At 72.7% G+C, this 222,750-nt stretch carries 230 protein-coding genes, 1 other RNA gene and 1 riboswitch (2 of these 232 running past the window's edge); of the genes, 80 read left to right on the top strand and 151 right to left on the bottom strand.

Features of this window, described 5'->3' with window-relative positions:
- A protein-coding gene (locus SHK17_RS15320; RefSeq protein WP_322919806.1) for a phospholipase D-like domain-containing protein crosses the window boundary here: on the bottom strand, positions 1–200 show its beginning. Its footprint begins 1,099 nt before the window's first position; 200 of the gene's 1,299 nt are visible here — the first part of the coding sequence; its start codon is at positions 198–200; its stop codon lies beyond the left edge, outside the window.
- A 314-nt stretch (positions 201–514) separates the two neighbouring features.
- Here SHK17_RS15320 and SHK17_RS15325 point away from each other — a divergent pair, with 314 nt between their 5' ends.
- Positions 515–1,303: a hypothetical protein gene (locus SHK17_RS15325; protein ID WP_322422852.1), complete on the top strand. Its 789-nt coding sequence runs from the start codon at positions 515–517 to the stop codon at positions 1,301–1,303.
- 322 nt (positions 1,304–1,625) lie between these two features.
- Here the strand turns inward: SHK17_RS15325 and SHK17_RS15330 are convergent, their stop codons facing one another.
- Both SHK17_RS15330 and SHK17_RS15335 read right to left on the bottom strand, forming a co-directional pair.
- Positions 1,626–3,041, bottom strand: a complete 1,416-nt coding sequence (locus tag SHK17_RS15330; RefSeq protein WP_322919808.1) for an HNH endonuclease signature motif containing protein — start codon at positions 3,039–3,041, stop codon at positions 1,626–1,628.
- A gap of 252 nt (positions 3,042–3,293) precedes the next feature.
- Entirely contained in the window at positions 3,294–4,241 is a 948-nt protein-coding gene (locus SHK17_RS15335; RefSeq protein WP_172265306.1) for a PLP-dependent cysteine synthase family protein, read from the bottom strand.
- Between the two features lie 90 nt (positions 4,242–4,331).
- Between SHK17_RS15335 and SHK17_RS15340 the strand changes: the two genes are divergently transcribed.
- Genes SHK17_RS15340 through SHK17_RS15355 form a run of 4 tightly spaced genes read left to right on the top strand, consistent with a single transcriptional unit; the run spans position 4,332 to position 7,843 of the window.
- Positions 4,332–5,240 (top strand): ABC transporter ATP-binding protein, encoded by a 909-nt coding sequence (locus tag SHK17_RS15340; protein WP_172265309.1) that lies wholly within the window; start codon positions 4,332–4,334, stop codon positions 5,238–5,240.
- Positions 5,237–6,028, top strand: coding sequence for an ABC transporter permease (locus SHK17_RS15345; protein WP_172265312.1), 792 nt, complete (start codon positions 5,237–5,239; stop codon positions 6,026–6,028). The genes SHK17_RS15340 and SHK17_RS15345 overlap by 4 nt, the downstream gene beginning before the upstream one ends.
- 40 nt (positions 6,029–6,068) lie before the next feature.
- Complete coding sequence (locus SHK17_RS15350) at positions 6,069–7,220, top strand: sensor histidine kinase (protein WP_216651967.1); 1,152 nt, start codon at positions 6,069–6,071, stop codon at positions 7,218–7,220.
- Entirely contained in the window at positions 7,217–7,843 is a 627-nt protein-coding gene (locus SHK17_RS15355; RefSeq protein WP_322422855.1) for a response regulator transcription factor, read from the top strand. Before SHK17_RS15350 ends, SHK17_RS15355 begins: the two co-directional genes overlap by 4 nt.
- A 10-nt stretch (positions 7,844–7,853) precedes the next feature.
- On the opposite strand, the gene SHK17_RS15360 is transcribed toward SHK17_RS15355, so the two are convergent.
- Positions 7,854–8,141: a MoaD/ThiS family protein gene (locus tag SHK17_RS15360; RefSeq protein ID WP_172265315.1), complete on the bottom strand. Its 288-nt coding sequence runs from the start codon at positions 8,139–8,141 to the stop codon at positions 7,854–7,856.
- Positions 8,141–8,590, bottom strand: a complete 450-nt coding sequence (locus tag SHK17_RS15365; protein ID WP_322422856.1) for a M67 family metallopeptidase — start codon at positions 8,588–8,590, stop codon at positions 8,141–8,143. Before SHK17_RS15365 ends, SHK17_RS15360 begins: the two co-directional genes overlap by 1 nt.
- A 93-nt stretch (positions 8,591–8,683) precedes the next feature.
- Here SHK17_RS15365 and SHK17_RS15370 point away from each other — a divergent pair, with 93 nt between their 5' ends.
- Positions 8,684–9,937, top strand: coding sequence for an MFS transporter (locus SHK17_RS15370; protein WP_172265321.1), 1,254 nt, complete (start codon positions 8,684–8,686; stop codon positions 9,935–9,937).
- A gap of 18 nt (positions 9,938–9,955) precedes the next feature.
- Here the strand turns inward: SHK17_RS15370 and SHK17_RS15375 are convergent, their stop codons facing one another.
- Genes SHK17_RS15375 through clpS form a run of 3 tightly spaced genes read right to left on the bottom strand, consistent with a single transcriptional unit; the run spans position 9,956 to position 12,078 of the window.
- A complete protein-coding gene (locus tag SHK17_RS15375; protein WP_322919810.1) occupies positions 9,956–11,161 on the bottom strand; it encodes a DUF429 domain-containing protein in 1,206 nt (401 codons plus the stop codon).
- 18 nt (positions 11,162–11,179) lie between these two features.
- A complete protein-coding gene (locus SHK17_RS15380) occupies positions 11,180–11,776 on the bottom strand; it encodes a DUF2017 family protein (RefSeq protein WP_172265327.1) in 597 nt (198 codons plus the stop codon).
- The gene (clpS, locus tag SHK17_RS15385; protein WP_172265330.1) at positions 11,773–12,078 is read right to left on the bottom strand and encodes an ATP-dependent Clp protease adapter ClpS; all 306 of its coding nucleotides are present in this window, start codon (positions 12,076–12,078) and stop codon (positions 11,773–11,775) included. Before clpS ends, SHK17_RS15380 begins: the two co-directional genes overlap by 4 nt.
- Before the next feature lie 18 nt (positions 12,079–12,096).
- On the opposite strand from clpS, the gene SHK17_RS15390 reads away from it, so the two are divergent.
- The 4 genes from SHK17_RS15390 (at position 12,097) to SHK17_RS15405 (ending at position 18,251) form a co-directional block, all read left to right on the top strand.
- A complete protein-coding gene (locus SHK17_RS15390; protein ID WP_322919812.1) occupies positions 12,097–13,398 on the top strand; it encodes a nicotinate phosphoribosyltransferase in 1,302 nt (433 codons plus the stop codon).
- 78 nt (positions 13,399–13,476) lie between these two features.
- Positions 13,477–16,272 carry a helix-turn-helix transcriptional regulator gene (locus tag SHK17_RS15395; RefSeq protein WP_322919814.1) on the top strand — a complete coding sequence of 932 codons (2,796 nt, stop codon included), beginning with the start codon at positions 13,477–13,479 and terminating at the stop codon, positions 16,270–16,272.
- 119 nt (positions 16,273–16,391) lie between these two features.
- Positions 16,392–17,555, top strand: coding sequence for a methyltransferase domain-containing protein (locus tag SHK17_RS15400; protein ID WP_322919815.1), 1,164 nt, complete (start codon positions 16,392–16,394; stop codon positions 17,553–17,555).
- Between the two features lie 123 nt (positions 17,556–17,678).
- Entirely contained in the window at positions 17,679–18,251 is a 573-nt protein-coding gene (locus SHK17_RS15405) for an isochorismatase family protein (protein ID WP_322919816.1), read from the top strand.
- A 33-nt stretch (positions 18,252–18,284) separates the two neighbouring features.
- On the opposite strand, the gene SHK17_RS15410 is transcribed toward SHK17_RS15405, so the two are convergent.
- The 3 genes from SHK17_RS15410 to SHK17_RS15420 all read right to left on the bottom strand — a co-directional run bounded on the left by SHK17_RS15410 (position 18,285) and on the right by SHK17_RS15420 (position 20,703).
- Positions 18,285–18,830, bottom strand: a complete 546-nt coding sequence (locus tag SHK17_RS15410) for a DUF1697 domain-containing protein (RefSeq protein WP_322919817.1) — start codon at positions 18,828–18,830, stop codon at positions 18,285–18,287.
- Between the two features lie 45 nt (positions 18,831–18,875).
- Positions 18,876–19,682 (bottom strand): hypothetical protein, encoded by an 807-nt coding sequence (locus SHK17_RS15415; RefSeq protein ID WP_172265345.1) that lies wholly within the window; start codon positions 19,680–19,682, stop codon positions 18,876–18,878.
- A gap of 109 nt (positions 19,683–19,791) precedes the next feature.
- Entirely contained in the window at positions 19,792–20,703 is a 912-nt protein-coding gene (locus SHK17_RS15420; protein WP_322919818.1) for a LysR family transcriptional regulator ArgP, read from the bottom strand.
- Positions 20,704–20,775: 72 nt separating this feature from the next.
- Between SHK17_RS15420 and SHK17_RS15425 the strand changes: the two genes are divergently transcribed.
- Positions 20,776–21,375 carry a LysE/ArgO family amino acid transporter gene (locus SHK17_RS15425; protein WP_216651969.1) on the top strand — a complete coding sequence of 200 codons (600 nt, stop codon included), beginning with the start codon at positions 20,776–20,778 and terminating at the stop codon, positions 21,373–21,375.
- A gap of 401 nt (positions 21,376–21,776) precedes the next feature.
- Here the strand turns inward: SHK17_RS15425 and SHK17_RS15430 are convergent, their stop codons facing one another.
- Entirely contained in the window at positions 21,777–22,574 is a 798-nt protein-coding gene (locus SHK17_RS15430; RefSeq protein ID WP_322919819.1) for a hypothetical protein, read from the bottom strand.
- A 98-nt stretch (positions 22,575–22,672) separates the two neighbouring features.
- Entirely contained in the window at positions 22,673–23,905 is a 1,233-nt protein-coding gene (hppD, locus tag SHK17_RS15435) for a 4-hydroxyphenylpyruvate dioxygenase (RefSeq protein ID WP_322919820.1), read from the bottom strand.
- 81 nt (positions 23,906–23,986) lie between these two features.
- Between hppD and SHK17_RS15440 the strand changes: the two genes are divergently transcribed.
- Positions 23,987–24,505, top strand: coding sequence for an Lrp/AsnC ligand binding domain-containing protein (locus tag SHK17_RS15440; RefSeq protein ID WP_172265357.1), 519 nt, complete (start codon positions 23,987–23,989; stop codon positions 24,503–24,505).
- Here the strand turns inward: SHK17_RS15440 and SHK17_RS15445 are convergent.
- The gene (locus tag SHK17_RS15445; protein WP_322919821.1) at positions 24,486–24,998 is read right to left on the bottom strand and encodes a PaaI family thioesterase; all 513 of its coding nucleotides are present in this window, start codon (positions 24,996–24,998) and stop codon (positions 24,486–24,488) included. The genes SHK17_RS15440 and SHK17_RS15445 overlap by 20 nt on opposite strands.
- A gap of 55 nt (positions 24,999–25,053) precedes the next feature.
- Between SHK17_RS15445 and SHK17_RS15450 the strand changes: the two genes are divergently transcribed.
- Positions 25,054–25,536: a winged helix-turn-helix transcriptional regulator gene (locus SHK17_RS15450; protein ID WP_172265363.1), complete on the top strand. Its 483-nt coding sequence runs from the start codon at positions 25,054–25,056 to the stop codon at positions 25,534–25,536.
- Positions 25,537–25,545: 9 nt separating this feature from the next.
- Here SHK17_RS15450 and SHK17_RS15455 read toward each other — a convergent pair whose 3' ends face one another.
- The 4 genes from SHK17_RS15455 to SHK17_RS15470 all read right to left on the bottom strand — a co-directional run bounded on the left by SHK17_RS15455 (position 25,546) and on the right by SHK17_RS15470 (position 28,852).
- Positions 25,546–26,181, bottom strand: coding sequence for an IclR family transcriptional regulator (locus SHK17_RS15455; RefSeq protein WP_322919822.1), 636 nt, complete (start codon positions 26,179–26,181; stop codon positions 25,546–25,548).
- A gap of 24 nt (positions 26,182–26,205) precedes the next feature.
- A complete protein-coding gene (locus SHK17_RS15460; RefSeq protein WP_405030379.1) occupies positions 26,206–27,888 on the bottom strand; it encodes a DEAD/DEAH box helicase in 1,683 nt (560 codons plus the stop codon).
- Between the two features lie 92 nt (positions 27,889–27,980).
- Entirely contained in the window at positions 27,981–28,274 is a 294-nt protein-coding gene (locus SHK17_RS15465) for a DUF3039 domain-containing protein (RefSeq protein WP_172265372.1), read from the bottom strand.
- 23 nt (positions 28,275–28,297) lie between these two features.
- Positions 28,298–28,852 carry a YqgE/AlgH family protein gene (locus SHK17_RS15470; protein ID WP_322919823.1) on the bottom strand — a complete coding sequence of 185 codons (555 nt, stop codon included), beginning with the start codon at positions 28,850–28,852 and terminating at the stop codon, positions 28,298–28,300.
- A gap of 54 nt (positions 28,853–28,906) precedes the next feature.
- On the opposite strand from SHK17_RS15470, the gene SHK17_RS15475 reads away from it, so the two are divergent.
- Positions 28,907–29,539 (top strand): TetR/AcrR family transcriptional regulator, encoded by a 633-nt coding sequence (locus SHK17_RS15475; RefSeq protein ID WP_322919824.1) that lies wholly within the window; start codon positions 28,907–28,909, stop codon positions 29,537–29,539.
- A gap of 3 nt (positions 29,540–29,542) precedes the next feature.
- On the opposite strand, the gene SHK17_RS15480 is transcribed toward SHK17_RS15475, so the two are convergent.
- The 3 genes from SHK17_RS15480 to SHK17_RS15490 all read right to left on the bottom strand — a co-directional run bounded on the left by SHK17_RS15480 (position 29,543) and on the right by SHK17_RS15490 (position 32,341).
- Positions 29,543–30,556, bottom strand: a complete 1,014-nt coding sequence (locus tag SHK17_RS15480; RefSeq protein WP_322919825.1) for a DUF3048 domain-containing protein — start codon at positions 30,554–30,556, stop codon at positions 29,543–29,545.
- A 166-nt stretch (positions 30,557–30,722) separates the two neighbouring features.
- Complete coding sequence (locus tag SHK17_RS15485) at positions 30,723–31,280, bottom strand: C40 family peptidase (RefSeq protein ID WP_322919827.1); 558 nt, start codon at positions 31,278–31,280, stop codon at positions 30,723–30,725.
- A gap of 1 nt (position 31,281) precedes the next feature.
- Positions 31,282–31,476: riboswitch (cyclic di-AMP (ydaO/yuaA leader) on the bottom strand.
- Positions 31,477–31,573: 97 nt separating this feature from the next.
- Positions 31,574–32,341, bottom strand: a complete 768-nt coding sequence (locus SHK17_RS15490) for an SDR family NAD(P)-dependent oxidoreductase (protein ID WP_322919828.1) — start codon at positions 32,339–32,341, stop codon at positions 31,574–31,576.
- Between the two features lie 124 nt (positions 32,342–32,465).
- On the opposite strand from SHK17_RS15490, the gene SHK17_RS15495 reads away from it, so the two are divergent.
- Positions 32,466–33,515 carry a phosphatase PAP2 family protein gene (locus SHK17_RS15495; protein WP_322919829.1) on the top strand — a complete coding sequence of 350 codons (1,050 nt, stop codon included), beginning with the start codon at positions 32,466–32,468 and terminating at the stop codon, positions 33,513–33,515.
- A 19-nt stretch (positions 33,516–33,534) separates the two neighbouring features.
- On the opposite strand, the gene SHK17_RS15500 is transcribed toward SHK17_RS15495, so the two are convergent.
- Both SHK17_RS15500 and SHK17_RS15505 read right to left on the bottom strand, forming a co-directional pair.
- On the bottom strand, positions 33,535–33,882 hold the full coding sequence (locus tag SHK17_RS15500) for a hypothetical protein (RefSeq protein WP_322919831.1): 348 nt from the start codon (positions 33,880–33,882) through the stop codon (positions 33,535–33,537).
- A complete protein-coding gene (locus SHK17_RS15505) occupies positions 33,875–34,300 on the bottom strand; it encodes an HIT family protein (protein ID WP_322919832.1) in 426 nt (141 codons plus the stop codon). Before SHK17_RS15505 ends, SHK17_RS15500 begins: the two co-directional genes overlap by 8 nt.
- Positions 34,301–34,354: 54 nt before the next feature.
- On the opposite strand from SHK17_RS15505, the gene SHK17_RS15510 reads away from it, so the two are divergent.
- Entirely contained in the window at positions 34,355–34,864 is a 510-nt protein-coding gene (locus SHK17_RS15510; RefSeq protein WP_322919833.1) for a putative immunity protein, read from the top strand.
- A gap of 9 nt (positions 34,865–34,873) precedes the next feature.
- Positions 34,874–35,743 (top strand): cobalamin-binding protein, encoded by an 870-nt coding sequence (locus SHK17_RS15515; RefSeq protein WP_322919834.1) that lies wholly within the window; start codon positions 34,874–34,876, stop codon positions 35,741–35,743.
- A gap of 130 nt (positions 35,744–35,873) precedes the next feature.
- Here SHK17_RS15515 and ssrA read toward each other — a convergent pair.
- From ssrA to ligD (SHK17_RS15685), 34 genes are all read right to left on the bottom strand, one after another.
- Positions 35,874–36,242: a transfer-messenger RNA gene (gene ssrA, locus SHK17_RS15520) on the bottom strand.
- Positions 36,243–36,330: 88 nt separating this feature from the next.
- Positions 36,331–37,632 (bottom strand): hemolysin family protein, encoded by a 1,302-nt coding sequence (locus tag SHK17_RS15525; RefSeq protein WP_322919835.1) that lies wholly within the window; start codon positions 37,630–37,632, stop codon positions 36,331–36,333.
- A 23-nt stretch (positions 37,633–37,655) separates the two neighbouring features.
- Positions 37,656–38,639 (bottom strand): ROK family protein, encoded by a 984-nt coding sequence (locus SHK17_RS15530; RefSeq protein WP_322919836.1) that lies wholly within the window; start codon positions 38,637–38,639, stop codon positions 37,656–37,658.
- Entirely contained in the window at positions 38,636–40,084 is a 1,449-nt protein-coding gene (locus SHK17_RS15535; protein ID WP_322919837.1) for a glycoside hydrolase family 3 protein, read from the bottom strand. Before SHK17_RS15535 ends, SHK17_RS15530 begins: the two co-directional genes overlap by 4 nt.
- Positions 40,081–40,920, bottom strand: a complete 840-nt coding sequence (locus tag SHK17_RS15540; protein WP_172265544.1) for a carbohydrate ABC transporter permease — start codon at positions 40,918–40,920, stop codon at positions 40,081–40,083. Before SHK17_RS15540 ends, SHK17_RS15535 begins: the two co-directional genes overlap by 4 nt.
- 5 nt (positions 40,921–40,925) lie before the next feature.
- Positions 40,926–41,894, bottom strand: coding sequence for a carbohydrate ABC transporter permease (locus SHK17_RS15545; RefSeq protein WP_172265548.1), 969 nt, complete (start codon positions 41,892–41,894; stop codon positions 40,926–40,928).
- Positions 41,895–42,064: 170 nt separating this feature from the next.
- On the bottom strand, positions 42,065–43,354 hold the full coding sequence (locus SHK17_RS15550; protein WP_322919838.1) for an extracellular solute-binding protein: 1,290 nt from the start codon (positions 43,352–43,354) through the stop codon (positions 42,065–42,067).
- Positions 43,355–43,404: 50 nt separating this feature from the next.
- Positions 43,405–44,538 (bottom strand): ROK family transcriptional regulator, encoded by a 1,134-nt coding sequence (locus tag SHK17_RS15555; protein ID WP_322919839.1) that lies wholly within the window; start codon positions 44,536–44,538, stop codon positions 43,405–43,407.
- Between the two features lie 23 nt (positions 44,539–44,561).
- Positions 44,562–45,446, bottom strand: coding sequence for an amidohydrolase family protein (locus SHK17_RS15560; RefSeq protein ID WP_322919840.1), 885 nt, complete (start codon positions 45,444–45,446; stop codon positions 44,562–44,564).
- A gap of 28 nt (positions 45,447–45,474) precedes the next feature.
- Positions 45,475–45,954, bottom strand: a complete 480-nt coding sequence (gene smpB, locus SHK17_RS15565; RefSeq protein WP_172265554.1) for an SsrA-binding protein SmpB — start codon at positions 45,952–45,954, stop codon at positions 45,475–45,477.
- 72 nt (positions 45,955–46,026) lie between these two features.
- The gene (locus SHK17_RS15570; RefSeq protein ID WP_322919841.1) at positions 46,027–47,271 is read right to left on the bottom strand and encodes a peptidoglycan DD-metalloendopeptidase family protein; all 1,245 of its coding nucleotides are present in this window, start codon (positions 47,269–47,271) and stop codon (positions 46,027–46,029) included.
- 120 nt (positions 47,272–47,391) lie between these two features.
- Positions 47,392–48,303 (bottom strand): permease-like cell division protein FtsX, encoded by a 912-nt coding sequence (ftsX, locus tag SHK17_RS15575; protein ID WP_172265560.1) that lies wholly within the window; start codon positions 48,301–48,303, stop codon positions 47,392–47,394.
- A 74-nt stretch (positions 48,304–48,377) separates the two neighbouring features.
- Positions 48,378–49,067, bottom strand: a complete 690-nt coding sequence (gene ftsE / locus SHK17_RS15580) for a cell division ATP-binding protein FtsE (protein WP_172265563.1) — start codon at positions 49,065–49,067, stop codon at positions 48,378–48,380.
- 62 nt (positions 49,068–49,129) lie between these two features.
- Positions 49,130–49,423, bottom strand: coding sequence for a ribosomal protein L7/L12 (locus tag SHK17_RS15585; RefSeq protein WP_172265566.1), 294 nt, complete (start codon positions 49,421–49,423; stop codon positions 49,130–49,132).
- Positions 49,424–49,458: 35 nt separating this feature from the next.
- A complete protein-coding gene (gene prfB, locus SHK17_RS15590; RefSeq protein WP_172265569.1) occupies positions 49,459–50,574 on the bottom strand; it encodes a peptide chain release factor 2 in 1,116 nt (371 codons plus the stop codon).
- 11 nt (positions 50,575–50,585) lie between these two features.
- The gene (locus SHK17_RS15595; RefSeq protein ID WP_172265572.1) at positions 50,586–52,748 is read right to left on the bottom strand and encodes an acyltransferase family protein; all 2,163 of its coding nucleotides are present in this window, start codon (positions 52,746–52,748) and stop codon (positions 50,586–50,588) included.
- Positions 52,749–52,831: 83 nt separating this feature from the next.
- Entirely contained in the window at positions 52,832–53,851 is a 1,020-nt protein-coding gene (locus SHK17_RS15600) for a hypothetical protein (RefSeq protein WP_322919844.1), read from the bottom strand.
- Between the two features lie 147 nt (positions 53,852–53,998).
- On the bottom strand, positions 53,999–54,781 hold the full coding sequence (locus SHK17_RS15605; protein ID WP_322422876.1) for a hypothetical protein: 783 nt from the start codon (positions 54,779–54,781) through the stop codon (positions 53,999–54,001).
- A 59-nt stretch (positions 54,782–54,840) separates the two neighbouring features.
- On the bottom strand, positions 54,841–56,601 hold the full coding sequence (gene treZ / locus SHK17_RS15610; protein ID WP_322919845.1) for a malto-oligosyltrehalose trehalohydrolase: 1,761 nt from the start codon (positions 56,599–56,601) through the stop codon (positions 54,841–54,843).
- 1 nt (position 56,602) lies between these two features.
- Positions 56,603–58,894, bottom strand: a complete 2,292-nt coding sequence (gene treY / locus SHK17_RS15615) for a malto-oligosyltrehalose synthase (RefSeq protein WP_322919846.1) — start codon at positions 58,892–58,894, stop codon at positions 56,603–56,605.
- Positions 58,891–61,071 (bottom strand): glycogen debranching protein GlgX, encoded by a 2,181-nt coding sequence (glgX, locus tag SHK17_RS15620; RefSeq protein WP_405030380.1) that lies wholly within the window; start codon positions 61,069–61,071, stop codon positions 58,891–58,893. Before glgX ends, treY begins: the two co-directional genes overlap by 4 nt.
- Before the next feature lie 107 nt (positions 61,072–61,178).
- Positions 61,179–61,640 carry a Tad domain-containing protein gene (locus tag SHK17_RS15625; protein WP_322919847.1) on the bottom strand — a complete coding sequence of 154 codons (462 nt, stop codon included), beginning with the start codon at positions 61,638–61,640 and terminating at the stop codon, positions 61,179–61,181.
- Positions 61,637–62,110: a hypothetical protein gene (locus SHK17_RS15630; RefSeq protein WP_322919848.1), complete on the bottom strand. Its 474-nt coding sequence runs from the start codon at positions 62,108–62,110 to the stop codon at positions 61,637–61,639. Before SHK17_RS15630 ends, SHK17_RS15625 begins: the two co-directional genes overlap by 4 nt.
- On the bottom strand, positions 62,107–62,508 hold the full coding sequence (locus SHK17_RS15635; protein WP_322919849.1) for a TadE/TadG family type IV pilus assembly protein: 402 nt from the start codon (positions 62,506–62,508) through the stop codon (positions 62,107–62,109). The genes SHK17_RS15630 and SHK17_RS15635 overlap by 4 nt, the downstream gene beginning before the upstream one ends.
- A gap of 8 nt (positions 62,509–62,516) precedes the next feature.
- The gene (locus SHK17_RS15640; protein WP_172265497.1) at positions 62,517–62,729 is read right to left on the bottom strand and encodes a hypothetical protein; all 213 of its coding nucleotides are present in this window, start codon (positions 62,727–62,729) and stop codon (positions 62,517–62,519) included.
- A 40-nt stretch (positions 62,730–62,769) separates the two neighbouring features.
- The gene (locus SHK17_RS15645; protein WP_322919850.1) at positions 62,770–63,711 is read right to left on the bottom strand and encodes a type II secretion system F family protein; all 942 of its coding nucleotides are present in this window, start codon (positions 63,709–63,711) and stop codon (positions 62,770–62,772) included.
- The gene (locus tag SHK17_RS15650; RefSeq protein ID WP_322422883.1) at positions 63,708–64,562 is read right to left on the bottom strand and encodes a type II secretion system F family protein; all 855 of its coding nucleotides are present in this window, start codon (positions 64,560–64,562) and stop codon (positions 63,708–63,710) included. Before SHK17_RS15650 ends, SHK17_RS15645 begins: the two co-directional genes overlap by 4 nt.
- Positions 64,562–65,860, bottom strand: coding sequence for a CpaF family protein (locus SHK17_RS15655; RefSeq protein ID WP_322422884.1), 1,299 nt, complete (start codon positions 65,858–65,860; stop codon positions 64,562–64,564). Before SHK17_RS15655 ends, SHK17_RS15650 begins: the two co-directional genes overlap by 1 nt.
- Positions 65,861–65,951: 91 nt before the next feature.
- Entirely contained in the window at positions 65,952–67,142 is a 1,191-nt protein-coding gene (locus SHK17_RS15660) for an NAD(P)/FAD-dependent oxidoreductase (RefSeq protein ID WP_322919851.1), read from the bottom strand.
- Between the two features lie 49 nt (positions 67,143–67,191).
- On the bottom strand, positions 67,192–68,388 hold the full coding sequence (locus SHK17_RS15665; protein WP_322422886.1) for a histidine kinase dimerization/phospho-acceptor domain-containing protein: 1,197 nt from the start codon (positions 68,386–68,388) through the stop codon (positions 67,192–67,194).
- Position 68,389: 1 nt separating this feature from the next.
- The gene (locus SHK17_RS15670) at positions 68,390–69,094 is read right to left on the bottom strand and encodes a response regulator transcription factor (protein WP_216652016.1); all 705 of its coding nucleotides are present in this window, start codon (positions 69,092–69,094) and stop codon (positions 68,390–68,392) included.
- 10 nt (positions 69,095–69,104) lie between these two features.
- A complete protein-coding gene (locus SHK17_RS15675) occupies positions 69,105–69,251 on the bottom strand; it encodes a hypothetical protein (RefSeq protein ID WP_322422887.1) in 147 nt (48 codons plus the stop codon).
- A 174-nt stretch (positions 69,252–69,425) separates the two neighbouring features.
- Entirely contained in the window at positions 69,426–70,340 is a 915-nt protein-coding gene (gene ligD, locus SHK17_RS15680) for a non-homologous end-joining DNA ligase (protein ID WP_322919852.1), read from the bottom strand.
- Positions 70,337–71,266 (bottom strand): non-homologous end-joining DNA ligase, encoded by a 930-nt coding sequence (ligD, locus tag SHK17_RS15685; RefSeq protein ID WP_322423853.1) that lies wholly within the window; start codon positions 71,264–71,266, stop codon positions 70,337–70,339. Before ligD (SHK17_RS15685) ends, ligD (SHK17_RS15680) begins: the two co-directional genes overlap by 4 nt.
- A gap of 117 nt (positions 71,267–71,383) precedes the next feature.
- Here ligD (SHK17_RS15685) and ku point away from each other — a divergent pair, with 117 nt between their 5' ends.
- Complete coding sequence (gene ku, locus SHK17_RS15690; protein ID WP_322919853.1) at positions 71,384–72,358, top strand: non-homologous end joining protein Ku; 975 nt, start codon at positions 71,384–71,386, stop codon at positions 72,356–72,358.
- Between the two features lie 301 nt (positions 72,359–72,659).
- On the opposite strand, the gene SHK17_RS15695 is transcribed toward ku, so the two are convergent.
- The 4 genes from SHK17_RS15695 to SHK17_RS15710 form a co-directional block, all read right to left on the bottom strand.
- Entirely contained in the window at positions 72,660–73,583 is a 924-nt protein-coding gene (locus tag SHK17_RS15695) for an alpha/beta fold hydrolase (protein ID WP_322919856.1), read from the bottom strand.
- Between the two features lie 17 nt (positions 73,584–73,600).
- Positions 73,601–75,046 (bottom strand): carboxyl transferase domain-containing protein, encoded by a 1,446-nt coding sequence (locus SHK17_RS15700; RefSeq protein WP_322919858.1) that lies wholly within the window; start codon positions 75,044–75,046, stop codon positions 73,601–73,603.
- A gap of 61 nt (positions 75,047–75,107) precedes the next feature.
- Entirely contained in the window at positions 75,108–76,304 is a 1,197-nt protein-coding gene (locus SHK17_RS15705; RefSeq protein WP_322919861.1) for a CaiB/BaiF CoA transferase family protein, read from the bottom strand.
- A gap of 5 nt (positions 76,305–76,309) precedes the next feature.
- On the bottom strand, positions 76,310–77,629 hold the full coding sequence (locus SHK17_RS15710; RefSeq protein ID WP_322919863.1) for an SLC13 family permease: 1,320 nt from the start codon (positions 77,627–77,629) through the stop codon (positions 76,310–76,312).
- Between the two features lie 113 nt (positions 77,630–77,742).
- On the opposite strand from SHK17_RS15710, the gene SHK17_RS15715 reads away from it, so the two are divergent.
- Both SHK17_RS15715 and SHK17_RS15720 read left to right on the top strand, forming a co-directional pair.
- Complete coding sequence (locus tag SHK17_RS15715) at positions 77,743–78,447, top strand: FadR/GntR family transcriptional regulator (protein WP_322919864.1); 705 nt, start codon at positions 77,743–77,745, stop codon at positions 78,445–78,447.
- Positions 78,444–79,214 carry a sulfite exporter TauE/SafE family protein gene (locus SHK17_RS15720; RefSeq protein ID WP_322919865.1) on the top strand — a complete coding sequence of 257 codons (771 nt, stop codon included), beginning with the start codon at positions 78,444–78,446 and terminating at the stop codon, positions 79,212–79,214. The genes SHK17_RS15715 and SHK17_RS15720 overlap by 4 nt, the downstream gene beginning before the upstream one ends.
- Here SHK17_RS15720 and SHK17_RS15725 read toward each other — a convergent pair.
- Together SHK17_RS15725 and SHK17_RS15730 are read right to left on the bottom strand one after the other, a co-directional pair.
- Positions 79,200–80,132, bottom strand: a complete 933-nt coding sequence (locus SHK17_RS15725; protein ID WP_322919867.1) for an SDR family NAD(P)-dependent oxidoreductase — start codon at positions 80,130–80,132, stop codon at positions 79,200–79,202. The two genes, SHK17_RS15720 and SHK17_RS15725, sit on opposite strands and share 15 nt — an antisense overlap.
- Before the next feature lie 27 nt (positions 80,133–80,159).
- A complete protein-coding gene (locus SHK17_RS15730) occupies positions 80,160–85,013 on the bottom strand; it encodes an NAD-glutamate dehydrogenase (protein WP_322919869.1) in 4,854 nt (1,617 codons plus the stop codon).
- A gap of 75 nt (positions 85,014–85,088) precedes the next feature.
- Here SHK17_RS15730 and SHK17_RS15735 point away from each other — a divergent pair, with 75 nt between their 5' ends.
- Both SHK17_RS15735 and SHK17_RS15740 read left to right on the top strand, forming a co-directional pair.
- Positions 85,089–85,559 carry a DUF2505 domain-containing protein gene (locus SHK17_RS15735; protein ID WP_322919871.1) on the top strand — a complete coding sequence of 157 codons (471 nt, stop codon included), beginning with the start codon at positions 85,089–85,091 and terminating at the stop codon, positions 85,557–85,559.
- Positions 85,541–86,197, top strand: a complete 657-nt coding sequence (locus SHK17_RS15740; protein WP_322919873.1) for a maleylpyruvate isomerase N-terminal domain-containing protein — start codon at positions 85,541–85,543, stop codon at positions 86,195–86,197. The genes SHK17_RS15735 and SHK17_RS15740 overlap by 19 nt, the downstream gene beginning before the upstream one ends.
- A 19-nt stretch (positions 86,198–86,216) precedes the next feature.
- On the opposite strand, the gene SHK17_RS15745 is transcribed toward SHK17_RS15740, so the two are convergent.
- From SHK17_RS15745 to SHK17_RS15760, 4 genes are read right to left on the bottom strand one after another with little or no spacing between them, the layout of a single operon-like run.
- Positions 86,217–86,423, bottom strand: a complete 207-nt coding sequence (locus SHK17_RS15745) for a hypothetical protein (RefSeq protein ID WP_172265638.1) — start codon at positions 86,421–86,423, stop codon at positions 86,217–86,219.
- Between the two features lie 36 nt (positions 86,424–86,459).
- The gene (pruA, locus tag SHK17_RS15750; RefSeq protein ID WP_322919875.1) at positions 86,460–88,088 is read right to left on the bottom strand and encodes an L-glutamate gamma-semialdehyde dehydrogenase; all 1,629 of its coding nucleotides are present in this window, start codon (positions 88,086–88,088) and stop codon (positions 86,460–86,462) included.
- 44 nt (positions 88,089–88,132) lie between these two features.
- Positions 88,133–88,663 (bottom strand): DUF6912 family protein, encoded by a 531-nt coding sequence (locus SHK17_RS15755; protein WP_322919877.1) that lies wholly within the window; start codon positions 88,661–88,663, stop codon positions 88,133–88,135.
- Positions 88,660–90,126 carry a WS/DGAT/MGAT family O-acyltransferase gene (locus SHK17_RS15760; protein ID WP_322422900.1) on the bottom strand — a complete coding sequence of 489 codons (1,467 nt, stop codon included), beginning with the start codon at positions 90,124–90,126 and terminating at the stop codon, positions 88,660–88,662. The genes SHK17_RS15755 and SHK17_RS15760 overlap by 4 nt, the downstream gene beginning before the upstream one ends.
- 121 nt (positions 90,127–90,247) lie before the next feature.
- Between SHK17_RS15760 and SHK17_RS15765 the strand changes: the two genes are divergently transcribed.
- Both SHK17_RS15765 and SHK17_RS15770 read left to right on the top strand, forming a co-directional pair.
- Positions 90,248–90,679, top strand: coding sequence for a hypothetical protein (locus tag SHK17_RS15765; RefSeq protein ID WP_322919879.1), 432 nt, complete (start codon positions 90,248–90,250; stop codon positions 90,677–90,679).
- Complete coding sequence (locus tag SHK17_RS15770) at positions 90,676–92,019, top strand: hypothetical protein (RefSeq protein WP_322919881.1); 1,344 nt, start codon at positions 90,676–90,678, stop codon at positions 92,017–92,019. The genes SHK17_RS15765 and SHK17_RS15770 overlap by 4 nt, the downstream gene beginning before the upstream one ends.
- A gap of 10 nt (positions 92,020–92,029) precedes the next feature.
- On the opposite strand, the gene SHK17_RS15775 is transcribed toward SHK17_RS15770, so the two are convergent.
- From SHK17_RS15775 to SHK17_RS15785, 3 genes are all read right to left on the bottom strand, one after another.
- Positions 92,030–92,869 (bottom strand): calcium-binding protein, encoded by an 840-nt coding sequence (locus SHK17_RS15775; RefSeq protein WP_172265650.1) that lies wholly within the window; start codon positions 92,867–92,869, stop codon positions 92,030–92,032.
- Between the two features lie 62 nt (positions 92,870–92,931).
- Complete coding sequence (locus SHK17_RS15780; RefSeq protein WP_172265653.1) at positions 92,932–94,218, bottom strand: nucleotide-binding protein; 1,287 nt, start codon at positions 94,216–94,218, stop codon at positions 92,932–92,934.
- 5 nt (positions 94,219–94,223) lie between these two features.
- Positions 94,224–94,925: a CpaB family protein gene (locus SHK17_RS15785; RefSeq protein WP_172265656.1), complete on the bottom strand. Its 702-nt coding sequence runs from the start codon at positions 94,923–94,925 to the stop codon at positions 94,224–94,226.
- A 101-nt stretch (positions 94,926–95,026) separates the two neighbouring features.
- On the opposite strand from SHK17_RS15785, the gene SHK17_RS15790 reads away from it, so the two are divergent.
- Positions 95,027–95,278, top strand: a complete 252-nt coding sequence (locus tag SHK17_RS15790) for a helix-turn-helix domain-containing protein (protein ID WP_172265659.1) — start codon at positions 95,027–95,029, stop codon at positions 95,276–95,278.
- On the opposite strand, the gene SHK17_RS15795 is transcribed toward SHK17_RS15790, so the two are convergent.
- Genes SHK17_RS15795 through sigE form a run of 3 tightly spaced genes read right to left on the bottom strand, consistent with a single transcriptional unit; the run spans position 95,279 to position 98,060 of the window.
- Positions 95,279–96,907 carry a S1C family serine protease gene (locus SHK17_RS15795; protein WP_322919884.1) on the bottom strand — a complete coding sequence of 543 codons (1,629 nt, stop codon included), beginning with the start codon at positions 96,905–96,907 and terminating at the stop codon, positions 95,279–95,281. It abuts the gene before it with no gap.
- Positions 96,904–97,437 (bottom strand): anti-sigma factor family protein, encoded by a 534-nt coding sequence (locus SHK17_RS15800; RefSeq protein ID WP_322919886.1) that lies wholly within the window; start codon positions 97,435–97,437, stop codon positions 96,904–96,906. The genes SHK17_RS15795 and SHK17_RS15800 overlap by 4 nt, the downstream gene beginning before the upstream one ends.
- Positions 97,437–98,060 carry an RNA polymerase sigma factor SigE gene (sigE, locus tag SHK17_RS15805; protein ID WP_322919889.1) on the bottom strand — a complete coding sequence of 208 codons (624 nt, stop codon included), beginning with the start codon at positions 98,058–98,060 and terminating at the stop codon, positions 97,437–97,439. The genes SHK17_RS15800 and sigE overlap by 1 nt, the downstream gene beginning before the upstream one ends.
- 201 nt (positions 98,061–98,261) lie before the next feature.
- Between sigE and SHK17_RS15810 the strand changes: the two genes are divergently transcribed.
- Positions 98,262–98,921, top strand: a complete 660-nt coding sequence (locus tag SHK17_RS15810; protein ID WP_322919890.1) for an O-methyltransferase — start codon at positions 98,262–98,264, stop codon at positions 98,919–98,921.
- 318 nt (positions 98,922–99,239) lie between these two features.
- On the opposite strand, the gene SHK17_RS15815 is transcribed toward SHK17_RS15810, so the two are convergent.
- Positions 99,240–100,769 carry a leucyl aminopeptidase family protein gene (locus SHK17_RS15815; protein WP_322919892.1) on the bottom strand — a complete coding sequence of 510 codons (1,530 nt, stop codon included), beginning with the start codon at positions 100,767–100,769 and terminating at the stop codon, positions 99,240–99,242.
- A gap of 2 nt (positions 100,770–100,771) precedes the next feature.
- A complete protein-coding gene (locus SHK17_RS15820; protein WP_090967556.1) occupies positions 100,772–100,939 on the bottom strand; it encodes a DUF3117 domain-containing protein in 168 nt (55 codons plus the stop codon).
- A 184-nt stretch (positions 100,940–101,123) separates the two neighbouring features.
- Here SHK17_RS15820 and SHK17_RS15825 point away from each other — a divergent pair, with 184 nt between their 5' ends.
- Positions 101,124–101,981 carry an enoyl-CoA hydratase/isomerase family protein gene (locus SHK17_RS15825; protein ID WP_322919895.1) on the top strand — a complete coding sequence of 286 codons (858 nt, stop codon included), beginning with the start codon at positions 101,124–101,126 and terminating at the stop codon, positions 101,979–101,981.
- A 71-nt stretch (positions 101,982–102,052) separates the two neighbouring features.
- On the opposite strand, the gene SHK17_RS15830 is transcribed toward SHK17_RS15825, so the two are convergent.
- The 7 genes from SHK17_RS15830 to SHK17_RS15860 all read right to left on the bottom strand — a co-directional run bounded on the left by SHK17_RS15830 (position 102,053) and on the right by SHK17_RS15860 (position 109,961).
- Positions 102,053–102,805: a M14 family zinc carboxypeptidase gene (locus SHK17_RS15830; RefSeq protein WP_322922041.1), complete on the bottom strand. Its 753-nt coding sequence runs from the start codon at positions 102,803–102,805 to the stop codon at positions 102,053–102,055.
- A complete protein-coding gene (locus SHK17_RS15835; protein ID WP_322422911.1) occupies positions 102,805–103,227 on the bottom strand; it encodes a hypothetical protein in 423 nt (140 codons plus the stop codon). The genes SHK17_RS15830 and SHK17_RS15835 overlap by 1 nt, the downstream gene beginning before the upstream one ends.
- Positions 103,228–103,242: 15 nt before the next feature.
- A complete protein-coding gene (locus SHK17_RS15840) occupies positions 103,243–103,527 on the bottom strand; it encodes a DivIVA domain-containing protein (protein ID WP_172265680.1) in 285 nt (94 codons plus the stop codon).
- Between the two features lie 43 nt (positions 103,528–103,570).
- Entirely contained in the window at positions 103,571–104,344 is a 774-nt protein-coding gene (locus tag SHK17_RS15845; protein ID WP_172265683.1) for an LOG family protein, read from the bottom strand.
- Positions 104,341–105,399 carry a succinyl-diaminopimelate desuccinylase gene (dapE, locus tag SHK17_RS15850; RefSeq protein ID WP_322919901.1) on the bottom strand — a complete coding sequence of 353 codons (1,059 nt, stop codon included), beginning with the start codon at positions 105,397–105,399 and terminating at the stop codon, positions 104,341–104,343. The genes SHK17_RS15845 and dapE overlap by 4 nt, the downstream gene beginning before the upstream one ends.
- A 29-nt stretch (positions 105,400–105,428) precedes the next feature.
- Positions 105,429–108,629: an isoleucine--tRNA ligase gene (gene ileS, locus SHK17_RS15855; protein WP_322919903.1), complete on the bottom strand. Its 3,201-nt coding sequence runs from the start codon at positions 108,627–108,629 to the stop codon at positions 105,429–105,431.
- Between the two features lie 432 nt (positions 108,630–109,061).
- Positions 109,062–109,961 (bottom strand): hypothetical protein, encoded by a 900-nt coding sequence (locus SHK17_RS15860; protein ID WP_322919905.1) that lies wholly within the window; start codon positions 109,959–109,961, stop codon positions 109,062–109,064.
- A gap of 539 nt (positions 109,962–110,500) precedes the next feature.
- On the opposite strand from SHK17_RS15860, the gene SHK17_RS15865 reads away from it, so the two are divergent.
- Genes SHK17_RS15865 through SHK17_RS15885 form a run of 5 tightly spaced genes read left to right on the top strand, consistent with a single transcriptional unit; the run spans position 110,501 to position 113,700 of the window.
- Entirely contained in the window at positions 110,501–110,929 is a 429-nt protein-coding gene (locus SHK17_RS15865) for a hypothetical protein (RefSeq protein WP_322919906.1), read from the top strand.
- Positions 110,929–111,147 carry a helix-turn-helix transcriptional regulator gene (locus SHK17_RS15870; protein ID WP_172265698.1) on the top strand — a complete coding sequence of 73 codons (219 nt, stop codon included), beginning with the start codon at positions 110,929–110,931 and terminating at the stop codon, positions 111,145–111,147. The genes SHK17_RS15865 and SHK17_RS15870 overlap by 1 nt, the downstream gene beginning before the upstream one ends.
- Positions 111,148–111,196: 49 nt before the next feature.
- Entirely contained in the window at positions 111,197–111,742 is a 546-nt protein-coding gene (locus SHK17_RS15875) for a DinB family protein (protein WP_322919908.1), read from the top strand.
- A 51-nt stretch (positions 111,743–111,793) separates the two neighbouring features.
- Complete coding sequence (dapD, locus tag SHK17_RS15880; protein WP_322919909.1) at positions 111,794–112,732, top strand: 2,3,4,5-tetrahydropyridine-2,6-dicarboxylate N-succinyltransferase; 939 nt, start codon at positions 111,794–111,796, stop codon at positions 112,730–112,732.
- Positions 112,733–112,734: 2 nt separating this feature from the next.
- Complete coding sequence (locus SHK17_RS15885) at positions 112,735–113,700, top strand: hypothetical protein (RefSeq protein ID WP_322919911.1); 966 nt, start codon at positions 112,735–112,737, stop codon at positions 113,698–113,700.
- A gap of 18 nt (positions 113,701–113,718) precedes the next feature.
- Here SHK17_RS15885 and dapC read toward each other — a convergent pair whose 3' ends face one another.
- On the bottom strand, positions 113,719–114,837 hold the full coding sequence (dapC, locus tag SHK17_RS15890) for a succinyldiaminopimelate transaminase (RefSeq protein WP_322919913.1): 1,119 nt from the start codon (positions 114,835–114,837) through the stop codon (positions 113,719–113,721).
- On the bottom strand, positions 114,834–115,160 hold the full coding sequence (gene fdxA, locus SHK17_RS15895; protein ID WP_056604759.1) for a ferredoxin: 327 nt from the start codon (positions 115,158–115,160) through the stop codon (positions 114,834–114,836). Before fdxA ends, dapC begins: the two co-directional genes overlap by 4 nt.
- A 74-nt stretch (positions 115,161–115,234) precedes the next feature.
- Between fdxA and SHK17_RS15900 the strand changes: the two genes are divergently transcribed.
- Positions 115,235–116,167 (top strand): GNAT family N-acetyltransferase, encoded by a 933-nt coding sequence (locus SHK17_RS15900; protein WP_322919914.1) that lies wholly within the window; start codon positions 115,235–115,237, stop codon positions 116,165–116,167.
- Between the two features lie 20 nt (positions 116,168–116,187).
- Here SHK17_RS15900 and SHK17_RS15905 read toward each other — a convergent pair whose 3' ends face one another.
- The 6 genes from SHK17_RS15905 to SHK17_RS15930 form a co-directional block, all read right to left on the bottom strand.
- Positions 116,188–117,939, bottom strand: coding sequence for a VanW family protein (locus SHK17_RS15905; protein WP_322919916.1), 1,752 nt, complete (start codon positions 117,937–117,939; stop codon positions 116,188–116,190).
- 9 nt (positions 117,940–117,948) lie between these two features.
- Positions 117,949–118,311, bottom strand: coding sequence for a hypothetical protein (locus SHK17_RS15910; RefSeq protein WP_172265715.1), 363 nt, complete (start codon positions 118,309–118,311; stop codon positions 117,949–117,951).
- Positions 118,308–119,210 carry an N-acetyl-1-D-myo-inositol-2-amino-2-deoxy-alpha-D-glucopyranoside deacetylase gene (gene mshB, locus SHK17_RS15915; RefSeq protein ID WP_322919918.1) on the bottom strand — a complete coding sequence of 301 codons (903 nt, stop codon included), beginning with the start codon at positions 119,208–119,210 and terminating at the stop codon, positions 118,308–118,310. The genes SHK17_RS15910 and mshB overlap by 4 nt, the downstream gene beginning before the upstream one ends.
- Positions 119,211–119,219: 9 nt before the next feature.
- Positions 119,220–119,996: a M15 family metallopeptidase gene (locus SHK17_RS15920; RefSeq protein WP_322919919.1), complete on the bottom strand. Its 777-nt coding sequence runs from the start codon at positions 119,994–119,996 to the stop codon at positions 119,220–119,222.
- 2 nt (positions 119,997–119,998) lie between these two features.
- Complete coding sequence (locus SHK17_RS15925) at positions 119,999–120,271, bottom strand: hypothetical protein (RefSeq protein ID WP_322422925.1); 273 nt, start codon at positions 120,269–120,271, stop codon at positions 119,999–120,001.
- Positions 120,272–120,360: 89 nt separating this feature from the next.
- The gene (locus SHK17_RS15930) at positions 120,361–121,365 is read right to left on the bottom strand and encodes a hypothetical protein (protein ID WP_322919921.1); all 1,005 of its coding nucleotides are present in this window, start codon (positions 121,363–121,365) and stop codon (positions 120,361–120,363) included.
- Positions 121,366–121,592: 227 nt separating this feature from the next.
- Here SHK17_RS15930 and SHK17_RS15935 point away from each other — a divergent pair, with 227 nt between their 5' ends.
- Entirely contained in the window at positions 121,593–122,819 is a 1,227-nt protein-coding gene (locus tag SHK17_RS15935) for a hypothetical protein (RefSeq protein WP_322919922.1), read from the top strand.
- 30 nt (positions 122,820–122,849) lie between these two features.
- On the opposite strand, the gene SHK17_RS15940 is transcribed toward SHK17_RS15935, so the two are convergent.
- Together SHK17_RS15940 and SHK17_RS15945 are read right to left on the bottom strand one after the other, a co-directional pair.
- Entirely contained in the window at positions 122,850–123,899 is a 1,050-nt protein-coding gene (locus SHK17_RS15940) for a family 43 glycosylhydrolase (protein WP_172265733.1), read from the bottom strand.
- Positions 123,900–123,926: 27 nt separating this feature from the next.
- Entirely contained in the window at positions 123,927–125,249 is a 1,323-nt protein-coding gene (locus tag SHK17_RS15945; RefSeq protein ID WP_322919923.1) for a cytochrome P450, read from the bottom strand.
- 37 nt (positions 125,250–125,286) lie between these two features.
- On the opposite strand from SHK17_RS15945, the gene SHK17_RS15950 reads away from it, so the two are divergent.
- Genes SHK17_RS15950 through SHK17_RS15965 form a run of 4 tightly spaced genes read left to right on the top strand, consistent with a single transcriptional unit; the run spans position 125,287 to position 128,651 of the window.
- Positions 125,287–125,619, top strand: coding sequence for a DUF3054 domain-containing protein (locus SHK17_RS15950; protein WP_172265740.1), 333 nt, complete (start codon positions 125,287–125,289; stop codon positions 125,617–125,619).
- Complete coding sequence (locus tag SHK17_RS15955; protein ID WP_322919925.1) at positions 125,606–126,811, top strand: MFS transporter; 1,206 nt, start codon at positions 125,606–125,608, stop codon at positions 126,809–126,811. The genes SHK17_RS15950 and SHK17_RS15955 overlap by 14 nt, the downstream gene beginning before the upstream one ends.
- Positions 126,812–126,833: 22 nt before the next feature.
- Positions 126,834–127,748, top strand: a complete 915-nt coding sequence (locus SHK17_RS15960) for a carbohydrate kinase family protein (RefSeq protein ID WP_322422931.1) — start codon at positions 126,834–126,836, stop codon at positions 127,746–127,748.
- Positions 127,749–128,651, top strand: coding sequence for a pseudouridine-5'-phosphate glycosidase (locus SHK17_RS15965; RefSeq protein WP_322422932.1), 903 nt, complete (start codon positions 127,749–127,751; stop codon positions 128,649–128,651). It begins immediately after the preceding gene.
- On the opposite strand, the gene SHK17_RS15970 is transcribed toward SHK17_RS15965, so the two are convergent.
- The gene (locus tag SHK17_RS15970; protein WP_172265749.1) at positions 128,648–129,055 is read right to left on the bottom strand and encodes a YccF domain-containing protein; all 408 of its coding nucleotides are present in this window, start codon (positions 129,053–129,055) and stop codon (positions 128,648–128,650) included. The genes SHK17_RS15965 and SHK17_RS15970 overlap by 4 nt on opposite strands.
- A 56-nt stretch (positions 129,056–129,111) precedes the next feature.
- Between SHK17_RS15970 and SHK17_RS15975 the strand changes: the two genes are divergently transcribed.
- From SHK17_RS15975 to SHK17_RS15985, 3 genes are read left to right on the top strand one after another with little or no spacing between them, the layout of a single operon-like run.
- Positions 129,112–129,528 (top strand): VOC family protein, encoded by a 417-nt coding sequence (locus tag SHK17_RS15975; RefSeq protein ID WP_172265752.1) that lies wholly within the window; start codon positions 129,112–129,114, stop codon positions 129,526–129,528.
- Entirely contained in the window at positions 129,525–130,091 is a 567-nt protein-coding gene (locus SHK17_RS15980) for a GNAT family N-acetyltransferase (RefSeq protein WP_322919927.1), read from the top strand. The genes SHK17_RS15975 and SHK17_RS15980 overlap by 4 nt, the downstream gene beginning before the upstream one ends.
- A gap of 20 nt (positions 130,092–130,111) precedes the next feature.
- Positions 130,112–130,864, top strand: coding sequence for a class I SAM-dependent methyltransferase (locus SHK17_RS15985; protein WP_322919928.1), 753 nt, complete (start codon positions 130,112–130,114; stop codon positions 130,862–130,864).
- Between the two features lie 28 nt (positions 130,865–130,892).
- On the opposite strand, the gene SHK17_RS15990 is transcribed toward SHK17_RS15985, so the two are convergent.
- From SHK17_RS15990 to SHK17_RS16005, 4 genes are read right to left on the bottom strand one after another with little or no spacing between them, the layout of a single operon-like run.
- The gene (locus SHK17_RS15990; protein WP_322919930.1) at positions 130,893–131,759 is read right to left on the bottom strand and encodes an ABC transporter ATP-binding protein; all 867 of its coding nucleotides are present in this window, start codon (positions 131,757–131,759) and stop codon (positions 130,893–130,895) included.
- Entirely contained in the window at positions 131,756–132,841 is a 1,086-nt protein-coding gene (locus tag SHK17_RS15995; protein WP_322919932.1) for a FecCD family ABC transporter permease, read from the bottom strand. The genes SHK17_RS15990 and SHK17_RS15995 overlap by 4 nt, the downstream gene beginning before the upstream one ends.
- On the bottom strand, positions 132,838–133,890 hold the full coding sequence (locus tag SHK17_RS16000) for a FecCD family ABC transporter permease (protein WP_322919934.1): 1,053 nt from the start codon (positions 133,888–133,890) through the stop codon (positions 132,838–132,840). The genes SHK17_RS15995 and SHK17_RS16000 overlap by 4 nt, the downstream gene beginning before the upstream one ends.
- The gene (locus tag SHK17_RS16005; protein ID WP_322922043.1) at positions 133,887–134,924 is read right to left on the bottom strand and encodes an iron-siderophore ABC transporter substrate-binding protein; all 1,038 of its coding nucleotides are present in this window, start codon (positions 134,922–134,924) and stop codon (positions 133,887–133,889) included. Before SHK17_RS16005 ends, SHK17_RS16000 begins: the two co-directional genes overlap by 4 nt.
- A gap of 204 nt (positions 134,925–135,128) precedes the next feature.
- Here SHK17_RS16005 and SHK17_RS16010 point away from each other — a divergent pair, with 204 nt between their 5' ends.
- Positions 135,129–136,142, top strand: a complete 1,014-nt coding sequence (locus tag SHK17_RS16010) for a hypothetical protein (protein WP_172265758.1) — start codon at positions 135,129–135,131, stop codon at positions 136,140–136,142.
- Here SHK17_RS16010 and SHK17_RS16015 read toward each other — a convergent pair.
- The 5 genes from SHK17_RS16015 to SHK17_RS16035 form a co-directional block, all read right to left on the bottom strand.
- Positions 136,129–136,359 (bottom strand): hypothetical protein, encoded by a 231-nt coding sequence (locus SHK17_RS16015; protein WP_322919936.1) that lies wholly within the window; start codon positions 136,357–136,359, stop codon positions 136,129–136,131. The two genes, SHK17_RS16010 and SHK17_RS16015, sit on opposite strands and share 14 nt — an antisense overlap.
- The gene (locus SHK17_RS16020; RefSeq protein ID WP_172265764.1) at positions 136,356–136,715 is read right to left on the bottom strand and encodes a hypothetical protein; all 360 of its coding nucleotides are present in this window, start codon (positions 136,713–136,715) and stop codon (positions 136,356–136,358) included. The genes SHK17_RS16015 and SHK17_RS16020 overlap by 4 nt, the downstream gene beginning before the upstream one ends.
- 156 nt (positions 136,716–136,871) lie before the next feature.
- Complete coding sequence (locus SHK17_RS16025) at positions 136,872–137,780, bottom strand: GNAT family N-acetyltransferase (RefSeq protein ID WP_322919938.1); 909 nt, start codon at positions 137,778–137,780, stop codon at positions 136,872–136,874.
- Between the two features lie 84 nt (positions 137,781–137,864).
- Positions 137,865–138,014, bottom strand: a complete 150-nt coding sequence (locus tag SHK17_RS16030) for a hypothetical protein (RefSeq protein WP_322919940.1) — start codon at positions 138,012–138,014, stop codon at positions 137,865–137,867.
- 147 nt (positions 138,015–138,161) lie between these two features.
- Positions 138,162–139,205, bottom strand: coding sequence for a LuxR C-terminal-related transcriptional regulator (locus SHK17_RS16035; RefSeq protein ID WP_322919942.1), 1,044 nt, complete (start codon positions 139,203–139,205; stop codon positions 138,162–138,164).
- Between the two features lie 194 nt (positions 139,206–139,399).
- On the opposite strand from SHK17_RS16035, the gene yczE reads away from it, so the two are divergent.
- On the top strand, positions 139,400–140,110 hold the full coding sequence (gene yczE, locus SHK17_RS16040) for a membrane protein YczE (protein WP_322919944.1): 711 nt from the start codon (positions 139,400–139,402) through the stop codon (positions 140,108–140,110).
- Between the two features lie 22 nt (positions 140,111–140,132).
- Here the strand turns inward: yczE and SHK17_RS16045 are convergent, their stop codons facing one another.
- Entirely contained in the window at positions 140,133–141,713 is a 1,581-nt protein-coding gene (locus tag SHK17_RS16045; protein WP_172265775.1) for a 4-hydroxyphenylacetate 3-hydroxylase family protein, read from the bottom strand.
- A gap of 164 nt (positions 141,714–141,877) precedes the next feature.
- On the opposite strand from SHK17_RS16045, the gene SHK17_RS16050 reads away from it, so the two are divergent.
- The gene (locus SHK17_RS16050) at positions 141,878–142,792 is read left to right on the top strand and encodes an AraC family transcriptional regulator (protein ID WP_322919946.1); all 915 of its coding nucleotides are present in this window, start codon (positions 141,878–141,880) and stop codon (positions 142,790–142,792) included.
- A gap of 89 nt (positions 142,793–142,881) precedes the next feature.
- On the opposite strand, the gene SHK17_RS16055 is transcribed toward SHK17_RS16050, so the two are convergent.
- The 3 genes from SHK17_RS16055 to SHK17_RS16065 all read right to left on the bottom strand — a co-directional run bounded on the left by SHK17_RS16055 (position 142,882) and on the right by SHK17_RS16065 (position 146,338).
- On the bottom strand, positions 142,882–144,615 hold the full coding sequence (locus SHK17_RS16055; protein WP_322919948.1) for a proprotein convertase P-domain-containing protein: 1,734 nt from the start codon (positions 144,613–144,615) through the stop codon (positions 142,882–142,884).
- A gap of 161 nt (positions 144,616–144,776) precedes the next feature.
- Complete coding sequence (locus SHK17_RS16060) at positions 144,777–145,664, bottom strand: DUF1707 SHOCT-like domain-containing protein (RefSeq protein ID WP_322919950.1); 888 nt, start codon at positions 145,662–145,664, stop codon at positions 144,777–144,779.
- Positions 145,665–145,912: 248 nt separating this feature from the next.
- Positions 145,913–146,338 carry an OsmC family peroxiredoxin gene (locus SHK17_RS16065; protein WP_172265787.1) on the bottom strand — a complete coding sequence of 142 codons (426 nt, stop codon included), beginning with the start codon at positions 146,336–146,338 and terminating at the stop codon, positions 145,913–145,915.
- A 283-nt stretch (positions 146,339–146,621) separates the two neighbouring features.
- Here SHK17_RS16065 and SHK17_RS16070 point away from each other — a divergent pair, with 283 nt between their 5' ends.
- The gene (locus tag SHK17_RS16070; protein ID WP_172265790.1) at positions 146,622–146,912 is read left to right on the top strand and encodes a hypothetical protein; all 291 of its coding nucleotides are present in this window, start codon (positions 146,622–146,624) and stop codon (positions 146,910–146,912) included.
- A gap of 113 nt (positions 146,913–147,025) precedes the next feature.
- Here the strand turns inward: SHK17_RS16070 and SHK17_RS16075 are convergent, their stop codons facing one another.
- A complete protein-coding gene (locus SHK17_RS16075) occupies positions 147,026–147,757 on the bottom strand; it encodes a sigma-70 family RNA polymerase sigma factor (protein WP_172265794.1) in 732 nt (243 codons plus the stop codon).
- A 552-nt stretch (positions 147,758–148,309) separates the two neighbouring features.
- Between SHK17_RS16075 and SHK17_RS16080 the strand changes: the two genes are divergently transcribed.
- Entirely contained in the window at positions 148,310–148,576 is a 267-nt protein-coding gene (locus SHK17_RS16080) for an ANTAR domain-containing protein (protein ID WP_322919951.1), read from the top strand.
- Positions 148,577–148,734: 158 nt separating this feature from the next.
- Entirely contained in the window at positions 148,735–149,202 is a 468-nt protein-coding gene (locus SHK17_RS16085) for a GtrA family protein (protein ID WP_322919952.1), read from the top strand.
- Here SHK17_RS16085 and SHK17_RS16090 read toward each other — a convergent pair.
- From SHK17_RS16090 to SHK17_RS16100, 3 genes are all read right to left on the bottom strand, one after another.
- Complete coding sequence (locus SHK17_RS16090; RefSeq protein ID WP_322919953.1) at positions 149,180–150,865, bottom strand: CHAP domain-containing protein; 1,686 nt, start codon at positions 150,863–150,865, stop codon at positions 149,180–149,182. The genes SHK17_RS16085 and SHK17_RS16090 overlap by 23 nt on opposite strands.
- Positions 150,866–150,990: 125 nt before the next feature.
- Complete coding sequence (locus SHK17_RS16095; RefSeq protein ID WP_172265807.1) at positions 150,991–151,461, bottom strand: hypothetical protein; 471 nt, start codon at positions 151,459–151,461, stop codon at positions 150,991–150,993.
- Positions 151,462–151,904: 443 nt separating this feature from the next.
- On the bottom strand, positions 151,905–152,555 hold the full coding sequence (locus tag SHK17_RS16100; RefSeq protein ID WP_322919954.1) for an HAD family hydrolase: 651 nt from the start codon (positions 152,553–152,555) through the stop codon (positions 151,905–151,907).
- A gap of 238 nt (positions 152,556–152,793) precedes the next feature.
- Here SHK17_RS16100 and SHK17_RS16105 point away from each other — a divergent pair, with 238 nt between their 5' ends.
- Together SHK17_RS16105 and SHK17_RS16110 are read left to right on the top strand one after the other, a co-directional pair.
- Positions 152,794–154,146 (top strand): carotenoid oxygenase family protein, encoded by a 1,353-nt coding sequence (locus SHK17_RS16105; RefSeq protein ID WP_172265810.1) that lies wholly within the window; start codon positions 152,794–152,796, stop codon positions 154,144–154,146.
- Positions 154,147–154,237: 91 nt separating this feature from the next.
- Positions 154,238–154,405, top strand: coding sequence for a hypothetical protein (locus SHK17_RS16110; RefSeq protein ID WP_322919955.1), 168 nt, complete (start codon positions 154,238–154,240; stop codon positions 154,403–154,405).
- A gap of 145 nt (positions 154,406–154,550) precedes the next feature.
- On the opposite strand, the gene SHK17_RS16115 is transcribed toward SHK17_RS16110, so the two are convergent.
- The 5 genes from SHK17_RS16115 to SHK17_RS16135 form a co-directional block, all read right to left on the bottom strand.
- The gene (locus SHK17_RS16115) at positions 154,551–155,249 is read right to left on the bottom strand and encodes a GAF and ANTAR domain-containing protein (RefSeq protein ID WP_322919956.1); all 699 of its coding nucleotides are present in this window, start codon (positions 155,247–155,249) and stop codon (positions 154,551–154,553) included.
- A gap of 361 nt (positions 155,250–155,610) precedes the next feature.
- Positions 155,611–156,063, bottom strand: a complete 453-nt coding sequence (locus SHK17_RS16120) for a hypothetical protein (RefSeq protein WP_216652020.1) — start codon at positions 156,061–156,063, stop codon at positions 155,611–155,613.
- A 110-nt stretch (positions 156,064–156,173) separates the two neighbouring features.
- On the bottom strand, positions 156,174–156,881 hold the full coding sequence (locus SHK17_RS16125; protein WP_322922044.1) for a GAF and ANTAR domain-containing protein: 708 nt from the start codon (positions 156,879–156,881) through the stop codon (positions 156,174–156,176).
- A 37-nt stretch (positions 156,882–156,918) separates the two neighbouring features.
- On the bottom strand, positions 156,919–157,671 hold the full coding sequence (locus tag SHK17_RS16130; RefSeq protein WP_172271146.1) for a GAF and ANTAR domain-containing protein: 753 nt from the start codon (positions 157,669–157,671) through the stop codon (positions 156,919–156,921).
- Between the two features lie 213 nt (positions 157,672–157,884).
- A complete protein-coding gene (locus tag SHK17_RS16135) occupies positions 157,885–158,181 on the bottom strand; it encodes an ANTAR domain-containing protein (RefSeq protein ID WP_172265819.1) in 297 nt (98 codons plus the stop codon).
- Between the two features lie 212 nt (positions 158,182–158,393).
- On the opposite strand from SHK17_RS16135, the gene SHK17_RS16140 reads away from it, so the two are divergent.
- The gene (locus SHK17_RS16140) at positions 158,394–158,945 is read left to right on the top strand and encodes a Fic family protein (RefSeq protein ID WP_322922045.1); all 552 of its coding nucleotides are present in this window, start codon (positions 158,394–158,396) and stop codon (positions 158,943–158,945) included.
- Between the two features lie 263 nt (positions 158,946–159,208).
- Here SHK17_RS16140 and ychF read toward each other — a convergent pair whose 3' ends face one another.
- Complete coding sequence (gene ychF, locus SHK17_RS16145; protein ID WP_322422952.1) at positions 159,209–160,285, bottom strand: redox-regulated ATPase YchF; 1,077 nt, start codon at positions 160,283–160,285, stop codon at positions 159,209–159,211.
- Between the two features lie 114 nt (positions 160,286–160,399).
- Positions 160,400–161,230 (bottom strand): M57 family metalloprotease, encoded by an 831-nt coding sequence (locus SHK17_RS16150; RefSeq protein ID WP_322919957.1) that lies wholly within the window; start codon positions 161,228–161,230, stop codon positions 160,400–160,402.
- A 220-nt stretch (positions 161,231–161,450) separates the two neighbouring features.
- Between SHK17_RS16150 and SHK17_RS16155 the strand changes: the two genes are divergently transcribed.
- Both SHK17_RS16155 and SHK17_RS16160 read left to right on the top strand, forming a co-directional pair.
- Complete coding sequence (locus SHK17_RS16155) at positions 161,451–161,954, top strand: PH domain-containing protein (RefSeq protein WP_322422954.1); 504 nt, start codon at positions 161,451–161,453, stop codon at positions 161,952–161,954.
- On the top strand, positions 161,951–163,492 hold the full coding sequence (locus tag SHK17_RS16160; RefSeq protein ID WP_322919958.1) for a PH domain-containing protein: 1,542 nt from the start codon (positions 161,951–161,953) through the stop codon (positions 163,490–163,492). The genes SHK17_RS16155 and SHK17_RS16160 overlap by 4 nt, the downstream gene beginning before the upstream one ends.
- Before the next feature lie 60 nt (positions 163,493–163,552).
- Here SHK17_RS16160 and SHK17_RS16165 read toward each other — a convergent pair whose 3' ends face one another.
- Positions 163,553–164,362 (bottom strand): M57 family metalloprotease, encoded by an 810-nt coding sequence (locus tag SHK17_RS16165; RefSeq protein WP_322919959.1) that lies wholly within the window; start codon positions 164,360–164,362, stop codon positions 163,553–163,555.
- Between the two features lie 141 nt (positions 164,363–164,503).
- Here SHK17_RS16165 and SHK17_RS16170 point away from each other — a divergent pair, with 141 nt between their 5' ends.
- On the top strand, positions 164,504–165,283 hold the full coding sequence (locus SHK17_RS16170) for an exodeoxyribonuclease III (protein ID WP_172265866.1): 780 nt from the start codon (positions 164,504–164,506) through the stop codon (positions 165,281–165,283).
- A 17-nt stretch (positions 165,284–165,300) separates the two neighbouring features.
- Here the strand turns inward: SHK17_RS16170 and SHK17_RS16175 are convergent, their stop codons facing one another.
- A complete protein-coding gene (locus SHK17_RS16175) occupies positions 165,301–166,623 on the bottom strand; it encodes an MFS transporter (RefSeq protein ID WP_322922046.1) in 1,323 nt (440 codons plus the stop codon).
- 78 nt (positions 166,624–166,701) lie between these two features.
- Between SHK17_RS16175 and SHK17_RS16180 the strand changes: the two genes are divergently transcribed.
- From SHK17_RS16180 to SHK17_RS16190, 3 genes are read left to right on the top strand one after another with little or no spacing between them, the layout of a single operon-like run.
- Entirely contained in the window at positions 166,702–167,733 is a 1,032-nt protein-coding gene (locus SHK17_RS16180) for a GlxA family transcriptional regulator (protein WP_322919960.1), read from the top strand.
- Positions 167,734–167,773: 40 nt separating this feature from the next.
- Positions 167,774–168,940 carry a DNA recombination protein RmuC gene (locus tag SHK17_RS16185; RefSeq protein WP_322919961.1) on the top strand — a complete coding sequence of 389 codons (1,167 nt, stop codon included), beginning with the start codon at positions 167,774–167,776 and terminating at the stop codon, positions 168,938–168,940.
- Positions 168,941–168,962: 22 nt separating this feature from the next.
- Positions 168,963–169,406, top strand: a complete 444-nt coding sequence (locus tag SHK17_RS16190) for a DUF6542 domain-containing protein (RefSeq protein WP_322919962.1) — start codon at positions 168,963–168,965, stop codon at positions 169,404–169,406.
- A gap of 216 nt (positions 169,407–169,622) precedes the next feature.
- Here SHK17_RS16190 and SHK17_RS16195 read toward each other — a convergent pair whose 3' ends face one another.
- A complete protein-coding gene (locus SHK17_RS16195) occupies positions 169,623–170,246 on the bottom strand; it encodes an L-threonylcarbamoyladenylate synthase (protein ID WP_322919963.1) in 624 nt (207 codons plus the stop codon).
- A gap of 15 nt (positions 170,247–170,261) precedes the next feature.
- A complete protein-coding gene (locus SHK17_RS16200) occupies positions 170,262–171,260 on the bottom strand; it encodes a 4-hydroxy-3-methylbut-2-enyl diphosphate reductase (protein WP_322919964.1) in 999 nt (332 codons plus the stop codon).
- A gap of 57 nt (positions 171,261–171,317) precedes the next feature.
- On the opposite strand from SHK17_RS16200, the gene xseA reads away from it, so the two are divergent.
- Both xseA and SHK17_RS16210 read left to right on the top strand, forming a co-directional pair.
- The gene (gene xseA / locus SHK17_RS16205) at positions 171,318–172,568 is read left to right on the top strand and encodes an exodeoxyribonuclease VII large subunit (RefSeq protein ID WP_322919965.1); all 1,251 of its coding nucleotides are present in this window, start codon (positions 171,318–171,320) and stop codon (positions 172,566–172,568) included.
- Positions 172,561–172,761, top strand: a complete 201-nt coding sequence (locus tag SHK17_RS16210) for an exodeoxyribonuclease VII small subunit (RefSeq protein ID WP_172265887.1) — start codon at positions 172,561–172,563, stop codon at positions 172,759–172,761. The genes xseA and SHK17_RS16210 overlap by 8 nt, the downstream gene beginning before the upstream one ends.
- A 16-nt stretch (positions 172,762–172,777) precedes the next feature.
- On the opposite strand, the gene SHK17_RS16215 is transcribed toward SHK17_RS16210, so the two are convergent.
- Positions 172,778–173,314: a DUF4245 domain-containing protein gene (locus SHK17_RS16215; protein WP_322919966.1), complete on the bottom strand. Its 537-nt coding sequence runs from the start codon at positions 173,312–173,314 to the stop codon at positions 172,778–172,780.
- Positions 173,315–173,479: 165 nt separating this feature from the next.
- Here SHK17_RS16215 and SHK17_RS16220 point away from each other — a divergent pair, with 165 nt between their 5' ends.
- Genes SHK17_RS16220 through glpX form a run of 5 tightly spaced genes read left to right on the top strand, consistent with a single transcriptional unit; the run spans position 173,480 to position 177,434 of the window.
- Positions 173,480–173,887 (top strand): TOBE domain-containing protein, encoded by a 408-nt coding sequence (locus tag SHK17_RS16220; protein WP_322919967.1) that lies wholly within the window; start codon positions 173,480–173,482, stop codon positions 173,885–173,887.
- Positions 173,884–174,669: a molybdate ABC transporter substrate-binding protein gene (modA, locus tag SHK17_RS16225; RefSeq protein WP_322919969.1), complete on the top strand. Its 786-nt coding sequence runs from the start codon at positions 173,884–173,886 to the stop codon at positions 174,667–174,669. The genes SHK17_RS16220 and modA overlap by 4 nt, the downstream gene beginning before the upstream one ends.
- On the top strand, positions 174,666–175,448 hold the full coding sequence (gene modB / locus SHK17_RS16230) for a molybdate ABC transporter permease subunit (protein ID WP_322919970.1): 783 nt from the start codon (positions 174,666–174,668) through the stop codon (positions 175,446–175,448). The genes modA and modB overlap by 4 nt, the downstream gene beginning before the upstream one ends.
- Positions 175,445–176,419: an ABC transporter ATP-binding protein gene (locus SHK17_RS21180; RefSeq protein ID WP_405030381.1), complete on the top strand. Its 975-nt coding sequence runs from the start codon at positions 175,445–175,447 to the stop codon at positions 176,417–176,419. The genes modB and SHK17_RS21180 overlap by 4 nt, the downstream gene beginning before the upstream one ends.
- A 1-nt stretch (position 176,420) precedes the next feature.
- A complete protein-coding gene (gene glpX, locus SHK17_RS16245; RefSeq protein ID WP_449867024.1) occupies positions 176,421–177,434 on the top strand; it encodes a class II fructose-bisphosphatase in 1,014 nt (337 codons plus the stop codon).
- Here glpX and SHK17_RS16250 read toward each other — a convergent pair.
- Positions 177,399–178,232 carry an alpha/beta fold hydrolase gene (locus SHK17_RS16250; protein WP_322919972.1) on the bottom strand — a complete coding sequence of 278 codons (834 nt, stop codon included), beginning with the start codon at positions 178,230–178,232 and terminating at the stop codon, positions 177,399–177,401. The two genes, glpX and SHK17_RS16250, sit on opposite strands and share 36 nt — an antisense overlap.
- A gap of 125 nt (positions 178,233–178,357) precedes the next feature.
- Here SHK17_RS16250 and SHK17_RS16255 point away from each other — a divergent pair, with 125 nt between their 5' ends.
- Entirely contained in the window at positions 178,358–179,245 is an 888-nt protein-coding gene (locus SHK17_RS16255) for an alpha/beta fold hydrolase (protein ID WP_322919973.1), read from the top strand.
- A gap of 33 nt (positions 179,246–179,278) precedes the next feature.
- Here SHK17_RS16255 and galK read toward each other — a convergent pair whose 3' ends face one another.
- Positions 179,279–180,376, bottom strand: a complete 1,098-nt coding sequence (gene galK / locus SHK17_RS16260) for a galactokinase (protein ID WP_322422963.1) — start codon at positions 180,374–180,376, stop codon at positions 179,279–179,281.
- 102 nt (positions 180,377–180,478) lie between these two features.
- On the opposite strand from galK, the gene SHK17_RS16265 reads away from it, so the two are divergent.
- The 4 genes from SHK17_RS16265 to SHK17_RS16280 are packed head-to-tail and all read left to right on the top strand — an operon-like array spanning position 180,479 to position 184,882.
- Entirely contained in the window at positions 180,479–181,819 is a 1,341-nt protein-coding gene (locus tag SHK17_RS16265) for an extracellular solute-binding protein (RefSeq protein WP_322919974.1), read from the top strand.
- Complete coding sequence (locus SHK17_RS16270; RefSeq protein ID WP_322919976.1) at positions 181,816–182,766, top strand: carbohydrate ABC transporter permease; 951 nt, start codon at positions 181,816–181,818, stop codon at positions 182,764–182,766. Before SHK17_RS16265 ends, SHK17_RS16270 begins: the two co-directional genes overlap by 4 nt.
- Positions 182,767–182,769: 3 nt before the next feature.
- Positions 182,770–183,609 (top strand): carbohydrate ABC transporter permease, encoded by an 840-nt coding sequence (locus SHK17_RS16275; protein ID WP_172265919.1) that lies wholly within the window; start codon positions 182,770–182,772, stop codon positions 183,607–183,609.
- A gap of 7 nt (positions 183,610–183,616) precedes the next feature.
- Positions 183,617–184,882: an ABC transporter ATP-binding protein gene (locus SHK17_RS16280; RefSeq protein WP_172265922.1), complete on the top strand. Its 1,266-nt coding sequence runs from the start codon at positions 183,617–183,619 to the stop codon at positions 184,880–184,882.
- Between the two features lie 136 nt (positions 184,883–185,018).
- On the opposite strand, the gene SHK17_RS16285 is transcribed toward SHK17_RS16280, so the two are convergent.
- The 4 genes from SHK17_RS16285 to SHK17_RS16300 form a co-directional block, all read right to left on the bottom strand.
- A complete protein-coding gene (locus tag SHK17_RS16285) occupies positions 185,019–186,104 on the bottom strand; it encodes an ABC transporter ATP-binding protein (protein ID WP_172265925.1) in 1,086 nt (361 codons plus the stop codon).
- A 157-nt stretch (positions 186,105–186,261) separates the two neighbouring features.
- Positions 186,262–186,909: a DUF1707 SHOCT-like domain-containing protein gene (locus SHK17_RS16290; RefSeq protein ID WP_322919978.1), complete on the bottom strand. Its 648-nt coding sequence runs from the start codon at positions 186,907–186,909 to the stop codon at positions 186,262–186,264.
- A gap of 44 nt (positions 186,910–186,953) precedes the next feature.
- Positions 186,954–188,708: a CapA family protein gene (locus SHK17_RS16295; RefSeq protein WP_322919979.1), complete on the bottom strand. Its 1,755-nt coding sequence runs from the start codon at positions 188,706–188,708 to the stop codon at positions 186,954–186,956.
- A 77-nt stretch (positions 188,709–188,785) separates the two neighbouring features.
- A complete protein-coding gene (locus tag SHK17_RS16300; protein WP_322919980.1) occupies positions 188,786–189,898 on the bottom strand; it encodes a flavin-containing monooxygenase in 1,113 nt (370 codons plus the stop codon).
- Positions 189,899–189,961: 63 nt separating this feature from the next.
- Between SHK17_RS16300 and SHK17_RS16305 the strand changes: the two genes are divergently transcribed.
- Positions 189,962–190,723: an isocitrate lyase/PEP mutase family protein gene (locus SHK17_RS16305; RefSeq protein ID WP_322919981.1), complete on the top strand. Its 762-nt coding sequence runs from the start codon at positions 189,962–189,964 to the stop codon at positions 190,721–190,723.
- A gap of 4 nt (positions 190,724–190,727) precedes the next feature.
- Here SHK17_RS16305 and SHK17_RS16310 read toward each other — a convergent pair whose 3' ends face one another.
- The 6 genes from SHK17_RS16310 to SHK17_RS16335 all read right to left on the bottom strand — a co-directional run bounded on the left by SHK17_RS16310 (position 190,728) and on the right by SHK17_RS16335 (position 197,579).
- Positions 190,728–193,034 (bottom strand): MMPL family transporter, encoded by a 2,307-nt coding sequence (locus SHK17_RS16310; RefSeq protein ID WP_322919982.1) that lies wholly within the window; start codon positions 193,032–193,034, stop codon positions 190,728–190,730.
- A 65-nt stretch (positions 193,035–193,099) separates the two neighbouring features.
- The gene (locus SHK17_RS16315; RefSeq protein ID WP_322919983.1) at positions 193,100–193,687 is read right to left on the bottom strand and encodes a TetR/AcrR family transcriptional regulator; all 588 of its coding nucleotides are present in this window, start codon (positions 193,685–193,687) and stop codon (positions 193,100–193,102) included.
- A gap of 61 nt (positions 193,688–193,748) precedes the next feature.
- Entirely contained in the window at positions 193,749–194,798 is a 1,050-nt protein-coding gene (locus SHK17_RS16320; RefSeq protein ID WP_172265946.1) for an ABC transporter ATP-binding protein, read from the bottom strand.
- Positions 194,795–195,583: an ABC transporter permease gene (locus tag SHK17_RS16325; protein WP_322919984.1), complete on the bottom strand. Its 789-nt coding sequence runs from the start codon at positions 195,581–195,583 to the stop codon at positions 194,795–194,797. Before SHK17_RS16325 ends, SHK17_RS16320 begins: the two co-directional genes overlap by 4 nt.
- Entirely contained in the window at positions 195,580–196,563 is a 984-nt protein-coding gene (locus tag SHK17_RS16330) for an ABC transporter permease (protein WP_322919985.1), read from the bottom strand. The genes SHK17_RS16325 and SHK17_RS16330 overlap by 4 nt, the downstream gene beginning before the upstream one ends.
- Complete coding sequence (locus SHK17_RS16335; protein ID WP_322919986.1) at positions 196,455–197,579, bottom strand: ABC transporter substrate-binding protein; 1,125 nt, start codon at positions 197,577–197,579, stop codon at positions 196,455–196,457. The genes SHK17_RS16330 and SHK17_RS16335 overlap by 109 nt, the downstream gene beginning before the upstream one ends.
- Positions 197,580–197,812: 233 nt before the next feature.
- Here SHK17_RS16335 and SHK17_RS16340 point away from each other — a divergent pair, with 233 nt between their 5' ends.
- Both SHK17_RS16340 and SHK17_RS16345 read left to right on the top strand, forming a co-directional pair.
- The gene (locus tag SHK17_RS16340; protein WP_322919987.1) at positions 197,813–198,199 is read left to right on the top strand and encodes a PLD nuclease N-terminal domain-containing protein; all 387 of its coding nucleotides are present in this window, start codon (positions 197,813–197,815) and stop codon (positions 198,197–198,199) included.
- 11 nt (positions 198,200–198,210) lie between these two features.
- Positions 198,211–199,929: a fumarate hydratase gene (locus tag SHK17_RS16345; protein ID WP_322919988.1), complete on the top strand. Its 1,719-nt coding sequence runs from the start codon at positions 198,211–198,213 to the stop codon at positions 199,927–199,929.
- Here SHK17_RS16345 and SHK17_RS16350 read toward each other — a convergent pair.
- Entirely contained in the window at positions 199,874–200,926 is a 1,053-nt protein-coding gene (locus SHK17_RS16350; protein WP_322919990.1) for a hypothetical protein, read from the bottom strand. The genes SHK17_RS16345 and SHK17_RS16350 overlap by 56 nt on opposite strands.
- Positions 200,927–201,067: 141 nt before the next feature.
- On the bottom strand, positions 201,068–201,937 hold the full coding sequence (locus SHK17_RS16355) for a MerR family transcriptional regulator (RefSeq protein WP_322919992.1): 870 nt from the start codon (positions 201,935–201,937) through the stop codon (positions 201,068–201,070).
- 82 nt (positions 201,938–202,019) lie between these two features.
- Here SHK17_RS16355 and SHK17_RS16360 point away from each other — a divergent pair, with 82 nt between their 5' ends.
- Entirely contained in the window at positions 202,020–202,688 is a 669-nt protein-coding gene (locus SHK17_RS16360; RefSeq protein WP_322919994.1) for a spermidine synthase, read from the top strand.
- Between the two features lie 12 nt (positions 202,689–202,700).
- On the opposite strand, the gene SHK17_RS16365 is transcribed toward SHK17_RS16360, so the two are convergent.
- From SHK17_RS16365 to SHK17_RS16375, 3 genes are all read right to left on the bottom strand, one after another.
- On the bottom strand, positions 202,701–204,596 hold the full coding sequence (locus tag SHK17_RS16365; RefSeq protein WP_322919995.1) for a penicillin-binding transpeptidase domain-containing protein: 1,896 nt from the start codon (positions 204,594–204,596) through the stop codon (positions 202,701–202,703).
- A 94-nt stretch (positions 204,597–204,690) separates the two neighbouring features.
- Positions 204,691–205,215, bottom strand: coding sequence for an SRPBCC family protein (locus tag SHK17_RS16370; RefSeq protein ID WP_322422974.1), 525 nt, complete (start codon positions 205,213–205,215; stop codon positions 204,691–204,693).
- Positions 205,212–205,625, bottom strand: a complete 414-nt coding sequence (locus SHK17_RS16375) for an ArsR/SmtB family transcription factor (protein WP_322919996.1) — start codon at positions 205,623–205,625, stop codon at positions 205,212–205,214. Before SHK17_RS16375 ends, SHK17_RS16370 begins: the two co-directional genes overlap by 4 nt.
- A gap of 52 nt (positions 205,626–205,677) precedes the next feature.
- On the opposite strand from SHK17_RS16375, the gene SHK17_RS16380 reads away from it, so the two are divergent.
- Entirely contained in the window at positions 205,678–207,060 is a 1,383-nt protein-coding gene (locus tag SHK17_RS16380; RefSeq protein ID WP_322919997.1) for a class II fumarate hydratase, read from the top strand.
- Between the two features lie 41 nt (positions 207,061–207,101).
- Complete coding sequence (locus tag SHK17_RS16385; protein WP_322919998.1) at positions 207,102–207,707, top strand: GNAT family N-acetyltransferase; 606 nt, start codon at positions 207,102–207,104, stop codon at positions 207,705–207,707.
- A 36-nt stretch (positions 207,708–207,743) separates the two neighbouring features.
- On the opposite strand, the gene SHK17_RS16390 is transcribed toward SHK17_RS16385, so the two are convergent.
- The 5 genes from SHK17_RS16390 to SHK17_RS16410 form a co-directional block, all read right to left on the bottom strand.
- Entirely contained in the window at positions 207,744–207,908 is a 165-nt protein-coding gene (locus SHK17_RS16390; protein WP_172265975.1) for a hypothetical protein, read from the bottom strand.
- A gap of 109 nt (positions 207,909–208,017) precedes the next feature.
- The gene (locus SHK17_RS16395) at positions 208,018–208,785 is read right to left on the bottom strand and encodes a GAF domain-containing protein (protein ID WP_322919999.1); all 768 of its coding nucleotides are present in this window, start codon (positions 208,783–208,785) and stop codon (positions 208,018–208,020) included.
- A gap of 86 nt (positions 208,786–208,871) precedes the next feature.
- On the bottom strand, positions 208,872–209,591 hold the full coding sequence (locus tag SHK17_RS16400; protein WP_322422977.1) for an aggregation-promoting factor C-terminal-like domain-containing protein: 720 nt from the start codon (positions 209,589–209,591) through the stop codon (positions 208,872–208,874).
- A 303-nt stretch (positions 209,592–209,894) separates the two neighbouring features.
- Positions 209,895–211,241: a PhoH family protein gene (locus SHK17_RS16405; RefSeq protein WP_322920000.1), complete on the bottom strand. Its 1,347-nt coding sequence runs from the start codon at positions 211,239–211,241 to the stop codon at positions 209,895–209,897.
- 220 nt (positions 211,242–211,461) lie between these two features.
- The gene (locus SHK17_RS16410) at positions 211,462–212,241 is read right to left on the bottom strand and encodes an isoprenyl transferase (protein ID WP_322920001.1); all 780 of its coding nucleotides are present in this window, start codon (positions 212,239–212,241) and stop codon (positions 211,462–211,464) included.
- A 94-nt stretch (positions 212,242–212,335) separates the two neighbouring features.
- Between SHK17_RS16410 and trhA the strand changes: the two genes are divergently transcribed.
- Positions 212,336–213,061, top strand: coding sequence for a PAQR family membrane homeostasis protein TrhA (gene trhA / locus SHK17_RS16415; RefSeq protein ID WP_322920002.1), 726 nt, complete (start codon positions 212,336–212,338; stop codon positions 213,059–213,061).
- Between the two features lie 191 nt (positions 213,062–213,252).
- Here the strand turns inward: trhA and SHK17_RS16420 are convergent, their stop codons facing one another.
- Positions 213,253–214,188, bottom strand: coding sequence for a DUF1353 domain-containing protein (locus SHK17_RS16420; RefSeq protein WP_322920004.1), 936 nt, complete (start codon positions 214,186–214,188; stop codon positions 213,253–213,255).
- A 90-nt stretch (positions 214,189–214,278) separates the two neighbouring features.
- On the opposite strand from SHK17_RS16420, the gene SHK17_RS16425 reads away from it, so the two are divergent.
- Positions 214,279–214,857 carry an SDR family oxidoreductase gene (locus tag SHK17_RS16425; RefSeq protein ID WP_322920005.1) on the top strand — a complete coding sequence of 193 codons (579 nt, stop codon included), beginning with the start codon at positions 214,279–214,281 and terminating at the stop codon, positions 214,855–214,857.
- Positions 214,812–215,138 (top strand): Rossmann-fold NAD(P)-binding domain-containing protein, encoded by a 327-nt coding sequence (locus SHK17_RS16430; protein WP_322920006.1) that lies wholly within the window; start codon positions 214,812–214,814, stop codon positions 215,136–215,138. The genes SHK17_RS16425 and SHK17_RS16430 overlap by 46 nt, the downstream gene beginning before the upstream one ends.
- On the opposite strand, the gene SHK17_RS16435 is transcribed toward SHK17_RS16430, so the two are convergent.
- From SHK17_RS16435 to SHK17_RS16450, 4 genes are read right to left on the bottom strand one after another with little or no spacing between them, the layout of a single operon-like run.
- The gene (locus SHK17_RS16435; protein WP_172265999.1) at positions 215,131–215,769 is read right to left on the bottom strand and encodes an HAD family hydrolase; all 639 of its coding nucleotides are present in this window, start codon (positions 215,767–215,769) and stop codon (positions 215,131–215,133) included. The two genes, SHK17_RS16430 and SHK17_RS16435, sit on opposite strands and share 8 nt — an antisense overlap.
- Positions 215,766–216,236, bottom strand: a complete 471-nt coding sequence (locus tag SHK17_RS16440) for a PTS sugar transporter subunit IIA (protein WP_322422984.1) — start codon at positions 216,234–216,236, stop codon at positions 215,766–215,768. Before SHK17_RS16440 ends, SHK17_RS16435 begins: the two co-directional genes overlap by 4 nt.
- Positions 216,233–216,523 carry a PTS glucose/sucrose transporter subunit IIB gene (locus SHK17_RS16445; RefSeq protein WP_322920007.1) on the bottom strand — a complete coding sequence of 97 codons (291 nt, stop codon included), beginning with the start codon at positions 216,521–216,523 and terminating at the stop codon, positions 216,233–216,235. The genes SHK17_RS16440 and SHK17_RS16445 overlap by 4 nt, the downstream gene beginning before the upstream one ends.
- Before the next feature lie 22 nt (positions 216,524–216,545).
- Positions 216,546–217,634: an SIS domain-containing protein gene (locus SHK17_RS16450; protein ID WP_322920008.1), complete on the bottom strand. Its 1,089-nt coding sequence runs from the start codon at positions 217,632–217,634 to the stop codon at positions 216,546–216,548.
- A gap of 112 nt (positions 217,635–217,746) precedes the next feature.
- Here SHK17_RS16450 and SHK17_RS16455 point away from each other — a divergent pair, with 112 nt between their 5' ends.
- The 3 genes from SHK17_RS16455 to nagA are packed head-to-tail and all read left to right on the top strand — an operon-like array spanning position 217,747 to position 220,899.
- A complete protein-coding gene (locus tag SHK17_RS16455; protein ID WP_322920009.1) occupies positions 217,747–218,517 on the top strand; it encodes a GntR family transcriptional regulator in 771 nt (256 codons plus the stop codon).
- Positions 218,514–219,767, top strand: coding sequence for a PTS transporter subunit EIIC (locus SHK17_RS16460; protein WP_322920010.1), 1,254 nt, complete (start codon positions 218,514–218,516; stop codon positions 219,765–219,767). Before SHK17_RS16455 ends, SHK17_RS16460 begins: the two co-directional genes overlap by 4 nt.
- A 1-nt stretch (position 219,768) precedes the next feature.
- A complete protein-coding gene (gene nagA, locus SHK17_RS16465) occupies positions 219,769–220,899 on the top strand; it encodes an N-acetylglucosamine-6-phosphate deacetylase (RefSeq protein ID WP_322920011.1) in 1,131 nt (376 codons plus the stop codon).
- A 15-nt stretch (positions 220,900–220,914) separates the two neighbouring features.
- Here nagA and SHK17_RS16470 read toward each other — a convergent pair whose 3' ends face one another.
- Together SHK17_RS16470 and SHK17_RS16475 are read right to left on the bottom strand one after the other, a co-directional pair.
- Entirely contained in the window at positions 220,915–221,847 is a 933-nt protein-coding gene (locus SHK17_RS16470) for a carbohydrate ABC transporter permease (RefSeq protein ID WP_172266014.1), read from the bottom strand.
- A protein-coding gene (locus tag SHK17_RS16475; protein ID WP_172266017.1) for a carbohydrate ABC transporter permease crosses the window boundary here: on the bottom strand, positions 221,844–222,750 show its 3' portion. It continues 26 nt past the right edge of the window; 907 of the gene's 933 nt are visible here — the last part of the coding sequence; its start codon lies beyond the right edge, outside the window; the stop codon is at positions 221,844–221,846. Before SHK17_RS16475 ends, SHK17_RS16470 begins: the two co-directional genes overlap by 4 nt.

Below are 222,750 nucleotides of genomic sequence, written 5' to 3' on the forward strand. Positions count from 1 at the left end.
CCGGTCGGGTCGTTGAAGATGACGGAGGCCATCGGGGGCGCGGCCTGCGCCGCCACCTGGCTGCCGACCGCGCCGCCCATCGCGGCGGCGGGCTGTGACGACGCGGCGGGCGCGCGCCCGATGACCTCGCCGAGCGCGGGGGTCACGACCACCGTCGCGAGGCTGAGGAGCATCGTTCCCGTCAGGAGAATGGTGTGCATCTCGATCACCCGATCCCGATCGGCGGGACCCTCCCGCCTCATGGATCGACCGTCGCGCCGGGGCGGCTCCGGGCACCCGAGCCCGGGGTCTCGCTCCGGCGGGACTCCCCCGCGTACGTCCGGGACGCCGGTCCCTCTTCCGGTCGCCGACGGGCCGTCGCGTCGTCGAGGTCCCGGTGCCCGCGTCAGCGCGGGGACCGCGGACCCAGGCACCCGGGACGGCGGTGAGGCATTGCCGCCGGTGTGCGTCGTTGGCCTGCGGCGGGTCGCGGTGGTGCCCCAGACTGGCGGCCGCACCGTGGCGAGGGGGTCGCATGAAGGTGGTGGCCATGTCGGCCCGGATCGTGGCCTCCGCCGTGGGCGCGCTGGTCGTCGTGCCCGTCACGGTCCTCCTCCTCCTCGAGGGGGAGGTGGCGGGGTCGTGGACGTGGCTGCCGCTCTGCGTGGTCCTGGTCGCGGGCCTCAGCGGGTGCATCGCCACGGGCCTGTGGTGGCCGCACAGGCGGATGCGCGTGCTGGCGGGAGTCGTCGCGTTCGCCTGGGCGACGGTGGCGCTGAGCGTCGCGTTCTGGCCGATGGTCGCGACCCGCGCCGAGGTGCGGGCGGCCTTCGACCGGGTCGACTACGGCGGCGGCATCGGCGATCCGACCATCTTCGAGCTGGGCCCGGCATGGTGCGCGCCCGGCTTCACGAGCGTGCTCGGGTGCCCCCGGATGTCCGTGGACTACCTGGTCGACGAGGGCGGCGGCGACGACGTGCTGCGCGCCCTGGAGGAGGCCGGCTTCGACCGAGTCGGGGAGCCGCAGCAGCGGGAGATCGAGGGCTTCGACTTCCCGGGCTCGAGGTCGGCCGCTCTCGGCACACGACACTGGCTCGTGGGCGACGGAGTGCGGGTCGAGGTGACGATCCTCAGCGAGCGGGAGCACGCCGGACCCGTGCCGGGCCTGGACAAGGCCACGATGTTCGTCCCTACGAGCACCGAGCGGGTGAGCCTGGAGCTCAGCGATGCGGAGAACTCCGCGCGCCTGGAGATCCCGGACGACCTCGGCTTCTGGTCACCCCATGCACCGCTCGACGAGCTGCAGCCGCCCGCGGGGTGGTGAGGGGGGTGGGATGTCTGGGCTGCTTGATGCCGGGGTCGGTATGTGCTGACGTGGCGGCGGGTCGGGGCCGGTCGCGCTTCGCGCAGGTCGATTCGGCTCGCGCGGGGCCGGGCTGCGGTTGCATCGGCCTGCAAGCGGACTCCGGCCGGTCGACCTTGCGCCGGTGCCCTGGCGGTGGATATCGGCCTGATAGCCCGCGCGCCGGGAAGTGGGACGTCCAGGCCGGCGGTCCAGCTAGCGACCTGGGGCCTGGAGCGCGCTCAGCAGCGGCGGACATGCCTGTGGCCCCGCCGTGGTCAGGTCGGCGGGGTGTGGGGCGGGGTCATGGTCGGTCGGGCGGGTCGGCCCCAGCAGCAGCGCCACTGATCCGGGTGGTCCCGGTGCGGTCGCGTCGATAGCGGTGGCCGTGCGGGCTGGTCCACTCGTAGACACCGACTCCGGTCACCTCGTAGCGCCAGCCGGTGTGGGTCTTGAGGCGGTGGTGCGAGCGGCACTCCGCGGCGAGGTTCGAGGACACGGTCGCCCCCGGCTGGTGGCGTCCCTCGGCTGCGGCGTCGTGGTCGAAGGGAACGACGTGGTCGATGTCGCAAGCTCGCGCTGGTCGGGTGCACCACGGGAACACGCAGGTGCGGTCACGCAGGATGACCTGCTCGCGGATCCGGTCGGGAATGTCGTAGCCAAGTGCGGTGAGCTCGGCGGTGAGGTCGATGACCGGCTTGACGGTCACCTTGGTCCGGGAGTCGCCGCACCAGTCCCGCACCTGCTCCAGCAGGACCAACCGCTGGCCCTCCTCCATCCGGCCGGTGGGGCCGAAAACGGTCTCCAACCCGTCAACGCTGGCGTCGAAGTGGGCGTGCAGCACTACCTCACGCGCAACCGGCAACCCGTCCCCGCCCGTGGCGGCGGTCGAGCCTTGGGTGTGGAGGTCGAGCGCGGTCTGGGTGCGGGCCAGGTCGCCGAGTGCTGCGGACCGGCGGGCGTCGAGCGGAGCTTGTGAGCCGAGGGCTTTCAGCGTCTCTGCTCCGTGGGCGAGGGCTCGGTCGAGGTCGAGGGCGTCGGCGATGTCGAGCTCGGCCTCGAACCGCATGGTCCCGGCGTAGTGCACGTCCTCGGAGTGGAGGGTGGCGTGGCGCGGGTCGACGTGCTGCCAGCCGTCGTCGGGATCCTTCGTGGGGTCGTGGGTGTCGAGGTGGTGGCGCTTGATGGTCTCCGCGACAAGTCGGTCGAGCTGCGCGGGACCGACCCGGCCGGCGACGGCCGCGACCTGGGCGTCGACCCACCGCGCCGCCTCGACCGTGAGCGACGGGGTCGAGTGGATGGTGGCTTCCGCGACCGTGCGGGCGCGCCAGGCCGGCACCTGCCCGGCGTGGACCTGAGCCCACAGCCGCGGGAGCCGGTGCCGCAGCTCGAGCGCATGGCCGATGAGCCGCTTCGCCGACGTCGACGAGATGCCGAGGACGGTGCCGAGCTCGGCGATGCAGAACTCCGCCACCGCCGGACAACCCTCGCCGGCGATGGGCTCCTCGTGCTCCAGGCCGTAACGGCCACCGTCGCCGAAGGTCGCGGCGGCGTGGATCGACTCCGGCGGGTGGAGGTCGGCCCACCGCGCGGCGAGGTCGAGCTGTCGTGCAGCCGCGGCCGCTTCGTCACTGCGAGCGGAGCGGAACGAGGCGAGCAGCGCCGAGGCGGAGAGGTCCTCGACCTCAGCTCCGGGTGCCGCTGCCAGCGTCTCGATCATGTGTTCGATTCTACGGACGACCACCGACAGCGGACGGTGCTCGAGAAGATCTGTTGAAGAGGTCTCGATACGCCTCGCTCGTCCCTCGCTCGGCTACTCGACCACCGAGGAAGCGAGCTGATGGTGGGGTCTCGATACGCCTCGTTCCTCGGCTACCCGACCACCGAAGACCTACTGCCACTCGACCAGCGAGGGAGAGGTTTCGACCACCGACAGACCTCGGCTACCCGACCACCGAGCCGACTCCCGACCTCACGCCCAGAGCTGGCCGTCGAGCCGGTCCTCGGCCTCGTCGACGGTGCCCTCGTAGGCCCCGGTGGAGAGGTACTTCCAGCCGCCGTCGCAGACCACGAAGGCGATGTCGGCGCGCTCGCCGGCCTTGATCGCCTTCGCCGCCTGGCCGAGCGCGGCGTGGAGGATCGCGCCGGTGGAGATGCCGGCGAAGATGCCCTCGAGCTCGAGGAGCTCGCGCACCCGGCGCACGGCGTCGCGCGGTCCGACCGAGAAGCGGGAGTCGATGAGCGAGGCGTCGTAGAGCTCGGGGACGAAGCCCTCGTCGAGGTTGCGCAGGCCGTAGACGAGCTCGCCGTAGCGCGGCTCCGCGGCCACGATGCGTACGTCGAGCTTGGCGCGCCGGAAGTAGCGCGAGACGCCCATGAGGGTGCCGGTGGTGCCGAGGCCGGCCACGAAGTGCGTGATCCCGGGGAGGTCGGCGAGCAGCTCGGGGCCGGTGCCCTCCTCGTGCGCGAGCGCGTTGGCCTCGTTGCCGTACTGGTAGAGCATCACCCAGTCGGGGTGCTCGCTCGCGACCTGCTTGGCGACGCGCACGGCCTCGTTGGAGCCGCCGGCGGCGGGCGACGACACGATCTCGGCGCCCCACATGCGCAGCAGCTGACGCCGCTCCTCGGACGTGTTCTCGGGCATCACGCAGACGATGCGGTAGCCCTTGAGCTTGGCCGCCATGGCGAGCGAGATCCCGGTGTTGCCGCTCGTCGGCTCGAGGATGGTGCAGCCGGGCCGGAGCGTGCCGTCCTTCTCCGCCTGCTCGATCATCTTCAGGGCCGGGCGGTCCTTGATGGAGCCGGTGGGGTTGCGGTCCTCCAGCTTGGCCCAGAGCCGGACGTCGGGGCTGGGTGAGAGCCGCGGCAGCCCCACGAGGGGGGTGCCGCCGACCGACTCGAGCAGGCTGTCGAAGCGCATGCCGCCAAGCATGACATCCACCGATCGGTGGATGGCCGCGAGCGCTGGTTGCCCGATGTGCGAGACGTCGCGGCCCGCGAGGCTGGAGCCATGATCTCGATCTCCCACCTGCGCAAGACCTACGGCGACACGGTCGCCGTCGACGACGTCTCCCTCGAGGTCGCCGAGGGCGAGGTGCTGGGCGTCCTCGGTCCCAACGGAGCCGGCAAGACCACGACCGTCGAGTGCCTCGCGGGCCTGCGCGTCCCCGACTCCGGCACCGTGCGGGTCGGCGGTCTCGACCCGCTCACCGACCGCGACGAGCTCACCCGTCTCCTCGGCGTGCAGCTCCAGGATTGCCGGCTGCAGCCCAAGATCACCGTGGACGAGGCGCTGCGCCTCTGGTCCGCGTTGTACGACGACCCGCTCCCGTGGCGCGACCTGATCGGCAGGCTCGGGCTAGAGGAGCAGCTCCGCACGAGGTTCCGCGACCTGAGCGGCGGGCAGCAGCAGCGCCTCTCCATCGCGCTGGCCCTCGTCGGGCGTCCACGCGTGGTGATCCTCGACGAGCTCAGCACCGGCCTGGACCCGCGGGCCCGGCGCGACGTGTGGCAGATCGTGCGCGACCTCCGCGCCGACGGCGTCACCATCCTGCTCGTCACGCACTCGATGGAGGAGGCCCAGCAGCTCTGCGACCGCATCGCCATCATCGACGGCGGCCGGATCAGGGCCCTCGACACCCCCGACGCCCTGATCGCGGGAGCGACCGCCGCCACCGTCACCTCGTTCACCACCGACGAGCCGGTCGACCTCGAGTCCCTGCGCGACCTCACGTCGGTCTCCGCGGTCCGCGCCGAGTCCGACCGCATCGTCGTGGAGGGACGCGACGGCGCCGCGCTCGAGGTGCTCGAGCGCCTGGGCCGGCAGCAGGTGACGCCGCACGGCCTGCGCGTCGTCGACGGGACCCTCGACACCGCCTACCTCCAGCTCACCGACACCCGCGAGGAGACACCCGCATGAGCACCTCCACACCGGCCCCGTCACCCGCGACGGCGCCCGCCGCGCGTACGTCCCCCACGGCAGCCGTCGTCCGCACCGAGGCGCGGCTGTTCGGCCGCGAGCTCGGCTCGCTGTTCTGGATCCTGCTCTTCCCGACGATCCTGCTGCTCATCATCGGGCTGGTGCCGGACTACCGCACCCCCGAGGCGGACCTCGGCGGGCAGCGCGTCATCGACCTCTACGCCTCGGTCTGCGTGATCCTGGCGATGATCATGGCCTCGATCATGGCGATGCCGCCCGTGATCGCGGGCTACCGCGAGAGCGGCGTGCTGCGGCGGATGCGCACCACGCCGATGCACCCGGCGTCCCTGCTCGGCGCCCAGGTCGGGCTGCACGCCGGAGCGGTGCTGGTCTCGATCGTGCTGGCGCTCGCCGGTGCGCGCCTCGTCTACGACGTGCCCCTGCCCCGCGACGTCCTCGGGTACGCCGTGAGCCTCGTGCTGGCCACCGCCGCCGCGTTCTCGATCGGCGCGGTCGTCACGGCCGTGTCGGCCAACACGCGCGTGGTGCAGACCGTCGGCACCATCGTCTTCTTCCCGATGATGTTCACCTCCGGCGTCTGGCTGCCGGTGCAGGGAATGGGCGGGTGGTTGCACGACGTCGTGACCGCCACCCCGCTCGGCGCGGCGGCGGAGGCGCTCAACGACTCCCTCGTCGGCCGGACACCGGACCTCGCCGACCTCGCGGTGATGCTCGCCTGGACCGCCGTGCTGTCGCTCGTGGCCGTGCGCCGGTTCCGGTGGGAGTGACATGGGTGAGATGGCCAGTCCGGGCTGCCAAGATGTCGCCATGAGCGAGGAGCGCTGGCTGCGGTGGCTGCCCTTCGGCCTCCTGGGCATGGCCAGCGCGGTCGCCGCCATCGCGTCCCCGGCCCTCGGCGACGCGGCCGCGGACGTCCCCCCGACGCTCGCGGTCGCGGCCGTCACCGCCGTCTGGATGCTCGTGACGCCGAGCCCCGGTCCGCTCAACTACGCCGGCCGTACGGCGCTCGCGTTCGTCCTGTGCTGGCTCAACCCGCTCTTCGCGATCTTCGGGTTCTTCGGGTTCATCGACGCCTGGGAGGCGCTCAGCAGGCGCTGGGTCCACGTCGGGGTCGGCGTCGTGGCGATCACGCAGGCCGGCGCCCAGTCGGGTGGGCTGCCCCCGGAGAGCGCCGGCCAGGCCCTGCTCTTCGTCGTGCTCGTCGTCGTCAACGGCGGCCTCGCGAGCGGCTTCATGAAGATGGGCCTGCGCACCGAGGAGCGCAACGCCGCGCTCGAGCGGCTCAACGCCGACCTCGAGCAGGCGCTCGTGGCCAACGACGTGCTGCAGCAGCAGCTGATCGCGCAGGCCCGCGCCACCGGCGTCCAGGAGGAGCGGGCGCGGCTCGCGCGCGAGATCCACGACACGATCGCCCAGAGCCTCGCCGGCATCGTCACCCAGCTCGAGGCCTCCGTCGGCGGCGAGCGGCAGGAGCGGGCGCTCGCCCTGGCCCGCGAGGCCCTCGCCGAGGCCCGGCGCTCCATGCTCGACCTCTCCCCCGCCGACCTCGACGGGGCGACCCTCCCCGAGGCGCTCGACGGTGTCGTCGCCGCGTGGTCGGCGGACCAGTCCGTGCGCGCCGACGTCGTGGTCACCGGAGAGCCGGTGCCGCTGCACCCCGAGGTGGAGGCGACCGTGCTGCGCATCGCGCAGGAGTCGCTCGCCAACGTCGCCAAGCACGCCGGCGCGCAGCGGGTGGGCGTGACGCTGTCCTACGACGGCGACGAGGTGGTGCTCGACGTGCGCGACGACGGGGCCGGCTTCGACCTCGGCGCGCCGACCCGCCCCAGCTCCTTCGGCCTGCGCGGCATGCGCCAGCGCGCGGCACGGCTGGCCGGCGACCTCACCCTGGAGTCCCGGCCCGGTGGCGGCACGGCCGTCTCGGCGCGGCTGCCGGCCCTCGCCCGGGAGGCGGCGTGAGCGTGCGGATCGTCGTCGTGGACGACCACCCGGTGGTGCGCGACGGCGTCCGCAGCATGCTGGCCGGCGTGACCGGCTTCGACGTGGTCGGCGAGGCCGCCAGCGGGCCGGAGGCCGTCGAGGTCGTCATGGCGACCGACCCGGACGTCGTCGTCATGGACCTGCGGATGCCCGGGGGCGGCGGCGTCGACGCCGTGCGGGCCCTGCGCGAGCGCGGCTCGCGTGCCGCGGTGCTGGTGCTGACGACGTACGACACCGACTCCGACACCGTCGCGGCGATCGAGGCGGGCGCCACGGGCTACCTGCTCAAGGACACCCCTGCCGGGACGCTCTTCGACGCCGTCCGGGCGACGGCCGCCGGCGAGACGGTGCTGTCACCGGCCGTCGCGGCGCGGCTCGCCTCCCACGTGCGACGACCGGCCACGTCGGGCGCGCTCAGCGCCCGTGAGCGCGAGGTGCTCGGGCTGGTGGCGCGGGGTCGCTCCAATCGGGTGATCGCCGAGGAGCTCTTCGTGAGCGAGGCGACGGTCAAGACGCACCTCGTGCACGTCTACGAGAAGCTCGGCGTCAGCGACCGCGCCGCCGCGGTGGCGACGGCGTACGAGCGCGGGATCCTCGGCTGACCCGGACGGGTCAGCAGCCGCCCGCGACGGCGGGGAGCACGACGACCTGGTCGCCGTCGGAGAGCTCGGCCTCGAGGCCGCCGATGAAGCGGACGTCCTCGTCGTTGATGTAGACGTTGACGAAGCGGCGCAGGTCGATGGAGCCGGACTTGTCCTCGACGAGGCGGTCCTTGATGCCCGGGTGGTTGCCCTCGAGGTCGTCGATGAGCTCGGCCAGGCTGGCGCCGGCGCCCTCGACGGCCTTGGCGCCGTCGGTGTAGGTGCGCAGGATGGTGGGGATCCGGACCTCGATGGCCATCAGGCTGTGCTCGCTTCCTGGTGCTCGGGTGTCGGGGTGATCGTGACGTCCTCTTCGGTCACGACACCGTCGACGATTCTGTAGGACCTGAACTCCACCGGGCCGTCACTATTCCCGTGCTCGCGTGTGCTGACGAGCACGTAGTGGGCGTTCGGCTCGCTGGCGAGGCCGATGTCGGTGCGGCTCGGGTAGGCCTCGGTGGCGGTGTGGGAGTGGTAGACGACGACCGGCTCCTCGTCGCGCGCGTCCATCTCCTTGTAGAGCGCGAGCAGCTCGCTGGAGTCGAACTCGTAGAACGTCGGGCTGCCGGCGGCGTTGACCATCGGGATGAACCGCTCCGCCCGGTCGCTGCCCTCGGGACCCGCGACGACGCCGCACGCCTCGTCGGGGTGGTCGCGCTTGGCGTGCGCCACGATGGCGTCGTACGTCTCCTGGGCGATGGTCAGCACGGGCCAAGGGTAGGTCGCCCACCGATGCCGAGGCTCCACGTCTCAGCACATAGCCTTGACGTCGATAGAGCTCGTGCACGGGGGAAGGATCGGATGTCGCTGCGTGAGGTGCCGCCGCCACTGACCCGCCGCGGCATACCCCTCGAGCGCGACCTGCGGGTCCTGGCGCTCGGCTCCTTCGCCAACCGGTTCGGCGCCGGCGCCGTGATGACGACCAGCGCCCTCTACTTCACCCGCCAGGTCGGCTTCTCGGCCGCGGAGGTCGCCCTCGCGCTGTCGGTGGCGGCGATCGTGGGGATCGTGGTGCAGGTCCCCGCCGGCCACCTCGGCGACAGCCGCGGCCCGCGCCGGGTGCTGACCATCTGCATGACCGGAGCCGCCCTCACCAGTGCTCTGCCCGTGCTGGCGCGGACGCCGTGGCAGCTCGCCCTGCTGCTGGGCCTGCTGGCGCTGTTCGAGCGCTCGGCTGGCTCGGTGCAGCAGGGAGTGATCGCCCAGCTCGCCACGGGTGGGCGGGGCGTGCTGTTCAAGGCCTACCTCCGCGCGGTGACCAACACCGCCATCGGCCTGGGCTCGGTGTTCGGCGGTGCCGCGCTGGTGATCGACGAGTCGTGGGCCTACGTCTCCGTCTTCGTGCTCAACGCGCTCTTCACCGGCTTCGCGGCGTGGAACTCCACGCGCCTGCCCGACCTGCCGGCCTACGTGCGGGTCGAGGGCGAGCCGCGGCTCGCCGTGCTGCGCGACTGGCCGTACGTCGTCGTGGTGGCCGTGACCGGGCTGTTCTCGCTGCACTTCTTCGTCATGGAGCTCGGGCTGGCGCTCTACATCTCCGAGCGGACGTCGGCCCCGCCCGTCATGGTGGCCGTCCTCCTCGTGGTGAACACCGCGTGCGTCGCGCTCTTCCAGGTGCGCCTCTCCCGCCGCGCCGACTCCGTCGAGGCGGGCGCCCGCGCGCTGGTGCGGGGCGCGGTGTGGATCGCCGCGGGCTTCGCGATCGTGGCGCTGGCCGACCGCGGCGACGCCACCTTCGCCGTCGTCGTGCTCGTCATCGGCTCGCTGGTCCACGTCGTCGGCGAGATGATCGGCTCCGGCGGACAGTGGGGCCTGCAGATGGGGCTCGCGCCGCACGAGCGCCAGGGCCAGTACCAGGGCTTCGCCGGCCTCGGCTTCAGCGTCATCGCCGTGGTCGGGCCGCCGGTCGTCACGCTGCTGTGCGTCGAGATGGGCGAGACGGGCTGGCTGGTCCTGGCCGCCCTGATGCTCGCCATCGCGCTGGTCTCGGTGCCGGTCTCGCGCTGGGCGCTGGCCTCACGCGAGCGCTACGGCGTGCTGACCCACTCCGGCTGAGCCCGACCGGTCAGCCGGTCAGGCGCGGATCGCGGCCGGGATCCCGTCGGAGAAGACCTCGGGCGTCGCCGGGAACGACTCCGAGACGCCGAGCGAGTGCCGGACGGCCGACCACGCCGCCGCGCAGGCGTCGAGGAGGTCGTCCTCCCCGAAGCCCGCGCCGCGGAACCACGGCGGCGCGACGATGCCGTGCGCGGCCAGCGCCTCGCGGCGGGCTCGTACGCCGTCCGCGTCCTTCTTGCGGGCCAGCACCGGTGCCCCGGCCATCCGCGCGAAGCTCACCTCGGGATGCACCTCCACGACCTCCACGCCGGGCCGCGAGCGCACCCACGCGTCCACCTGCAGGACCTTCTCGCGCAGGGCGTACGCCTGCGCACTGACGCTGGTGCGTCCATCGGTCGCCGCGAGGTTGGCCGCGCGGGCCTCCTCGTAGGTCGCGGCCTCGAGCGCCGACCGCACCGGGGTGGAGAAGAGTGACGAGGACTTGCCGACCAGCACCCGGCGCGCCTCGGCGTCGGCCTGCCGGCCGCCGGTGTCGGGCAGGCCGATCGGGATGTCGATGGCGACGACGGACACCGCGTGCTGCTCGCGCACCAGGGCGACGAGCTCGGCGATCGTGCGTCCGACGAAGACCGACTCCCGGCGGTCCACGTCGAGCACGACCCCCACCCAGCCGCCGGGGCAGGCGTCGACGCCGAGCACGGGCTCGTCGGGCGCGAGGACCGGTGGCGGCTCGACCTCGCCCTGCCCGGCGGGCGCGACGAACCGGGCCTCCCGCTCCCCGCTCAGCGCCGCGCCGATCCGGGCGAGCATCACCTCCGGCATCGGCGGCAGGCTGCCGATGGGCCACCAGCGCACGTCGGTCGACTCGTCGTCGGCGACGTGGGCCTCGCCGTCCAGCCAGGTGCAGGCGAAGGTGAGGTCGAGGTAGGTCGCCCGGTCACCGTTGACGTGCAGGATCTCGCCGTGGACGGCGGTCGAGGCGAGCCGGTCGACTCGGATCGTGACGCCGGCCTCCTCCATCGCCTCGCGGGCGGCGGCGACGGCGGGCTCCTCCCCCGGGTCCGGGATCCCGGTCACGGGCCCCCAGGCGCCGTTGTCGGAGCGCTTGACCAGCAGCAGCTCGTCGCCGCGCCGGACGACAGCGGTGACGCCGGGCAGCCACAGCGGGTCGTGGCCGATCTTCTCGCGGATCGCGAGGACGAAGTCGGGGACGGGACTCACCCGGCGCTCACCCGGCGCTCACCGCTCGCCCATGAGGGCCTCGACCACGGTCTCCTGGAGGTAGCCCACCCACTCGTAGATGTCGTGCGCCTGGGCGCGCGGGTCGTCGTCGGGCAGCGTGTGCCAGTAGTGCTCGTCGCCGGCCTCCACGCCGAGCCGGGTGGCGAGGGCGAGCCGGATGTCGGTGAAGGCCCGCATCCACGTCTCGGCCTCGTCGGGGGTGAGCTCCACGTCGATGACGAGCCCGTCCTCGTCGAGCTCGGGCGGCAGCCCGGCGTCCTCGAGCGTGTCGATGACCAGCCCGGACGCGGCCGCCTTGCCGTCGCGGAGGCCGCCCTCGGTGAAGCGGCGGAAGTCCGCGGCCGCCTCCTCGTCCTCGGGGTAGGCGGTGGGGAACAGGCGCGCCAGGACCGGGTCCTCCGGGATCGTCGTGGCGCCGGAGAACTCGACCATCAGGGCGTCGAAGGCGTCCGCGCTCGGCCCTGCCGGCTCGGCCCGCTCGTTGCGGAGCAGCTCCACCATCTGCGAGGCCAGCGAGCGCAGCAGGTCGGCCTCGAAGCCGGTGAAGGTGGCGATGACCCGGTCCGAGCGGCGGTGCCGCTCGAAGCCGCTCACGAGGCCTTCTCCATCGTGGCCCACAGGCCGTACTCGTGCATGGCCTGCACGTCGCGCTCCATCTCCTCGCGGGTGCCGGTCGACACGACCGACCTGCCGTCGTTGTGCACCTCCAGCATGAGCTTCTCGGCCTTGGCCTTGTCGTAGCCGAAGTACTTCTGGAAGACGTAGGAGACGTAGGACATGAGGTTGACCGGGTCGTCCCAGACGAGGGTCACCCACGGCTTGGCCAGGAAGGTGATCTCGTCGGGGGTCAGGGTCGGCTCGACCTCTACGGGACTGGCGGCTGACACGTGGCCCATGGTGGCACAGTGTGCGTCGTGACGAGCTCCCCCCGTACGTCAGCGGCGCTGCTGACCGACCACTACGAGCTGACCATGGTCCAGGCCGCTCGCCAGGCCGGCACGGCCGACCGGAGGGCGGTGTTCGAGCTGTTCCCGCGGCGGCTGCCGCAGGGCCGCCGCTACGGCGTCGTGGCCGGCGTCGGGCGGGCGCTGGACGCCCTCGAGGCGTTCCGATTCGACCCGGCCACGGTGGCCGCGCTGGACGGCGTCGTCGACCCCGGCATGCTCGAGTGGCTGGCGTCCTACCGCTTCTCGGGCGACGTGTGGGGCTACGCCGAGGGCGAGGCCTACTTCCCCTACTCCCCCGTGCTCGTGGTCGAGGGCACCTTCGCCGAGGCGGTGCTGCTCGAGACGGTGCTGCTGTCGATCTACAACCACGACTCGGCCATCGCCTCTGCCGCCTCGCGGATGGTCGTCGCCGCCGGCGAGCGGCCGTGCATCGAGATGGGCTCGCGGCGCACCCACGAGGAGGCCGCGGTGGCGGCGGCGCGGGCGGCGTACGTCGCGGGGTTCGAGGCCACCAGCAACCTCGCCGCGCGGGCGCGCCACGGCGTGCCGTCGACCGGCACGGCGGCGCACTCGTTCACGCTGCTCCACGACGCCGAGGCCGATGCCTTCCGCGCGCAGGTGCAGAGCCTCGGCGTCGGCACCACGCTGCTCGTCGACACCTACGACGTCACGGAGGCCGTACGGCTGGCGGTCGAGGTGGCCGGCACCGGCCTCGGCGCGGTCCGGCTCGACTCCGGCGACCTGGGCGAGGTGGCCCGCGAGGTCCGCGCGCAGCTCGACGGCCTCGGCGCGACCGGCACCCGCATCGTGGTGACTAGCGACCTCGACGAGCACGCGATCGCCAGCCTCGCGTCGGCGCCCGTGGACGCCTACGGCGTGGGCACCCAGCTGGTGACAGGCTCCGGGCACCCCACCTGCGGCTTCGTCTACAAGCTCGTCGCCCGCGAGGGCGACGACGGTGAGATGGTCTCGGTGGCGAAGAAGTCGACCGACAAGCAGTCGATCGGAGGCCGCAAGTACGCCCTGCGCCGCCGCAGCGCCGCGGGCGTCGCCGAGGCCGAGGTGATCGGCATCGGCTCGCCGCCCGAGGACGACGGCGACGACCGCCCGCTGCTCGTCCCCCTCGTCGAGCGCGGCGAGGTCGTCGGGCGGACGACGCTCGAGGAGGCCCGCGCGCGCCACCGCAGCTCGCTCGCGGAGCTGCCGCGGGAGGTCACGATGATGTCGGCCGGCGAGGCCGCCATCCCCACGGTGCACCTCGGTCCCTGAAGGCACCCGCCGTGACCTCTCGCCAGGTCCGGCGCAATTGCAGTGCCGCTCGGGCTCCCCGGCTGCCATCATCGGTGGATGGGCCAGCCTGCGCCCCGCGCGCCCCGACCTCGCGCCGCACCGGACGAGAGCGTCCCCGGCGGTCTCGTCGGGCGTGAGGCGGAGCTCGGCGCGCTGGCCGCCGTCCTGGACCGCGAGCCGGCCACCACGCGTGCCCTGGTGCTCGAGGGCGAGCCGGGGGTGGGCAAGACGAGCCTGTGGGAGCACGGGCTGGCGTGCGCCCGTGAGCGTGGCATGCGGGTGCTGTGCGCGCGGGCCAGCGAGTCGGAGACCGGCCTGCCGCTCGCCGGTGTCATCGACCTCCTCGACGAGGTCGGCGCCGAGGAGCTGGCCGGGATCCCCTCGCCCCAGCTCCAGGCGCTCGAGGTGGCGCTCTACCGGGCGGAGCCCGGCGACCAGCCGCCCACCGACCAGGTGGTGGCGCTGGCCCTCCTCTCCGCCCTGCGCGCGCTCGCCGTGCAGCAGCCCCTGGTCGTGGCGGTCGACGACCTGCAGTGGCTCGACCCTTCGTCGCAGGCCGCCCTCGCCTACGCCTCCCGGCGGCTGACGGAGGACGTCACGGTGCTGCTCTCGCGGCGCCCGGGACCGCGTACGCCGCTCGAGCGGGCGTTCGCCGAGGACCGGCTCGAGCACCTGGTGGTGGGCACGACCAGCCTGGGCGGCACGCGGCAGATCCTCGCGCGGCGCCTCGACCTCCGGCTGCCCCACCACCTGCTGCGCCGGGTCTACGACACCACCACGGGCAACCCGCTCTTCGTGCTCGAGGTCGGTCGGATGATGACGACCGTCGACCTCGACCAGATCGGCGAGGACCTGCCGGTGCCCGACGCCGTCGAGGACGCCCTCGGCCTCCGGGTGGCCGACCTCGACCCCGTCCCCGCCCGGGTCCTCCTCGCGCTCGCCCTCGACGCCGACCTGCGCGTGGCCCACGCCCGCGCGCTCGCCGGTCCGGACGCCGTCGAGTGCGCGGTCGCCGCCGGCGTCGTCCGGGCGGACGGCGAGCGCCTCCGACCGGCCCACCCCCTCCTGGCGGAGGCCGCCCGGCGCTCCGCGTCGGGCACCGAGGTCCGCCTGCTGCACCGCGACCTCGCGGACGTGGTCGCCGACGAGCAACGGCGCACCCTCCACCTGGCGCTCGCCGCCACGGAGCCGGACGCGGACCTGGCCGAGCGCCTCGACGCCGCCGTCGACCGCGCGGCCGCGCGCGGTGCGACCAGGCTCGCCGTCGACCTGGCCACGCACGCCCTGCGGTTGACCCCGGACGGCGTCGAGGACACCGCGCGGGTGATGCGGCTGGCCCGGCTGCTCCACGCGGCGGGCGAGAAGCAACGGCTGACGCACCTCCTCGAGCCCCGCGCCGCCTCGCTGCCGGAGCCCGCCGACCGGGTGCGCGCGCACATCCTCCTCACCGGCGGCGTGGTCCGCGACAACGGCGACATCGTGCTCCTCCTGCAGCGGGCCCTCGACGAGGCGGCGGACGACGCCGGGCTGCGCCTGCGGGTGCTGTGCCACCTGGCGGAGAACGAGGCGGTGATCGAGGTGCGCGACGTGGCGACGGCCGACGCGCGCGCCACCGAGGCGGTCGCCGCCGCCGGCGAGCTGTCGCGCGGCGCCCAGCGGCTCGCGCTCTACACGCAGGCGTGGACCGCGGTGCTGCGCGGACGTCCCGTCGCGGACCTGGTGGATCGCTTCGAGGGGCTGATGCACGAGCAGGTCTACCTCGCCCGCACACCCTTCCGCGTGGCCGGGCAGCAGCACGTCTGGCGCGGCGAGCTCGGCCTGGCGGCCGCCCGCTTCGAAGCGTTCCGGCTGCTCGCCGACGACCGCGCCGAGCCGCAGCCCTACGCGCTGGCCCGGCTGCACCTCTGCGAGCTCGACCTGCGCGCGGGAGCCTGGGACGCGGCCGAGGAGCGGCTCGACGAGTGGGCGGCCTCGACCGACAGCAGCCTGCTGCACTGGCCGATGTACGAGCGGTGCCGGGCCCTGCTGCTCGCCGGGCGCGGCGACGCGGCCGGCGCCCGCGACTGGGCCGAGCGGGCGGTCACCGAGGCCGAGACGCTGGGGATCCGCTGGGACTGGCTGGAGGCCACGCGCGCGCTCGGGGTCGCCGCGCTGCTCGACCACCACCCCGACCAGGCGGTCACGCACCTGCGGACCGTGTGGGACCACACCCTCCGCGAGGGCGTGCTCGACCCGGGGACCTTCCCCGCGGCCCCCGACCTGGTCGAGGCGCTGGCCGAGATCGGCAACGTCGAGGAGGCCGGCGGGGTCGTCCGGGTCCTGACCGAGGCGGACCGGGCGCAGGACCACGCCTGGGCCCGGCTCGCGGCCGCCCGCGGCGGCGCCACGATCGCCCTCGCCGGCCGGTGGTCCGACGCAGACGCCGACGCCCTGGCGGCGACAGCGACGGCGTACGCCGGCCTCGGGCTGGCCGCCGACGCCGCCCGCACCTGGCTGGCGCTCGGCCGCGCGCAGCGACGAGCGCGCAAGTGGGGGTCCGCCGCCGACTCGCTGGAGTGCTCGGTCGCGATGTTCGAGGCGCAGGGAGCGCCCGGCTGGGCGGCCGCCGCGCGCGCCGAGCTCGAGCGCGTCGGCGCGCGGCGTCCGAGCGCGGCGGGCCGGCTCACCACGACCGAGCGCCGCGTCGCCGACCTGGCCGTGCAGGGCCTGGCCAACAAGGAGATCGCCCGCACCCTCGTGGTCACCGTCAGCACCGTGGAGTTCCACCTCCGCAACGCCTACACCAAGCTCGGGATCCGCTCGCGGATGGAGCTCGCGACCCGCCTGCAGGAGCTCGACCACATCCCCACCTGACCGCCGCCGCGACGCCTCAGGGAGGTGCCCCCGGCTGTCAACTGGGGTTTGCCCTCGGGTCATTTCCTCGGGTTCCCACCAGTTTCGACACCCCCTCCCGGGCGAGCACCGTGGTGGTCATGGCCGAGTACCTCGTCGAGCTCTACGTCGCACAGGGCGACCACGTCGCAGCGCAGCACCACGTCGCACTGGCGGAGCAGGCCGGCGCCGACCTTGCCCGAGAGGGGCGAGCGGTGCGCTTCCTGCGGTCGATCTTCGTCCCCGAGGACGACACGTGCTTCCTGCTCTTCGAGGCGGACTCGGCCGCCCTGGTCACCGAGGCGGTGGGGCGGGCCGGACTCCGGCTCGAGCACGTCTCGGCGGCCACCACGTCCGTCGCCGGCGCACAGGAGTCGCCGGCCGACACCACGAAAGGAACCAGCATGACCAGCACCACCACCAGCAGCACCACCAGCAGCAGCAGCACCACCAGCGGCACCGGCCCCGACCTGAAGGAGCTGCGCGACAAGCAGCAGAAGGTCTGGAGCAGCGGCGACTACAACAAGATCGCCGCCCTGACCGTCCCGGTCTCCGAGCACCTCGTCGACCACGTGGGCGTCGGTCCCACCGATCGCGTGCTCGACGTGGCGACCGGCACGGGCCATGTGGCCCTCGCCGCCGCCCGGCGCTCGGCCGAGTCCGTCGGCATCGACTACGTCCCGGCGCTCCTCGACATCGCCCGGCGACGCGCCGAGGCGGAGGACCTGGTCGTCGAGCTCGCCGAGGCCGACGCCGAGCACCTGCCGTACGACGACGCCTCCTTCGACGTCGTCCTGTCCGCCATCGGCGTCATGTTCGCCGCCGACCACGACGCCGCGGGCCGCGAGCTCGTCCGCGTGACGCGTCCCGGTGGCCGGATCGGCCTGGCCAGCTGGACGCCCGAGGGCTTCGTCGGGGGCATGCTCCGCACCGTCGGCGCGCACGTCTCGCCGCCCCCGGGCGCGCAGCCCGCCACCCGGTGGGGCACCGAGGAGGTCGTCGCAGGCCTGCTCGGCGAGGGCGTCACCGACGTGAGCTCGGTGACGGCCACGGTGCGGCAGCGCTTCACCGACGCCGCCGAGTTCGCGGACCTCTTCCTCACCTGGTACGGACCCACGTACGCAGCGGCGGGCCGGCTGGACGACGAGGGGCGCGCCGCGCTCCGCGCCGACCTGGTCGCGCTCGCCGAGTCCCACGACCGCGGGGAGGGAGGCGGCCTGGTCTGTGACTGGGAGTACCGCATCGTCACGGCCACCCGCCGCTGACGCCGTGGACAGGGATGCTCCCCGGGGCACACCGACCAGGCCCACAGGGTCGCGGTCAGGAGCAGCCCTCTCACCGCGAGGTGGGAGGGCTGCTCCGCCCCCGCTCCCGGCTAGGCTCACGGGATGGCACGAGCACTGATCGTGGTCGACGTCCAGAACGACTTCTGCGAGGGCGGGTCGCTCCCGGTGACGGGTGGTGCACGCGTGGCCGCCGACATCGGCGAGCTGTTGCACCGCTGGTCCTCCGGCGCGGTGGGCCCGCCCTACGACGTCGTGGTCGCCACCAAGGACCACCACGTCGACCCCGGAGCGCACTGGTCGGTGAAGCCCGACTTCGTCGCGTCGTGGCCGGTGCACTGCAAGGTCGGCACCGACGGCGCCGGCTTCCACCCCAACCTCGACCCGCAGCCCTTCGACGAGGTGTTCTACAAGGGTGAGCACGCCGCCGCCTACTCCGGCTTCGAGGGACGTACGGCGTCCGGCGCGGCGCTCACCGACTGGCTCCGGTCCCGCGACGTGTCCCACGTGGACGTGTGCGGGATCGCGACCGACCACTGCGTCCGCGCCACCGCGCTCGACAGCGCGGCGGCGGGCTTCACGACGCGCGTGCTGACGGCCCTGTGCGCCGGGGTCGCCGAGGAGTCCACGGCCGCGGCGGTCACGGAGATGGCCGGCGCCGGCATCGAGATCGCCTGACACCGGGCACCGTCCGGTCAGGGCAGTCCTCGCTCAGCCCTGGCCGCACCACTTCTCGGTGACGGTGCGCAGCACCTTCACCGTGCGGGCGGTCCCGCGGCCGAGGGCGGTGACCTGCTTGGACGCCATCACCTTCGACGTGTGGATGTCACCGTCCAGCAGGACGTAGGCCGCGCGGCCGTCGACGACGACCTTCTCGCCCTCGTGCTCGAGGGCGTGCGCCGCCTCGACCGCCTCCGCGCCCGGCGGCGCCGCGTAGAGGGTGACGTAGTGCTGCCCGGCCGGGTCGTGCTCGGCGTGCAGCTCCTCGGCCCTCGCGGTGAGCGCCGCGAGCTCCGCGGTGGTGAAGACGACCGTCGGCACCTCGAACCCGGTCGCGTCGGCGTACGCCGCCTCGAGCGCCGCCTGCACCTTCGCGACGGATCGCGCGGGGTGGGTCAGCCGGACGTTGCCGGTGTTGATGTAGGTCTCCACGTCGGACCCGCCGGCCGCCTCGGTCGCGGCCCTGATGGCGTCCTTGGGGAACTTCCGCGTCCGGCCGAGGTTGATGGCGCGCAGGAACGCGACATAGGTGGGCATGGACACATCATGCCCGGCGCGGCGGCCGCTGGCGACGGAGCGCGCTCAGCCGCGCTTGCAGTCGTTGGGCGAGGTGACCGTCGGGTCGAAGACGTACTGCGGCGACACGATGTCGGTGTCGTCCTGCGACTCCTTGATCGTCATCGCCCACCACCCGGCGCCCCGGGTGTCGACCGTGGCGCGCTGGTCCTTCGGCAGCTTCTTCCACATGCTCAGCACGTCGACGCCGACCTCGATGAGGGGGCCGTGCGGGGAGATGACGCCGCGCGCCTCGGTGTCGTAGGGCACGGTGGCGGGCAGTGCGGCGAACAGGCCGCGCGGCAGCCCGGCCAGCACCTGCTTGAACGGGACGGTCACCTTGACGTCCTCGCCGTCGAGCTCGATCGGGCGGGCGGCCTTGAGCGGCCAGCCCGGGTCGAACGCGGTCGGGAGGGCCCAGGTGCGCGCTGCGTCACCCGTGATCTCCGCCCAGCACTTGTCGGCGACCGGACCCCAGCCCTCGCTGTTGAAGTAGGCGCGTCCGGCGACGACGAGATAGTCGACCTGCTGCGGCTGGCCGTCGAGCGTGGACTCCATCGAGATGGCGCTGTCGCCGGTGTCGGGGTCGAAGCGCGCCTCGAGGTCGAGCAGGCGCTTGCCGCGCTTGTCGGGGTTCCTGGTCAGCAGCTGGCCGTGCCACTCGACGATGCTCATCTCGTCGACCTGCGTGACCAGGCTCTGGACCTGCTCGCCGAGGAGGACCGTGCTCGTCGGCTTGCCGGTCGCCGCAGTGCCCGAGCCGCCGCAGCCGGTGAGGACCATCAGCAGACCGGCGGCGAGGGCCGCGGCCCGCGGGGCGTGGTGTCGTGTCACAGGAGTTCCCGTTCGGATGAGTGAGGGGGATCCGTCCTGGGTCCCTGTCGGGAGCGTAGGACCGTCGCCCGGCCCTGTCCGGAGAACGCGAGATCTTGCTCACAACGGGTCAGGACGCCATCCAGCCGCGCGCCGCCCCCACGACCGCGTCGGTCAGCTCCGACACGAGCGACGACCCGAGCCGCCAGTGCTGCCAGAACAGGGCCACCTCGGGCCGCCGGCCCGGGACGAGCTCCACCATGTCGCCGCGGTCGAGCTCGTGAGCGACGTCGGACTCCGGCAGCAGGCCCCACCCCATGCCGACCCGGATGGCGCGATCGAACTCCCGCACGGACGGCAGGTAGGTCACCGGTGGTGCGAGGTGGCGGCGGGTGACCCGGCGGATGTAGTCGTGCTGGAGCGAGTCGTTGCGGTCGAACGCGACGATCGGCGCCTCCCCCAGCGAGGCCGACCCCACGCCGTCGGCGAAGTGGGTGGCGTGGAACTCGCGCGTCGCGACGGCGGCGTACCTCAGCCGGCCCAGGCGGACCACCCGGCAGCCCGGGACCGGCTTGGGCTCCCCGGTGATGGCCGCGACCACCTCGCCGCGTCGCAGCCGCTCGGCGGTCCGGGTGTGGTCCTCGCGGATCACCTCGAACACCACCCGGTGCCGCGACTGCACCTCGGCCAGCGCGTCGACGAACCAGCCGTAGAGCGCGTCGGCGTTCACCGCGATCGGCAGGGAGGTGTACGTCGTCCCGTCCTCGTCGGCCTCCTCCACCAGCTCGGCCACCGCCTCGCGCTCGAGGATCTCCGTCTGGGTGGCGAGCCGCACCAGCACCAGGCCGGCCTCCGTCGGCTCCAGCGGCTTCACACGGTGCAGCAGCACCCGGCCGATGCGGGTCTCGAGAGCCTTGATGCGCTGGCTCACCGCCGACGGCGTCACGTGGAGCTCACGGGCCGCCGCCTCGAAGGTGCCGAGCCGCACCGCGACGGCCAGTGTGCGCAGGGCCACGGGGTCGAGCTGGGTGATGTCTCTCATAACAAGACATCCTAATGATTCGTCAGAATCCTTCGCTGGATTGACGACTTCGCGGGACCTAGCGTTGTCCTCATGATCCAGGTCGTCCTCACCGGTCTCCTCACCGGACTCGCACTCATCGTCGCCGTCGGCGCGCAGAACGCCTTCCTCCTCCGGCAGGGCATCCGTGGCGAGCACGTGCTGCCCATCGTGCTGACCTGCCTGGTCTCCGACGTCGTGGCGATCACCGCCGGGGTCGCCGGACTCGGCGTCGTGCTCGAGCGATGGCCCGCGGTCCTGCCGGTGGCGCAGATCCTGGGCGGCGTCTACCTCATCGCGTTCGGCGTCCACGCCGCGATGCGCGCGTGGCGCCCCGGGACGCTCGACGCCGGCGAGGGCACCGCCCTCACCCCCGGCCGCGCGGTGCTGCTGACCCTCGCGCTCACCTGGCTCAACCCGCACTTCTACCTCGACGCGGTCCTCATGCTCGGCACCGTCGCCAACAGCTTCGGCACCGACCGCTGGTGGTTCCTCGCCGGCACGCTCATCGCGAGCCTGCTGTGGTTCTTCGGCCTCGGCTACGGCGCCCGGCTGCTCCGCGGGCTCTTCGCCCGCCCCACGGCCTGGCGCGTGCTCGACTCCGGGATCGCCGTCGTCATGGGCGCGCTGGGCATCGGGTTGCTGGCGCACTGATCTGATGTGCCCTCGCTCCGTGCTTGTCTGCGCTCGCTCCGCTCGCGCGTGCTCGGCGCCCTCGAGGGCGCTGTCTTCCCTCCTCGGCTTGCTCGCTGCGCTCGCGTCGCTCGTCAGTCCAGACAGCGCCGGGCGCCGAGCCTCCAGATCGTCTGACCTCGGGGCTCGCTACGCTCGCTACGCCACGCGTGAGGTCTTTCCTCACGGCCTCAGCGCACGCGCTCGGCGCCCGACGTCGTCTGGACTGACGAGCGAGCAAGCGTGACGAGCGCAGCGAGGCAGCGCCGTCGAGCGAGGAGGGAAGACGACGTCCTCCAGGGCGCCGAGCACGGCGAGCGGAGCGAGCCCATCAAGCACAGCCCCCAGCTCACCCCCCGAGCTCACTCCCAGCCCCCCTGAGCTCACTCCTCCCGGTATCCCAGCCCCTGCTCCACCATCGCCTCGGCGAGCCGGGCGATGGCGATGGGTCCCACGCCGTGGATGGCGGCGAGGTCGGCGGCCGTCCAGGCGGGGACCTGCTCGAGCGTGGTCACGCCCACCTCGCGCAGGGCGCGAGTCGCCGGTGCGCCGATGGTGCGGGGCAGCGGCGTGCCGGACGTACGCGGGGTTCGCTGGCGGGGCTCCGGCAGCGAGGCGTCGACCACCGCCTCGCCGCGCGGCGAGAGCAGGTAGCCGATCGCCAGCGACTCGGTGAGGCCGAGCTCCTTGAGCTTGCGGACGTCCTTCTTGAAGTCGGGCGTCTCGCGGCCGACCTGCGCGGCGAGGTCGGGCGCCCGGACGGTCGGGTTCAGGTCGATCAGGTCGAGCGTCTCGCGGGTCCAGGCGCCGTACGCCGACGACGCGTCCAGGCGGTCGAGCCGCGCGTTGATCGCCGCGATCTCGTCGGCGTCCGGGACGGACTGCCGCAGCGCCTCGCGCGGGTCGGGACCGGCGTACGCCAGCCCGATGCGCCACGCCGGGTCGGTGGACCGGGCGGACAGGGCCTCCTTGAGCGCAGCCAACGACGGCGCCCCGGCCCGCCGGGCGTCCTCGGCGCGCAGGCTCGTGACGCTCACCTGCTCCAGCGAGGTCACCTCGACCACGCCCACCGCGGTGCGCATCCGGGTGCCGACCACCACCCGAGGCTTGGCCCAGCGTCGGAACGCCAGGTCGATCGTGCCGGCCTTGATCGCGGCCAGCTCGGCGGGACGGATCATCATGCGAGAAGACTGCCAGAGCCCGGGCGGGCGGTGAGTGAGGCAGGTTCTCGGCCGCCAGAACCTGCCTCACTCACCGCCCGCGCGACGAGCAGCGGCGGTCACAGGTTGCCGCGGCGGTCCTGCTCGCGCTCGATGGCCTCGAAGAGCGCCTTGAAGTTGCCCTTGCCGAAGCCGAGGGAGCCGTGGCGCTCGATGAGCTCGAAGAACACCGTCGGGCGGTCGCCGAGCGGCTTGGTGAAGATCTGCAGCAGGTAGCCGTCCTCGTCGCGGTCGACCAGGATCCCGCGCTTCTGCAGCTCCTCGATCGGCACGCGCACCTCGCCGATGCGGGCGCGCAGCTCCTCGTCCTCGTAGTAGGAGTCGGGGGTGTTGAGGAACTCCACGCCGTTGGCGCGCAGCGCGTCCACGGTGGCGATGATGTCGCCGGTCGCGAGGGCGAGGTGCTGGGCACCCGGGCCGCGGTAGAACTCGAGGTACTCGTCGATCTGCGACTTCTTCTTCGCGACGGCGGGCTCGTTGAGCGGGAACTTCACGCGGTGGTTGCCGTTGGCCACGACCTTCGACATCAGCGCGGAGTAGTCGGTGGCGATGTCGTCGCCGATGAACTCGGCCATGTTCACGAAGCCCATGACCCGGTTGTAGAAGCCGACCCACTCGTCCATCTTGCCGAGCTCGACGTTGCCGACGATGTGGTCGAGGGCCTGGAACAGGCGCTTGGGCTGGTCGTCCTTCTTGTGCCAGCGCGGCGCCACGGCGGTGTAGCCGGGGAGGTAGGGGCCGGCGTAGGTCACGCCGTCGACCGTGCGCTGGACCAGCGTGTGGCGGGTCTCGCCGTAGGTCGCGATGGCGGCGACGCGGACCGAGCCGTGCTCGTCGGTGACGGTCTGCGGCTCGGACAGCACGGTCGCGCCGGCGCGGCGGGCCTGGGCGATGCACTGGTCGACGTCGGGGACCTCGAGGGCGATGTCGACGACGCCGTCGCCGTGCCGGGCGTGGTGCTGCACGAGGCTGCTGTCGGGCGACACCGCGCCGCTGAGGACGAACTTGATCGAGCCGGACTTGAGCACGAACGACTTGTGGTCGCGGTTGCCGTTCTCCGGTCCGGAGTAGGCGATGAGGTCCATGCCCCACGCCGAGGCGTAGTAGTGGGCGGCCTGCGTGGCGTTGCCGACCACGAAGCAGATCGCGTCCCAGCCGGTGACCGGGAAGGGGTCGGCGTCGGCGTCGTACTCGACCAGCCCGACGAGCTGCTGGAGCTGCTCGAGGGAGAGGTCGGCCTTCATCTCGTCCACGGTCAGGGCGCCACCGGTCGAGGCGATGTCAGTCGTCATGCGCACACCCTCCCAACGCCCGGCAAGGTGTGCAACAGTACGACGAAACGTTGCGCAAGTTGCACAGCCCGAGGAGCCGAAGTGGACGAGATCGACGGCAAGGTGATCGAGATCTTCGCCACCGAGCCACGGCTCGGCGTGCTCGAGGCCAGCCGCCGGCTCGGCATCGCCCGCGGGACGGTCCAGGCCCGGCTCGACAAGCTCTCCGCGGCCGGCGTGATCACCGGCTGGGGACCGGACCTCTCCCCCGAGGCGATCGGCTACCCCGTGATGGCGTTCCTCACCCTCGAGATCCGCCAGGGGGCCGTCGGCCGTGCCGCGGGCAGCCCACCGGACACGGGCGGGCACGACGCCGTCGCCCGGCACCTCGCGGCCATCCCCGAGGTGCTCGAGGCCTACACGATCACCGGCGCCGGCGACATGTGGGCGCGCGTGGTCGCCCGCTCCAACGCCGACCTCCAGCGGGTCATCGACCTCGTGCTCACCGAGCCGGCGATCGACCGCTCGACGACGGTCATCGCCCTGGCGACGCAGATCCCCTACCGGGTGCTGCCCCTCGCGACGGCGACGGCCGCGCCGCCTACTCCCCCGCCCGCATGATGAGGCAGGTCGACGTGGCGTGGGCGACGAGCCGCCCCGCGCCGTCCGTCAGCTGTGCCTGCGCCAGCGCCGTACGACGTCCGCGCTGGATGACGGTGCCCTCGCAGGTCAGCAGCCCGGAGTCGACGGTCACGGGGCGGAGGAACTTCACCGTCAGGTCGACGGAGGTGTAGAGCTCGCCGACGGCCAGCGTGGTGTGCACCGCGCAGGCGGCCGCCGTGTCGAGGAGCGTGGAGATGACGCCGCCGTGCACGCCGCCGAGCGGGTTGTAGTGGAACTCCGCGGCGGGCATCTCGACGACGACGCGGCCCGGCTCGGGACGCAGGTCGGTGAAGCCGAGCGTGTCCATGATCGGCGGGTGCGGCAGCTCGCCGTCACGCATGGCCTCGAGCTGCTGGAGGCCGTCGAGGTCCAGCAGGCGGGACAGGTCGGCCTGGCCGGGCGTGACCCAGGAGAAGGTGCGGCTCTCGGTCTGGAACTGGGTCTCCGTCATGGACCCACGGTGCCAGTGCTTGTCTGAGTCTGTCAACTGGACTTAGCATGCGGGCATGCCGGACTCCCCCGCTGCCCTCGCCTACGCGACCGACAACTGCACCATCGGCCGCACCATGTCCGTGCTGGGCGAGCGCTGGACGTTCGTGGTCATCCGCGAGGTCGCCAACGGGATCCGGCGCTTCGACGACATGCGGCGCCACACCGGCATGCCCCGCCAGGTGCTCACGGACCGGTTGGCGCTGCTCGTGGACCACGACATCCTGCGCCGGGTGCCCTACCGGGAGGCCGGCCAGCGCGAGCGCCACGAGTACCGCCTCACCGAGAAGGGCTTCGAGCTCTTCCCGCTGATGGTCGCCGTCGCCGCCTGGGGCGACCGACACTACGCCGACGAGGCCGGTCCGCCGGTGGCGTTCGAGCACCGCGGGTGCGGTGCCCCGGTCGAGGTCGTGGTCCGGTGCGCGCAGGGACACGCGCTCGACGAGCCCCGTGACATCGCCGCCCGCCCGGGCCCCGGGATCAAGCCGTTCGAGGGCTGACCGCCCGGGTCAGCCGAGCCGTTCGGCGACGTCGCGGGCAGCCGCGATCACCAGGGGTGCGACGACGTCCTCGTCGATGGCCCCGTCGAGAGTCACGACCCCGACGCTGGCGCGCAGCCCGTCGACGCCACGCACCGGGGCGGCCAGCCCGCGAGCCCCGGTCTGCAGCTCCCCGCTGGTGACGGCGTACGCCGGTGCGGGGGCGTCGAGCAGCGAGATGGCCTTGCCGGCCGCGCCCTGGGTGAGCGGGTGGCGGGCGCCGACCCGGTAGGACACGTGGAAGTCGGTCCACGTCGGCTCGACGACGGCGAGGGCGAGCGCCTCCTCCCCGTCGGCGACGGTGAGGTGAGCGGTGGAGCCGATGGACTCCGCGAGCCGACGCAGGACGGGCATCGCGAGGTCGCGCAGCAGCGGCTGCACCCCGCTGGCGAGGTGGAGGACGCCGAGGCCGACGAAGAGTCGGGAGCGCGCGTCGCGGCGCACCAGGCCGTGCTGCTCGAGGGTGCTGACCAGCCGGTAGACCACCGTGCGGTTGACCTCGAGGCGGCCCGAGAGCTCGGTGATCGTCAGCCCCTCCGGGCTCTCGGCCAGCACCCGCAGCGCCCGCAGCCCGCGGTCGAGCGTCTGCGAGGTCTCGGAGGGCACGGGACCACTATGGCGCAACTCCGCTCAGGACGACTGGCGCATCGCCCACTCGCGGATCCGGTTGATCCGCTCGTGCAGCTGCTCGGCGTTGGCGACGGCCGCCGGCGGGCCGCCGCACTCCTTGCGGAGCGCGGAGTGCGTGATGCCGTGGGCCTGGCCGGTGCGGTGGTGCCACGCGGCGACCAGGCCGTTGAGCTCGCGGCGCAGCACGCCGAGCTGCTGGTGGGTGCTGAGCTGCTCGACGGAGTCGACGACCCGGTCGCCCCCGCCGTCGGACTTCTGCTTGCGGGCGCGCTCGCTCTGCCGGGAGTGCAGCAGCTCGCGGACCTGGTCGGGCTCGAGGAGCCCGGGGATGCCGAGGAAGTCCATCTCCTCCTCCGATCCGGACAGCACCTCGCCGGAGTGGCCGAACTGGGCGCCCTCGTAGAGCACGTGGTCGAAGGAGGCGGTGGAGCCGAGCGCCTCCCAGGACATCTCGAGCTCGTCGGAGGCCGACTCCCCCTGCTGCGCCTCGGCGAGCAGCCCCTCCTCGGCGGCGAAGATGTCGTCCTCGTCGGTGACCCGGCGGCCCAGCACGTGGTCGCGCTGCGCCTCCATGTCGGAGGCGAACTCGAGCAGGTGCGGGACCGACGGCAGGAAGACCGACGCGGTCTCGCCCCGCGAGCGGGCGCGCACGAAGCGGCCGACGGCCTGCGCGAAGAACAGCGGCGTGGACACGGTGGTCGCCCACACGCCGACGGCCAGCCGTGGCACGTCGACGCCCTCGGAGACCATCCGGACCGCGACCATCCACCGGTCCTCGGATGCGGTGAACTTCTCGATCTTCTTCGACGAGCCCTTCTCGTCCGAGAGCACCACGGTGGGGGTCTCGCCGCTGATCTTCTTCAGCAGCGCGGCGTAGGCGCGGGCGGTCTCCTGGTCGCCGGCGATGACGAGCCCACCGGCGTCGGGGACGTGGCGGCGTACCTCCGAGAGCCGCTTGTCGGCGGCCTCGAGCACCGCCGGGATCCACGACCCGCGCGGGTCGAGGGCCGTCCGCAACGCCTGGGCGTGCATGTCCTTGGTGAGCGGCTCGCCGAGGCGGGCCACGACCTCGTCGCCCGCGCGGGTGCGCCACTGCATCTCGCCGGAGTAGGCCATGAACAGGACCGGGCGCACGACGTGGTCGGACAGCGCGTGGGCGTAGCCGTAGGTGAAGTCCGCCGCCGAGGTGGGGATGCCGTCCTCGCCGGGGGCATAGCTCACGAACGGGATGGGGTTGATGTCGGAGCGGAACGGCGTGCCGGTCAGCGCGAGCCGGCGGGTGGCCGGGTCGAACGCCTCGCGCACGCCCTCGCCCCACGACAGCGCGTCGCCGGCGTGGTGGATCTCGTCGAGGATGACCAGGGTCTTGAACCGCTCGGTGCGGATCCGCATCGCGAGCGGGTTGACCGCCACCCCGGCGTAGGTCACCGCGATGCCGACGTAGTCGTCAGACGTCCTGCCCTTGCCCGCGGAGTAGGTGGGGTCGATCGGGATGCCCGCCCGGGCTGCGGCCTCGGCCCACTGGGTCTTGAGGTGCTCGGTCGGCGCGACGACCGTGATCCGGTCGATGACGCGCCGGCTCAGCAGGTCGGCGGCGACGGTGAGCGCGAAGGTGGTCTTGCCCGCACCGGGTGTCGCGACCGCGAGGAAGTCACGCGGCTGGCGGGACTGGTAGGCGTCCATGGCCGCCTGCTGCCACGCGCGGAGGGACGGCGCCGTGCCCCACGCAGCCCGGTCGGGCCACGCGGGGGGCAGCGGCGCGTCGGGCCGCCCCGTCACGCCTCGGGACCCGAGCCGTCCGAACCGGAGCCGCCGCCGGGCTTGTCACCGGGCTTCATCGACTCCCAGATCTCCTTGCAGTCCGGGCAGACGGGGAACTTCTCCGGGGCCCGCGAGGGCACCCACACCTTCCCGCACAGCGCGATGACGGGCGTGCCCATCACCATCGCCTCGGTGAGCTTCTCCTTGGGGACGTAGTGGGAGAACCGCTCGTGGTCGCCCTCATCGGTCGGGACGGTCTGACGCTCTTCGACCGTCTGGCTGCCCGGGGAGAATCCGATGGTGCTCATGATGGGAAAGCCTAACCTCCGGGTCAGTTCATGTCCGGATCGACGGGCCGGTTGACGTGCCAGGCCAGCATGCCCGGCTGCCGGCGCATCACGTCGCGCCACAGGGCCGAGGTGTCCCCGCGGAAGGCGTCACCGGCCTCGGCGCTGACGACGTACCAGTCACCGCGCTCGACCTCGCCCTCGACCTGCCCGGCGCCCCACCCCGCATAGCCGGCGAAGACCCGCATGGCGGTCAGCGAGCCGTCGACCAGCTCGGTCGGGGTGTCGAGGTCGACCATGCCCAGCAGGCCGGCGACGGGGCGCCAGCCCACCGGCGGCGCCTGCGGGTCGCGCAGCGCGGCCACGGCGAGGGCGCCGTCCGTGCCCACCGGGCCGCCGCGGAAGAGGACCTCCGGCTCGGCCACCACGTCACGCCACGGCTCGAGCACGTCGGCGACGAGGACCTGCGAGGGGCGGTTCAGCACCACGCCCAGCGCTCCCTCGTCGGTGACGTCGAGCAGCAGCACGACGGTGTCCGCGAAGTTGGGGTCCTGGAGTGCCGGCGTCGCCACGAGCAGCATCCCCGATGCCAGCTGCATGCCGTCCACTATGACAGGCGGCCCGAGGTGACCCGGGTCACCTAGGCTGCGCTGATGGACCCCCGCCGCCAGCGCTTCCCGGCCGAGACCAGGAGCGCCCTCGTCGACGTGGCGGTGCGGCTGTTCACCGAGGGCGGATACGCCGCCACCTCGCTCGACGCGATCGTGGCGGGGGCGGAGGTGTCGAAGGGCGCGCTCTACCACCACTTCAGCGGCAAGCAGGCGATCTTCGAGGCCGCGCTCGAGCAGGTGGAGCAGCGGGCCACCCTGGGGATCGCCGCGGCTGCCGACGGGCACGACGACCCGTGGGAGCAGGCGCACGCCGGCCTGCGCGCGTTCCTGCAGGCCGTCCAAGAGCCGGGCTACCGCCAGATCGTCGTCTCGGACGGACCCTCGGTGCTCGGGCCCGAGCGGTACCGCGAGCAGGAGTCACGCTCGACGTACGCCGTCGTGCACCAGGTGGTCCGCTCGCTGCTGGCCGCCACGGACGGGGGTCGCGACGCGGCGATGGTCGACACCTTCGCCCGGATCTTCTTCGGTGCGATGTCGGCCGTCGGGGGGTCCGTCGCCGTGAGCGAGGACCCCACGGCGGCCGCCGTGCGGGCCGAGACGGCCGTCGGCATGGTGCTCGCCGGGCTCCGGCAGGTGGTCGAGCACGGTGACCCCGTGCTCGACCCGACGCCGTAGGACCTACTTGGCGAAGGTGACGTCGCCGTTGACGGCCGGCACCAGCTCGACCCACACCCGGCCCGCGGGCACGGTCAGCTCGCCGGACTTGGTCGACAGCTCGATGTCGCCGTGCAGGCCGTCCTTGCTCCACGTGCCGCGCACGACGCGACCGCCGTGGAAGAGCAGCGCGGCACCCTTGCCCTCGAACTTCGTCTCGGGGACCGGGTAGCCGGCCGGGTCGGTGTAGCCCGCGTCGCCCACCTTGACCCGCAGCACGAGCACGGAGTCGGCGGGGAACTGGTCACCGGCCGCGGCGTACGAGTCGGTGTTGACGTAGCCTCCGTCCTGGAACTGCCACGACGTCGAGTGCGCCCCGAAGTCGGCGGTGAGGGTGCGCGCCTTGACGCCCTGCGGCAGGTCGGCCTCGGTGCCCCACGGCAGGTAGGGGGGCGGCTCCTCCTCGGCGTCGAGCCGCTTGGAGATCTCGCCGAGCCGGGCGAACAGGTTGTAGGGCGCCGAGCGGGTGTTCTCGCGGTAGACGCCCGCGTCGCCCTCGGTGATCCACGGGATCCCGGCGCCGTTGATCCGGTTGATCGTCACGGGGGCGGCACCGCTGGTGACCACGGTGGCGCCCTGCGGGACGATGCCGATGTCGCTGGCCCGCATGGACCGCACGGGACCGATGCTGGCCGGGACCTGGGAGTAGTAGAACGCCGCCAGGCGGGTGTAGCCGCCCTCCACGAGCTCCTCGACGACGAGGTCCGCCGCGCCCAGGCCGACCTGCGGGGCGCTCGACGAGGTGTTGTCCACCTTGGTGACGATGACCGGGTGCTCGGGGGCCTTGCCGGTGCGCTCGAGGCCGGTGAGCGGCCAGTAGGTCGGCTCGGGCGGCTCGGTGGTCTCGGAGGCGGTCGGCTCGGCCGGGGCGGAGCTGCTGCCGCTCGGGGTGTCTTCGTCGTCCCCTCCGCCGCAGCCGGCGAGGAGGAGCGAGGCCGCGACGAACGCGGCGACGGCGGTGGGAAGACGGTGACGCACGGGGGCTCCGATCGAACGGGGGTGTCGAGCCGCTGGCTCTTCTGGGAAGTGTGGGGGCGCGCCTTCCCCGATCGGAGAAGGCGCGCCACAGGGTAGATCAGCAGGCTTTGCTTTTCAGGCGGAGCCGATCACTGTGACCGACGGCGCTCGCGCGCCGGTCGTCACGTCACCGGCGGAGGGTCCCGCCGAACCACTGCGAGGTCCACGGCACGGCCACGCGGACCCGCTGGCCAGAGCCCGGTGAGTGCACCATCAGCGCGTGCCCGCGGGTCCAGCGCAGGAAGATCGCCGCGTGGTAGACCCCGCCACTGCCCGTGAAGAACATCAGGTCGCCGGCACGCATGTCCTTCTTCGCCACCCGGCGCGTGAAGCCGGCCTGGGCCGACGACGTGCGCGGCACCGGGAACCCGGCGCGGCGGAAGCTGTAGTAGACGAGGCCGGAGCAGTCGAAGCGGTCGGGACCCGCGGCTCCGTACGCGTACGGGTTGCCGCGCTGCCGCAGTGCGGTGTTGCGCGCGGCGAGCACCCGCCCGGCCACGCGAGCCGCCGGGGACCGCTGGGCGGTCCTGGTCGCGGTGGTGGCGGTCTGCTGGGTGGTGCGGTCGGCGGTGCCGGCCCCACCGTCGGAGGCGGCGGCCGGGCTGGTCGTCAGCGTCGATGCGGTGAGGCCCAGTCCGGCGAGGGCGAGCGCGCAGGCTCGCGCCGTGCGAGAGGTCGCAGGCATGGTCGTTCCTTTCCCACGCCTGTGAGGTGAGCTGTCGGGTTGGGGCTGGAAAGTGCCCCGCCACCGTGTGGTGGCTTCACCCCGAGCCGACGCGTGCAGCGCACGTACCGGCAGTGGAACCTGTGGGTCCCCCACTCCCGCCCTCAATGATCTCGGGGGTCCGTCCCGGTCGGGCGGGACTCGGCGTTGTCCGGGACGGGCGGTCTTCCGACCGCCGTCCAACGTGACAGAGGCCGGGGGCGCACGCAAAACGCTCCCCGGCCTCCACGCGTGGCACGTGGCCAGCGTCACGCTCAGCCGAGCTTGCGACCACCGTCGACGTAGAGGGTCTGGCCGGTGATGAAGGCCGCCTCGTCGCTGCAGAGGAACGCGGCAGCGGCGGCGATGTCCTCGGGCTGGCCGACGCGCCGCACGGGCGTGGCCTCGGCGTTGAGCCGCTGCAGCTCCTCGGGCTCCATCTTGAGGCGGCGCGCGGTGGCGTCGGTCATCTCGGTGACGATGAAGCCGGGGGCGATCGCGTTGGCGGTGATGCCGTAGGGGCCGAGCTCGATCCCCAGCGTGCGGGTGAGGCCCTGGATGCCCATCTTGGCGGCGCTGTAGTTGGCCTGGCCGCGGTTGCCCAGCGCGGAGACGCTGGAGAGGTTGAGGATCTTGCCGTACCTCTGCTCCACGAAGCGGGCCTGCGCGGACTTGGTCATGTTGAACACGCCCTTGAGGTGGACGTTCATCACCAGGTCCCAGTCCTCCTCTGTCATCTTGAACAGCAGGTTGTCGCGGGTGACGCCGGCGTTGTTGACGAGGACGTGGATGCCACCGAGCTCGTCCACGACGCGCTGCACCGCTGCCTCTGCGGCGGCGGAGTCCACGACGTCGCAGCCGATGCCGACGGCCCCGGCGCCGCCCACCGTCTCCAGGCGCGTGGCGGCGTCCTGGGCCGCCGCCTCGTCGAGGTCGAGGACGGCGATCGAGGCGCCCTCGGAGGCGAACCGCTGGGCGATCCCGAAGCCGATGCCTCGTGCTGCTCCGGTGATGACGGCGACCCGCCCGTCGTAACGACCCATCTCGTTGACTCCTCGATCTCGGTGGCTGCTTGTCGTCGGAGCGTAGTGGGCGCGCATCGCCAGAAGTCGTGAAGGTTCGGTGCAGGCGTCGCGCCGGCCGGTCCTTCCTCGCTACGGTGAGCGGATGGGACGGGGGGACTTCCGCGGCGCCGTCGCCGTGGCGGCGGCGATGGCCGTCGCCACCGTGCTCGTCGCCGCGGCCTATGACTTGCCGGTGCGCGACCCGGACGGGGTGTCGATCCCGACCTGGGTGCGGCTGCCGGCGATCGTGCTGCTCGCGGTCGCGCTGGACGTCGTGCCGCGCTGGGTGGCCGCCACCCGACGTGACCGGGACGGAGCCTGGCAGGCGCTGCGCGGGGTGGTCCGCGAGCGCTGGAACCGCGACCAGGTCCGGTTCACCGTCATCGGCCTCGCCGCCTGGTACGTCTCCTACGTCGCGTTCCGCAACCTCAAGGGCTACCTCCCCTTCGTCACCGAGCGGCTCTGGGACACCGAGCTCGCCAGCGCCGACCGGCTGCTGTGGCTGGGCCACGACCCGGCCGACGTGCTGCACCAGGTGCTCGGCACCGGCTGGGCGGCGTGGCTGATGTCGGGGGTCTACGTGCTGTGGATCGGCCTGGTGCCGGCGATGCTGGCGATCGCGCTCGTGTGGACCCGGCGCTCGCGCACCGGCGAGCTCTACGTCACCGCGGTCTCGTTCAACTGGCTGATCGGCGTGGCGGTCTACTACCTCGTCCCGTCGCTCGGGCCGATCTACTCCGCGCCGCGCGACTTCGCGGGGCTGCCCGACACGTTCAACACCGGGGTCCAGGACCTGCTCCTCGACGACCGCGTCGCCGTCCTGGCCGGCGCCTGGGACACCCGAGCCGTCCAGACCATCGCCGCGTTCGCGTCGCTGCACGTCGCCATCACGGTGACCACGTGCCTGGTCGCCGAGCTGATCCGGCTCCCCCGCTGGATCCGCGTCACCGCGTGGACCTTCGCGGTGCTGACGTCGCTGTCGACGGTCTACCTCGGCTGGCACTTCTTCGTCGACGTGGTCGCCGGCGCGGCCGTCGGGGTCGTGGCGGTCGTCCTCGGCGCCCGCGTGACCGGTCACCCGCTGCGGCGGCGTGACCAGCCGTGGTCACGGCCGGCGCTGGTGCGCGAGGACGCGCAGCAGGCGGCGGACTAGCGGTCCCCGCCCGTCTCCGTCACGACGGGTCCGACTCCGCGACCGGGTGGGTGAACGAGACCGGCTTCCCGGTGGCCCGCGCGTGGGCGATCTCGCGGGTGGTGGACTCGCCGACGTAGCCGCCGGGGTTGACGACAAGGACGCGGTCGGCCAGGTCGATCTTGCGCAGGTGCAGGACGCCGAGCGCTGCCTTCTGCGCGTCCGTCGGCACACCTGCTGCGTCGTGCTCGGAGCGCGCGAAGACCCCGGGCGCGACGACGATGGCACCCGCGAGGGTCAGGTCGCGGTTCGCGGCGGCCATCTCGTCCGCGAACCGGGCGGAGCCGCAGAGGCAGACGATCTCGGGGCGGTCGGGCACGTCAGGCACCGGTCTGGTCGGCGAGCGCGTCGCGCAGCCGCTCGGCGTACGACGCCGCCTCGCCGTCGGCGTACTTCGTGCGCGGCCAGAAGAAGCCGCGCAGCCCGTCGCCCTTGGTGCGCGGGACGACGTGGAGGTGCAGGTGGGGCACCGACTGGCTCACCGTGTTGTTGATCGCGACGAAGGAGCCCTGCGCGCCGAGCCCGTCCTTCACGGCGCTCGCGAGCCGCTGCGCCGCCGCCAGGAACGCGTCGCGCAGCCCGGCCGGCAGGTCGGGCAGCGTCTCGACGTGCTCGCGGGGCACGAGGAGCACGTGCCCCCTGAAGACCGGGCGCGTGTCGAGGAAGGCCACGAGGTCGTCCGTCTCGAGCACGGTGTGGCCGGGCAGCTCGCCGGCGATGATCTGGCAGAAGACACACGCGGTCACGGACCGGATGCTGCCACAGCGGCTCCGGCGCCCGCGGCGCAGTAGCGTCGCCGCATGATCCTGCCGGAGGTCCGCGACCCGCGGATGGTGACCGTCCGGCGCGGCGGCACGCTCACCGACGAGGACCACCGGCTGCTCGCGCGCTGGGCCGCCGACTGCGCCGAGCACGTCCTGCCGCTGTTCGAGGCGGTGCGTCCGCAGGACGTCCGGCCCCGTGAGGCGATCGAGGCCGTTCGCGCCTGGTCCCGCGGGGAGCGCCGGATGATGGAGACCCGCGCGGCGGGCGGGCACGCCATGGGAGCCGCCCGCGACCTGCGCGGCGCACCGCGCTTCGCGGCGTACGCCGCAGGGCAGGCCGCGGTGGTCGCGCACGTCGCCGAGCACGACCTCGGTGCGGCGGCGTACGCCGTCAAGGCCGCGGTGGCGGCGGCGCCGGCCGACGGGGCGGAGCAGGCCAGGCAGGCGGAGAACCGCTGGCAGCGCGACCGGCTCCCGGACGCGGTCCGCGACCTGGTGCTGGCGGACCAGCAGCGGCGCAACAGCATCTGCTGGAACGTCTTCTAGGCTCGCGGGATGCGCATCGTCTCCCTCATCCCCTCCGCGACGGAGATCCTGTTCGCGCTCGGCGCGGGCGACGACGTGGTCGGGGTGACCTTCGAGTGCGACCACCCGGCCGAGGCGCGGGAGCGCCGCGTCGTGTCGACGTCCGCGATGCCGGAGGGGCTCACGCCGAGGGGGATCGACGACTTCGTCGGCGCGGCCCTGGCCGCCGGGGAGGACCTCTACCGCCTCGACAGCGGCGCGCTGGCCGAGCTCGACGCCGACCTCGTCGTGACGCAGGACCTGTGTGCCGTGTGCGCGGTGGACGTGGGGACCGTCGACGACGCCCTGTCCTACCTCGGCTGCCGCGCCGACGTCGCGACGATCGACCCGCACACGCTCGACGACGTGCTGGCCTCGGTCCGCGAGGTCGGCCGCCTCACCGGCCGGGAGGAGGCCGCCGCGACGCTCGTCGCGTCCCTCGACGCCCGGCTGCAGGCGGTCGCCGACCGCGTCGCTGGGCGGGCGCGGCCCCGCGTGCTGGTGCTGGAGTGGACCGATCCGCCGTTCGCGCCCGGGCACTGGATCCCCGAGATGGTCGTCCGCGCCGGCGGGGAGCCGACGCTGGGCGTCGCCGGCACCCGGTCGAGCCGGATCACGTGGGACGACGCCGTCGGCTCGCGGCCCGACGTGGTGGTGTGCGCCCCGTGCGGCTTCGGCCTCGACGGCAGCGCCGCCCTCGCGGCGGACGTGCGCCACCGCTTCCCCGGCGTCCCGGTGTGGGCCGTCGACGCCGACGGGCACTTCGCCCGCCCCGGCCCGCGGCTCGTCGACGGGGTCGAGGCGCTGGCCGGCATCCTCCACCTGCACGGCGACGAGCCCCGTGCGGCCAGGCGGGTCTGAGCGACCCCGCACCGAGCGGCGGCTCAGCCGCCCAGTCCGGCCCGGTGGGCGGGCAACACCGGCTGCGACCGCCTGAACGACGACGAGGCGAGGTGTCCCGCATGGAGTGCGGGACACCTCGCCTCGTGACGAGTGGAGCTGCGGGGAATCGAACCCCGGTCCTCGAGCGCCGAACCAGGTCTTCTCCGGGTGCAGTCCGTGATGTCGTTTTCTCGGCCCCGGCGCTCGCACAGACACGTCGCCGACAGGCCCAGTCAGGATTGAGTCCCGGCCGCCCCTCCTGACAGAGAGCGACCAGCAAGTCTCCTAGATGAGGCCTGGATCCGGGACGGAGACGGGTGCCCGGTCAGACCCTTCGATCACTGCTCAGGCAGCGAGAGCGAAGTCGTTGCGATTGGAGTCGGCAACTGTGGTTTCCAGCGATCGTTTACGAGATGACGCTGGCTTCTCGACCCGCTTCCCCTGGAACTAACGTCCCAAGTCGAAACCGATCAGCCCCTCTTGTGTTGTCAAGCAGACCGGACCGCACACGTCGTTCGCGGCCTGCACGCCCCAGTCTAGGTGCCACAACCGCGAACCCGCGAACGCTATTCCCCCGGGCGTCCCTCGTGCCCCTCGGCAGCCGTCGTGGGTGCGTGCAGTCGTACGCGCGTGATGCGGTGCCCGTCGACCTCGACGACCTCCAGCACGCGGCCCTCGACCACCACCCGGTCGCCCCTCTCGGCCATCCGTGCGAGGCGGTGCAGGACGTAGCCGGCCACGGTCTCGTAGGGCCCGTCGTCGAGCTCCACGCCGGTCCTCTCGCGGAACTCCTCGATGGTGATGCCGGCATCGACGGTGGTGGGATCGGCGGACGCGGCGATCTCGGCGTCGCGGTCGTACTCGTCGTGGATCTCCCCGACCAGCTCCTCCATAAGGTCTTCGAGCGTGACGATGCCGTCGGTGCCGCCGTACTCGTCGACGACCAGCGCGATGTGCGCGCCGAGGCTGCGCAGCTGGTCGATCGAGGGCAGCACCCGGTTGGTGCGCGGCAGCACCGGCAGCTCGCGCACGATGTCGGCGACGGTCGTGGCGTGGTCGTCGGACCGGCCCAGCACGTCGCGCAGGTGGAGATAGCCGAGCACCTCGTCGAACGACTCGCCGGTGACCGGGTAGCGCGTGTAGGCCTCGCCGACGATGACCTGCACCGCCTCGGCGAGGCTCAGGTCGCCGGCGAGGAACACCACGTCGCCGCGGGGGCGCATCACCTCGCTCAGGGAGCGGTCGCCCGCCTCGAACACGTCGTCGACGATCTTGCGCTCGCCGGCCGGGATGTCCTCGTGGCCGGAGATCATCATCCGCAGCTCCTCCTCGTCGACCTCGTCGCCGGCGGCGTCGGGGTTGCCGCCGAGGAGGCGGACCAGCAGGTTGGTGGAGAGCGACAGCAGCCAGATCACCGGGGTCATCACGGTGGCGAAGCGGCCCAGCGGCGGGGCGAACATCTTGGCCACGCCGACCGAGCGCTGCAGCGCCAACCGCTTGGGCACCAGCTCGCCGAGCACCAGTGACAGGTAGGACACGACGAGGGTGGTCACGACCAGCGACACCGTCTCCGGGGCCGGCAGGCCCAGGCTCTCGAAGGCCGGGGCGAAGGACGGCGCGAGCGTGGAGGCACCGAACGCGGCGGAGAAGAAGCCCGCGACGGTGACGCCGATCTGCACCGCCGACAGGAAGCGGTTGGGGTCGCGCGCGAGCGAGGCGACCGCGTGCCCGCGACCGCCCTGGGACTCCATCCGGTCGACCTGGCCCGCCCGCAGCGAGACGAGCGCGATCTCGGTCGCCGCGAAGACCCCGCCCACGAGGATGAAGGCGAGGACCAGCAGGACGTCCACCCACGTGCCGGAATCCACGCCGACAACCTAGCCGGGGCTGCTCAGCCGGCGGCGACCAGCGCTGCTCCCACGGCCGCGACGGGGTAGTGCTGCGGCACCATGCTGAGCCGGTCGGCCAGGCCGAGGGAGGCGAGGAACGCCGACCCCTCCCCCAGCGCCCGGAGCTGGCGGACGACCTCGACGCGCAGCGGCTCGCCTACCTCGGCGACGCCGCCACCGAGCACGATGCACTCGGGGTCGATCGTGAGGCCGAGCGCCCGGACGGCGCACGCCACGCCCCAGCAGAACCGGTCCCGTACGGCGACGGCGCCGGGGTCGCCGTCGGCGGCCGCCGCGAACAGCGCCGCGGCCGGCGGGCCGTCGACCGTCGGCCACGCCTTGGCGAGCGCGCGCCCGGAGGCGACCGTCTCCAGGCAGCCGAACTGACCGCAGCCGCAGGCCGCCCCGGCCGGATCGATGGGCAGGTGCCCGATCTCGCCCGCCGCACCGTGCTCACCGCGCCGTAGCCGGCCGTCGATCACGAGCCCGGCCGCGAGGCCGGTGCCGACGCTGAGGTAGACCACGTCATCGGCGGCGACGAGGGCCCGCGCCGCCAGCGCGGCCGCGTTGACGTCGTTCTCGACCACCACCGGCACGCCCAGCCGCGCCGCGAGCAGGTCGCGCAGCGGGAGGTCGTCGCCGTTGACGCCGAGGTTGACCGCGTGGCGCAGCATGCCGCGCTCGACGTCGACGAGGCCCGGCACCCCCACGCCGACGCTGCAGGTGAGGGGGCTGCCCATCGCCCGGCCGAGGTCCTCGAAGACCCGTGCGGCCGTGGCCACGACGCCCTCGGCGCCCGGCTCGGTGGAGCGGCGGACCTGGGCCAGGACCGTGCCGTCGTCGCCGACGACCACGCCGTGGGTCTTGGTGCCGCCGATGTCGAGGCCAACCGCGCGCATCCCCCCGGCCTGCGTCGACGCCACGGCCCCGGTGGCGGTGCCGGCGGCCGTCGCCCTCGTCGGTGCGCCTGCGTGTGCGGTGCTCACCGCGTCCACCCTGCCTCTCGCAGCAGCTCGGTGACAGCGGCCACGCCCGGTCCGGACGAGCCGCGGGTGCTGATGGTGGCCAGCCCGACGTCGTGGCCGCCCGGCCAGCCCCACTCGACCACGACCGCGGTGCGCCCCGACGAGGCCAGCGAGCGGAGGAAGGCCAGCACCTCGGGGCGCCGGTGGGCGTCGCGGACCTGCACCACGAGCGGGACGTCGTCGGGCACGTCGTCCGGGACACCGCCTGGCAGCGCGGCCGGGTCGAGGCGATGGTCGGGTGCCAGTCCCCACGCCACCTCGCCGACGGCGATGTTGGCGACGGTCTCGACGCTGAGGACGATCGCGCCCGGGAGGCCGGGCAGCCGCCCGTCGACCGTCGTCGCGCGGATCGCCGCCCCGACCTGCCGGTCGGCGTCGGGACCATCGGTGGCGCCGACGGACGACGCGGCCGGGGCCGGCTGCATCGCGTGGACGCGTGATGCCGCGTCCTGCAGCCGGGCGAGCGGGAGCCGACCCTCCGCGACGGCGCGGACGACCGCGTCGCGGACCTCCTCGACCAGCGAGGCGGGCTTGTCGGGACCGATGCACAGCAGGTCGCAGCCGGCGGCGAGGGCGCGTACGGACGCCTCCGGGACGCCGAGCTCCGCCGAGGCGCCCGCCATGTCGAGGGCGTCGCTGACGATCACGCCGTCGAAGCCGAGGCGCTCGCGCAGCAGGGCGAGCACCGCCGGGCTGAGGGTCGCCGGACGGTCCGGGTCGATCGCCGGCACCACGATGTGGCTCGTCATCACGGCGGCGATCCCGCTGTCCACCGCTGCGGCGAACGGCACGAGCTCACGCTCGGCGAGCGTGGTGGCGTCCACGTCGATGCGCGGCAGCGCGAGGTGGCTGTCGGTGGCGGTGTCGCCGTGGCCGGGGAAGTGCTTGGCGCACGCGGCGACCCCGGTGGACTGGAGTCCCCGGGTCCAGGCGGCCGTGTGGGCGGCGACCTGCCGGGCGTCCGCGCCGAAGCTGCGGGTGCCGATGACGGGGTTGTCGGGGTCGCAGTTGACGTCGGCGTCGGGGGCCAGGTCGAGGGTGATCCCGACGGCGGCCAGCTCGGCGCCCACCCACCGCCCGACCGCCTCGGTCAGGTCGAGGTCGTCAGCGGCGCCGAGCGCCGCGGCGCCCAGGACCGGGCTGGGGGTTCGCGTGTGGAGCCGGCTGACGTCGCCGCCCTCCTCGTCCACCGCGATGACGGCGCGGGGGTTGGCGGCGGTGACGGCGGCGCTGAGCGCGGCGATGCTGTCGGGGCCGTCGGCGGTGTTGCTGCCGAAGTAGCAGACGCCGCCGAGCCCCTGCTCGAGCAGCTCGCGGTAGTCGTCGGGCAGCGTGGTGCCCTCGAACCCGGGCAGCAGCACCTGCAGCGCCAGGCGGTCCACGGAGGTCTCCAGTGCGGCGCTCATCCCTTGACGGCCCCGGCGGTGAGGCCGCTGGTCATCCGGCTCTGGACGACGAGGAAGAAGATGATGACCGGGATCGCGATGAGCGAGGAGCCGGCCATGATGCCGCCCCAGTCGGTGCCGCGGTTGACGTCGGCGAAGGTGGACAGCCACAGCGGCAGGGTGCGCTGGTCCTCGCGGGTCATCACGACCAGGGCGAGGGTGAACTCGTTCCACGCCTGCAGGAAGCCGAAGACGCCGGTCGCGACGAGCCCGGGCGCCAGCAGCGGCAGGGTGATGCGGAAGAACGCCTGGGTGCGGGAGCAGCCGTCCATCATCGCCGCCTCCTCCAGCTCGTAGGGGACCCCTGCGACGAAGCCGCGCAGGGTCCAGATCGTGAAGGGCAGCACGCCCGCGACGTAGACGAGGGTGAGCCCGATGACCGTGTTGAGCAGGTCGAACGCCTCCAGCATCTTGTACTGGGAGATGAACAGCCCCTCCACCGGGATCATCTGGATCACGAGGAGCGTCACGATGAACGACATCCGGCCGCGGAAGCGGAACCTCGAGACCGCCACCGCCGCGACGAAGGCGAACAGCAGCGCGACGACGATCGTGAGGCCGGTGACCATGAGGCTGGTGCGCAGCGCGTCGGAGAACTGGTCGGTGGAGAAGACCGTGCGGTAGTTGTCGAGGCTGCCGCCGAACGGCACCCACGTCGGCGTCGGGCTGCGGATCTCGTTGCGGGCCAGGAACGAGCTGTTGACCATCCAGTAGACCGGGAACACCGAGACGAGGAACGCCAGGATCCCGAGGGTGTTGGCCGCGACGCGGGTCGGGCGGGGAGCTGGGCGGGACATCGGGGTCACCCCTCCTGGCGCAGCATGGCGCGGACGTAGGGCGCGGTGAGCAGGACGGTGAGCACGAGCATGAAGATGGCGACGGCCGCCGACATGCCGAACTCACCTCCGCCGATGCCGAGCCGGTAGATGTAGGTGCCGAGGAGGTTGGTGTCCTGGGCGCTGCCGCCGGCCTTCTGCAGGACGTAGATCTGGGTGAAGACCCGCAGGTCCCAGATGACCTGCAGCAGCCCGACGACGAGCAGCACCGGCAGGATCGTCGGCAGCATGACGTGGCGCAGCCGGCCGACCGGACCGGCCCCGTCGATCTCCGCGGCCTCGAGCAGCTCGGCGGGGAGCTGGGTGAGCGCGGCGTAGACGGTGAAGGCGACGAACGGCACGCTCATCCAGACCACGATGACGGTGGCGACGAAGAAGAACGACAGCGGGCGCAGCAGCCAGGAGTGGCCGGTGTAGTCGGCGCCGAGCTGCGTGAGGAGGTAGTTGACGACGCCGTACTGGGTGTCGAAGAGCCACTGCCACACGGTGAGGGCCGCCACCACCGGCATGGCCCAGGCCAGCAGGAGACCGGTCTGCAGGAGCAGTCGGACGCTGCGCGACATGTGCCGCATGGCGAGAGCCAGCCCGACGCCGATGAGCATGGTGAGCGCGGCGTTGACCAGGCAGAACGCGATCGAGCGCAGCGTCACCCGCCACAGGTAGGGGTCGGTCAGCAGCGTGCGGTAGTTCTCCAGGCCGAGCCACTCCGGCGGCTGGCCGAACTGCTGGGCGAGGCCGAAGTCCTGGAAGGACAGCACCACCTGGCGGACCAGCGGGTAGCCGAGGGCCAGCGCGAGCGCGAGCACCGACGGCACCACGAGGACGTAGGGCAACGGCGTGCGCCGCGGGCGGCGCGGCCGGGGCCGCGGATCGACCGGGACGGCGGGCGGGCTCGTCGGCCGGACGGCCGGCGGGCTGGTCGGGGCGCTGCTCATCGTTCCTCCTCCCCCGCGGGGCGGGCACCCGTGAGGGGCGCAGGGGCGTACGTGCTCTGGCCGGGGCGGGTCAGGGCGGGTCAGGGCGGGTCGGGGCACGGGTGCCCACGGTCCAGTGTCCTCGTCCGGCGGGGGACGGTGTCCACCCGCCGGACGAGAGCCGGGTCGTGTCAGCCGTTGAGCTGGCCGGCCATCTGCTCGTCGGCATTGCCGGCGAGCTCGGCGACGTCGCCGCCCTGGGCGATGGCGCTGAAGAGGTCCTCGAGCACGCGGGATCCCTCGACGGTGGCCCATCCCGGCGCCGCCGGGGTGAGCTTGGCGTTGGACGCCGCGGCCACGGTCGCCTCGGCGTACTCGTCGTCACCGAGCAGCGAGGCCAGCGACTCCTTGGCCGGCGTGAGGCCGGCCTCGGCCATGATCGTCTGGTAGTCGTCGCTCAGCATGAGCTCGACCGCCTCCTGCGCGAGGTCCTGGTTGGCGGACTTCGCCGCGATGGCGAGGTCGGAGCCACCGAGCAGGACCGGCGCCGGGGACCCGTCGGTGCCGGGCAGGGCGAAGACGCCCATCTCCTTGGCGAAGGTGTCGGGGCACCCGGTGTCCTCGGCCTCGATGAGGCCCTTGACCCAGCCCGGCGTCGACATCATGCCGACCTCACCGGCACACCACGGCGTCCACGGGTCGGCCTCGTTGCCGTCCTTGGGCGCCCCGGAGGCCTCGGTGAAGAGCTGCTGGGCCATCTCGAGCCCGGCGACCGACTCCTCGGAGCTGAGGGCCGGCGTCCACTCGCCGCCCTCCTCGACGGCGAGGTCACCACCGGCCGACCAGATGAACGCGGCACCGTTGCGCCAGTCCTGGCCGGGGAACCAGAAGCCGGAGAAGTTCGCCGGCTTGGGGTTGTCCTTCTTGAGCTGGACGGCGGCCTGCATGAACTCGTCGAGGGTGGTCGGCACCTCGAGGCCCGACTTCTCGAACAGGTCCTTGCGGTAGAAGATGTACTTCGAGCCGGCGTAGTAGGGGACGGCGTAGGTCTTGCCGTCCACGGTGGCGCCGTCGACGAACCCGGGCAGCAGGTCGTCGCCGCCGAGGTCGTCGACCTCGTCGGTGAGGTCGGCGAAGGCGCCGGCCGAGGTGAAGGTCGGGGCCTGGGTGTTGCCGATCTCGACGACGTCGGGGGTCTCGGACTCGCTGGACAGCGCGGTCGTGAGCTTCTCGACGAGCCCGTCCCACTCCTGCTGCTCGATCGTCAGCGTGGAGCCGGGGTTCTCCTCCTCGAAGGTCGTCTTCAGCCAGTCCCGCGCCTCCTGGGGCGTGTCCGTGCCGTTGAGCCAGACGCGGATCTCGGCGGACTCGGCGCCGCCGTCCTCGCTGGACGTTCCTTCGTCATCGCTGCCGCACGCGGCGAGCGTGGTCAGCGCGAGCGCGGCGACCGCCGCGCCGGTCAGTGACTTCTTGATGCGCACCACAGGGTTCCTCTCATCGATGTACCGCTTGGGGGGTCGGGGTGAGGCGCTCACGAGACGCCCAGCTCCCCGGCGAGCACGAGAACGGCCGCTCCCACGACCACGACGTCCTCGCCGAGCTTGGAGGTGCGGACGCCGAGCCCGGTGGAGCTGATCGGCATGGTCCGCTCGCGGATGGTGCGGTCCGCCGCGTCGAGCAGCGGACCGTCGAGCAGCTCCGCGGGGCCGCTCAGGACGATCTCGTGGAGGTTGAGGGCGGCCACGATCGGCGCCAGCACCTCGCCCAGGAGCCCGCCGACCTCGGCGAGCACCGCCGGCCCGTCCACGCCGGGCTCGCCGATGCGGCGCCGGAGGCGCGGCGCGGAGAGAACGGTCTCGAGGCAGCCGGTGCGCGAGCAGGCGCACCGCTCGCCGTCGGGGTCGACCACGACGTGCCCGATCTCGCCGGCGGCACCGAGGTGGCCGTGGAGCAGCGAGCCACCGAGCACGAAGCCGGCGCCGACGCCGGTGCCGACGCGCAGCACCATCAGGCCGCCGTCGCCGGACTCGCCGAAGGTGTGCTCACCCAGCACGGCGGTGTTGGCGTCGTTGGCCACGAAGACGGGGACCTCGAGCGCCTCGGCCAGCCGGGCGGCCAGCGGGGTGTCGGTCCAGGCCAGGTTGGGGGCGTCGATGACGGTGCCGGCGGTGTCGACCACGCCCGGGCTGCCGACGCCGATGCCCAGCACCGGGCGGTCGGTCATCGCCATCAGCTCGGTGGCCAGCTGGAGGACGAGCTGCACCGCCTGCTCGCCCTCGGCGCCGTCGACGTGCACCACGTGCCGTGCCTGCGGCGTGCCGGCCAGGTTGACCACGGCGCCGGACATCCGGTCGGTCTCGGACAGGTCGAGGGCGACGATGTGGTGGGAGTCGGCGGCCAGCCCGACCAGCGTCGGGGGCTTGCCCACCCGGCTCTCGGCGGGGGCGCCGAGCTCGCTGACGAACCCCTCGGCGAGCATCTCGCCGACGAGGTCCGAGACGGTGACGCGGGTGAGGCCGCTGGCGCGGGCCAGGTCGGCGCGGCTCGCGGGGCCGTCGCGGAACAGCTGCTGCAGCAGCAGCGAGCGGTGGTGCCGGCGGGCGTCCTCCTGGAGGAGCTTGCCTCGCGGCCGCAGCGGGCGTCCGACGGGAGTGTGCGGGGTCACATTAGTTAGTTCACCGCACTTACTTATCCCCTGTCAAGCATCTCCGCCGTGCTGGTCCAGCACACCGCGCGGAGCCAGTCCTCCCCCAGCCCCAGCGCCTCGAGCGCGGCCAGCTGCTCGCCGTAGGCGTAGGGGATGTGCGGGAAGTCGCTGCCGAGGTGCACCTTCCCGGCGAGCCCGAGGTCCCTCAGCCGCGGCAGCAGCGCGGACGGGTAGGCGCCACCCATCTCGGCGAAGAAGGGGGTGAACGCCATCGTCGTGTCGAGGGCGACGCGCTCGTGGGTCTCGGCGAGCGCGAGGAACTCGGCGTACTCCGGCGCGCCCGCGTGGGCGATGACCAGGCGCAGCCGCGGGTGCCGGACCAACAGCTCGGCGACGGGCGCGGGGCCGGTGTGCTCGGTCGGCACCGGGCCGCTGCCGGCGTGCAGGACCACCGGCGCGCCGCTCGCGGCGACCACGGACCACGCCTCGTCGAGCAGCGAGTCCGTGACGGTGAAGGCGCCGACCTGCACGTGCACCTTCCAGACCTCGACCCGGTGCGGGGAGGGAGCGGACCGGGCGGCGACGTACGACGCCACGCCGGGCTCGGGGAAGAAGGTGCCGCAGACCGCCGCCTCGGGTACGCGGGCGGCGAAGGCGGCGGCCCAGTCGTTGAGGAACTCCGCCATCCCCGGCTTGTGGGCGTAGGGCAGCGCGGTGAAGCGGCGCACGCCGAACGAGCGCAGCGTCTCGACCAGGACCTCGTCGTCGTCGCGGTAGTGCAGCGGCCACGGCCGACCGATCAGCGGTCCGGCCGCGTCGAACTGCGCCCGCACCTTGGCCATCACCCGCGGCGGCAGGAAGTGCGTGTGCAGGTCCATCAGCCCGGGCAGGCCGAGGGCCTCGGCAAAGGCGCGCGGGTCGGTCACCGGCTCGGTCCCGGGCTCATTTCCGGCCTCAGTCCCGGTGCCCCTTGAGCCGGCGCTGCACGGCCTCGACCTTCTCGCGGTTGGCCGTGCGCTCGGCCAGCGTGTGGCGCTTGTCGTAGGACTTCTTGCCCTTCGCCAGCGCGATCTCCACCTTGGCGCGGCCGTCCTTGAAGTAGAGGGCGAGCGGCACGATGGTGTAGCCCTTGTCGGTGATCTTGCGCTCGATCTTGTCGATCTCGGAGCGGTTGAGCAGCAGCTTGCGGCGCCGCCGGGCGGAGTGGTTGGTCCACGTGCCCTGGGTGTACTCCGGGATGTGGACGCCGAGCAGCCACGCCTCGCCGTTGTGAATCTCGGCGAAGCCGTCGACGAGCGACGCGCGGCCCTGCCGCAACGACTTCACCTCGGTGCCCATGAGGACGAGCCCGGCCTCCCAGGTGTCCTCGATGTGGTAGTCGTGGCGGGCCTTCTTGTTCTGCGCGACCATCTTCTGGCCCTGCTCCTTCGCCATCTGGCCATTCTCTCAGGCGGGACCAGCGGCGCGCACAGCGGTTTGTGCGGTCCAGGGCCGTGCGGAGCCGCCTCAGAGCCAGTTCATCGGGTCGACGGCCTGGCCGTTGACCATCACGGTGAAGTGCAGGTGGCAGCCGGTGGACCAGCCGGTGCTGCCCTCGTAGCCGATGACCTGGCCGCGCTCGACCTGGTCCCCCACCCCGACCGTGTAGCTGGTCGCGTGGTTGTAGATGCTCGCCACGCCGCGGCCGGCCAGGGCGCCGTGGTCGACGACGAGGCGGTGACCGTAGACGTCGCTGAAATAGGACGACACGACCTTGCCCGACGCGGCGGCCCGCAGGGGCGTACCGCAGCCGCCGGCGAAGTCCACGCCGTCGTGGAGGCCCCAGTAGTGGTAGATCGGGTGGGTGCGGTAACCGAAGGGCGAGGTGACGTAGCCGTCGACGGGGTAGGCCAGCACGCCGCCCGACGGCGCGCCGGGCGTCGCCAGGGCCTGGGACCGGGCCTGCGCGGCGCGCTGGCGGCGCAGCGCGGCCAGCGCCCTCTTGCGCAGCATCTCCTCGATCCGGGACTGCTCCCGCTCGAGCTCGCGCAGCTTGGCGAGGTCCTGCGCGCGCGCCTCGCGGGCGCCGACGCGGGCGTCGCGGCGCTCGAGGACGAGCGAGACGACCGAGTCCTTGGCCGCCTGCTGCTCGGCCTCGAGCTCCTGCATGAGCGCGAGGTGCTCGGCGGCCTCCGCACGCTTGGCCGCCACGTCGTCGCGGGCCGCGGAGACCTGCTCCTCCCGGACCTCGAGGAGCACCTCGGCGGCCTTGAGCTCGTCGTACGCCCGCGCCTCCTGCCCGACGATGACGTCGCGCACGCCGTCGCGGCGGGTGAGCTCCTCGGTCGACTCGGCGTCGATGAGCGAGGAGAAGGCGATCAGCTCGGGGTCGCCCTCGGAGTACATGTCGGCGACGGTGCTGGCCACCTGCTGGCGCTGGACCTCCCGGTCGTCGCGGCCCTGCACCAGCGCGGCCTCGGCGGTGGCGAGCTCGGCCTCGGCCGTGGCGAGGGCGGCCTGCATCTCGGCGTCGCGCTCCTGGGCGACCTCGACCTTGCCGCGTGCGGTGGCGAGCCGGGTCTTGGCGTCGGCCAGCTGCGTCTGCGCGGCGTCGAGCCGCGCGGTGGCGCGGCGCAGGTCGGAGCTGGACTCGTCGAGGTCCTGGTGGGCCCCGCGGAGCTCGCGCTCGACCTTGTTCTTCTTGTCCTTGAGGTCGTCGGCGTGCGCAGCGGAGACGCCCAGGGCCATGACCGCGACGAGTGCTGCGGCCATGCGTCGATGAGCGGTACGGGGGAAGTGACGCACCGGGGAAGCCTTTGCGTTGGGGAAGCGGGGAAGGTGCCTGCCCCGACGGCTCGACGAGGAAGACGCCTAGACGCTAACCCCCGGCGGTCAGACTTTGAGGTATTTGCGCGTCAGCACGAGTGTCGGGAGCAGGGTGAGCAGCGGACCGAGGATCGCGACCGCCCCGGCAGCCAGCCAGAACTCGTCCCACCCGATCCATGGCACGAACTTGAGCCGGTTCTGCGAGATCTCGTCGATGCCGAAGTACATGAAGCCCCACAGCGCCGCGCCGGCCAGTGCCACACCGATGAGGGCGGTGACGAGGGCCTCGAGGAGGAACGGCAGGGCGATGTAGAGCGTGGAGGCGCCCACCAGCCGCATGATGCCGATCTCCTTGCGTCGGGCGAAGGCGGCGAGGCGGATGGTGTTGGCCACCAGCAGGAGGGCGGCGAACACGAGGAACGCCGCCGTGCCGAGCGCCACCCACTGCAGCATGTTGATGGACTCGAGGATCGGCGCCACCTGCTCGCGCATGTCGCGGACCCGCGACACGCCGTCGAGCCCCTGCACGGCGCTGGTGATGCCCTCGTACTCCTCCGGGTCCTGCAGCGTGATCCAGATGGTCTGCGGCATGTCCTCGGCGGTGATCGCCGGGTTGTCGCCGGAGAACAGCTCGTTGCCGTAGAGCTCGCGGGCCTTGTCGAGCGCCTGCTCGCTGGTCTCGAAGTGGAAGTCGGCGACCTCGGGGTTCTCCTCGACGACGGCGGAGATCTCCGTCTTCTGCGCGTCGGTCACGGCGTTGGGGCACACCGCGCTGCTGTCGTTGACCCGGCACAGGTAGACGGTGATCTGGAGCTGGTCGCCCCAGTGGTCCGCGGCCTTGGCTGCCTGCTGGTTGAACAGGACACCGATGCCGACCAGCGTCAGCGAGACGAACAGGGTCAGCACGACCGCCAGGTGCATGGACAGGTTGCGCCGCAGGCCCTGGCCGAGCTCGGAGTAGACGTAGCGAAGCTGCATGGAGGAGAGGCTCTCGATCTGTCGGGGAGATCCGGAGGTCCGGTGGCCCGACCGGGGAGGTCGGGCCGGGTGGATCAGTTCTGGTGGCCGTAGACGCCCTGCGCCTGGTCGCGCACGACGTGGCCGTTGTCGAGCTCGATGACGCGCTTGCGCATCTGGTCGACGATGCCGGCGTCGTGGGTGGCCATCACGACCGTCGTGCCGGTGCGGTTGATGCGGTCGAGGAGCTTCATGATGCCGACCGACGTGGTCGGGTCGAGGTTGCCGGTCGGCTCGTCGGCGATGAGGATCATCGGCCGGTTGACGAAGGCCCGCGCCACGGCGACGCGCTGCTGCTCGCCCCCGGAGAGCTCGTCGGGCATCCGGTCGCCCTTGCCGCTGAGGCCGACCAGGTCGAGCGTCTCGGGCACGACGTCCTTGATCTCCTTGCGGGACTTGCCGATGACCTGGAGCGCGAAGGCGACGTTCTCGGTGACGGTCTTGTTGGGCAGCAGGCGGAAGTCCTGGAACACGGTGCCGATGTCGCGGCGCAGCCGCGGGACCTTCCAGCTGGCGAGCCGGTTGATCTCCTTGCCGGCGACGTAGACCCGGCCGGTGGTCGGGCGGTACTCGCGGAGCACGAGGCGCAGGAAGGTCGACTTGCCGGACCCCGAGGACCCCACGAGGAAGACGAACTCCCCCTTCTCGACGTCGACCGAGATGTTGTCGAGCGCGGGGTGCGGGTGGCCCGGATAGCTCTTGGTCACCTTCTCGAAGCGAATCACGGCGTCGAGGCTACGTGAGGGGTGTGCGGGTTCTCGAAACTCCGCGCCGCGCCGCAACCGGGTCAGCCCGGCATGGCATCCACCGCGTCCTTGGCCTCCTTGAGCCCGACGCCGGTGTGGTCGCGGTAGAGCTTGATCGCGTGGATCGTCTTGCCGGCCCTCCGTAGTGCCTGGACCTCGGCCATCCACGGCTCGGCCGGCACCGCCGCCGGCGTCCCCGCCGACCCGGCTGCGGCGAGCTGCGCCAGCTGCGCCTCGAGGCGCGCGACCCGCCGCTCGAGCTCGGCGATCCGGGCGCGGTCGGCGTCGTTGCCGCTGCCGGGGCTGATGACCTCGGGCTTGCTGAAGAGTCCCATGACCCCGACCCTAGGGCCGTCCCCTGCTCGGGGGATCAGGCGTCGACCTTCTCCGCCCCGCGGCGCCAGCGGATGCCGGCCTCCATGAAGTCGTCGAGGTCGCCGTCGAAGACCGCGCTGGGGTTGCCGGACTCATGGCCGGTCCGCAGGTCCTTGACGATCTGGTAGGGGTTGAGGACGTAGTTGCGCATCTGGTCGCCCCAGCTGGCCTGCACGTCGCCCTTCAGGTCCTTCTTGAGCGCGGCCTCCTCGGCCTTCTTCTGCGCGAGCAGCTTGGCCTTGAGGACGACCATCGCTGACGCCTTGTTCTGCAGCTGCGACTTCTCGTTCTGGCAGGACACGACGATGCCGGTCGGGATGTGGGTCAGCCGGACCGCGGAGTCGGTCGTGTTGACCGACTGGCCACCGGGGCCGCCGGAGCGGAAGACGTCGGTGCGGATGTCGTTCTCGTCGACCTCGATCTCGTCGGTCTGCTCGAGCACCGGCACCACCTCGACGGCGGCGAAGGAGGTCTGGCGGCGGCCCTGGTTGTCGAACGGGCTGATCCGCACGAGGCGGTGGGTGCCGGCCTCGACGGAGAGGGTGCCGTAGGCGTAGGGCGCGTGGATGGCGAACTCGGCGGACTTGATGCCCGCCTCCTCGGCGTAGGACACGTCGTAGACCTCGACGCCGTACTTGTGCTGCTCGGCCCAGCGCGTGTACATGCGCATGAGGGTCTCGGCGAAGTCGGCCGCGTCGACGCCGCCGGCGCCGGCGCGGATGGTCACGATCGCCTCGCGCTCGTCGTACTCGCCGGACAGCAGGGTGCGGATCTCGAGGGACTCCACGGCCTTCTTGATGCGGCCGAGCTCGCGCTCGGAGTCGGCGAGCGAGTCGGCGTCGCCCTCCTCCTGGGCCATCTCGACCATCAGGCCGAGGTCCTCGATGCGGGACTCGAGGCCGTCGTAGCGATCGAGCTCGCCCTGGAGCGCGGAGAGGCGGCCCGTGACCCGCGTGGCGTTGGCCTGGTCGTCCCAGAGGTCGGGAGCAGCCACCTGCTCGGCGAGGTCGGCGATCTCGGTGCGCATCCGGGTGACGTCGAGGACGTGACCGATGGTCTTCATGGTCGCCTGGAGCTGCTTGATCTCTGCGTCGTAGTCGATGCCTGCCACAAGAGCCAACACTACGGCCAAACGCCAGCCGGGGCCCGATCGCCGGTCCTCCGCCGGTCCGCGGGGCGCAGCGAGCCGACGGCGTCCCGGAGCGCGGCGCCCAGGGGCCCGGCGAGCGTGCGGGTCCAGGAGACGGAGAGGTGCGACTCGTCGCTGTAGGTCACCGTGCCCGAGACCACCAGCGGGCACCGGCCGTCCGCGCAGCTGAGGCGGTTGACGTCGACGTACGCCGCCCCGTGCGCGGTCGCGGTCGCCGCGGTGAAGGCATTGGGCTCGGCCGGCCACCCGGTCGCGGACAGGTCGCACGACCCGGCCACCGACCCGGGGGTGGTGAGGCAGGACTCGGGGTCGACCTCGTGCACCGGGATGTCGCCGAGCACCACGACCAGCGCACCGTCGCGGCGCAGCGAGTCGACGAGGTCGCCCACCCCGCGGGCCCACGTCTGCGCGTGGCTGAGCCCGGGCGCCGCCTGCATCCGCCACGACATGACGTCCGAGCTGAGCAGCACCACGTCGGGGTCGAGGTCCCGGATGCGTTGCCGCGACCAGTCGCGCCACGCGTGGCAGGTGTGGAACTCCGCGCCGCCCCCGTCGAGGGTGCGGATCGGGTAGGGCGGGCAGCCGTACTTGACGTGCGGCACAACGCGGAGGCCCTCGGTGCGGCCGAGGCGGTCGATCGCCGGCAGCCACTGCCCGGCGCGCGAGTCGCCGTAGACGGCCACGGTCGTCCGGCCGTCCGGGTCGCCGACCGGGCAGATCCGCGAGCGCTCGACGGCGAGCGGCGAGTTGCACGGGTGGGCCAGGTGCCAGGAGTCGTAGGCCAGGCCCGGCAGGTTGCTCATCGGGAAGCGCAGGGCGTCGCCGCGCCGGGCCTCCTCGACCGCGCGCTCGACGAGGTCGTCCACGGACCGCGGCTGCGGCAGCGGCGGCACCCGCCGGCCCCGTGGCCGGCTCGTGGCGGCCACGGGTGCCTCCTCGGCGACCAGCGGGGCCGGTCGCGCCGAGCCGACGCCCATCCGGTCGGCGAGCTCCGCGTCGGCGTGCGCCACGGCGCCCGTGGTGGCGACCAGCACGGACGCCAGGGCCACGGGCCACATGACGAGCGCACGCGGGCCGCGGCCGACGAGCCGGCCGCGGCGGAACGGCTGCTCGACGAAGTGGTACGACGCCAGCGTCAGCGCCGCGGCGACCGCGAGGAGGACGAGCGTGCCGGTCGGGCCCTCGAGCGCGGTGACGTACGCAGCGCCGAGGACGAGCACTGGCCAGTGCCACAGGTAGAGGGAGTAGGACCGGTCACCCAGCCAGGTGAGCGGCCGGGAGGCGAGCAGGGCGCCGGTGGCCCCGGTGGATCCGCCGGTCCCGGCGGCGAGCAGGGCCGCGGTGCCCGCGACGGCGAGCGGGATGCGCCACTCGGTGCCCGGCGCGGCCGCGGTGCCGACCGACACCGCGGCGGCGAGGACCGCGACCAGCCCGACGGCGCCCAGCGCCGTACGCAGGGGTCGGGACAGGCGGACCAGGGCCGGGGCAAGGACCGCGAGCAGTGCGCCGAGCCCGAGCTCCCACGCCCGTGCCGCCGAGGAGAAGTAGGCCTGCTGCGGGTCGGTGGCTCCCAGGTGCGCCCACCAGGCGAGCGACGCGAGGCAGGCGACGGTCAGCAGCGGCGCGACGTGGCGCATCAGGCGGCCGTCGACGAGGACGACCAGGCCGAGGAGCAGCGGCCACACGAGGTAGAACTGCTCCTCGACCGCCAGCGACCAGAAGTGCTGGAACGGCGAGACCGCCCGGTCGTCGTCGAAGTAGTCCTCCCCCGCCCCGGCGAGGTGCACGTTGGCCGCGAAGAACGCCGACCAGCGCGCGTCCTCGCCGACCTCGGCCACCTGCACCGGCGCCAGCCGGACCGCGCACCAGGCGGTCACGACGAGCAGCACCACGGTGGCCGCCGGGAGGATCCGCAGCGCGCGCCGGACGTAGAAGCCGGTGATCGAGATCCGGTCGCGCGCCGCCACCTCGCGCACCAGCAGCGAGGTGATCAGGAAGCCGGAGAGCACGAAGAAGACGTCCACGCCGACGAAGCCACCGGCGAGGAGACGGGCGCCGGCGTGGTCGGCGACGACGAGCAGGACGGCGACCGCGCGCAGGCCCTGCACGTCGGGCCGGTGGTCGATGGCGGGCATGCGGCCACGCTCGTGCCGGGCCGGCGCCCGGGGCATGGGGCGGGAGTCCCGGGGCCCCGGGACAACGCGTCAGTCTCGGCGGCTCAGAACTGCAGGGTGATGCGGCCGTTGCCGCCGCGGCCGACCGTGCCGGTGCCCGAGCCAGCGTTGCCGGCGCTGACGGGACCGGTCACCCCGGAGACCGCAGCGCCCGTCGTCCCGCCGGTGTAGCTCGACCCGGCGCCGCCGGCGCCGCCCGCATCGGCAACGGGCGTCCCCGCGGTCGCACGTGTGCCCCCGGAGCCGCCGCCGGCGTACCCGCCGCCGCCGCCGCCCGCGCCGGCGGTGCCGCGCTGGGCGCCGGAGCCACCGTTGCCGCCACCGCTGGCGCCCGTGCCGCGGTTGCCACCCGCCGCACCAACGGCGCCAGTCGCACCGCCGGTCCCGACAGATCCGGCGGCGCCACCCGTGGTGACACCGGTCGTAGCGCCGACCGCGCCTCCACCGCCGCCCGCGGTGAGGACAGCCGTTCCGGTCACGGTGGCGTCACCGCCGTTGCCAGCCGGGTTCGTCGACGTGCCGCCGACCCCGGGGGTGCCGACCGTCGCGGACGTGTTGACGGCTCCCTTGCCCCCGCCTCCGCCTGCGACGACGACGGGCGCCGTGCCGAGGAGCACGGCACTGCCTCCTCCGCCACCTCCGGCGACGATCGCAGTGCCACGCCCGCCGTTACCTCCGGCGCCGAAGCCCGACCCGCCGACGCCTGCGGTCGCGGCTATGCCGTTGCCCTCGCCGCCGCCCGCGCCGACGATCACGGTGAGCGTCGTGCCACCAGGATTGGACGGGAGGGTGATCGTGCCGGTGACCCGACCACCGGAGCCTCCGGCGACGCCCCCACCGCCGCCACCGCCGCCGACGACCTCGAAGGCGATGCTCGTGTAGCCCGCCGGGATGGTGACCGAGAAGGTGCCAGGCGTGGTGAACGTCTGGGTGAAGCTGGCCGCGAAGGCGGGCGCCGCCGCGGCGACGGAGACGACGGGAACGCTCCAGGCGACGCCGCGCGTGAACGTGCGTCGGGTGAGCTCGCGGCGAGGGCTGTCGCCCGCCTCGTGCTGGTCGTCCATCACGGTCCCCGTTCGTCGATATCTACACGAAGGGTAAAGATATCAACAGCAGATCTACAACACGGGCGCGATCCGGGAGCCTGTATCCCGGATCACGCCCGCGTCGGCATGGGTGTGCGTCAGACCGCGAAGGTCAGCCCGCGCAGGTCAGCCCGCGCAGAGCACCTCCGGCGTCGCCACCGCGGCCACCGCCGCCGGGGCCACGCTGGTGGAGAGGTCGAGCTTGAGCCGGAAGACGTCCTCGATGTCGATCACCTGGTCGGCCACGACCACGCCGACGGACAGGGAGTGCGCGGCCAGGACCGCACCGTCGCCGGACACCGTGACGGCGCCGCTCGACCCGGTGGCGGAGTCGTCGGTGAGGGCGAAGGTCGCCCGCATCTCGGTGCACTTGCGACCGAGGGTGTACTCGACCGACGACGGCGTGCCCGAGGTGGTCGTCGCCAGGCTGGCGGTGAAGTACTCCGCACCGATGGTGACGCCCCGGGGCGTGATGTTCACCGACGGGCCGGGCGTGCGGAAGCCGAGCTTCTGCCACCGGTAGACCGTGACGTCCAGCGTCTCGCTGAAGCCCTTGGCGAAGCCGTTCGAGGCGGGCTTGAGGACGCGGTACTGCCGGGTGCCGGCCGTCGACGGGTCGTCCTTGAGGACGTAGGTGCCGTTCTGCTTGATCTTCGCGGTGCCGGTGGCCTTCCACGACTTCTTCTTGCCGACCCGCTGCTGGAGCGTGACCTTCTGGCCGGCGGCCTTCGGCGTGACGCGGCCGCGGACCTTGACCACGTCCTCCTTGCCGACGACCTCGGTCTTGTTGACGCTGGCGGTGACCTTGTAGCTCGCGGCCTTGGCCGGGGCGGCCTGCGCCGGCGTGGCCAGGGCCAGCGAGCCGGCGGCGAGAGCCGCAGCCGCGGCCCAGGTGGTGATGCGGTTCATGGGAGTTCCTCCGTGTGCGTGAGGCCCTGAAGGCCTGTTCACCAAGGAGACTCAGCCGGTCACCGAATAGTTGCCGCGGATCCGAGGAGCGCCCCTCCGTGGGGCGGGACGGCGAGGGTGCCGCCGTCCACGGACACCCCGAACGGTGTCTGGAAGAGCACCTCCCGGTCACCCACCTCGAGCGTGGCGGGCTCCGCCCCGGCGTTGACCACGACGAGGAGCTCGCCGCGGCGCATCGTGAAGAGCCGGCCCTCCACCGTGCAGGAGGTCGAGCCGAACGACGGGTCCGTGAGGTCCGGCAGCGTCCGCCGCAGGCGGGCGAGCTCGCGGTAGCAGTCGAGCACCACTGCGTGGCGGCCGGTCGAGCGCTCGTCCCAGTCGAGCTTGGAGCGGGTGAACGTCTCGGGGTCCTGCGGGTCGGGGACGACGGCCGGGTCCCAGCCCATCTTCTCGAACTCGGCGATCCGGCCCTCGGCGGTGGCCTTCCCGAGCTCGGGCTCCGGGTGGGAGGTGAAGAACTGGAAGGGCGACGAGGCGGCCCACTCCTCCCCCATGAAGAGCATCGGCGTGAACGGCCCGGCGAGGGTGAGCAGCGCGGCGCAGGCCAGCTGGTCGTCGTCGAGGTGCTCGGCCAGCCGGTCGCCGCGCGCGCGGTTGCCGATCTGGTCGTGGTTCTGGTTGGCGACCACGAGCCGCCAGGTCGGCATGTGGGCGGTGTCGACGGGCCGGCCGTGGTCGCGTTCGCGGAACGACGACCAGGTGCCGTCGTGGAAGAAGCCCTTCTCGCAGACCTTGGCGAGCGCCTCCAGCGGCTCGAAGTCGGCGTAGTAGCCGGCCGTCTCGCCGCTCAGGGCGACGTGCACGGCGTGGTGGAAGTCGTCGCTCCACTGGGCGTCGAGGCCGTGGCCGCCGCCCTCGCGGGGGGTGACGAGGCGGGTGTCGTTGAGGTCGGACTCCGCGATCAGCGTCAGCGGCCGGCGTACGTGCGCCGACCAGGCCGCGGTCTCGACGGCCATCTCCTCGAGCAGGTGGACCTCCGAGGTGTCGCTGAGCGCGTGCACCGCGTCGAGGCGCAGCGCGTCGACGTGGAGCTCCTCGAACCACATCCGCACGTTGTCGAGGATGTAGCGCCGGACCTCGGCCGACCCGTCACCGTCGAGGTTGACCAGGTCGCCCCACGTGTTGCGGCCGTCCTTGAGGTAGGGCCCGAACAGCGGGAGGTAGTTGCCCGAGGGGCCGAGGTGGTTGTGGACCACGTCCTGCACGACCCCGAGCCCGGCGGCGTGGCAGGCGTCGACGAAGCGCCGGTAGGCGTCCGGCCCGCCGTAGCCCTCGTGGACCGCGAACCAGCCGACGCCGTCGTAGCCCCAGTTGTGCGTGCCGTTGAAGGCGTTGACCGGCAGCAGCTCGACGAGCTCGACGCCGATGTCGAGCAGGTGGTCGAGCCGCCCGATGGCCGCGTCGAGCGTCCCCTCGGGCGTGAAGGTGCCGAGGTGGAGCTCGTAGACCACCGAGCCGGCGAGCTGCCGACCGGTCCAGTCGCCGTCGCCCCACTCGTACGTCGACGCGTCCCGGCGCGACAGCCCGTGCACGCCGTCGGGCTGCCGCCGCGAGCGCGGGTCGGGCCGCGGGTCCGGGTCGTCGTCGAGGAGGTAGCCGTAGTCGACGGCGGCGTCGGTCGACGGCACGGGCTCGGCCGGCGTCCACCAGCCGTCGTCACCGCGCACCATGTCGACGACCTCGCCCGCCAGGCTCAGCCGCACCCGTTCGGGCCGCGGTGCCCACACGTCGAAGGGTCCCCGGGAGATCGACGTGCTCATGTCAGTCCTTCCTCACCAGCAGTGCGACGGGGTGGACGGCCAGCAGGCCGTCGAGCCGTCCGTCGGCGTCGAGCCCGGTCAGCACGTCGTGCCACCGGCCCTCGGGCAGGTCCAGCACCGTGCCGCCCCAGCCGCCCGCGGCCGCCAGCCCGACCGGGAGCCGGGTGACGACGGTGATCGCACCGCCGCGGTCGTAGGCCAGCACGTGTCCCGCCGCGTCGCCCGTGGCGGTCACCGGCGTGTAGCCGGTGAACAGCTCGGGTCGCTCGCGCCGCAGCGTCAGCGCGGAGCAGGTGACGTGCAGCTTGGCGGCGGCGTCGTCCTCAGCGGTGCCGGCCAGCACCTCGGCGCGGTGCTCGAAGTCGACCGGCCGGCGGTTGTCGGGGTCGACCAGCGACGTCTCCCACAGCTCGCTGCCCTGGTAGACGTCGGGCACGCCCGGGATCGTCAGCGCCAGCAGCTTGGCCGCCAGCGAGTTGGCCTGGGCCGGCTCGTCGATGCGGGCGGCGAGCCCGACCAGCACCTCGCGCACCTCGTCGGAGGTGAAGACCGCGTCGACCGCGGCGTGCACCGCGGCCTCGTACGCCTCGTCGGGCTCGGTCCACGTGGTGCGGTCGCCGGCCTCGCGCATCGCCTTCTCGGCGTAGCCGTGCAGCCGCTCGGGCAGGTCGGGCAGGTGGTCCGGCGTCCACGCGCCGAGCACGGCCTGCCACAGCAGCGAGCCGAACGCGGGGTCGGGCACGGGCACGAGCCGGAGCAGCTCGTCGAGCGCCCGCTCCCAGTGGCCCGGCTCCTCGGCCAGCACGGTGATGCGGGCGCGGACGTCCTCGCCGCGCTTGGTGTCGTGGGTCGACAGGGTCACCATCGCCTGCGGCCAGTCGCGCTGCCGCGCGGCCATGGCCTCGTGGAACGTGTCGACGCCGACGGAGAAGATCGACGGGTCGCCGCCGACCTCGTTGAGCGACGTGAGCCGCGACCACCGGTAGAACGAGCAGTCCTCGACGCCCTTGGCCATCACCATGCCGGACGTCTGCTGGAAGCGCCGCGCGGGCTGGCTCCACTCGTCGTGCAGCACCGGCTCGAGGACGTCGTACGTCTCGGCGACCTCGGGCCGCTCCTCGCGCGCCATGGCGAAGGCCTGGTCGAGGTGGTCGCGGCCCTCGGGAAGGTAGGAGCGGTAGACCGGGAAGCAGGCCAACAGCTCGCCGATCGCGTCGGCGACCGCGTCGTCGTCGGCCTTCTCGCCCTTGGTCTCCAGCACGCGGGCGACCTCGCGGGTGATCCGCAGGACCTCCGAGTGCAGGATCCCGTCGGCGACGGCGCGCTTGTTGTCGTGGACCATCGCGTGCCAGTCCACCGTGGTGCCACGCAGGCGGTCCTCGAGCACGGTCAGCGGCGCCTCGCCGGCGGGGTCGGTGAGCACCCGGTCGATGAAGGCGAGGGCGTCGTAGCCGGTGGTGCCGGCGGTGGCCCAGTCCTGCGGGAGCTCCTCCCCCGGCTCGAGGATCTTCTCGACCAGGACGTAGGCGCCGCCGGTGAGGGCGGCGAGGTCGTCGAGGTAGCGCTTGGGGTCGCGCAGGCCGTCGGGGTGGTCGACGCGCAGGCCGTCGACGAGGCCCTCGTCGAACCAGCGCTTCACCTCCACGTGGGTCTCGGCGAACACCTCGGGGTCCTCGACCCGCACCGCGGCGAGGGTGTTGACCGCGAAGAAGCGGCGGTAGTTGAGGTCCTCGTCGGCCGCACGCCAGTTGACCAGCTCGTAGTGCTGCTCCTCCAGCGTGGTCGTGCCGGGAGCCATCGGGAAGCGCTGGTCGTGGTAGCGGACCTCGCCTTCCCCCGTGTCCGACGCAGCGATGGTGATCGAGCCCTCGTCGTCGTCACCGATGACCGGGATCACGATGCGGCCGTCGCCGGCCGCCCAGTCGACGTCGAACGCGCTCGCGTGCTCGGACCCGCGGCCCAGCTGCAGCACATCCCACCACCACGGGTCCTCCGACGGCGTCGCGACGCCGACGTGGTTGGGCACGATGTCGACGAGCACCCCCATGCCGAGGCGGCGCGCCTCGGCGGACAGCGCCGCCAGTCCCTCCTCGCCACCGCGCTCGGGGTCGACGTGGTCGAAGGCGACCACGTCGTAGCCGTGGGTGCTGCCGGGCTCCGAGGCCAGCAGCGGCGACAGGTAGACCCAGTCGACGCCGAGGTCGCGGAGGTAGGGCAGGACCCGTGCGCCGTCGTGGAGGGTGAAGTCCGGACTGACCTGCAACCGGTACGTGCTGTGGGGGGTCCGCGTCACGGGGCGTCCGTACCCGACCGGGCGGCCAGGGATGCGGCCACCGAGTGGTCCGGCGCCGACTCCGGCTCCGCGTGCTCACGCAGCACCACGAGGCTGTGGGTCTCGAGGCTGAGCGTGGCGCCCGCCTCGAAGGTCGGGTCGGCGTCGGGTTCCCCGCCGGTGTCGATGACGACGTCCCACGCGGCGGCGTACTCCTCCGTCGGCAGGGTCACGTCCTTGGGCCCGTCGGCGTTGAAGTAGACGAGGAAGTGGTCGTCGGTGATCGTGGCGCCCCGGGCGTCCTTGCCGGCGATGCCGTTGCCGTTGAGGTACATCCCGATCGCCTTGCCGCCCTCCCAGTCGGCATCCTCCATCGGCTCGCCGTCGAGGTCGAGCCACACGATGTCGTTGAGGCGCTCGCCGTCGCCGGTGCGCACCGTGTTGCCGGTGAAGAACCGCTTGCGGCGGAACGTCGGGTGATCGGCGCGCAGCTTGGCCACCGCGGCGGTGAACTCGATGAGCGGGTTGTCCGCGCGGCTCCAGTCGACCCAGCTGATCTCGCTGTCCTGGGCGTAGGTGTTGTTGTTGCCGTCCTGCGTGCGGCTCAGCTCGTCACCGTGCAGGAGCATGGGCACGCCCTGGCTCAGCAGCAGCGTCGCGATGAAGTTGCGCTGCTCGCGGGCCCGCGCGCCGAGGATCTCGGGGTCGTCGGTCGGCCCCTCGACACCGTGGTTCCACGAGCGGTTGTGGCTCTCGCCGTCGTTGTTGTCCTCGCCGTTGGCCTCGTTGTGCTTCTCGTTGTAGGACACGAGGTCGCGCAGGGTGAAGCCGTCGTGGGCGGTGACGAAGTTGATGCTCGCGAACGGCCGGCGCCCGGAGTGCTCGTAGAGGTCGGAGGAGCCGGACAGTCGCGACGCGAAGTCGCCCAGCGACGGCTCGCCGCGCCAGAAGTCGCGCACGGTGTCGCGGTAGGCGCCGTTCCACTCGGTCCACTGCGGCGGGAAGCCGCCGACCTGGTAGCCGCCGGGGCCGATGTCCCACGGCTCGGCGATGAGCTTGACCTGGCTGACCACCGGGTCCTGCTGCACCATCTCGAAGAAGGTGGAGAGCTTGTCGACGTCGTAGAACTCGCGCGCCAGGCTCGCGGCCAGGTCGAAGCGGAAGCCGTCGACGTGCATCTCGGTCACCCAGTAGCGCAGCGAGTCCATGATCAGCTGCACCGAGTGCGGGTGGCGCACGTTGAGGGTGTTGCCGGTGCCGGTGTAGTCCATGTAGTAGCGCTGGTCGTCCTCGACGAGCCGGTAGTAGGCCGGGTTGTCGATGCCCTTGAAGCTCAGCGTCGGCCCGAGGTGGTTGCCCTCGGCGGTGTGGTTGTAGACGACGTCGAGGATGACCTCGATGCCGGCGACGTGCATCGCCTTCACCATCGCCTTGAACTCCTGCACCTGCTGGCCCTGCTGGCTCGAGGCGTAGTCGGCGTGCGGCGCGAAGAAGCCGAGGGTGTTGTAGCCCCAGTAGTTGCGCAGCCCCTTCTCGAGCAGCGTCGAGTCCTGGACGAACTGGTGCACCGGCATCAGCTCGATGGCGGTGACGCCGAGCTTCTGCAGGTGGGCGGTGATCGAGGGGTGCGCCAGGCCGGCGTACGTCCCGCGCTGCTCCTCGGGGACGTCGGGGTGCTGCTGGGTGAGGCCCTTGACGTGCGCCTCGTAGATGAACGACTCGTTGTAGGGGATCGAGAGGCGGCGGTCGCCCTCCCAGTCGAAGAACGGGTTGATGACCACGCCGTGGGTCATGTGCCCGGCGGAGTCGTCGTCGTTGCGCGAGTCCTCGTCGCCGAAGTTGTAGGCGAACAGCGACTGGTCCCAGTCGATGTCGCCGGCGGTCGCCTTGGCGTAGGGGTCGAGGAGCAGCTTGCTGGGGTTGCAGCGCAGGCCCTGGCTCGGGTCCCAGGGGCCGTGCACCCGGTAGCCGTAGCGCTGCCCGGGCTGGATGGTCGGGATGTAGCAGTGCCACACGTGCGCGTCGACCTCGCGGACCTCGAGGCGGGTCTCGCGGAAGCCGCCGGGACCCTCCGGGTCGGGGTCGAAGAGGCACAGCTCGACGCGCTCGGCGGCCTCGCTGAAGAGGGCGAAGTTGGTGCCGGTGCCGTCGAAGGTGGCACCGAGGGGATAGGCGGTGCCGGGCCAGGTCTCGATCATGCCTTGACGCTACCGGCGATCGGCCCTGAGCCCTCTTCGCGGATCATCCAGCGGGGTGGGGCGGTGGCGATGGTCACTCCGTCTGTAGGCGGGTTGCGTCCGGCAATTCAGTCGCCGGCGACGACCGTGACCGCTGCGGTCGAGCTGGCGCCGACCATCGGCCGGCTCGGCGAGCCCGGGATGGTCAGCGGCAGGTCCAACGGAGCCCGCAGTCGCACGGTGACCGACCGCCCGACCGGGTCCACCCGGACGGCCACGTCGACCCCGGGGTACGACGCTCCGGCGCCGGCCCTCGCGAGGTACTCGCGCACGGCGGCCCGGACCGCTTCCTCCTGCTGGAGCAGCCGCTGGTCGTCGAGGCCCTGCTCGTAGATCCCGGCCGAGCCGAGGTCGGCACCGTAGAGCGCGGCGCCGTCGGCCAGGTTGTCGAGCCCCTGCCGCTGGAGGTAGGCGGCGGAGGCGTCGATGACCATGACGATCGCCATCAGCAGGATGCTGGCGAAGCCGATGATGAGCAGCGTGACCTGGCCGCGGTCGTCGCGCTCCCGTGACGCCGGTCGGCGGCTCACGGGTCGGTCTCCTCGTCGCTGTCCTCGCCGGCACTCTCGACGTACTGACCGATCGGCACGGTGTGGGTCGCGTCGAGCGAGAAGCTCGCCCGCCCGCCGCCGAGGATGGCCGGGAAGAACGGCAGCTCGACCCCGGAGTCGACCCGCACGGTGATGACGGACGTCCCGGTGTGGCAGCTCCCGGCCGGCGACTCGCAGGTCACCGAGACCCGTGCCCGCTGGTTCGGAGTGCCCTGGTCGGCGAGCACCTGGCGTACGACGGCCTGGGCGCGGGCCTCGCCGGTGGCGTCGTCGGGCGCCAGGGCGTACGCGCGCCCGGCCGCCCGCGCTGCGGCGCTGGTCGCGAAGGCGCCCTGCTGCACCTCGAACACCGAGATCACGACCCACACCAGCGGCACCAGCAGGATGATCGCCAGCCAGGTCAGCTCGACGAGGGCAGAGCCGGACTCGTCGCGGCGCCGCGTCGTCACCGCTGCACCGCGCCCTGCTCGGCGATCGCATGGCCGGACACCCGGACGTGGATGCTGGTGCCGCCGATGCCGAGCAGGCCGACGTCGGCCTCGACCACGGTCTCGTAGCCGGGCGCACCTCCGACCAGCGCCGGGCGTACGGTCACCGACCGCACGAAGTCCTGCGAGAGGGCGCCGTCGACCAGCTCCTGCACCTTGGCCCGGCCGGCCGGTGCGGACGACCCCGCGACGGCGGCGTGCCGGGCACCCTCGGCCGCGGCCGAGGCGAGGGTGTTGCGCACGTGCAGCACGAGGGCCAGCTGCAGGATGCCGAGCACCAGTGGCAGCAGGACCAGCAGGACGAGGACGACGTCGACGACCGCCGCTCCCTTCTCGCCGCGACGGCTGGGACGCAGCACGCTGCGACCTAGCCGCTCACCATCGAGAACGCGCGGGACAGGAGGGACCGCAGCTCGTCGCTGACGAAGGGGGTGAGGGCGGCGACGACGATCGCGGTCATCAGCGTGACCATCACCCAGCCGGGCACGTCGCCGCGCTCGTCCTTCTGCCGGGGCGCTCGCGCTCCGGGCTCGACGAGCATCGCCAGGTGGAACAGCAGTCCCGAGATCGACTGGTGCATGGAGGTGTCCTTTCGATGGGTGCGCCCGGGTGGTCGCAGGTCATGGGGTGGTCAGGCGCAGGCCCAGCACGCCGGGGTAGAAGGCGAAAAGGATCGTCACCGGCAGCACGAAGAACACGACCGGCGCCATCATCGCGATCTCCTTGCGGGCCGCGGTCTCGATCAGCAGCCGGCGACCGGCCTCGCGGACGTCGGCCGCCTGCGCGTGCAGGACGTCGGCGAGCGGCGTGCCGCGCTCCATGGCGACGGTGATCCCGGTCGCGAAGCGGGCGACGATCGGCAGCCCGGTCGCTCGACCCAGGGACTCGAACGCCGCGCCGACCGGCTCGCCGGTGCGGATCCGCGCGAGCACCTGCGCGAGGTCCTCGGAGAGAGCGCCGTGGCTGCGGCGCACGACCCGGTCGAGGGCGGCGACCGGGCTCTCCCCCGCCGCGACGGACAGGGCGAGCAGCTCGGCGACGGTCGGGAACTCGGTGAGGACCTGCCGCTCGCGGTTGCGCACCTGGGTGCTGAGCCGGTTGTCGCGGAGGAAGACGCCGCCGACGAAGCCGAGGACGCAGAACACGACCGCCGACCCGACGCCGCCGACGCCGCCGAGCGCCCGGACGAGGCTCACGGCTGCCGTCACCGCGAAGCCGACGAGGCCCCACACCACCTGCTCGATCCGGAAGTCCTGCACGGTGCGGTCGAGCCCGGCGCGCTGGAGCCGGCGTCGTACGGAGCCGCTGCCGCCCAGGACGCGCTCGACCACGTCGGCCGCCGACCTCAGGACCGGGCCGAAGATCCCGGCCGCCGCGGACGTCGGGGACGTCGACGTCGTCCGCAGGGCCGGGCCCTGGTCGCGGAGCGGCAGGTCGCGGAGGTAGGGCAGCACCCGCACCGACAGCTGCGGACGCCGCAGGACGTCGATGCGCAGCCCGACGAGCAGCAGTCCTGCGCCGGCCAGGCCGCCGAGCAGCCCGCCCCACACCGCGGCACTCACGACAGGATCCGCTTCTCGACGGGCAACCGGCCGATCCGCATCATCGCGGTGTAGGCGAGGACGCAGACGCCGAAGCCGATGCCCAGCACGAGGATGCCGCCGGGCGAGGCGTAGTGGCGGATTGCCGTCGTCTGGAACGACATCAGCAGCAGCACGATCCACGGCGCCGAGACGGCGAGGCGCGCCCCGTTGACGGTCCAGGCCTGCCGCGACTCGAGCTCGGAGCGGGTGCGGGCGTCGTCGCGCAGGAAGCCCGACAGGTTGCGCAGCAGGCGGCCGAGGTCGCCGCCGCCCACCTCCCTCGCGAGGCGCAGCCCCTCAATGACGCGGTCGCCCACCGGGTCGGCCAGTCGCTCCTTGAGGCGGTCCAGGCACTCGCCGAACCGGCCGGTGACCTGGTAGTCGAGCGCGAACTGGGCGAAGTCGGCGCGCAGCGCCTCGGGGCCGTTGGTGCCGAGCGCGGCGACGGCGTCGGGCAGCGACAGGCCCGCGCGGACCGCGCTGGCGAGGTTGTCGACCGCCTCGGGCCACACCTCGGCGAAGTCGCGCAGCCGTCGAGCGGCGCGCTGCCGCAGCACGGCGATCGGGACGTAGGCGGCCATCGCGGCGAACACGACGGCGACGGGAACGGTCCGGGACACCGCCTGCACGACGGCGAACGCCACGGCGAAGAGGACGACGCACAGGGACACCACGCTGGCCGGCGTCACGTCGGACAGCCCGGCACGCCCGAGCAGGCGCTCGAGCGCCGTGGCCGGACGCGCCGAGGTCCGGGGCGTGCGGGGCAGGGCGAAGGCCGACCAGATGAGCAGCAGCCCGACTCCGACGCCGAGCCCGACCAGCGCGCCCATCAGCCGACCCCGGCGGTGTCGGCGAGGACCTCGTGGACGTCGATGCCGACCCGTTCGTAGCGGTCGACCCGCGCGGGCACTCCTCCGGTGCGGCGCAGCTCCGCTCCGTGGCGCACGAAGATCGGCTCGACCTCGATGACGTCGGCCTCGACCCGGCCGGGCACCGAGACGATCTCGTTGACGCGGCGTACGCCGTCGGCGCCGACGCCGAGGTGCACCACCAGGTCGACCGAGCTGGCGACCGTCGGCACCACGAAACGGGCGGAGATGTTGTCGCCCGCGAGCAGCGGCAGGGTGCACATCTTCACCAGCGCCTCCCGCGCGCTGTTGGCGTGGAGCGTGCACATGCCGGGCAGCCCGGAGTTGAGCGCGAGCAGCAGGTCGAGGCACTCCTCCGCCCGGACCTCTCCGACGATGATGCGGCTCGGCCGCATGCGCAGCGCCTCCTTGACGAGGTCGCGCAGCACGATCTCGCCGGTCTGCTCGAGACCGGCCTGCCGGGTCTGCATCGCCACCCAGTCGGGGTGGCTGAACCTCAGCTCGAAGACCTCCTCCGCGCTCACCACGCGCTCCCCGCCGGGCACCGCGGCGGCCAGGCAGTTGAGCATCGTGGTCTTTCCGGCCTGGGTGCCCCCGGCGACGAGGACGTTCATCCCCGCCCGCACGGAGGCCTCGAGGAACCGGGCCGCCTGGGGCGTCAGGCTGCCGAGCGCCACGAGGTCGGCGAGGCGGTGGGCGCGGAGCAGGAACTTGCGGATGTTGACCGCGGTGAAGCCGCGCGTGATGCCCTCGAGCACCACGTGGAGGCGGTGGCCCTCGGGGAGCATGGCGTCGACGAACGGGGTGCTGATGTCGAGGCGGCGTCCGCTCGACTTGAGCATCCGCTCGACGAGCTCGTTGACCTGGGCCGCGTCGAGGCGCAGGTTGGTCAGCTCGTGGCGACCGCGGCGGGCGATGAAGACCCGGCTGGGGTCGTTGATCCACACCTCCTCCACCTCGGGGTCGTCGAGGAACGGCTGCAGGGGGCCGAAGCCGGAGACGCGGGCCACCAGCTCACCCACCATCGCGCCGTCGTCGGCGATCGGCGCGACGACCCCGGTGAGGCTTAGGTCGTCGTGGGCACGGACCACGTCCTCCGCGATGCGACGCACCAGCGTCGCATCGCGCTGCGGGTCGACACCCTCGCGCCGGACCCGCTCACGGACCTGTCCGTCGAGCCGCTCGACCAGGTCGGCGTGCGCAGGCGGACGCCCGCGGTCCAGTGTCGGACGGTCGACTGCCAGACGGTCCACTGCCATGAGTGCCCTGCTTCCCGAGAACGTGCACCGTCACGCTACCCAGCAGCGACGCCGTGGAAACAGGGGTCAGGCAAAGGTTGTGGACAACCGCTCAGACCTTGCCACGCAGGATCCGGCGCCAGTAGACCTGCGGCAGCGCGTAGCGGTCCACCCACCACGTCAGCGCCCGCGGACGGGCCAGGTCGAGCACCGGCACGGACGGCTGCGGTCGGCCGTCGCGGTCCACCTCGACGAGCATCAGGCGGCGCCGCGAGGTCGTGATCGGCATGACGGTGTAGCCGTCGTAGTGCTGCAGCCCGCCGCCCTCTCGTGCCGCGAGGATGTTGGCCGCGAGGACCGCGACCTGCTTGCGCAGCGCACCGCCCGACGACGGGGTGCGGATGTCGGCCACGTCCCCGCACGACCACACCACGGGGAAGCGGCGGTGCTGCAGGGTCTGCGGGTCGGTGTCGACGAGCCCGGCGGGCGTGTCGCCGGCGAGGCCGCCGTCGACCACCCACTGCGGTGCGCGGTAGTGCGGCACGACGTGGGCGAACGCCACGCCGTCGAGGGTCTCCTCCCCCGCCGGCGTCGCCAGCGTGACCCGGCCGTCCTCGACGGCGGAGACCACCGCCTCGCGGTGCACGCGCACCCCGTACGACGCGATCGCCCGCTCCAGCACGGCGTCCGGGCCGGCGAGGCCGAGCGGCGACGGCCCGGGCAGGACCAGGTGCACGTCGAGGTCGGCCAGCACGCCGGCGCGCCGCCAGTGGTCGCAGGCCATGAACAGCGGCTTGAGCGCCGTCGCGCCGCACGGCGCGGGCTCCGGTGGGACGGTGAAGACCACGCGCCCGGCGCGGAGGCCGCGCAGCGTCGGCCACACCCGCTCGACGGTGTCGTCGTCGAAGGTCGACGCCGCCCACCCGTCGGCGTACGCCTCGCGCAAGCCCGGCGTCGCGTCCCAGTCCTCGTCGAGGCCGGGGCAGACCACGAGCGTCGTGCAGGCGATCCGGCGCCCCGACCGGGTGGTCACCGACGGCCCCTCGGGGTCGACCGACACCACCTCGTCGCGGATCGCCGTGCAGCCGCGCGGCAGGACCCGCTCTGCGGGGCGCTGGAGCGAGCCCATCGTGGCCTCGCCGCCACCGACGTAGTTGAGGAGCGGGCGGTAGCGGTGGACCGCCCGGGACTCGACCACCGCCACGTCGCGCACGCCGTCGCGCAGCAGCCGGGCCGCGAGCGAGATCCCGGCGTTGCCGCCGCCGACCACGAGCACGTCGTGGTGCTGCCCTGCGTCCGCCACTGCGCCTCCGGGTGTTGGTCGGTCCCTTCCCGACCGTACGGGGCGGCCCTCAGCGGCGCGGGAGGACGATGACCAGGCCGGCACCGACGGCGTCGCCCTGCCAGCGGCCGCCGAGCACCTCGGTGACGGCCTCGCCGGTGCGGGCGGCCGTGCGCTCCTCCGTGGCACCGGCCCGCGCGGCGCCGCAGCCGACCCGGATCCGGACGTGGTCCTGCTCGGCCTCGAGGTGCAGCGACACCGGACCGTCGCCGTGGGAGTCGAGGTCGGCGGCCACGCTGTCCAGCACCTGCTCCACCGGCCCGTGGGTGACGGGCAGGTCGCCGCCGTCACCCAGCACGACCTCCACCTGGCGACCGGGCGCGAGCCGCCGTCCCCACCGGTCGACGGTGAGGGCGGCCAGGTCGCGCAGCGTGACGGTGCGGCCGGTCACCACGCCACGGCTGCGTTCGGCGTCGACCAGCTCGGAGACGGTGTCCTGCAGCCGCGTGACGTCGGCCAGGCAGCGCACGACGGTGCGGCGTACGTCGTCGTCGAGGTCGTCGCGCAGCAGGATCTCCTCCAGCTCGAGGCGCAGGGCGGTGAGCGGCGTGCGCAAGGAGTGGGAGGTCTGCTGGACGGAGTCGTTGATCCGGCGGAACTGCTCCTCGAGGTTGCGCGCGCTCGACCGCAGCGCCGCCCCCACGGCCGCGACCTCGGGCACCCTGGACACGGGCGCCTCGATGTCGAAGCGGCCGCGGCCGAGCGCCTCCGCGCTCTCGGCCAGCTCGGCGAAGGGCCGGGAGAAGCCGCGCGCGACCAGCAGGGCCAGCGTGCCGGCCACCAGTGCGGCGGCCGCCATCAGCACGAGCAGGGCGCGGGAGACGCCGGCCGTCATGGCACCCACGTGGGTGGCGCCACTCGTCAGCGTGACCGTCGTGGTGCCGACGGAGCGCTCGACGACGAGCGGCTCGTCGAGGTCCGCGGCCGAGAACATCGCGCCGTCGGCGGTGAGGTCGGGCTCGCCGTCGCGGGAGACCGTGAGCCGCATGTCCGCCGAAACCCACCGGGCCAGGTCGTCCTCGGAGACCTCCAGGCCGCGGTCGTGCTGCTCCTCGACGACGGTCGCCGCCTGGCGGGCCAGGTCGGTGAGGTGGTCCCGCTCGCCGTCACGCACCGCGTCGGCCAGCATCGAGCGACCGACCAGGAGGGCGGTGGCGACGATCAGCAGTGAGAGACCTACGAGGATGGCGGCGAGCCGTCGGCGCACGTCAGGTGCCGGTTTCCAATCGGAAGCCGACGCCACGGATGGCGACCACGCGCTCGCCGGCCTCGGCCGCCTCGAGCTTGCTGCGCAGACGACCGATGGTGACGTCGAGGGTCTTGGTGGAGCCGTACCAGTTCTGGTCCCACACCTGGTTCATCAGGGTCTCGCGGGGCACGACCTTGTCGTGGTTGGACGCGAGGACCGCCAGCACGTCGAACTCCTTGGCGGTCAGCGCGATCTCGCGCTCGCCGAGGTGCACGCGCCGCGAGGCGGCGTCGATCTTGAGGCCCGAGGAGGTGGTGACGGTGCTGTCGTCCTCCTGCGGGACCTGCGCGCTGCGGCGCAGTAGGGCGCGGACGCGGGCCAGCAGCTCGGCGAGGCCGAACGGCTTGGCGAGGTAGTCGTCGGCGCCGACGTCGAGGCCGACCACGCGGTCGAGCTCACCGGCGCGGGCGGTGACCATGATGATTCCGCCCAGATATCCACCAGAACGCATCTGGCGGCACACGTCGATGCCGTCCATGTCGGGCAGGCCGAGGTCGAGGATCACGACCGCCGGACCCTTGTCGACGGCGAAGGACACGGCCTCCGCGCCACCCGAGACCCGGTTGACGTCGTAGCCCTCCCGCTCCAGGGTGCGCATGAGGGGGACGGCGATGTCTTCCTCGTCCTCAACCACCAACACGTCGTGCACCATGCGGTCGAGCATAGATGCAGGGTCAGCGGTTCGTGGTCTGAATGCCCATGTCGACGGAGGTCGAGATGCTCGTGGAGGTCGGCGACGGCGGCGCCGCCTCGCTCGGAGCGGACAGGACGCCACCGGCAGCAAGGACCACCGCGACGGGGATCAGCAGGATGCGGGACATGGGAAAAGCATGCGTCCGCGACATCCACACCCAATCCTCGCGTGGTCCACACGAGGGAAATGTTTCGGACGTGTTCGGGCACGATCGGGCAGGAGCAGACTTGACCAGGATCTTGACGTCGTGGCCCACCCCCAGGCAGGGGCTGAGGCTGGTCAGGGCCGGATCGGGGCCCGGTCAGGCCTCGAAGACGTCCCCGAGGTCGGTCACGCGCTCCAGCACCTGCTCCATCGAGAACTGCTCGAGGGCCAGCTCGTCCTCGGCGCCCTCCTCGACCTCGTCCCACGTCAGCGGCGTCGCGGCAGTCGGTCGCTCGCGACCGCGCAGCGAGTAGGGCGAGATCGTCGTCTTGGAGCCGGAGTTCTGCGACCAGTCGAGGAAGACCTTGCCGGGCCGCTTCGCCTTGGTCATCACGCTCGTCACCAGGTCGGGGTGCTCCTTCTGCAGCTCCTCGGCGACCTCCTTGGCCAGCGCCGTCGTGCCGTCGCTGTCGAGGCTGTCCTTCCCGCCGGGCATCGGGGCGTAGAGGTGCAGCCCCTTGCTGCCGCTCGTGACCGGCGTGCAGCCCAGGTCGCGCTCGGCGAGCGCGTCACGGACCATCAGGGCCACCTGGGCGCACTCGTGGAGGCCAGCGGGCTCCCCGGGGTCGAGGTCGATCACGAGGCGGTCCGGGTCGCGCGGGCGCCCGTCGTCGTCGACCGTCCACTGGTGGACGTGCAGCTCGAGCGCGGCGAGATTGGCCAGCCAGGTGAGGGTCGCGAGGTCGTCGCAGATCGGGAAGCGGATGGTGCCCTCCCCCTTGCCGGAGCGCGACCCGGTGGTGGGCACCTCGTGCGTACGCACCCACGACGGCGTGCCGGCCGGCGCGTTCTTCTCGAAAAAGCTCGATCCCTGCACCCCGTGCGGCCAGCGGATCCGGGTGACGGCCCGGTCGACCAGGTGCGGCAGCAGCACCGGCGACACCTGGGCGTAGTAGTTGAGCACCTCGCCCTTGGTCGTCCCGGTGCGCGGGTAGAGGACCTTGTCGAGGTTGCTGATGGTGAGGGTCCGGCCCTCGACGTCGACCTGCACCTCTCCGGCGGCGGGGCTCATCGATCGCCCTCTCGTGCCAGGTCCTCGGGAGAGACGTCGTCGCGCACGCCCTGGAAGGAGGGCTGGCGCAGGCGGTCGTAGCCGAGGCCGTGGGTGTCGATGTCGACCACGACGCGCGGCTCCACCCAGACCGTGCCGGACGCGTCGACCTTGGGTACGTCGTCCGCGAACGGCGAGCCACCGGCGGCCAGCGGCGCGAGCAGCTCGGCGAGCCGGGTGCTGGTGGCGCCGGTGATGCCACTGCCGACGCGGCCCCGGTAGAGCAGGCCGTCGGGAGTCGGCTCGCCGACGAGCAGCGCGGCCAGCCGGCTCGTCGTACCGACCTGGGGGCGCCAGCCGCCCACGACGAACGAGCCGCGGTGCCGGTGCGCGAGCTTGCGCCAGTCGTCGCTGCGGGCGTCGAAGCGGTAGCGCGAGCCGCGGCGCTTGCTCACCACCCCCTCCAGCCCCTGTTGCAGGGTGGCGTCGAACAGCATGTCGCCGTCGTCGTACGCCGCCGGGACCTGCCACGTCGAGTCGGCGAGCGGCAGCTCCTCGAGCAGCGCCCGGCGCTCCTCGAGCGGGCGGGCGGCGAGGTCCTGGCCGTCGAGGCGTAGCAGGTCGAAGACCATGAGCGTGGCGGGCACGGTGGTGACGAGGCGGGCGACGTCATTGGCGTTGCGCACGTGCATCCGGTGCTGCAGGACCCGGAAGTCCGGCACCCCACGCTCGTTGAGGGCGATGACCTCGCCGTCGACGAGGAGGTCGCGGTCGCCGAGCGGCGGAACGCTGAGGTCCGGCCAGGCCGGCGTGACGTTGTTGTCGTTGCGGCTGGTCATCCGCGTGGCGCCGTCGCGGACGTCGACGAGGACGCGGACGCCGTCCCACTTCACCTCGTGCAGCCACTGGTCACCGCTCGGCACGCGGTCGGTCTTGGTGGCGAGCATGGGACGCACGCGGTCAGTCTGGCATCCCGCCGGCGGCGCGCCGTCACCCCTCGGGTGGTCCCGCGGGTCATCCCTCGGTGGGAGACAGGCGTCCGCGCCGGCCGCTATCGTCGGGTCATGCGAGCGATCTGGAAGGGTGCCGTGTCTTTCGGCCTGGTCAGCGTGCCGGTCAAGCTCTACGCGGCGACCGAGAGCCACGACGTGTCCTTCCGACAGGTGCACGCCAAGGACGGGGGCCGGATCAAGTACCAGCGCGTCTGCTCCCTCGACGGGGAGGAGGTGGCCTACGCCGACATCGCCAAGGGCTACGAGACCGAGGACGGCGAGATGGTCATCCTCACCGACGACGACATGGCCGAGCTGCCGTCGACGTCGTCGCGCGAGATCGCGGTCGAGAAGTTCGTGCCCCGCGAGCAGATCGACCCGCTGCTCTTCGAGAAGTCCTACTACCTCGAGCCGGAGGGCGCCGGCGCCAAGCCCTACGCGCTGCTGCGCCAGGCGCTCAAGGACGCCGACCGGATGGCCGTCGTCACCGTCGCGCTGCGCCAACGTACGACGATCGCCGTGCTCCGCGTGCGCGAGACCGAGGCCGGCGAGGTCATCGTGCTGCAGACGATGATGTGGCCCGACGAGGTGCGCGTCCCCGACTTCAAGGTCGAGGTCGACGACGCCAAGCCGCAGGAGGTCAAGATGGCCCACATGCTCGTCGAGACCCTCGCCGGCGAGTTCGACGCGACCGAGTTCGAGGACGACTACGCCGGTGCCGTCGAGGCGCTCGTGAAGTCGAAGATCGAGGGCGGCGAGATCAAGCGCACGGAGACCTCCACCAAGACGTCCGGCGAGGTCGTCGACCTGCTCGCCGCGCTGCAGAAGTCCGTCGCCGCGGCCAAGACCGCCCGCGGGGAGGACTCGGACTCGGACTCGGACTCCAACTCCGACTCCGACGACGAGGCTCCGAAGCGGTCGGCCGCCAAGAAGTCCACGGCGAAGAAGTCGACGGCCAAGCAGGCCCCCGCGAAGAAGACCGCCGCCAAGAAGACCGCGGCGAAGAAGACCACCTCGAAGAAGACGGCGGCCAAGAAGGCCAGCTGACCGTCTGCTGCTCGTCGGGCGGCGCGTCGGCCACCTCGTCGTCGTACGGCGCGCGGTTGGGCGCTCCCGCCCACGTTGGGATGGTCCGTGTCGAATGGCTGGCCGAACGCCCGTCCGGGCAAGCGTCTGCGTACGGACTACCGGCGTGGGACGAGGAGCGGTGAGTGAGACCGGTTTCCGGCGCGAGGAACCTGCCTCATTCACCGCTCGGTCGGCCCCGGGGATAGTCCCCATCAAACGGGTCGTCCGCGGCGCGTCCTGACGACCCGTTTGATGGGGACTATCCGGCGGGCGCGCCGGGTCAGAGTCCCGCGAGCTCCCGGAGGTCGGCGAGGATCTCGTCGTACCTCGCGACCAGCGAGATGTGTCCCTCGTCGTCGAACAGGTGCGCCCGCGCGCCGGGGATCGCGCCGGCGAGCCAGCGCCCGTGGGCGAACGGCACCATCTTGTCGTGGGCGCCCTGCCACACCGAGACGGGCACGGTGAGGTCGGCGACGTCGAACCCCCACGGCCGCACGATCTGCAGCGTGTCCTCGACCATCCCGACCGGTCCCTGCGCCATGGCGTGGCGGAAGGAGGCGGCGACGACCTCCGCGAACTCGCCGGTCAGGGCACTGGCGTCCACCTCGTCGACCAGGCCACCGAAGGCCGCGACGATGTCGTCGGCCGTGACCGCGCCGAGCTCCTCGGCCTGCTCGACGGCGATCGTCCGGAAGGCCTCACGACCGGCGACGGCGGCCTCGAAGTCACGGACGTTCTCCGGCCCCATGCCCGCGTCCCAGTCGAGGCCGTCGGCGCCGTGGGGCGCGACGCCGGCGAGGCTGGCGACCGCGCGGCACCGGTCCGGCATCGTGGCGGCGCAGGCCAGGGCGCGGGGTCCGCCGCCGGAGTGCCCGAGGGTGACGAAGGCATCCGTCCCGAGGTGGTCGAGCAGCGTCGCGGAGTCCTCGGCGTCGGCGACGAGCGGGACCGGCCATCCGTCCGGCGTCGGTCGCGGGGTGGAGGCGCCGTAGCCGGGACGCGAGTACGTCACCAGACGGAGGCCGGCGCGTCCGGCCGCGTCCCACAGCGACGGGTCGACGACAGCGGCGCTCGGCGTGCCGGAGTGGTGCAGGAGCGTGACGCCGTCGGTGGCGCCGCCGACGAGGAACTCCAGCCGCCGGCCGTCGGGCAGGGTCAGCGACTGGGGGATCGACTGGGGGATCGACTGGGGAGCAGAGGTCATGCCGGATCGTGGCACGCTCACGAGGCGTGGGCCACCGACGCCCGCGTCATCCGCCGCAGCTGCGCCCCCACCTCCGCGGCGACGGCCACGGCCAGCTCGGCGCGGGTCTCGCCCTCGACCTCGGGCACGACGTGCTGCACGACCCCGTCGGCCAGCAGGTCGGCGGCCCGCACCCGCTGGGCCGACGCCATCTCGGCGGCGTGGTCGACGTCGCCGTGGACGATGATGCTCGCCCCCTCGGGCGGCAGGGGCGAGAGCCACGCGTGCTCGGTCGCGACCACCGTGCGGGCGGGCAGGAACGCGAGCGCCCCTCCCCCGCACCCCTGACCGAGGATCACCGACACCGTCGGCACCTTCATCGTCGTCAGCGTGGCGATGCACCGGGCGATCTCGCCGGCGATGGCACGTTCCTCCGCATCCGGAGACAGCTCGGCGCCCGGGGTGTCGATGACACTGACCAGGGGCAGGCCGAGCTCCTCGGCCAGCCGCATGCCGCGGCGCGCCTCGCGCAGCGCGCCCGGGCCCATCGCGTGGCCGGGTGCCTGGCGTGAGCGGTCCTGCCCGATGACGACGCACGGCTGGTCGTCGAGGCGGGTGAGGGCAACCATCACGGTGGAGTCGCGCTCCCCCTCGTCGGTGCCCCGCAGCTGCAGCGTCCCGGCCGCGCCGTGGGCCAGCAGGTCGCGCACGCCGGCCCGGTCCGTACGACGCGTGCGCTCGACGCTGTCCCAGGCGGCGTGGTCGCCGATGGTCTGCGCCGGGCGCGCGGGGAGCTGGCCGGGGCCGGGCGGGTCGACGAGCACCGCGAGCGCGGCCTCGACCATCGCCGGGAGGTCCTCGGCGGCGACGACGCCGTCGATGACGCCGACGGCCGCGAGGTTCTCCGCCACCTGCACGCCGGGGCGGAACGGCCGGCCGTGCAGCCCCTCGTAGACCTTGGGGCCGAGGAAGCCGACCAACGCTCCCGGCTCGGCCACGGTCACGTGGCCGAGGGAGCCCCACGACGCGTAGACGCCGCCGGTCGTCGGGTGACGCAGGTGCACGAGGTAGGGCAGGCCGGCGGCGCGGTGGTCCATCAGCGCGCGGGAGATCTCGACCATCCGGACGAAGGCGGGCGTGCCCTCCTGCATCCGGGTGCCGCCGGAGGCCGTGCTGGCCAGGAGCGGCAGTCCCTCGGCGGTGGCGCGGCGCACGGCCGCGGTGATCCGGTCGGCGGCGGCCCGGCCGATCGAGCCGGCGAGGAAGCGGAACTCGTTGACCACGACGGCCACCGGTCGGCCGTGGACCTCGCCGCGACCGGTCAGCACCGACTCGTCCGTGCCGGCCTTCTCCGCGGCGGCCTCGAGCACGGCGCGGTAGCCCGCGTCGACGCCGGTGAGGTCCACCGGCGAGTCCCACGACACGAACGTCCCCGCGTCGAGCACGAGGTCGAGGAGCTCGTGGGCGGTCCAGCGTCGAGTCATGGGGTCCCCACGGCGTTGTCCGGAGGAGCGCAGCGGAGGAGGAGAACGGCGTGGGGTGTGCTCACGAGCCACCCCCGCCGACCCACGAGCGGATCTCGTCGGCGTGCTGGTCGAGCAGCGGCGGCGCCACGTGGTCGCGGCGCGTCACCTCGGTGCCCTCGGCGTCGAAGAAGCGCAGCGGCGGCCCGGGCAGCGTGATGCCGCCCAGGGTGGGGTGCTCGACGTCGACGAGCAGGCCCTGGCTGGCGACCTGGTCCCACTCGTAGACCTCGTCGAGGGTCCGCACCTTGCCGGCGGGCACGCCGACCTCGGCGAGCCGGGCCAGCAGCGGCTCGGCGTCCCAGTCCGCGAAGGCCTGCTCCACCACCTCGATGACGCGGTCGCGCTGCGCGACGCGCTCCTGGTTGGTGGCCAGCCCCTCGGCCTCGGGGTCGAGCCCGAAGCCCTCGCAGAACCGCTTCCACAGCCCCTCGCTGCCCAGCGCGATCTGCACCGCGCCGTCACGGCAGTGGAACAGGCCATAGGGCGAGATGGACGGGTGGTGGTTGCCCTGCGCCCGGCCGACCTCGCCGGCGACGGTCCACCGGGTGCCCTGGAAGGCGTGCACGCCGACGACCGACGCCAGCAGCGACGTCCGCACGACCGTGCCCTTGCCGGTCGCGTGCCGCTCGTGCAGCGCGGCGAGCACGCCGTAGGCGCCGTACATCCCCGACAGCAGGTCGGCGATGGGTACGCCGACGCGCTGCGGGTCGTCGGGACCCGACCCGGTCAGCGACATCAGGCCGGCCTCCCCCTGGGCGATCTGGTCGTAGCCGGCGCGGCCGCCCTCGGGACCGTCGTGGCCGAAGCCGGTGATGGACAGGATCACCAGCCGCGGGTTGCGGCGCATCAGCTCCTCGATGCCGAGCCCGAGCCGCTCGAGGACGCCGGTGCGGAAGTTCTCCACCAGCACGTCGGCGCGCTCCACGAGCCCGATGAGCACGTCCTTGTCGGTCTGGTCCTTGAGGTCGAGCGCGATCGACTCCTTGTTGCGGTTGGTGCACAGGAAGTACGTCGACTGGCGGGCGTCGGGCTCGCCGACGAACGGCGGCCCCCAGCCGCGGGTGTCGTCGCCGCTGCCGGGCGACTCCACCTTGATCACGCGGGCGCCGAGGTCGCCGAGCATCTGGGTGGCGTGCGGGCCCGCGAGGGCGCGGGTGAGGTCGACGACGAGGAGGTCCGCGAGCGGTCCGGTCGGGTGGGTGGTCGGGTCAGTCATGCGGGTCACCATCCTGGGAGGACGAGGGCTGCCCAGACGAGCAGCGGGCCGACGAGGGTCACCACGACGCCGTAGCCGAGGATCTGCTTGTAGTAGACCGGCTCGCTGATCGAGTCGGGCCGGTTGGCGAGCATCAGCGCACCGTTGGTGGAGAACGGGCTGACGTCGACGATGGTCGACGACACGGCGAGGGCCGCGACGAACAGCGCGGCGTTGATGCCGCCGTCGGCGATGAGGGGCACGGCGATCGGGATGATCACCGGCAGCAGCGCGGTGGACGAGGCGAACGCGGACACCACGCCGCCGACGTAGCAGAGGACCAGCGCGCCGATCGCGGCCGCACCGAGGCCGGCCGCCCAGTTGCCGACGAACTCCGGCGAGCCGGCGGTGGTCAAGATGGTGGCGTAGGTGCTGACGCCGGCGACGAGCAGCACGGTCGGCCAAGCGATCTGCTTGACCGCGTCCTTGTGCTCCTCGGCGTTCAGCATGGCGAGAATGACGGCCGCCGTGATCGCGACGAAGCCGATGTTCTTGTCGAAGACGAGCGCGACGACGGCGACGCCGACGAAGGCGAGGAGCGTCAGCACCTGGTCACGACGTACGCCCTGGGCCTGCGTGCCGGTCGGGGCGGACGTGCCGTAGCCCCGGGCCGGGACGGTGGCGCCGCCGCGGTGCAGGTCGTCGTCGAGCGTGTCGGGCTCGTCGGGGTCGATCCGCATCGCCATCAGCTTGCGGCCGCCGAGGGCCACGAAGAGGATCGCGGCCATGATCGTGTTGACGACGAGGCTGGCGAGGAAGACGGTGATCTCACTCGACGGGAGGCCGGCGTCCTCCATGACGGAGTTGGTGATCACGCCGTAGATGCTGATCGGCGAGAAGCCGCCGGCCTGGGCGCCGTGGACCACGAACATGCCCATCATCAGCGGGCTGATGCCGTAGCGGCCGGCGAAGCCGAGCGCGATCGGGCCGATGATCGCGCAGGCGGCCGGGCTCACCGCGCCGATGCCGGTCAGCACGGCGGTCACCGCGAACATCACCCACGGGATGAGGGCCACGCGGCCGCCCACGGCCCTGACCGCGGTCCGCACGATCAGGTCGACCGCGCCGTTGTTGCGCGCGATGGCGAACAGGTAGGTGACGCCGATCAGGGTGAGGATGAGGTCACCGCTGACGCCGGCGAGGATCTCCTTCTCGTCCAGGTCGAGGGCGTACATGCCCACGAACCACGCGGCGACGTAGGCCAACGCTCCCATGTTGATCGGCAGCACCGTGCCGATCACGAACAACGCGACCAGGGCGATGATCGCGACCCATTCCGGACCCATGTCAGACCTCCGAGTCGAACCGCACGGCGGGGACCGGGGGTGACCCTCGTCACGATGCTGGCTCAGTGGCCTAGCCAATAGGACAATGAACCGTGAGTCAATAGGCTGTCCGCATGGCCGTGCCGTCCTTCCCGCCCCGGTTGCTCCGTACCCGCCTCTACGAGCAGGTGGCGGGGCAGATCTCGGCGTGGATCAGCGACAACGGCCTCCAGGCCGGCGACAAGCTGCCCGCCGAGCGCGAGCTGGCCCAGCGGCTCGGCGTCAGTCGGGCCACCCTGAGCCAGGCGCTCGTCGCGCTGGAGGTGGTCGGGGTCGTCGAGGTCCGCCACGGCGACGGCACCGTGGTCACCGCCCGGGCCCAGACCTCGACGCGCATCGTCGAGGCGATCCGCAGCCACGCCGACCGCCTGCCCGAGGTCATCGAGACCCGAGACGCGCTCGAGACCAAGATCGCCTCGCTGGCCGCCCTGCGACGCACCGCCGACGACCTCGCCCGCATCGACGACGCGCTCGCCTCCATGGAGGCCGACATCGCGGCCGGCGGTCGCGGCGTGGAGGGCGACGAGCGCTTCCACGGCGCCGTCACCGCCGCGTCCCACTCCCTGCTGCTGGCCCGGCTGATGGACGAGATCGGCGACCTGGTGCGCGAGACGCGGCTCGAGTCGCTGGGCCAGCCCGGCCGGCCGCAGGACTCGCTGGCCGGCCACCGCGCGATCGCCGAGGCGATCCGCGCCGGCGACCCCGACGCGGCGGCGGCCGCCATGCACGCGCACGTCGAGATGGTCAGCGACGTCGCGCTCCTGCGCGAGCAGCAGTGACGGCGCTCGACGCGCTCCTGGTCCTCGCGACCGGGTTGGGCGCCGGCATCCTGTCCTCCACGGTCGGCGTCGCGTCGCTGCTGAGCTTCCCCGTGCTGGTCGCGCTCGGGCTGCCGCCGGTCGTCGCCAACGTCACCAACACGCTCGGGATGATCCCGGCCGGCCTCGGCGGCGTCGTCGGCTACCGCCAGGAGGTCAGGGAGGGCGGCCGGGTCGCCGTGGTCATCGTGGTCGTCTGCGCGATCGGCGCGGTCTTCGGCGCCGCCCTGCTGCTCGGCCTGCCGCCGGGCGTCTTCGAGGCCGTCGTCCCGTGGCTCATCCTCTTCACCTGCGTGTTGGTCGCCATCCAGCCGCGGATCAGTGCCTGGCTGCGGGCCCGCCACGAGCAGCAGCACGGCGAGCAGCGCGCCGAGCGGCGCCACATGTCGCCGGCCACGACGGCGTTCGCCACGATGACCGGCGTCTACGGCGGCTACTTCGGGGCCGGCGCCGGCGTGATGATGGTGGCCGTCCTCGGGCTCGGCACCGACCTCGAGCTGCGCATCGTCAACGGCCTCAAGACCCTGTCGCTCATGGTCGGCAACATCGTGGCGGGCCTCATCTTCGTGGTGGTCGCCGATCCGCGGTGGGACGTCGCCGCACTGCTCGCCGCCGGCTCGCTGGTCGGCGGCTACGTCGGCGCCCGCATCGGCCGCAAGCTCCCCGACTCGGTCTTCCGCGGGGCCGTGGTGGCGGCCGGCGTGGTGGCGGCGCTACTGCTGTTCTGAGGCCTGCTGTTCTGAGGCCTGCAGGTCCGAGGCCCGGGGAGCGAGGCCGGCCGTCCCGCGGGCGGCGGCCGAGTCCGGCGACGCGAGGTGGAAGCGCGACATCAGGGCGTCGCTGAGCCGCGGCGCCACGACGTTGACCACCGCCCCGACCCGGCCCGCGGCGGTGTCCCAGGTGACCGGCCGGTCCTCCAGCGCCCGCACCACCCGGGCCGCCGCCTCCTCGGCCGACATGCTCGCGCGGCCGTCGTACGCGTCCGTCGGGGCCACCATCGGGGTGCGCACCAGCCCGAAGCGCATGTTGGTGAAGGTGACGCCGTCGGCGTAGGTCTCACGACCCGCGATCCGCGACCACGTGTCGAGCGCGGTCTTGGAGGCGATGTAGGCGGAGAACTTCGGCGCCTTGAGCTGCACGCCCCACGTCACCACGTTGACGACGTGGCCGAAGCCCTGCGCCCGCATGGAGGGCAGCAGGCCCATGGTCAGGCGGACGGGGCCGAAGAAGTTGATCGCCATCGTGCGCTCGACGTCGTGGAACCGGTCCTGGGACAGCTCGAGCGAGCGGCGGATCGAGCGGCCGGCGTTGTTGACGAGGTGGTCGACGGTGCCGACCTCCTCCAGCACCTGCCGCACCAGCGCGTCGACCGCGTCGAGGTCGGTCAGGTCGACGACGTACGACGACGCCCGCCCGCCGCGCTCCTCGATCGCCGTGCGGACCCGGTCGAGCTCCGCCTCCCGCCGGGCGACCAGGACGACGCGGGCACCGGCCGCCGCCGCGGCCCGGGCGGTGGCCTCGCCGATGCCGGAGCTCGCCCCGGTGACCAGGACCGTGCGGCCCACCAGCGGGCTCGGCGCGTCGCGGCCCAGGCGGGCCGCGAGCCGGCGCAGGCGGGCCCGCGGCGTCACGAGGAGCAGGCCCATCAGGACGGGCCCATCAGGACAGGCCCATCAGGACAGCAGGCTCCGCACCACGCGCAGGCCGACCGACAGGCGCGCCAGCTCGGCGGTCTCCTCGCGACAGATCTCCTCCAGCGTCGCGGCCGAGTGGGTGATCCGCTCCTGGTCGGCGTCCTCCCACTGCGCGACCCGCACGGGTGCGGGGTCGTCGGCGCTGGTGGACTCGAGGACCTGCGCGGTGAGCTGCTGGTGCACGCCGTAGAGGTCGTCGCGCACCGCCGCGCGCGCCATCGTCTGCCAGCGGTCGTCGCGTGGGAGCGCGAAGATCCGCTCGACGAGCGCCGGCAGGCCGAGCCGCTCCCCCAGCGCGAAGTGGACCCGGGCCACCTCGACGGGGTCGAGGTCGAACCGGTCCGCGGTCTCGACGATCCCGAGCAGGGCGTAGGCCGGGGCCAGCACGGCGACCCGCGAGGCGAGGTCCTCGGGCACGCCGTGGTCGGTCAGCCGCTTCTCGCGGGCACGGTGGTCGTCGAGCTCGCGACCGCTCATGATGCTGGGCAGCTCGGCCATCACCGCCTGCACGCGACCACGGAAGAACTCCACGGTCGCGATGGAGTCGAGTGGCGGGCGCCGGTTGGTGACCAGCCAGCGCGAGGCGCGCTCGACGAGCGTCCGCATCTCGATGCGCATCCGGGTCTGCCGCTCGGCCGGCACCACGTTGTCGAGCGCCGCGATCTCCTGGCGGATCGCGAGCGAGCCGAAGATCTCCCGCGCGACGAAGTTGGCGCGCGTCAGGTCGGCCGGGCTGGCGCCGGTCTCGCCCTGCAGCCGCGGCCAGAACGTCATGCCGGCACCGTTGACGAGGTCGTTGACGACCTGCGTCACGATGATCTCCCTGCGCAGCGGGTGCTCCTCGATGGCCGCCTCGAGGTCCGGCTTCATCCGGCTCGGGAAGTAGGCCAGCAGGTCCTCGCGCAGGTAGGGGTCGTCGGGCAGGTCGGACTGGATGAGCTCGTCGGCCAGCACGATCTTGGTCCAGGCGAGCAGCACGGACAGCTCGGGCGCGGACAGCGCCTGCTTGCGGTCGAGGCGCCGCTTGACCTGTCGCGTGCTGGGCAGGCCCTCGAGCTCGCGGTTGAGGACGCCGCGCCGCTCGAGGGCTCGCATCCAGTCCTCGTGGACGTGCAGCAGCGACGGCGCGTGGGCCTGCGCGTTGGCCAGGGCGAGGTTCTGCTCGTAGTTGTCGCGCAGCACCAGGTCGCCGACCTCGTCGGTCATCTCGGCGAGCAGCGCGTTGCGCGACGGCTCGTCCATCTCGCCGGAGCGGACGATCTTGTCGAGCAGGATCTTGATGTTGACCTCGTGGTCGGAGGTGTCCACCCCGGCCGAGTTGTCGATGAAGTCGGTGTTGATCCGGCCGCCGTCGCCGTTGACGCCGAACCGGGCGTACTCGACCCGGCCGAGCTGGGTGAAGCCGAGGTTGCCGCCCTCGCCGACGCAGCGCGCGCGGAGGTCCTCGCCGTTGACGCGGATGGCGTCGTTGGCCTTGTCGCCGGCGTCGGCGTCGGTCTCCTCCGACGACTTCACGTAGGTGCCGATGCCGCCGTTCCACAGCAGGTCGACGGGCGCGAGCAGGATCGCCTTCATCAGCTCGGCGGGGGTCAGCGCGGTGACGTCGGCGCTGATGCCCAGCGCCTCGCGAGCCTGCGCCGAGACCGGGATCGACTTGGCCGAGCGGGGCCACACGCCGCCGCCCGCGGAGATCAGCGAGGTGTCGTAGTCCTTCCAGCTCGACCTCGGCAGGTCGAAGAGCCGGCGCCGCTCGGCGTACGACGTCGCCGCGTCGGGGTCCGGGTCGATGAAGATGTCGCGGTGGTCGAAGGCGGCGACCAGGCGGGTGTGCTCGGAGCAGAGCAGGCCGTTGCCGAAGACGTCGCCGGACATGTCGCCGATGCCCACGGCCGTGTGGTCCTCGGCCTGGCAGTCGACGCCCATCTCACGGAAGTGGCGCTGCACCGAGACCCAGGCGCCGCGGGCCGTGATGCCCATCCCCTTGTGGTCGTAGCCCACCGAGCCGCCGGAGGCGAAGGCGTCGCCGAGCCAGAAGCCGTAGTCCTTCGCCACGCCGTTGGCGATGTCGGAGAACGTCGCGGTGCCCTTGTCGGCGGCGACGACGAGGTAGGAGTCGTCGCCGTCGTGGCGCACCACCTCGCTCGGCGGCACGGTGCGGCCGTCGACGAGGTTGTCGGTGATGTCGAGCAGGCCGGAGATGAACGTCTTGTAGCAGGCCACGCCCTCGGCCAGCCACGCGTCGCGGTCGGACGGGTCGGGCAGCTGCTTGCAGAAGAACGCGCCCTTCGCGCCCACCGGCACGATGACGGTGTTCTTGACCATCTGCGCCTTGACCAGGCCGAGCACCTCGGTGCGGAAGTCGTCGCGGCGGTCGGACCACCGCAGGCCACCGCGGGCCACCGCGCCGAAGCGCAGGTGCGAGCCCTCAACCCGGGGGCTGTAGACGAAGATCTCGTAGCGCGGCCGCGGCTCGGGCAGGTCCGGGATCGCCGACGGCTCGAGCTTGAACGAGATGTAGGGGTGCACCTCGCCGGTCTCGGTGCGCTGGAAGAAGTTGGTGCGCAGCGTCGCGCGGACCAGCGTGCGGTAGGAGCGCAGGATGCGGTCGTGGTCGAGGCTGACCACGTCGTCGAGGGCCGTGGCGAGGCGCTCCTCGAGGGCCTCCACCTTGGCGACGCGGGCCTCCGCGTCGGCCTCGAGCGCGCGGTCACCGCGGCCGGGGTCGAAGCGGGACTCGAACAGCTCGACCAGCAGCCGGGTGATGTCGACGTTGCTGCGCAGCGCCTCCTGGATGTAGTCCAGTGCGAAGGGCGAGCCGCCCTGCTTGAGGTACTTGGCGTAGGCCCGCAGCACCGTCGCCTGGCGCCAGGTGAGGCCGGCCGCGAGGACCAGCTGGTTGAAGCCGTCGATCTCGTTGTAGCCGTCCCAGACCGCGCGGAGCGCCTCGGCGAACAGGGCCCGCTCGTGGGGCGGCAGGACACGACCGTGGCGCAGGCCGAACTCGTAGATGTAGGACGGTCGCGACAGCCCGCTCAGCTGGTAGGGCCGCTCGTCGACGACCTCGACGCCCATCGAGGTGAGCATCGGCAGCATGGTGCTCAGCGACAGCGGCTCGCCGACCCGGAACACCTTGAGCCGCGACTCGCCGCGGCGGTAGCTGCCGGTCTGCTCGTCCTGGTCGAAGAGCGCGAGGTCGATGCCCTGCTCGCCCCGGATCGCCTCGATCCGGCCGAGGTCGGCGGACCCGCGCTGGGGGCTGTAGTCCTCCTTGTAGGCCTCGGGGAAGGCGTCGGCCCAGGCCCGGGCCAGCTGCGAGCCGCGGTCCTCGCCGTGCTCGCTGACGACCGCCGCCACGAAGTCGTCGCGCCACGACCTCGACGCCTCCGTCAGCCGACGCTCGAGGTCGGCGACGTCGATCTCGGGAATGCTCTCGCCGTGGGGCGGGTGGACCACGAAGTGCACGCGCGCGGTGGTGGACTCGTTGACGCGGGCGGTGAACTCGACGTGCTCCCCGCCGAGGTCCTCGCGCAGGATCGCCGAGAACCGCTCGCGCACCGCGGTGCTGTAGCGGTCGCGCGGCAGGTAGACCAGCACCGAGACGTAGCGGCCGTAGGTGTCGCGGCGCACGAACGTGCGCAGCTGGCGGCGCTGGCGGGCGAACATCACGTCCTGCGCGACCGGCGCCAGCTCGGCCGGCGAGGTGTGGAACAGCTCGTCGCGGGGGTAGTTCTCCAGCGTGTCCATCAACGCCTTGCCGGCGTGGCTGCGCGGGTCGAAGCCGGCGTGCCGCATGACCTCGGCGACCTTCTCCCTCAGCACCGGGATGCGGGTGACCGACTCGGTGTAGGCCGCGCTGGAGAACAGGCCGAGGAAGCGTCGCTCGCCGACGACCTCGCCGTCGGGCCCGAACGTCTTGACGCCGACGTAGTCGAGGTAGGCGGGGCGGTGCACGGTGGCGCGCGAGTTGGCCTTCGCCAGCACGAGCAGGGTCCGCTCGCGGGCCTTGGCCTTCACGAGCGGCGGCAGCTTGGCGAACGAGCTCGACAGGTGCTGGTCGTGGCGCAGGATGCCGAGGCCGGAGCCGGGGACGGCGCGCAGGCCGCACTCGTCGGGCTCGCCCTCCTCGGCCTCGAGCTGGTACTCGCGGTAGCCGAGGAACGTGAAGTGGTCGTCGGCGAGCCAGGTGAGGAAGTCACGGCCCTGGCGGATCTCGGCGGGCGGCAGCGGCGGCGGGGTGGCGTCGAGGTCGGTCACCACGGAGAGGGCCTGGGCGTGCATCTTCTCCCAGTCCTCCACCGACTCCCGGACGTCGCGGAGGACCCGCTGGAGGCCCTCGGTGATGTCGGCCGCCTCGTCCTCGTCGGTGCGGTCGATCTCGACGTGCATCCACGACTCGGCGCCGTCCGGGGAGTCGCGGTCCGGCTCCTGGGTGTGCACGTGCTGCAGCGCGCCGGTGATGTCGCGCTCGACGTGGAACTGCGGGTGGATCACGGCGTGCACGTTGTGACCGAGCCGGTTGAGCTCCATGGTCACCGAGTCGACGAGGAACGGCATGTCGTCGGTGACCACCTCGACCACCGAGCGGCCCGACGCCGACCAGCCGCCGTCGGCGACGGTGGGCGTCACCACGCGCACGGTCGCGGTGCCCTGGGGACGCGAGGCGGCCAGCTCGCGGTGCGAGGCCAGGGCGCCGTAGAGGTCCTCCGGGGTGCGCTCCGCGACCTCCTCGGGCGCCACGTGGCGGTAGTAGGCGCGGAGCAGCTCCTCCCACTCGGGACGGTCCTGGGCCGCTGCGTCGAGCTGCTGGTCCTTGGTCTCCTCGGGCGTCGCCACGCCCCGACCATAGAACCCGCCGTGTGACCCTCACAACACGGGGGTGGGGGCGTCGATGGGGCCATGATGGGCGCCATGAAGAAGCTCACCAAGAAGCTGACGTACGACGCTCCCGCCGACGCCGTGGGCGCCATGCTGCGCGACCCCGCCTTCCGTGAGGCGGTGCTCCGGAGGCAGCACGTCGTGCGTGGCTCGGCCCGCGTCGACGGCGACGTCGTCACCATCGAGCAGGTGCACTCGACCGACGGGGTCCCGTCCTTCGCCCGCTCGTTCGTCGGCGACGAGATCGCCATCGTGCAGACCGAGACCTGGACCTCACCCGCCGCCGCGGGGATCGACCTGGCGATCCCCGGCAAGCCGGGCGAGGCGTCGGGTTCTCTGACCCTCACCGGGGCCGGCGCGACGACCACGGAGACGGTCGTCCTCGACGTGTCGGTGCGCGTCCCCTTCGTCGGTGGCAAGGTGGAGGGGATGATCGCCGACCTGCTCGGGGCTGCCTTCGACCGCGAGCACGAGGTGGGCGTGGAGTGGCTCGCGCGGACCTGACCCCGCTCGACGAGGCGTACGCCGCCCTCCGTGCCGTCGTGGCCGGACTCGGCGAGGACGACGCATGGGCGCCGACAGGCTGCGCGGGCTGGGCGGTGCGCGACCTGGTGTGGCACCTGCACGCCGACGCGGTCCGCGGCCTGGTGGCCGCCCACACGCCGGCGCCCGGCCCGGCCGACCGCGACGCCGTGTCCTACTGGCGCGCGTGGGGCAGCGACCCGGACGCCGACGAGCGCAACCGGCGGCTCACCCGCGTCGAGGCGGGACTGCACCCGTTCGCGGCGCTGCGCGAGCGGTACCTCGAGGCGTCGGCGGCGGCCGCCCGGGCGGTCGGCGCGCTGCCGCCCGAGCAGGTCGTGGCGACCCAGGGCCACACGCTCCGGGCCGCCGACCTCGCGAGCACGCTGGCCGTGGAGGCGACGCTGCACCACCTGGACCTCATCGCCCACCTCGACGGTGCGGCCGCTCCCCCGGCTCCTGGCACGGCGGAGGCGCGACGCGTGGTCGAGGCGTTGCTCGGTGAGGAGCTGCCCGGCTGGACCGACGAGCGGGTCGCGCTGGTGGGCACCGGACGGGCCGCCCCGACCGCGGAGGAGCGTGCCCGACTGTCCGACGTACGGCTCCCGGTCTTCAGCTGACGGCCGGCGGCGCCCGGGCTCAGTCGTGCCGGGCGGTGGGTGAGGAGGAGTCGGCGGGCCGGGGGTCCTCCTCCGGCAGCGCCGCGTCGGCGCGGCGCCGCAGCCACACCACCACGCCGAGCAGCACGAACGGCCCGAACGCGAGCAGGATCGTCAGCGCCTGCTCGTAGGGGTGCAGCGCCCCCATGTGCCACAGGGCACGGAGCGGGAGGACGGGGACGGGCACGCCCCCATCCTCCCCCACCACGGAGCCCGGCCGGAATCAGCCCTGGTGCGGGTAGCGGTGGTCCTTCGGCGGCACGAAGTTCTCCTTGATGGAGCGCGGCGAGGTCCAGCGCAGCAGGTTGACCGGCGCGCCGGCCTTGTCGTTGGTGCCGGACGCGCGACCGCCACCGAAGGGTTGCTGGCCGACCACGGCGCCGGTGGGCTTGTCGTTGATGTAGAAGTTGCCGGCCGCGAAGCGCAGGGTCTTGCGGGCCCAGGCGATCGCGGCGCGGTCCTGGGCGATGATCGCGCCGGTGAGGGCGTACGGCGCGAACGACTCCATCTGCGCCACGACGGACTCGAAGTCGGCGTCGTCGTAGACGTGGACGGTGAGGATCGGGCCGAAGTACTCGGTGCTGAACATCTCGTCGGTCGGGTCGCCGCCCTCGACGATCGTCGGGCGCACGAAGAAGCCCTCCGAGTCGTCGACCTGGCCACCGGCGAGGATGTCGAGCCCGTCGGTCGCGCGGGCCCGCTCGATGGCCACCTTGTGCTTGTCGAACGCGCGCCGGTCGATGACCGCGCCCATGAAGTGCGACAGGTCCGTGACGTCGCCCATCGACAGCGCCTCGGTGTCGGCGATCAGCTGGTCCTTGATCCTGTCCCACACCGAGCGGGCGACGTAGGCCCGCGAGGCGGCCGAGCACTTCTGGCCCTGGAACTCGAAGGCGCCGCGGATCATCGCCACGCGCAGCACGTCGGGGTCGGCGCTGGGGTGCGCGACGATGAAGTCCTTGCCGCCGGTCTCCCCGACGATGCGGGGGTAGGCGCGGTAGCCCTCGATGTTCTCGCCGACCGTGCGCCACAGGTGCTGGAACGTCGGCGTGGAGCCGGTGAAGTGGATTCCGGCGAGGTCGCGGTGCGCCAGCGCGACCTTGGAGACGTCGAGGCCGTCGCCGGGCAGCATGTTGATGACGCCGGGCGGCATCCCGGCCTCCTCGAGCAGCTCCATCGTCAGCGACGCGGCGAGCTGCTGCGTGGGGCTGGGCTTCCAGATGACCGTGTTGCCCATCAGCGCGGGCGCGGTGGGCAGGTTGCCCGCGATCGCGGTGAAGTTGAACGGCGTGATCGCGTAGACGAAGCCCTCGAGCGGGCGGTGGTCGGTGCGGTTCCACAGGCCCGGGCTGTTGGCGATCGGCTGGTCGGTGAGGATCTGCTTGGCGTAGTGGACGTTGAAGCGCCAGAAGTCGATGAGCTCGCACGCGGCGTCGATCTCGGCCTGGAACGCGGTCTTCGACTGGCCCAGCATCGTCGCGGCGTTGAGGCGCTGGCGCCACGGGCCGGCGAGCAGGTCGGCGGCCTTGAGGATCACGGCGCAGCGCTCGTCGAACGGCATCGCCTGCCAGCCCGGCGCGGCGTCGGCCGCCGCGCGGATCGCGTCCTCGGCGTCGGTGGTCGTCGAGTTCTTCAGCGTGCCCAGCACGTGATGGTGGTCGTGGGGCTGCACGACCTCGATCTCCGCGCCGCCCCCGTCACGGTGCTCGCCGCCGATCACGGCCGGGAACGAGCGCTGGTCCTTCTCCATCTCGGCGAGCTCGGCGACGAGGGTCTCCCGCTCCGGGCTGCCGGGGGCGTACGTCAGGTTCGGCTCGTTGGTGGGAGCCGGAGGAAAGGTGATCGCGTCCATGCGGGTGATCGTGTCAGACACCCCGCGCGGGCTCCAAGAACGCGTCAGGGCAGCTGCATGACGGTCTCGGTCTCCCCCGACGTGAACCACGCGAGCTCGTGGCGGAGGCACTTCTGCGCCACCTCGGCGGCGTCCTCCCGCTCGAGCCGGTAGGCAGCAGACGCCCGCCGGACGTCCTCGGCGGCGTCCTCGGTGTCGACCATCCACGCGGCGACGTCGTGCGGGAACCCGAAGGTCGCCGTGACGAGGCCGGGGTGCTCCCGGTCGAGGGCCGGCCAGCCGGCGGGGTCGGGGAAGCCCGGCGTGACGGCGTCGGTGTCGACCGCGATCACCAGTCGCCGCATCGGCTCCCCCTCGTCGACGAAGCTGCCCAGGCTCGCCTGGGCGGCGTCGGTCATCGCGTAGTGCTCGAGCTCCTCCTCGTCGAGCCCCGGCAGGGCCGCCCGGAGCGCGTCGGTGACAGCGAACCCCGGCCACGCCAGCTCCTGGGGCTCGTCGTCACCCGTCGCCGCGAGCACACCGTGCCACTCCAGGACCGCGTCCCACGCACCCACCACGAACACCCGTGTCGTCACGTCGGTTCCTTCCCCTCGGTCGTCCTCGTCGATGTCGCTCCGCGTCCCCTCGGTGCCCGGGGGCGGGAGTCGGCCGCGGAGTCCTTGAGCTCCTCGAGCGCCTCCAGCACGCACTGGCCGAGGACGTCGGCGTCGGGTACGGCGTCGCGGTCGGCGGTGATGCCGTAGAAGACGCCGCCGTCGTAGGACGTCACGCCGATCGCCAGCGGGTGGTCGGGCAGCAGCGGGTGCACGGGGTAGGTCTCGAGCATCCGGGCGCCGTCGGCGTAGAGCGGGAACTGCGGGCCGGGGACGTTGGTGATCGACATGTGGAACCCGCGCCGGAGCTCGGCCGCGGCCAGGCGGGAGCCGAGCGCGTGGAAGGTCGTCGGCGCGAAGCCGGCGATGCCCGACAGCCGCCGCGCGGACACGTTGCGTCCGTTGTCGCGGTGGGCCTTGAGGTCATAGCTGACCTGGTGCAGCCGGACCACCGGGCTGGCCTCGCTGATCGGCAGGTTGACCAGGTGCCCGGTGACCTGGCTGCCGAGCGAGGTGGCCTCCAGCTCGTCGTCGATGACCGACATCGGCACGAACGCCTTGATCGCCCGGAGGCCCGACATCGACTCCGCGCGGGTCATCAGCCAGCCGCGCAGGCCACCGGCGAGGGTGGCGAGGATGACGTCGTTCACCGTGCCGCCGTGCGCCTCGCGGACGGCACGGTAGTCGGAGAGCTCGGTGCGCACGGTGACGAAGCGGCGCTGCTGCGACAGCTTGCGGTGCACCGGAGTGGAGTGGACCGGGCCGCGCCCGGCCAGGGCGCTCGCCACCTCGGTGACGCGAGCGCCGGTGGCACTGGCCTGCCGGCCGAGCGACTCGGCGTTGGCGCGGGTGGTCGACCACAGCGTGCGTGGGCTCTCCAGCGTGTCGGTCACGGCGGTGACCGCGGTCGCGACCGGTCCCGCGGCGCGCCGGGGCTGCCAGGCGTCGTCGTGGCCCAGCGCGGAGCGGTCCGGTGAGGTGTCGAGCAGCACCTGGCCGATGTCGACGGTCTCGCGGCCGTCGACGAGGATCTGGTGACTCTTGGCCAGCAGCGCGAAGCGGCCCCCGGCCAGGCCCTCGACGAAGTAGCACTCCCACAGCGGCCGGCTGCGGTCGAGGGGACGCGAGGCGATGCGGGCGACGAGCTCGCGGAGCTGGTCCATCGTGCCGGGCCGCGGCAGCGCCGAGCGGCGTACGTGGTAGCCGAGGTCGAAGTTCTCGTCGTCCACCCACGCGGGGTTCGCCAGCCGGCCGGGCACCGTCTGGAGGCGCTGGCGGTAGCGGGGCACGAAGGCGATGCGGTCCGCGATGAGCTCGACGAGGCGGTCGTGGTCGAACCCGGACTCCCCCGGGTCGAAGACCTCGACGGTCGCGTTGTGCATGGGCGTCGTGGGGGACTCGGCGGCCAGGATGGCCAGGTCCCGCGGCCGGAGCCGCTCACTCATCTCGTTGCCCCTTCGGTCGACCGTCGTGCCGCACCGGCCGCGGTCCGGGCCGGTGCTCGTCGCGCTTGTCCCGCATGGGATTCTGACAGAGGTGGTGTCGCGGTGCCCGACCATCCTCGCCGTGGCCACCCTCGTCCGAGGAACGCACCCCAAGGAGATCCCTGTGTCCGGTCGCGGTCGTGCGCGCCAAGCCCTCGCCCCCGTCGTCCTCCTCCTCGCCGCTGGCCTCGCCGCGTGCGGCGGCGACGCCGAGCCGCCGGCCACCAGCCAGTCGCCGCGCACCGAGGGCGACTCCGTGGTCGTCGAGGTGACCCGCGAGGGCGACACGTTCACGCCCAACGGCGAGCGGGTCGACCTCGGCACCGGACAGACCCTCGTCCTGGAGGTCACCGCCGACGAGGCCGGCGAGCTGCACGTGCACAGCACCCCCGAGCAGGACATCGCCTACGAGGAGGGCACCTCGGAGCACGAGATCACCGTCGACCGGCCCGGCGTGGTCGAGGTGGAGAGCCACGACCCCGACTCCATCGTCCTCCAGCTCGAAGTCCGGTGAGCGCCGGGCAGACGGGCGCGGGCGGCACCATCTCGGCCCACGGGCTGGGCGGCGCCAAGGACCTGCCGGTCCCCGCGGAGCTGGCGATCGCCGGCGCGGTGGCGGCCCTCGTCATCTCCTTCACCGTCCTGGCGGTGGCGTGGCGCGAGCCGCGCTACGACGGCGTCCCCACCGGCCGGCCGGCACCCGACTGGCTCGACCGCCTCGCGTCCTCCCGGATCCTGGCGATCGCGGCCCGGGTGCTCGGCATGGCGTTCTTCCTCTACGTCGCCGCTGCTGCGGTGTTCGGCAAGGACTCCCTGATCAACCCGTTCCTCGGGACCTTCTACGTGCTGCTGTGGGTGGGGCTCGTGCCGGCGTCGCTGCTGCTCGGCCCGTTCTTCAAGGCGGTCAGCCCGGCCCGCACGGTCAGCATGCTGTTCGCGAAGGTCTCCGGCGTGCCGGAGGGCGAGGGCCTGTACGTCTATCCCGCCCGCCTCGGCTACTGGCCGGCGGCGCTGGGTCTCTTCGCGTTCGTGTGGCTCGAGCTCGTCTACACCGCCTCGACCGACGTCGGACCCGTGCGCCTGTGGTGCGCGGCCTACCTCGGGATCATGCTGATCGGCTCGGCCGTGTGGGGCACGACGTTCCTCGAGCGGGCCGACCCGTTCGAGGTCTACTCCTCGCTCGTGGGCAAGCTCTCGGTCTGGGGCCACCGCGACGGCCGACTCGTGCTGCGCAGCCCGCTGGCCAACCTCGCCACCGTGGTGCCGCGCCCCGGGCTGGTGATGGTCGTCGGCGTGCTGTTCGGCAGCACGGCGTTCGACTCGTTCCGGGAGTCGACGGCCTGGCTCCAGCTCGTGCAGTCCCTGTCGGCGTCACGGGTGCTGCCCGACACCCTCGCCCTGGTGGCCTTCTCCGGCGGCGTGGCGCTGGTCCTCACGGTCGCGACGATGGCGACCGGCGTCACCAGCGAGACGCCGCGACGGGCCCTGCCCGACCTCTTCGCGCACTCGGTCGTGCCGATCATCGTCGGCTACATCGTGGCCCACTACCTGACCTACTTCGTCGAGTACGGCCAGCAGACCGTGATCCAGCTGAGCGACCCCTTCAGCCGCGGCGACGACTTCCTGGGGACCGCCGACCTGCAGGTCAGCTACTGGCTCTCCTCGCACCCGACGCTCGTGGCCGTGACCAAGGTGCTGGCGGTGACGCTGGGCCACGTGGTGGGCGTCGTGGCGGCCCACGACCGCGCGGTCAGGCTGCTGCCGAGGCGCCACCAGCTGACCGGTCAGCTCCCGCTTCTCGTGGCGATGGTGGGCTTCACCGTGGGTGGGCTCTACCTGCTGTTCGCCGCGTGAGCGGCCACGCTCAGGCCACGGGCCCGTAGGGCCAGCCCGCCGGCGGCTCGGACACGACCGTCACGAGCTCGCAGGAGCCGCGGTAGTCGATCACGTCGAGCGGGTCGCGGTGGCCGACGAACACGACGCGGTCGGCGTCACCGACGTCGCCCAGGGTCGGGTCGTCGCAGTGGATCCTGTCCTGCTGGCCGTCGGGGAGGACGTAGATCGTGTCGTTGCCCTGCTCGGTGAACACCTTGTCGGCGCCGGGTCCGAGGAAGACCACGTCGTTGCCCTCGTCGCCCTTGACCTTGACGTCGTTGCCGTCGCCGTCGATCAGCACGTCGTCGCCCGGTCCACCCTGGACGGCGCCATCGTCGCCCGGACCCGCGTCGATCCAGTCGTTGCCGTCGCCGCCGATGGACTTGTCGTTGCCGTCGCCGCCGATCAGGCGGTCGTCACCGTCGTTGCCGCCGAGCGTGTCGTCACCCGCCTCGCCGTAGACGGTGTCGTTCCCGATGCTCGCCGAGAGGCTGTCGTTGCCCTCGCCGCCGTAGAGGACGTCGTCGCCCTGGCCGCCGTCGATCTTGTCGTTGCCGACGTCCCCCGCGACCCAGTCGTTGCCGGGCTGGGCCGTGATCCAGTCGTCGCCGGAGTCCCCGTGCACCTCGTCGTCACCGTTGCCGGCGTAGACCGTGTCGTTGCCCGCCCGGGCTGCGACGACGTCGCGACCGCCGAGGGACATGATCCGGTTGGGGTTGCCGTTGCCCTTGATGACGTCGTTGCCCGTGGTGCCCTGCGCCAGGGCGTGGGCGGACGTCGCGGTCAGGGCGAGGGAGAGGGCCGCGAGAGCGACGCCGGCAGTGCGCATGAGGTCCACGATCGAAGTCCCTTGATAGATAGACCTCGATCTTAGGCAAATCTTGAGGAAATCTAGAACTTTGTCCGAAGTCGCCCACGGCGCCGTCCGGCCCGGCCCGTCGGTGCGTCCACCGACGCGGGGAACGTCGCGTCGGCAAGCGCCGCGAGTCCGTGCACGAGGGGCGAGTCGCCGACCTCGGCGAGCGGCCGGCCCGAGACCAGCGCCTTGTCGACGCCCGCGCGGTCCTCGGGCAGGAAGTGCAGCCCGGCCACCCGGCTGAACCCCTCGACCATCCCGGCGATCTCCTTCTCGGTCCAGCCGATCGAGCCGCGCATCCGGTTGACCACCACGCGCACGGGCGTGCCGGCCGTGCGCTCGCCGAGCTCGACCAGCCCCCGGGCGAGCCGCGCCAGGCCGACAGGGTCGGCGGCACCGACGACCACCACCTCGTCGGCCTGCTCCACCGCGGCCAGGGTGAGCGCGTTGCGGCCCGGGCGTCCGCCGAAGTCGGAGCCGGCGTCGTCCTCGAGGGAGAACCCGCTGTCGACCACCACCTGGCCGTGGCCGCGCGCGCGGTCGAGCAGCTGCTCGACGTGGGCGGGTCGCACCTCGCGCCAGCGGTCGGCGCGAGGAAGCCCGGTGACGACGGCGAGGTGGTCGCCGACGCCGCGGCACACCGACGGGAACCGGTCGTCGAGCTGTCCCGCCGCGGCCAGCCGGGCGGCGGAGAGCAGCCCGGAGACCTCGTCGAGGATGCCGAGCTGCTGGGCGACGGCGCCGCCCCAGGGATCGAGGTCGGTCAGCACCACGTCGACCCCACGCCGGGCGACCTCGCACGCGAGGTTGGTGGCCACGGTCGTACGGCCCGGGGCGCCCGCCGGCCCCCACACGACGACGACCCGCCCGGCCTCGGTCCCGGGTGCAGCCCCCGGACCGGCCGCGAGGTCCGGCACGACGGCGCCCGCGACCGCGTCGTCGAGGCGGACCACCGCCGTGTCGGCGACGTCGTCGGCCGTCGTCACGACCTCGGGCAGCGAGTCGAGCTCGCCGGCGCCGACCACGGCGGCGATGCCGAGGCGCTGGGCGCGCTCGCGGACGTCGACGTCGTCGGGGCGGACCGACGTCACCGCGACAGGCCGGACGGCGTGCCGGCGCAGGTGCGCGACCGAGGCGGGGTCGAGGCCCGGCGCGTCGAGCGAGACCACGGCGACGTCGGCCTGCCCGCTGGTGACCGACGCGAGCAGGTCGTCGACGTCGACGCACCGCTTGAGGACGACCACGCCCGGGTGCGCCTCGAGGTCGGTGAGGGCCGGCGACTCCCACGGCTCCCCCGCCGCGAGGAGCAGCACGCAGATCACGACGCTCAGCCCCGGCCGACCACGCGCACGCGGTCGTCGCCGCTGGCCGCGAGCAGCAGCCCCAGCGAGTCCTCGTCGTCGTCGGGGACGGCCAGCACCAGCTGGCGGCTCGTCGCGGACGCGAACGAGTCGGACACGAGCGGGGCGTCGAGCACAGCGATGTCCTCCAGCACCGGCTCGGCGACACGACGCGCGGCACGGCCGCCCGACGCCTGGTCGCCGATCACCCACACGTCGACGCGCGACCCGCGCGCCAGGTCCGTCGGGACGTGCTCGGCCGCGACGGCGATCGACACCGCCACCGTGCCGTCGCCGGTCGGCTCGCCGAGCGCACCGGCCGGGACCAGCTCGCCGGCGGCGAGGGGCCGGGTGAGGGTGAGCGCAGCGGGCAGCTCGTCGCCGACGGCGAGGTAGTGGTCGTGGTCGGCGCTGTCGCCGAAGCGCACGCTGGTCGCCTCGAGGTCAGCGGCCGTCAGCGTCTGCCCGGCGACGAGGTCGCCGGAGGCCGACCACACCGACGTCATGTCGTCGGCGGTGGAGAGCAGGCGCGCGCCGGCCACCACCGACCCGGTGACCAGGACGACACCCACCCACAGCCGCGGGTCGCGCCACCCGGAGGTGGCGGCCCGGGTCGCCACCGGGACGTCACCGGCGGGTGGCCGGAGGTCGGGGTTGCGGGACAGGCTCCGAGACAGGTTCCGAGACACAGGCCCATCATTGCCTCACCCGCCGGGGTTCACACCTGTCCTTCCACAGGCCCCGGCCCGGGCGTCGCCCCCGGCACCCCCGTCGGTGGCACGATGACCCCATGGCCGACGACCCCCGCTTCCTGACGCTCGCCGACGTCGCCGACGTGCTCAACACCTCCAGCGCCCAGGTCTACGCCCTCGTCCGGAGGGGCGAGCTGCCCGCGATCAAGATCGGCGGGCGCGGCCAGTGGCGCGTCGAGCGGGCGCAGCTCGAGGAGTTCATCCAGCGGATGTACGTCGAGACCCGGACGTTCGTCGACCAGCACCCGTTCGTCGACGCCGAGGCGGCCCCGGCGCAGGAGAGCGACTAGTCAGCCGACCTTGCCGTCGAGCTCGACCTGCACCACGCGCTGCTCGCCGCCGCGCACGACGGCCATCTCGACCGTCTCGCCCGGCAGGTGCGTACGGATCGCCACGATGAGGGCGATGCCGTCGTTGACCGGCTGGTCGTCGACCGAGACGATCACGTCGTCCTGCGTGAGGCCGGCACGCTCGGCCGGGGTGCCCGGCATGACCTCGGTGATGGTCGCGCCCTCGGCGTCGGGCTCACCGCCGGTGCGCACCTGAGCGCCGATCACGGGGTACTCCGCCTTGCCGGTGCGCAGGATCTGGTCGACCGTCGTGCGGACCTGCTCGATGGGGATCGCGAAGCCGACCCCGATGTTGCCCGACTCGGCCGTGGCACCGCCGGTGGTCGCGATGGCGGAGTTGACCCCGACGACCTCGCCGGCGAGGTTGACCAGCGGTCCTCCCGAGTTGCCGGGGTTGATCGCGGCGTCGGTCTGCACGGCGTTGATGTAGGACGACTGGTCGTCGGACTCGCCCGAGGTGGTTACCGGGCGGTTGAGGGCACTGACGATGCCCGACGTCACCGTCTGGCTCAGGCCGAGCGGGGCACCGAAGGCGACGACCGAGTCACCGACGCGGAGGACCTGCGACGCACCGAGCGCCGCCGGCTCGAGGCCGCCGGCTCCCTCGATCGCGAGCACCGCGAGGTCGTAGACCGCGCTGCGTCCCACGACCGTGGCCTCGTAGCGCTCGCCGGACTCGTCGATGACGACGATGGGACCCTCCTCGTCGGCGGCCGAGGCGACGACGTGGTTGTTGGTCACGACGTGGCCGTCGCGGTCGAGGACGAAGCCGGACCCCGTCGCTCCCCCGGACTGGCCGTCGAACTCCGCGAGGATCTGCACGGTGCTGGGCAGCAGCGCCTGGGCGACGGCCGAGACCGAGCCGTTGTCGGCCTCGAGGGGTGCAGCGGTCTGGGTGCGGACGCCACCGAGACCGTTGCTGTTGGTGCCGGGCTGCGAGGCGAGCTCGTCCTGCAGGGCGCCACCGGCGAGGCCGCCGAGCAGCCCGACGACGAGCGCGAGCGCCGCGACCGACGGCCACACCCAGAGCGGGAACCGTCGGGACGGGGTCGACGGGGCTGCGAAGGCGGGCCGGCCGTACGGCGCGGGACCGGGCCCGAACCAGGGGCCGGGTGCGTTCGGGTCGCCCGGGCCCCCGGGGCCACCGGGGCCACCCGGTCCTGGCTGCGGACCCTGCGGGGCGCCGGGGCCCATCGGGCCCGTCTGGTTCATCGGGACCGTGCGGGCCGCGGGCTCGGCGGACGGCGCCTCGCCGTAGCGCCCCGGGTGCGGCGGGGGTCCGGCGAGCATGCCGTCACTGCCGTAGGGCCGGCCCTCGGGCTGCACCCGGGGTGCGGGCCGGTCGACGGCGTCGGCGGCATCGACCGCGTGGTCAGGAGCGGCGGCATCGGCCTGGTGGTCGGCCTCCGTGCCGGGCTGCGTGGGGCGCCAGCCGGCCAGCGGTTGGGTCGGCTCGTCGTGCGCCTGCTCCGGCGCGGACTCGTACGCCTGGCGCTCGGGCGCGTGCCCGGGCTCGGACCGTCCCGCGTCGGAGTCGGTCTGCTCGTCGGGCTCGCGCGCGTCGCTCACGGAGCAATCTTCTCCCGGATCGCCACGAGGCGCTCGGCCAGGGGCGTCCGGGAGGGTGAGACCGGGCCGCGAGCGGACCGGTCGTCGACCTTGACGGCCGGTGCGACCGGCGCGACGGGTGCGACCGGTCGGGTCAGGTCGGTGACCGGCGGGCGCGGCTCGACCCGCGGCCCCCCGGCGACGCCGAGGGCGAGGACGCCCACGACGCAGGCGCTCGCCGCCCCTCCGCCGATGGCCACGAGGCCTCGACGGGAGCGGTGCTGCGAGGTCGGGAACGGCGGCGCCGCGAGCGCTCCGCCGGCGCTCGGCTCGAGCGACGAGCAGCGTCCGCGCAGCGCGGACTTGAAGTCGTGCGAGGTCTGGGCGGGGCCGTGGGACAGCTGGGCGAGCTGGGTCTTGACCCAGCCCTCCTGCTCGACGAGGTCACGGCAGGAGTGGCAGCCGTGGACGTGGGCCCAGCAGCGCTCCTCCTCCTCCGCCGAGAGGTGGCCGTCGAGCAGTGCGCTCACGCGCGAGCCGAGGTGCGTCATCACGACACCGTCCCGGGACGGAGGCCGAGCCCGTGGGTGGTCGGGCCGGAGTAGCGCTGGCGACCCGCGGCCGGCTCGCGGTGGGCGAGCGCCTTGCGCAGCATGCCGCGGCCACGGTGGATGCGGGAGCGCACGGTGCCGAGCTTGGCCCCGAGGATCTCCGCGATCTCCTCATAGCTGAGCCCCTCAACGTCGCACAGCACCACGGCGGCGCGGAAGTCGGGCGGGAGCGTGGCGAGAGCGGTCTCGATGTCGTCGTCGAAGGTCCGGTCGGCCACGGCGAGCTCCGGCGCCGGCGCCGGGCTCGTGAGCCGGGCGGCGCGCTCGTCGGAGAGCGGGTCGAAGCGGATGCGCTGCTTGCGGCGGGCGCCGTCGAGGAAAAGGTTGGTGGTGATGCGGTGCAGCCAGCCCTCGAACGTGCCGGGCGTGTAGGTGTCCAGCGAGCGGAAGACCCGGACGAACACCTCCTGGGTGAGGTCCTCGGCGTCCGGGCGGTTGCCGGTGAGCCGGTAGGCGAGGCGGAACACCCGGTCGGAGTGCTCCTCGACGACCTCGTCCCACGTCGGGACAGCCACCACCGCTGCGACAGGCTCCGGCGCGGTGCTGTCGGCCTGATCGCCCACGGGCGCTCCCTGGTTCGTCTTCCTCGACCGCAGCTGCAACGGTTCGCTGTCCTTCCTGACGCTAGGCACCCCGCCTGAGAGTTCCCTGTGAACCTCATGCGCTCCGGCCAAGAAACCCGGTCGGCGTACTGCGTCCAACGACCGGCGTACGCCGTGTGTTCCCGGCCACGTCGGCGCTCTGCTGCGCGATAGAGTCCGCAGGTGCCCAACCACACCTCTTCGATCAAGCCCGCGAGCTGGTCCTACGCCGAGTCGTTCGTGGCCGAGGACGAGGTCCTGGCCGCCGCCCGCAGCCGCGCCGACGAGGTGGGCGTGTCGCCGGTGGGCCCCGGAGCGGGCGCTGCCCTGCGCTTCCTGGCCTCGGTCCTCGACGCCCGCGCGGTGGTGGAGATCGGCACCGGCACGGGCGTCTCCGGCCTCTGGATGCTGCGCGGCATGCGCGCCGACGGCGTGCTGACCACGGTCGACATCGAGGCCGAGCACCAGCGCCTCGCCAAGGAGACCTTCGCCGAGGCCGGCATCCCCGGCAACCGGGCCCGCACCATCGCCGGCGCTGGGCTCGACGTGCTCCCCCGCCTGACCGACGGCCACTACGACCTGGTGTTCTGCGACGGCGACAAGCGCGAGTACGCCGCCTACCTCAAGGAGGCGCTCCGCCTCCTGCGCCCCGGCGGGATCGTCGCCTTCGACAACGCCCTCTGGCACGACCGCGTCGCCGACCCGTCCCAGCGCGACGAGGAGACCGTCACCATCCGCGAGCTCGGGCGCACCGTCCTCGACCACGAGTCCCTCGTGCCCGTGCTCCTCCCCGTCGGCGACGGCCTGCTCGTGGCGAAGAAGGAGTGGGCCCCGGAGGGCTGATCGGTCCCGACGCCGTCGGGCGCTGGGGGCGGTGCTCTTTGGCTCGCTCCGCTCGCGTGCTCGGCCTCCAGATCATCTGACCTCGGGGCTCGCCACGCTCGCTGCGCCACGCGTGAGGACTTTCCTCACCGCCTCAGCGCACGCGCTCGGCGCCCGACGTCGTCTGGACTGACGAGCGAGCAAGCGTGACGAGCGCAGCGAGGCAGCGCCGTCGAGCGAGGAGGGAAGACGACGTCTTCCAGGGCGCCGAGCACGGCGAGCGGAGCGAGCCCATCAAGCACAGCACGCGCGAGCGGAGCGAGCGCCATCAGTACTACCTCAGGCGATCCCGTCGAGGGGGTCCTCGCTGCCCAGCCAGGCGAGCAGCAGGCGCGGGCCGAAGCCGCTGGGGCCGGCGGTCCACTCGTGCCGGTCGGCCGGCGACTCCGCCGCAGAGGCGAAGTCGATGTGGACCCACGGCACGTCACCGGCGAAGTGCTGGAGGAACAGCGCCGCGGTGATCGCGCCGGCACCGCCGGCGGCGTTGTCGCCGTCGGCGATCTTGGACGCCACCCGCTCCTCGTAGTCCTTGACCAGTGGCATCCGCCAGACGTTCTCTCCGGACGTCGCCGAGGCCTGCTCGACGTGCGCGACGAGCTCGTCGCGGTTGGCGAAGTAGCCGGCGGTCCACTGTCCCAGCGACACCTTCATGGCGCCGGTGAGGGTGGCGATGTCGACCAGCACGGTCGGCGACAGCTCGGCGACGGCGTACGCCATGGCGTCGGCGAGCACGAGGCGACCCTCGGCGTCGGTGTTGTTGACCTCGGAGGTGCGGCCGCCGAAGTGGGTGATGACGTCGCCGGGGCGCATCGCGGACCCGCTGACGGCGTTCTCGGCCGCCGGGACGAGGCCGATGACGCGGACGGGGCAGCCGACGTCGCGCAGGGCGGCCATCGTCGCGATCACCGCGCCGCCGCCGCTCATGTCGCGCTTCATGGTGAGCATGCCCTCGCTGGGCTTGATGTCGAGGCCGCCGCTGTCGAATGTGATGCCCTTGCCCACCAGCACGACGGTCGGCGTACGGCGCGAGGCGCCGGGCGGGGTGTAGTCCATCCGGATCAGCCGCGGCTCGTGTGCCGAGCCGCCACCGACGGCGAGGATGCCGCCGAAGCCGTCGGCCACCAGGCGCTGCTCGTCCCAGACCGTCACCTCGAGACCGCCTGCCGCGCCGACCTCGACGGCCTGCTCGGCCAGCCAGGCCGGTGTCTTGAGGTTGGCCGGGACGGTGGCGAGGGCGCGCGAGCGCCAGCCGGCTCCGCCGAGGGCGAGGGCGCGGGCGAGCTCGTCGTCGGCGCCGTCGTCGGAGATGTCGGCCAGCACGATGCGGCCGACGGGGCGCTCCTTGGGGCCGGTCGAGCGCCAGTGGAAGGCGAACGAGCCGAGCATCGCACCGACCACGACGGCGCCGAGGCCGTCGTCGGGCGCGATGGCCGCGAGGGTGGTGACGACGCTGACGCGGTCCTTGGTGGCGCGGGCGAGTGCTGCTCCGGCGCGACGGAAGTCGGTCGGGGACGCCTCCCCCACTCCGATGAGGAGCACGACGCTCACGTCGTCGGAGGTCTCCTGGGCGGAGACGGGCACGACGGTGACCTCACCCGTGCGCCCGGTCCCGCGGGCGGCCTCGAGCGCCGCGAGCAGGTCGATCCCGAGAGCCTCGGAGGCCTCCTCGGCACCGGGGCCGAGGAGCGGCGCCTCGTCGCCGGGGAGGACCGGGAAGGCCCACACCTCGGCTCCGCCGATCTGGTGCGGGAGTGCGGCGCTGAGCGCGAACTCGGGTGGGGAGACCTGCGTCGGCAGTTGCGTGGCCACGATCAGCCGACGACGTCCTTGAGGGCGTCCCCGAGAGCCGTTGCCTCATCGGCGTTCAGCTCGACCACCAGACGCCCACCGCCCTCGAGCGGGACGCGCATGACGATCCCGCGGCCCTCCTTGGTGACCTCGAGCGGTCCGTCGCCCGTGCGGGGCTTCATGGCGGCCATCGGCGCACCTCTTCCTGTTCAGCCATCTGTCGGCGATGGTGGCTCTTCACATGCGAAACGAGGCGGCTGAGTCGTGCCTGGCCACCTCGATCGGCGTCGTACAGGATTCATTATCCCTCATCGGGCGCGTGATCGGCACCACAGGGCGCACGGAGCCCGGGAGGGTGTCGGGCAGACTGCCCCCATGACGACCTCTTCGACCGATTCCGCGAACGACGCCGGGGCCGGGAGCGGTGCCGCGACCGGCGCCGCGACCGCGCCCGTGCTGCTCCACGTGGTCGACGCGGTGGCCACCATCACGCTCAACCGCCCCGACGCGATGAACGGCCTCGACGTGGCGACCAAGGACCTGCTCCTCGAGACCGTGCGGCAGGTGGCCGAGGACCCGGAGGTGCGCTGCGTCGTCCTCACCGGGAGCGGGCGCGCCTTCTGCGTCGGGCAGGACCTGAAGGAGCACCTCGCCGGCCTCAAGGGCGACGCCGACGTGCCGCTGTCCGACACGGTCGAGAAGCACTACAACCCGATCGCGCAGGCGCTGGCGACTATGCCCAAGCCGGTGGTCGCCGCCGTCAACGGCATCGCCGCGGGTGCCGGCGCGAGCCTCGCCTTCGCCGCCGACTTCCGCATCCTGGTCGACTCGGCCGGCTTCAACACCTCCTTCGCCGGGGTCGCGCTCTCGTGCGACACCGGGTCGAGCTGGACGCTGCAGCGACTCGTCGGCCGGGGCAAGGCGATGGAGCTGCTCTACTTCCCGCGCACGGTCTCCGCCCAGGAGGCGCTCGACCTCGGCCTGGCCACGCAGGTGGTCCCGCCCGACGACTTCCGGAGCGCCGTCGGCGAGCTGGCTGCCCGGCTCGCTGCGGGCCCGACCGTCGCGTTCGGCTCGATCCGCCAGTCCGTGGCGTACGCCGCAGCCCACCCGCTCGAGGAGTCGCTCGCCTTCGAGGCGGAGAAGATGGCGCTCACCGGCGGGACCGAGGACCACCTCGCCGCCGTCGACGCGTTCATGGCCAAGGAGAAGCCGGTCTTCCACGGCCGCTGAGTCGCCCCGCCCTGATAGTCCGTATCAAATGGGTCGCTCGAGGGCGCCCGGAAGCACCCGTTCGATACGGACTACCGCCGGGCGCGGTGGGCGCCGAGCACCCCGAGCAGCTGCCGGGGCGCCTGCACCGCCATCCGGTGGCGCGAGGGCCGGGTGCCGTACTCGACGGTGAGGGCGGCTCCGCGGAACCGGTGGTTGAACCACATCGTCATGGTGCCGTGGCACAGGCCGCCGCAGTCGAGCGACGTACGCGGCAGCCGCAGCGCGCGGGCCAGGCGGCGCGCGAAGCCGCGGTCCTTCGTGTCGGTGTCCACGCCGTGCAGCGGCTGGTGGAAGCTGACCACCCGGCGCGGGCGGACCTCCTCGAGGAAGGCCATCACCGCCCGGGTCTCCGGCTCGCTGCCCGGGCGCGGGCCTGACTCGTACGAGCCGTCGAGGTCGGCCCAGCGGTGGGGGAAGTTGCGGTTGAGGTCCACGCCGCGCGCGTTGCGGCGCGTGCCCCGGGCCAGTCCGTCGGGGTTGTAGGTCGGGACCACCCAGAGGTCGACGCCCCGGACCGGCCGTCCGTCGCGCAGGGTCTCGAGGATCGTGCGGGTGTGCGGCTCGTCGCCGTGCATCGTCGAGACGAGCACGATGCGTCGCTTGCCCGGCTCCCCCAGCCGCCACGCCCGGATCGGGCGTCCCTGCACCGAGTGGCCGATCGTGCGCGCCTCGACCACCGCCGGGCGCTCCCCCGGGCCGGCCTCGACGGCCGTCGCCGACGGCGGAGCGAGGGGTACGACGACCAGCGCGGCGGCAGCGGCCGCTGCGAGCAGGCGCCGCATCACACCGCGGCGGTGAGGTAGGCGTAGGTGAACACGAGGACGCCGACCACCATGCCGAGGTGCGCGAGCAGCGACAGGCCGGGCCCGTCGCTCCAGCTGTCGCCGGACGCCTCGGGCACGTGCCGCCCGCGCGAGGGGAGCCAGCGGGCGAGGACGAGCAGCCCGAGGATCGCGGTCAGCCACCACAGCGCGACCGCGAGGATGCCGACGAGGGGGCCGCCGACGACGGAGTCCTCCGGGAAGACCAGCACGCCGAGCCAGAGGACCAGCGCCAGCATGCCGGTCACGAAGTGCGCCAGGGGCAGCCGGTCGTGGAGGGAGAACTGCCCGGCCGCGTCACCACGGCTCAGTCGCAGCCGGGTCAGCACGACCACCACGGCGGCGAGTGCCGTGAGGATCCAGACGACGATCGGGAACGACATTCGGCGCAGTCTGCCCTAGTCGCGCTCGACGTCGCCAGACGAGCCGTCCGGTCCAGTCCGGTCCTCGAGCTCGGTCGCGAGCCGGGCGAGCAGCGCGTCGACGTCGGACATCCGGTAGCCGCGCAGCGCCAGCGGGAACCGCACGGTGCGCAGGTCGCGGGCCTCGAGGGGACGGTCGGTGGGCACGTCGAGGTCGGGGCGGTCGTCGTACGCCGGTGCCATCGAGCCGCCGCGCCCCGACGCCACCATCGCGATCGCGCCCATGGCCAGCACGATCAGCACGGCGAAGAGCCACGTCATCGGTGCACCCCCCTCGTCCTCGTCGTCGCCGTGCTCGCGCCGGTCACTCGGGCCGCTCGGGCGCCGGCGAGGGGAACCGGTGCTCGCGGGCGGCGACCATCAGCGCGACCGCCTCGTCGACGTCGTCGGTGAGCACCATCATGTCGAGGTCGTCGGCGTTGATCTTGCCGTCGGCGAGCGCCGTGTCCCGCAGCCAGCCGAGCAGGCCCTCCCAGTAGGACGTCCCGATGAGCACAATGGGGAACGACGTGACCTTGCGCGTCTGCACCAGCGTGAGGGCCTCGAACAGCTCGTCGAGCGTGCCCAGCCCGCCGGGCAGGACGATGAAGCCCTGCGAGTACTTCACGAACATGGTCTTGCGGGCGAAGAAGTAGCGGAAGTTGATGCCGCGGTCGACCCACTGGTTGAGGCCCGACTCGAAGGGCAGCTCGATGCCGAGCCCGACGCTCACGCCGCCGACCTCGCTCGCGCCCTTGTTGGCGCCCTCCATCGTGCCCGGGCCGCCTCCGGTGATCACCGCGAAGCCGGCCTGGGCCAGCTTGCGGCCGGCCTCCTCGGCGATGGCGTAGTGCGGGTGGTCGGCCGGCGTGCGCGCCGACCCGAAGACCGCGATGGCCGGACCGAGCTCGGCCAGCGCACCGAAGCCCTCGACGAACTCCGCCTGGATCCGCAGGACGCGCCACGGGTCGGTGTGCACCCAGTCGGTCGGCCCGCGCGAGTCCAGCAGGCGCTGGTCGGTCGTGCTGCCGCCCTCGTCGACCTGTCCCCGGCGCTGCAGGATCGGCCCCTTCATGTGGTCGGTCGCGCGGTCGGTCATGCCAGCCACTCCTTCAGGGTGCGTTCGCAGCGCTCGAGGTGCTCGGTCGGGACGTGCTCGTCCTGCTTGTGGGCGTACATCGGGTCGCCGGGGCCGAAGTTCACCGCCGGGATGCCGAGCTTGGTGAACTGCGCGACGTCGGTCCAGCCGAACTTGGGTGCCGCCTCGCCGCCGACGGCCTCGACGAACGCCTTGGCGGCGGGCCGGTCGAGCCCGGGCATCGCGCCGGCGGCCATGTCGGTCACCGTGACGTCGTAGCCGTCGAAGAAGTCGCGGACGAACGCCTCGGCGTCCTCCTCGCTGCGGTCGGGCGCGAAGCGGAAGTTGACCTCGACGACGCACTCGTCCGGGATGACGTTGCCGGCGACGCCGCCGCGGATGCCGGTGGCGTTGAGGCCCTCGTGGTAGGCGAGGCCGTCGATCTCGGGCTCGCGGGCGACGTACTCGTTGAGCCGCGCGAGGACCGGGGCGGCGAGGTGGATGGCGTTGACGCCACGCCAGCTGCGCGCGCTGTGGGAGCGCTCGCCCGTCGTGCGCACGTCGGCGCGCATCGTGCCCTGGCAGCCGGCCTCGATGGAGGCGTTGCTCGGCTCCATCAGGATCGCGAAGTCGGCCTGCACGAGGTCGGGGTCGCTGACGGTGAGCTTGCGCAGCCCGTTGTGGACCGAGTCGACCTCCTCGGCCTCGTAGAAGATGAAGGTGAGGTCGCGGTTGGGCTCGGTGACGTCGGCGGCGAGCTTGAGCATCACCGCGTCGCCGCCCTTCATGTCGCAGCTGCCGAGGCCGTGCAGGACGCCGTCCTCGAGGCGGGAGGGCAGGTTGTCGTTGAGCGGGACCGTGTCGAGGTGCCCGGCGATGACCACCCGCTCCCCCAGCCCGAGCTCGGTGCGCGCGACCACGGTGTGGCCGCGACGGGTGACGGTGAGGTGCGGCAGGGAGCGCAGCGCCGTCTCGACGGCGTCGGCGATCTCCTGCTCGTCGTGGCTGACGGACTCGATGTCGACCAGCTGCTGGGTCAGGGCGACGACGTCGGCGGAGAGGTCGAGGTGTGGCATGGCCCCGATTCAACCAGTCCGCCGACTGCTCAGGCCCTCGCCACCTCGACCGCCAGCTCCGCCGCGTCGGCGTACGACACCTCCGTCGCCAGCGTCTCCTCGGCGATCAGCGCCTCGTGGGTGCGGGCCGCGGCCAGCGTGGCCTCGGGCGCGGCGAGGGTGAGCACGATCCGGTCGCTGACCTGCAGGCCGGCGTCCTTGCGGGCCTGCTGGACCGCACGGACCAGGTCGCGGGCCGTGCCCTCGGCCTCGAGCTCGGGCGTCACGGCCGTGTCGAGGACGACGAACCCGCCGCGCGGCAGCATCCCGATCGCGCTGTGGTCGCCGGAGGTCCCGGCGACGGTCTCGAGGGTGTACTCCCCCTCGACCAGCGGGAGCCCGCCAGCGGTGACGGTGCCGTCGTCGGCCACCGACCAGTCGCCGGACTTGGCGCCCCTGATGGCGAGCTGCACGTCCTTGCCGAGGCGCGGGCCCGCGGCGCGGGCGTTGACCGTGAGCCGCTCGGAGACGCCGTACGACGCCGCCTCGGGCGCGTCGGGCGCGAGCACCTCGACCGCCTTGAGGTTGAGCTCGTCGGCGACGAGCGACGTGAACTGCGCCAGGTGGCCCTCGGCGACCACCGTCAGCCGCGACAGCGGCAGGCGGTTGCGGAGGTTGGCCGCCTTGCGCAGCGCCGAGCCGGCCGAGCAGACGTCGCGGACGGTGTCCATCGACGCCACGAGCTCCTCGTCGAGGGGCAGGACGTCGGCGGACGGCCAGTCGGTGAGGTGCACCGAGCGCTCGCCGGTCAGGCCGCGCCACACCTCCTCGGTCGTCAGCGGCAGCAGCGGAGCGGTGAGGCGGCAGACCACCTCGAGCACCGTGTAGAGGGTGTCGAACGCGTCGGCGTCCTCGTCCCAGAACCGCTCGCGCGAGCGCCGGATGTACCAGTTGGTCAGCACGTCGAGGAAGGTGCGCGTCGAGTCGCAGGCGGCCGCCACCTCGTAGTTGTCGAGCTGGTCGGTCATCGTGGCGACGTGGTCGCGCAGCTTGGCCAGGATGTAGCGGTCCATCGGGTGCGAGCTGTCGGCCCGCCACGTGGCGTCGTGTCCCGTGCCGTCGGCGGCCGCGTTGGCGTACAGGCTGAAGAAGGACCAGCTGTTCCACAGCGGGATCAGCACCTGCCGCACCGAGTCGCGGATGCCCTGCTCGGTGACCACGAGGTTGCCGCCGCGCAGGATCGGGCTGGACATGAGGAACCAGCGCATCGCGTCGGCGCCGTCGCGGTCGAAGACCTCGCGCACGTCGGGGTAGTTGCGCAGCGACTTCGACATCTTCTGGCCGTCGTTGCCGAGCACGATGCCGTGGCTCAGGCACGTGGAGAACGCCGGGCGGTCGAAGATCGCGCCCGCCAGGACGTGCATCGTGTAGAACCAGCCGCGGGTCTGGCCGATGTACTCGACGATGAAGTCGCCGGGGAAGTGGTCGTCGAACCAGTCCTTGTTCTCGAACGGGTAGTGCACCTGCGCGAAGCTCATCGATCCCGAGTCGAACCAGACGTCGAGGACGTCGGTGACGCGGCGCATCGTGCTCCGGCCGGTGGGGTCGTCCGGGTTCGGGCGCGTCAGGTCGTCGACAAACGGCCGGTGCAGGTCGGGGTTGCCGTCGCCGTCGACCGGCAGCCGGCCGAAGTCGCGCTCGATCTCCTCGAACGACCCGTAGACGTCGAGGCGCGGGTAGTGCTCGTCGTCGGACTTCCACACCGGCACCGGGCTGCCCCAGAAGCGGTTGCGGGTGATCGACCAGTCGCGGGCGTTCTCCAGCCACTTGCCGAACTGGCCGTCCTTGATGTGGTCGGGGACCCAGCGGATCTCCTGGTTGAGCGCCATCAGGCGCTCCTTGACCTTGGTCACCTCGACGAACCACGACGAGACGCCCTTGTAGATCAGGGGCTGCCGGCAGCGCCAGCAGTGGGGGTAGGAGTGGTCGTAGGTCTCGCGGCGCACCAGGACGGTGCCGGGCGTGACCGAGCCGGCCTGCTCCCCCTTCGTCGCGGCCTTGAGGTGGTCGATGATCTGCAGGTTGGCGTCGAAGACCTGCATGCCCTCGTAGTCGACGACGGGGAAGGTGAAGCGACCGTCCTTGCCGACCGGCATGACCGCCTCGATGCCCTCGCGGTCGGTGACGACCTTGTCGTCCTCACCGAAGGCGCCGGCGGTGTGCACCAGCCCGGTGCCGTCGGTGGTGGTGACGAACTCGGCGGGCACGAGGCGGAAGGCGCGCTCGTGGGCGGCGTAGTAGGAGAACGGCGGGGTGTACTCCAGGCCGACGAGGTCGGCGCCCGTCCCCCGCCAGGTCACGGTGGGCTCGTCGCCCAGCTCACGGGCGTACGACGCCACGCGGGCCTCGGCGAGCAGGTAGCGCTCGGGGCTGCCGGTGGGGCCCGACGACTCGACGACGACGTAGTCGATGTCCTCGCCGACCATCACCGCGAGGTTGGAGGGCAGCGTCCACGGCGTGGTCGTCCAGACGAGCACCTTGACGCCCGCGAAGGGGCCCTCGGTGGTGACGTCGTAGCCCACGGTCACGGCGGGGTCCTGGCGGACCTGGTAGACGTCGTCGTCCATCCGCAGCTCGTGGTTGGACAGCGGGGTCTCGTCCTGCCAGCAGTAGGGCAGCACCCGGAAGCCCTCGTAGACCAGGCCCTTCTCGTGCAGCTGCTTGAAGGCCCACATCACCGACTCCATGAACTCCGGGTTCATGGTGCGGTAGTCGTTGTCGAAGTCGACCCAGCGCGCCTGGCGGGTGACGTAGTCGCGCCACTCCCCGGTGTACTTCAGCACGCTCTGGCGGCACGCCTCGTTGAACTTCTCGATGCCCAGCTCGACGATCTCGTCGGTGGTCTTGATGCCGTTGAGGCGCATCGCCTCCAGCTCCGCGGGCAGGCCGTGGGTGTCCCACCCGAAGCGACGCTCGACCCGCTGCCCGCGCATCGTGCGGTAGCGCGGGACGAGGTCCTTGACGTAGCCGGTCAGCAGGTGGCCGTAGTGCGGCAGGCCGTTGGCGAAGGGCGGGCCGTCGTAGAAGACGAACTCGTTGCCGCCGTCCTCGCCGGCCTCGCGCTGCTCGACGCTCGCGCGGAAGGTGTCGTCGGCCTCCCAGTAGGCCAGCACGGCCTCCTCGATCGAGGGGAAGCGCGGGCTGCTGGGGACGCTCGTGGCGTCCGTGTGCGAGACCTTCGGGTAGGCCATGGGGGCTGCTCCTCGCGGTGCGTCGTTCGACTCGGGATCATCTCCACGAGGACGATCTGCTGACCGCGGTACCACCTCGCTTGCCGCCCGGGGACCGGGCGACCGCTTCGTTCGGCTGTGTCGGGCCGTACCCGTCGGGTTCTAGTGAGGTGGCGGCCGGATCGCCGTACCCGTTCTTCCCGAGGCTCGCCGCTGATGACGGCTCAGACGCCTGGTGCGATCGTACGGCGCGGGCGTCGGGCCGCGCCAATCCGTTGTCCGGCCCTCGGTAGTCCAGTGGCGAGCCGTCGTCCCCTGGGTAGTCCAGTGGTAAGCCGTCCGGTCAGGTAGTCCAGTGGCGAGCGGTCGTCAGAGGCGCCCCGCGGGAACGTCGCGACACTGGACTACCCCGACGTGCGGGCCGAGGCCGGCGTCACCCTGCGCCGTGCGGCGTCAGGCGGCCCGGCGGTAGTCGAGGTAGCGCTGCCTCTGCGCCTCGTCGAGGGCGCGGCGTCGGACGACCGTGTCCGTAGGGGTCCACCACGCCGGCGCATCGATCGTCCAGCCGCGTACGGCGGTGCTGGCGCGAGCCCGGTCCGCCGCGGCCCGCAGCCGGGCGACGAACCCGTCGACGTCGGCCCAGTCGCTGGCGACCATGGCGACTGTCTCGAGGCCCAGGTCGCGGAACGCCGCATCCTTGCGGATGTCGCTCGCCGCGCCGGCCAGGCTCAGGTGGGCGCTGCCGTGGTACTGCCCGACCAGGCCCAGCTCCGGACCGAGGAGGTCCGGCGTGCCCACGTGGCGTCCGTCCAGGGTGAAGACGGGGACGTTGCACCTCGGCCGGGGCAGGCCGGCGCGCTTCGTCCACACGCCCCGCATCCGGGTCTCCTGTGGAGACCACGAGTTCTCCTCGCCCTCGGCCACGGCGTCGCGCGCCTGCTGGACCCCGGTGACCGGCCCGAGCGCGGCGACGTACGCCGCCACCTGCGCGAGGCTGACGAGGTCCGAGTAGCAGGCCATGTCGAGAGCGACCACGGCGTCACCGAGCGTGGGGGCGTACCGCATCTCGAAGACCAGGGACCGCAGTGCCCGGGTGACCGGGAGCCCGTCCTGGATCACGACCTCGGACGGCGAGACGAACTCCTGGCTGACGCCGAAGCCGGCCTGGGCCAGCGGGTGCCTTCTGGCAGCGAGCGGCACGTCGCGCGCAACCACTCCGTCCGCCGAACCGGTGAACCACGCGCCGCCGAGCCAGTTCAGGGCGGCCCAGCCCGTGACTGCCTCGCCCTCGCGGAGGACGACGCTCGCCTCGACCATCCGCTGCCGCGGAGTCGGGTCGACGTGGGCAGGCACGAAGAACCCACGGCTCGTCGTACGCCATCGCGGTCCGCGGGCCTCACCGGGAGTCGGACCCTCCTCCCCACGTGGATCGTGACGCACGGGCAGCACCAACCCGGGCCGGTCGGGGTGGAAGGGCGGAGGCACGAACATGGCTCGATGTTTCCGTCGCTCGACGCCCCGCGCCCGATATCCACAGGGCGATCTCGGCCGGGCCCGGCGGCGGTCCTCGCGACAGGTACTCCTGGGTGTCGCCCCTGCCGGGGTAGTCCAGTGGCGAACCGCTGCCATAGGCGTCCAGCGGCAGCACGTCGCCACTGGACTACCCCGGCGGCCAGCACGTCGCCCCTGGACTACCCCGGCGGTCCGCACGTCGCCACTGGACTACCCCGGCGGCAGCATGTCGCCACTGGACTACCCAGGCGGGCAGCACGTCACCCGTGGACTACCCGATGGCCGGCACCGCGAAGTCAAAGAAACTTGACATCTCCCGGTCGTCACGAGAGCCTGGCGCTGTCAAAGAAGTCAGACACCATCACCACCTGGAGGACGCCATGCCCCTCACCAACCACGCCGGCCAGAGCACCGGCCCGGGCACCACGGCACGCTGGGTGATCGCGGGTGTCGCCGGCCTGGTGGCGGCCGGGGCTGTCGGAGCCGTGGCGGCCGCCGTGCGTGACGACGCCCCCGACACCGTCACGTTCGCGGTCTTCGCGGCCCTCACCCTGCCGTTCGTCGCCGCGCTGGTGGCGATCCTGCTCGACCGCACCGAGCACCCCGAGCAGGACGAGGACTCCATCGAGTCGCAGTGGACGACGCGGGCGAGCAGCGGCGCCTTCTACGACACGATCATTGCGATGGGCCTCGCGACGTTCGCCGCCTCGGTCCTCGACACCGCGTCGCTGCCGCTGTGGCTCTTCGTGGTGCTGGGCCTGGCCGACATGTCGGTCCGCCTGGTGCTGCTGCAGCGTCGGGAGGGCTGATGGACAACCGGCTGCGGGTGCTGCGGGAGGGCGCCGGGCTCTCGCAGGCCGAGTGCGCCCACGCGCTCGGGGTGTCACGGCAGACGGTCATCTCGATCGAGAAGGGGCACTTCGACCCCCGACTGTCGCTCGCCTTCCGGATCAGCCGCCTCTTCGCCGTCCCGGTCGACGAGGTCTTCGTGCCGGACGGCGACCTCGTGGCGCCGGACGGTGACTGACCGCGGGAACCCGTTTGCGCGGGCTCGTCGCCCACGGTTGGCTGCTCCCATGGCGCACCCCGGATACGACGGCATGTGGCTCCCGACCGACCAGGACCCGCGGATGCAGATGGGTCCGACGCGCGGTGAGCGCGAGTGCCTCGTCGGCTACCTCGAGTTCTACCGGCAGACGCTGGCCCTCAAGTGCGACGGGCTCGACGCGGAGCAGCTCGCCACGAGGGCCGTGCCGCCGTCCAACATCTCGCTGCTCGGCCTGGTGCGGCACATGGCCCGGGTGGAGCAGAGCTGGTTCAGGCGGGTGATCGAGGCCCGGATGGACATCCCGCGCCTCTTCCAGGACGAGGCCGAGGACGCCGGCTTCACCTTCCCCGAGGCCGACGACGAGCTGGTGCGCGTGAGCCACGCGCTGTGGCAGTCGGAGATCGCCTACGCGCGCGAGGTGCTGGAGCGCACCGACCTCGCCACCGTCGTGGACGTGCACGGGGAGCCCACCGAGGTGCGCGACATCGTCGTCCACATGATCGAGGAGTACGCCCGCCACTGCGGGCACGCCGACCTGGTGCGCGAGTGCATCGACGGCCGCGCCGGCCAGTAGGGCGCCGCACCTGACGTCCCACGGTGGGGCGGCCTCCGTACGCTTGCCCGCGTGACTGCTGCTTCCGGCTACGGCCTGCTGACCCTCCACGGCGACACCGTCCTCGACGCGTGGTTCCCCTCCCCCGTGCTGGGTGCGACCGAGGGCGAGCCGTCCGCGGAGCTCGCGCACCTCGACGGCGGCGAGGACGACATGCGCGGCGTGACCCGTCAGGTCCGGTTGGTCGAGATCGCCGACCTCGACGCGGCGCCCGCGTCCACGGAGGACGTCTGGCTGCGCCTGCACCTGCTGTCGCACCGCCTCGTGCGCCCGCACGGGATGAGCATGGACGGTGTCTTCGGCCTGCTGACCAACGTCGTGTGGACCAGCGCCGGTCCCTGCGCGGTCGAGGGCTTCGAGCAGGTCCGCGCCCGGCTCCGCACCGTGGTGCCCGGGCACGTCGTGCAGGTCTTCGGCATCGACAAGTTCCCGCGGATGACCGACTACGTCGTCCCCGGCGGCGTCCGCATCGCCGACGCCGACCGCGTCCGCCTCGGCGCCCACCTCGCCGAGGGCACGACCGTCATGCACGAGGGCTTCGTGAACTACAACGCCGGCACGCTCGGCGCCTCGATGGTCGAGGGCCGCATCTCCGCCGGTGTCGTCGTCGGCGAGGGCTCGGACGTCGGTGGCGGCGCGTCGATCATGGGCACGCTGTCCGGTGGCGGCAAGGAGGTCATCTCCGTGGGCGAGCGCTGCCTGATCGGCGCCAACGCGGGCATCGGCATCTCCTTGGGCGACGACTGCGTGGTCGAGGCCGGCTGCTACGTCACCGCCGGCACCAAGGTGACCGTCAGCGACATGGACGGCAAGCCGCAGGTCGTGAAGGCGGCCACCCTCTCGGGCGTCGACAACATCCTGTTCCGCCGCAACTCGGTCAGCGGCGCCATCGAGGCCGTGCCGTGGAAGGGCGAGGGCATCGCCCTCAACGCGGCGCTGCACGCCAACTAGCCGTGCCCTCCCTGCGCACGGCGGCCGTCGGCACCGTGGTGGCCCTCGGCGCCGTCGCCGCTGCCGTGGTGCTCGTCGACCGCAGCGGCGTGGACACGCCCTTCGACTCCAGCGGGTGCACCGCCGAGGTGGACGGCCACACCGTGGAGGTCGACCTCGAGCAGGCCGAGAACGCCGCCCTCATCACGGCGATCTCGGTCCAGCGCGGCATGCCCGCCCGGGCCGCGAGCATCGCGCTGGCGACGGCCTACCAGGAGTCGAAGCTCTACAACATCGACTACGGCGACCGCGACTCCGTCGGCTTGTTCCAGCAGCGTCCGTCGCAGGGCTGGGGCAGCGTGGCGCAGCTGACCGACCCGGTCTACGCCACCAACGCCTTCTACGACGCGCTCGCGCAGGTCGAGGGCTACGAGGGCATGCAGATCACGGCCGCCGCCCAGGAGGTGCAGCGCTCGGCCTACCCCGACGCGTACGCCGACCACGAGCAGGACGGCCGCGCCCTCGCCTCGGCCCTCACCGGCAACTCGCCGCGGGCGATGTGGTGCGACGTGCCGGGCGACGCCGAGGAGGCCACCGACGAGCTCGACGAGACGGGGCTGGTGCCCCGCGCGGCCGCCGTACGCCGCGACCTGGAGGCGCGCTTCGGCACCCTGTCGCTCGGCGGCTTCGAGCCCGGCGGGGTGTCGAGCGGGCACATGGAGGGCTCCGCGCACTACGAAGGGCGCGCCGTCGACGTCTTCCACCGCCCGGTGACCGCGGAGAACCGCAAGCGGGGCTGGGCGATGGCGACCTACCTCGTGGCCAACGCCCACCGGCTCGACGTGCGCACCATCATCTTCGACGACCGGATCTGGCAGGCGAACCGCTCGGACGACGGCTGGCGCGACTACCGGGTCCCGTCGTCATCGGGCGGCGACCGGGCGATCCTCGAGCACCGCGACCACGTCCACGTCGACGTCTTCGACTGAGGGCTCGGCGCTCCGACCTCAGGCCGTGAGCCGGGCGGCCGCGGCCGCCACGCGCTCGTCGGTGGCGGTGAAGGCGACGCGGACGTGCCGGCGACCGGCCGCTCCGTAGAACTCCCCGGGCGCGACCAGGACGCCCTTCCCGGCCAGGTCGGCGACCGTGCTCCAGCAGTCCTCGTCGCGGGTCGCCCACAGGTAGAGCGACGCCTCGGAGTGGTCGATGCGCAAGCCCGCGGACCGCAGCGCGTCCTTGAGCACCAGGCGCCGGGCGGCGTAGCGGGCGTGCTGCTCCGCCACGTGCTCGTCGTCGTCGAGCGCCGCGGCCATCGCCCGCTGCTGCGGGCCGGGCATCTGCAGGCCGAGGTTCTTGCGGACCGCGAGCAGCTCGCCCACCAGGGCCGGGTCGCCGGCGACGAAGGCGCAGCGGTAGCCGGCGAGGTTGGACCGCTTCGACAGCGAGTGGACGGCGAGGATCCCGTCGAGCGAGCCGCCGTTGACCTGCGGGTCGAGGAGCGACAGCGGCTGGTCGCCCTCCCACGCGCACTCGATGTAGCACTCGTCGGAGACCAGCACGGTGCCGCGCTCGCGGCACCACTCCACGACCTTGCGCAGGTGCTCGAGCGGCAGGACGCGGCCGGACGGGTTGGCCGGGCTGTTGATCCACAGCAGCCGCGGCGTGCGCGGCCCGAACGCGGTCAGCGAGTCGGTGGCGAGGCTGTCGGCACCGGCCAGCGCCGCGCCCACTTCGTACGTCGGGTAGGCCAGCGCGGGGTAGCCGACGAGGTCGCCGGCGCCGATGCCGAGCTGGACCGCCATCGAGGCGATGAGCTCCTTGGACCCGGTGACCGGCAGCACGCCGTCGAGGCCGAGCCCGGTGACGCCGTGGCGTCGCGACAGCCAGTCCACCGCCGCCCGGCGCGTCGCCTCGAGGCCGATCGTCGTCGGGTAGCCCGGCGAGTCAGCGGCCGCCCGCAGCGCTGCCTGCACCACCTCGGGCGTGGGGTCGACCGGCGTGCCGACGGACAGGTCGCACACCCCGTCGGGGTGCGCGCGAGCCGTGGAGGCGTGCGCCGTGAGCTTGTCCCAGGGGAAGTCCGGGAGCCGGCCGGAGACCGGCCCCCTCGCCTGGGACGGGATCACTCGTCGTGCTCCTGCGGGGGCAGCGCGGCGACGAGCTCGTGGTCCTTGTCGATGACGCCCATCTTGGCGGCACCGCCGGGCGAGCCGAGGTCGTCGAAGAAGTGGACGTTGGCGTCGTAGTAGCCCTTCCACTCCTCCGGGGTGTCGTCCTCGTAGAAGATGGCCTCGACCGGGCACACGGGCTCGCAGGCGCCGCAGTCGACGCACTCGTCGGGGTGGATGTAGAGCATCCGCTTGCCCTCGTAGATGCAGTCGACGGGGCACTCATCGACGCACGCGCGGTCCTTGAGGTCGACGCACGGCTGGGCGATGACGTAGGTCACCAGGTCCTCCTGAAGACGGCTGGGCACGGATGGGGAGCGTGTCGCTCCACTCTAGTATCCGGTGGGTGCCGGACATGTCAGAACCCCGTGCAGGCGAGACAGCAGCCGAGACCGCCGTGCGTGGCCACACCCTCGGACCGCACGTCGTCGGGCAGCGGATCGTGGTCCGCCACCTGCTCCCGGACGGCCGCGCGACCGACGTCCTCGGGACCTGTACGGCGTGGGGCGCGGGCACGCTGACGATCGAGCGCGACGGCCCGCACGCCGGCGCCGGCCCGGTCGTCGTCGCGCTGGCCGACGTCGTCACCGGCAAGCCGGTCCCGCCCCGCGCGTCGGTGCGGGCGTGGGTGGGCGCGCGCGAGTGCGAGGAGCGGATCGCCGCCCTGTGGGCCTCCACGACGACGGAGCCGCTCGGGTCGTGGCTGCTGCGCGCCTCCCCTCCGCACGGCGGGAGGCTGCGCCGCCGCGGCAACTCGGCGTTGGCCATGGACGAGCCGGGCTTCGGCTGGGTCGACGCGGCATGGGGCGTACGGCGGTTCTACGACGGCCTCGAGCAGACGCCGTTGATCCAGGTGCAGCTCGGGTCGGCGGTGGAGCAGAAGCTCGCCACCTTGGGCTTCACACCGATGGGGGACGGCGATGCCCACGCGCAGCTGGCGCCGGTCGCGCAGGCGCTGAGGTCACTGCGGGCGGTGGCGCCGGAGGCCGACGCCGAGCTCGACGAGACCGCGGACCGGGTCAGCGTCAGGCTGGCGGGAGGTCGTGCCACCGGGACCGGCGTGCTGTCGGACGACTGGCTGCTGGTTGAGGGGCTGGCGGTGGACGAGGGCCACAGGCGGCGCGGGCTCGCGAGCGGCGTGCTGGTCGAGCTGCTCGACTGGGGCGCCTCGCAGGGCGCCCGGACGGCGATGCTGCACGTCGAGGTCGCCAACGAGCCGGCGCTGGCGCTCTACGCGCGCCACGGCTTCGTCACGCACCACACGAACCGCTACCTCGTCGGGCGCTGACCCTGGTCGGAGCAGCCCGGCTACTCGTCGACGGCGTCGGGGTTGGTGCAGATCACCGTGTCGCTCGGGGTGTACGTCGTGCTGAACACCTCGTCCTCGCGGGACTCGGTGTTGCCGTTGACCGGCTCGAAGTAGCGCACGACGTCGATGTCGAAGCCGCCGTAGCCCTCGTTGGGGTGGCAGGTGAGGGAGTCGATCCGCCGCGTCTCCGGCTGCGTGATGTTGTAGCGCTCGCCGGTCGTGGTGGTGATGTCCCAGTACTTGGTGGAGTACATCGTCGCGGTGACCACGCCGGAGGACGACGGGGTGGACGGCGTCACGTTGGTGTCGATGAGGACGCCGTAGGGGGTGTCGTTCCTGAAGCGCAGGTCGACGGCACCCCAGGCCACCGTGGCCTCCCGACCGACGGGGTAGCGGTCGATGTAGAACGAGTGCGGCTTGTGCTCGACGTCCTCGAGACCGGCGAAGAACATCGCGTTGAAGAGGGTGGTGGCCATCTGCGAGACGCCGCCGCCGAGGTCCTGGACGAGGATGCCGTCGCTGATGACGTAGCCCTTGGTGAACCCGTTGGCCTCGGTGCGCTCCCCCACCGTGTCGTTGAGCGAGAACGTCTCGCCCGGCTTGAGGAGCGTGCCGTCGATGATCTCCGCGGCCCGGCCGATGTTGATGTTGCGGTACTCGGCGTAGGGGAAGTAGGTGGTGAAGCTGGACACCCGCTCGCGCACCTGGAGGTCCCGGGCGTCCTTGGTCGTGAAGTCGGGCTGCGCCGCGGTGGCGTCGAGCGTCATCGTGCGCTGGCCCTGCGGCTTGGCGACGGTGTCGAGGAAGCCGGCCTCGAGCTGCGCCCGGTCGAACGTGACGCCGGGCCTGGCCGGGACGACCTGCGGCCGGCCGCCGACCAGGGCGACGCTCGCGTCGACCGGGGCGCCGGCAGTGACGAGGCCGTCGACGACCTCGCTGAGCGCGGCGCCGTCCAACGTCGGGACGAGCTCGCCGTCGGTCGGCACCAGGCTGAGCGCGGCGGTGTAGTCCGCGGGGAAGACCTTGACGTCGGACCCCTCGAACCGCAGCGTCACCGGGGCGGCCACCGCGGGCGAGGCGAAGCCGTCGAGCGCCTCCCGGACGTCGCTCGCGTCGACCTGGGGCACCACCTCCGCCATCTCGAGCGCGACGGTGCCGGGGGCGTCGTCGAGGTAGGCCTCGCGCAGCGCGGTCAACGTGTCGCTCGGGTCGAGCGCCGAGCCCGTACGGGCCTCGGTCGTGCTGATCTCGGCGCCGTCGAAGGCGATGGCGCCGTCGCGGGCCGGGGTGCCGTGCTGCTCGTCGAGGCGGGCCCGGTAGGCGTTGTAGGCGGCGTCGTCGACGGTCACCTCCGCCTCGAAGTCGTCGCCGCCGGTGAAGTAGTTCCAGAGCCTCACCGGGTCCCAGCTCTCCTCGCCGCCCGCCTCGGCGACGGACGCGTCGTAGTCGACGCCGAGACCGGCCTCGGACGGGACGACGGCGACCTGCTCGCCCTCGATCGTGGTCGCGATCTCGCGGTCGACCTTGTCGGCGAGCCCGGCGCGCAGCCGGTCGGCCGCCTCGTCCTGCGGGTGCCCGCCGATGCGTACGCCGGACACGGTGGTGTTGCGCGGGACCTTGTCGCCGGCGACGTAGTGGGCCGCCACGTAGAGGCCGCCGAAGATGACGACGAGCCCGAGGAGCAGCCAGCCGACGACCTTGGCGCCCGCCTTGTCGCGGGGTCCGTCGGTGGTCTTCGGGTTCTTCGGCACGCCGCGAGTTTAGGTGGCCGACCCCGGATCCCCCGGATCGTCGGCGCGTGCGCGACCCGACCCGACGGTCGCCAGCGCGGCCACGAGCAGGACGGCCGAGCCGGCGAGGAACGACCAGCCCGCGGCGTCTGCCCCGACGAGGAACCCGCCCGCCGGGCGTTCGAGCGCACCCCGCAGGACGGGTGTGCACCACCCGAGCGCGAAGCCGACCCGCGTCTCTCCGGGTGGCAGCCAGGCCAGTGCCACCAGTGCGGCGACCAGCGCGAGCGCCAGACCCCACCAGAGCTGGTGGAGCAGGGTCCCGGCCACCCCCGACACGACGCCGACGACCAGCGCGCCCGCCACCCGCAGGGCGGCCAGCAGCGTCGTCACAGACCGGCGAAGAGGTCCTCCTCGAACCCGTCGGCGCCGGTGGGTCCCGGGGTGCCCTTGACCAGGCGGTAGAACTCCTCGGCCCACCACGAGTGGCCGCTCTCCGCGCCGGAGAAGAACGACCCGTCGGGCTCCACCTGGGTGGCGTGCTTGGCCAGGGCGTCCATCTTGCGCTGCACGGTGGCGCGGCCGTCGACCCGCGCGCTGATCAGCTCGTCGGGGGTGACGAACGGCGGCAGCTTGCCGTCGGGCTCCATCCCCTTGAAGGTCTCGGTGTCACCGGACGCGCGCAGCTGGCGCAGGCTCTCGCGCATTCGCGACTCGCTCATCGCGGTCCAGTAGATCTTCGCGACGTCGTGGGGCTCGCCGAGCTCCAGCTTGTAGGACGGGGCCGCGGCCAGCTGGGCGGCGTACATCGCGACGCGGTGGGCCTGGATGTGGTCGGGGTGGCCGTAGCCGCCGAACTGGTCGTAGGTCACCAGCACCTGCGGGCGGACCTCGCGCACCACCTTGACGAGCTCGTCGGCGGCCGCGTTGAGGTCGGCGGTCCAGAAGGCGTTGTCGGGAAGCGTCTCGGACGGGATCGCGTGGCCGTCCTCGTGCCACTGCATGCCGGAGTCGTGGAAACGGCCGAAGCCGCCGAGGAAGCGGTGGTCGGTGACGCCGAGGACCTCCATCGCCTCGTCGAGCTCGCCGCGGCGGTGCTCACCGAGCCCGCCCTTCTCCTCGTAGGCGAGGTGGGCCAGCTCGGGCACCAGCACCTCGCCCATCTCGCCGGCCGTGCAGGTGACGAGGGTGACGCCGACACCCTCGTCGACGTAGCGCGCCATCGTGGCGCCGTTGTTGATGCACTCGTCGTCGGGATGGGCGTGGACGAGCAGCATGCGGTGGTCGGTCATGGCTCCAGACTAGGAGCCGGCTCCGACAAGGCCGAACGCCTCCTCCAGCGTCGGGATCCGCTCGTGACGCAGGTGGGTGGCGAGCGGCCGGCCGACGTGACGGAAGTGCCAGCTCTCGTGGGCGTAGCCGGTCATCCGCTGACCCCCGGCCGGGTAGCGCAGGACGAAGCCGAACCGGTGCGCGTGGCGCCGCAGCCAGCGGGCCTCGCGCGTCCTCGCGAAGCACGCCTCGACGTTGCACGCGCCCGTCGAGGCCCGGCCCAGGTCGACGGCGAGGCCGGTCTGGTGCTCGGAGTGGCCGGCGGGCGCCGTGGTCCGCGCGGCCCGCTCGGCCCCGCGGGCGGCCACCGCGCCGGCGTACAGCTGAGCTTGGCGTCCGTGGGACCGGTAGGCACTCATCACGCGCAGGTCCAGCCCGGCGCGACGGCCGGCGCCGAGCAGCGCGGCGAGCGGACGTACGACGCGCGGGTGGACGAGGTAGCCCTCGACGACCGCCAGCTCGGGCCGGTGCGTGGCCGGGCGCAGGGGGCGCCGCTGGTTGACCACGACCCAGGGGCTGCGGGGGTCGTCGATCGAGTGGCGCGTGAGGTCGAAGGGGTCGGGCTGCCGCAGTGGCGCCGGGTCGGCCGCAGGGGCGCCGCCACCGGCCGGCTCGCCGGCCTGCTCGCCGGCCTGCTCGCCGGGCGCCGACCGCGCCGGCGCGGTGGTGTCGGCGCCGGCCGAGCAGCCCACCATCAGCGCCGTCACGACCACCGCGACGACGATGCCGGCGGCGCGGTGGCCCACGGTCAGGCCCGCTTGATGCGGCGGGGCGCGTCAGGCAGGTCGAGCGGCGCCACCGGCTGCTCGGGGGCGGGCTCCTCGTCGAGCCACCCGTCGTGGGTGTCGACGAGCACCTCGAGCATGAAGCCCGGTGCGTCGCTGGTGATGGCCCAGGGGTGGTCCTCGTCGTCGTCCTCCCCCGCCAGCCGCTCGCGCTCCAGCTGAGCCTCGAAGCCGTCGGCCCGCAGCCGCGCCACGGCCGCCCGTGCGTCGTCCTCGTCGAAGAAGATGGCCCTCACGGGGGCCATTCTCCATCACCCCCTCCCACCCGGTAGTCCCCATCAATCGGGTCGTGCCGGACACCCGCCGACGACCCGAATGATGGGGACTACACCGACTCGAGCCCGCGCGTACGGGCCCACGGCTCCCACCACGCGGGCTTCTCGAGCGTCCACCGTCGGCGATCCGGCGGCAGGAGCAGGCATCGCTCGCGGGCGGCTCGCATCCGTGTGACCACGAGGTCCGTGTCGAGGAGGTCGCCGCCCACCACCTCGAAGACCTCGATGCCCGCCGTGCGGAGCCGCTCGTGCCGGGCGACGTCCTGGCGATGCCGTTGGCCGTCCTTGTGGTCGGCGCCCTGGTACTCCCCCGCGCAGCCCATCTCGTCGAACAGGTCGGGGATGGCCAAGAGGTTCCCGTCGAGGTCGAACACCGGCTTGTTGCACAGCGGACGCGGCAGGTCGGCGTCCCACATCCACGCGAGGACCATCCGCACCTCCTGCGGACTCCAGCACCCGAGTCCCGCCACGGCGGCCACGTCCCGCGCCAGCCCGACGCCGGTCCACGCGTTGCGGGAGGCGACGTACGCCCTGAAGCCGCCGGCGCTCACCTCGCGAGCAGCGATGGCCATCTCGATGTCGACGACCGCCTGCCGAAGGATGCGGTGGCGGCGGACCTCGTCGAAGAGCGCTCGTTCGGCCACCGCGGTCCACACGCCGTCGACCAGCTCGCGCTCGCCCGGCGGCAGCTGCTCCCAGCTGATCGAGATCCTCGGGTCGGGTCGGAGCAGTCCGTGGCCCACCACCACGGGGACCGGCAACAGCTCGTCGGCTGCTGCGGTGCCGTCGAAGAACGTCGCTCCCCGCCAGCGGAGGGCCGCCCACCCCGTGACGGCTCCGTGCATCCGGATGCGGCTGCCCTGCTCGAGGATGCGCTGCTCGACGTGAGAGCCGTCGGTGTCGGCCGGGACGTACATCCCGGCGGACGTCTGCCGCCACCTTGGACCCCGGGCCTGCGACTTCGTCGGGCCGGACACCCCGCGGACATCGACGCGGAGCGGGCGGACGAGGTCCGTCGCGCGGGGCGTACGCGGGGACCACCGGTGCTCGTCCATGCGACGAGCACAGCCGTGCAGGCTGGCCACCGCTGCGCCCGCGGTGCGCGGCTGTGGACGAGCGGGCGGGGCGGCCTCCTGTGGACGCCTGGCGGTCCTTCTCCCGGGGTAGTCCCCATCAATCGGGCTGCTCGGAGGCCCCCCGGGCGACCTGTTTGATGGGGACTACCCCGACGGACACCCGCAGGGAGGGCCAGGGGCAGACCGCCGCTGGCTAGGGTCGCGGCATGCGATCCGAAGGCGACACCCCGCCCGAGCCCGCAGACCTCCCAGAGGACCCGGCAAACGACGGGCCGGAGGACCCGACGGACCACCCGACGGACAACACGACGGACGACCAGCAGGCACGCCCGACGGCCTCCGAGGTGCCGTACGTCCAAGGCGTGCACCTGCAGCGCACCGACGAGAACGTCCGGGAGATCGCCGCATTGACGGCGATCACCGGCGAGCCGCCGGGGCTGGCCGGTCTCCTCGACGACCTGAAGTACGACGTCCGCCGGGCGCGGGTCGTGCCGAGGCTGCTCGGCCGGGCGGTGCGGGAGGCGTGGCGCTGGGACGCCTACGACGAGCGCGACCTGCAGTGGTACCCGCAGGGCATCTCGACGAGCGCCGACGCCTCGGACACCGGCGACATCGACGGCCGCCGCGTCGTCGTGACGACGTGGTACTCGACCGGCAAGGACGGCATCAAGCGCGGGTCGCGGGTGAGCTTCGTGGATCTCGACTCCGGCACGTACCGCCACGTCCTGCTGGTCTCGCCGGTCTTCGACAAGGCCGGCAACCTCACCCTGCGACCCACGAGCATCCACGCCGGCGGGATCGTGTGGGCCGGGCCCTACCTGCACGTCGCCGCCACCGGCCGCGGGTTCGTCACCGCGCGCGTCGACGACATCATGCGGGTGGCCGGCGACGACGACCACCCCGACGAGCTGGGCATCGAGGGCACCGCCCTCCGCTCCTTCGGACACCGCTACGTCCTGCCGGTGCGCTTCACCTACCAGGCGCACGCCGACGAGGGCCACGAGAAGCTGCGCTACTCCTTCATGTCGCTGGACCGGCGATCGGACCCGCCGGCGCTGCTCGCGGGCGAGTACGCCCTCAAGCGCGACGCCACGACCCGGCTGGCGCGCTACCACCTCGACCCGGAGACGTGGCAGCTCGCCGTGGGCGACGACGGGTTCTCCCGCCCGATCGCCGTCGACGAGGGCGGCGTGCGGCAGATGCAGGGCGCCGTCATCGCGTCGGGGCGCTACCACGTCACCGTCTCCCACGGACCGTGGATGCCCGGGTCCGTGTGGTCCGGGCGGCCGGGGTCGATGCGCGAGCGCCGGTGGGCGCTGCCGATGGGACCGGAGGACCTGTCCTACTGGCCCTCGACGGACCGGCTGTGGTCGGTCACCGAGCACCCGCGGCGCCGCTTCATCGTATCGATGGACCGGTCCTTCTTCGACTGACCCCGACGAGGCCGACGAGGCCGGCGAGGGTCAGCCCGGGCTGTGCCACTCGGTGACGTAGGGCAGGCCGCCGACCCACTCGACCCGCGCGCCGTACATCGCGCGCCGGCCCTGCATCCGCGGCTTGTGGTCCCACTTGCCCGTGCCCGCGCAGGGCAGCGCGGTGCCCCGGCACGTCCACCCGTGCAGGAACATGGTGGTCGCGCCGCCGGCCACGTCGACCAGGTCGGCGCCACCGGGACCACAGAGCCCGGTCGTCGCGGTGTCGAGCAGCACGCCGGTCTCGGCGAGGCTCCAGTCGAGCAGGCTCGTCGAGCGCAGCCAGCGGGTGCTGTAGCTGCACCGGGTCCAGTCGCCCTCCGAGGCGAGCATGACGTAGCCCTCCGGCCGCGCGGCCAGGACCGGGTTCTCGATCACGCCCTCCGAGCGCAGCACCTCCACGCTCGTCGCGCCGGTGCGCACCGACTGGCCGTCGCGGGTCAGCTGCACCAGCCGGATGGTCGAGGGGATGCGGTCGGTCTTGTAGAGCAGGTACGTCGACCCGTCGGGGTCGCGGAACAGCGAGGGGTCGATCACGCCGGCGCGCGGGAGCGTCGGGTCGCGCGGCAGGAGCGGGTCCTGCGCGGGCGGCGTGTCGGCGTACGACGGGCACACGAGCGGCGCGCTCCCGACCGGGCGGAACGGCCCGCGGGCCGAGCCGGACCGCGCGACGCCGATGCAGCGCCCGTGCTCGCCCATGCCGCGCACGGGGGTGGCGTAGTAGAGGAGCCAGCGGCCGCGGACCCGAGCCACGTCGACGGCCCACACGCCTCCCTCACGCGACCAGTCCGGGCGGTGGGTCAGCAGGCTGGGGCCGCGGCGCCACGGGCCGTCCGCGCTCCTCGACCAGGCGTGCGGGACCCGGTCGCCGGTGGCGTAGGCCACCAGCCCGCCGGGGGTCGCGACGACCGCGGGGTCGGGGAAGTCGACGTCGAGCACCGGTCGCGGGACCGCGTCCTCGGCGAGCGCCGGCCCGGCGACGGCGAGGGTGACGGCGGTCAGCAGCAGCACGAGCAGGCGTACTGCTCCCCGGATCGGCACCGGGGGACCGTACCTGCTCGGGCTCCCTCAGGGGCGCAACGTCACGGGAAGCGTCTCGAAGCCGCGCAGGATGCGGGTCTCGCGACGCCGGGCGCCGGGCTCGAGGCGCAGGTCCGGGAAGCGCTCCCAGATCGCTCGCAGCCCGACCTCGCCCTCCATCCGGGCCAGCTGGGCGCCGAGGCAGTGGTGCCGGCCGGCGGAGAAGGAGATGTGCTCGCGGGCGTTGGCGCGGGCCACGTCGAAGCGCAGCGGGTCGGCGAAGACCTCGGGATCGCGGTTGGCCCCGCCGAGGATGGCGGTGACCATCGACCGCGCTGGCACCCGCTCTCCGGCGAGCTCGGTGTCGCGGACCGTCATCCGGCCGGTCAGCAGGACCGGCGGGTCGAGGCGCAGCGCCTCCTCGACGACGTTGGTCCACAACGACGGGTCGGCGACGACGCGGGCGCGCTCGTCGGGGTGGTCGTGCAGCAGCGCGATGCCGTTGCCGAGGAGGTTGACCGTGGTCTCGAACCCCGCCGCCAGCACGAGGCCGGCGGTCGCCTTGAGCTCTGACTCGTCCAGTCCCTTCCCGTCGGCGCGCGCGGCGACGAGCTCGCTCAGCAGGTCGTCGCCCGGGGTGCGGCGCAGCCGCTCGAGGTGCTGGCCGAGCCACGCGTCGAACTGCGCCAGCGCGCGCGTGACCGAGCGGTAGCGGCGGAACCCGAGGCCGAGGTCGAGGCTGGGCGCGGCGGCGGAGCCGAACTCGAGCACCTGGCCGCGCTCCGCCTCGGGAACCCCCAGGATCTCGGCGATGACGGTGACCGGCAGGACGGCGCAGTAGGTCTCCACGAGATCGACGACGCCCGTCGCGCGCGGCTCGAGCGCGTCGAGCAGGTCGGCGGCGATCTCCTCGGTGCGCTCGCGCAGCCGCTCCACCGCGCGCATGGTGAACACGCGGGTCACCAGGCGGCGGTAGCGCGTGTGGTCGGGCGGCTCGGTGACGAGCAGCGACGGCGGCTCGACGGGGTGCAGCGTCGTCGGCGCGGACCAGCGCGCGACCCGGCCGAGCGTCCCGCTGCTCGTCGGCAGGCCGGTGCGGAAGTCGTCGCTGGTGAGCACGTGGCGCACCGCGGCGTGGCTGGTCGTGACGAAGCCGATGCGCGAGCGGTAGACCGGTCCGTGCGTGCGGATCTCCTCGACGAGGTCGAAGACCTCGTCGCTGCCGCGCGAGCCGACCCGGATGAGGCGGGCCTGCAGGTCGCCGCGGTCGGCGGCGCGACGCAGGAACACCGTCGGCAGCCCGTGCGCCACTCCCCAGTGGACGCCCGACCTGACCTCGTGGGCGACCTGCAGGTCGGCTATCGAGGTCATGGACGGAGGGTAGTCCGGACCTCTCTAGGGTGGGCACATGTGGCTCGTGGTCGACCTCCTGCTCGTCGGCGTCTTCGCGGTGGTCGGTCGGCTCAGCCACTACGGCACGCTGACGGCCGGCGGCTGGTGGACCACCGCGTGGCCGTTCCTCGTCGGGACGCTCGTCGCCTGGGCGGCGCTGACGGTGGCGCGACGGCCGCCGGCGGCACCGACCTCGGGCGTCGTGGTGTGGCTCGGGGCGCTGGTGGTCGGGATGCTGCTGCGCCAGGCGAGCGGCCAGGGCACCGCCACGGCGTTCGTCGTCGTGGCGACCCTCGTCCTCGGCGCCCTGCTCGTGCTGCCTAGAGTCGGTGCACGTGCCCGACGCTGATGCCCGACCCCGCAGCTCCGCAGTCCCCTTCGGCATCCTCCTCGTCGCCGTCGTCCTCGTCTCGGTCAACCTGCGCCCGGGTGCCTCCTCGCCCGGCCCCGTGCTGGAGGAGGTGCGCGAGGGCCTGGGCATGAGCGCCGGCGTCGCCGGCGCGATGACCGGGCTGCCGGGCCTCTGCTTCGGCCTGGTCGGCGCGCTCGCCGTGGGCTTCGCGCGGCGGGTCGGGATGACGGCCGCGATCGCGATCGGGCTCACCGCCGCCACGGTCGGGCTGCTGCTGCGGGTCGCCACCGACGACGTACCGGTCTTCCTCCTCTTCACCCTGGTCGCGCTCGCGGGCATGGCCGTCGGCAACGTGCTCGTCCCGGCCTGGATCAAGGCCCACGGCCACGCGGTCGTGCTGATGACCGTCTACGGCACCGGCCTCGTCGTGGGCGGCACGGTGGGCTCGCTCGTCACCGCGCCCGTCACCGAGGCGTCCGGCTCGTGGAAGACCGGGCTCGGCATGTGGGGGCTCATGGTGGCGCTGGCCCTGCCGCTCTGGGGCTGGCTGGCACTGCGTGAGCGACGCTCCCCCGCCGAGCACGACGTCAGTGGGGAGGCCGCGCCGAGCGGTCGGATCGCGCACTCGCCGACGGCCGTCGCGCTCACCGTCCTGTTCGGCGTGCAGTCGATGCACGCCTACGTCCAGTTCGGCTGGCTGCCCCAGATCTACCGCGACGCCGGCATCTCCGCGTCGTCCGCGGGCGCCCTGCAGGCGCTGCTCTCGAGCGTCGGGATCGCCGGCGCGCTGGTGATGCCGACCATCATCGCGCGCAGCCGCGGCCTGCACGCCCTGATGATCGCCTTCGGCGTGATGCTCGCGCTCGGCTACGCCGGGCTGCTGGTCGCCCCGGCCACCGTCCCGTGGCTGTGGGCCCTCCTGCTCGGCCTGTCGGGACTGGCGTTCCCGACCGCGATCGCGCTTATCACCGCCCGCACCCGGCACCCGTCCGTGACCGCGCAGCTGTCCGGCTTCGTGCAGCCCATCGGCTACGCCCTCGCGGCGATCGGGCCGTTCGTCGTGGGACTCATCCACGAGGCCACCGGGGACTGGCAGCTCGTGATCGTGCTGCTGGCGCTGACGTCGGTGCCGCTGACCCTCGCGGGACTGCGCGTGGCCAGCCCGACGTACGTCGACGACGAGATCTGAGCGGTCTGTCAGGATCTGCGGCGTGAAGCAGTGGGTGGTGGTCGTCGGCGGCACCAACATGGACGTCGTCGCGCGCACCTCGGCCCCGCTCGTGCCGGCGACCAGCAACCCGGGCCGCACGCGCATCTCCCCCGGCGGCGTGGGCCGCAACATCGCCGCCTGCCTCGGCCTGCTCGGGGCCCCGGTGCGCCTGGTGTCGGCCGTCGGCGACGACGCGTTCGGTGAGGAGGCGCTGCGGGTGACCGCCGCCTGCGGCGCCGACGTGGGCGCCGTACGACGAGTGCCGGGCGCGACCGGCACCTACACCGCGGTCCTCGACGACCGCGGCGAGCTGGTGGCGGCGGTGTCCGACATGGCGACCGTCGACGCGCTCGAGCTCGACACCGTCCACCTCGCCGACGCCGCGCTGGTCGTCCTCGACGGCAACCTCGCGCTGCCGCAGGCCACCCGCGTCGTCGCCGCGGCCGCGGAGGCCGGGGTGCCGCTCGCGTTCGAGCCGGTCTCGGTCGCGAAGGCCGGCCGGCTCGCGGACCTCGTGCACGACCTGTTCCTCGTCACCCCGAACGCCGACGAGCTGGCAGCCCTCACCGGTCGCCCCGCGGACGCGTGGCGCGACTCCGTCGACGACCTGCACCGGCGCGGGGTCGAGCACGTGTGGCTGCGCGACGGGGCGGCCGGCTCGTGGATGTGCACGCGCGGCGGGGAACCGGTGCACCTGCCGGCCGCGCCGGCGTCCGTCGTCGACGTGACCGGCGCGGGCGACGCCATGCTCGCCGCGTGGGTCGCGGCCTGGCTGCGGGGCGACGACCCCGTCGCCGCGGCCCGGGTGGGCCACCTGGCCGCCGCGGCCACCGTCGAGAGCCCGCACACCGTCCGTCCCGACCTGGCCGACGCCATCGGGACCGTCCGTCACCACGCATCCGAGAAGGGGTCCTGAATGCTGACCGTCACCGACGAGGTCCGCGACGCGCTCGCGTCCGGGCAGCCCGTCGTCGCTCTGGAGAGCACGATCATCAGCCACGGCATGCCCTACCCGCAGAACGTGGAGATGGCGCGCACCGTCGAGGGCATCGTCCGCGACGGCGGGGCCGTCCCGGCCACGATCGCCGTGCTGCACGGCCGGCCCACGATCGGCCTGTCCGCCGACGACCTCGAGCTGCTCGCCTCGGACGACTCGGTCCTCAAGGTCTCCCTCCGCGACCTGCCCTACGTCGTCGCCCGCGGGCTGCACGGCGCGACGACCGTCGCCTCGACGATGCGCCTGGCGGCCCTCGCCGGCATCGGCGTCTTCGTGACCGGCGGGCTGGGCGGCGTCCACCGCGGCGCCGCGACGACGTACGACGTCTCCGCCGACCTCACCGAGCTCTCGACCACCTCCGTCGCGGTCGTCTGCGCCGGCGTGAAGAGCATCCTCGACATCGGCCTCACGCTCGAGAAGCTCGAGACGCTGGGCGTCCCGGTGGTCGGCTACGGCACCGACGAGTTCCCGTCGTTCTACTCGCGCTCCTCGGGGTTCGGCGCCCCCATGAGGCTCGACTCCCCCGCCGAGGTCGCCGCCCTCATGGCCGCGAAGTGGGAGCTGGGACTGGCCGGCGGCGTGGTCGTCGCCAACCCCATCCCCGCCGAGGCGGAGATCCCGGCCGACGAGATCGGCGCGATCATCGACCGCGCGCTCGCCGACATGGACGCCCGGGGCATCCGCGGCAAGGACGCCACGCCCTACCTGCTGGGTCGCATCGTCGAGATCACCGATGGCGCCTCGCTGGTCGCCAACATCGCGCTCGTCGAGCACAACGCGCGGCTCGGCGCCGCGATCGCGCGGGAGCACGCCGCCCGCTAGGGCCGGGTGCCGGCGCCGTCGAAGTCGCCACGGCGGGTCGGCACGATGTCCTTGCCCAGCGGTGCGAGCGAGATGGGGATCAGCTTCAGGTCTGCGAGGGCGAGCGGGATGCCGATGATCGTGATCGCCAGCGCGACGGCGGACACGACGTGGGCGATCGCCAGCCACCAGCCGGCGAGGACGAACCAGATCACGTTGCCGAGGAAGGAGCCGACGCCGGCCGACGGCTTCGCGACGATCGTGCGGCCGAAGGGCCACAGGGCGTAGCCCGCGATCCGGAAGGACGCCACCGCCCACGGGATCGTGATGATCGGGATGCACAGCAGCACGCCCGCCAGGACGTAGCCGAGGAACAGCCAGAAGCCGCCGAGGACGAGCCACACGACGTTCAGCACCAGGCGCACCACCTGATCAAACCAGACCGGGGCGCGCAGTGGCCGGCTCGTGCTTGGATCGGGCCATGGCCTCCCGACTGACCGAGATCTCGCTCGACTGCCACGACCCCGAGCTGCTCGCCGGCTTCTGGACGGCGGCGCTGGACTGGGTGGTCCTCGACCGGGAGCCGGGCCTCGTGGAGATCGGCCCCGACCGGGCCAGCGACCAGGCGCTGCTCGACGCCGTGCGGTCCGGACCGGTGCCGCCGACGATGTTCCTGGCCGCGGTGCCGGAGGACAAGGTGGTGAAGAACCGGATGCACCTCGACCTCTCCCCCGTCGACCGCTCCCGCGACGAGGAGGTCGAGCGGCTGCTGGCGCTCGGCGCGACCCATGCCGATGTCGGCCAGACCGGCGACGAGAGCTGGGTCGTGCTGGCCGATCCCGAGGGCAACGAGTTCTGCGTGCTGCGGAGCCTCGCCGACGGGTACTTCTCCCTGTGACCGGGCTGGGCCTAGAGCTGCCGATCGGGACGGAGCGGCTGCTGCTGCGCCCGCACCGGATGGACGACCTCGACGACCTCGCCCGGTTCCACGGCGACCCCGACGTCGTACGCCACGTGCCGTGGCCGGTGCGCGACCGCGCCGCGACCGAGGAGACGCTGCGGGTGAAGCTGACGCAGACCGAGCTCGAGGCTCCCGGCCAGTGGCTGGTGCTCGCGGTCGAGCACCGCGCGCGTGGTCGGGTCATCGGCGAGGTGCTGCTGAAGTGGGCCTCGGACCGCCAGGGCGAGGTCGGCTTCGCGTTCGGCCGCGACCACCAGGGACAGGGCTACGCCGCCGAGGCGGCCACCGCGATGCTGCGCCTCGGGTTCGGCGAGCTCGGGTTCCACCGCATCTGCGCCGTGGTCATCGAGGGCAACGACGCCTCGGCGCGGCTGCTCGGTCGCCTCGGGTTCCGCCAGGAGGGCCGGATGGTCGACGGGGTGCACTTCAAGGGCGAGTGGGCCACCCAGCTCGTGTTCGCGATGCTCGAGGACGAGTGGCGGTCACGGGCGGGCCGCTGACCTGCGGCAGACTCGCGCCCGTGGCGTTCCGAGGATGGGCGAGGACGTGGGCGGGCGGCTCCGTGTCGACCGCGGTGGCGCGCCTCAACGCGCGGCACCCGTGGAGCCACAACGACTGGTTCCACGGCTGGATCCTCGCGAACCTCCCCGAGCAGCGCCGAGCCGCCCTGGACGTCGGTTGTGGCCAGGGCGGGCTGGTGGCCGCCCTGGCACCGCACTTCGGTCGCGTCGTGGGCAACGACGCCGACCCGGCCATGGCGCGCGAGGCCGCCGCGCGCTGTCGCGGCGCGGCCAACGTCTCCGTCGAGGACGGTGCGTGGACCGACGTGGGGGGTCCCTTCGACCTGGTCACGATGGTCGCCGTCCTGCACCACCTCGACGTCCCGACGGCCCTCGCCGAGGTGCGCGAGCTCCTCGCGCCGGGGGGACGGTTCCTGGCGGTCGGGCTGGCGCAGTCGCAGAGCGTGACCGACCACGTCTGGGACGCCGCGTCGATCCTGACGAACCCGGCGATCGGCTTCGTGCTCCACCCGTGGCCCGCGCGCGAGGGTGTCCGGCCCCCCGCCCTACCCGGTGCGGGAGCCGACGATGACGTACGACGAGCTCCACGGTCACGTCACGGCCGCGATGCCGGGCGCGACGATGCGGCACCGCCTGGCCTTCCGGCACACGATCGAGTGGACCAGGCCGTCCTGAGGCCTGACCTCCACCGGCGACCGGTGCGGGGCGGGCAACGGCCCCGCCAACCACGGGGGGGAGCCGGCGGGGCCTGAGCCGCCTGCCCCACTGCGGCCGTGGTCGTCAGTACCCACCCCGCGGCCTGTCGATCCGCCGGTCGGTGGACCCGCCGCGCTGGGCCAGGACGCCATGCCGGCCGATGGGGATCATCAGGGGGCGGCCCGACACCGGGTCGTCGATGATCGTGCTCGACAGGCCGAAGACGTCCTCCACGAGGTCCGGCACGAGCACGTCGCGCGGGTGGCCGGCGGCGTACAGCCGTCCGTCCTGCAGGGCGACGAGGTGGTCGGCGTAGCGGGCCGCGAGGTTGAGGTCGTGCAGGACCATGACGATGGTCGTGCCCTTGGCCCGGTTGAGGTCGGTGAGCAGGTCGAGCACCTCCACCTGGTGGCTGACGTCGAGGAAGGTCGTGGGCTCGTCGAGGAGCAGGACCTCCGACTCCTGGGCCAGGGCCATCGCGATCCAGACCCGCTGGCGCTGGCCGCCGGAGAGCTCGTCGACGGCCCGGTCGACGAGCTCGGCGGTGTCGGTCGCCTCGAGCGCCGCCGCGACCGCGCGGTCGTCGGCCGCCGACCACCGGGCGAACGCCCGCTGGTGGGGGTGGCGTCCGCGACCGACCAGGTCGCCGACGGTGATGCCCTCCGGCGCGATGGGCGACTGCGGCAGCAGGCCGAGGCGTCGGGCGAGCTGCTTGGCGGGCATGGCGTGCACCGACTCCGCGTCGAGGACGACCCGGCCCGCGCGCGGCGGCAGCAGGCGGGTCATCGACCGCAGCAGGGTGGACTTGCCGCACGCGTTGGGACCCACGATGGCGGTCACCTCCCCCGGCGCGATGACGAGGTCGAGGCCGTGGATGACCTCGCGGTCGCCGTAGCCGAGCGTGAGCCCGGAGATCTCCAGGCGGGGCGGGACAGCTGTCGACGGGCTCACACGGTGCCTCCGACTCGGTTGACGCGGACGATGAGGTAGATCAGGTAGGGCGCCCCGAGGATGCCGGTGACGACACCGACGGGCATGCGGGTGCCGAAGGCGTGCTGCCCGACGAAGTCCGCGACGAGGGTGAGCAGCGCGCCGACCAGCGCCGCCGGCACGAGCAACGAGCCGCGCGGCCCGACGATCCTCGCCGCGATGGGCCCGCAGAGGAACGCGAGGAACGCGATCGGCCCGGACGCCGCCGTCGCGAAGCAGACCAGGCCCACGGCCGAGACGATGGCCAGCAGTCGGAGCCGCTCGACGCGGACGCCCAGGGCGGACGCGGTGTCGTCGCCGAGCTGCGAGGCGTCCAGGCTCCTGGCCTGCAGGAGGATCGCCGTCCCGAGCACCAGCAGCGCGGCCAGGACGAGCAGGTTGTCGCGCCACAGGGCGCCGTTGAGGCTGCCGGTCAACCACCGCATCGCCTCGGCGAGCTCGAAGTTGCGGGCGCGCTCGAGCTGCCAGGAGATGACGCTCTGCATCATCAGGGCGACGCCGATGCCGATGAGGACGAAGCGGGTGCCGGCGGCGACCCCGCGGCGGTAGGCCAGCAGGTAGATGGTCAGGGCGACCCCGATCCCGGCGGCGACCGCCAGCCACGAGACCAGCAGCCCGCTGAGCGAGAAGCTCACGATCGCCACCGCGGCCGCGGCGCTCGCGCCCTCGGTGACGCCGATGATGTCGGGGCTTGCGAGCGGGTTGCGCAGCAGCGTCTGGAAGGTGGCGCCGGCGAGGCCGAAGGCCGGCCCGACGAGCACGGCCAGCGACGCGCGCGGCAGGCGCAGGCGGCCGACGACGAACTGGGCACCCGGCGGTTCCTGCCCGAGGACCACCGCGAGGACGTCGGAGGGCGGGTAGACGGTGGGGCCGAGCATCAGGCTGCCGGCGTACGCCGCCGCGACGAGCGCTGCCAGCACGCCGATCGCCGTGGCACGCCGACGCCGTCGCGCCCGTCGACCCGCGCGGACGCGGTCGAGCACGGCGGGCGCCGGGTCGGCCAGCCCGGGGGGTCGCTGGTCGGTGCTCTGCGGCGCGCTCACAGCTCGCGCACCCGGCCCCGCCGGACGGCGGCGATGAAGACAGGACCGCCGACGATGGCGGTGATGATGCCGACGTCGACCTCCGACGGCGGTGCGACCACCCGGCCCAGGACGTCGGCCACCACGAGCAGGACGGCGCCGCCGACGGCGCTGAAGGGCATGAGCCACCGGTGGTCGACGCCGATCAGGATCCGGAAGAAGTGCGGGACGACGAGCCCGACGAACGCGACCGGACCCGTCACGGCCGTGGTCGCCCCGGCGAGCGTCACCGCGCCCAGCGCGGCCAGCAGCCGCGTGCGCGCCACCTGCTCACCCAGCCCGGCGGCGAGCTCGTCGCCGAGGCCCAGCATGTCGAGGCCGCGCGAGCACCAGGCGCACAGCAGGCCGCCGGCGAGGAGGAACGGCGCCATCTGCCACAGCTTGTCGTCGGTGGCACCGCCCACGCCGCCGATCTGCCACGAGACGACGTTCTCGGAGATGTCCGGGCGCGGCAGGACCACGGCGGTGATGAACGACGTGAGCGTCGCGGTGGTCGCGGCGCCGGCGAGGGTCAGCTTGAGGGGTGTCGTCCCGCCCCGCCCGAGCGAGCCGATGGTCCACACGAAGAGGGAGGTCACGGCGGCCCCGAGGATGGCGACCCAGATGTAGCCGGTGGCCGTCGACAGCCCGAACCAGGCGATGCCGACCGCCACCGCGAGGGACGCTCCGGCGTTGACCCCGAGGATGCCGGGGTCCGCGAGCGGGTTGCGGGTGATGCCCTGCAGGACCAGCCCGCACACGGCGAGCGCGGCGCCCGCCACGACGGCGAGGGCCGTACGGGGGACGCGCTTGGCGACTGCCGCCTGGGCGAAGCCGTCGGTGTCGCCCGTCAGGCCGGCCCAGATGTCGGCCCAGTCGACGTCGCGGGACCCGAGGACGACCGAGGCAGCGCACGCCACGACCAGCACCGCGACGGAGGCGAGCAGCCACGCACCGCGCGCCCGCCGGGTCCGCTGCAGGGGTGCAGCGGGCCCGACGGGCGTACGGGTGGCCGGGGCGGTGGTGCTCACTCGTTGGTGTAGGCGGCTGCCTCGGCGAGCAGGCCGACGTACTCCTCGACGAGGTAGGGCACCGACAGCGGCGTCGGGTTGGCGCCCGTGCCGATCGGCTTGGTGCCGTCGAGGTTGACGATGGCCTTGTTCTTCACCGCAGGGAGCTGGGACAGGACCGGGTCGCCCTCGAGCGCGTCGATGAGCTCGTCGCCGCCGTAGGTGATGATCACGTCGGCGTCGGCCAGCTCGTCCGCGCGCTCGGCGCTGATCGAGCCGGCGTAGTCACCGCTGTCGCCGGTGGCCTCGACGACGCTCGGCGCGATCTCCATGCCGAGGTCGGTGAGGTACTTCGAGCGCGTGTCGGCGGCGCTGTAGAAGTTGACCTCGCTGAGGTCGGCCGGGTCGACGTGAGTGAGGAACATGCCGGTGGCACCCTCGAGCTCGGGGTGCGCGGCGACGGCGTCCTCGATCGACTGCTCGACGTCGGCGACGAGCTGCTCGCCCTCCTCCTCCATGCCGAGGCCGCGGGCGTTCTGCATGAGCGAGTCGCGCCACTCGGTCGCCCACGGGTCGTCCGGGAAGGCGACGACGGGAGCGATCTCGCTCAGCGTGTCGTAGTCGTCCTCCGTCATCCCGGAGTAGCCGGCGAGGATGACGTCGGGCTCGGTGCCGGCGATGGCCTCGAAGTCGTAGCCGTCAGTCTCGTCGAAGAGCACCGGGGTCTCGGCGCCGAGCTCCTCGAGCTTCTCCTCGGTCCACGGCTGGACGCCGTCGCCGTCGTCGTCGCCCCACGTCATCTCGGACATGCCGACGGGCACGACGCCGAGGGCCAAGGGCACCTCCTGGTTGGCGAAGTCGATCGTGGCGACGCGCTCCGGCTTCTCCTCGATCACGGTCTCGCCGTAGGCGTGCGTGATGGTGACGGGCTCCCACTCGGCGGCGCTGGAGCCGCCGTCGTCGGAGGCCGTGTCGTCGGAGGCCGCCTCGTCGCCGCACGCGGCGAGGCTGAGGGAGAGCAGGACCGCTGCGGCCGGTGCCGCCAGCTTCTTCATCGGAGTCACGGAGATCCTCACATCGAGACAATAGGTAAGGCTTACCTTACTTCTGCTCCTCCGCTGCTGGCCACCGGCCCCGCACCCGGCCGGTCGCGGGCAGGCGGAGCGGCGCCGCAGTAGGCTGCGAGCCGGTTCCGCCGCGAACCAGCCCTCGGCCGCCCGCCGTGCCGAGGACGAGGCCCTGCGCCCCGAGGGGGGAGAGTGACCGATCACGACGAGTGGTTGGACGAGCGCCGCACCGAGCTGCTGCTGCTCCTGCTGCGCACGCGTACGTCGTCCGCGTCCAGCCTGTCGGAGACCTTCGCCGACGACGACGTCCCGGAGAGCCTGGCGGCGCTGCGCGAGGCCGGCTTCCTGCGCGGCGATGGCCCCGACCTGACGCCCGTCCCACCGGGCGAGGCGCTGTCGCGCATCGCGGGCTCGGCCCTGGCCCGCGAGCGCGAGGCGCTCGACGCCCTCGACCACCTGGTCCGGCTGCTGCCGACCCTGTCCGACGCCTGGGACGACGGGCGGGCCCAGCGCGCCAGCCACCTCCAGGGGGAGGTCCTGCACGGGAGCGCGGAGTCGCTCGCGGACCGGTGGTACGCCGTGAGCGAGGAGCGACCGCCCGCCGACCCGGGGTGCTCCTACGGCGACATCCCCTTCGTGCGGGCGCAGTACCGACACCAGCTCGACGTCGTGCAGGCGACCTTCGAGGCACGCGGGCACGGGATGAAGATGCTCCTGCCGGTCGACCAGATGACCGACCCCGACAACCGGGAGGCCGTCGACGCGTTCGCCGTGGCCGGCATCGAGATGCGGGTGGCCGCGAACGTGCCGTCCTACATCTACAGCGACCCCGGCGTGATGGCGGGCCTGCCCCTCACCTGGGGTGCCCGCCTGCCCGCCGACGGCATCGTCCTGCTCTACGACCCGGTCCTCATGGAGCCGGTGGACCAGATCTTCGACCGGTGGTGGCGGGCAGCGACGCCCTGGCCGCTGGTCGGGTCGGGCTGGGAGCCGGTCATGCAGCTGCTCGGACTGGGCCTCGCCGACGAGCAGATCGCCGCGATCCTCGAGCTCGGTGTCCGCACGGTGAGGCGGCGCATCTCGATGGCGATGGAGGACGCCGGGGTCTACTCCCGCTTCGAGCTCGGCATGCACTGGGCCCAGCAGGGCCACGCCGCCGAGGGCGTCCCCGACCCGGCCGCCGGGGAGCCGCTCAGCCCCTCATGAGGGCGTCGACGGCCGTCCTGGCCTCCGCCATGCCGACGCCGGTCAGGTCGCGGTAGCGCACGATCGCCAGCATCGCCGACCCCTCGCTCACGAGTCGCTCGAGCTCGGCGTCCCCCTCGGGCCCGGAGGCGGCCGGTGTGCCGCCGTCGAGCGCGTCGAGACGGCGCTCGAGGGCCAGGGTGCGGCGGCGCAGCTCGTAGAGCTCGGCGTCGCTCATCCCCAGTACACCGCCTTGCGCGTCACGACCCACGCGCCGTCGACCCGCACGTAGTAGACGGACACGAAGCCGTACTTCGACCCCGTGCGGTACTCGCGGCTCTGGGTCGCCGGCTGGTTGGCCAGCGGGTCGCCCGGGTTGGAGGTCATCTTCTTGCCGGACGTGCCGAAGACCCGGTGGACCCGGGTGAGGTCGGTCCCGTCGTGGACCTTGCGGTACTCGGCCTTGGTGACCACGGGGGTGTTCCTGGTGTCGCTCGACGCCGGGGCGTCGTCCTGCCGGGCCTGCGCCGCGGCGGGGATGCCGAGGACCATCGAGCTGACGGCCGAGGCGATGATGACGGTTGTCGTACGCATCCTGGTTCCTGTCCTGGTGGGCCGGCTGGAGTCCCGCGGAGCGCGGGTGCCGGTGCCGAGAACGCTAGGCAGCGCGGGTGCCCGAGGGCGAGGGAAATGGCTGTCCGGGAGCTGCCGTGGCAGCAACTCCGGTGCGCCCGGGCGCGAGGGCGCCGGTCAGCGGACGAACAGGGGACGGCGCCAGGCCCACAGCTCGGCGGCGACCACGAGGCCGGGCCAGTCGTGGAGCGACGGCAGGTGCGGGCCGGAGGGCAGCACGAGGCTGACGCGCTCGCGGCCGCGTCCCGCCGCGGCCCGGAGGGTCGCCAGCAGGAGCATGCGCGCGATCCCGCGCCCCCGGTGGTCGGTGTCGACCGACAGCTGGCGGATCCAGCAGATGCTGCCCGCGTCCTCGGCGACGCAGGCGCCGACGACCCGTTCGTCGACCGTGGCCACCTGCACCGACTCCGCGGACAGCTCCCACGGGTCGTGGCCCGTCACCACCAGCCGGCCGCCGAGGTCCGGTGCTCGGCGCACCGCGAGGTCGCCGTGGCGCTCGAGGAGGCGGTCGGCCACCGCGCGCTGGTCCGTGCGTGGCGGGCGCACGACGAGGTCGGGGGCGGCGGGAGGCGCGTCCTCGGGCGCGCCCGCGACCAGGATCCAGGTCGTGTCACCGCGGACGTACTGGCGCTCGGCGAGGGCGGCGGCCGCCGCCACGTCGGAGGCAGCGGTCATCTGGCGCAGGGTCGAGAAGCCACGGCGGCGGGCGACGGCCTCCCCCCACTCGGCGAGGTCGCTGCCGAGCCCCTCCCCCCGGCGCAGGGGCGACACGTGGACGACCAGGTCGGCCGACGACCCGAGCTCGCCGAACGCGACCGGCACCGCGCCGTCGAAGTAGCCGAGGCTGCTGCCGGGCAGGTCGAAGCCGGGTCGTTGCCACCGGGACACGAGGTCGAGAGGGGTGGTGACGGGGTGCCCGAACGCGTACCGCTCCGACGCCGCGACGAGGGCCGCGACGGAGGACTGGTCAGCCAGCCTCAGCCCGCGACAGTCGAGGCCGGCGAGAGGGGGTGAGGGAACGGGCACGTGCGGATCCTCGTCAGTCGCACTCTGGTGGCCGCGGGCTGCGCGGACACCTGGACGGACGAGTATGGCACCGGTGGGCGCCGGTCACCGGGGTCCGCCGCGGGGCCAGTCGGTGAGCAGGCGGATGTCGGAGTCGATGAGGCGGGCCTGCCGGGTGCGCCACTCGGCGAGGCGCACGGCGGCCTCGACGGAACCGGCGGTGCGACGACGGCGGGGACGATCGGTGGTGTGCATGTCGGGTTCTCTCCGGGACGGGACGGTGGACGGCCTGTGGCGGCCGCGAGGCGGGCCGGGAGCGGTCTGTCGACGCGGCGGCTCGCCCTCCTGAACTCAACACGCGGCGCGGACGACGGGTCAACGAACCGCGTCGGCCTGAACCTGTCATGGCAACGACTGCGCCGGCCGGTCCACCGGCCGGGCCGGGAGCTGGCCCATGTCGAGGTCCAGCGCCACGTGGTTGTGCGGTCGCGAGCGCTGCGCCCAGTGCATCCCGAGCTCGAAGCGCGAGGAGACGCCGAAGTGGGTCATCGCCTCCGCGATCCGGCGACGCACGGTGCGCACGCCCATGCCGAGGATGGCGGCGACCTGCTCGTCGGTGCGGCCCCGGGCGAGCAGGCGCATCACCGGCAGCCACCCCGCCGGCTCCATCGGCCACGGCGTCGCCGAGGTCCACCAGCGGTCGAAGATCGAGCCCACGGCGTCGATGAGGGCCGGGTCGTAGACCAGCACGAACCCGTGCGGCCCCGGCGCCCCCCAGCGGAGCGGGATCCCGGCCATCACGCCGGAGTCGACGTAGAGCCACGTGGGCACCGTCGTCGCGAGGCGTACGTCGACGCCCGACGCGACGAGCGTGTCGCAGGCCTCGCGGTTGGCCGTGTCACCGAGCTGGTCGGCCGGGAGGATGACCCGCATCCGGGCGCCCGCCTCCTGCGAGGCGGCGCCGGCGGCGGCGAGGTGGGGCAGCAGCTGCTCGTGCACGGGGCCGAAGTGGCCGTAGGCCACGCCCGGGTCGAGCGGCGGTCGCTGCTGGGTCACGCTCGCCCAGCGCTGCGTGGCGCGCTCGTCGCCCTCGATCACCTCGCCGCGCACGTCGTAGTCGTGGGGGGTCTGGCCCATGTCCCAGGCCCGCGACATCGAGGGCAGCTGCCGCACCAGCCGGGTGAGCGCCGCGAGCGACTCCCGCTGGCGCCCCAGAGCCGCGGTCGCGACCCCGGCCACCGCCGCGTCGGGAGGGACCGCGGTCACCACGTCGCCGTCGATCTCGACGAAGCCGGCGTCGCGGAGGCGGTGCAGGCTGGTCAGCACGTCGCCGCCGAGGTCGGGCCGGGTGAGCTCGGCCAGTGACGACGAGCGCGACCGCAGCACCTCCACCAGGAGGGAGCGGTGCCGCTCGTCGAGCCACACGGCGTCGTGGTGTCCGGTCACGTCCACTCCCCTCGTCCGCCCGCCGTCGGCAGGTGTCGGCCGTGGCAGCCATTGCCGATCGCGCCCCCACCCCGGCGCGGTGAGGATGAGGAGGCGGGCTCCCGCCCGCCACCATCCGAGGAAGGACCGGCACCGTGCCAGGACGCAGACGAGGGACAGCACCGCAGGGCGGAGCCGCGTGCACGACGGCGCTCGTGGAGCACGACGACGGCGAGGCGTGCCCCGCCGGCAGCCCCGCCGGCAGGGCGTCGCTCGTCGACCTGGGCCCCGTCGAGCAGCTGCGCGCCGGACGCCTCGGCGCCCGGCTCCTCCGGCTGTACGCGGGGCTGGCGGTCTACGGCGCCTCGCTCACCGTGATGGTCCGTGCCGACCTCGGCCTCGCGCCCTGGGACGTCCTCCAGTCGGGCATCACCCGCTACGTGCCCCTGACGCTCGGGCAGGCCGTCGTGGCGGTCAGCTTCGTCGTGCTGCTGCTGTGGGTCCCGCTGAGGGAGAAGCCCGGCCTCGGCACGCTGTCCAACGCCGTCGTCGTCGGGGTCGTCTGCGACCTCACCATGCCGCTGATCGACCGGCCGGACCACCTGGCCGCACGCCTCCTGATGATGCTGCTCGGCGTCGCGATGTGCGGGCTCGCCACCGCCCTCTACATCGGGGCGCAGCTCGGGCGCGGTCCCCGGGACGGGCTGATGACCGGCCTGGCCCGCCGCACGGGGCTGTCCCTGCGACTGGTGCGCACCGGGCTCGAGGTCGCGGTGGTGGCCGTCGGGCTGCTGCTGGGCGGGGTGATCGGTCCCGGCACGGTGGTCTTCGCGGTGACGATCGGGCCGGTCACCCAGGCGCTGCTGCCCCGCTTCACCGTCTCGCTGCGCGCACCGCAGCGACCGCGGCGCACCGGCGAGCGGTAGCGCAGCGGGGCGGAGGCGGGCGTCAGAAGAGATCGGGCACCGTCCAGCCGTCGAGGTCGTACTCGGAGAGGAACTCGTCGGCGAAGCCCTTCATCGCGTCGACGTCGCCGCGCGCCTGCGCGGCGTGCAGCAGCTCCGCCTTCACGCTCTCGTGGTTGCCCGAGTAGTTGCGCTCGTAGAGCTCGTGCCGGCTGCCGAACTCGGAGCCGATCGAGTCCCACAGCGCCTTCATCACCTTGACCCGCTCGACGGCCGTGATCCCGTCGGAGCCGCGGACGTACTTGTCGAGGTAGGGCCGCACCTCCGGCGAGTGGAAGTCGGCGGCACCGGACGGCAGGTAGATGAGCCCCGACGCGACGTCCTGCTCGATGATCTCCTTGACGCGCGGGTAGCCCTGCATCATGAACATCCGGTAGGTGAGGCCGTACTCCAGCTTCGGGATGACGGCATCGCCCACCCACTGCTCGGGGTCGCGGGCCATCGACTCCGACAGCGACCAGAACAGGTTGCGCCAGCCGATCACCTCACCGACGCGCGTCTGCACGCCACGGAAGCCCCCGGACCCGGTGCAGTCGAGCGCCTTCAGGAGCAGGCCGGCGAGGAAGTCGAGCTTCACGGCCAGGCGGGTGCAGCCCTGGAAGGTGAACCGGGGCAGGAAGCCCGACTGGGGGAAGAAGGCGTTGACGCGGTCGACGTCGCCGTACATGAAGACGTTCTCCCACGGCACGAGCACCTTGTCGAAGACGAAGATCGTGTCGTTCTCGTCCATGCGGCTCGACAGCGGGTAGTCGTACGGCGACCCGTTCCGGGCGGCCTGCTGGGCGTAGGACGTGCGGCAGATGAGCTTCACGCCCGGGGCGTTCATCGGCACGGTGCACACCAGCGCGAACTGCTTCTTGCGGATCGGCAGCCCGTAGTGGCCGATGAAGTTGTAGTGGGTGATCGCGCTCCCCGTCGCGACGACCTTGGCGCCGGAGACGACCAGGCCGGCGTCGGTCTCCTTCTCCACCTTCATGTAGACGTCACCGACCTCGTCGGGCGGCAGCTGGCGGTCCACCGGCGGGTTGATGATCGCGTGGTTCCAGTAGAGGACCTTCTCCTGCGACTCGCGGTACCAGCGCTCGGCGTTCTCCTGGAACGGCGCGTAGAGCTCCTTGTTGGCGTGCAGCGTGCCCAGGAAGCTGGCCTTGTAGTCGGGCGAGCGGCCCATCCACCCCCACGTCATCCGCGCCCAGCGGGCGATCGCGTCGCGCTCCCTGAGCAGGTCCGCGGACGACGTCGGCGTGCGGAAGAACGGCATCGTCACCCCACCACTGCCGGTGTCGGTGGGGACGGTCAGCTCGTCGACGTGGGGCCCCGTGTGCAGGGCGTCGTAGAGGCGCGCGGTCATCCGCACCGGGTTGCGGAAGGCGGGATGGGTGGTCACGTCGGCGACCCGCTCGCCGCCGAGGTGGATCTCGCGGTCGTCCCGCAGCGACTCGACGTACTCGTCACCGGTCATCGGACGCGACGCGAAGCTCTGCCGGCGGTTGGCCGGCGAGCCGGCCGCCGGGTTGACGCTCGGCGCGCCCTCGTGGGTCGCGCTCGCGGTCAGGGTGTCCATGGCGGGACGCTAGGGACGCCGCGACCGCCCTGTCGATCCGCATCGCGCACCGCCTGTCCGCATTGCGCGACGGAGACGCTCGCGCGCTGACGCGCGCGGCCGTAGCATGTCTCGCGTCACAGGCCCGAGTCCCGTGCACTGGCCCGGACGACGAGGAGGTGCGCGTGCCACGGCCCGAGGTCGACTACGACGCCCTGTCCGGCGCGGTCAGCGACGCCTACTTCCCGCACCGCCTGACGGTGCAGCGCGAACGCCCGGGCCCCGACGCCACCCTGCGCGCCGTCACCCTGGGGTCGGTCCGGCTGGCACGCATCGGCTGGGGCTCGGACGTGGCCGTCGAGTCCGACCACCCCGGTGCGTGGGCGGTCAACGTCCCGCGCAGCGGTGTCCTCGAGGCGCGGCTGGGCGAGCGCCACGTGCTCTCGGTCGACGGCCAGGCCACCGTGTGCCCACCCGACGTCCGCACGAGCATGACCCACTGGTCGGCCGACTGCTCGATCCTCGGCATGCGGGTCGAGCGCGACTACCTCGACAAGGAGGTCGCCACCCTCGTCGGCTCCTCGACCAGGGCGATGCCGCAGCAGCTCGACCTGCGGGGCGGCGCCGGGCTGATGTGGCTCACGCTGGTGTCCTCGATCGGCGCCGAGGCGCTGCGCAGGCCCGAGCTGGTCGGCGACGACCCGGTCGCCCGGCGGCTGGGCGCCACGCTCACCGCCGCGCTGGTCATGGCGTGCTACCCCGAGGACGTGGACCGCCACTCGCTGCAGCCGCGCATCGTCACGCGCGTCGTCGACGCCCTCGAGGCCGACCCGTCCCGCCAGTGGACCGCGTCCGACCTCGCCGGCATCGCCGGGGTCGGGATCAGGCGCCTCCAGCAGGGCTTCCGCGAGCACCGCGGCGCCGCGCCCCTGACGGTGCTGCACGAGATCCGGCTCGACCGGGTCCACGCCGACCTCGTCGCCGGCGGCACCACCGTGGCCGCCGCGGCCCACCGCTGGGGCTTCACCCACCTGGGCCGGTTCGCGGCGGCCTACCGCGACCGCTTCGGGGTGTCGCCCTCGCAGACGCTGCGGTCCTGATCGCCGACGCCCCGACGTCCGGAGGACGTCGGGGCGCGGCGCGGTGCGGCGGGTGCAGCGTGGTGCGGCGTGGTGCGGCGGTGCTGCGGTCAGGCCGTGCGGAAGCGCAGGGTCAGCGCCTGCGGGCCGGGTGTTCCGGGTTTCGCGTCGAAGGCGTTGCCGGCGACGTCCCGGACCCCGGTGGTGACCGTGAGGGTGTAGGTCGTGCGGCGCTCCAGCGCCCTGGCCGGGTCGAGCACGACGGTCCGGGTCCTTGCGTCGTAGCGGACCTCGGCGCGCACCTTGTTCGCGCTCCCCCTGCCCTTGAGGAAGACGGTTCGTCGCGTGACCGAGCCGGCCTTCAGCGACTCGCTGGCCCGCACCTTGACGGTCGTGGAGACCGGGACCTTCCGGGCGCCGGCCCTCGGGGTCGTCCGGGTCGCGGTCGGACCCGAGGTGTCGGTCGGCGCCGCGGACGAGGTGAGGGCGATGGTGTCGCTGACCACCGCCGACTCGTTGCCGTCCTTGTCGCGGAACTGGGCGTAGACGGTCTTGACGCCGTCGCCGGCGCTCAGCGTCCAGGCCGCCGAGGTGACGTAGGGCTGGTAGGCGGAGAACGTGGTCCCGTCGTTGCTCAGGCGCACCTGGTCCAGCCCGCTCGAGGGAGCCGGGTCGCTCGCCGACAGGTCGAGCCGCACGGACGGCGTCGCCGTGGTCGCTGCGCCTCCGTCGATCACCACGTCGCCGCTGGGTCGCTGCGACTCGGACCAGGCGAGGTCGAGGGACCAGCCGTCGATCGAGACCGTGTCACCGCTCGCTGCGTCGTAGGCGTAGAGCTTCCAGACGCCGTTGGGGTTCGTCCCGTCGAACGCGGCGAGGGGCGTCTGGCCGGTCGCGACCGGGGCGGGGTCGGGGAACGGGACCGTGCCGCCGAAGTAGCTGGCCGGCTGGTAGGTGCCGCTCGCGAGTGCTGTCTCGTCGGGCAGCGCGCCCGGCGCCTCGTCGTCGAGGACCAGGTCGACGCCGTCGACGACGTGCTGGCCCCCGGTCTCGGCGAGCAGGGTGGCCTGCTGGCCGCCGGGGCCGACGAGGAGCAGGGCCAGGTCGTCGGGGTAGGTCGAGGTGAGTCCGTCCAGCCGGACGTCCACGTCGGAGAGCGAGGGCAGGCCGCCGACCTCGACGGTGCTCGGGTACGCCGTGGAGTCCTGGTCGATGGACAGGCTCCAGCCGGCGATGGAGCCGGTGTCGCCACCGGTGTCGTCGAGGACGTAGAGGCGCCAGGTCCCCGCGGCGTCCGTGCCGTTGAAGACGGCCAGCGAGGTGGTGTGGTCGCTGGTGGGAGCCGGCGCCGGGAAGGGGTCGGTGTCCGTGGACCAGTCGGTGGGCCTCGCCTCGGACTGCGTGATCGCCGACTGGTCCGGCAGCCCGGCGCCGGCCGAGTCGCTGAAGGTCAGGTTCGCGTCCACGAGGTCGTTGCTGCTTGCCGCGTCGCTCATCAGCGTCACCTGCTGCCCGCCCGGCCCCACGAGCATGACGTCGAGGTCGTCGGGGTGGGTGTGGGAGATCCCGCGCAGGGTCACGTCGACGTCGGTGATCGCGCCGCGGTGCGCGACCGAGAGGGTGGACGGGTACTGCGACGCCGGCCCCTGGTTGGGGAGGACGAGCGGCCCGCCGGTGGTCTCGACGTTGTTGTTCCTCCCGCCGACGTAGAGCTTCGTCGACTGGCCGAAGGTCGTGGTGGTGTCGGCCGCGGCAGGTGCGTGGAGGACGCCGACGAGGCCGACGGCCAGGGAGATCGCGAGGGACGGGGCGCTGAGGCGCAGCCGTCGGGGTGTTGTGGTCATGACCCGAGAACCTAGGAACGGCTGCACGGCGCCGACAAGGAGATCGGCGTGCAGGGTGATGCCGTGGCAGTCATTGTCGAGGTCGGACCCGCCGTGCGGGTCCCCCGGCGCCACGCGGCAACGCACCGAGGAGCGGATCACCGCGCACGCACGCACGGCGGTCACGGCTCGAAGGGATGGCCGGCGACCACGTCGCCGGACAGCGTGGTCCTGAGGAAGCCGCTCTCCTCGAACTCGTTGGCGACGTGGATGCTGACGTCCGGCGCCTCGTCGGTCCACCGGTGCACGAGCACGTGGGTGAGCTCACCGCCCGGCACGTCGAGGGTCCGCTCGGCAAGGGCGATGTTGGCGAAGAGGCGTCGTACGTCGAGCTCGCCGAGGTCGAGCACCTCGTAGAGGCCGACGACCGCCGACGCGTCGGAGTCCTGGTGCCACGCGCCCTCCCACGACCAGTCCTCCGAGCGGGCGCGGGACCCCCGCACCGGCACCTGGGTGTAGGCCCGCTCGGGGTAGAGCCCGACCTCGTAGGTGTCCAAGGTGCCGAACTCAGCCTCGTAGGAGCGCACGAGCTCCCGCACGTGCGCGGCCGTCATCTCGAACGTCGCGGTCTCGCCCGACGCCTCGTCCGCCGTCCCGGGCCGGGCGGGGCCGGCGGCGCCGGACGGCGTGGCCGGGTCCGGACCGGGGTCCCACGCGACGAGGAGCAGGATGAGTGCGGCGAGGCCGCCCGTGAATGCGGTGATGACGGCGAGCACCAGCAGCACGGCGGCACAGGCGCCCGGCTGCCGCGGTCGACGCTCGGCACGGACGGGCCCCGTGGCGACGGTCCCGGTGGCGACGGTCCCGGTGGCGACGGTCCCGGCGCGGCGACCGGACGGACGCTGCAGGTCGTGCGTCAGCGTCTCCAGCTCGCCGAGCGTCTCGGCCGCGAGCGCGCGGCTCACCCGCAGCTCGCGGTCCTCCGTGCCCAGCTGGCCGTCGACGTACGCCGCCTCGATGAGCTCGACGAAGCGGTCCCGGTCTGCGTCCTTGGCCCTGAGCCCGCTCATCCGACGGGCCTGGCGTGGGTGCGACAACACATGGAGGGTCCTTCCCTTGTTCAGTGACAGCAGAAGGGGAGCGGCTCCCAGAGGCAGCAGGTGGTCTGCGTGCCCCTGGGAGCGCGCTCCCCTGGTCCCCACCTCCCCGTGGTGAGGAAGGTCCGGCGCACCCCTTTGCGCAGGACCCGTGTTCGTGCGCCCGGACCACTCCCCTGTGGTGGTCCCGGTGCAACAGCCCCCTACGGCGGCCGGGCTGGTCAGCCCAGGGCGGCGTCGAGGGTGATCGTGGTGCCGGCCAGCGCCTGGCTGACCGGGCATCCGGCCTTGGCGGCCTCGGCGGCGGCGACGAACTCGTCACCGGTGATGTTCTCGACCACACCCCGCACGCTGAGCCGGATGCCGGTGATGCCCGTGCCGGGGGTGAGCTCGACGACGGCGCTCGTCCGGAGCGAGGTCGGCGGGGTGCCGGCCTCGGTCAGGCCGTGCGAGAGGGCCATCGAGAAACAGGAGGAGTGCGCGGCAGCGATGAGCTCCTCGGGACTGGTCCGGCCGTCGGCCTCCTCGGCCCGCGAGGGCCAGGACACCTCGAAGGTGCCGGTGCCCGAGGAGTCGAGGGACACCTTGCCGGCGCCCTCGAGGAGGGTGCCGTGCCAGTGCGTCGTTGCGGTGCGCGTGGTTGCCATGCGATGGAGCTCCTTGTTCGTTGATGGGCCGTGGGCCCGGGTGATCGAGCACGTCCGGCTCTGACAAGGAGTCTGTGATGGCGCACGCCGCGCCGCCAGCCGCAATCCCTGCCATGGCACCAACCGGGCGCGCTGGGCGAGCTGGCTCGACGCGGCTTTGCCGGGGAGACCCACGACACACGCGGGGAGGCGCATCCCGCCGAGGGGCCCGGGTACCCGACAGCGCACACGAACCCGTGTGAGCGGCTCACCCCGTGCCCATTGACAGCCGCAAGGAGACACCATGTCCACCCATACCGATAACTCGCACACGAACACCCACCTCACCGACCGTCGTCGTGTCAGCACCGAGACCAAGTCGTCGTACAAGACCACCGAGCTCATCGCCTTCGTCGTCGTGGCGATCGGCGTCCTCGTCGCGTCGGCCGTCACCGACACCAGCGACTTCGGCACCCAGGAGGCGTGGTTCTACGTGACGCTGCTGACCATCGGCTACATGGTCAGCCGCGGGCTCGCCAAGTCGGGCAGCCGCGACTTCTACGACGACGACACCCGCGGCGACAGCCAGCAGTGAGCCCTCGGGCGCGCCGCACCGTCGGCTGAGACACCAGATCGCCCCGACCCCCTCGAGGGGGTCGGGGCGATTGCCGTGTCGGCCGGGCTCTCCGCGAACGGAGGACGACGCGGTCAGGCTGCGTCGGACGTCCCGTCGAGGCCGGCCCGGAGCTGCGCCAGGATCCGCGCGAGGATGCGCGAGACCTGCGCCTGGGTGACCCCGATGGACTCGGCGATCTCCCCTTGCGTGCGCTCCTCGTAGAACCGCAGGCGGACGATGTCGCGGTCGCGGTCGGACAGCCGGTGGACGAGAGGATCGATCAGCATCTTCGCCTCGACCGAGCGCATGGCCGGGTCTTCCCCGCCTTGCAGGTCGCCCAGGGTGGACGTCCCGGCGCCGACGACGTTGTCCAGCGAGGTGGGCGAGAAGTAGCCGTCGGCCGTGAGCGCCTCGACGACGGCGTCGAGCTCCTCGCCGAGGTGCTCCGCGACCTCGCTGGGTCGCGGTGACCGGTCGAGCGTCTGCTCGAGCTCGCTGTGCGCCCTCGCGATACGCGGCTGCAGGTCCTGTATCCGTCGCGGCGGCCTGATGACCCACCCCGAGTCACGGAAGTGACGACGGACCTCGCCGCGGACGGTCGGGACGGCGAAGGACATGAAGTCGTGACCGGCGTTGGCGTCGAAACGCTGCGCGGCCTTGGTCAGCCCCAGCAGGGCCACTTGCTCGAGGTCGTCCTGGTCGATCCCGCGGTTCTTGTAGCGGGACGCGATGGTGACGGCCATGGCGACGTTGCACTCGATGAGCTGCTGGGTCAGGCCGTGCTCGTCGCCGGAGTGCGGCTGGGCGACTCGCAGGTGGGACACGATCGAGTCCGTGCGCCGCTGGCGCTCGACCCTCCCCGTGGGGGAGGTGGCGGGATCTGCGCGGTGACCGCGCGTGATTGTTGCGGAAACCATGGTGATGTTTCCTTCCGTACAGAAGGACGCTCACCGTTGTCTCCAGCAGGCGTAACCCTCGACAGTGCCACAGGTCTAGACCTGTGGCAAGCCACCGACTCCCCGACCCCCGGCGTACGAGGGCCGACCCAGCCCCGACAACGAGCAGCACAGCGCGACGCGTCCCCGGGCCCGCGACTGCCGGGCGGCCCCGGTGCCGGCTCCTTGAGCACCGGGGCCTCAGCCGTCGAAGCAGCCCGGGCTACGTCGTGGCTTGCGTCTCGATACCCAGCGGGTGGGGGTCCGATGCGGCGTGTGCCCGCGTACGTCGCGATGGAGAGCCGACCGGCGGGGCGGGCGAGGTGCACACGGGAGCCGCGGGAACGGACGCATCCTACGCACGGGGTGTTGGGAAACCTGAGCAGTCATGTCTAGAGTTTGGGCAAGCCCACTCGGCAACCCAGCACCGCAGGAGCGAGTATGAACGACGCCCGATCATCGAGGCGCGAGGTCCACTCTGTCAGCGACACCTTGGCCGATGCCGAGCACGAGATCGAGCACCTCCACCGCGGCATGCACAGCCGTACCTTGATCGGTCAGGCCCAGGGGATCCTCATGGAGCGCCTCGGCGTGGACGCCGAGCAGGCCATCGACTACCTGCGGCGGGTGTCGTCCCACTCCAACCGCAAGCTGCTGGACATCGCGAAGGACATCGCCGAGACGCGCAAGCTCCCCACCCTGGACTGAGGCGACCGACGCCACCGACGACCGCTGCGGGGCGCCGGCCCGACGTCCCGCTCGCCCGCGGTGCCAGACTGTCCGCACCATGCCGCCCGTCACCTGCCGTCGAGCCCGAGCGGGATGGCGCACGCCGGGAGCTCGCACGACGCGCGAGGTGGGACCCGGTGGGCGCTGAGTCCTCGACCGGCTCGCCGGCCACGTGGCGGTCGATCCTCGTGCAGCTGGTCGTCTTCGCCTGTGTCGGCGGGGCGTTCAACGTGCTCTACGGACTGCTCTACCTCGTCCTTCGCGAGCAGCTCAGCGCGCAGCCGGCGAACGCTCTCGCGCTCGTCCTGTCCACGATCGCCGGGACGTTCGGGCACCGCTACATCACGTTCGGCGTTCGCGGCACCGAACGGACCGTGCAGCACCAGGTGCTCGGGCTCGCACTGCTCGGCTTCAGCCTGGGCGTGACCGCCGGCTCCCTGTGGGTGCTGGAGACCACCGTCGCCCGGCCGTCGCGGGCCCAGGAGCTGGCGGTGCTGATCGCAGCCAACCTGGGCACGGGCCTCGTGCGGTTCTTCGTGTTCCGGGTGGCGATGGTGACCCGGCGGCGTCCGACGGACGCGGTCAGCGCCGCTGCGGCACCGTGACGCTGGACCGCGCGACCACCGGCTGCACGACGTCGGTGCCCGCGTAGCGCACGACGAGGGGCTTCGTTCCCGCTCGGACGTCGCGCACGACGACCCGCGCCCGGCCACCGACGACCTGGGCCTCGACCGTGCGCTTGCCCACGCTGACGCTGATGGCCCCGTCAGGCTTCGGCGCACCGGGCGCCTTGACGCGGATGTCGAGGGCGACGCGCTTCTTGGTGGCGTCGGAGCGCACCTCGACCTCGGGCACCGTCGTGACGGGCGCGACGGCGACGGACTCCGTGGTGGCGCGGAAGTGCCGGCGGGACAGGGTGATCCGGACCGACAGCGCGCGGCCGAGGTCGGCGCGGCGCACGGTGTAGGTGGGCTTCGTGGTCCCGGCGATCGGTTGGCCGTCCCGGAACCAGCGGTACGTCGCCGTGGCGTCCGTGGGCTTCAGGCTCCCGACCTGGGCGACGAGCTTGCGCCCCACCTCGGGCGCGCCCTTCACCCGGGACGGGCTCGTGATCACGACGGGCTTGGCGAGGACGGGCGTGGTCTCGGCCGCTCGGGAGCTCGACTTCCGGTAGCCGCTCGCGCTCGCCTGGATGCGTGCGCTGATCCGCCGGTCGATGTGGTCCCGGGTGAGGACGATGGATGGACCGGTGGCTCCGTCGACGGCGACCCCGTCGGCGTACCACTGGGTCGTGACCTTGGCGGGTTGCGGCGCCCACGACGAGGGAGTGAGCGTCAGGGTCTGACCGACCTCGGCGACCCCCTGGATCGTCGCCTCTGCGGTGCGCTGGAACACCCCGGGGGCGACGGGAGCGGTCGCGAGGCTGGCCTGGCCGGCGGTATAGCCGTCGAGCTGGGCCGTCACCTCGGCGGTCAGGGCCTTGCCCTTCACGTCGGGCGTCGGGACGTAGCCGGAGGCCGTGGCGCCGGGGATGGCGGCACCGTCGGCGAGCCAGCGGACGTTGATGCTGGTGGGCGTGGGTGACCACGAGCCGGGCACCACCTCGAGCGGCGCACCGACCGCAGGTGTCCCGACGATCGCCGGAGCGGTCGTCGGCGCGACGACGCGGTCGTTGAAGTGGATGAACCCCGAGGGCCAGCCCCCACCGGTCCTGGTCACGCGCCGCCAGTGGAAGTCGCCGCCCCAGTAGTCCTCCGAGACGATGATCTCGGAGTCGGAGATGACCTGCTCGACGTACGCGACGTGGCCGTTGCCGCCCGCCGGAGCCACGTTCGACTTGTACCAGGCGACGGACCCGACCGTCGGCGTCTGGTCGGTGATGCTGGCCATCGCCGTGCCCCAGTTCGAGGCGTTGCCGCTGCCCTCCCAGGGCCGGACGTCCGGCATGCCGGACTGGATCAGCCGGTAGGCCACGTAGTTGGTGCAGTTGTGCCCGACGTACATGCGCCAGTAGGCCTTCGACCCGGCCTGCCGGTAGCCGGCGTGGCCCAAGCCGGCGGCCTCGCAGCCGGCGTACCCGGAGCACAGGTAGGTCGACGTGGTGAGGCTGATCCGGTCAGCGGTGGTGGGCGTGACGAGCAGGAGGAGCGCCAGGACACCGGTGACCAGCTTGGTCGCACGACCGGCACGTCGAACGGCCCGCTGGATCGCCGGCAGGGCGGCACGGAGGGGCTGTGACGGCTGTGACTCGTGAGGCTGTTGGGGCACGATGAGTGATCGTATGGGCGATCAGTCAAGCCCGCCACGCCGATGAGTGAAGATCAATCGTGTAATTCATCGGCGCCGTCGCCGGCTCACGGAAGGGACCGCGGGCCGGCCACGAGCCGACGCACTCAGTGGGTCAGCGGCGAGGCCTTGCGGAGCGCCCGCTTCGAGCTCTTCACACCCGACTTGGCAGCCGAGGCGATCCCCTGGGTGAGCAGCGTCAGTCCGGCACCGACCAGCCACACGTCCTTGGCGACCGCGGTGCCCTCCTGGCTCGGGCGGATGCCGTCGTCGAGCGTCATGGAGGGCGTCTTGAGGTACATGCCGACCAGGCTGGCGCCGAACCCGGTCAGCGCGGCCCCCGCGACGGTGGCCGGGACCATGGGTGCCAGGAGGGCGGCGCCCACGCCGATCTCGCTGACGGCGAGCAGGCGCGCGAACTTGGTCGCCTCCATGTCCTTGAACAGGGCGGGGTAGGTGGAGGCGGCGGCGCCGTGGAGGAACTGCGCCGTGCCCTCGTCGGCACTCAGCTTGCTGATGCCCGAGTTGAGGATGAACGCGCCGGTGGCGAGGCGGAGCGGGACCTGGGTGAGGGACATGATCTCTCCTTGGTGGGGTCGCGGGCGGTGTGGTCCCCCAGTGTCGCCCAGCCGTTGCACCGGTGGTCCACCGGACCGCTGTGCGGCCCTCCAACTCCCCCGCACGCACTCCTCGACCACGACCAACGGTGGTCTGCCGATGTCCCGATGTGCGTCGGGGGCGACCCGCAGGCGGCACTCTGGCTCCCATGAGCAGGACGACACTCGCCTTGCGGGTCTCGCTCGTCGGAGGCTGCGCCATGACGTTGCTGTCGTGCAGTCGGCGGGCGTCGCACTCGTCAGGGCCTTGCTGGCATGAGCCGTCGGCACCCGGGGTGGTGACCTCCGAGGACGCCGGGACATGTCGCCGACACGTCGGTGAACGGTGTCAGCCAGCTGCGTCAGGCGGTGAGCTCAGTTCCAGCACCGATCCGCTGTCCGCGCTTCCACTTCCCTGTGCTCGATCACCCCAGGAGCGCTGCGAGGTCCGCGACGGTGCGGCCCTCGAGGGTCGGCCAGGTGGCGAAGGCGCCGGCTGCGGGCAGCACCGCATCGTTCGGTACCGCGATCGTCGCGGCGCCCGACGCCAGTGCCGACGCGAGCCCGTTGGGTGAGTCCTCGACCGCCACGCACTGCTCGATGCGTACGCCGAGCAGCTCGGCCGCTCGGAGGTACGGCTCGGGCGAGGGCTTGGTCTGGGCGACGTCCTCGGACCCGACGACCACACTGATCGCGCCGTCCGGCGCGGCATCCGCGACCAGTGTCGCCATCTCGTGGGAGGAGGTGGTGGCGATGGCACACGGGATCCCCTGGCGCCGCAACGCCGCGAGCAGCTCACGCACGCCCGGGCGCCACGGCACGGTCTCGCGCAGCGAGTCGATGACCGCGCGTTCCAGCGTCGCGACCAGCTCAGCCGACTCCAGCTCGACGCCCACGGCCTGCATCGCCACCGCGGTGTCGTGCATGTCCGCACCCACCAGCGCCAGCCCCTGCTCGGTCGACCACGTTCCGCCGTGCTGCTCCGCCAGGACGAACTGCTGCGCGATCCAGATCGGCTCGCTGTCGATGAGCGTGCCGTCCATGTCCCACAGAACGGCCGCGAGGGTGCTGGTCACGGGCGCAGTATGCCCGCTGCCGACGACCGACCCGGGCGTTGCCGTCTGCTCCGCGCATGAAGCTCGTTCTCTGACGACGCGAGCAGAGGAAGGCAACGGGGTGCACCCGCGATCCACCCAGGCGGATGCCCGACTTCCGACGGATCCGGATGCCCCAGCAGACAGCGATTGACGCGTCGCACCTCAGGGTGTGTATTGGATGGGGCCGGATCGGCGGCCCGATGCCAGGGAGCAGACGATGACTGCAGCGACGTACCTCGACGGCAACTTCGCGCCGGTGGCCACCGAGGTGACTGCGGCGGATCTCGAGGTCACGGGCGCCGTCCCGCCGGGCCTGGCGGGCAGGTACATCCGCACCGGACCCAACCCGTTCGCAGCCGAGGCCGACACGTACCACTGGTTCGCGGGCGACGGGATGGTGCACGGCGTGGACCTGCACGGCGGGCGGCCCCGCTGGTACCGCAACCGCTGGGTGCGCAGCCCCGAGGCCAGCGCGCACCTCGGTGGGTCCCCCGTGCCCCGCGCGGACGGCGGGTGGTACCCCGGCTCGGGCAACACCAACGTCTTCGCCCACGCCGGCCGGATCCTGGCCGTGACCGAGGGGTCGCTGCCCTACGAGCTGACGGGCGACCTCGACACGGTCGCCACGCGCAACTTCGGCGGCCCCCTTCCCGGTGGCATCAACGCCCACCCCAAGTTCGACCCGAGCACCGGCGAGATGCACGTGATGAGCTACGGCTTCGACAGCCCCGCGTTGCGCTACCACGTGGTCGACCCCTCCGGGGAGCTCGTCAGCACGGTCGACATCGACCTCCCCGCCCCGGTCATGCTCCACGACATGGGCCTGACAGCGTCCCGGGTCGTGCTCTTCGACCTGCCTGTCGTCTTCGACCTGGAGCTTGCCCTGCAGGGGGTCTCCCTGCCCTTCCGATGGCGACCCGACAACGGCGCCCGGGTCGGCGTCCTGCCCCGCGCCGGCACCGCGTCCGACGTCGTGTGGATCGACGTCGAGCCGTGCTTCGTCTACCACCCCCTCAACGCCTTCGACGCCGGCGACCAGGTGATCATCGACCTGGTGGTGCACGACCACGCCTTCGCCGAGGACGGAGAGCCCCTGTCCGACCGCCCGCGCCTGGAGCGCTGGACGATCGACCCGCAGGCACGCAAGGTCCTCACCGAGACGATCGACGACCGCGGCACGGAGTTCCCCCGCGGGGACGAACGTCTCACCGGCCTCCGCCACCGCTACGGCTACACGATCGGTGCGTCCTCGGTGCGCGACCTCGGCGCCCTCGGCGACGACCCCCGGACAGCTGTCCGCAAGCACGACCTCGTCGGCGGCACCAACGTCGAGATGGATCTGGGCCCCGGCCGCATCGCCAGCGAGATGGTGTTCGTCCCGGCCGACAGCGCGGCTGGCGAGGACGACGGGTGGCTCATGGGCTACGTGTACGACGCCGCGCGCGGCGCCAGCGACCTGGTGATCATCGACGCCCACGACTTCGGGCATCCGGTGGCGGCGGTCCACCTGCCGGTGCGGGTGCCGCAGGGGTTCCACGGGAACTGGATCCCCGACTCCGCCCTCGCCTGACCGACGAGGGTCCGGGGACGCCGTGGGCGTCGACCACCCGGTGGCGAACGGCTTGGGCAGGCAGTCGTCGGCGCCGGACCGTCACGGCGTCATGCTCACCACCCCCGCGGACGGCGCTCGAGCCGGCGCCTACCACGGCCTCCTGCGCGCCTGGGCGGTCGACGACGACTGGTTCCCGGCCGAGTGGGTGCGGCTGGCGGAACTCACGGACTACGACGGGCTGGTCAACGTCGTGGTGTTGCGACCGCGTGACTCCTGACTCGTTCGAGCATTGGACTCGCGGGTCCCGGGTACGCACGGGCAGGCCATGAAGTAGTCCGGACTGCCTCAGCGGCTTAGGCCCCGGTGCTGTAGAAGCCGGGCACCGGGGCCGCCACCTCATCGAACGAGCAGGAGGCGGCTTCTCAGTCGAGGTCCAGCAGCTTGCGGGTGCGCGCTATCTCCTCGGCGACGTCGATGAGCTTGCGGTTGGCGTGTGAGGAGGCACGCCGCAGGTAGTCGAACGCCTGGTCGGCGGTGATGTCGAGGCGTTCCATCAGGATGCCCTCGGCCCGGCCGATCGTGATCCTGCTCAGCAGCGCGATCCCGAGATGGTCGATCTCGCGCTCCGCGGTCATGACGACGGCGAGGTGGCCGGCGAGGGCGTGCGCCACTGCGACGTCGTCGACGTCGAAGCGCTGTCCCTGCTTGGCGTAGAGGCTCAGTGCGCCGTAGGACCGCTTGTCCTTGAAGATGAGCACCGAGATCATCGACTCGACGCCCAGCTCCTCGTACGCGCGCGGCGCCCATTGTGTCCAGCGGCGCTCCTGCGACAGGTCGGGGCTCACGAATGTGTCCTGGTCGCGGTCCAGCTCGATACATGGGCCTTCGCCCAACTCGTGCTGGAGCTCGTTGGCCCGTCGGACGACACCGTCCGTGCTGACTCTCGTGATGATCTGCCCGTGCTTGTCGTTGAGCGTGATGCCCGCGTGGTCACACCGGGTCACGAGTGTCACCGCCGACTCGATGGCGAGCTGGAGGCGAGCAGTCTCGTCGGGTGCATTGCTGAGCGCACGCGTCAGCTCTGAGAACTCACCGATCAATTGTTTCGCCTCGCTTGCCAAGGACTCGGTCCGGTCCCCGGCGACCCGAGGCCTTGGAACAGTAGTTCGTCGCGCCTGACGGGGCTACACCCAACCGTGTGTCAGCGCACGCGAGACGCTGCGGAGGCTGTTCGACAAGGCGGCTCAGGGCGGGCATGGCGCTGACGACGACGCGCATGCCAGCCCACAGGCCCGTCGGGCATCGCAGACGCCCCAAGAGCCCCGCTCGCCTACCCCGAGAAGGCGGGCGGGGCGTCGGGCCGGTTGAGAAGCGGCTAGCTCTTCGCCCGGCGAGGTGCGCGGAGCAGCTGCGCTGCCAGGTGGGTGGCCGTGGCGGCGAACATGCCCACGACGTGACCGAGAGAGCGCACGTACATCGAGCTCAACGGTCGTCGCGGTGGACGGCGTCGTCGTAGAAGTCGCGGCTACCGGACTTCGCCAACCCCCGGCTGATCATGTAGCCGATGGTCAGGAGAGTGACGTAGAACCATGCTTCTTGGGGGCCGAAGTCGCTCGCGTCGGTCAGCGCAGCGGCGATCAGGACGGCCAGGGCTACCACGACGTAAGCGACGAGCTCGGTGGTCTTGTACGAAGACTTGGTCTCCGTGCTGATTCGGCGTCCCGTGGTGTGGTCGGACGTGGTGTTGGTGTTACTGGACATGATGCGTCCTTGCGTCTCGTAGAAAGCGGTCTCGAGGTCTAGGAGGACGCTGGCACCCGTGCGGTGCAGCACTCCTGTACCCGCTTCCGAGATCGCGATTCGCACGTCGGAGCAGTCAAAGGCCAAAGGCCACGCCTCGACGTCGTCCTGTTGATCCGGCACTGGCTGACTCATCTGGTCATCATGCTCCGGCTCGCGAGTGATGGCAGCGGCTGTACGCCCCGCGGCCAGCAGTGCGCCGCGGGCGCCTCAGAGAGCTCGTCGGCCCAGAGGCCGGCACGGTCTCACGGCAGGACGGCGGCCGCTCGGGCGTGCTGGATGAGCAGCTCGTACCTCAGGTCGCGGTCGACGACGCGACTTGCTGTGACGCTCAGCTTGATGCCGTGGTCCCGGGCATAGCGGCGGAGGACTGCGAAGGCGTCGTCCATGCTGAGGTCCCCGGCGTAGGCGATGACGCCCTTGGCCTGCTCGACGGTGATGCGGCTGGTGAGTGCCTTTTGGAGCTGCGAGTTCACGGTTGCCCGGTCGGTGGCGGATCGGTCGTTGACGATCGCGACAGAAGCGACGTGGAGCAGGGCCTGAGCGAGCGCAAGGTCGTCGGCGTCGAGCGCGCCGGGCTGGTCTCCGAAGAGTCCGAGGGCACCGAGGACGTTGCCGGTGAGCCGCATGGGAAGCGCATGGACTGACCTGAAGCCGGCCCGGCCTGCGGCGGCGCTGAACTGGGGCCAGCGTTCCTCAGCTTCCGCCAGGTCGGGGACCAGCACCCGTTGCCCGTCATGGAAGCAGTCCAAGCAGGGCCCCTCGTCACGTTGGAGCTGGAACATCTCCAAGTGATGCATCCGGTCGGAGGTCGAGGCAGCCAGGTGCAGGACTCCTCGTCCGTCGGCCAGCAGGAGGCCTGCGGCGGAGATGTCGAGGAGCTCGGCGCAGTAGTCGGTGAGCTGGGCGAGCACGTCGACGACGTCGTAGTCGTCGACCAGCTCGTTGGACATTGCCACGAAGGCATGGATGACTTCTCGTTCTCGGCCCTCAGTCATTGGACGGCCTCTCCCGCACGACGCGCGTGTCCTTGTCCAGCATGAGCCTGCGTTCGACGATGGCGCCGGCCACCTGGCTTGCGGTCTGCCCGGTTGCGATGGCATGGGCTCGAAGACGCACCAAGGCCTCGGCAGCGTCGACGTCGAGCGCGGCCACGAGCATCCCGGTCGCCTGGTAGACCTCGACCCGTTCCAGCTCTGCCTGGTGATCCGGACCAGCCAGCATGTTCGTGACGACGGCCTCCTCGTCAGTGTTCATACCCACGCCCTCTGCGATCAGATCGAGGAGCGGCGCCGAGGCGAGCTCTGCGGTCAGCATCGCCCCGGCCAGGGCGTCGCCTTCCAGTGGCCCCGGCTCCGCGCGGAAGAGGTCGAGAGCGCCGACGCACACGGACGCGACCACGATGGGTAGGGCGAACACGCTCCGGATGCCGTCATTGAGCAGCGCTCCTCGCACGAGAGGCCATCGCTGTTCACGCGGAGCGTCGAGGTTCGGAACGAGCACGGCCTCTCGCGTGGCCACCGCGTCCAGACACGGTCCCTCGCCGAAGGTGAACTGATATTCGTCCAGGCGGCGACTCGCTTCGCTGCTGGCGCCGAACGTCCCAGTCGATGCCCCCTTGTAGACCATCGACAACGCGACTCCGTCGACTCCGACCAACCCGACGCAGGTGGCGCACAACTCGTCGGCCGTCGCGAGACCGGGTCGGCTGCTGGACACCGCGGCGTTCAGCTGAGCCCTCATCGCGTCCACGGAAGCAGTCACCCGTTCCTCCCCTCAAGACGCGATCGCGCCGGCCTGATCACGAATGACCTCAGCGTAGACCGGATGGCGCGACACCAGTCCCAGGCGCTGGTCGAGCGACGTGGGCGCATCCGACATCACGCGATCGTGGGAATCGCCCTGGCACAGCTGTCGCGGGTTCACGCGGAGGGGCTGCGGCACCGCCCGTGGGCGTCAAGCGATCTTCCTGGTCTCGACGATGTCCTTCGCGATGCGCACGAGCTTGCGGTTCTCGTCCATCGACCGCCGGCGCAAGTACGAGAAGGCAGATTCGGCGTCGGTGTCGAGCCGGATCATCAGGATGCCTGTGGCCTGCCCGATGAGTTCTCGACTCGCGATGGCTGTGTGGAGCTGCCGGTTCGTCTCAGCGAGCTCGGCTCCCGACGGACCGACACCAGAACGATCGGCGGGCGCCGGTGGATCGTGCGCATGGTCTTGAGGAGAAGGGGGCTCGTACGTGGCGCTGGTCATAGAAGATCCCGGTCTGTGCGCGATGCAGGTGGCACGCGCTACCGGGACTGGGGCAGCGTCACGTGTGAGGCAACGCTTCGAGGCTAGACCCGCTAGGCACTCAGGGCAATGCTCATCAGCCCCTCACCTCAAGTCGCGAAGGCTTTCGCGCGGGTCAGGGGCGTTGGTCACCCGGCCACGCCGGTCGAAGCCGGACGAGGGTCTCGACCGTGGTGCCCGCCTTCGCCAACCGTGACGACATCGGCGTGCTGCTGCAGGCTGCACTGGCGCACGCGCAGCTCGAGTCGATCCACCCCTTCACCGACGGCACCGGCCACGCAGCCATCAACCGCCTCCACGACTCGGGCGTGATCCGACCACTCACCACGCGCGCCCGCAACCAGGCCCGCGTCGCCTCGGCCCAGCCCCACTGCCTCGTCCCTGAGTGGATCTACAAGCGCTCGCCTACGACCGCACCGATCTACCTCGTGGAGCGACCAGATCTGCCGATGTGCGCGTTCAGTCAGATCCAGCTGCCGCGCGAGCCGGGCCGAGGCCCAGGGGCGCGGTCGAAAGGTGCCTTGAGGGCGTCCAGGGTGAGACCCGCGAGAAGCACTACGACCAGGCCGCCGACCATAGTCGCCAGCACGGGAGGCAAGCTGCGCGTCGCCAGGGCGACGACGGCGCAAGAAGTGAAGAGGGCAACGGCGGCAACTGCACCGAAGACCTTCCACGTCACGCGGCGGACGGCCGTCCGGATGTCACCACGGTGTCCCATGACGTGAGTGTGGCGTACACAGGCCGCAGATGCACGGGCCTTGACATCCAAGCCTGGCCAGATCCCGATCCTGCGGGAAGTGTCCTAGTAGCCGCGATGAGTGCGTCTCTGCGCCGCCCATGCAGTGCATCTCAAGCCGGATCGGAGCGGTACGCGAGCTCGCTGATCGCACATCGGAACTGGCCGTCAGCGCGCGAGCGACGAAGCCCTTGCGGACTCTTCGCGGACTGGGGGGGCGCACCCGCTCTGACCTGCACAAACAGCGATGCGTCAGACGTTGAAGCGGAACTCCACCACGTCGCCGTCGGCCATCACGTAGTCCTTGCCCTCCATGCGCACCCTGCCGGCCTCGCGGGCCTTCAGCATGGAGCCGGCGGACATCAGGTCGTCGAAGGAGACGACCTCGGCCTTGATGAAGCCCTTCTGGAAGTCGGTGTGGATGACGCCGGCCGCCTCGGGGGCCGTGGCGCCCTTCCGGATCGTCCAGGCCCGCGTCTCCTTGGGGCCCGCCGTGAGGTAGGTCTGCAGGCCGAGGGTGTCGAAGCCGACGCGGGCGAGCTGGTCGAGGCCGGACTCGGTGATGCCCATCTCGGCGAGCATCTCGTGCGCCATCTCGTCGTCGTCCATCTCGGCGAGGTCGGCCTCGAACTTGGCGTCGAGGAAGATCGCCTCGGCCGGCGCCACGATCGCGCGCATCCGGTCCTTGAGCGCATCGTCGGCGAGCTCGTCGGCGTCGCAGTTGAAGACGTAGATGAACGGCTTGGCGGTGAGCAGCGACAGCTCGCGCAGGAGCGAGCGGTCGATGTCGGTGGCGGTGATCGGGGTGCCCGACTCCAGCGCCTCCTTGGCGGCCTTCGCCGCCTCGAGGTTGGCGACGAGGTCCTTGACCTTGCGCGACTCCTTCTCGAGCCGGGCGATCGCCTTCTCGACGGTCTCGAGGTCGGCGAAGATCAGCTCGGTCTGGATCGTCGAGATGTCGTTGGCCGGGTTGACCTCGCCGTCGACGTGGGTGACGTCCTCGTCGCGGAAGACGCGGGTGACCTGGCAGATGGCGGCCGACTCGCGGATGTGGGCGAGGAACTTGTTGCCCAGGCCCTCGCCCTGGGAGGCGCCGCGGACGATGCCGGCGATGTCGACGAACTCCACCGTGGCGGGCAGCACCTTCGCCGACTCGAAGACCTCCGCGAGCTGCGGCAGCCGCTCGTCGGGGACGCCCACGACGCCGACGTTCGGCTCGATCGTCGCGAACGGGTAGTTCGCCGCGAGGACGTCGTTCTTGGTCAGTGCGTTGAAGAGGGTCGACTTGCCCGCGTTGGGGAGACCGACGATGCCGATGGTGAGAGCCACGGGCCGGGAGTCTACGGGCGGTCGGCGGTGGCCGACGAAAGCGCGGGAGGGCCCGGCCTGGTCGGCCGGGCCCTCCGTGGGCGTGACGCGTGGACGACGTCGTCCAGACGGCGGTCAGGCGCCGTAGACCGCGCGGATCCCCGACCGGTCGGTGGTGGTCATCGAGAGGTTGCTCGACGAGCCGTTGCACTGCGGGTAGTGCATGATCGACGCCGAGTCGTACGGCGTCAGCGGGCGCCAGTTGTTGTCCTCGAAGCAGGTGCCGGCCTCGGGACGGGTGTGCTCGTGGCGGAACCCGAGGCTGTGGCCGAGCTCGTGGGCCATGATGTTGCCCGGCGTCCAGGAGCCCGAGCTCATCAGCGAGGCCGCGTTGATCAGCACGTTGCGCTGGCTGTCGGGGCTGCTGGGGAAGAAGGCGCGGGCGATGTACTGCGTCGTGGTCGTCGGCTCGACCGAGAAGAGCACCGCGTTGTTGGTGGTGCGGCAGTTGGCGTCGGCCGAGGGGACGTAGGTGAAGTTCACTCCGGATGAGGCGGCCTCCCACTGGGCGGCACCGCTGGCCATCGCGTTGACGATGTTGGTCTTCTGGGTGCCGAAGGTGTTGGACACGCAGTAGGTGAGGTTGCGCGCCTGGGTGGCCGACCACTTGTCGTCGCGGCCGTAGACCCGGTTGATGATGAGCTCGGACGACGGTCCGTCGCCGGCCTGGTACTCGGCGATCATCTCGTCGTAGAAGGCCTGGAGCTCCTTGGTGCTGACGATGGTCTCGTCGCCGTTGACGACGTACTGGCCCGCGACGTCGCGGTAGGTCGAGGCCTGGAACTCGCCGAAGGTGGGGACCCGGTCCCGAGCCGGTGCCGCGGTGGCGGCGGGGGCGAGGGAGAAGGCGAGGGCGGCTGCTGCGGCGGTCGCGGTGGCGGCCCGCAGCATCATGCGGAGTGACATCTGGTTGTCCTTCTGGTGGTCATGGAGTGGGGGGGGTGGCGCCTGCTCACCTCAACCCGACTAGACCACCTGGCGGAAGGCCTCTCCTGGCTCATGTGTGTGCACTGCACGAACCTGCAGAACGTCACCGCGTGACGCATCCTTGCCACCGACTGCATACTTCTGCCGGAGGCGTGCGGTCAGCGCGGGCGCGCGGGGCGCACCTGCAACACTCGGCGGCATGAGTGACGTGGGGGGTGGGCCGGTCCTGCGGGAGCCGGCCAACCGGGTCTCGCCGCAGGCGGTCCCGTTCTGGACGGTGTCGGCGCTGCTCGGCGACGCGGCGGTCGTCATCGCTGCCGCCGCGGCGTACTTCTTCATCCCCGACGTCCCCGGCTGGGTCGGGCTCGTCGTGCTGCTGATCGGTGTGCTCGCGATCGCCCACGTCGTGCTGATGCCGCGCATCCGCTTCCGCGTGCACCGCTGGGAGGTCACCGACACCGCGGTGCACACCCGAGAGGGATGGATCGGACGGACCAGCCGGATCGCGCCGATCAGCCGCGTGCAGACCGTCGACTCCCGCCAGGGCGCCCTCATGCGGCTCTTCGGCCTGTCCTCGATCACCGTCACCACCGCGTCCGCAGCCGGCCCGATCACCGTCGACTGCCTCGACGCCGACACCGCACGCCACGTCGTGGCCCGGCTGACCGCGATCACCGCGGCGAGCGAGGACGACGCGACGTGATCCCCGCCCCCGGCTCCCCCGGCGAGGGCTGGGCCCGGCTGAGCCCGCGCAAGCTCCTCCTCGACCCGGTCAAGGCCGTCGGCCAGGCACTGGTGCCCGTGGTCGTGGCGCTCATCGGCATCAGCCGCAGCGACATGCGCTTCTGGCCGCTCGTCTTCCCCGTCCTCGTCATCGGCCCGATCCTCTTCGGCGCGCTGCCCTGGCTGACCACCCACTACCGGCTCACCGACACCCAGATCCAGGTGCGGCGCGGGCTGCTCAACAAGAACACCTCGACCGCGCCCCTCGACCGCGTGCGCAGCGTCGACCTCGAGGCCTCGCTGCTGCATCGCGTCCTCGGACTGCAGAAGGTGCAGATCGGCACGGGCGTCGACGACGACCGCATCACGCTCGACGCGCTGGCCGCCGCCGACGCCCACGCCCTGCGTACGACGCTGCTGCACCGGCGCACCCAGGCCGAGGTCGCGGTGCCGGCGCCCGGCGCGGAGCCGGCCGGGGCGCCGACGACTCCCCCGGCACCTCCGCCGGCCCCCGCGCCCGTGGTGCTCGCCCGGATCGACTGGTCGTGGCTGCGCTTCGCGCCCTTCAGCCTCAGCCGGCTCGTGCTGCTGGCCGGCGCGGTCGGCGTGGTGTCGCAGTTCGGCGACGACCTGCCGATCTGGAACGAGGAGACGGCCACCTCCGTGTGGGAGTGGGTCACCCAGTTCGCCATCGCCGCGGTCGCGGTCGTCCTCGCCGCAGGCGGCCTCGCGCTGTGGCTCGTGGTGTCGATCTCCGGCTACGTCGTGCAGTGGTGGAGCTTCCTCCTGGTCCGCGAGCACGGCTCGCTGCACCTCACCTCCGGGTTGTTCACCACCCGCTCCATCACCGTGGAGGAGGCCAAGGTCCGCGGGGTCGAGATGACCGAGCCGGTGCTGATGCGGATCGTCGGCGGCGCCGAGCTGTCCACGCTCGCCACCGGCGTCGAGAGCGGTGTCACGCAGGTCCTGCCGCCGTGCCCGCGGGCGGTCGCGGTCGGCGTCGGCGAGGAGGTGCTCGAGCACCGCGGGCCGCTGACCGACGCCCTCACCGAGCACGGACCGCAGGCCCGCCGGCGCGCGTGGTTCCGGCAGCTGCGGCTCGCGCTGGACGTCGTGGTCGTCGCCGCGGTCGCCTGGTGGTTCCTCGACTTCTCGTGGTGGTGGGTCGCGGCCCTGGCCGTCGTCCTGCTCGTGCTGGCCGCGGCGGTGGGCGAGGCGTCGTACCGTCACCTCGGGCACGCGCTCTCCGACGGCCACCTCGTCGCGGGCAGCGGCACGCTCGCCCGCATCCGCACGGTGCTGGAGACCGACGGGATCATCGGGTGGGTCGTCGACCAGTCGTGGTGGCAGCGCCGGATCGGGCTCGCGGACCTCACCGCGACGACGGCCGCCGGGCACGAGCGCGTGCTCGTGCGCGACGTACGCCTGGACGTGGCGGTGGCACTGGCCGACCGGGCGACGCCCGGCCTGCTGACGCCGTTCGTCTCCCGGGCACCGGCCGAGCCCGTCCGGACATGACGAACGCCCCCTCCGCTCGGGACGAAGGGGGCGCTCGCGCCTGAGGGTGACGCTACGCGGTCAGGCCCCGTAGAGGGAGGCCACTCCGGCGCGGTCGGTGGCGGTCATGCTGAGGTTCGCGGACGTCCCGTTGCACTGGGGGTAGTGCATGATCGACGAGGAGTCGTACGGCGTCAGCGGGCGCCAGCTGTTGTCCTCGAAGCAGGTGCCGGCCTCGGGACGGGTGTGCTCGTGGCGGAAGCCCAGCGTGTGACCGAGCTCGTGGCCGATGATGTTGGTCGGCGTCCACGAGCCCGAGGTCCAGATCGAGTCGTCGATGAGCACGTTGCGCGAGCGCTTGGGCGTGCTGGGGAAGAACGCGCGGGCGATGTACTGCGAGGTCTGCACGGGCTCCACGGAGAAGACGACCGACTTGTTGCGGGTGGTGCAGCTCGCGTCCTGCGCCGGGACGTGGATGAAGTCGACGGCCGAGGCGTCCTCCCACAGCTGCGCGCCGCTGGCCATCGCGCTGACGATGTCGGCGTAGCGGGCGCCGAACTTGGTGCTCACGCAGTAGGTCAGGTTGCGCGCCTCGGTGGCCGTCCACCTGTCGTCGACGCCCCCGACGGTGTTGACCACGAGGCCGTTCTCGATGGCCTCCTCCGAGCCCTCGACCATGCGGTCGTAGTAGGCCTTGAGGTCACCGGTGGTCCCGACCGGCTCGTCGCCGTTGACGATGTACTGGCGGTCCGCGTCCTGGTAGGCGGAGGCCTGGTACTCCGAGAACGTCGGGATGTCCGTGTCGGGAGCGGCCAGTGCCGGGGAGGCGAGGGCCGCGCCGAGGAGTGCGGTGGTGCCGAGGGCGATCGCCCCGAGTCGACTGCGCTGCATGCTGGTTCTTCTCTCGTGGAGGGGATGGGCACACTCCGTCCCGGAGAGTCGAGCAGGTGGGCACGAGTTCCCGAGACAGGTGCGTGCCGTCGAACCTCCCCCGTCGCGCTGACCTTGTACAGCCTTCCTTAGGGTGAAGGGGTGCGCATCGCGACCTGGAACGTCAACTCCCTCCGCTCCCGCATCGACCGGGTGGAGGCCTTCGTGCAGCGGCACGAGATCGACGTCCTGGCGCTCCAGGAGACCAAGGCGCGCGAGGACCAGCTGCCGCTGATGGGGCTGCAGGCGCTGGGCTACGACATCGCGGTGGCCGGCCTCAACCAGTGGAACGGCGTCGCGATCCTCTCGCGCGTCGGGCTGGAGGACGTCGAGACCGGCTTCGCCGGCCAGCCGCCGTACGGCGACCCTGCCGCACCGGAGTCGCGGGCCATCGGCGCCACCTGCGGCGGGGTGCGCGTCTGGTCGCTCTACGTCCCCAACGGCCGCAAGCCCGACGACCCGCACTACGTCTACAAGCTCGACTGGCTGGCCCGGCTCCGCGACACGGCGAGCGGCTGGCTGGACGGGCAGACCGCGCTGGTCGGTGACTGGAACATCTGTCCCACCGACGACGACGTCTTCGACCCCGCGCAGTTCCGCAAGTCGACCCACGTCACGCCGCCGGAGCGGGCTGCGTTCCAGGCGTTCCTCGACGACGGCTGGGCCGAGACCACCCGCGCCCACGCGCCGGGCTACACCTACTGGGACTACTACCGGCAGCGCTTCGAGCGCGACCGCGGTCTCAAGATCGACTTCGTCCTCGCCTCGCCGACCCTCGCGTCACGGGTGAGCGGTGCGTTCATCGACCGCGACGAGCGCGACCCGGCGCAGGGCACCGGCTCGCCGTCCGACCACGCGCCGGTGGTCGTCGACCTCGACTGAGGCCCGCCTCGGCGGCGTCACATCACGCCGGCCGAGGGAGCCGGGGTCGGCTGCGGCGTCCTGCGGACGGCGTACGACATGAGCGCGGCGACGGCGCACAGCCCGGCCGCTGCGTAGAACGCCGGGTCGTAGCCGCCCGTGACGTCGCGCACGACACCGGCGCCGGTCGCCGCGACTGCCGCGCCGACCTGGTGGCTGGCGAACACCCAGCCGAAGACGATCGGCCCGGTGGCGGCGCCGAAGTGCTCACGGCAGAGCGCGACCGTCGGCGGCACCGTCGCGACCCAGTCGAGGCCGTAGACGATGATGAAGACCCACATGCTCGGCTGCACGTGCGGCGACATCAGCGCCGGCAGCGTCATCAGCCCGACGCCGCGCAGGGCGTAGTAGCCGACGAGCAGCATCCTCGGGTCGACCTTGTCGGTGAGCCAGCCCGACGCGATCGTGCCCACCACGTCGAAGATCCCGACGACGGCGAGCAGGGACGCCGCGGTGGTGGCGGGCATCCCGTGGTCGTGCGCGGCCGGCACGAAGTGCGTCGCGATGAGGCCGTTGGTGGTCATCCCGCAGATCGCGAACCCGCCGGAGAGCAGCCAGAAGGTACGGCTGCGAGCGGCGTCCTTGAGCACCGACAGGGCGCGCCCGGCGCTCGAGCCCACCTGCTGGTGGGGCGGCGGGCCGGGGTCGGCGTCGGTGGCGCCGAGGGCGCGCAGGCCCAGGTCGGCGGGGTGGTTGCGCAGGAAGAGCAGCACCAGCGGGACGACGGCGAGGGCGGCCCCGGCGGCCAGCAGCGCCGCGGTGCGCCAGCCGTGCTCGGTCGCCAGCCAGGCGACCACCGGCAGGAAGATCAGCTGGCCGGTGGCGTTGCCGGCGGTGAGGATGCCGCTCACCAGTCCGCGACGCGCCACGAACCAGCGACTGGTGATGGTCGCGACGAAGGCCATCGACATCGACCCGGTGCCGATGCCGACGAGCAGCCCCCAGCACAGGATGAGCTGCCACGGCTCCGTCATGAAGACGGTGAGGCCGCTGCCCACGGCGACCATGACGAGCGCGAAGGTCACCACCGGCCGCACGCCGAAGCGGTCCATCAGGGCCGCGGCGAAGGGCGACATCAGCCCGAAGAGCATGAGGTTGAGGGAGACCGCCGAGCCGATGAGGCCGCGGGACCAGCCGAACTCGTCGTGCAGCGGCTCGACCAGCACGCCCGGCACCGAGCGGAACGCGGCGGCGCCGACCAGGGTCACGAACGCGACCGAGGCCACGATCCAGGCCCAGTGGACGGGCTGCGGTCGGGCGAGGGTGGCCTCGGGCCCGCGTGGGCTCGGCGGGGTCGTCATCGTCACGGGCACCAGTCTCGGGCCTTTGCTCCACGGCTCACGAGTGGCCGACATGCCAACATGTGAAAGAATCCGGCCATGCCGCCCCCTCCTCCGCCGCACCGCGTCGTCGTCCTGGCCATCGCACCGGTGATCGGCTATGACCTGACGATCCCGCCGCAGGTGTTCTGCGAGGCGGTGGACGACGACGGCCACCCGCTCTACGACATCCAGGTCGTGAGCGTGGACGGCGCGCCCGTGGCCTCGTCCCGCGGCTACGCGATCGTCCCCTCCGCCGGCGCCGAGGCCCTCGCGACCGCGCAGACGGTGGTCATCCCCGGCACCCAGGTCACCGGTCCCCGGCGCGACGGCACCCTCCCCGACGACCTGCGCGCGGCACTGGCATCGGTGCCGGACGACGCCCGCTGGGTGTCGATCTGCACCGGCGCGTTCGTCCTGGCCGCGGCCGGGATCCTCGACGGGCACCGTGCCACGACCCACTGGAAGTACGCCGACGACTTCCGCCGGCTCTACCCCGCCGCGGCCCTCGACGAGGACGTCCTCTTCACCGACGACGGGCGGGTGCTCACGTCGGCGGGGCTCAGCGCGGGCCTCGACCTGTGCCTGCACGTCGTCCGCACCGACCACGGCACCGCCGTCGCCAATGCCGTCGCGCGGCACCTGGTGGTGCCGCCCTGGCGCGACGGCGGCCAGGCGCAGTACATCGAGCGCCACGTCCCCAGCCGCGCCGACGAGACGACCGGCGACGTACGCGCCTGGGCGCAGGCGCACCTCGACCAGCAGCTCGACGTCACCACGCTCGCGCGGCAGGCAGCGATGAGCCTGCGCACCTTCACCCGGCGGTTCCGCGCCGAGACCGGCCTCTCCCCCGGCGCGTGGGTCACCCAGCAGCGGATCCGGCACGCGCAGCACCTGCTCGAGGCCACCGACCTCACGGTGGACCAGGTGGCGACGCAAGCCGGGATGGGCACGGCGGCGTCGCTGCGCCAGCACCTCCGCGCCAGCGTCGGCGTCTCGCCCTCGGCCTACCGGCGTACGTTCCGGGGCGCTCCCGTCGTCCCTCCTCTCGGCGCTCCTCTCGTCACTCCCCTCGCGACGACGGACGCCTGAGGTCCCATCCACTGTCGGTCCACGCGGTCATGCTGGGGCCATGGACACCTTCCCCCTGCTGCTGACCCTGGCGCTGGTCCTCGCCCTCGGCCTGGCGCTCGGCGCCCTGATCGGCGTGCTGTGGTCGCGGAGCCGCCCGCGCGACGACACCGCGCTCGCGGCGCTCGAGCAGCGCGTCGCCGAGCACGCCGTCGTGCAGGACGGCCTCGACCGCCTCCAGGACCAGCTGAGCGACCTCGCCCACGACCGGGTCGCGTGGCAGGCCCAGCTGCACCAGCAGGTGGCCGACATGCGCCGGTCCACCGACACGCTCCGACAGGAGACCAGCACGCTCGCCACCGCGCTGCGCAAGCCGCAGGTGCGCGGCCAGTGGGGCGAGCTCCACCTGCGCCGCACGGTCGAGCTCGCCGGGCTCGTCGACCACTGCGACTTCACCGAGCAGGTGCGCCTCGACGACGGCCGGCTGCGCCCCGACCTGGTGGTCACGCTCGCGGGTGGGCGCACGATCGCGGTCGACGCCAAGGCCCCGCTCGCCGCCTTCCTCGACCTCTCCGGCACCGACGACCCGGCCGAGCACGACCGGGCGCTGGCCCGGCTCGGCGAGCACGTTCGCAAGCACGTCGCCGACCTCGGGTCGCGTCGCTACTGGGAGGCGCTGCCCGCGACGCCCGAGTTCGTGGTGCTCTTCCTGCCGGGCGAGGCGATCCTCCAGGCCGCGCTCCAGGCGGTGCCCGACCTCGTCGAGCAGGCCGCGTCCCGCAACGTCGTCCTCGCGACGCCGTCCACGATGATCGCGCTGCTCCGCACGGTGGCCCAGGGCTGGCAGCACGAGGTCCTCAACGAGCAGGCCCAGGCCGTCCAGCGGCTCGGACAGGAGCTGCACGCGCGGCTCGGCTCGATGGCCGGCCACCTCGACCGGGTGGGCCGCTCGCTCAACGCCAGCGTCGTCGCCTACAACCAGGCGATGGGGTCGCTCGAGGGCCGGGTGCTCGTCTCCGCTCGCCGCTTCGCCGAGCTCGGGGTGACGTCGGAGCCGCTGGCCGCGCCCCGCCAGGTGGAGACCGTGCCGCGCTCGCCGGGCGCACCGGAGCTCGCCGTCCTCGACGACGTCGCGCCCGCCGCAGGGGACCCGACGCTCGACGACCTGCTCGCCGACGAGCTGGCCGACCAGGCGCGACCCCCGGCGCGCCGCGCCGAGGGCGCCTGAGATCGGTCCTAGGTTGGACGCCGTGACACGGGCCGACGCGTGGTGGCAGGTCGGGCGCGAGCCGGGCCGCTCGGTCGTCGCGCTCGGCGTCGCGGTCACCCTGACCGCGGTGAGCATCGACGTGCTGCTCGCCGGGCGGCTGACGATCTTCTTCGACCTGTGCTTCGTGGCGCTGTGCCTGGGCCTCGCGGCGCTGGTGCGCCGCAAGGACTTCTACATGGTGGCCGTCCTGCCGCCGCTGCTGATGACCACCGTCTTCGCCTTCGTCGCGACGGTGGCCCGCGACGCGGTCGCCGACCCCCGCGACGGCCTGCTGCAGGCGATCGTCTCCGGCGTCGCCACCCACGGCATCGCGCTCTTCGTGGGCTACGCCCTGTGCCTCGGCTGGCTCGCCTGGCGGCTGCACCGGGAGGGCGAGGCCGACATCGCGACCGAGCTCAGCCGCGAGCTCGGCCAGACCGGCTGACCGGGCGGTTCCTGCCCGTCCCAGCCGCCGACCGGGCGGTTCCTGCCCGTCCCGGCCCCCGACCGGGCGGTTCCTGCCCGTCCCAGCCGCCGACCGGGCGGTTCCTGCCCGTCCCAGCCGCCGACCGGGCGGTTCCTGCCCGTCCCGGCCCCCGACCGGGCACGAAGTGCCCGGTCGGCGCGCAGGACGGGCACGAAGTGCCCGGTCACGTGTAGTTCAGGACTCGAAGCGCTCGACGTCGCCCGCGCCGCGGCGTACGACGACCGGCTCCGCCTCGGACCAGTCGATCACCGACGTGGGCTCGGCCGTGACCTCGCCGGACTCGACCACGACGTCGACGACGTGGTCAAGGTCCTCCTTGATCTCCCAGCCCATGGTCCGCGCCTCGGTCTCGCCGGGCAGGATCAGCGTGCTGGTGAGGATCGGCTCGCCCAGCTCCTCGAGCAGCGCGCACACGAGGGCGTGGTCGGGGATCCGGACGCCGACGGTGCGCTTCTTGGGGTGCATCAGCCGCTTCGGCACCTCGCCGGTGGCGGGGAGGATGAAGGTGTAGGGGCCTGGGGTCGCGGCCTTGATCGCCCGGAACGCCGAGTTGTCGACGTGCACGAACTGCCCGAGCTGGGCGAAGTCCTTGCACATCAGCGTGAAGTGGTGGCGGTCGTCGAGCTCGCGGATGCGCAGGATCCGGTCGCGACCCTCGCGGTTGCCGAGCTGCGCGCCGAGGGCGTACCCCGAGTCGGTGGGGTAGGCGATCAGCTCGTCGTTGCGCAGCGCCTGGACGACCTGGCCGACCAGCCGCGGCTGGGGGTTGTCCGGGTGGATGTCGAGGTAGCGGGCCACGTCGGGAGCCGTCCCTCAGGCCTTCTGGGCCGCGCGCAGGTCGCGGCGCAGCTCGGGCGGCAGGGCGAAGATGAGCGACTCCTCGGCGGAGTGCACCGCGCGGGCGTCGGGGTAGCCGCGCTCGGACAGGTAGGCCAGCACGCCCTCGACGAGGTCCTCGGGCACCGAGGCGCCGGACGTCACCGACACGGTCTCGACGCCGTCGAGCCACGCCTCGTCGATCTCGGTGTGGTCGTCGACGAGGTACGACGCCTTGGCGCCGGACTCGAGCGCCACCTCGACGAGCCGCACGGAGTTCGACGAGTTGCGCGAGCCGACCACGATCACGAGGTCCGCGCCGGCGGAGATCTCCTTGATGGCCAGCTGGCGGTTCTGGGTGGCGTAGCAGATGTCGTCGCTCGGCGGGTCGAGCAGCAGCGGGAACTTCTCGCGGATCGCGGCCACCGTCTCGAGCGTCTCGTCGACGCTGAGCGTGGTCTGCGAGAGCCAGGCGACCTTCGCGGGGTCGCGCACGACGATGCCCGCGACGTCGGCCGGGCTCTCGACGAGCTGGATGTGGTCGGGCGCCTCGCCCGCGGTGCCCTCGACCTCCTCGTGGCCGGCGTGCCCGATGAGGAGGATGTCGTAGTCGTCGCCCGCGAAGCGCTTCGCCTCGTGGTGGACCTTGGTGACGAGCGGGCACGTCGCGTCGATGGTCTTGAGCCCGCGGTCGGCGGCCTGGGCGTGGACGGCTGGCGAGACGCCGTGCGCGGAGAACACCACCGTCCTGCCCTCGGGCACCTCGTCGAGCTCCTCGACGAAGATGGCCCCGCGCGCCTCGAGGTCGGCCACGACGTGCTTGTTGTGCACGATCTGCTTGCGGACGTAGACCGGCGAGCCGTAGAGGTCGAGCGCCTTCTCCACCGTGATGACGGCCCGGTCGACCCCGGCGCAGTAGCCGCGGGGGGCCGCGAGGAGGACGCTCCTGGCGCTCTCGGGGTCGAGCACCGGGGGCAGGCCGAGGTCGGTCGTCATGGGTCCGAGTCTACGGCCCGGCCGGGTGGCGTCGGACCGCTCGCCTATCCTCGCCGCGTGCCCTCCCTCCGCGACGCCACGGTCGAGTCCCCGGCGCCGGTCCGCGCCGTGGCCAACGCCGTTTCGCAGTGGATCGACAAGCTCGGCGGCGTGTGGGTCGAGGGCCAGATCGCGCAGGTCAATCGCCGCCCCGGGGTCAACACCGTCTTCATGACCCTGCGCGACACCGTCGCGGACATCTCGGTGACCCTCACCTGCGCCCGCTCGCTCTTCGACTCGATGAACCCTCCCCTCGTCGAGGGGGCCAGCGTCGTGGTGCACGCGCGGCCCAGCTTCTACGCCAACCGGGGCTCCTTCTCGCTGGCCGCCCGCGAGATCCGGATGGTCGGGCTCGGCGAGCTGCTCGCCCGCCTCGAGCGGCGCCGCCAGCTGCTCGCCGCGGAGGGCCTGTTCGCGCCGGAGCTCAAGCGTGACCTGCCGTTCCTGCCGGGCCGCGTCGGCCTCGTCACGGCCCCCAACAGCGCCGCCGAGCGCGACGTCCTGGAGAACGCGCGCCGCCGCTGGCCGGCCGTGCAGTTCGAGGTGGCCTACGCCGCCATGCAGGGGCAGCGCTCGGCCGCCGAGGTGATGGAGGCGCTCGACCGGCTCGAGCGCAACCCCGACGTCGACGTCATCGTGGTCGCCCGCGGAGGCGGCTCCATCGAGGACCTGCTGCCCTTCTCCGACGAGGCCCTCGTCCGAGCGGTCCACGGCCTGCGCACCCCCGTGGTCTCGGCGATCGGCCACGAGCCCGACCAGCCGCTGCTCGACCTCGTCGCCGACGTACGCGCCTCGACCCCCACCGATGCCGCCAAGCTGGTCGTGCCCGACATGGCCGAGGAGGTCCAGGGCGTGACGTGGGCGCGCGACCGGCTCCGGCAGGTGATCACCCAGCGCATCGCCCGCGAGCAGGAGTGGCTCGTGACGCTCCGCTCCCGCCCGGCGATGGCCGATCCGCGCAACCTGCTCTCCGTCCGCTCCGACGAGGTCGACGAGCTGCTGGCGCGCGCCCGTCGTACGCTCTCGCACCGGCTCGACCGCGCCGCCGACGACATCGGCCACCAGCGCGCGAGGGCCCAGGCACTCTCCCCCCTGGCCACCCTCCAGCGGGGCTACGCCGTGCTGCAGGACGCCGACGGGCACGTCGTGACCTCGGTCGGCCAGACCGCCGCCGGCGCCGCCGTCTCGGTGCGGGTCGCCGACGGCCGCATCCACGCCACCACCGACCGCATCGACACAGCCACGCTGATGGAGGACCCCGATGAGTGACGCCCCGAGCTACGAAGAGGCCCGCGAGGAGCTCATCGAGGTGGTCCGCACCCTCGAGGCGGGCGGCACGACCCTCGAGGAGTCGCTCGCCCTGTGGGAGCGCGGCGAGGCGCTGGCCACGCTGTGCCAGGAGTGGCTCGACGGCGCCCGCAAGCGGCTCGACGGGGCGATCGGCACCGAGCCGGACGACTGATCGGCCGGGATGCGCCCTACTGCGTGAGCAGCCCGACGAACGCCTCGACGTCCTCGACCGGCGCCGAGCCGTAGACCAGCAGCGACTCGTCGCCGAGCTCGGTCGAGAAGCCGTGGTCGCCGCCCTCGTCGGTCCAGGTCTGCCAGCTGTCGGTGATCTCGGACTCGATCTCGGCGTCCTCGCCGGCCTCCGCCTTCTCGTCGACGTACTCCTCGACGAGCTCGTCGACCGAGGCGTCGCGCTGCCGGATGCCGACGAAGTCGCCCTCGTCGGTCAGCACGCCGAGCCCCCAGCGCGGGTCGTCGCCCGCCTCGAGCTCCACGCTCGTCGCGATCCAGCCCGCCGGCAGCTCGCGGGGGTGCACGACCTCGAGGCCGGCCTGCTGCGCGACCTCCACGCTGTCCTGCCAGTCCACGGGCTCCGGGCTGTCGTCGGACTCGGCGCGGAAGATCCCGCGCCAGGCGACGAACGCGAGGACGAACACCACCGTGACGATCAGGGCGCCGATCATGCCGCTGAAGGAGCGGGTGTACCGGCTCGGCTGCTCACTCACTCCACCATCCTCCCAGCCGCCCGATAGTCCGTATCAATCGGCTGGTGACCCGGCCCCGTGGAGCAGCCGATCAACACGGACCACCCGGGTGGAGCGGTGGCAGACGGAACCGCAGGTGCGGAGACAACAAGGCAAGAAGATCCGCAGGTGCGGCATACTGCCACCGTGATCACCTACCGACTCGCGGAGGCGGCCGAGATCCTGGCCGTGAGCGACGACACCGTACGCCGCTGGGTGGACGCCGGCCGGCTGCCCTCGCGCCGCACCGACGGGCGTACGACCGTGTCCGGCGCTGACCTCGCCGAGCTCGCCGAGCACCTGGCCGAGTCCGCGGAGGTGACCGAGCGCGACCGCACCCGCGCGAGCACGGTCAGCGCCCGCAACCGGATGAGCGGGATCGTCACCCGGGTCAAGCGCGACCCGGTTATGGCGCAGGTGGAGATGATCTGCGGCCCCTACCGCGTGGTCTCGCTGATGAGCACCGACGCCGCGGACGAGCTCGGGCTCGAGCCCGGGGTCCGCGCCATCGCCAGCGTGAAGTCCACCAACGTCGTCGTCGAGGTCCCGCAGTGAGGCGCGTCCTGACCGCCCTGTCGCTGGTCGCCCTGCTCCCCCTCACCGCCTGCGGCGGCGGGGACGACGACACCACGCTGACCGTGCTGGCCGCGGCCAGCCTCACCGGGACGTTCACCGAGCTGGCCGCCACCTTCGAGGAGGCCCACCCCGGCGTCGAGGTGGAGCTGGTGTTCGGCTCGTCCACCACGCTCGCCGAGCAGGCCGTCGACGGCGCGCCCGGCGACGTGCTGGCCACGGCCGACGAGGCGTCCATGACGGTCGCCGAGGACGGGGGCGTGCTGGCCGGAGGTCCCGAGGCGTTCGCGAGCAACCGGCTCGCGCTCGTCGCACCGGCCGACAACCCGGCCGGCATCGAGTCCCTCACCGACCTCGACGACTCAGGCGTCGACTACGTCCGCTGCGCCGAGACGGCCCCGTGCGGGTCCAGCGCCGTCGCCCTGCTCGACGACGCCGGCATCGAGTCCGCACCCGCCAGCGAGGAGGTCGACGTCAAGGCCGTGCTCGCCCGCGTGACGCAGGGCGAGGCCGACGCCGGTCTTGTCTACCGCACGGACTCGCGGGCGGCCGGCGACGCGGTGCGCGAGGTGGCGACGGACGACCTTGACGACTACGGCCCCGCCTACGCCAACAACTACTACGTCGCCGCCGTCGACGGGAGCGACGACGGGAGCGACGACGCGACCGCCGACCTGGCCGCCGACTTCGTCGCCCTCGTCACCGGCGCCGAGGCCGCCGAGGTCCTCGGCGAGGCCGGCTTCGGCGGGATCGTGCGCGAGTGACCGGCCCCCGTCTGGGCCGGGCGCCGGCGGTCCTGCTCGTCCCCGCCGCAGCAGGAGTGGCCCTCCTCGTCGTCCCCCTCGTCACCCTCGTCCTCGACACCCCGTGGCGCACCCTGCCCGACCACCTGGGCTCCCAGGTCGTCCGGCAGGCGCTGACCATCACCGCCCTCAGCAGCCTGCTGACGGTCCTCGCCTGCGTCGCGGTCGGTACGCCCCTGGCCTGGCTGCTCGCGCGCGTCGACTTCCGCGGCCGGCGGGTCGTCCGCGCCCTCGTGCTGGTCCCCCTCGTGCTACCGCCCGTCGTCGCGGGCGTCGCGCTGGTGACGGCCCTGGGCCGGAGCGGCCTCGTCGGCCAGCACTTGCCGTTCACCATCCCCTACACGACGGCGGGCGTGGTCCTGGCCCACACCTTCGTCTCCCTGCCGTTCTACGTGCTCGCCGTGGAGGGTGCGCTGCGCACGCACGGGTCGTCGTACGACGTCGTGGCCGCGACGCTCGGCGCCGACCGGTGGACGACCTTCCGCCGGGTCACGCTCCCGCTCGCGCTGCCGGGCGTCCTCGCGGGCAGCGCCCTGGCCTGGGCGCGGAGCCTGGGCGAGTTCGGCGCCACGATCACCTTCGCCGGCAACTACCCCGGCACCACCCAGACGATGCCGAGCCTCATCTACGTCGCGCTCAACTCCGACCCCACCGTCGCGCGCAGCCTCAGCCTCATCCTGCTCGCCCTGTCCGTCGCGGTGCTGGTGCTGCTCCGCGAGCGCTGGGCGGTCGGGCGATGATGCGCGTCGAGGTGGACCTGCCCGGTCGGGTGCAGGCCGCGGTCGGCGCCGAGGCGGGCGAGGTGGTCGTCGTGATCGGGCCCAACGGCGCCGGCAAGTCGACGCTGCTGCGCGCGGTCGCCGGGCTCGAGCCCGGCCGGGTCCGGGTGGGCGGGGAGGAGTGGACCGACCTCGACGTGCCACGCCGCCGGGTGGGCTACGTCTTCCAGGACCAGAGCCTGTTCCCCCACCTGTCGGCCCTCGACAACGTCGCGTTCGGTCCCCGCGCCCGCGGCCGCGACCGGCGCGCGGCCGAGGCCACCGCGCGCGACTGGCTCGAGCGGTTCGGCATCGCCGACCTGGCCGACCGACGCCCGCGCGAGCTGTCCGGCGGCCAGGCGCAGCGCGTCGCCATCGCCCGCGCGCTGGCCACCGATCCCGAGGTCCTCCTGCTCGACGAGCCGTTCACCGGCCTCGACGTCTCCGTGCAGATGGCCCTCCGCATCGAGCTGGGGCAGCACCTGCGCGACTTCGCGGGCGTCGCGCTCCTGGTCACCCACGACGCGATCGACGCGCTGACCCTGGCCGACCGCGTGCTCGTCCTCGACGCGGGTCGCGTCGCCCAGGAGGGACCTCCCGCCGAGGTGGCGGCCGAGCCGCGCACCGCCCACGTCGCCCGCCTCGTCGGTCTCAACCTCGTCGCCGACGGCGACGACCTCATCGCGTTCACGCCCGACACCGTGGTGGTCTCCCTCCACGAGCCGGAGGGGTCGTCGCGGCTGCGCTGGCGCGGGACGATCGGCACGCTCGCGCCGCACGGCGACGCCGTACGCCTGCTGGTGCACGCCTCCCCCGACCTGCTCGCCGACCTCACGCCGGCGGCCGCCACCGAGCTCGCGCTGGTGCCGGGCCGGGAGGTGTGGCTCTCCGTCAAGGCGACGGCCGTGAGCCGCTACGGAGCACGTGCTCGGGCGGCACCCCGCGATCGCTAGCATGCGAGCCATGAGCGACAGCGCCCCCAAGCCCGAACGCAACCTCGCCCTCGAGCTCGTGCGGGTCACGGAGGCCGCCGCGATGGCGGCCGGGCGCTGGGTGGGTCGCGGCGACAAGAACGACGCGGACGGCGTCGCGGTCAACGCGATGCGGGTGATGATCTCCACCGTCGAGATGCGCGGCACCGTCGTCATCGGCGAGGGCGAGAAGGACAACGCCCCCATGCTCTACAACGGCGAGGAGGTGGGCGACGGCACCGGCGCGGAGTGCGACGTCGCGGTCGACCCGATCGACGGCACCACCCTGACCGCCAAGGGCATGAGCAACGCCATCTCGGTGCTCGCGGTGGCGCCCCGCGGCTCGATGTACGACCCCAGCGCGGTGTTCTACATGGAGAAGCTCGTCACCGGCCCCGAGGCCGCCGACGTCGTCGACATCCGCCTGCCGGTGAAGGAGAACATCGCCCGCGTCGCCAAGGCGAAGAACCTCTCGCCCCACGACGTGACCGTGGTGCTGCTCGACCGGCCGCGCCACGCGCAGCTCGTGGAGGAGATCCGCGAGACCGGCGCCCGCATCAAGTACATCACCGACGGCGACGTGGCCGGCGCGATCATGGCGGCTCGTCCCGACACCGGCGTCGACCTGCTGCTCGGCATCGGCGGGACGCCCGAGGGCATCATCGCCGCCTGCGCGATGAAGTGCCTCGGCGGCACGATCCAGGGCCGGCTGTGGCCGCAGGACGACGACGAGCGGCAGCGCGCGCTCGACGCCGGCCACGACCTCGACCCCGACGTCGTGCTCGGCACCGACGACCTCGTCACCGGCGACGACGCCTTCTTCGTGGCCACCGGCATCACCGACGGCGAGCTCATGCGGGGCGTGCGCTACCGCGGCGACGGCGTCACGACGCACTCCCTCGTCATGCGCTCGCGCAGCGGCACCGTGCGCTCGATCACCGCCGACCACCGCCTGTCGAAGCTACGCGCTCTGTCCCCGATCGACTTCGACAGCTGACAGCGGCGCCGCCGGGCGCAGGGCCGCCGAGACGGCGGTGATCACCGCCGGGTCGAAGCCCATCCCCAGGTGGGAGGAGCGCACCTCCACCGCGCGGGCGGCGGGGTCGACGCACGCGCGCCAGTCCACGATGCCGTCGCGGCGGGAGAAGATCGCGGTGAAGTCGACGTCGTCGGCCAGCGGCGCGCGCGCCCGGTCGAAGCTCTGCTGGGCGCAGAGGCCCGCCACGCAGTCCTCGGCCATCAGGTTGCGCAGGCCCGCGCGCTGGAGCCGGACGAGGAGGTCGACGCTGCGGGCGAGCGAGGCGTGGTGTGCTCCCGGTGCGAGCACCGGGCTGCCGAGGGTCACGATGCCGGCCACCAGGTCGGGCCGCCGAGCGGCCACCCCTCGCGCCAGCATCCCGCCGAGGCTGTGGCCGACGACCCGCACCCGCGCCCCGCGCCGCTGGGCGATCTCCTCGAGGCGCTCCTCGAGCTGCGCGGCGGCCGCGATCGTGCAGCCCACATTGGCCCGGATGTCCGCCCGGTAGGTGCGGAAGCCCTCGCGGCGCAGCGTCCGGCTCATCGCCGACAGCGATGCGTCCCCGGCGAGGAAGCCCGGCACCAGCAGCACCGGCTCGGCGGACCGCACCGGACCCGAGCCGCAGGGCGTACGACGTCGCGACCCGCGCGAGCCCATCGCGTGCACGGCGTAGCGGCCGACCTCGGTGACGACCGACCCCTCCCGCAGCACGGCGGCGACCGAGGGCTGTGCGAAGCCCTCGGGCGTGAGGAACGCCGCCACTGTGCGCCTGGTCACACCGTCGAACCTAGCCGAGCGCCCCACCGGGTCGTGGGACCTGCGCCACGAGGGTGCTGGGGCGAGCCCCGATCGTGTTCACTGGAGCCATGTCCTCCGCACGTCCCCCCCGCAATGGCCCGCCCGTGGCCTCCGAGGAGCTCTACGCGCCGATCGGCAACGAGGTCGAGCTCTGCTACCAGACCTTCGGTGATCCCGACGACGAGCCGCTGCTCCTCGTGATGGGTCTCAGCGGGCCGATGACCTGGTGGGACCAGGTCTTCTGCGAGCAGCTGGCCGACGCCGGCTTCCACGTGGTGCGCTACGACAACCGCGACACCGGCCGGTCCTCGCGGATCGCGGCACCGGTGCGCCACGACCAGCTGCTGCGCGCCTTCGCCACCGGGCGCGCCCAGACGCCGTACTCGATGTCCGACCTCGCCGTGGACGCGGTGTCCCTGCTCGACCACCTCGGCATCGAGTCCGCGCACCTCGTCGGGGTGTCGATGGGCGGCATGATCGCGCAGACCGTGGCCATCGAGCACCCCTCGCGCGTGCGGTCGCTGACGAGCATCAGCTCGACCACCGGACGCCGCACCGTCGGGTGGCAGCACCCCTCCCTGCTCCCCCGGCTGATCGCCCCGCGCAGGCCGGGCCGGGACGCCTACGTCGAGAGCAGCATCGCGATGTGGGCGGTCATCGGCTCGGTCGGCTACCCGACCGAGGACGAGGCGCTGCGCTCGCGCGCGCTCGAGACGTTCGACCGCGGCGTCAGCACCAGCGGCGTGCTGCGCCAGATGCTGGCGATCCTCACCCAGCCGGACCGCACCCAGCGGCTGCGCAGCCTCCGGGTGCCCGCGCTCGTCCTGCACGGTACGGCCGACAAGATGGTGCACGTCAGCGGTGGCCGCGCGACCGCGGCCGCCATCCCCGGCGCCGAGCTCGTGCTGGTGGACGGCATGGGCCACGACCTGCCCCCGGGCCTTTTCGAGACCTTCGTCGAGGCGATCCGCCGCACGGCCGACCGCGCCTGAGGACCGCCCGGCCGTGGTACGCGCGGCGGGACGTCAGCCCTCGACGGCGTGCGCTCCCGGTGCCGCGGAGGCGGTGAAGAGCTCGGGCTCGCCGAAGCCGGCGTCGGAGAAGGCGCCCCGCACCGCGTCGCCCGCGGCGTCCACCTCGCCCTCGGCCACCAGCGCGATGACGCACCCGCCGAACCCGCCGCCGGTCATCCGCGCGCCGAGCGCGCCCGCACCGAGCAGCGCCTCGACGGCGGTGTCCACCTCGGGGACGGTGATCCGGAAGTCGTCGCGCATCGAGGCGTGCGAGGCGGACAGGACCGGCCCGAGGTCCGCGAGCCGTCCGTCGCGCAGCAGGTCGACCGCCTCCAGCACCCGGGCGTCCTCGGTGACGACGTGGCGGACGTAGCGCCGCAGCTCGTCGTCGTCCAGGCGGGCGAGCGCCGCGTCGAGGTCGTCGGCGCCGACGTCGCGCAGGGCCGGGACGTCCAGCTGCCGGGCCGCCTCCTCGCAGCCGCGGCGCCGGGCGGCGTACTCACCGTCGGCGTGCCGGTGCGGAGCACGGGTGTCGGCCACCAGCAGCGCCAGCCCCGAGGCGCCCGGGTCGAACGGGACCGACTGGGAGGTGAGGTCGCGCATGTCGCAGAAGAGGGCGTGGCCCTCCTCGCCGCGCAGGCTGGCCAGCTGGTCCATCCCGCCCGTCGGCGCGCCCACGGCGTCGTTCTCGACGCGCCGGCTCAGTGCGAGCAGGCCGGCCGGTCCGAGGTCGAGGCCGAGCCGCTCGTCGAGCGCGCACACGACCGAGCAGACCAGGGCGGCCGAGGAGGACAGCCCGGCGCCCGAAGGGACGTCGGAGTCGACCTCGATCCGCAGCGGCGGGACCTCCACCCCGTCGTCGTGCAGCAGCCACAGCGCGCCGAGGACGTACGTCGCCCAGTCGGGGGTGTCGTCGCGACCGCTCAGCCCTGACCGCCGGACCCTCACCTCGCCCGGCTCCTGCACCGACACGACGGACCAGCCGTCGGTCGCCGGGGACAGCGTCGTGGCACATCCCATCGGCAGCGCCATCGGCAGCACGAACCCGTCGTTGTAGTCGGTGTGCTCGCCGATGAGGTTGATCCGTCCGGGCGCGAACCAGCTCGTCACGTCGGGCCTTTCTGGTGGTGTGTTCGATGGGGTGACCTGCTGTTGCCAAACCCTAGTCGCAGCCGATAGACCAGTGACCCGAGTCACAAGGAGGAGTGCGCAATGGCAGCACGATCATCGACCCGACAGCGGGGTCGCCCACGCGGGAAGCGGATCGCCGGCTCGGTGGCCACGCTGGCGCTCGCCAGCAGCCTGCTGGCCGCCTGCGGCGGCGACGGCGGCAAGCCGACGCTCAACTGGTACGTCAACCCCGACGGCGTCGACACCTTCAAGACCTACGCCGAGGAGTGCAGCACCGACCAGTACGACATCGCGGTGCAGCAGCTGCCGTCCAGCGCGACCGACCAGCGCACCCAGCTGGCCCGGCGCCTCGCGGCCGAGGACTCCTCCACCGACCTCATGAACCTCGACCCGGTGTTCGTCGCCGAGTTCGCCAACGCCGGATGGCTGCAGAAGATCCCCGACGAGCTCGCCACCGAGATCACCGACGGCGGCGACTACCTCCAGGGCGCCGTCGACACGGTCACGTGGGACGACGGCGTCTACGCCATCCCGCTGTGGGCCAACACCCAGGTCCTCTGGTATCGCAAGTCCCTCGCCGAGGCGGCCGGGCTCGACATGAGCCAGCCCGTCACGTGGGAACAGGTCATCGAGGCCGCCTCGTCGCAGGGCGGCACGGTCGGTGTCCAGGCCAACCGCTACGAGGCCTACGTCGTGTGGATCAACGCGATGATGCAGGGTGCCGGCGGCGCGATCGTCACCGACACCGAGGCCGGCCGCGACGCCAAGGTCGAGCTCGACAGCGACGCCGGTCGCGAGGCTGCGTCCATCATCCAGAAGCTCGCCGACAGCGAGGCGGCGCAGGCCGACCTCACCGTCTCCAACGAGGGCACCAGCCTCGGTCAGATGTTCCCCGAGGACGGCCCCGGCGAGTTCATGGTCAACTGGACGTTCGTCTACGCCAACTACAAGGGTCTGATCGGTGCCCCCGGCGGCCCCGCCGACGAGCAGGAGTTCGAGGACCTCGGCTGGGCGCGCTACCCCGCCACCGTCGAGGGCGAGGCGTCCAAGCCGCCGATCGGTGGGATCGACATCGGGCTGGGCGCCTACTCCGAGCACCCCGAGTGGGCGCTGGAGGCCGGCCAGTGCATCACCTCCACCGACGCGCAGGTCGACCTGGCCGTCAACGACGGCCTGATGCCGTCGACCAACTCGGCCTACGACGAGGTCGCGGCGAGCGGCGAGTTCCCCGAGGACCTCCTCGACCTCTACCGCACCAGCGTCGACGAGGGCGGGCCGCGGCCCAAGAGCCCGTTCTACAGCCAGATCTCCAGCGCCGTGCAGTCGGTCTGGCACTCCCCGACGTCGGTGACGCCGGACTCGACCCCGCAGGAGTCGGCCGACTTCCTGACCGAGGTCCTCGCCGGAAGGAGCCTGCTGTGACGCACACGACCGTGGCGCCCGACGACAAGCGAGACGTGCGTCGCGCCAACAAGGTCGCCGCGAGCGACCGTTCGAAGGCCGAGAACCGCCTCGGCATGAGGCTGGTCGCCCCGGCGATCTTCCTCATGCTGCTGGTGACGGCGTTCCCCATGCTGCGGGCGCTCTACCTGAGCGTCTTCAACTACAGCCTGACCGCCCCGGACGACCGGGAGTTCGTCGGGCTCTCCAACTACTGGACCGCGCTGACCGACTCGCTGTTTTGGGAGACCACCCTCAACACCGTCTTCATCATGGTGGTGACCGTGGCGGTGGAGCTCGTCATCGGCTTCGCCTTCGCGATGGTGATGCACCGGGTGATCTTCGCCCGCGGCATCATCCGGACCTCGATCCTCATCCCCTACGGCATCATCACCGTGGTGTCGGGCTTCGCCTGGCAGTTCGCCTTCAGCAACAACAACGGCTTCGTCAACGAGTGGCTGCCCTTCGTCGAGGACGGGTTCAACTGGTTCGGCCAGTACGGCTCCGCGATGGCGGCGATCATGGTCTCCGAGATCTGGAAGACCACGCCGTTCATGTCGCTGCTGCTGCTGGCGGGCCTCGCGCAGGTGTCCGAGGACATGCTCGAGGCGGCGAAGGTCGACGGCGCGACGTGGTGGCAGCGGCTGTGGAAGGTGATCCTGCCCAACATGCGCTCGGCGATCATGGTGGCGGTGCTCTTCCGCGCGCTCGACGCCTACCGCATCTTCGACAACATCTACGTGATGACCGCCGGCGCCCAGGGCACCGAGTCCATCTCGTTCCTCACCTACCGGCAGGTCATCGAGCAGTTCCAGCTCGGCATCGGGTCAGCGCTGTCCGTGCTGCTGTTCCTCTCGGTGCTGCTCATCGCGTTCCTGATCGTCAAGATCTTCCGCGTCGACCTGGCCGCAGCGCGGCAGGAGGGCTGAGGCATGTCCACCAAGAACAAGATCGGCATCGTCATCGGGGCCGCACTCATCCTCGTGTGGTGCCTGCTCCCGGTCGCCTGGATCATCTCGCTCTCCTTCAAGAGCCAGGAGGCCATCACCAACGGAAGCCCGGGCTTCTTCCCCTCCGAGGGAGGCGGGGCGGGCTGGCAGAACTACCGCGACGTGCTGGCCGACGACCAGTTCCTGCGCTCGATCCTCAACTCGATCGGCATCTCGCTCATCGCGACGTTCCTCTCGGTCGTCATCGCCACGCTCGCGGCGTACGCCATCGCCCGCCTCGAGTTCACCGGCAAGAAGCTCGTGCTGACCCTGGCCCTGGTGATCGCGATGTTCCCGGTGGTGTCGCTCGTCGGACCGCTGTTCGACATGTGGCGCACGCTCGGCATCTACGACACGTGGCCGGGCCTGATCATCCCCTACATGTCCTTCACGCTCCCCCTCGCGATCTGGACGCTGTCGGCCTTCTTCCGCGAGATCCCCTGGGAGATGGAGCAGGCCGCGCAGGTGGACGGCGCCACGTCGTGGCAGGCGTTCCGCAAGGTGATCGTGCCGCTGGCGGCGCCGGGTGTCTTCACCGCGGCGATCCTGACCTTCTTCTTCGCGTGGAACGACTTCGTCTTCGGCATCTCGCTCACCTCGACGGAGCAGGCCCGGCCGATCCCGGCCGCGCTGTCGTTCTTCGTGGGGTCCGACCCGTTCAACCGGCCGGCGTCACTGCTGGCCGCAGGGGCCGTCGTCTCGACGATCCCGATCATCGTCATCGTCCTGCTGTTCCAGCGCAAGATCGTCGCCGGCCTCACCTCCGGCGCAGTGAAGGGGTGAAGCTGTCATGGCCGCCATCGAGATGAAGAACATCGTCAAGAAGTACGGCGACGGGTTCCCGGCCGTCAACGACATCAGCATCGACGTCGCGGACGGGGAGTTCCTGATCCTCGTGGGACCGTCGGGATGCGGGAAGTCGACGCTGCTGCGGATGATCGTCGGGCTGGAGGACATCACCGACGGCGACATGATGATCGGCGGCAAGCGGGTCAACGACCTCGCCCCGCGCGACCGCAACCTCGCCATGGTGTTCCAGAACTACGCGCTCTACCCCCACCTCACCGTCTACGAGAACATCGCGTTCCCGCTGCGCCTGGCCGGCGCCTCGGACTCCGAGGTCGACCAGAAGGTGCGCGAGGCGTCCAAGACGCTGGAGCTCGACGAGCACCTCGAGCGCAAGCCCGGCAACCTCTCGGGCGGGCAGCGCCAGCGCGTCGCCATGGGTCGCGCCATCGTCCGTGAGGCCGAGGCGTTCCTCTTCGACGAGCCGCTGTCCAACCTCGACGCCAAGCTCCGCGGGCAGATGCGCACCGAGATCTCGCGCCTGCAGAAGCGGCTCGGCATCACCACGGTCTACGTCACCCACGACCAGACCGAGGCGATGACGCTGGGCGACCGGGTCGCTGTGCTCAAGCGCGGCATCCTCCAGCAGCTCGCCACGCCGCGCGAGCTCTACGAGAACCCCGCCAACCTCTTCGTCGCCGGCTTCATCGGCTCCCCGCCGATGAACTTCCTGCCCGCCAAGGTCAACGGCGACATGGTCGAGCTGCCGTTCGGCACGGTCAGGATGCCGGCCGACAAGGCGCAGAAGGCCCAGGGCAAGGACCTGCTCATCGCGGGCATCCGGCCCGAGCACTTCGAGGACGCCAGCGTCGTCGACCCCGACAAGGTCACCGACGAGGCGACGTTCCGGGCCAAGGTCGACGTCGTGGAGTGGCTCGGCAACGAGGCCTACGCCTACGTCCCCTTCGAGGCGCCGCCGGAGGTGCAGAAGCAGCTCCAGCAGCTCGAGCGCGACCTCGACGGGGAGTCCCTGCGCACCCAGCTGGTGGTGTCCCTCGACGGCGCCAGCCGGATCAGCGAGGGCGACGAGGCCACCATCTGGGTCGACGCCCGCAAGATCCACCTGTTCGACCCGTCGACGGGCGACAACCTCACCATGGACTCGTCACGCGCCGGCACGGTGCCGGGCGGCAACACCATGGCGATGGCCGAGCAGGTCGGCGAGCAGCAGGACAGCGTCCAGCCCGGCTCGGACCAGGCGACGACCTGACCCGCGGGCCGTCACGACCCTGACGGCCCCCCTGATGTCCGGCCCCGCAGGTCGGCGTGGAACGAGGCCCCGGGAGCAGCTGCTCCCGGGGCCTCGCCTCGTGCGTGGGGTCCTCGTGCGGGACCTCGACCGGCCGTCAGGCCGAGAGCCGCTGGCCCGACTCGGTGTCGAACACGTGCACGTGCTCGGGGTCGGTCGTGACGAACAGCGTCTCGCCCTTCTGGGGGTCGTGGCGACCGCTCATCCGGATGATGATCGTCGAGGGCACGCCCTCCACGTCGCTGGTGCCGTAGACGTAGCTGTCCGCGCCGAGCTGCTCGACGACCGTCACCATGACGGGGAGACCGCCCTGGTCGGCCGTCACGATGCGCCAGTTCTCCGGACGTACGCCGACCGTGACCTTGCCGGCCATGGTGCGCTCCGCCGTGCGGTCGACGGGCACGGAGTAGCCACCGACCTTCACCGTCCCGTCCTCGGCGGCGACGCCCTCGAGGAGGTTCATCTGCGGGGAGCCGATGAAGCCGGCGACGAAGAGGTTGGCGGGCTTGTCGTAGAGCCGCAGCGGGGTGTCGACCTGCTGGAGGATGCCCAGCTTCATGACCGCGACCCGGTCGCCCATCGTCATCGCCTCGACCTGGTCGTGGGTGACGTAGACGGTCGTGATGCCGAGGTCCTGCTGGAGGCGCGCGATGTCGGTGCGGGTCTGCACGCGCATCTTGGCGTCGAGGTTGGACAGGGGCTCGTCCATGCAGAACACCTGGGGCTGACGCACGATCGCGCGACCCATCGCCACCCGCTGGCGCTGGCCGCCCGACAGGGCCTTCGGCTTGCGCTGGAGGAACTCGGTGAGCCCGAGCATCTCCGCCGCCTGCGCGACGCGCTTCTTGCGCTCGTCGGTCGAGACCTTGGCCATCTTGAGCGAGAACCCCATGTTCTCCTCCACGGACATGTGGGGGTAGAGCGCGTAGTTCTGGAAGACCATCGCGATGTCGCGGTCCTTCGGCGGGACGTTGGTGACGTCCCGGTCCCCGATGCGGATGCGACCCTCGTTGACCTCCTCGAGACCCGCGAGCATGCGCAGGGTCGTGGACTTGCCGCAGCCGGACGGGCCGACGAGGACCATGAACTCGCCGTCCTCGATCTCGAGGTCGATCCCCGGGACTGCTGGTTCATCGGCCCCGGGATACCACCGCTGGGCGCCTTCGAACGTCACTGATGCCATTGTTTTGCTCCTTCACCGGCAGGTACGTGCCGGACGATCCGTCGTGAAGTGACTGCGGTCACAGTAGCGGAGTCGCGGCTGGATGGCTCCCCCCGGAGCGCGCGGCCGGTGTGCGGTAGGTGTGCGGCCGGGGTGCGGCGGCGTACGGCTGGTGGGGTCAGTAGGTGCCGAGGTACTTGCGCGGCGTCCCCGGCGCGGGGAGCCGCTGCACGGTGACCGAGCCCATCAGGGCCATGCCGCGCACCCGCACCAGCGGGGAGTCGGCGCCCAGCTCGGCGGGCACCTTGTCCTTGGCCTGGCTGTACTCGCCCATGATCGGCGTCCCGTCGACCACCGCGTGCATGTGCGCCGGGATGATGATCTTCACCTCGCCCATGACGGCGCTGGCGTTGATGATCGTCTCGGCCCCCGACAGCTGGGCCTGCCGCAGGTCGATCACGACCGAGCCCATCATCGCGAAGGCGCTGTGGTGCTCGGGCACCGCCCAGACGCCCTGGCGCTTGGTCTCGCTCATGATGGCGAGCGACGAGTTGTGACCGACCGCGGGGAGTCCGGGAGGCGTACGACGCACCGGCGCGGTGGCCGGCGGCGTCACGGGCCCGGCGGCCTGCAGGTCGAGCGTGATCGGGACGAGCTCACCGTAGGTCTTGGCCTGCCAGGTCAGCTCGAGGCGCTCCTCGAGCTCGTCGAGGTCGATGCGCCCCTCCCCCGCGGCGTCACGCAGCACGTCGGCGACGCGCTGCCGGTCGGCGTCGGAGATGCGCATCTGCGACGGGTCGTGCGGGCGGTTCTCGATCTCCCCCATGGGGCCAGCCTAGCGATCTCGCGCGACCTGACCCGTGACAGTCGTCAGCCGGTGCCGCGGCCGGCGGGCCGGGCACGACGCGGAGGAGGCGCCGGACGGGACGGCGCGGGACGGACGGGCGCAGCGACGTGCTGCCAGTCCTTGGACGACACCCAGTAGCCGCCCCAGCCCCACCCGAGCCGTGCGAACGCCTCGACGGGCAGGTCCTCGACCCGGATCACGCCCGGGGGGACGGGGGCCGAGCTGCCGCGGTCGATGGCGGCGTAACGGCGGCCGGCCGGCGGCGCGATCGAGCCCGGCCGGACGTAGGGGTTCTGCACGGGGTTGAGGTCGATGGCCGCGCCGTAGGCGTGGTCGGACCAGCTCTGCTGCCCAGCGACCCGGCGGCAGTTGAAGCCGGAGGAGTTGTTGGCCGCCATGGAGCGGTCGTCGTCCCCGCCGTAGTCGTCGACCAGGCGCATCCGGGCGATCGGCCACCCCGCGTCGTAGAGGTCGCGGAAGACGCCCGTGACCCCTCGGGCGAACCGGCGGTGGACCACCATCTCGCCGGTGCGGGCGCGGCCGTCGAAGTCGCGGTGGGTCATCCTGAGGTAGCGCAGGTCGCGCAGCGGCACGGGGCAGCCGGGGCCGTGGCTGGTCCGCATCCGCCGGCGGAGGTCGGCGTCGATGCGCTGGATCGTGGAGGAGTACGCCGGGTCCTCGGCCTGCGCCTCGCCGCGGGTGGCCGCCAGGCCGGTGCACCTGCGTCGGTCCTGCCAAACCGCCACCGCCGCCGACCGGGCGGTCCCGGTGAGCGGGCGCGGCTTGCCGCCCGGGGCGATGCGGGCCGGCGCCCACGCGTCGCCCACCACGCCGTCGCGGTCCACCGTGAGGGTGAGCACGCCGGTGCCGGGCTGGCGGTCGTGGTACCAGAGGAAGTTGCCGAGGCCGTAGCCGACGTAGGTGTCGCCGGACCAGCCCGAGCCGCCCACGACGTGGGAGTGGCTGCCCACCACCACGTCGGCGCCCGCCTCCGCGAGGTTGCGGGCGAGCAGCCGCTGGCGCTGGCTCGGGCACGCCTGCTGCTCGAGGCCCCAGTGGAGGTAGACCACCACGACGTCGCCCGCGTCGGCGGCGGTCTCGACGGCGGCCAGCAGCGCGTCCGGCCGGGTCTCGCGGGCGGCGGCGAGACCGGGGGTGTCGGCGCCGGCCGCCCAGACCCGGCTCCGGCCCTCGCGGAACACCGCGTCGGCGGCCAGGAAGGCGACGTCGACGCCGTCCACGCTGACCCGGTGGGGCGTGAAGGCGTCGTCGAGGTCGCGCCCGGCGCCCACCATGGCGACACCCTTCGCGCGACCGGCGACCAGGGTGTCGGCGAGGCCGGCCTGGCCGTAGTCGCCCGCGTGGTTGTTGGCGACGCTCACCACGTCGACACCCGCGTCAGCGAGCACGTCGAGGGCCTGCGGCGACGTGCGGAAGTGGTAGCGGTTGCCCGGCGCCTCCAGCTCCTTGGGGTCGCGCGTCGGGTGGTCGGTGACCGGCGTCTCGAGGTTCACCATCGCCACGTCGGCGCGCTTGAACGCACGCGAGACCGGCCCCAGCGCACCCTGCCGAGGCAGGAGCCGCTGCAGCTGCGCCTCGAAGTGCACGTCCCCCGCGAAGGCCAGCGTGATCCGTGGCGAGGCCGGGGTCGCGACGGCGTCGTCCGCGAGCTCCTGGGGCGGGACCGGACCGGTCCGCGAGTCACCCGGCGGGCTCGACGAGCACGCCACCAGCGCGAGGGCTGCGACTGCCGCACCGCCCCACGCCCGTACGTCCATGCAGCGATTGTGCCTCGCACCACCCCACCGGGGGTCCGGCGTGCGTCAAAGGTCCGTCAAAGGTGGGTCGACGTGCGTCAGGCGGTCAGGTCCGACGGCTGCGCGGAGGCCAGCAGGCGGCTGACCGCGAGCGCGGCCTGGCGCCCCGCACGCGACGCGCCGACGGTGCTGGCAGAAGGTCCGTAGCCGACCAGCTGGACCCGCGGGTCGCGCACCGCCGTCGTGGCGCCCTGCACGTTGCCGGCCACCGGGACGAGGGCGATCCCGCCCGCGGGGCTGCGCAGGTCGAGCGGCGCGAGGTGGTCGACCGCAGGCCGGAAGCCGGTCGCCCACAGGATCGCGTCGACGGGCTCGAAGCGGCCGTCCGCCCACCTCACGCCCTCGGCCTCGATCCGCTCGAACATCGGCTGCCGGTCGTAGGCACCGAGCCGGGCCGCCTCCTGCTCCTGCGGGCGGAGCGCGAGACCGGTCACGCTGACCACGCTGGCCGGCGGCAGCCCGCGGCGTACGCGCTCCTCCACCGCGGTCACGGCGGCGAGCCCGGCCTCGGCGTCGAAGCCGTCGCGCCACACCGGCGGTCGCCGGGTCACCCACAGCGTCCCCGTCACCGGAGCCAGCTCGCCGAGGAGCTGCACGGCCGAGGCGCCCCCGCCCACGACGAGCACCCGCCTGCCGCGGAAGTGCTCGACTCCGGGGTAGTGCGCGGCGTGGACCTGCTCGCCGGCGAACGACGCGATGCCGGGGTAGTAGGGGACGAACGGGCGCGTCCAGGTGCCGGTGGCGTTGACGAGGGTGCGGGTGTGCCACGTCCGCCCGGGCGACCGGACCACCAGCAGGTCGCCCTCGCTGTCGACGCGCTCGACCCGCACCGGCCGCACCACCGGGAGGTGGTGCCACCGCTCGTAGTCCTCGAAGTAGTCGGGCACGACGACGTTCGCGGCGCGCTGCGAGCCGGTCGGCGCGGTCGAGCCGGGCAGGTCCGCCACCCCGTGCACGTCGGCCATGCTGAGCGAGGCCCACCGGTGCTGCCACGCGCCGCCCGCCTGGGGGTTGGCGTCGAGCACGACGTGGTCGATCCCCCGCTGGCGCAGGAAGTACGACGCCGCGAGCCCCGCCTGCCCGGCGCCGATCACGACCGAGTCGAGGACCGGCTCGTCCGGGGGCTGCGGCGTGCGCTGGCGTGCGTCCATGCCGGTCCAACGCCGCGCGGACGGCCCCTATGCCCGCGACCGGGGCCGTGGCAGCCTCGGGGCATGGACACCGCCACCCGCGCCACGACCCTGCTCGAGCTGCACCACACCGGCACCACGCTGGTGCTCCCCAACGTCTGGGACGCCTGGTCCGCCCGGTCCGTCGCCGACGCGGGGTTCACCGCGCTGAGCATCGGCAGCCACCCGCTCGCCGACTCCCGCGGCCAGGGCGACAACGAGGACATGTCGATCGACGACGCCCTCGACGGCGTACGCCGCATCTGCTCCGCCGTGCCCGACGTGCCCGTGACCGCCGACATGGAGGCCGGCTACGGCGCGGCACCGGCGGAGCTGGTCGAGCGCCTGCTGGAGGCCGGCGCGGTGGGGCTCAACATCGAGGACACCGTGCACTCCGAGGGCGGTCGGATGCGCTCGGTCGCCGAGCACGCCGACTACATCGGCGGGCTCCGCCAGGCGGCTGACGCGGCGGGCGTCGACCTCGTCGTCAACGCCCGCACCGACGTCTTCCTGAAGAAGGACCGGTTCGAGGACCCCGTCGGCGAGGCCGTCGCCCGCCTCCGCGGGTGCGAGGAGGCGGGCGCCCGCTGCGTCTACCCGGTCGGCGTGCCCGACGCGGCGACCCTCCAGGCGGTGCTGGACGCGGTCTCCGGTCCGGTCAACGTCATCGCCAACCCGCGCACCGGATCCGCCGCCGGGTCGCTGGAGGACCTCCAGGTGATGGGCGTGCACCGGGTGACGTTCGGTCCCAAGCTGATGCAGGAGCTCGCCCAGGACCTGGTCACGCTGGTCGCTCCCTGGCGCTGACGGGTCAGCCGACCAGCTCGGGCTCGCGCTCGTCGCGCCACTGCGCGGACGCGTGGCCGCGCTCCAGCGACTCGCCCTCGACGTCGATGACGGGCAGGACCCGGTCGAGCCAGTGCGGCAGCCACCAGGCCTTCTCGCCGAGCAGGTAGAGCAGCGCCGGGACGAGCACCATCCGCACGACGAAGGCGTCGAAGAGCACCGCCACGGCGAGCGCGAACCCCATCGACTTGATGATCGGCTCGTCGGTGAGCATGAAGGCCGCGAAGACCGAGGTCATGATCACGGCGGCCGCCGCGACGACGCGTGCGGAGTTGCGGAAGCCGTCGACCACCGCCTCGCGCGGCGAGGCACCGTGGACGTGCGCCTCGCGGATCCGGGTGACGAGGAAGACCTGGTAGTCCATCGCGAGCCCGAACACCACGCCGATCAGGAAGATCGGCATGAACGACACGAGCGGCGCGCCCTCGACGACGCCGAACATGCCCTCCTGGAAGACCAGCACGGTGGCCCCGAGCGTGGCCAGCACGGAGAGCAGGAAGCCCAAGGTGGCGGTCAGCGGCACGAGGATCGACCGGAAGACGAGCATGAGGAGCAGGAAGGCGAGCCCGATGACGACCGTCAGGTAGACCGGGAGCGCGTCGGCGAGCTTCTCCGAGACGTCGGCCTGGATGGCGGTGATCCCGGTGACGCCGGTGGTCGTGCCCGTCGCGGACTCGAGGGCGGGCTGGCCGTCGCGCAGGGCGTGCAGCAGGTCCTCGGTGGCGACGTCGTCGGCGCCGGTGGAGGGCGTCACCAGCACCTGGGCACCGGTGCCGTCCTCGTTGGTGGCGACGACCTGGGCGTTGACGACGCCGTCCTGGCCGGCCGCCCAGTCGACGACCTCGCCGAACGCGGCCTCGCGGTCCGGCTCGGCGACGTCGCGCGCGTCCACCACCACGACGAGCGGACCCTGGCGACCCGGGCCGAAGCCCTGGGCGACCAGGTCGGCGGCGCGGCGCTGGGTGGTCTCGGGTGAGGCCGTGGAGTCCGTCGGGAACGCCAGGTGCAGGTCCTTGACGGGTACGGCGAGCGCGCCGAGGCCGACGACGACGAGCAGGATCGCCGCCACGGGCGCACGACCGACGAGCCTGGCCCAGCGCACGCCGTTGTTGAGCACGCGACCGCGCTCGTCGCGCTGCGGGCGGTAGCGGCGGATGCGTCCGCCGAACGCCCACGACTTCACCATGCCGAGCACGGCGGGGAGCAGGGTCAGCGCGACCAGCACGGCGACCAGCACCGTGCCGGCGGCGGCGAGGCCCATGGTGGTGAGGAACGGGATGCCGACGACCGAGAGCGCGGCGAGCGCGATGAGGACCGTCAGTCCGGCGAACACGACGGCCGACCCGGCGGTGCCGGTCGCGATGCCCATCGCCTCCGCACGGTCGTCGGTGTGCTCGAGCTCGCTGCGGTAGCGGGCGAGGATGAAGAGCGCGTAGTCGATGCCGACGGCGAGGCCGATCATGCTGGCCAGGATCGGCGTGCTGGAGCCGATGTCGAAGAACGCGGTCGACCCGACGACGCCGAGCAGGCCCGTGCCGAGGCCGATGAGGGCGGTGATGATCGGGATGCCGGCGGCGACGACGGAGCCGAAGACGATGAGCAGCACGATGATCGCGACGCCGATGCCGATGAGCTCGGCGGAGGCGCCCTCGGGCATGGAGACCAGGCCCGAGCCGTTGACCTCCGCGGTGAGGCCGCCGGCGTCGGCCTCGGCGACCACGTCCTTGATGGCCTCGACGGTCGCCGGCTCCACGTCCGTGACGGTGTCGACGTCGAGGACGTAGCTGATGGTGCCGGTCCGGCCGTCCTCGGACAGCGGGGAGAGCGCGGCGAAGTCCTCGCGCGCCGCCGCCTCGTCACCGCCGGCCTCGACCACCGCGTCCACCATCTGCTGCTCCTGCCCCGCGGCGGCGGCCACCGGGTCGAGGATCGTCTCGGCGGCCGGTGCCTGCGGGGTGTCCGCGAGCTCGGCGACCAGCGCGGCCACGCGGTCGGCGTACGGCTCCTCGCCGAGCGTGCTGCCCTCCGGCGCGGCCACGACGACCGTGATGCCCGCCTGGTCGAAGGCGTCGACGGCGTCGGGGAACAGCTCCTCCTGCAGGTCGGCGGCCTCCTCCGACTCGATGCCGGGGATGGAGAAGGCGTCGGTCATCGGCTTGCTGATCGCGGTCGCGGTGAAGCCGACCGCGACCAGCGCAACGAGCCAGGCGGCGACGAAGACGTACCAGCGGCGGTAGGCCGTGCGGCCGAGGCGGAACAGGAGGCGGGCCATGGGGCTGCTTTCTGGGAGGTGAACGTGGTGCGGTGGGTGTGGCGGCGGGGGGTTCGGGGGCGTCGTCAGCCGAAGAGGCGGCGGACGGTGGCGATGCCGGAGACGATGAGCCCGGCGAAGTCCTGCTCGGGGTCGTCGATGAAGGCGGTGACCGCGGCCTCGGTGACGCCGCCGAGGACCGCGACGGCGAGGTGCACGTCGCGCGCGGGCAGGTCGCCGCCCGGGCGCTGGACGGCGGCCTCGACCAGGCGCTCGACGAGCCGGCGCATCCGGTCCTTGAGCGTGAGCAGCAGGACCGGATTGGCGTGCACGATGCGGTCGAACCGCCGGAGCACCTCGCGGTCGACGTCCTCGTTCTCGAGGATCCCCAGCAGCAGGGCCTGCAGGTCCTCGATCAGGTCGCCGGTCGGGCCGCCGGTGCGGAACGTCTCCAGCGCGTCCGGGTCGATGACGACGTCCGGGCCGAGCACCGCGTCGACCTTGCTCGGGAAGTAGTTGAACAGGGTGCGGCGCGAGACGTCGGCGGCCAGGGCGAGCTCGTTCATCGTGAAGCCATCGATGCTGCCGTGCTCGTCGGCGAGCCGCTGGGCGGCGTCGACGATGCGCAGCTCGGTCGTCCGCCGACCGCGGCGGTGGATTGCACTATCGGACACAGAGTGCAGTTTTGCACTCTAGGCCGAATGGTGCAAAAACGGCGCCGCTGTCGGCCCCCGGTCAGGCCACGACGAGCACCGGCGCGGGCGCGACCTCGAGCCGCACCCGGTCCCCCGGCTCGAGGCGCAGCGCTTCGGAGCTGGCGAGCTGGGACACCACGTCGGTGCCGTCGGCGAGCGTGCACGTCACCCGCGACAGGGGCCCGAGGAACATGACGGTCGCGACGGTGGCCGGACCGGCCGGGTCCGCGACCACCGAGACCGACTCGGGGCGGACGAGTGCGACGCCCTCCCCCGTCGCCGACCCGGGGAGCACGGGCACGTCGCGGCCGAGGACGGAGGCCACCTCGCCGGTGACGCGGGCCGGCACCCGGTTGCTGAGGCCGACGAACTCCCCCACGAACCGGCTGGCCGGCGCGGAGTAGAGCTCGGCCGGGGGGGCAAGCTGCTCGAGACGACCGGCGTTCATCACGCCGACCCGGTCGGCGACGGCCAGCGCCTCCTCCTGGTCGTGCGTGACGAAGAGGGTCGTCGTGCCGACCTCGATCTGGACGCGGCGGATCTCGTCGCGCAGCTGCACGCGGACCTTCGCGTCGAGCGCCGACAGCGGCTCGTCGAGCAGCAGCACCGACGGCTCGATCGCGAGGGCGCGGGCGAGGGCGACGCGTTGCTGCTGGCCGCCGGAGAGCTGGTGCGCGTAGCGGTCGGCGTGCTCGCCGAGCCCGACGAGGTCGAGCATGTCGCCCGCGCGCCGGCGTCGCGCCGCACCGTCGCGGCCGCGCAGCTTGAGGCCGAAGGCGACGTTGTCGATCACCGTCATGTGCGGGAACAGGCTGTAGGCCTGGAAGACCATGCCCATGTCGCGCTTGTTGGCCGGCACCCGCGTCAGGTCCTTGCCGCCCACGGCGACGGTGCCGGAGGTGGCCCGGTCGAGGCCGGCCAGGATCCGCAGGGCGGTGGTCTTGCCGCAGCCGGACGGGCCGAGCAAGGCGACCAGCTCGCCGGGGTCGAGGTGGAGCGTGAGCCCGTCGAGGGCGCGCACCGACCCGTAGACGCGGGTGAGGTCGGACAGCTCGACGGCGAGACCGCCCGCGATCCTCTGGTCGGTCATGACGAAGCTCCTTGCTTGTGCCGGTCACGGCTGAGGAAGGTGAGGCCCACGAGCAGCACCGCGACGAGGATCATCGAGGCGAGCGCCGCGGCCATGGCGGCGGGTCCGTTGGTCTTGTAGAGCGCTGCCATCGCGACCGGCAGGGTGTCGAAGTGCAGCAGCGAGGCGAAGACGTACTCGCCGAGCACGAGGGCCACGGCGATGAACGCCGCGCCCAGGATGCCGCCGGTGATGTTGGGCATGATGATCCGCACGATCACGGTGAACCAGCCCGCGCCGAGCGACCGGGCCGCCTCCGACAGCGTCGCGGCGTCGACGGCCGAGAGCGAGGCGTCGACGGCGCGGAAGGAGTAGGGCAGCACCAGCACGACGTAGGCGAAGGTCAGCACCAGGGCGTCGTCGCCGAGCAGGTAGGTCACCCAGGAGTAGACGTTGGTGATGCCGACGACGATGACCAGCGCGGGGATCGTGAGCGGCAGCAGGCACAGGAACTCGATGAGCTTCTTGGCCCGCGGGACGCGCAGCCGCACCCACACCATCGTCGGCACCAGCAGGGCGACCATCAGCACCACGGTGAAGAGCGCCAGCAGCAGCGAGGCGACGATCGAGGAGCGGAGGTCCTCGTCGGTGACCATGAAGGCCCAGTTGTCCCAGGTGCGGCCGGGCGCGCTGCCCCGGACCTGGGTGGAGAAGTCGAACATCGCGAGCAGGGGGACGAAGAAGTAGGCCGCGAACGCCAGCAGCAGCAGCGCCCGGACGACCCGGAAGACCGGTGAGTGCGTCATCGCATCCACCTCGACGTACGCCGCAGGAGCAGGTTGTAGGCCACCATCACCAGCGTCACCACGACGATCATCTCCAGCGCCAGCGCGAAGCCGACGTTGGCCTGGCCGAGGAGGACCTCGCTGGTGATGGCCTGGCGGATCATGAGCGGCACGATCGGCTGGCCCTGGCTGACCAGCACGGCCGCGGTGGCATAGGCGGCGAACGCGTTGGCGAAGAGCAGCAGCAGCGCGCCGAGGAAGGCCGGCGTCAGCAGCGGCAGCGCGACGTGGCGCCAGTAGGACCACGTGGACGCCCCGAGGTTGACCGCCGCCTCGCGCCACTGCGGGCGCAGGCCCTCGAAGGCCGGGGCGAAGACGATCACCATGAGCGGGATCTGGAAGTAGGCGTAGACGACCACCAGGCCGGGCAGCCCGAAGAGCCACCCCGAGCCGTAGAGGTCCGCCCCGAACAGGTCCGCCGCAGCCTTGGTCATCACGCCGACCGGGCCGATGGTCGCGATCCACGCGAAGGCCAGCACGACGCCACCGAACTGGGCGAGCACGCCGCTCACCGCGAGGGTGGCGCGCCGCATGAGGCTGCTCGGCGGCATCGAGACGATGAGGTAGGCGAGCAGCGCGCCGAGCACGGCGCCGATGAGGGCGGTCGACGCCGAGAGGACCAACGACCCGCGCAGCGCCGAGAGGGCGGCCTCGCTGGTCAGCGCGTCGAGGTTGCCGAGGGTGAACCGGCCGTCCTCGTCCTGGAACGCACCGACGACGACGGTCAGCGTCGGGACGACGAGGAAGACCAGGACGAAGAGGAGGAACGGCAGGAGCGGGAGGGCCGGGCCGACGGCGGACCGCCGGCCCGGACTCCCACTGGTGGTCGTGCTCAGCGGATGGCCTTGGACCAGTTCGCCGCGAGGTACTCCCCGGCGGTCACCGTCTGCTCGTCGGTCGGGATGACCGGCTCGCCGGTGACCTCGGGCAGGGCGCCCCACAGCTCCTCGTCGATGGTGCCGGCCTCGGCCATCGCGTCACCGCGGACCGGACGGGCGCCACCCTTGAGCCAGAGGTTCTGGCCCTCGTCGCTGTAGAGGAACTCCTGCCACAGGCGCGCGGCGGCCGGGTGCGGCGCGTCGGCGTTGATCGCCTGGAAGTAGTAGCCGGCCACGACGGCCTCCTCGGGGACGACCGTCTTCCACGTGTCGACGTTGGCGGCCGCGGCGGCACCGAGGTAGTCCCAGTCGATGACGACGGGGGTGGTGCCCTGCTCGATGGTGGTCGAGTCGGGGTCGACGGTGAGGAAGTTGCCGGCCTCCTTGAGCTGGGTGAAGAAGTCGACGCCGGGGGCGACGTCGTCGGCCGACCCGCCATTGGCGATCGAGGCCATCACCACGCCGCTGAACGCCGCGCCGGCCTGGGTCGGGTCACCGTTGAGCGCGACCTTGCCCTTGAACTCCGGCCCGAGCAGGTCCTTCACCGACGTGACGTCCGGGACGACCGCGGAGTCGTAGCCGATCGACATGTAGCCGCCGTAGTCGTTGACCCAGGCGCCGTCCGGGTCCTTGAACTCGTCGGGGATGTCGTCCCAGGTCTCCACCTGGTAGGGCGCGAACATGTCGGTGTTGGCGAGCGCGACCGACTGGCCGAGGTCGAAGACGTCGGGGGCGCGGTCGGTGCCCCGGAGGTCGTTGGCGGCGTTGATCTCGTCCTGCGAGGCGGCGTCGGGCTGGTCGGAGTTGACCTCGATGTCGTACTTCTCCTCGAAGGTGGAGATCACCTCGCCGTAGTTGGCCCAGTCGGGCGGCAGGGCGATGACGTTGAGCTCGCCCTCCTCCTGCGCGGCCGTGACGAGCTCCTCCAGGCCGCCGAAGTCCTCGGCGGAGGTCGCGGCGGCGGCGTCGACGCCGCTCTCGGTGGTGGTGTCCGCCTCCTTCTCGGGGGCGGCGCAGCCGGCGGCCGCGGCGAGCGTGGCCATCGCGGCGAGGGATACGAGCGTCTTGCGGGTGTTCACGTGGACCTCCAGGAGAGCTTGTCCGAGATCGGCGGGGTGTGCCGGGCGGAGCCTCGTCGGTCCCGTCGGATCGGAGGCTACTCCCGCATGGACGTCCCGCGTCCGACCGGTGAATCCCGGGTGCGCGCCGCAACTGCCCGCGCACGGCCCGCGCCTCGCGCTACGCTGCCGCCGCGCCGGTCGTCCCCGGTCGTCCGGGGCCCCGGCAGGGCCGACCTGCGGGGGTCCGTCTGATGCGCATCGTCCTCTTCCTGGTGCCGATCGTGCTGGGCATCTACTGCCTCGTCGAGGCCATCTCGAGCCGCGACGACGAGGTGCGCCACCTGTCGAAGGTGTGGTGGATCCTGCTCATCCTGTTCTTCCCCTTCGTCGGCTCGGTCGCCTGGCTGGCGGCCGGCCGCCCGGTGCGCGCGGCGCGGCGGCCCGGTCCCCACGAGCGCAGCGCCACCGCGTTCCCGGAGTACGACCGCCCCGGCCGGTTCGCGGCCACCGACCCCGGCGCCGACGAGGAGTTCCTCAAGAAGGTCCGCGAGCGTGCCGAGGAGCAGCGCCGCAAGGCACGCGAGCAGGAGCGGCGCGGGCGTGAGGGCGACGCGGGCGAGGACGCCGGCCCGGCGTAGCATCTGCGGCCGTGAGCGCCGCCGAGTTCCACTACTCCGACCTCCTTCCCACCGCCGGTTCCAACGGCGCGGAGGAGACCCCCTACCGCCTCGTCACCACCGAGGGCGTCTCGACCGTCGAGGTCGGGGGCCGCACCTTCCTCACCGTCGAGCCCGAGGCGATCCGCCGGCTCACCGAGGAGGCGATGCACGACATCAGCCACTACCTCCGGCCCGGTCACCTCGCGCAGCTGCGCCGGATCATCGACGACCCGGAGGCCTCCGGCAACGACCGCTTCGTCGCGCTCGACCTGCTCAAGAACGTCAACATCTCCGCCGGCGGCGTGCTGCCGATGTGCCAGGACACCGGCACCGCGATCGTGATGGGCAAGAAGTCCGAGGGCGTGCTCACCGGCGCCGACGACGGCGAGGCCATCAGCCGCGGCGTCTACGACGCCTACACCCGGCTCAACCTCCGCTACTCCCAGCTCGCGCCGCTGACGACGTTCGAGGAGAAGAACACCGGCACCAACCTGCCGGCGCAGATCGAGCTCTACTCCACGCCCGCCAAGGACGTCCCGGAGTACAAGTTCCTCTTCATGGCCAAGGGCGGCGGGTCGGCCAACAAGTCGTTCCTCTTCCAGGAGACCAAGGCCGTCCTCAACCCCACGCGGCTGATGGAGTTCCTCGACGAGAAGATCCGCTCGCTCGGCACCGCCGCGTGCCCGCCGTACCACCTCGCCGTCGTCATCGGCGGCACGAGCGCGGAGTTCGCGCTGAAGACCGCCAAGTACGCCTCGGCGCACTACCTCGACGACCTGCCGACCGAGGGCTCGATGGCCGCCCACGGCATCCGTGACGTCGAGCTGGAGGAGCAGGTCTTCGAGCTGACGCAGTCCTTCGGGATCGGCGCGCAGTTCGGCGGGAAGTACTTCTGCCACGACGTCCGCGTCGTCCGGCTCCCCCGCCACGGTGCCTCGTGCCCGGTGGCGATCGCCGTCTCCTGCTCGGCCGACCGGCAGGCGCTCGGCAAGATCACGCCGGAGGGCGTGTTCCTCGAGCAGCTCGAGACCGACCCCGCGCAGTACATGCCCGACGCCGGCGTCTCCGACGACATCTCCGCGGGCGAGGTCGTGCAGGTCGACCTCAACCAGCCGATGCCCGACATCCTGGCCGAGCTCTCCCGCCACCCGGTGAAGACGCGGCTGTCCCTCACCGGCCCGCTCGTCGTGGCCCGCGACATCGCGCACGCCAAGATCAAGGAGCGCCTCGACGCGGGTGAGGAGATGCCGTCCTACCTGCGCGACCACCCGGTCTACTACGCCGGGCCTGCCAAGACGCCCGAGGGCATGCCGTCCGGCTCCTTCGGCCCGACGACGGCCGGCCGGATGGACTCGTACGTCGAGCAGTTCCAGGCCGCCGGCGGGTCGATGGTCATGCTCGCCAAGGGCAACCGCTCCCAGCAGGTCACCCAGGCGTGCGCCTCCCACGGCGGCTTCTACCTCGGCTCCATCGGCGGCCCGGCCGCCCGCCTGGCGCAGGACTGCATCCGGTCGGTGTCGGTGCTGGAGTACGAGGAGCTCGGCATGGAGGCGGTGTGGAGGATCGAGGTCGAGGACTTCCCCGCCTTCATCGTCGTCGACGACAAGGGCAACGACTTCTTCACCGACCCCTCCGGCGCCGTGACCGTCCCGCTCAGCTCGCTGACCGGGGCGGGGATCCGGGTGCGCTCGGCGGAGCAGCCGGCCTGACGTGTGACGATCCGGTCGCCCTGGCGACCACATCGCCACACGTCCCGGCTCTGGACCAGCCGCGCTGGCGCAGCGCCCGCTCGACCTGCGCGAAGAATTCGTCCGGCGCGACCCGCAACCCGAGCAGTGGCAGGCGCAGGACGACGTCGGAGGTGAGCGTCACCTCGTTCTGGCGGAGCGCGTCGGCGACCACCTGCGGTGCCCAGAGGTGGTGGATCCCGTCGATCTCCACGACCACTCCCCACTCCTCCCAGCAGACGTCGAGGTAGTAGCGCCCGTCCCTCCCCCTGCGGAGGACCTGTCGGGCGGGCCTCGGCAAACCACGCCAGCGACACTCCGCCGCGAACTCCGCCTCGCTGATCGACCGCACGCCGTCGAGCAGGTCCAGCACGACGGCCTGCAGGAACCTGCGGCGCGCGTGGCGTCGGACGTCGAGGAGGGCCCGACCGATCCGGTCGGCCGTCGTGAGTCGCTGCTGGACCGGCATGGTCAACAGGAGCGCGGCCTGCTTGTCCGAGGCTGCCCACAGGGCCGCGTGGACGGCAGCGACCTCCGGACGTGCGCGCGGCACGCCGGAGGACACGACTGTGCGCGGGTCGTGGCGACGCGTACGGCGTACGAGCAGGCCGGGCGCCTTCCTGGACCTCGCGGTCGGCGGCACGCTGACGCGGACGGTGTCGCAGTCGAAGCCGGTCATCCCGCCGGCCGTGAGCGCGGACGCACCGTCGAGGTAGGCCTGCGGCCCGCCCTCGAGCACCGCCGCCCACCACGTCCCCTCCTCGGTGAGGGGACCGGTGTGAGTGGCGACCACCTGCGTGTGGACCCGCTGCCACCGCCTCGCCCCGACCTGCGCCCGGACCTGCGAGCGCGTCAGCCCGAGCTCGTGCAGCTGCGCGAGGCCGAGCACGCCGCCCTGGTCGTCGGCGCGATGGAGGGCCCGCGACAGGAGGCGGGCACCTCTCGCTCGGGCGTCGAGTGGTCCGATGGCGTCGACCATGCCCTCAGGCTCCAGCCGCACTGGGGGCCCACAACAGCCCCTGTCCTGCACCTGTGGAGAGGCGCTCGTCAACGACGTGTGACGATCCGGTCGCCCTGGCGACCACATCGCCACACGTCCCGGAGGCGGGACGAGCAGGGGCTAGCTCACGGCACCCAGACGCGTGGCGAGGGAGGCGGCGGCGGCGCCGGCGAGGTGGCCCAGCCGCTCGGCCCCGTCGACCTCTGCCTGGTGCGCGCCGCCGAGGAGCACCGCGGCCATCGGCCGCACCGCCTCGACGACCTCCCGGACGGCGGGCAGGTCCTCGAGCGTCGGTGCGGCGAGGACGACCGCGGCGGGTGCGACGAGTCGTACGGCGCTCACCCACGCCTCGAGCGGGAGGTCGCCGCCGAGGTAGGTCACCGCGACGCCGCGGGACCGCAGGACCAGGGCGAAGGACAGGATGCCGACCTCGTGGCGGGAGCCGCGGGCGAGGCCGACGACGACGCGCGGACCGCCGGCCGGCGCCGACGGGATCGACTGGAAGGCCTGGGCGAGCCGGCGGTGCACCGACGCGGTCACGAAGTGCTCGCCGGCCACGGTCACCTCACCGCGCTGCCATGCCCTGCCGAGGTGCACCATCGACGGCAGCAGCCAGTCGTCGACCACCGAGACGAGGTCGGCGTCGGCGAAGCCGTCCGACAGGAGCCGCTCGAGCCCGGGCACGTCGAAGTCCTGCGCGCACTGCACGAGCGTGTGGTGGCGCTCCTCGAACGGCGGCTCGGCCGGGCGCGGGAGCACCGCCTCCGCGGCCGCCACGTCCGTCGCGACGTGCCGCGCCGCCTCCTGCGCCGACCAGCCGGCGTCCACCAGGCTGCGCATCACGCTGAGCCGGCGCACGGCCTCGTCGTCGTAGAGCCGGTAGTTGCCCGAGGAGCGCTGCGGGACGACCACGCCGTAGCGCTGCTCCCACTTGCGGAGGGTCCCGCTGGGCACGCCGGTGAGCTCTGCGGCCCGCCCGACGGTGTACACGGTCCCAACGTAACAACGCCCGGACCGTCCGGCGCACTACTTCTGCACAGTTTTCGGGCCGGGCACCCGGCAGGATGGGTCCGTGGACAGCGTGGAGATCGCACGGGCGGAGACCGAGCGCGGAGAGGTCGTGCTGCGGCGGCGTACGTCGGACACGGCGGCGGACGTGGTGGAGCTGCGGGTCAACGGGGTGTTCGTCATGGACACGCTCGAGACGACCAGCGAGATCGAGCTCGCCGCGCAGGCCCTCGACCTGGTCGAGGAGCCGGCTGCCGTCCTCATCGGCGGGCTCGGCCTCGGGTTCACCCTGCAGCGGGTCCTGGCCGACCCGCGCGTCGAGCGCGCCGTCGTCGTGGAGATCGAGGAGCCGCTCATCCGCTGGATGCGCGACGGCACCGTCCCGCACGGACCGGCGCTGCTCGCCGACACGCGCGCCACCGTGGTCAACGCCGACATCGCGATGGCCATCGCGGAGGCGCGGTCGACGTACGACCTCGTGCTCCTCGACGTCGACAACGGGCCCGGCTACCTCGTCCACGAGGCCAACGAGGCGGTCTACGAGGTCCCGTTCCTCCGCCGGTGCCGCGACGTGCTCAGCCCCGGCGGCGTCCTCGTCGTGTGGTCGGGCAGCGCCGCACCCGGCCTGCTCACCGCGCTGCGCGAGGTGTTCGGCGAGGCCGAGGAGCAGGCCCACGACGTGCTGCTGCAGGACCGGCCGGAGGAGTACTTCCTCTACCTCGCCCGCCGCTGACCGCGGGCACCCTCAGCGCAGGAACGCCTCCAGCACCGGGCCGGCGGTCTGCGAGCCGGAGACGCCGGTCTCGACGAAGACCGCCACGGCGAGGTCGCCGCGGGTGGCGATCATCCAGGCATGCGTCGGGAGGCTCCCGGACGCATCGGGCTGGCCGTACTCGGCCGTGCCGGTCTTGGCGCCGACCTCACCCGGCACGTCGAGCAGGAACCGCCCCGACCCCGTGGTCACCACGGCCCGCATCAGGCCGCGGAGGGTGCCGGCCTCCTCCGGTGTCAGCGGCACCTCGCGCGGCGTCTGCTGCACCTGGTGGTCCGGGAGGAGCATCGGCAGCACCGCCCGACCGGCGGAGACCGACGCCGCGACCGTGGCCATCGCGAACGGGCTGGCCAGCACGGTGCCCTGGCCGATCATGTCGGCGGCGGCCCCGGTCTCGGTCTCGGGCGGTGGCACCTGCCCGAAGTAGACCGGGAAGCCGAGGTCGTGGTCGGTGCCGAGCCCGAGCGCCTGCGCCGCGGCGGCGAGGTCGCCGGGGGCGAGCCGGTCGGCGTTGCCGATGAGCGCCGTGTTGCACGACTGGGCGATCGCCTGGACGAACGGGATGTCGCCGAGCGCCGACGCCGGGTAGTCGTCGTAGTTCTTGAAGGAGCGGCCGTCCACCACGGTCGTGGCGGGGCACGACACGACGTCGTCGACGGACAGCCCGCTGCGCACCAGGGCCAGCGAGGAGACGACCTTGAAGGTCGAGCCGGGCGCGTACTGGCCCGTGGAGGCGAGGTCGGCACCGGCCGTCCCGACGCCGTTGGCGGTGGCGAGCACGGCACCGTCGGAGGGCCGGACGGCCACCAGCGCGGCGGCCGGGGCGGACTCGCCCAGCCTGGCGAGCGCCGCCTCGGCGCGCTGCTGCAGGTCGGGGTCGAGCGTCGTGGCGAGGTCCGTGCCGTCGGTCGCGGGGACCTCGAAGAGCGTGCGCAGCTCGTCCTCGGCGTCGCGCGCGACGACGGCCGTGCCGGAGCTGCCGCGCAGCTGCTCGTCGTAGCGCAGCTGCAGCCCGGACAGCCCCACCTCGTCGCCGGCCGCGATGCTGCCCCCGGACTCCTCGACGAGCTCGGCGGTGGCGGGGCCGACGCGTCCGAGCAGCGCGGCGGCGAACTCCCGGGTCGGCGCGAGCGGCAGTGTGTCGCGCACCGCGAGCGCGCCCGGGACCTCGCGGAAGGCGGGCAGCACGTCGAGCGCGTCGTCCTCGCGCAGCACGATCGCCTCGACGAAGGCCTCGGCGCCCATCGCCTCCGCGCGCTCGACGTACGACGCCTCGTCCACGTCGAGGACCCGGGCGATGCGCCGGGCGCTGCGGGCGACCTGCGGCCCCTCGACCTTGGTCTTGTCGAGGCCGTAGCGCAGGACCGGCCGCTCGGTCACCAGCACGGCACCGTCCGCTCCGGTGATGTCACCGCGCTGCGCGGTGACCGTCCGCAGGCCGAGGGTGTCGCCCTCGGCGAGGTCAGGCGCCAGCGCCTCCGGCGTCCAGTCGACCCGCCAGCCCGGGTCGGCCTCGACCAGGGCGACGCTCGACTCGTAGTCCCAGGTCGCGTCCTCCGTGACCTGCCACCGCCATCCCAGGGTCGCGGTCGCCGCGGTCGCGTCGTCCTCCGGCTCCTCGACGCGGACGACCTCGACCTCGACGGGCACCTCGTCGAGGGGCGCGACCAGCTCGGCGTACGCCGCCCGGTCGGCCTCGTCCGTCAGCGGGACGTCGCCGAGCGAGTGGTCCGACAGGGCGGCCGCGAGGTCGTCGGCGAGGTCGCCGGCCAGGTCGGTGTCGTCGCCGCCGAGCGCCGAGCAGGCGGAGCCGACCCCGACGAGCACGACGGCCAGTCCGGCACCGACCCCGAGACGCAGTGATCGCATGGCGTCATGCTTCCACCTCGCCGGGCGAGGCCGGGCCCGCAAACGCCGACGACCGGCGGGGAGTCGTGCGGCGGTCGCGAGCAGGGCGATGCGCTCAGGCGAGCGCCGCGCGGTAGTGCGCCTGGAAGGCCGGGTAGTAGTCGTCGAAGTCGATGGCCGTGAGGTCGGCGCCCGTCTCGGCCGCCACGAGGCGGTCGAGGTAGTAGTCCCAGCCGGGCCCCACGCTCTCGGCGAGCACCGTGTCGGTGACGCCCTGGGCGAAGGTGAGGGTGGTGACACCGTCGGCCTCGGCGAGGTCCACCTGCCAGGCCCACAGCCGAGCGGGGTCGTCGGGCTGCGCCGAGCGCATGACCAGGCGGCGCGGCGGCACGCACTCGTCGACCCAGATGGTCTCCTCGGGGACGTCGTCGCCCTCCGCCGTCATCCGGAAGGCGACCGACCCCGCGGCGGGGTCGCCCGCCCACACCCCGATCCAGCGGGCGAGCCGGTCGGACTCGGTCACGGCCGCCCACACGTCGTCGATCGGTGCCCGGAAGGTCCGCTCGAAGACGAGGAACGTCTCGCCGTCGCGCTCCTCGCGGCGTCCGGTGGGGTGGGGTGCGGTGGTGCCGGTGCTCATGCTGTCTCCTCAGCGTGGTCGGATCGGTCGTCGGACCGGTCGGACCGGTCGGATCGGTCGGCAGGTCGGTCGGCGGCGCGCTCGCGCGTGGTGCGCCGGACCTCGAGGTCGAGGCCGTCGAGGACGGACTCGGCGAACCTCACGTCCGACGAGGGGGCGTCCGGCTCGAGGCCGTCCAGCCAGTCGCGGACCACGCCCAGCCCGGCCGCCTCGAACCGGTAGTGCCGCTCGCGGCCCCGGTCCTCGGCGCTCACCAGCCCCGCGTCGGCCAGCAGGCGCAGGTGCCGGCTGACGGCGGGACGGCTCACGTCGTGGTCGGCGGCGAGGTCGACCACGCGGGCCGGTCCGCGGGCCAGCCGGGCGACCAGGCCTCGCCGCACCGGGTCGGCGAGAGCGGCGAACGGATCCATGCGATATTGGTAACGTGTTGGTTACCAATGTGTCAAGGGATACCGTCGACCCATGAGCGAGACACGCATCGAGCACGACTCCATGGGCGAGGTCGAGGTGCCTCGCGACGCACTCTGGCGGGCGCAGACGCAGCGCGCGGTCGAGAACTTCCCGATCAGCGGCCTCACGCTCCAGCCCCGCCACGTCCAGGCATTGGCGCACGTCAAGGCGGCGGCCGCGACGGCCAACGCCGCCCTGGGCGTGATCAGCGACGAGCAGGCGCGCGCCGTCGTCGCCGCTGCCGACGCGATCGTCGCCGGCGACCACGACGGCGAGTTCCCGCTCGACGTCTTCCAGACGGGTTCCGGCACCAGCTCCAACATGAACGCCAACGAGGTGATCGCCACGCTCGCGGCCCGCGCCGGTGTCGAGGTGCACCCCAACGACCACGTCAACGCGTCGCAGAGCAGCAACGACACCTTCCCGACCAGCATCCACGTCGCCGCGACGCTCGCCGTGGTCGACGACCTCGTCCCGGCCCTCGACCGGCTCGCGACGTCGTTCGAGGCCAAGGCCGTCGAGTTCGCCGACCACGTCAAGGCCGGGCGGACCCACCTGATGGACGCCACCCCCGTGACGCTCGGCCAGGAGATGGGGGCGTACGCCGCCACGCTGCGGCTCGGCGTCGAGCGGCTCGATGCGGTGCTCCCACGCGTCCGCGAGCTGCCGCTCGGCGGCACCGCGGTCGGCACCGGCATCAACACCCCGGCCGAGTTCGCCGAGCGCGCCATCACCGCCCTCGCCGAGCGCACCGGCCAGCCCTTCACCGAGACCCGCGACCACTTCGAGGCCCAGGGCACCCGCGACTCCCTCGTCGAGCTGTCCGGGGTGCTGCGCACCGTCGCGGTCGGCCTCACCAAGATCTGCAACGACCTGCGCTGGATGTCGTCCGGCCCCACCACCGGCCTGGCCGAGATCCACCTCCCCGACCTGCAGCCCGGCTCCAGCATCATGCCGGGCAAGGTGAACCCGGTGCTGCCCGAGGCGACGCTCATGGTCTGCGCCCGGGTCGTCGGCAACGACGCGACGGTCGCCTGGGCGGGCGCCTCGGGGAGCTTCGAGCTCAACGTGATGATGCCCGTGATGGCCCACGCACTGCTGGAGTCGATCCACGTGCTGTCCACCTCGACCGTGCTGCTCGCCGAGCGCTGCGTCGACGGCATCACCGCCGACGCGGAGCGGATGCGGCGCTACGCCGAGTCCTCGCCGTCGGTCGTCACGCCGCTCAACGCCCACGTCGGCTACGAGGAGGCGGCGAAGATCGCCAAGCGGGCGCTGGCCGAGGGCGCGACGATCCGCGAGACGGTCATCGCGATGGGCTACGTCGAGCGGGGCGACCTCACCGAGGAGCAGCTCGACGCGGCGCTCGACGTGGACTCGATGACGGGCGACTGAACCGGACCCCGATCGTCCGCTTCCGGGTCTAGCGTGGCGGCATGGCTGACGACGGGGCGGACCGGGGGGCGTACACGATCGCGGAGCTGACGGCCGAGACCTGGCCGGCGTTCGACGACCTCGTGCTGCGCCACAACGGGATCTTCGGCGGCTGCTGGTGCATCTGGTTCCATCCCGACAGCGAGGAGCGCGGCCAGGGCGCGGAGGCCAACCGCGCCCTCAAGCGGCGCTACGTCGAGGCCGGCGCGGCCCACGCGGCACTGGTGATGGACGGCGACGAGGCGGTCGCCTGGGCGGAGTACGGCACGCCCGCCGAGCTGCCCACGCTGCACCACCTCAAGCAGTACGACGCCGAGAAGACCGGCGACCCCGACTACCGCATCACCTGCGTCTTCGTCGACCGGCGCCACCGCCGGCGCGGCGTCACCGAGCTCGCGATCCGCGGCGCCCTCGACCACATCGCGGCCAGGGGTGGCGGCGTGGTCGAGTCCTACCCCCACGACCTCACCGAGCAGACCAAGAAGATGTCCTCGTCGTTCCTCTACAACGGCACCCGGCGCCTCTACGAGCGGCTCGGCTTCACCTACGTGCGGCCCAAGGGGCTCAAGAACTGCGTGATGTCGATCGAGGTGCCGGCCCGACCCTGAGGACCGGACGCGGGAACCGGCGCGAGAACCGGCTACTCAGGCGAGGCGGCGGCGGTCGGTGGGCCGGCCGCGCTCCTGGGCCATCTCGGCGACGACCTCCCTGCGCGCCCGCTCGCGGGCCTGCGCGAAGTAGGTCTTGGGGTCGGCCAGGGCACGGGAGATGCGGTCGTCGCGACGGGGCTTGACCAGCTTCTGCGCCATGACACGTCCTCCTTCGACGGACCTCCGTGAACCTGCTTCCACTGTGCCACACGGTTCCAGCGACACACTAGACAACGGCTCCGACACGTCCGCCGCACGCGCTCAGCGGTCAGGTCCGCTGGGCGAGTGCGGCGGCCAGCGCCGACGCCATGAGCCCCAGCATGTGCAGGTCGTCGTTGGTCAGCGCGCCTGCCTCGAGCGCGTCGAGGGTGAGCATCCCGTAGGCGGTGTCGGCGGTCGCGACCGAGATCGAGATGAAGGTCTTGTAGTCGCGCGGCTTGGTGGTGTCCCAGCCGGGTGGCGGGTCCGTGTCGATGTCGGGGCACAGGAGGTTCTCCCCCCGCAGCACCATCGCGATCGCCGCCTCACCGGCGGGGTCACCGGGCGTGAAGGTGGTGGTGGGCGACCCGGAGCGACCCGCCGCGAGGCGGGGGACGAGGCTGGGCGGGTCGCCGTCGGTGAGCTCGAACCAGCAGGCACGCGAGCGCTCCGACCCGATGAGGTTGGAGGCGGCGGTGAGCACGAACGGGATGGCCTGGGCGATGAGCTGCTCGCGCGCGGGCTTGCTCCGCTCGGCCGAGATCTCGCCGAGGATGCGGAGCACCGGGTCGAGGGCGTCGTTGATCGTGGCCCGGGTGTCGGTGCGTGCGTCGAGCTCGCGCTGCTCGGAGGAGCGCTCACGGCGCTTGGCCGCGATGGCGAGTCCCTGCGGGATGAGGAACGCCATGCCGGTCACGACGAGCTGGAGCGCGAAGAGCAGCGCCTCGGTCCACCCGTCGGACCTCTGGGCGGCGTAGGCGGCGGCCGGCGAGGACACGACGCAGGCGAGCGCGACACCGAGCCACAGCGCGTCGCGAGGCGCGTCGGGCTCGGGCATGGGGGGTGTCCTCGGGCAGGCTCGTGCGGGTCAGGACGAGACGGTACGCCTCGCCACGGACGCTGGGATCCGGGCCGGGAGGCGGCTCAGTACCAGTTGTTGGCCTGCTTGAAGCTCCACGCGCTGCAGGGGGTGCCGTAGGTGTCCTGGATGTACTCCAGGCCCCAGCGGATCTGTGACTCGGCGGAGGTCATGTAGTCGGCGGGGAGCTCGTGCAGCTGGGTCAGCGCCTGCGGGATGCCGTACGCCGACGAGGTGGGGTTGTCCGCGTCGACGCGCCAGTCGGACTCGCTGACGTAGAGCTGGTCGAGGCAGGAGAACTGGTCGGCCGAGAAGCCGTAGGCCGGCAGCAGCGCCCGGGCGATGTCGCGCGGGTCGCCCGCGGACAGCCTCTGCGACCGGGTCACGGCCGACCCGGCCGACATCTCCAGCGCGGTGGCCTTCGTGGCGTCCGTCCGGCGGGCCGAGCGGGAGGCGGTGCCGCGCTGCGAGCGCTGCTCGAGGGCCGCCGCGGCGTCGGACGAGGACGGCGCCTGGGCCTCGGCCGCACCGGCCGCGGCGTCCGTCGGAGCGGTCTGCGGCGTCGCGGTGGACGTCGCGCTGGATCCGGTGGCCACGTCGGCGGCGGCCGGCGCCAGCGTGCCGGTGTCGCCGGCCAGCACGCCGCCGGTGACGCTCACGCCCGTCGCGACGGCGGCGAGGCCGGTCAGCGCCACCCCGGTGCGCAGGGCGCGACCAGGCGCGCGCGTGGCCTTGTGCTTGCCGGGGGCGCGGTGCTTCGGAACGTACTTGTCAGGCTTCGACACAGGGGCTCACGGGGGGGTCGAGGGCAGGGGTGTGCACGTCGCTGACGCTCTGACGTGCGGCGACCGGGCCGACTCGCGCAGCAGGACGGGCGGTGCGGGGGTGCTCCAGGCCCTGCCGGCGACCGATGTCACGGAACGGTCACGAGCCACCATGCATGAGCGCTGGTGACCGTGCAAACCGAACTGCACAATTCGTCGTGCCCCTTGCGTCACATCCGTCCCAGCAGACGCACGGACCCCGTGTGTCGCAGGCGGCGTGCTGTCACCTGCGACACACGGGGTCGCGCCATCCCTCGGGACGCCTCAGAGCGTGACGTCCTCCAGCATCTCGGTCACCAGCGCCGCGATCGGTGAGCGCTCCGAGCGGGTCAGGGTGACGTGCGCGAACAGCGGGTGGCCCTTGAGCTTCTCCACCACGGCGACGATGCCGTCGTGCCGGCCGACCCGCAGGTTGTCGCGCTGGGCGACGTCGTGGGTCAGCACGACCTTGGAGTTGGCGCCGATGCGGGAGAGCACCGTCAGGAGCACGTTGCGCTCCAGCGACTGCGCCTCGTCGACGATCACGAACGCGTCGTGCAGCGACCGGCCCCGGATGTGGGTCAGCGGGAGCACCTCGAGCATGCCGCGGTCCATCACCTCGTCGATCACGTCCTTGCCCGTGAGCGCCCCGAGGGTGTCGAAGACGGCCTGCGCCCAGGGCGACATCTTCTCGTTCTCCGACCCCGGCAGGTAGCCCAGCTCCTGGCCGCCGACGGCGAAGAGCGGGCGGAAGACGACGACCTTCTTGTGCTGGCGGCGCTCCAGCACGGCCTCGAGCCCGGCGCAGAGCGCCATCGCCGACTTGCCCGTGCCGGCGCGTCCGCCGAGGGACACGATGCCGACCTCCGGGTCGAGCAGCATCTCGAGGGCGACGCGCTGCTCGGCGGACCGGCCGTGGACGCCGAACGCGTCGCGGTCGCCGCGCACGAGGTGCACGCGCTTGTCCGCACCGACCCGGCCGAGGGCCGTGCCTCGCTCGGAGAGCAGGACCAGTCCGTTGTGGCAGGGCAGGTCGCGGGCCTCGGCGAGGTCGATGACGCCGTCCTCGTAGAGCTCGTCGAGGTCGGCGGCGGGCACCTCGAGCTCGGTCATGCCGGTGTAGCCGGAGTCGCTGATCGCCTCGGCGCGGTACTCCTGCGCGTCGAGGCCGACCGCGGAGGCCTTGATCCGCAGCGGCAGGTCCTTCGAGACCAGGGTCACCTCGTGGCCCTCGTCGGCGAGGTTGCGCGCCACGGCGAGGATCCGCGTGTCGTTGTCGCCGAGCCGGAAGCCGGACGGCAGCGCCTGCGGGTCGGTGTGGTTGAGCTCGACACGCAGGGTGCCTCCCTCGGAGCCGATCCCCACCGGCTTGTCGAGGCGGCCGTGCACGACCCGGAGGTCGTCGAGGGCCCGCAGGGCGGAGCGGGCGAAGTAGCCGAGCTCGGGGTGGTGCCGCTTCCCCTCCAGCTCGGTGATGACGACGACCGGCAGCACGACCTCGTGCTCGGCGAAGCGGGTGAGCGCACCGGGATCGGCGAGCAGGACGCTGGTGTCGAGGACGTAGGTCCTGCGGCCCTCGGAGAACGCGGTGGACGGGCGGGCGGAGCTGGGCGATGAGGTCTTGCTGGCCACGACTAACCCCTTGCTGCGGGTCGGCGCGCGCACTCCTCGCCCGGCCCGATGTCATTCAACGGACCGGAGAGCTCCCATCTGAGTGCTCAAGGACTGCCTCCCGGTTCAGCAGGCTTCCCCACCTGCCGATGTCGCGAAAGTACGCCCGGCGCCCACCCGATCCGGGGCGACACGCCCGAACGCGAGGTGACGAGCAGATGACGTCTGCCGGGGGGCCGGCTCAGCCGCCGAAGCGGCGCTCGCGGGCGGCGTACGCACGGATCGCCCGGAGGAAGTCGACCCGCCTGAAGTCGGGCCAGAGGGCCTCGCAGAAGTAGAACTCCGAGTTGGCCGACTGCCACAGCAGGAAGCCGCCGAGGCGCTGCTCCCCCGACGTGCGGATCACCAGGTCGGGGTCGGGCTGGCCCTTGGTGTAGAGGTGGTCGGCGATGTGCTCGACGTCGATGATGTCGGCCAGCTCCTCCAGCGAGGTGCCGCGCGAGGCGTGGTCGGCGAGCAGGGCGCGGACCGCGTCGGCGATCTCGCGCCGCCCGCCGTAGCCGACGGCCACGTTGACCAGGATTCCGTCGATGTGCCGGGTCGCCTCCTCGGCCGCCTTGAGGCGCTCGGCGGTCTCGGTGGGCAGCAGGTCGAGCGCTCCCACGGGATGGATCCGCCAGCGCCCGGCCTCGGCCAGCGACTCGACGGCGCCCTCGATGATCTTCAGCAGGCCGGTCATCTGCTCGCGTGGGCGGTTGGTGAGGTTGTCGCTCGAGAGCAGCCACAGCGTCACGACCTCGACCCCCACCTCCTCGCACCAGCCGAGGAGCGGACGGATGTTGTCGGCGCCGGCCTGGTAGCCCTCGGCGGTGTTGAGGCCCACGGCCTTCGCCCACCGACGGTTGCCGTCGAGCATGACCCCCACGTGCTTCGGGATCTGGTCGTGGGGCAGGAGCTTCACCACCCGGGACTCGTAGGCCGGGTAGAGCACCCGTCGTACGGCGTCCTTCACGTTGACCACGGTCCGAGGATAACCGCGATGTGACCGAGTCCTCGCGGGAAGACCAGCGTGCCTTGTGCCGGTTTGGGTACTTTCTAGTCATGGAGACGACCTCATGACGCAGCGCGAGCGCGTCGAGCACGCCGTCGAGCGTGCCGGCGAGGTCGTGTCCGACAAGATGGCCGAGGTGAAGCCGAAGCTCCGGGGCTGGCTGCACGCCGCCACCGCACCGCTCGCGCTCGCCGCCGGCATCGTCCTCGTGGCCCTGTCCCCCACCGCCTCCACCCGCATCGGCTCGGCGGCCTTCGCGCTGTCCGCGCTCCTCGTCTTCACCGTGTCGGCGATCTACCACCGCGGCACCTGGTCGCCGCGCACGTGGGCGTTACTGCGCCGCTTCGACCACGCCAACATCTTCGTGCTCATCGCCGGCACCTACACGCCGTACGCCCTGCTCTTCCTGCACGGCTCCGCCCGCACGACGCTGCTCGTCACCGTCTGGGCCGCGGCCATCGGTGGGGTGCTCTTCCGGGTGTTCTGGACCGACGCGCCTCGTTGGCTCTACACGCCGATGTACATCGCGCTCGGCTGGGCGGCGGTCTTCTTCATTCCCCAGTTTATGCAGGGGGCCGACAAGTTCAGCTCGGACATCGCCATCGCGTCGCTCGTGCTCGTCGCGGCGGGTGGCATCCTCTACACGGTCGGCGGCCTGGTCTACGGCCTCAAGCGGCCCAACCCCTCGCCCCGGTGGTTCGGGTTCCACGAGGTGTTCCACTCCTTCACGGTGCTGGCCTTCGCCGCGCACTACGTCGGGGTCTCGCTCGCGACGTACTCGCTGCGTTGATGGCCCTCGCTCCGCTCGGGCGTGTTCGGCGCCCCTGAGGACGTCGTCTGTGCTGTCTGCCCTCGCTCCGCTCGGGCGTGTTCGGCGCCCCTGAGGACGTCGTCTTCCCTCCTCGCTCGACGGCGCTGCCTCGCTGCGCTCGTCACGCTTGCTCGCTCGTCAGTCCAGACGACGTCGGGCGCCGAACTGCCTCAGCTCAACGTCACCAGGCCGAAGGTGGTGATGGCGGCGACGACCACGGTGGCGGCGAGGGTCCAGCCGAGGACGGGTGAGCGCCGGGCCAGCCGCTCGAGCGCGAGGTAGGTCGCGCCGATGGCGGCGAGGCCGAGGGTGACGTGGAGCAGGACCGCGAGCATGACGCCCGCGATCGCACCGGCCATCCGCAGCCGCCCCCACAGCAGGCTGAGGGCGAGCGGGAGCACGATGGCGCCGGACAGCCCGCCGAGCGCCTCCACCCACCAGGCGCGCTCGCCCATCCACGGCACGTCCACCGCCCCGGGCCACGACCGGTCGACGAGGTCGCCGGTCGCGCTGTAGCCGAGGTAGAGGACCGTCGCGATCGTGGTGCCGGCCGCCACCCGGTAGGACCAGTGCTTGGCCCGCGACCACGGCACGGCCCGTCCCACGAAGACCGTCGCCACGGTGACGGCCGTCCAGACGATCCAGCGCCGGATCACCCCGGTGCCGGTGTCGGCCATCGCGTCGCGGAAGACCCGGTCGGCCGCGACCCGGTCGACGACGTGCCCCTCGGTGGACACGTACGACGTCGGGTCGTCGCGGCCGGCCACCAGCGCGTCGTGGAGCAGGGCCGCCGGCAGGTGCGCGCCGGTCTTGGGCACCAGCCAGGTGAACAGCGCCGGCACCGAGGTGAGGTCGGTGCGGAAGTGGGCGTCGGCGGGCACGAGCAGCTCGCCGAGGTGGCGGTCGCGGTAGGCGATGCGCCGCTCGAGCTCGAACAGCTCGACGTCCTCCTCGGCGTGCCGCTCCAGCACGATGCGGGGGTCCGACCCCGGGTCCGGCGGCTCACCGGGCCCGTCCTCGGACGGCAGGGTGCCCCCGTCGTAGAACCGGCGCGGCTCCTGGGCCACGCCCGCGCCCACCCGTCCGTCGCGCTCCCGAGATCGCATGGCGACAGTCTGGCGGCGCGGACCGACACCCGACAGGCCTCGACGGGTGCGAGCGGTCCGGTCTTGCCCGGCTGACTAGCCTCGGTCGTCATGGAGCCGCAGCGCAGGATCCTCGTGACCGGAGCCCGGGCCAAGACCGGCGACCCGCTGGCCCGCCTGCTGGTCGCGCGGCCGGGTGTCGAGGTGCTCGGCGGGAGCAGCGACCCGGCGACCGTCGACCTCCCCGGCGTCGTGCCCACCGCCTTCTCCTGGGACGAGCCGACGACCTGGGGCAGCGCCATCGGTGACGTGGACGCCGTCTTCGTCGTCCGGCCCGACCGGCCCGACGCCCCCGAGCTCATCGCCGGACTGCTGGGCCAGGCGCCGGAGGACGCCCACGTCGTCCTGCTCTCGGAGCGCGCCGCGGACTACGCCGCGCTCGACCGCTGGGGCCTGCGGTGCGAGGACGCGGTGCGCTCCGGCCCCCGCAGCTGGACCATCCTGCGGCCGAGCTGGTTCATGCAGGTCCTCACGGATCCCCGCTTCTTCCGCGACGCCGTGACCGGCGACGCCGAGCTGCCGTTCCCCGACGGGGCGGTCGGCTGGCCTGGATCGACGCGCGCGACATCGCCGCGGTCGCCGAGGTGGCCCTGCTCGACAGCGACCACCGCGGCAGCGTCCTCGAGCTGACCGGGCCGGAGGCGCTCACCCTCGAGGAGACCGCCGGGCTCCTGTCGCCGCTCGCGGGCCGCCAGGTCACCCATCGCCGGCAGACCGTCGCCGAGGCTGTCGTCGGCATGGACGGCTTCGACCGCGAGCTGACCGAGATGACCTACGAGCGGGTCCGCGCGGGCGCGTTCGCCGAGGTCACCGGTGAGGTGGAGCGGGTCACCGGCCGGCCGCCGCGGAGCCTCGCGACGTTCGTCGAGGACGTCGTCGCCGGCCTCGACGGACCGCCGACCGTCAGCTGACGAGGGGCAGCAGCGGCCGCAGGTCGTCGTGCACCTCCGCCGCACCGGCCTCGGTGAGCACACGCGGGTCGTGCGTCGTGGCGATGCCGTGCACGCGTCGTACGCCCGCAGCGACCGCCGCGCGGACCCCCGCGGGCGAGTCCTCGGCAGCGAGTGCCTCGGCCGGGTCCGCGCCCAGCCGCTCGCAGGCCAGGGCGAAGCCCGCCGGGTGCGGCTTGCCGTCCGCCACGTCGCGCGCCGTGACGACGAGGTCGACGCTCTCGAGCGTGAGGGACAGCGACTCGACGAGGGAGCGCTCGACCCATGCCGGACCGGCGGAGGTCACGATGGCGACGGGCACGCCGGCGGCGCGCGCCGCCTCGATCAGCTCGCGCGCCCCGGGCACGGCGCCGGCCGCCTCGTCCGGGACGTGCGTCAGGACCTCAGCGAGCACGGCCTCGGGGTCGAGGCCGGCCCACGGCCCCGGCTCGGTGGCGAAGACGTCGGCCGCTCGGCGGCCCGTGAAGATCGTCAGGTCGGGGACGTCCCACCCCTTGTGCGCGAAGAAGGACTCGTAGCCCCGGCGGTGCAGCGGCTCGGAGTCGACGAGCGTGCCGTCGAGGTCGAGCAGCAGGGCCGACACCCGGGTCATGCGGTGGTGAAGAGCAGGTCGCCGGCGGCGACGGGTCCGCCGACCGCGTCGCTCGTGACCGAGCCCTTGGGTGCGTCCATGAGCACGACCGGGACGACCGGCGAGACGTCCAGGCCGGCCGCGGACCCCGGCAGGCTCGAGGGGTCCCAGGTGATCATCGGGTCCCCGGCGGACACCTCGTCGCCCTGCGAGGCGAGGACCTCGAAGCCCTCCCCCTCGAGGCGGACGGTGTTGATGCCGAGGTGGACGAGCACCCCCACGCCGTCGCCGAGCACGACGAAGGCGTGCGGGAGGACCTTGACGACCGTGCCGGCGATCGGGGCGACCACCGTGGTGCGGCCCGCGTCGGGCTCGATGGCGACGCCGGGGCCCACCATCTCCTCGGCGAAGACCGGGTCGGGCACGTCGGTCATCGCGATGACCCTGCCGGGGCAGGGTGCGAGGACCTGCACGGACGACTGGCTCACATCAGGTCCTCGATGTCGTCGGCGAGGTTGTCCGCCTCGGGCCCGACGACGACCTGGACGACCGTGCCGCTCGCCATGACCCCGTGGGCACCGGCCGACTTGAGGGCGGCCTGGTCGACCAGGGACCCGTCCTTGACCTCGGTGCGGAGGCGGGTGATGCACGCCTCGATCTCGACGACGTTGTCCGCGCCGCCGAGGCCGGCGAGGATCTGCTCTGCCTTGCTGCTCATCTGTGAACCTTTCGTGGGGAGGTGACCACTGTTGGTCTCGTGGGGCCGCTCGCGCAACCTCCTCGACCAGCGGTGCGGGTCAGCCGGTGACGTCGGTCTGGGTGACCTTGTTGAGCCCGCGCGGGTTGTCGGGGTCGAGCCCCATCCGCAGGGCCATCTGCTCGATCATCAGCTGTGAGGGGACGATCGAGGCGATGGGCTCCACGGTCTCGGGCAGGTCGGGACCCGCCAGGTGCAGGTCGCAGAGGTCCGCGAACGACGGCGTGCCGCCGATGCCGAGGACCCGCGCGCCGCGCCCCCGGAGGTCGCGCACCAGGTCGGCCATCGGCTCGGCCAGCGGGCCGTGGGCGGCGCCGACGAGCACCGCGAGCAGCCCGTCGCTGACCACCGAGATCGGGCCGTGGCGCAGGTCGGCGTAGGAGTAGCCGCGCACCGGGCGCAGGCACGTCTCCTCCATCTTGAGCGCGGTCTCCAGCGCGGTGCCGAGCAGCAGTCCGCGGCCGGAGACGACCACGCGCTCGGAGCCGGCCAGCGCCTCCGAGGCGGCGGACACGTCCGCGCCGAGGAGCCCGGCAACGGCGTCCGGCACGCGGTCGAGGTCTGCGGCGAGGCCGTCGGCGCCCTCGCCGGCCAGCGCGTCGGCCAGGACGGCGAGCGCCACCATCTGGGTGAGGTAGGTCTTCGTGGCCGGCACGGCGACCTCGGGCCCGGCCTGGGTCACCAGCGCCACGTCGGCCGCCGCGGCCAGCGGGGAGTCGGCCACGTTGGTCACGCTGACCGTCGCGGCGCCGCACTCGCGGGCCCACCGCTGCGTCTCGACGATCTCGGCGGTCGAGCCGGACTGCGAGACCGAGACCACCACGGTGTCGGAGAGGTCGAGCCGGGCGCGGTAGTGGGTGGCGACGCTCGGAGCGGCCAGCGCGGCGGGCACCCCGGCGGCCACCTCCAACAGGTAGCGACCGTAGATCGCGGCGTTGTCGCTGGACCCGCGCGCCACCAGCAGCACCCGGCGGCGGTCGCCGGCGAGGTCACGCAGGCGGGGCTGCTCGGGCAGCAGGTGCTCGAGCGTACGACGGGCGGCAGCCGGCTGCTCGGCGATCTCCGACGCCATGCGCGTCGAGGGGCCGCCGGTCTCGCCGGTGGGAGTGGTGGTCGCGGTGGTCTCCATGGGTGTCCTTGACAAGGTCGGGGCGGCAGAGCCATGCTCGGCGACTGGTACGTACCAGACCGTACCAATTGCCAGACCAGACGTCGAGCGCCCACTGGGAGGAGGAGGTCACGTGGCCGGCAGGATCGACCAGGGCCCCCGCCCCAAGCACGCGCAGCTCAGCGACGTGCTGGCGGACCTCGCCACGCGCGAGCTCGGCCCGGACACCGCGATCCCGTCCGAGCGCGACCTCATGGCGACGTACGACGTCTCGCGCGCCACGGTGCGCAAGGCCGTCGACAGCCTCGTCGCGGGCGGCCTGCTCCACCGGATCCAGGGCAAGGGCACCTTCGTGGCCCGCCCTCGTGTGGAGAGCCGGCTGCACCTCGCGTCGTTCTCCGACGACATGCGCCGCCGCGGGCTGGCGCCGTCGACCCGGCTGATGCTCGTGGACGAGGAGCGCCCGCCGTCCGACGTGGCAGCGACCCTGCGGCTGGGCGCGACGGGCACCGCGTGGCGCATCGACCGGGTCCGCCTCGCCGACGGCCAGCCGATGGCGATCGAGCAGGGCTGGTATCCCCGCTCGCTCCTGCCCGACCTCGACACCGAGGACCTCACCGGCTCGCTCTACACCCTGTTCTCCCAGCGCTACAACCTCGTCATCGACGCGGCCGAGCAGACGCTGTGGGGCGAGGCGGCCGAGGGCGCGACCGCGCGCCGCCTCGAGGCGCCCGTGCACACCCCGCTCCTGGTCTTCCGCCGCGTGTCCAGCGCCGCGGGACGTCCGGTCGAGCACGTCGTCTCGCGCTATCGCGGGGACCGCTACCAGGTCCACATGAGCCTCGGCGCCGACCACGGCGCCAGCAGGAAAACGAGCACCACCAGAAGGGATCGATCCTCGTGACCACACAGGACGCCGCCTCGGGCGGCACCACCACCCGGCGCAGGCTCAACCTCGCGCCACTGCAGAAGTTCGGGCGCAGCCTCATGCTCCCCATCGCCGCGCTCCCCGTCGCGGCGCTCCTGCTGCGCCTCGGCGCCAACGACCTGCTCGGGGTCGACGGCCTCGGGTGGGACAGCGTCGCCGCGGTCATCGGGGCGGCCGGTGGCGCACTGTTCGCCAACCTGCCGCTCCTCTTCGCGGTCGGCATCGCCATCGGCATGGCCCGCAAGTCGGACGGCTCGACGGCGCTCGCCGCCGTCGTCGGCTACCTCGTCTTCGAGGCGGTCGGCGACGCGATGTCGCCCTACGTCCTCGAGGGCGATGAGCTCATCGACTACGGCGTCCTCGGCGGCATCGTGATGGGCCTGGTCAGCGCCTTCCTCTGGCAGCGCTACCACCGCATCTCGCTGCCGCCCTACCTGGCCTTCTTCGGCGGTCGGCGCTTCGTCCCGATCATCACGGCGTTCGCCGCGGTGGCGATCTCGGTCCTGATGAGCTTCGCCTACCCCGCCTTCGACTGGGCCATCACCGGCCTCGGCGAGCGGGTCACCGAGAACGCGGTGCTCGGCGGGTTCGTCTACGGCACCCTCAACCGGCTCCTGATCCCGCTCGGCCTGCACCACATCCTCAACAACCCGCCGTGGTTCATCTTCGGCGAGTACACCCCGCCCGGCGGCGGCGAGACCGTCAACGGCGACATCGCGCGCTTCCTGGCCGGCGACCCCACCGCCGGCGCGTTCATGACCGGCTTCTTCCCGATCATGATGTTCGCGCTCCCGGCCGCGGCGCTCGCCATCTGGCACGAGGCCAAGCCGCAGAACAAGAAGCTCGTCGGCGGCATCATGCTGTCCGCCGCGCTGACGGCCTTCCTCACCGGGGTCACGGAGCCGCTCGAGTTCGCCTTCATGTTCGTCGCGTTCCCGCTCTACGTCATCCACGCCTTCCTCACGGGGTCGTCGATGGCGCTCACCAACGCGCTCGGCATCAAGGACGGCTTCGGCTTCTCGGCGGGCCTGTTCGACTACGTCCTCAACTACAACATCGCGACCAAGCCGCTGCTCATCATCCCGATCGGCCTGGCCTACGCCGCCGTCTACTACTTCCTCTTCCGGTTCGTGATCCGCAGGTGGAACCTGCGCACGCCGGGTCGCGAGGACGACGACGACGCGGCGGCGGGCACCTCGATGCTCGAGCAGGACAACAAGGCCTGACGTGCTCCTCACGGCAGACCGGGTGGTCACCCCGGCGCGGGTCCTCGCGCCGGGGTGGCTGCTCTCCGACGGCGACCGCATCGTCGAGGTCGGCGACGGGACACCACCGCGTACGCCCGACCTCGAGCTCGGCGACGCGACGGTCGTCCCCGGGTTCGTCGACCTCCACGTCCACGGCGGGGGCGGCGGGTCGTTCGACACCGGCACGGCCGAGGTCGCCGAGGTCGTCGTCTCGGCCCACCTCGCCCACGGAACCACCTCGATGGCGGGGAGTATCGTGAGTGACAGCCCCGACCGGATGGGCAGGGCGGTGCGGGAGCTCGCCCTGCTCGTCCGGGAGGGGCGCCTCGCGGGGATCCACCTCGAGGGCCCCTGGCTCAGCCCGGAGCGCTCGGGCGCCCACCAGCCCGGCGCGCTCGCCGCGCCCGACCCCGCCGCCGTCGACTCGCTGCTGGCCGCCGGCGACGGCGCCGTGCGGATGGTGACCCTGGCACCCGAGCTGCCCGGCGGCATCGAGGCGGTGCGCCGGATCAGCGGCGCGGGGGTGGTAGCCGCGATCGGCCACACCGACGCGTCGTACGACGTGGCGCGCAAGGCCCTCGAGGCCGGCGCCCGGCTGGGCACCCACCTCTTCAACGCGATGCGGCCGCTGCACCACCGCGACCCCGGGCCCGTCGGCGCGCTCCTCGACGCCCCCGTCGACGTCGAGCTCATCGCCGACGGCGTGCACCTGCACCCGGCCGTGCTCCGCACCGTCTTCGCCGCCAAGCCGGGACGCTGCATCCTGGTCACCGACGCGATGGCCGCGGCAGGCGGCCCTGACGGCGACTACCGCCTGGGACCGATGGCGATCGAGGTGCGCGACGGCGTGGCCCGGCTGGCCGACGGCACCGGCAGCGGCGCCATCGCCGGCTCGACGCTCACCATGGACGCGGCCCTCCGCTTCGCCGTACGCACCGCCGGCCTGCCGCTCCTCGACGTCGTGCACGCCGCGAGCACGGCACCCGCCCGGGCCTGGGGCCTGGACGACGTCGGCGCGCTCGAGGCCGGCCGGCGGGCCGACCTGGTGGTCCTCGACGCCGACCTGTCCGTACGCCGGGTGATGCGGGCCGGTGCCTGGGTGCGGCGCTGACCCCTCCCGGCGGGGTCAGCCCTTCGTCGAGCCCAGCGTCAGCCCCGACACGAACTGCTTCTGGAGCGCGAAGAAGACCACCAGCACCGGCAGCGCGACGATGATCGACCCGGCCGCGACGAGGTTGGTGTCGGTGAAGAACTGCCCGCGCAGGTTGTTGAGCGCCGACGTGACCGGCAGCTTGTCGCCCTGCTGGATGAGCACGGTCGCCCAGAAGAACTCGTTGTAGACCCAGGTGACCTGCAGGGTGGCCAGGGCCGCCAGCGCAGGGCGGACCAGGGGCATCGTGAGCTGCCAGTACTGGCGCCACACGCTCGCGCCGTCGAGCTCGGCCGACTCGTAGATCTCGTGCGGCAGCGTCTTCATGTAGTTGCTCAGCACGAAGGTGCAGAAGCCGAGCTGGAAGGCGGTGTTGACGAGGATCAGGGCCCAGAAGCTGTTGAGCAGCAGGCCCGAGTCGCTCATGAACGTCGGCAGCGGGACCTCGCGGAACATCCGGAAGACCGGGATGAGCAGCGCCTGCGGCGGCAGCAGGTTGGCGGCGAGGAAGACGCCGAGCATGGCGAGGTTGAAGCGATAGCTGAACCGCGCCAGCACGAAGGCGACCATCGACGACAGGAACAGCGTCAGCGCCACCGCGGGGACGGTGATGAGCAACGAGTTGCGCATGTGCACGCCGAAGTTGCCCTGCTGCCACGCCTGCTCGTAGTTGCTGGTGGTCCACCCGCCGAAGGAGAGGTAGCCGTTGGCCTGGGTGTAGTCATACTCCCGGAAGGAGTTGATCAGCGCCCACAGCAGCGGGAAGAGCCACGCCAGGGCGAGCAGGGCGACGATGACGGTGGCCACGACGCCGCGGCGCCTGCTCATCACGCCGCCGTCCTTGCGAGCCGGCGCGGTCGGCGCGACGACCGGGGCGGGCGGGGTGGCGACCGGGGTCTCGTAGGTCATCGCGAACGCTCCTCGCGGAAGACGGTCCGCAGGTAGATGGTGATGAAGACCGACGAGATGACCATCATGATCACGGCCAGCGCGGAGCCGAAGCCGTAGCGCGTCGCCTCGCCGACGACGTTCTGCGCGACGAGGGCGCCGATGACCTCCAGGCCGTTGCGGCCCTTGTTGATCACCCAGACGAGGTCGAAGGCGCGCAGCGACTCGATGACCACGATGACGATGACGACCATGTTGATCGGGCGCATCACCGGGAAGATCACGTGGAAGAAGGTCTTCACCTCGTTGGCGCCGTCGACGGCGGCCGCCTCGCGCAGGCTGGCGTCGACGCCCTTCAGGCCGGCCAGGTAGATGAGCATGATGTAGCCGGTGTGCCGCCAGGCGGTCGCGACGAGCACCGCCCACAGGTTGATGTCGGGGTCGCCGTACCAGTCGACCTGGGTGTTGAAGACCTGGTTGATGAGGCCCTGGTCGCGGGAGTAGAAGAGCTGCCAGATGAAGCCGATGAGCGCCAGCGACAGCACCACGGGCATGTAGAACGCCGTCTGGTAGAGCCGGCTGCCCTTCATCTCCCGGTCGAGGACGACTGCCAGCAGCATCCCGAGGATCGTGGGGAAGACGAACAGGAACGCCAGCCAGATGAGGTTGTGCTGCACCGCCGGCCAGAACGCCGGGTAGATGGTGAAGATGTCCTCGTAGTTCTGGACGCCGACCCACTCGATGGTGTCGAGGTCGCCGAACCCGTTCCACTTCCCGAAGGACAGCACGAAGGACAGCACGGCCGGCACCCACACCAGGAGCACGACCAGGAGCAGCGGGACCGTCACCATCGTGATGACGGTCGCCCTGTCCTTGCCGGGCAGCTTCTTCTCGCGGCCCCGGGGCGGCGCCGCAGCCGCGGGC

This window comes from Nocardioides renjunii (assembly GCF_034661175.1).
Taxonomy (GTDB): Bacteria; Actinomycetota; Actinomycetes; order Propionibacteriales; family Nocardioidaceae; genus Nocardioides; species Nocardioides renjunii.

Coding starts and splice junctions, on each gene's coding strand:
- SHK17_RS16275 (WP_172265919.1), top strand. CDS start 182,770: ATGTCCACCAAGAACAAGATCGGCATCGTCATCGGGGCCGCACTCATC.
- SHK17_RS15495 (WP_322919829.1), top strand. CDS start 32,466: ATGGGACGGGGGGACTTCCGCGGCGCCGTCGCCGTGGCGGCGGCGATG.
- trhA (WP_322920002.1), top strand. CDS start 212,336: ATGACGCAGCGCGAGCGCGTCGAGCACGCCGTCGAGCGTGCCGGCGAG.
- SHK17_RS15510 (WP_322919833.1), top strand. CDS start 34,355: ATGATCCTGCCGGAGGTCCGCGACCCGCGGATGGTGACCGTCCGGCGC.
- SHK17_RS15420 (WP_322919818.1), bottom strand. CDS start 20,703: ATGAGAGACATCACCCAGCTCGACCCCGTGGCCCTGCGCACACTGGCC.
- SHK17_RS15360 (WP_172265315.1), bottom strand. CDS start 8,141: ATGGCCATCGAGGTCCGGATCCCCACCATCCTGCGCACCTACACCGAC.
- SHK17_RS15715 (WP_322919864.1), top strand. CDS start 77,743: ATGGCCGTGCCGTCCTTCCCGCCCCGGTTGCTCCGTACCCGCCTCTAC.
- pruA (WP_322919875.1), bottom strand. CDS start 88,088: ATGGACGCGATCACCTTTCCTCCGGCTCCCACCAACGAGCCGAACCTG.
- SHK17_RS15965 (WP_322422932.1), top strand. CDS start 127,749: ATGCTGACCGTCACCGACGAGGTCCGCGACGCGCTCGCGTCCGGGCAG.
- treZ (WP_322919845.1), bottom strand. CDS start 56,601: ATGAGCACGTCGATCTCCCGGGGACCCTTCGACGTGTGGGCACCGCGG.
- SHK17_RS15845 (WP_172265683.1), bottom strand. CDS start 104,344: ATGACCGACCGCGCGACCGACCACATGAAGGGGCCGATCCTGCAGCGC.
- SHK17_RS15710 (WP_322919863.1), bottom strand. CDS start 77,629: ATGGGTCCGGAATGGGTCGCGATCATCGCCCTGGTCGCGTTGTTCGTG.
- SHK17_RS15470 (WP_322919823.1), bottom strand. CDS start 28,852: ATGCAGCTGGCATCGGGGATGCTGCTCGTGGCGACGCCGGCACTCCAG.
- SHK17_RS16155 (WP_322422954.1), top strand. CDS start 161,451: ATGAGTGACGTGGGGGGTGGGCCGGTCCTGCGGGAGCCGGCCAACCGG.
- SHK17_RS16135 (WP_172265819.1), bottom strand. CDS start 158,181: ATGACCAGCGCCACGTACGAGCCCCCTTCTCCTCAAGACCATGCGCAC.
- SHK17_RS15370 (WP_172265321.1), top strand. CDS start 8,684: ATGTCGCTGCGTGAGGTGCCGCCGCCACTGACCCGCCGCGGCATACCC.
- ftsX (WP_172265560.1), bottom strand. CDS start 48,303: ATGCAGCTTCGCTACGTCTACTCCGAGCTCGGCCAGGGCCTGCGGCGC.
- SHK17_RS15975 (WP_172265752.1), top strand. CDS start 129,112: ATGGCCTCCCGACTGACCGAGATCTCGCTCGACTGCCACGACCCCGAG.
- SHK17_RS16305 (WP_322919981.1), top strand. CDS start 189,962: ATGGACACCGCCACCCGCGCCACGACCCTGCTCGAGCTGCACCACACC.
- SHK17_RS15485 (WP_322919827.1), bottom strand. CDS start 31,280: ATGCCTGCGACCTCTCGCACGGCGCGAGCCTGCGCGCTCGCCCTCGCC.
- SHK17_RS16390 (WP_172265975.1), bottom strand. CDS start 207,908: ATGGCGCAGAAGCTGGTCAAGCCCCGTCGCGACGACCGCATCTCCCGT.
- SHK17_RS15335 (WP_172265306.1), bottom strand. CDS start 4,241: ATGCGCTTCGACAGCCTGCTCGAGTCGGTCGGCGGCACCCCCCTCGTG.
- SHK17_RS16340 (WP_322919987.1), top strand. CDS start 197,813: ATGCGCATCGTCCTCTTCCTGGTGCCGATCGTGCTGGGCATCTACTGC.
- SHK17_RS15800 (WP_322919886.1), bottom strand. CDS start 97,437: ATGACGCACCTCGGCTCGCGCGTGAGCGCACTGCTCGACGGCCACCTC.
- SHK17_RS15790 (WP_172265659.1), top strand. CDS start 95,027: ATGGCCGACGACCCCCGCTTCCTGACGCTCGCCGACGTCGCCGACGTG.
- SHK17_RS16325 (WP_322919984.1), bottom strand. CDS start 195,583: ATGACGCACTCACCGGTCTTCCGGGTCGTCCGGGCGCTGCTGCTGCTG.
- SHK17_RS16020 (WP_172265764.1), bottom strand. CDS start 136,715: ATGCGTACGACAACCGTCATCATCGCCTCGGCCGTCAGCTCGATGGTC.
- SHK17_RS15930 (WP_322919921.1), bottom strand. CDS start 121,365: ATGGACGAGCACCGGTGGTCCCCGCGTACGCCCCGCGCGACGGACCTC.
- dapE (WP_322919901.1), bottom strand. CDS start 105,399: ATGCCACACCTCGACCTCTCCGCCGACGTCGTCGCCCTGACCCAGCAG.
- SHK17_RS16045 (WP_172265775.1), bottom strand. CDS start 141,713: ATGGACACCCTGACCGCGAGCGCGACCCACGAGGGCGCGCCGAGCGTC.
- ku (WP_322919853.1), top strand. CDS start 71,384: ATGCGAGCGATCTGGAAGGGTGCCGTGTCTTTCGGCCTGGTCAGCGTG.
- SHK17_RS15675 (WP_322422887.1), bottom strand. CDS start 69,251: ATGTCCCGCATCCTGCTGATCCCCGTCGCGGTGGTCCTTGCTGCCGGT.
- SHK17_RS15350 (WP_216651967.1), top strand. CDS start 6,069: ATGAGCGAGGAGCGCTGGCTGCGGTGGCTGCCCTTCGGCCTCCTGGGC.
- SHK17_RS15875 (WP_322919908.1), top strand. CDS start 111,197: ATGGCGCACCCCGGATACGACGGCATGTGGCTCCCGACCGACCAGGAC.
- SHK17_RS15425 (WP_216651969.1), top strand. CDS start 20,776: ATGATCCAGGTCGTCCTCACCGGTCTCCTCACCGGACTCGCACTCATC.
- SHK17_RS21180 (WP_405030381.1), top strand. CDS start 175,445: ATGATGCGCGTCGAGGTGGACCTGCCCGGTCGGGTGCAGGCCGCGGTC.
- SHK17_RS15340 (WP_172265309.1), top strand. CDS start 4,332: ATGATCTCGATCTCCCACCTGCGCAAGACCTACGGCGACACGGTCGCC.
- SHK17_RS15655 (WP_322422884.1), bottom strand. CDS start 65,860: ATGGCAGTGGACCGTCTGGCAGTCGACCGTCCGACACTGGACCGCGGG.
- glpX (WP_449867024.1), top strand. CDS start 176,421: ATGCGAGCCATGAGCGACAGCGCCCCCAAGCCCGAACGCAACCTCGCC.
- SHK17_RS16365 (WP_322919995.1), bottom strand. CDS start 204,596: ATGCGATCACTGCGTCTCGGGGTCGGTGCCGGACTGGCCGTCGTGCTC.
- SHK17_RS15540 (WP_172265544.1), bottom strand. CDS start 40,920: ATGTCCCGCCCAGCTCCCCGCCCGACCCGCGTCGCGGCCAACACCCTC.
- SHK17_RS15465 (WP_172265372.1), bottom strand. CDS start 28,274: ATGAGCACCATCGGATTCTCCCCGGGCAGCCAGACGGTCGAAGAGCGT.
- SHK17_RS15460 (WP_405030379.1), bottom strand. CDS start 27,888: ATGGACGCCTACCAGTCCCGCCAGCCGCGTGACTTCCTCGCGGTCGCG.
- SHK17_RS15450 (WP_172265363.1), top strand. CDS start 25,054: ATGCCGGACTCCCCCGCTGCCCTCGCCTACGCGACCGACAACTGCACC.
- SHK17_RS16295 (WP_322919979.1), bottom strand. CDS start 188,708: ATGGACGTACGGGCGTGGGGCGGTGCGGCAGTCGCAGCCCTCGCGCTG.
- SHK17_RS15950 (WP_172265740.1), top strand. CDS start 125,287: ATGTGGCTCGTGGTCGACCTCCTGCTCGTCGGCGTCTTCGCGGTGGTC.
- SHK17_RS16285 (WP_172265925.1), bottom strand. CDS start 186,104: ATGGCATCAGTGACGTTCGAAGGCGCCCAGCGGTGGTATCCCGGGGCC.
- SHK17_RS15865 (WP_322919906.1), top strand. CDS start 110,501: ATGCCCCTCACCAACCACGCCGGCCAGAGCACCGGCCCGGGCACCACG.
- SHK17_RS16210 (WP_172265887.1), top strand. CDS start 172,561: ATGAGTGACGCCCCGAGCTACGAAGAGGCCCGCGAGGAGCTCATCGAG.
- SHK17_RS15775 (WP_172265650.1), bottom strand. CDS start 92,869: ATGCGCACTGCCGGCGTCGCTCTCGCGGCCCTCTCCCTCGCCCTGACC.
- SHK17_RS16180 (WP_322919960.1), top strand. CDS start 166,702: ATGCCGCCCCCTCCTCCGCCGCACCGCGTCGTCGTCCTGGCCATCGCA.
- SHK17_RS16005 (WP_322922043.1), bottom strand. CDS start 134,924: ATGAAGAAGCTGGCGGCACCGGCCGCAGCGGTCCTGCTCTCCCTCAGC.
- SHK17_RS16070 (WP_172265790.1), top strand. CDS start 146,622: ATGTCCACCCATACCGATAACTCGCACACGAACACCCACCTCACCGAC.
- SHK17_RS15330 (WP_322919808.1), bottom strand. CDS start 3,041: ATGATCGAGACGCTGGCAGCGGCACCCGGAGCTGAGGTCGAGGACCTC.
- SHK17_RS16375 (WP_322919996.1), bottom strand. CDS start 205,625: ATGGATCCGTTCGCCGCTCTCGCCGACCCGGTGCGGCGAGGCCTGGTC.
- SHK17_RS16435 (WP_172265999.1), bottom strand. CDS start 215,769: ATGACCCGGGTGTCGGCCCTGCTGCTCGACCTCGACGGCACGCTCGTC.
- SHK17_RS16015 (WP_322919936.1), bottom strand. CDS start 136,359: ATGAGCGACGCCGAGCTCTACGAGCTGCGCCGCCGCACCCTGGCCCTC.
- SHK17_RS15840 (WP_172265680.1), bottom strand. CDS start 103,527: ATGACGTGGCTCTTCGCCGTGCTGATCGTGCTGGCCATGGGCGCGATC.
- SHK17_RS15700 (WP_322919858.1), bottom strand. CDS start 75,046: ATGACTCGACGCTGGACCGCCCACGAGCTCCTCGACCTCGTGCTCGAC.
- SHK17_RS16380 (WP_322919997.1), top strand. CDS start 205,678: ATGAGCGAGACACGCATCGAGCACGACTCCATGGGCGAGGTCGAGGTG.
- glgX (WP_405030380.1), bottom strand. CDS start 61,071: ATGATCGAGACCTGGCCCGGCACCGCCTATCCCCTCGGTGCCACCTTC.
- SHK17_RS15725 (WP_322919867.1), bottom strand. CDS start 80,132: ATGGGCCTGCTCCTCGTGACGCCGCGGGCCCGCCTGCGCCGGCTCGCG.
- SHK17_RS16105 (WP_172265810.1), top strand. CDS start 152,794: ATGACTGCAGCGACGTACCTCGACGGCAACTTCGCGCCGGTGGCCACC.
- SHK17_RS16370 (WP_322422974.1), bottom strand. CDS start 205,215: ATGAGCACCGGCACCACCGCACCCCACCCCACCGGACGCCGCGAGGAG.
- SHK17_RS15535 (WP_322919837.1), bottom strand. CDS start 40,084: ATGAGCGCCGCACTGGAGACCTCCGTGGACCGCCTGGCGCTGCAGGTG.
- SHK17_RS16185 (WP_322919961.1), top strand. CDS start 167,774: ATGGACACCTTCCCCCTGCTGCTGACCCTGGCGCTGGTCCTCGCCCTC.
- SHK17_RS16060 (WP_322919950.1), bottom strand. CDS start 145,664: ATGAGCGGGCTCAGGGCCAAGGACGCAGACCGGGACCGCTTCGTCGAG.
- SHK17_RS16470 (WP_172266014.1), bottom strand. CDS start 221,847: ATGACCTACGAGACCCCGGTCGCCACCCCGCCCGCCCCGGTCGTCGCG.
- SHK17_RS15600 (WP_322919844.1), bottom strand. CDS start 53,851: ATGGACGACCAGCACGAGGCGGGCGACAGCCCTCGCCGCGAGCTCACC.
- SHK17_RS16065 (WP_172265787.1), bottom strand. CDS start 146,338: ATGGCAACCACGCGCACCGCAACGACGCACTGGCACGGCACCCTCCTC.
- SHK17_RS15735 (WP_322919871.1), top strand. CDS start 85,089: ATGAAGAAGCTCACCAAGAAGCTGACGTACGACGCTCCCGCCGACGCC.
- SHK17_RS16030 (WP_322919940.1), bottom strand. CDS start 138,014: ATGCACACCACCGATCGTCCCCGCCGTCGTCGCACCGCCGGTTCCGTC.
- SHK17_RS16055 (WP_322919948.1), bottom strand. CDS start 144,615: ATGACCACAACACCCCGACGGCTGCGCCTCAGCGCCCCGTCCCTCGCG.
- SHK17_RS15475 (WP_322919824.1), top strand. CDS start 28,907: ATGGACCCCCGCCGCCAGCGCTTCCCGGCCGAGACCAGGAGCGCCCTC.
- SHK17_RS16120 (WP_216652020.1), bottom strand. CDS start 156,063: ATGAGTCAGCCAGTGCCGGATCAACAGGACGACGTCGAGGCGTGGCCT.
- SHK17_RS15640 (WP_172265497.1), bottom strand. CDS start 62,729: ATGCACCAGTCGATCTCGGGACTGCTGTTCCACCTGGCGATGCTCGTC.
- hppD (WP_322919820.1), bottom strand. CDS start 23,905: ATGACGACTGACATCGCCTCGACCGGTGGCGCCCTGACCGTGGACGAG.
- SHK17_RS16200 (WP_322919964.1), bottom strand. CDS start 171,260: ATGACGACCGACCTCGGCCTGCCCCCGGTGCTCGACCCCGAGAGCGCC.
- SHK17_RS15325 (WP_322422852.1), top strand. CDS start 515: ATGAAGGTGGTGGCCATGTCGGCCCGGATCGTGGCCTCCGCCGTGGGC.
- SHK17_RS15345 (WP_172265312.1), top strand. CDS start 5,237: ATGAGCACCTCCACACCGGCCCCGTCACCCGCGACGGCGCCCGCCGCG.
- SHK17_RS15515 (WP_322919834.1), top strand. CDS start 34,874: ATGCGCATCGTCTCCCTCATCCCCTCCGCGACGGAGATCCTGTTCGCG.
- SHK17_RS15595 (WP_172265572.1), bottom strand. CDS start 52,748: ATGCCCGCCATCGACCACCGGCCCGACGTGCAGGGCCTGCGCGCGGTC.
- ileS (WP_322919903.1), bottom strand. CDS start 108,629: ATGGCCTACCCGAAGGTCTCGCACACGGACGCCACGAGCGTCCCCAGC.
- SHK17_RS16280 (WP_172265922.1), top strand. CDS start 183,617: ATGGCCGCCATCGAGATGAAGAACATCGTCAAGAAGTACGGCGACGGG.
- SHK17_RS16130 (WP_172271146.1), bottom strand. CDS start 157,671: ATGAGGGCTCAGCTGAACGCCGCGGTGTCCAGCAGCCGACCCGGTCTC.
- SHK17_RS16150 (WP_322919957.1), bottom strand. CDS start 161,230: ATGTCACTCCGCATGATGCTGCGGGCCGCCACCGCGACCGCCGCAGCA.
- SHK17_RS15870 (WP_172265698.1), top strand. CDS start 110,929: ATGGACAACCGGCTGCGGGTGCTGCGGGAGGGCGCCGGGCTCTCGCAG.
- SHK17_RS15935 (WP_322919922.1), top strand. CDS start 121,593: ATGCGATCCGAAGGCGACACCCCGCCCGAGCCCGCAGACCTCCCAGAG.
- SHK17_RS16265 (WP_322919974.1), top strand. CDS start 180,479: ATGGCAGCACGATCATCGACCCGACAGCGGGGTCGCCCACGCGGGAAG.
- SHK17_RS16300 (WP_322919980.1), bottom strand. CDS start 189,898: ATGGACGCACGCCAGCGCACGCCGCAGCCCCCGGACGAGCCGGTCCTC.
- SHK17_RS15760 (WP_322422900.1), bottom strand. CDS start 90,126: ATGAGTGAGCGGCTCCGGCCGCGGGACCTGGCCATCCTGGCCGCCGAG.
- SHK17_RS15830 (WP_322922041.1), bottom strand. CDS start 102,805: ATGCGGCGCCTGCTCGCAGCGGCCGCTGCCGCCGCGCTGGTCGTCGTA.
- SHK17_RS15670 (WP_216652016.1), bottom strand. CDS start 69,094: ATGCTCGACCGCATGGTGCACGACGTGTTGGTGGTTGAGGACGAGGAA.
- SHK17_RS15545 (WP_172265548.1), bottom strand. CDS start 41,894: ATGAGCAGCGCCCCGACCAGCCCGCCGGCCGTCCGGCCGACGAGCCCG.
- SHK17_RS15585 (WP_172265566.1), bottom strand. CDS start 49,423: ATGGGACTCTTCAGCAAGCCCGAGGTCATCAGCCCCGGCAGCGGCAAC.
- SHK17_RS15410 (WP_322919817.1), bottom strand. CDS start 18,830: ATGCCCACCTATGTCGCGTTCCTGCGCGCCATCAACCTCGGCCGGACG.
- SHK17_RS16395 (WP_322919999.1), bottom strand. CDS start 208,785: ATGCCCGAGCCCGACGCGCCTCGCGACGCGCTGTGGCTCGGTGTCGCG.
- SHK17_RS15695 (WP_322919856.1), bottom strand. CDS start 73,583: ATGACCTCTGCTCCCCAGTCGATCCCCCAGTCGATCCCCCAGTCGCTG.
- SHK17_RS16125 (WP_322922044.1), bottom strand. CDS start 156,881: ATGTCCAACGAGCTGGTCGACGACTACGACGTCGTCGACGTGCTCGCC.
- clpS (WP_172265330.1), bottom strand. CDS start 12,078: ATGGGCCACGTGTCAGCCGCCAGTCCCGTAGAGGTCGAGCCGACCCTG.
- SHK17_RS15705 (WP_322919861.1), bottom strand. CDS start 76,304: ATGACTGACCCGACCACCCACCCGACCGGACCGCTCGCGGACCTCCTC.
- SHK17_RS15405 (WP_322919816.1), top strand. CDS start 17,679: ATGGCACGAGCACTGATCGTGGTCGACGTCCAGAACGACTTCTGCGAG.
- SHK17_RS16165 (WP_322919959.1), bottom strand. CDS start 164,362: ATGCAGCGCAGTCGACTCGGGGCGATCGCCCTCGGCACCACCGCACTC.
- SHK17_RS15400 (WP_322919815.1), top strand. CDS start 16,392: ATGGCCGAGTACCTCGTCGAGCTCTACGTCGCACAGGGCGACCACGTC.
- SHK17_RS15650 (WP_322422883.1), bottom strand. CDS start 64,562: ATGGGCGCGCTGGTCGGGCTCGGCGTCGGAGTCGGGCTGCTGCTCATC.
- SHK17_RS16095 (WP_172265807.1), bottom strand. CDS start 151,461: ATGTCCCTCACCCAGGTCCCGCTCCGCCTCGCCACCGGCGCGTTCATC.
- SHK17_RS15395 (WP_322919814.1), top strand. CDS start 13,477: ATGGGCCAGCCTGCGCCCCGCGCGCCCCGACCTCGCGCCGCACCGGAC.
- SHK17_RS15945 (WP_322919923.1), bottom strand. CDS start 125,249: ATGACCTCGATAGCCGACCTGCAGGTCGCCCACGAGGTCAGGTCGGGC.
- mshB (WP_322919918.1), bottom strand. CDS start 119,210: ATGACCGACCACCGCATGCTGCTCGTCCACGCCCATCCCGACGACGAG.
- SHK17_RS16425 (WP_322920005.1), top strand. CDS start 214,279: ATGGAGCCGCAGCGCAGGATCCTCGTGACCGGAGCCCGGGCCAAGACC.
- SHK17_RS16350 (WP_322919990.1), bottom strand. CDS start 200,926: ATGGTCGACGCCATCGGACCACTCGACGCCCGAGCGAGAGGTGCCCGC.
- SHK17_RS15835 (WP_322422911.1), bottom strand. CDS start 103,227: ATGTCGTTCCCGATCGTCGTCTGGATCCTCACGGCACTCGCCGCCGTG.
- SHK17_RS15445 (WP_322919821.1), bottom strand. CDS start 24,998: ATGACGGAGACCCAGTTCCAGACCGAGAGCCGCACCTTCTCCTGGGTC.
- smpB (WP_172265554.1), bottom strand. CDS start 45,954: ATGGCGAAGGAGCAGGGCCAGAAGATGGTCGCGCAGAACAAGAAGGCC.
- SHK17_RS15825 (WP_322919895.1), top strand. CDS start 101,124: ATGACGACCTCTTCGACCGATTCCGCGAACGACGCCGGGGCCGGGAGC.
- SHK17_RS16450 (WP_322920008.1), bottom strand. CDS start 217,634: ATGGAGACCACCGCGACCACCACTCCCACCGGCGAGACCGGCGGCCCC.
- SHK17_RS16320 (WP_172265946.1), bottom strand. CDS start 194,798: ATGACCGACCAGAGGATCGCGGGCGGTCTCGCCGTCGAGCTGTCCGAC.
- SHK17_RS16080 (WP_322919951.1), top strand. CDS start 148,310: ATGAACGACGCCCGATCATCGAGGCGCGAGGTCCACTCTGTCAGCGAC.
- SHK17_RS16310 (WP_322919982.1), bottom strand. CDS start 193,034: ATGGCCCGCCTCCTGTTCCGCCTCGGCCGCACGGCCTACCGCCGCTGG.
- SHK17_RS15570 (WP_322919841.1), bottom strand. CDS start 47,271: ATGGCCGCAGCACTCGTCGCGGTCATGGCCCTGGGCGTCTCCGCTGCG.
- SHK17_RS15820 (WP_090967556.1), bottom strand. CDS start 100,939: ATGGCCGCCATGAAGCCCCGCACGGGCGACGGACCGCTCGAGGTCACC.
- SHK17_RS15430 (WP_322919819.1), bottom strand. CDS start 22,574: ATGATGATCCGTCCCGCCGAGCTGGCCGCGATCAAGGCCGGCACGATC.
- SHK17_RS16420 (WP_322920004.1), bottom strand. CDS start 214,188: ATGCGATCTCGGGAGCGCGACGGACGGGTGGGCGCGGGCGTGGCCCAG.
- SHK17_RS16290 (WP_322919978.1), bottom strand. CDS start 186,909: ATGGGGGAGATCGAGAACCGCCCGCACGACCCGTCGCAGATGCGCATC.
- SHK17_RS15605 (WP_322422876.1), bottom strand. CDS start 54,781: ATGAACCGCATCACCACCTGGGCCGCGGCTGCGGCTCTCGCCGCCGGC.
- ligD (WP_322423853.1), bottom strand. CDS start 71,266: ATGCTCGCCACCAAGACCGACCGCGTGCCGAGCGGTGACCAGTGGCTG.
- SHK17_RS16175 (WP_322922046.1), bottom strand. CDS start 166,623: ATGACGACCCCGCCGAGCCCACGCGGGCCCGAGGCCACCCTCGCCCGA.
- SHK17_RS16110 (WP_322919955.1), top strand. CDS start 154,238: ATGCTCACCACCCCCGCGGACGGCGCTCGAGCCGGCGCCTACCACGGC.
- SHK17_RS15900 (WP_322919914.1), top strand. CDS start 115,235: ATGTCAGAACCCCGTGCAGGCGAGACAGCAGCCGAGACCGCCGTGCGT.
- SHK17_RS16385 (WP_322919998.1), top strand. CDS start 207,102: ATGGCTGACGACGGGGCGGACCGGGGGGCGTACACGATCGCGGAGCTG.
- ligD (WP_322919852.1), bottom strand. CDS start 70,340: ATGAGCCCCGCCGCCGGAGAGGTGCAGGTCGACGTCGAGGGCCGGACC.
- SHK17_RS15490 (WP_322919828.1), bottom strand. CDS start 32,341: ATGGGTCGTTACGACGGGCGGGTCGCCGTCATCACCGGAGCAGCACGA.